Below are 223929 nucleotides of genomic sequence, written 5' to 3' on the forward strand. Positions count from 1 at the left end.
GCCGGGCCCGGCCGCGCAGGCTTTCGTCGCCGGCCAGAACGACGCCGCGATGACCTACGAGCCGTATCTCTCGACGGTCCGCGCCGCCCCCGACAAGGGCAAGATCATCGCCACCACGCTCGACTATCCGATGGTGATGGACACGTTCGGCTGCACGCCGAAATTCCTGTCCGAGAACCCGAAGGCCGCCAAGGCGCTCGCCGACAGCTATTTCGAGGCGCTCGACCTGATCGCCAAGGACCAGGCCAAGGCCTATGAGATCATGGGCGCGGACGTGAAGCAGACGGCCGATCAGTTCGGCAATTCCGCCAAATATCTGCGCTGGCAGGACAAGGCTGCGAGCCAGAAGTTCTTCGAGACCGAGTTCAAGACCTTCAACAAGGACGCGGCCGAGCTCCTGCTCGAGGTCGGCATCATCAAGCAGATCCCGAAGATCGAGGATCTCTATGATGCGAGCTTCATCAAGTAGACTCGAAGCGCGATCTGGGTGACTTCGTCATTGCGAGCGAAGCGACGTGTCCGCCGAAGCTCGTAGAGCGAAGGCGGAAGCAATCCTGGGCCCAGGGTGAGACCCTGGATTGCTTCGTCGGCTTCGCTCCTCGCAATGACGAGCTTGATGCATCGTGCGCAGCATTGGCGCCGCCCCCTGAGCCCACTCATTCGAGGTCACCATCCGCAGCCCGCGTCACCTCGCGGGCCGCATCCAACCCGAAAGCCCGATCCGTGATCCGTCCTCTCGATCCCGTCAGCGCCCGGTCCAGAACAGCGCTCGGCCTCGCCTTTTTCGTCGTGTTCGTCGCGGCGTGGGCGTTGGCGACGTTCGGCGGCTACGTGCCGAAGACCTTCCTGGCCGATCCCTTGACCATGCTGCACGAGGGCTGGGATCTGCTGGTCAAGTTCGGCTTCCTCTACGATATCGGCATGACGGTCTGGCGCGTCGTCGGCGGCTTCGTGCTAGCGGCCGTGATCGCCGTTCCGCTGGGCCTGCTCATGGGCGCCTACAAGCCGGTCGAGGCGTTCCTGGAGCCGTTCGTCTCGTTCGCCCGCTATCTGCCGGCATCGGCCTTCATTCCGCTGCTGATCCTGTGGGCCGGCATCGGCGAACTGCAGAAGCTGCTGATCATCTTCATCGGCTCGGTGTTCCAGATCATCCTGATGATCACGGTGACCGTCGGCAACACGCGGCGCGATCTCGTCGAAGCCGCCTATACGCTCGGTGCCAGCGATCGCGGCATCATCGGCCGGGTGCTGCTGCCGTCAGCGGCCCCTGAGATCGCCGAGATCCTGCGGCTCGTGCTGGGCTGGGCCTGGACCTACGTCATCGTCGCCGAGCTGATCGGCTCGTCCTCCGGCATCGGCCACATGATCACCGACAGCCAGGCGCTGCTCAACACCGGGCAGATCATCTTCGGCATCATCGTCATCGGCCTGATCGGGCTGATCTCGGACTTCCTGTTCAAGGCGTTCAACGCCTGGCTGTTCCCGTGGAAGCTGGCATGACCACGCTCGTCATCGACAACGTCACGCGCATCTTTCCGGCCCGCCAGGGACATGCGCCGACGCGCGCGCTGGAGCCGGTCGAACTCACGATCGGCAACAACGACTTCGTCACGATCCTGGGGCCCTCCGGCTGCGGCAAGTCGACCTTGCTGCGCATCGTCGCCGGGCTCGATCATCCGACCAGCGGCAAGGTGCTGCTCGATGGCCGTGAAGTGACAGGGCCCGGCGCCGATCGCGGCATGGTGTTCCAGTCCTACACGCTGTTTCCCTGGCTCACCGTGCGCGAAAACATCGCCTTTGGCCTGCGCGAACGCGGCGTGCCGGAGAGTGAACGCAACGCGATCGCCGACCGCTTCATCCAGCAGATCGGCCTCAAGGGTTTTGAGAACCACTGGCCCAAGCAGCTCTCCGGCGGCATGCAGCAGCGCTGCGCGATCGCCCGCGCGCTCGCCAATGATCCGAAGATCCTGCTGCTCGACGAGCCGTTCGGTGCGCTCGACAACCAGACGCGCGTGCTGATGCAGGAGATGCTGCTCGGCATCTGGGAGCGCGACCAGAAGACGGTGCTGTTCGTGACCCACGACATCGAGGAGGCGATCTTCCTTGGCAGCCGCGTGCTGGTGATGAGCGCGCGGCCCGGCCGCATCAAGGCCGACATCAAGATCGAGCTGCCGCATCCGCGCTCCTACAAGGTCAAGACCTCGCCGGAATTCGTAGCGCTCAAGGAGCGGCTGGTGGAAGAAATTCGCGCGGAAGCGCTGAAGGTGGCGGCGGAGGCGTGAGGTCGCGCCGCTGTTGTTGGTGAGCTCAACGCTCTCTCTGCAGCGAAGCGTGCGGAGACAGACCCCTCACCCAACCGAGCTTGCCGATCTTTCCTACATGCCCTCTCCCACAAGGGGCGAGGGCGCAGTAATTGGCACCACGCTGGCTCAAACCGAGAGTTTTGATTTCCAATGATCGCTGCGACAAGACTGTCCAATGCAGCGCCCTCGCCCCTTGTGGGAGAGGGCATCGCCGGCCGATCCGCGGGCTCGCTCGGGTGAGGGGTCTCTCTCGGCAAGCAGAGCTGTTCGACAACTAACTCGCAGCCTGCCGCGCACGAACCTCCTCCGAGCGCGCCCGCGTGATCCACCGCCGCATCCGCCTCACCCACGGCACCAGATGGAACGCGCTCATCAGGAGATACATCACGGTCATGTCGCCGAGCGGCGCACCCGCCGGCATGGCCGAGCAGATCACATCTGATCGGCCGTCGCGGGCCATGGCGTTCAGCACCGCCATCAGCGCGAAGGTCGGCGCCGCAGCGTAGCGGAGACCATTGGCGATGTCGGGCATCACGCGCATCCTGGTCGGGAAGAACGCCATGGCTCTGCTCCTTAGCGTGTGCCGTATTCGTCGTGGCGCCGCCACCAGACGCCCTGCTCGTTGCGCCCCTTGGGCGCGCGATCGAGCCATTGATAGGCGCCCCAGAGGCCGTCGAGGCCGCGGGCATAGCTCGAATAGGTGTGATAGACGACACCATCCTCGAGGACGAAGGCGCTCATGCCCGGCCGGTCGCGCATGAAGGTCGCGCCGTCGGTCCCGGCGCCGGCGGCAATCTCCGCCACCATCGCCGGCACATCGGACGCCCCGAGCGGGGGACTGGTGCGATAATTGTACTCGCTGCCGCCCTGGCGCTGCTGCTCCTCTGTGATCGCGACGTTGAAGTCGAAATTGAAGTCGCTGCTCGCCGATGACGCCCAGGGGAAGCTCCAGCCCATGCGCGCCTTGTAGGCTTTCAGTTTCGCCAATGGTGCGCGCGACACCGCCCACAGCATCACGTCGTGATTGGCGAGATGGACCTGGAAGCCGTTGAAGCCATCGGCGATCATCGAGCAGGATGGGCAGCCGACCTGGAAATCGGGGCCGAACATGAAGTGATAGACGAGCAGCTGCGAGCGGCCCTTGAATAGGTCTGGCAGCGTCGCCGGCCCGTCCTCGGTGTCGAAGCGATAGGCCTTGTCGACGCGCACCCATGGCAGGGCCTGGCGGCGTTCCGCCACCTCGTCGCTGCGGCGGGTGAGTTCCTTCTCGGCTTGCAGCAGGTCGAGCCGGGCCTTCAACCAATCTTCGCGCGTTCCGGTGATATGCATGGTCATGGTCGTCATCCTTTTTGCGTGTTGACCGCAGCTCAGACTAGGATCGGCAGGAGAGCGACCGGGAGTGACAAGTATGGCGGGATTTGCATGGACTCGCTGATCTCGGCGGCGGCGCAGGCGCTCGCCGCGGGCGATCCGCTCGGCGCATTGAACCGGGTCGCGTTGCGCGATGATCCCCCGGCGCTGGCGCTGCGCGGCATCGCGATGGCGCGGCTTGGCGATTTCGGGCGCGCGAAGGCGCTGCTCCGGCAGGCCGCGCGAAGCTTCGGTCCCAAGGCGGTTCTGGCCCGCGCCCGCTGCGCCGTCGCCGAGGCCGAGATCGCCCTTGCAGCGCGCGACCTCGGCTGGCCGACGAAGTCGCTCGCGGCCGCGCGCGAGACCCTGGAGCAGCACGGCGACCGCGCCAACGCTGCCTATGCGCGCAGCCTCGAGATCAGGCGCATGGTGCTGGTCGGGCACCTCGATGACGCCGAGCGTGGCCTCGCCGAGCTCGATCCCTCGCCGCTGCTGCCGGCGGCTCGCACGATCTACGAACTGATCGTGGCCGGACTGGCCTTGCGCCGGCTGCAAACGAAGGCCGCGCGATCGGCGCTCGAACGCGCAGCGCGGTCGGCGCGGCAGGCCCGCATACCCGAGCTCCAGGCCGAGATCGGGCGGGCCTCGTCGGCGTTGTCGGCACCGGCCGCGCGGATGATCCAGCGCGGCGAGGAACGCCTGCTGCAGCTCGACGACGTCGAGGCGCTGCTCCGCTCAGACCGGTTGATCATCGATGCCTGCCGCCTGGCGGTACGCCTGGGGAGCCGGATCGTGCCGCTGGCGCGGCGGCCGGTGCTGTTTACACTCGTCCGGCGGCTGGCCGAGGGGGTACCCGATGATGTGCCGCGGGCAGAGCTGATCGCGCACGCGTTCCGCGGCAAGCAGGCTGACGAGTCGCACCGCGCGCGCCTGCGCGTCGAGATCGGACGGCTGCGCCAGTTGCTCCAAGGCCTCGCCGAGATCCATGCCACGCGCGACGGCTTCGCCCTGGTGCCGTGTGACGATCGCGAGGTCGTCGTGCTGGCGCAGCCGATCGAGGACGACAACGCCACCGTGCTCGCCTGCCTTGCCGATGGCGAGGCCTGGTCGAGCTCCGGCCTCGCGCTGGCGCTGGGCGCAAGCCAGCGAACGGTGCAGCGTGCCCTCGACGAACTCGCATCGTCTGGGAAGGTGCAGTCGTTCGGCCGCGGCCGCGCGCAACGCTGGACCTGTCCGGTCGTGCCGGAATTCGCGACGGCGTTGTTACTCCCCGCGTGGTCGTCGCTCGACTAGCGTGGGTCCATCGGAAGCAGAGGATGGCAGACATGACACGAGCAGCCGCGGAGATCACTCGCGAGTACGGCCCCTTCGACGGCGCCGAGCGCGTCAACGGCGTCAGCTATGACGGCCGGCAGGTGTGGATCGCGACCGGCAGCAGCATCAAGGCGTTCGATCCCGCCGACGGCACGGTGCGGACGTCCATCGATCTCCCCTCTCACGCCGGCACGGCGTTCGATGGCCGGCATCTCTATCAGATCGCGGAAGATCGCATTCACAAGGTCGATCCCGACGACGGCCGCGTGCTCGCGACCATCCCGGCGCCCTCGGGTGGCGGCGACTCCGGACTTGCCTGGGCGGAGGGATCGCTCTGGGTCGGCGCCTATCGCGATCGCAAGATCCACCAGATCGACCCTGCGACCGGAAAGATCCTGCGCAGCATTCCGTGCACGCGCTTCGTCACCGGCGTCACCTGGGTCGACGGCGAGCTCTGGCACGGCACCTGGGAGGACGACGTCAGCGACATCAGGCGCATCGATCCCGCCACCGGCGAGGTGCTCGACCAGCTCGACATGCCCGCCGGCACCGGCGTCTCCGGCATGGAATCCGACGGCGAAGAGACCCTGTATTGCGGCGGCGGCGACAGCGGCAAGGTGCGCGCGATCAGGCGGCCGAAGCGGGCGCGAGGGTGAGCCGCTGACGGCTCCGCGACAGGAAGTGGCCTACTTGCCGATCGAGGTGTAGGCCGCCTTGCGGAAATTGGCGTTGGCCTCCTCGCGCGTCTGCAGCTGCTGGCCACCGCCGCCACCGACCGGCCTGGTGGGCGTGACCACCGAGAACAGCACGAAGCCGCCGGCCTTGCGCGGGAAGATGAAGTATTCGGCGATATCCGACTTCTCGCTGTCCTCGCAGGAGGACATGCCGCGGAACACCACGGCGCTGTCGACCAGCTCGCTGTTGCGCGCCGAGATGAACTTGCCCTTGCAGTCGCGCGCGTCGTTGCCGATGATCGTGGCAGCGACTTCCAGGCCGTCGACATTGCGCTGTGGCGGCACGATCCGAACGAAGCCGGTGGCGTTGTCCGCCTTCCAGGCGACCCCGCCCGATGTCAGCCACACCGGCCGCTCGCCTCCGCCCAGAATCGCCGGATGCGACAGCGAGGCCTTGAGGATGAAGTTGGAGGCGATCTGCATCGCTTCCAACTGCAGCTCGGGAGAATCCTCCGCGGCACGTGACGGCTGCGTGCTGGCGGTTGCGGCGGGCGCGGCGCCGGCAGGAGCTGCCTGACGCTGCGCCGAGTGAGCACCGGGCTGCACCGTGAAATTCGTCGCTGCCGCCAATCCGCCGGCATTGATCATGCGCACGCAATTCGCCAGCGACGGCAGCAGCACCGACGTGCCGTTCAGATCGAACTGGAACAGGTTGCCCTGCGCGAAGGCCGACATCGTCCGAGCCGCCCTGAACGATTTGATCAGGCTGGAGTCGTTCGGCATCGGCACGACGACCATGTTGGCCGACCACACCGAGCCCTCGACATTGTAGGAATTGCGCCCGTCGAAGCTGAGCACGATGGGAAACTTCTGCCCCTGCGAGAGCGACCAGCCAGGATGGATGAAGGCGAGAGCCCAGTTGTAGGTCGGCAGCGCGAGAACGCCGAAATTGATGCCGCTCTTGTAGCTGGCGGATGCGATGCAGCTCGAGAACTTCCCGGTGTTGTCGTCGGTGTAGGCGCCGCCCGACCAACCGGCCACGGAGACGGAGCCGTAGGGCCCCTTCGCATGCGCAGTCTCGTTCAACGCAGATATCGCCGTCAGCGCCAGAAGTGAAAGTACCGTTCCAAGGATCGCCCGCCGCACCGTCATCCCAATTCCCCGTTTTCGCCGCATTGTTGCAATTCCCGCGGCTACGTCAAGTAGCAGCGACGAATGCGCGACTACCCCAGGGATTGATCTGCTGGCCGGCTTCGTGCAGGCGCAGGCACAACATGTCGCGGTCGTCCTCCACAGCCCTTCATGGGAGCGTCATCGAACTCCGCTAGCGCTTGCCGGGTCTCACGCAGGCCAAAGGTTTCCTCGACATGACCACCACGCTGCCGGTGCTCGGCGCCGCCCTCTCCGTCAAGTCCATTCCCGCGCATCGCGACTGGCTGCTCGAACGCCAGCGCGATCTCGAAATCCAGGACTTCTTCCGGGCGGATCTTCTCGACAGCGACTGGCGCAGCACCGCCAACGAGATCAAGTCGATGCTGTCGGGCCACACCGGCCGGCTCGGCATCCACGGCCCGTTCTGGGGCTTCAAGATCGACAGCCACGATCCGATGATCCGCCGCGCCGTCACCAAGCGCCTGCTGCAGGGGCTCGAGGTCGCCGAGTTCCTCGGCGCCACGCAGATGGTGATCCACTCGCCCTACACGACCTGGGACTACAACAACATCGACATGCTGCCGGACAACCGCGAGGCGCTGATCGAGCGTGTCAGGGCGACGCTGTCCGATGTGATCGCTTCCGCCGAACAGGCCAATTGCGAGCTGGTGATCGAGAACATCGAGGACAAGGATCCGCTCGATCGCGTGGGCCTGGCGAAGGCGCTGGGCAGCAGCAAGGTGCGCGTCTCGCTCGACACCGGCCATGCCAACTACGCGCATCATTCGACGGGCGCACCGCCGGTCGACTACTACGTCGACGCCGCCGGCGACATGCTGACCCACGTGCATCTCCAGGACACCGATGGCTATGCCGACCGCCACTGGGCGCCCGGTGAAGGCAACATCCGCTGGGTGGCGGTGTTTCGCGCGCTGGCCCGCCTCACCTCCAATCCGCGCCTGATCCTCGAGCTGCGCAACCACGATCATGTCAAGGCCGGCGCGGCGTATCTCGCCTCGCTCGAGCTGGCTCAGTAAGCCACCACGTTCGCGCTTTCAGACGACCTCAGACCACAGAGAGATTGCCATGACCAAGCTCACCCGCCGCGGCCTGCTCGGCGCCGGCGCCGCGATCGGCGGCAGCTTCATCCTGCCGCGCGTGTCGATCGCGCAAGCCGACAACCGTCCCTCGGTCACCATCGCCGTACAGAAGGTGACCAACTCGAACGTGCTCGACGTGCTGCGCGAGCAGTCCAATGTCGGCGAGCGCGTGTTCTACTCGTCGCTGTGGGAAAGCCTGATCTCGAAGAACTTCCGCGGCAATCTCGAAGCCGTCCCCGGCCTTGCCACCGAGTGGAAGCGCATCGACGACCAGACCGTCGAGTTGAAGCTGCGCCAGGGCGTCAAGTTTCACAATGGCGACGAGATGACGTCCGAGGACGTCGTGTTCTCGTTCAGCCGCGAGCGCATGTTCGGCGACAGCGAAGCCAAGAGCCGCACCACCATCAAGGCGTTCGAGAAGATCCCGACGCCGCGCCCCGGCAAGGAGCTGCCGCCGGACGTGATCGGCGTGGCGCGCCGGATGTGGCCGGACCTCGTCCGCGTCGACGCCGTCGACAAATACACCGTGCGCTTCGTCAACGCGACGCCCGATGTGACCATCGAGGGCCGCCTGATGCGCTACGGCTCCGACATCATGAGCCGGCGCGGCTGGGAGGAGGCTGCGAGCTATCTCGACTGGGCGCGCAAGCCGATCACGACCGGTCCCTACAAGATCGTCGAGTTCAAGCCCGACGTGTCGCTGACGCTCGAGGCTCATGACGAATATTGGGGCGGCCGACCGCCGCTGAAGCGCATCCGGTTCCTGGAAGTGCCGGAGGTCGCGAGCCGCATCAACGGCCTGCTGTCCGGCGAATACCAGTTCGCCTGCGACATCCCGCCGGACCAGATCGCCGGCATCGAGAAGAACGCGGCGTTCGAGGTCCAGGGCGGCACCATCCTCAATCACCGTCTCACCGTGTTCGACAAGAACCATCCGCAGCTCGCCAATCCCCTGGTGCGCCGCGCCTTCACCCATGCGATCGATCGCCAGGCCATCGTCGACAGCCTGTGGGCCGGCCGCACGCAGGTGCCGAAGGGCCTGCAATGGGAGTTCTACGGCGACATGTTCATCGCCGACTGGAGCGTGCCGGCGTTCGATCCGAAGCTGGCGCAGGACCTGCTCAAGCAGGCCGGCTACAAGGGTGACCCGATCCCCTATCGCCTGCTCAACAACTACTACACCAACCAGGTCGCGACCGCGCAGGTGCTGGTCGAGATGTGGCAGGCGGTCGGCCTCAACGTTCAGATCGAGACCAAGGAGAACTGGTCGCAGATCCTGGAGCGCGGCCCGACCCGCGCGGTGCGCGACTGGTCGAACTCGGCCGCCTTCAACGATCCGGTGTCGTCGCTGGTCGCCCAGCACGGCCCCAACGGCCAGCAGCAGCAGGTCGGCGAATGGAGCAACGACGAGCTCAACCGGCTGTCGGAGTTCCTGGAAACCTCGACCGATCGCGAGGCGCGCAAGAAGGCGTTCCGCCGCATGCTGGAGATCGCCGAGCGCGAGGACCCCGCCTATACGGTGCTGCACCAGAACGCGACCTTCACCGCCAAGCCGAAGTCGATCAAATGGAAGGCCTCGCCGGCCTTCGCGATGGACTTCCGCGCCGGCAACTACGGAGCGTGACGCCGTGGCGCCGCTGGTCAGCATCTCCGGCCTGAAGGTCGCCTTCGACGGCACGCCTGTGCTGCACGGCATCGATCTCGACATCGGCAAGGGCGAGGCCATCGGCCTCGTCGGCGAGTCCGGATCCGGCAAGTCGGTGACTTGGCTCGCGGCGCTGGGTCTCCTGCCCGGCAAAGCGCAAGTATCAGGCTCGGCCAGGCTCGAAGGCCGCGAGCTGCTCGGCGCCGACGGCAAGGTGCTCGACCAGGTGCGCGGCCGCCGCATCGCGATGATCTTCCAGGATCCCGCCAGCGCGCTCAATCCGGTGCTCACGATCCGGCGCCAGCTGTGTGAAAGCCTGGCGCTGCATCGCGGCCTGCGCGGCGAGGCCGCGCGCATCGAGGCGCTGAGGCTGCTCGATCTCGTCGGCATCCCCGATGCTGTCAGGCGGCTGTCGGCCTATCCGCACGAATTCTCCGGCGGCCAGGTCCAGCGCATCATGATCGCGATGGCGCTCGCCGGCCAGCCCGACCTCCTGATCGCCGACGAGCCGACCACTGCGCTCGACGCCACCATCCAGGCGCAGATCCTCGATCTGCTGTCGGCCATCCGGCGCGAGTTCAACATGGCGATGGTCCTGATCAGCCACGACCTCGGCGTCGTCGCCGAGAATTGCGACCGCGTCTGCGTGATGTATGCCGGCCGCATCGTCGAGCGCGCACCCGCCACGCGGCTGTTCGACGATCCCTGGCATCCCTATGCGCAGGGCCTGATTGGCGCACTGCCGCCGCTCGATGGCATCAGGCGGCGGCTACAGGCGATCCCCGGCACGGTGCCTGATCCGCGCGCGCTGCCGAGCGGCTGCGCCTTCGCGCCGCGCTGCACGTTTGCCGGCGACGGCTGCCACGCCGGCGTGCCGCCGCTGGCGCCGGTGGAGCCAGACCGCGCGGTGGCCTGCCTGCGGCCGCAGCGCCTGCCGGTGGAGCTCGCCGCCGAATGACAGCGCCGCTGGTCGAGGTCTCCGGGATCTCGCGCACCTATCGGATGCGGTCCGGCCTGTTCGGGCGTCCCGCATCCGTCCACGCCGTCGATGGCCTGAGCTTCTCCATCCAGAAGGGCGAGACACTCGGCATTGTCGGCGAATCCGGCTCCGGCAAGTCCACCACCGGCCGCATGGTGCTCGGGCTCGAGCCGCCTGACCGCGGCAGCGTGCGCTTCGACGGCGCGCCGATCGCTGCCCCCGGCTCGGCGGCGTGGCGCGCCCAGCGCGCGCGCATGCAGATGATCTTCCAGGATCCGCTCGGCGCGCTCGATCGACGACTTCCCGTGGCCTTGCAGATCCGCGAGCCGCTCGACATCCACGACATCGGCACCAAAGCCGAGCGCGACGCGCGCGTGCGTGAGTTGCTCCAGGCGGTCGATCTCAACGACAGCCACGGCGCCCGCTATCCCGGCGCCCTGTCCGGCGGTCAGCGTCAGCGCATCGTGCTCGCCCGCGCGCTGGCGACCAAGCCAGACTTCCTCGTCTGCGACGAGCCGGTCAGCGCGCTCGACGTTTCGATCCAGGCGCAGGTCGTGAACCTGCTGGTCGACCTGCAGGCCCAGCTCGGATTGACGATGCTGTTCATCAGCCATGACCTGCGCGTCATCAGGCAGATCAGCAGCAAGGTGGCGGTGATGTATCTCGGCCGCATCGTCGAGTATGGCGACGCCGACGATCTGTTCGCGCGGCCTCAGCACCCCTACACGCAGGCGCTGGTATCAGCCTCCCCTGCTCCGGGACGCCGCAGCACCAACCGCATCGTGCTGACGGGCGACCCGCCCAATCCGACGGCGCGTCCCGCCGGCTGCGCCTTCCATCCGCGCTGCAGCCACGCGACCGCCCGCTGCGCCCACGAGGAGCCCGTGCTCACCGCGCTGGATCAGCAGCGCCAGGTGGCCTGTCATCTCGTCTCGGGGCAGCAATCGCAGACCCAGGACGCCGCGTGATGCTGCGCTATTTCGCCATCCGCCTGGCGCGTGCGCTGCTGACGATCGCGCTCGTCGTTACCTTTGCCTTCATCGTGCTCCGGCTGTCGGGCGATCCCGCGCTGATGATCATGGGGCCCGAAGCGCCGCCCGAGGTCATCGAAGCGTTCCGCAAGGCCTGGGGCCTCGATCATCCGATCTGGATGCAATATCTCGACTACTTCAGGGCGATCGGCCAGGGTGAGCTCGGCCGCTCGATGCGTGATGGCCGGCCCGCGATCCAGCTCGTCATCGAGCGCATCCCCGCGACCCTGGCGCTGACCGCCCCGGCGTTCCTGTTGAAAGTGCTGCTTGGCATTCCCGCTGGCGTCTACGCCGCGCTGCATCGGGGATCGGCGATCGACCGCGCCGTGATGATCACGGCGGTCGCGGGCTTCACGGTGCCGAGCTTCGTGCTGGCGCTGATCCTCGTGCTGATCTTCGCGGTGCAGCTCGGCTGGCTGCCGTCGGGTGGACAGGACTCGTGGCGTCATGCCATCCTGCCGATCGTGACGCTCGGCTTCGGCGGCGCCGCGGTGCTGGCGCGGTTCACGCGTAGCGCCATGCTGGAAATCCTCGGTCAGCCCTATATCAGAACGGCGTCGGCCAAGGGCGTGCCGTGGCGCCGGGTGATCACGAATCACGCGCTGCCCAACGCGGCGATCCCCACCGTCACCATTCTCGGCTTCATGGTCGGCAGCCTGATCGCCGGCGCTGTCGTGGTCGAGAGCGTGTTCTCCTGGCCCGGCGTCGGCCGTCTGCTGGTCGTCGCCGTCGCCAACCGCGACCTCGCGGTCGTGCAATGCATCCTGCTGCTGGTGGCGATGACGATGGTCACGTCGAACCTGATCGTCGATTTCCTTTACGGCCTGCTCGATCCGCGGCTGCGCAGCAAGGGAGCAGAGGCATGACCGACCTTGCATTGAAATCGCCCGCCGCGCGGCGGCCGCGCTGGCCGAATATTCCCGTCTCCGTGACCATCGCCGTCGGCTGGATCGTCGCGATGCTGTTGCTGGCGATCTTCGCCGATCAGCTCGCGCCATACGGCTTCACCAAGTTCGATCTGCGCAATCGCCTGTCCTTGCCCGGCAACCCGGCGCATTGGCTCGGCACCGACGAGCTCGGCCGTGACGTGCTGTCACGGCTGATCGTCTCGATCCGGATCTCGCTGCTGATTGCATTCGGCGCGACGGCGATCTCCGCCATCGCCGGCACCACGCTCGGCTTTCTCGCCGCGCATTTCCGCGGCCTCGTCGAGCAGGCGGTCCTGATGCTGGCGGACTTCCAGGCCAGCATGCCGTTCCTGATCCTGGCGCTCGCCGTGCTCGCCTTCTTCGGCAATTCGCTGCCGCTGCTGATTGGATTGATGGGCCTGTTCGGCTGGGAACGCTACGCACGCATCGCGCGCGGGCTCGCCATCTCCGCCAATGCGCAAGGCTACGCCGCCGCCGTGCGCCAGCTCGGCGCGACGCCGCAGCGGGTCTATCTCAGGCACATCCTGCCGAACATCGCCTCGACTCTGATCGTGTCGATGACGCTGGTGTTTCCGGAAGTCATCCTGCTGGAGTCCGGCCTGTCCTTTCTCGGGCTCGGCGTGCAGCCGCCGATGACGAGCCTCGGCAACATGGTCGGCTATGGTCGCGAGTATCTGACGCGCGCGCCGTGGATCATGCTGGCGCCAGCGGTCACGATCGTTGTGACGACGCTCGCCGTGTCCGTCATCGGCGACTGGCTGCGCGACCGGCTCGACCCGACGCTGCAATAGCTATGGTCAACGGCTAGCGTCGTGACGAGCCGCGGCACCATGCTCGCAGACGATCAGGGCATGCTCGGCCTGCTCGGCCGCCAGCGCCATCCATTTCGACGCCTGCTGCAACCACTGATCGCGGCGGGCCGGATCGCGTTCGGCCTCCTCGCGACAGCTCGATGCCGCAGTCATGCATGCCGATCTTCTGTCCATGAATCGTGGTCCGACACGTCAACGCAAACGGCACTCACATGGGATATCGCGATTTCAGGTTGTGATCAATTCCACGCCGCCTTGCCGCTATGGTTCCGCATGGCGCATCGGCAATGAATGATGCGCGTGACAGGCGGCGACCGCGGCATGGCCGAACGCCACCGCGATCTGATGCAGGTCGGTGACGACGTCGCCGATGCCATAGAGTCCTGCGACGCCGCAGCGCTGCTTGGCATCGACCTCGAGAAAGCCCTCAGTCGTATGCCGCGCGCCGAGCCGGATGGCGAGGTCGGAGCGGACATCGGCCCCCATCGCAGGATACACGATCTCGAACCGCGCGCGGCTGCCATCGACGAACGACGCTTCGAGCGCACCGTCCCGGCGCTGCAACGCATGAAGCTGCGACGTCACCCGAACGCCGGCGGCGGCAAGCTCCTGCCGCTTGGCCGCATCCTGCGCATCATCGATCGGGATCAAGGTGACGTCCGAACTGTAGACGCGCATGAACAGCGCCTTGCCGGCGGCATCGGCGAGCTCGCCCACGATCGCAATCTTGTGGCCGATGGTTTCGAAGCCGTCGCAGAAGGGACAATAGCGCAGCTCGCCGTCACCGACCGCCGCTCGCCAATCGACCAACGGCGGCTGCTTGTCGACAATCCCCGTTGCGAGGATGACGCGCTGTGCGGTGACCGTTCCGCGCTCATGAGTCGCAACGAGATCTGCATCGCGCGTGTCGAGAGCGCTCACCGTGCTCCGGATGATCGGAACGTGAAGTTCTTCGACCTGCCGCTGCATCCGTGCGAGCAGCTCGCTTCCAGGCATGCCGTTCGGAAAACCCGGCAGGTTATGGCTCCGGGGAATCAGCGCCGCCCGCGACGCGCCGCTGTCGACGATCACGACCCGGCGCCGGAACCGTGCGAGGTAGATCGCGGCCATCAGGCCTGCGGGACCGCCGCCGATGATAAGTACTTCGGTGTGCATTGTCGCTCTCGTTCAACTAACGGAACCAAATGTCGGGAGGCGGAACGGTTCCTGATCCTCTTGTCAACTGGCGGAGACGCCGGAACAAGAATGGAACCATTCACGGCCATCGAGTGTTAACTTATGTCGCTGCCGCGGCGGAAAAGCCGTGCAAACTTGGCAGCGAGGGGGATTTGTTGCGAGGGCGCGTGGATGCGATTTGTAAATTCGACCGATGAAAGCTTGATGGCGTACTACGAAAGTGTCCGAAAGCAGGTGGCCGCCGACAGCCGGATCGGGGGCCCCTACCGCCTGATCGGTGATCGGGCCAAGCAGTATGCGCAGGAGCTCCAGGCCGAGATGCGGCGGCGGCAGTTGCGCTTCACGCCGATCGATTGGCCGAACTGATTTGGACAAGGATCGTGTGGCTCATTGAAGCCACCAGACAATCATTTGCGACAGCACGGTGGCTGCTATTGCGCCCTCTCCCCTTTTGGGAGAGACAAGTAGGAAAGAGCGGCAAACGCGGTTGGGTGAGGGGTCTCTCGCCACGAGAGCCGTACTCGGAGCAATACCGCTAGCAATACCCCTCACCCCACCGCGCACGCGGATAGGCCGGCGATGCCCTCTCCCACAAGGGGAGAGGGCGCTGTATCGTGCAGCTTCACTGCGGTGTTATACGAAGAGCGGCGACAATCATTCCCACGACCAGCTCGAGAAATCATTCTCGAACTGCGGCACGTCCTTCCAGACGCCCTTGAGCTTCTTGTTGATGATCGTGATCCACTGCGGCTGGAACAGGAAGCCCGCAGCGGCATCGGTCGCCAGCATGCGCTGGGCGTCGCCGAGCAGCTTGGCACGCCCGGTCTCATCAGGCGTATCGACGATCTTCTGATAGAGCTTGTCGAAGGCCTCCGACTGATAGCCGAAATAGTAGTTCTTCTCGGTGAACTTCACGAGATCGAACGGCTCGACATGCGAGACGATGGTCAGGTCGAAATCATGCGGCCCGTTGAACACCTGTGACAGCCACGCCGCCCATTCGAGGTTCTCGATCTTGGCGACGATGCCGACCTTAGCCAACTGAGCCGCAAGCACCTCGCCGCCCTGCCGCGCATAGGCCGGCGGCGGCAGCCGCAACGACAGTTGCAGCGGCGTGGTCACGCCGGCTTCGGCGAGCAGTTTCTTCGCCTTCTCCGGGTCGTAGGGATTGATGTCGGTGGTGTCGACATAGCCGAGCGAGCCCGGCACGTAGAAGCTGCCGATCGGCGTCCCCAGACCGTCGACGGCGCCCTCAATCATCGCCTTGCGATCGATCGCGGCGAGGATCGCGCGGCGGACGCGAACGTCGTCGAGCGGCTTCTTCTTGTTGTTGATGGTGACGATGGTCTTCGCCTTGGAGCCTCCGATCAGCACGGTGAAGCGCGGGTCGGACTTGAACTGGGGCAAGGTGCGCGCCGTTGTGCCGCGCGGGAAGGCGTCCACGTCGCCGGACAGCAGCGCCGCGACCTGCGCCGCCGGATCGGAGATGAAGCGTATCGTCACCTTGGACAGCTTCACGGCAGCGGCGTTGCGATACTCGGGCCATTTGTTCAAGGTCAGCGATGAGCCCTTGGCCCAGGCGCCCAGCGTGTAAGGCCCGGTGCCGACCGGCTGCGTCGCGTTGGTCGGTGCGCTCTTCGGCTCGACGATCGATGCGGTGGCCTGTCCGAGCAGGAACGGCAGGTTGGGCTCAGAATATTTCAGCTTGACGACGATGGTCTCGGCGTCGGGAGCCGTCACGGACTCCATCGCCTGGAACAGCGCCTTGTCCTTGTTGGTGCTGTTGGCGGCGCCGGCGCGCTCGAACGAGAACTTCACCGCGGCGGAGTCGAACGCCTCGCCGTTCTGGAATTTCACACCCTTGGCGAGCTTGAAGGTGTAGCTCTTCAGATCGGACGAGGCCTGCCAGCTCGAGGCCAGCAGCGGCGAGACCGAGCCGTCCTCGTTGATCTTGGTCAGCGTCTCATAGACGTTGTAGAGCGTCACCTCGGCGATGGCCGCCGCGGCCGCGCTGGTCGGATCGAGCCCCGGCGGCTCCAAGGTCATGCCGACGACGACGCTGTCCTTCTTGTTCTGCGCGTGAGCCGGCGCTGCGGCCGCAACGAGCGCGGCCAAGACGATGATCGATAGTCTTTTCAACATTGTTTGTTTCTCCCTGAGGAAACCAAATTACGCGTCAAAGCGGCTTCGAGACAAGTGGCTGCTGTTCCGTTGCGACGAGCGCCGGCAGCGTCATCACGCTTTCCGCTTTATGGCAGGCGGCCGAATGCGCTCCCGTGAGCGTTCGCAATGCGGGGGCCGTCGTGCGGCACTGCGCATCGGCGAGCGGACAGCGCGGCGCATAGGCACACCCGGCGGCTCCCGATGACTGCGAGGCGATCGCAACGTCCGTACGCCGGCGCCTGACAGCGCCAGCCTGCGCGCGAGGCACGGCGTCGAGCAACGCGCGCGTATAAGGATGCGCGCATTGGCCGAACAGGTCCTCCGGCCGCCCGCGCTCGACGATGCGGCCGAGATACATCACCGCGACCTCGTCGCAGAGATAGTCGACGACCGCGAGGTCATGGCTGATCAGCACGTAGCTGAGGCCGTACTGCTCCTGCAGGTCCTGCATCAGGTTGAGCACCTGCGCCTGCACCGACACGTCCAGCGCGCTGACTGGCTCGTCGGCGACGATCAGCCTGGGCTGGGTGATCAACGCCCGCGCGATCGCGATGCGCTGGCGCTGGCCGCCGGAAAACTCGTGCGGATATTTGTCCATGTCGGCATCGCGCAATCCGACCTGCCGCAGCACCGTGGCCACGCGCGTGCGCAGGACTTCGCGATCAGGAGACTGCAGAGCGGTCAGCGGCTCGGCGACGATGCGCGCAATGGTCTGGCGCGGATCGAGCGATCCGTACGGGTCTTGGAACACCATCTGGAATTCGCGGCGGGCGCGCCGCAACTCATCCGCCGAAAGGCGGTGGAGGTCGCGTCCGGCCATCAGCACCGATCCCGATGACGGCTTCTCCAGCGCCATGATCAGCCGCGCCAAGGTCGATTTGCCGGAGCCGGACTCACCGACGATGCCGAGACTCCTGCCCGCCATCAAAGACAGCGACACGCCGTTCAACGCGAGCACCTCGCCGGGCGGCCGCAGCAGACTCTCGCGCGGCAGCGCATAGCGCTGCACGAGATCCGTGACCTCGAGCAGCGGCGTCTCGGCCGACATCTGCGCGGCGGTGCTCAAGCGACCACTCCCACCGGGTCACGGGCGAGCGCGGCATCGGCGCGGATGCAGCGGACGCCGTGCCCGGCGCCGATCTCGCCCAGAGACGGCAGCGCGGTGCGGCAGGCGTCGATCACCAGCCCACAGCGATCTGCGAACGGACAACCGGCCGGCAGATCGGCCAGCTCCGGCACCGTGCCGGCAATGGTCGAGAGGCGCGGGCCCTTGCGGGCCCCGAGCCGCGGCCGCGCCCTGAACAGGCCCTGCGTGTAGGGATGACCCATGCGCGAGAACACCGCGTCGGTGGTGCCGCTCTCGACCACCGTGCCGCCATACATCACGATCATGCGCTGCACGTTCTCGGCGATCACGCCGAGATCATGCGAGATCAGGATCATCGCCATGCCGCGCTCGGCGACCAGATCGGCGATGAGATCGAGGATCTGGCGCTGGATGGTGACGTCGAGCGCGGTGGTCGGCTCGTCGGCAATCAGCACGTCGGGCTTGCAGGCAAGCGCCATCGCGATGGTGATGCGCTGGCGCTGGCCGCCGGAGAACTGGTGCGGATAGGCGTCGTAGCGTCGGACGGGGTCCGGCAGACCGACGCGGTCGAGCAGCGCGATCGCCTGGCGCTTCGCCTCGGTCGCCGTGCAGCCGGTATGCCGCAGCAGCGGCTCGGCCACCTGGTGGCCGATCGTGTGCATCGGGTTGAGCGCGGTCATCGGCTCCTGAAAGATCATGCTGATGCGGTTGCCACGCAGCTTACAGTAATCGGCCTCACCAAGACCGACCAGCTCGCGGCCATCAAGCTTGATGCTGCCGCTAACGACGGCGCTATCGGGCAGAAGCCCAAGCAGAGCGAGCGCGGTGATCGACTTGCCGCAGCCGGACTCGCCGACGATGCCGAGCGTCTCGCCGCGCCGGAGCGCGAAGGAGACCTCGCGCACAGCTTGCGCCGAGCCGCGGCTGGTATTGAGCCGAATGCCGAGACCCGACACATCGAGCAGAGGCTGATCGCTCGCCATCATCGCTGCCTCGCCAGCCGTGGGTCGAGCAGATCGCGCAAGCCGTCGCCGAGCAGGTTGAGGCCGAGCACCGCGAGCGCGATGGCGGCGCCGGGATACACGGCGAGGCTCGGCGACTGGAACAGCAATGTCTGCGCATCGTTCAGCATCCGTCCCCAGGACGGCTGCGGCGGCTGGGTGCCCAAGCCGAGATAGGAGAGCGCCGCCTCAGCCAGGATCGCCAGGGCGAACTGGATCGTCGCCTGCACGATCAGGATCGACAGGATGTTCGGCAGCACGTGCTCGATGGTGATGCGGAAGCGGCCCTTGCCGGCGGCGCGCGCCGCCAGGATGAACTCGCGCGCCCAGATCGCGCCGGCCTGGCCGCGGGTGACGCGCACGAACACCGGGATCTGGAAGATGCCGATCGCGGCGATCGACGTCGCCATGCCCGGCCCGATCACCGCCGCCAGCATGATCGCCGACAGCACCGCGGGAAAGGCGAAGGTGAAGTCGCTGAAGCGCATGATCAGCTCCTCGGTCCAGCCGCGCCGGGCGGCCGCGACCAGGCCGAGGCAGACGCCGCAGGTGAGACCGATGCCGACGGCGATGACGCCGACCAGAATGGTCGCGCGGGCACCCACCAGCAATAGCGAGACGATGTCGCGGCCGAGCACGTCGGTGCCCAGCCAATGCGCTGCTGATGGCGGCCGCAATTTGGATGCGACGTCGATCTCATAGGCCGACCATGGCGTCCATACCAGCGACAGCAGCGCCGCGCTAAGCACCAGCAGACAGAGCAGCGCGCCGACGGTGAAGCTGCGATGGCGCAGCGCACGGCGCCAGAACGCATTGGACGCAGGCGCAGTGCCCGTTTGAACGACCACGGCAGAACTCACAACTCGTGCACCTTGATGCGCGGATCGATCACCGCATACAGCACATCGACCACGAAGTTGACGATGATGACCATCGCCGCCAGCAGCATCACGCAGTTGCGCACGACGATCAGGTCGCGGTTGGCGATCGACTGGAAGATGAGGCGCCCCAGGCCGGGCAGATAGAACACGTTCTCGATCACGATGGTGCCGGCGAGCAGATTGGCGAATTGCAGGCCCATCACGGTCAGCACCGGGATCATCGCGTTGCGCAGCACGTGCTGCCACAGCACCTCGCGCTTCGTCAGGCCCTTGGCGCGCGCCGTGCGCACGAAATCCTCGCGCAGCACGTCGAGCACGGCCGAGCGCGTCACCCGCGCCAGGATCGCGGCCTGCACCACGGCCAGCGCCACAGCCGGCAACAACAGCGCGCGCAGGCCCGGCCAGATGCCGTCCTCCCAGCCGGGAAAGCCGCCGGCCGACAGCCATTGCAGCTTCACTGCAAACAACAGGATGAGGAGGATCGCGAACCAGAAGTTCGGCAAGGCGATGCCGATCTGGGTCAGCGACATCACGCCGACGTCGCCGAGCCGGTTGTGATTGGCGGCGGTGTAGATGCCGGCCGCGAGCGCCAGCGCGGTCGTGAGTCCCATGGCCAGGATCGCGAGCGGAATGGTCATCGCCAGCCGCTCGCGGATCAGTTCGGCCACCGGCGTTCCATAGGCGTAGCTGTTGCCGAGATCGCCGGTCAGCAGGCCGCCGATCCAGTGCAGGTAGCGCCAGGCCAGCGGCTGATCCAGCCCGAGCTTGACGGTCAGCGCCCTCACCGCATCGGGCGAGGCATCCGCGCCCATCAGCATCTGGGCGGCGTTACCCGGGAGCGCGTCGAGCACCAGGAATATGATCAGCGACGCGCCGACGAGGGTCGCCAGCAGGGTCAGGAAGCGCCGCAGCAGAAAAACGCTCATTCGCGCCGGGACTCCAGTTTTCGGCGGCCGCACGTTCCACAGCTTTCGGCTCTGATGCAAGCCCGTTGCCTGCATGATTGCCATTGCCCGACGCAGGCACCTTCGCACACCGCACCGGCCGGGGTATCGCCCGCTTGATCCCGGTCAACGGCGGAGCGCCGGCGACCGCCATCATGCGGCTGATCGCAACAACGCAAGGGTCCATCTCGATCATGACCATCCGTCCGAGCTTTCTCTGGGGCGCCTCGACCTCGGCCTTCCAGATCGAGGGCGCAGCGCACCTCGACGGCCGCGCCGACAGCATCTGGGATGTCTATCTGCGCGCCCCCGGCCGGGTGAGCCACAACGACACCGCCGAGACCGCCTGCGATCACTATCATCGCTACGCTGCGGACGTAGCGCTGATGCGCGATCTCGGCCTCAATGCCTATCGGTTCTCGGTCGCCTGGCCGCGGCTGCTACCGCAGGGCCGCGGCGCGGCCAACGAAGCCGGTCTCGCCTTCTACGACCGCCTCATCGACGCCCTGCTTGCCGCTGAGATAGAGCCGTGGCTCTGTCTCTACCACTGGGACCTGCCGCAGGCGCTGGAGGCGCTCGGCGGCTGGCAGAACCGCGATATCGCCGGCTGGTTCGCCGACTATGCCGCGCTGGTCGCGCGGCGCTATGGCGACCGGGTCAAGCGCTTCGCAACCTTCAACGAGCCCTGCGTGTTTACCCTGTTCGGCTACGGCCTCGGCTGGCACGCGCCGGGGATCGCCGACGGCGCGGCCCTGCACAAGGCCATTCATCACGTCAATCTCGGCCATGGCCGCGCCGTCGACGTGCTGCGCAGGGACGTGGCCGGCGCCTCGATCGGCGCCATCCACAATCGGCAGCCCTGCTACCCTGCGAGCGACAGTGCGGAGGACGCCGCGGCCGCCTTGCGGCTCGCCGCCTATTGGAACGATGCCTTCCCGTTTCCGCAGGCCTTTGCCTGCTACCCGCCGGAGCTCCAGGAGGCCGTCGCACCCTATATCGCAGCCGGCGACATGGCGCAGATCGCTCGCCCCGTCGACTGGTTCGGCCTCAATCACTATTCGCCGCATTACGTCAAGGCGGGCAGCAACCTGATGGGCGCCAGCTTCGGACCGCCTCCCGCGGAAGTGCCGCGCAGCGCAATCGGCTGGCCTGTCGTGCCCGAGGCGTTCCGCGATACGCTCCTGGACATCCACAGCCGGTTCCGGCTTCCGATCTACGTCCTGGAGAACGGAACGGCGGCCAATGACATCGTCGATGCATCCGGCAGCATCCAGGACGACGGCAGGATCGGCTATCTCAAGGCGTATACGACCGCGATGGAACAGGCGATCGCGGCGGGCGCCGACGTGCGCGGCTATTTCGTCTGGTCGCTCCTGGATAATTTTGAATGGGGGGCAGGCTATTCGCAGCGCTTCGGCATTGTCTATGTCGATCGCGCCACCCAGCGCCGCATTCCCAAGGCGTCGGCGCGGTGGTATTCGAACATGATTGCGGCTCACCGGGCATCCGACGATCCCGCCGGGCGGCACAACCGGGCGGAAGAGTGAGGATGAGCGAACGCGTTCTTCTGGGCGACATCGGCGGCACCAATGCGCGCTTCGCGCTGCTTGACGGCGGCACCATCGGCGAGGTTGCTCATCTCAAGGTCGCGGATTTTCCGACCATCGCTGACGCGATCACCGACTTCCTCTCGCGCCAAGCAACCGGCGGAGCGCCCAACGCGGCCGTGCTCGACGTCGCCGGCCCGATCGAACGCAATCGCGGCATGCTGACCAACTCGACCTGGGTGATCGACGGCGCCGAACTGGCGGAGCGGTTCAAGCTGCGCTCGGCCAAGCTCCTGAACGATTTCGAGGCGGTCGGCTGGTCGCTGCCAGCGCTACATCCCGACGACCTGTTTTCGCTTGGCGGAAGCGCCGCGGTCGACGGCGCGCCGATGCTGGTGATCGGCCCGGGCACTGGCTTCGGCGCCGCCTGCTATCTGCCGGGCGACGGCCACCCCATGGTTGCCGTGACCGAGGCCGGTCATGCCACGCTGCCGGCGACGACGGCGCGCGAGGCCACCGTGCTGGCGAAGATGCGCGAGCGCTTCGGCCATGTCTCGATCGAGCGCGCATTGTCCGGCATGGGCCTCGAGAATGTCTATCGAGCCGTCGCGGCGGTGGATGGCGTCGACGTGCCGCCGCGCGATGCCGCAGCGATTACCCACGCCGCGCTCGACGGCAGCTGCGCCACCAGCCGCGCGACGCTCGACATGTTCTGCGCCTGGCTCGGCGCTGTCGCCGGCAACCTCGCACTCACCTTCTGCGCCCGCGGCGGCGTCTACATCGCCGGCGGCATTCCGCCGCGGTTTCCGGACTACTTTGCCAGATCCGATTTCCGCCGGCAGTTCGAGAGCAAGGGGCGCTATGACAGCTATCTGCGTCCGATCCCGGTTCATCTCGTCACCAAGCCCGACATCAGCTTTCTCGGCCTCAAATCGTTCTTCGAGGCCGGCATCACCGCGAGCGGCGGCTCCCCGACGCACTGAGATCGAATGAGCGACATCGTCACGATCACGCCGAACCCGGCCGTCGACGTCTCGACGACCGTCGAGAAAATCGTGCCGGTGGCCAAGCTGCGCGGCACGACGCAACAGCGAGATCCCGGAGGCGGCGGCATCAACGTCGCCCGCGTCATCGCCCGACTCGGCGGCGACGTCACTGCGCTCTATCCGGTCGGCGGCCCGACCGGCCTGCTGCTGAAGCAACTCGTCGAGAAGGAAGGCGTCGCCAGCCACACCTGGGCAACGGCCGAGGACACGCGCGAGGATTTCTTCGTCCAGGAGCGCGTCAGCGGCCAGCCCTATCGCTTCATCCTGCCGGGTCCGACGCTGACCGAGGCCGAGTGGCAGGCCGGCCTTACCCTGCTCGCGGCCCAGGATCCGTTCCCCCGGTTCGTCGTCGGCAGCGGCAGCCTGCCGCGTGGCGTGCCGGCCGACTTCTACGCGCGCGTTGCGACGCTTGCACGATCACACGGCGCGCAATTCGTGCTCGACACCTCGGGACCAGCTTTGGCTGCGGCGGTTGCCGGCGGGGTCGACCTGATCAAGCCGTCGCTGCACGAGATGCAAGAGCTGGTCGGCGGCGCGCTGCCCGATGCAACAGCCTGGGAGAAAGCCGCCCACGCGCTGGTCGCGAGCGGCAAGGCCGGCGCCGTCGCGCTGACCATGGGTCATCTCGGCGCCCTGCTGGTCACCCGCCACCGCGTGCTGCGCGCTCAGCCGCTGACGATGGTGCCGGTCAACGCAGTCGGCGCCGGCGACAGTTTTCTCGGCGCGCTGGTCGCGAAGCTCGCCGCGGGCGAGCTGCTGGACGAAGCGTTTCGCTTTGCAGTCGCCGCAGGTGCCGCGGCGCTGCTGCGCACCGGCACCGTGCTGTCCGATCCCGCCGACGTCAGCCGTCTGCTGGCTGATGTGCGGCTCGAGACGGCGTGACATCGCTCGCCGTATCACCGTTGAGCCGATCCAGCGAGAGCAGCAACCCGCCGACGCGCTCCAGCGACGACATCCACTCGGCGAGGCGGTTGAAATTGTCCACCATCCAATTGAACGACCCCTGCACCAGCGTGAACGCGGCGGCAGCCTGGGTGAGTTCGCCCAGCGTCATCTGATCATCGAGGAACTTCGGCGCGCACAGCACGAGACCGATGATCGGCGCGAGCAGCGAATTCAGATGAGACACCAGGGTATTGCGCATCAGCTGCCAGCACAGCCGCTTCCATTGCCGGATCGTGCGGTCGAGCGCCATCCACAGCCCAGCAATGACGCTGCGCTCTTCCTGCTTGGGCGCGATGCCTTCGCCGATGTCGCGCAAGTGATGTGCTGCGGTAATCAGCTCCGATTCGGCCTGGTTCTTGGTCTGGATGACGCGCGTGAGCGGCGAACCGACCCACAGCATCGCCCCGGTCACCAGCCCGGAATAGATGACGACGCTGACCACCAGATAGCCTGGAATCCACAACTGGTGCCCGGCTACGGCAAAACCGATGGATCCGCCAACCTGCCACAGCACCTGGACGAACACGACCGCCGTCAGCAGCGAGGAGATCACACTGACCACGAAGTCGATCGGTGCATCGGTGGCGATGCGGATGTCCTCGGCAATGCGATACTCCGGAATCTTCAGATCGCCCTGCACCGTCGCGAGCCGCGCATAGCGATCGTTCTCGACCCAATAGTTGATCACCTTGGTGCTCAACCATTGCCGCCAGTTGCGTTGCATCACCATGCGGCCCCACACCGAGACGATCGCCAGCACGACGCTCGCCAGGCAGAGCGGAATGAGCAGAGTGGCCTGCTGCCGCAGCCGCGTCGGATCGCGGCCTTCCAATGCGTCGAAGAAATCCCTGTTCCAGTAATTGAACCGAAACTGCACGTAGAGCTGAAGCACCACGAGGACGATCAGGGCGACGCAGAGCAGCCAGACCCGCCATGCCGTCGATCCGAGCCAGAATTGCCGCGCCGTGAGCCAGAACCGCGACCATTCGCGATTGCCGTCCTCGTTCTCGTCGTCGGAGATCATTGGTGATCCGGATGGGTGCGATTGATGAGTCTTACCAAACATCCTTGCCTATGGTGGAACCGTTGTCATCTCGCGATTTAAGGGGCTCGCGGAGCGCCCTGCTTGATCTTGCGCAAGGCAGCCGCCGCCCGTCGCGACAAACTGAAGCTCGCGCTGCGATGCGGGAGATCACCGATGACGGCACCCGGCTACATCCGCTGGTTCAAGGACCTTCGTATCGAGGACGTGCCCGGGGTCGGCGGCAAGACGGCCTCGCTCGGCGAGCTGTATTCGGCGCTGGCGTCGCAGGGCGTGCGCGTACCCAACGGCTTCGCACTGACGGCCGCCGCCTATCGCGATGCCTTGCGCGCGACCGGCGCTGACGACGAGCTGCGCAAGCTGCTCGCAGGCCTCGACAAGCGCCGCATCGCCGATCTCGCCAAACGCGCGGCGAAGGCGCGCGCGATCGTTTTCGCGGCGACCGACCGTGACGACCTGCGCTACGAGGTCGCAGAGGCCTACAAGCAGCTGGAGCAGGAGTATGGCCGCGGCGTCGCGGTTGCCGTGCGCAGCTCGGCCACCGCCGAGGACCTGCCGAATGCGAGCTTCGCAGGCCAGCACGAGAGCTTTCTCAACATTCGCGGCGCCAAGGACCTGTTCGAGGCGTGCCGCCGCTGCTTCGCCTCGCTCTATACGGACCGCGCGATCTCCTACCGCATCGACAACGGTTTCGACCACGACAAGGTCGCGCTTTCGGTGGCGGTGATGAAGATGGTACGCTCGGACCGCGCCGCGAGCGGCGTGATGTTCTCGTTGGACACCGAGAGCGGCTTTCGCGACGTCGCCTTCATCACCGGGGTCTATGGCCTCGGCGAGACCATCGTGCAGGGCACGGTCGATCCGGACGAGTTCTACGTCCACAAGCCGACCTTCGCGGCCGGCTTCCGCAGCGTGCTGTCGCGCCGGCTCGGCGCCAAGGACAAGCGGATGGTCTATGCCAAAGCCGGCGTAAAGGCCGGCGCACGAAGCCGCGGCCCCACGACGCGCACCGAGACGACGCCGCCGGCCGACAGGGCGAAATTCTGCATCAGCGACGCCGACGTGCTGGAGCTGGCGCAGGCCACCATCGTCGTGGAGGCGCACTACTCGCAGAAGGCCGGCAGGCCGACACCTATGGACATCGAATGGGCCAAGGACGGTCGCGACGGTGCGCTCTACATCATCCAGGCGCGGCCGGAGACGGTGGCCTCGCAGCGGCGGCCCGAGGCGATCGAGACCTACGTTCTGAAGAAGACCGGCAGGACGCTGGCAACCGGCCGCGCCGTGGGCGAAAAGATCGCCACCGGCAAGATCCGCTTGATCCGCAATCCCAAGGATCTGAACGCGTTCCGCCCCGGCGAGGTGCTGGTCGCCGCGTCGACCAGTCCGGACTGGGAGCCGGTGATGAAGACCGCGGCGGCGATCGTCACGGATCATGGCGGCCGCACCTGCCATGCCGCGATCGTCGCTCGGGAGCTCGGCGTGCCGGCCGTGGTTGGCACGGAGGATTTCAGCAAGCGCGCGAAGACCGGAACGACGGTCACCGTCTGCTGCGCGGAGGGCGATGCCGGCCATGTCTACGACGGCGCACTGCCGTTCGATGTCGAGCGCCTGGCGATCGACAGACTGGAGAAGCCGCGCACCGGGATCATGGTCAATCTCGGCAACCCCGAACTGGCCTTCAAGACCGCGCTGCTGCCGAACGATGGCGTGGGCCTTGCGCGCATGGAGTTCATCATCAACCAGGCGATCGGCATCCACCCGATGGCGCTGGCGACGCCCGCAAAGGTAACCACGGCAAAAGATCGCGCGACGATCAAGCGCCTGACCGCGCGCTACAAGAAGCCCGCCGACTTCTTCGTCGAGCGGCTGTCGGAAGGCGTCGGCACCATCGCCGCGGCATTCTACCCGCGGCCGGTGATCGTGCGCCTCTCGGACTTCAAGACCAACGAATATGCCAGCCTGATCGGCGGCTCCGATTTCGAGCCGAAGGAAGAGAACCCGATGCTCGGCTTCCGCGGCGCCTCGCGCTATGCGCATCCCGCCTACGCCGCCGGTTTCGCGCTGGAATGCGCGGCGTTGCAGCGCGTGCGCGACACGATGGGGCTCTCCAATCTGAAGATCATGATCCCGTTCTGCCGCCGCGTGGAGGAGGCACGCAAGGTGATTGCGGCGATGGCCGGGCATGGCCTCGTGAGAGGCGAAAACGGGCTCGAGATCTACATGATGTGCGAGATCCCGAACAACGTCATCCTGATCGACGAGTTCGCCAAACATTTCGACGGCTTCTCGATCGGCTCCAACGATCTCACCCAGCTCACGCTCGGCGTCGACCGCGACTCCGACATCGTCGCCTTCGATTTCGACGAGCGTGATCCCGGCCTGCTGGCGATGCTGCGGATGGCGGTCGAGGGCGCGCACCGCAACCATCGCCATGTCGGCATCTGCGGCGAGGCGCCGGCCAACTATCCGGAAGTCGCGCGCTATCTGGCCGAACTCGGCATCGATTCGATCAGCGTCAATCCGGCGAGCGTCGTGCGCACCATGGAGATCGTCCGCACCGCCGAGCGGGAGCTCGCGACCCACAGGCCGCAGGCGCTGGCAAGCTGATCATCGCCGAAATTCAGGAACTGGTCTTGAAGAAGTCCAGCACGGTCGAAGCGCCGCCGATGACGTCGCCGCCGCCATAGAGGCTTGCCAGGAACGTGCCGCGATGGCTGGCGCCGGCGACCGCGATGCCTTGCGCAAAGCGCCCGTCGGCCGCCAGCGGCATCTTGACGAGGCTCGGCGGCAGCGCCTCGTCGAGAAGGCCGTAGTAGAACCGCATCGGGGCGTCATAGTCCCAATAGGTCGAGCTGTTGCCGGCCAGGCGGCGGAGGAAGCGGCTGTTGGTCTCGTGGGTGAAGCGCTCGAAGAAGCCGTCGACCAGCAGATCCGAGGGCTGCGGCACCGACTTGCTGAACGTCTCGTCCATGCTGTAGTCGGCCCAGTATTTCTCGGCCAGCGCGACGTGCTGCGGCTTGATCGCAGTCTTGAACAGGTCGCCGAGCCGGTAATACTGGCGATAGCTGCCCAGGAGGACGATGACGCACGGCGTGATCCAGATCGGCTGCTTCGGATAGGTGCTGTCGGTCGACGCGCTGCCCGGTTGGGCGGACACCCAATAGCGCATCGAATCCGCAAGATTGTTGAACGGACTTTGCGTGGCGCTCGCCGCCACCGCGACGCGCCGCCGCTGCAGCTCCTGGCGCAGCCATTGCGTGTTCAAGGCACCCTGCGACCAGCCGATCAGGAACAGCCCGGTCTTTCGCAGGCCGAGGTGATCGAGCGCGAGCAGACCCGCGTTCAACACGTCCAGGCAGCACTGCACGGTCGCGTCCTTCACCGCATAGGCCTCGCCTCGCCCCTGGCGATACGGTCCCTTGCCGAGATAGTCGGCCGCGATCAACGCAAACCCGTTGCCGACCAGGCGCTGGACGTTGAACAGCGTCTCGATCGAATCGACATTGTCGCGCGGCTCGTAGTTCGGATCGGCCAGCTTGACGAGATTGGACGGGACCTGGTCGAACGACAGGATGGTGCCGTGCTGCCACGACACGACCGGCAGTGCGCCCTTGTGATCGGCGGGCAGCGCGAGCAGGCCGCTGACCTTGACGCGCTCACCGGTGCTGGGGATGCGCGTGTAGGTCGTCAGCCGGCGCAGTTCGACGTCGACCCGCGCCCCGTGCTTGTCGGCCGAGAATGGCGGCAAGATATTCTGCTCATTGAAGACGGCGTGGAGCTTCGCTGCGAGCGCATCGAGCCGATCCTTGCTGACGCGCACCGGCCGGCCAAGGCTTGCGCCGTCACGTGGCTGCGCGAAAGACGGGCCGGAGGAAAACGAAAATGCCGCAGCGCCGAGGCCGAGGCCGGCTGAGGCCAGCAGCCTTCGGCGGGATGGCCGGCCGGCCGAGGCTGCGGAGCTGAGCTCCGACGGGGTCAGCTTGGCCGTCGGCTGGGCCAATGCCTCTTCGGGTCCCCCGACCAGGGTATCCAGGCCGATCATTCGCCGCTTCATCACGTCCCTCCGAGCCGACTACAGCCGAGGGTAGTTCGCAAAGCCTAGCACTTGCTAAATGGTGCAGCAATTGGAGCCGGATGTTTCGCCAGTCACCTGCTCTGTCGAGCTTCGCGTGGTCGCGTCGCGGCTCGCCTCCGCACGTCAAGCGCCGCCATGCGAATGATTTGCGATGGCGTTCTGCAGGCACACCAGGAAGAGATCGCGAGGACGAGATGAAGGCCTACCGCGCCGCTTCGAAGCCTCCGAGCACCGCGGTCAGGTTCTGCCCGAGAATGTCCGAGAGATAGCCGCCCTCCTGCACGAACACCGTGGGAAGGCCGAGCCGCGCGATCGCGCCGCCGATGCGACGGAAACCTGGCGTGGTCACGGAGAGCCCCTTGAGCGGATCGTGCTCGGAGGCATCGAGGCCGAGCGCCACCACGAGCGCACCGGGCGCGAACGCATGGATCGTCTTGGCCGCGGTCTCGAACGCCTTGAGATAGGTGTCGTCGCCGCTCTTGAGCGGCAGCGGAATGTTGAGGTTGGCGCCAAGCCCGGCGCCTGCACCGCGCTCATGCGCATAGCCCCAGACGAACGGATAGTAATGCGTGGGGTCGGCGTGGATCGAGATGGTCAGCACGTCGGGCCGCTCGTAGAAGATGCCCTGCGTGCCGTTGCCGTGATGGACGTCGACGTCGAGGATGGCGACGCGCTCGTGGCGCTGACGCAGATGCGCGGCCGCGATGGCGGAGTTGTTCATGAAGCAGAAGCCCGAGGCCATGTCCCGATACGCATGGTGGCCCGGCGGCCGGCACAGTGCGTACATCGCATCCTCGCCGTCGAGCAGCAGTTGCGCTGCGGTCGCAGCCACGTCGGTCGCGGCGCAGGCGCCTTCCCACGTCCCCGGCCCGATCGGCGCTGAGGTATCGGTCGTGTGCCAGCCCAGCCGCCCGACGATGTGCGTCGGATAGGTGGCGGCATTGCGAACGGGATGAATGTTCGGGATCATTTCCGCACCGGCATCGCCGAGCGCGGCCCAGGCGTCCCACGCCTCTTCCAGGAAATTGAGGTATTCCGGACTGTGCACGCGCGCGCGAGCTTCCTGGCCGAAATGAAGCGGCGCGACCAACTCGTGATGGCCGGCCTTCAATCCCGCAAGCAAACGATCCGCCCGCTCGGGCTGCTCGGTGGTGCGCTTGACGACGCCACGCACCAGATAGAATTGCGGATCATGGCTGCGATGCAGCTCGGTGTAGACGGCCTTCACGCGCAATGGCTCCTGTTCGCTCGCACCGACGATTGTGCACGCAGTCACGACGGATTCAAGCACGGATGGTTCGCACGTCGATCGGTCCGTGCCGGCAGCTTCCAACCGGCGGAACGGTACGCTGTGCATCGTATCTTCTCGGCAGCGAGTGCGTCGGGATCCAGGCGATCCGGCGCGTGAGGCGCGGTGGATGTGGGGAGAGATCCGCCGCGACGGCGGTCGACTGCGCCACGAAATCTGCAAAACCTCGGCGCGCAAGCCTGACCAGCTCATGCATCGCAAGCCGCGGCTGGTGACGAGCCCCAGGCTTCAACCGGCATGGAGACCCCGGGGATCGATCCAAAATTTGCATCGATTGATACAGGCTTCGGTTTGGACCCCGGCCCTCCCTCTCCTCTAGGACAGTCATCGAGGAACGTACAAGAGAGGTGGAGCGCATGAGCGCAATCGTAACCACGGCCGAATTGCGCCGATCACGCGTGCGGCTGTTTATCGTGACCATGCTGTTCCTGGTCACGACCGTGAACTACGCCGACCGGGCGACCTTGTCGATCGCAGGACCTTCGCTGTCCAAGGAGCTGCATCTCGATCCCGTCGCGATGGGCTATGTGTTCTCCGCCTTCGGCTGGTCCTATGTGCTCGCGCAGGTGCCGGGCGGCTGGCTGCTCGACCGCTTCGGTTCACGCTGGGTCTATGCCTGCAGCATCGTGATCTGGTCGATCTTCACCATGATGCAGGGTTGGATCGGCTTCTTCTCCGGCGCCGCCGCAGTCACCGCGCTGTTCGCGTTGCGCTTCCTGGTCGGTCTCGCCGAAGCGCCGAGCTTCCCGGCCAATGCCCGCATCGTCGCCGCCTGGTTTCCGAGCAACGAGCGCGGCACGGCGTCGGCCTTCTTCAACTCGGGCCAGTATTTCGCGACCGTGATCTTCGCGCCGCTGATGGGCTGGATCGCGCATGCGTTCGGTTGGCGCCACGTCTTCACAGTGATGGGTGCGCTCGGCATCCTCATGGGCCTGATGTGGATCAGGACCATGTACGGACCGAAGGAGCACGCGAGCGTCAACCAGGCCGAGCTCGACTACATCAAGGACGGCGGCGCGCTGGTCGACATGGAGGGCGCGAAGGACGTCAAGGCTACCTCCGGTGGTCCGACCTGGTCGCATATCGGACAGTTGCTGTCGAACCGCATGATGCTCGGCGTCTATATCGGCCAGTACTGCATCAACACGCTGACCTATTTCTTCCTGACCTGGTTCCCGGTCTATCTGGTCAAGGAGCGCGGCCTGTCGATCCTGCAGGCCGGCTTCGTCGCCACCCTGCCGGCGCTGTGCGGCTTCATCGGCGGCGTGCTCGGCGGTTTCATCTCCGACGCCATCCTGCGCAAGACGGGATCGCTGACGCTCGCCCGCAAGATCCCGATCGTCGGCGGCATGCTGCTGTCGATGGTAATCATCGGCTGCAACTATGTCGACGGCCAGGCGCTGGTGGTCGGCCTGATGGCGCTGGCGTTCTTCGGCAAGGGCATCGGCGCGCTCGGCTGGGCTGTGGTCTCCGACACCTCGCCGAAGGAAGCCGGCGGCGTCTCCGGCGGCATGTTCAACACCTTCGGCAACCTCTCCAGCATCACCACTCCGATCGTGATCGGCTACATCCTGTCGGCCACCGGCTCCTTCAACGGCGCACTAGTGTTCGTCGGCCTCAACGCCCTGGTCGCGGCGTGCGCCTACTTGCTGATCGTCGGCAAGATCCAGCGCGTCCAGCTCCGAGCCTCCTGAGCACCACGCTTAGCTTCGCGTGGTCTCGACTCCAACGGCGGCCCCCCCGGGCCGCCGTTTTTTTTCGGTGCCTCGCCGTCATTCCGGGGCGATGCGCGGCAGCGCGGCGGAAGGAACGAAGAATCGCAGGATAGCGTCTAATTGAGAATCCAGTCGTCGACATGCACGAGCACGGATGAGCTAATCCCTGCCATAACGAAAAATATGCAAAACCAGAATACCAACCCAAAAAAGTACATCTTAGGCTGCACCTCGCGATCGTAGACGGCTCCACGAGCGAGCAGCCGCCCGGTTCGCAGGGCGGTCCAGACAATTGGACCTCCGAACCAGAGCAGCACCAAGGGAAACACGGCAAAGCCGGCAAGTAAGATTTTCAGAGCCAACTGGAGCAATCCGGACCTGGTGGAAACGGACTCAGTCTCACCATCTCAACCTGCTGATCGACGCAGAGGCATATCACGCCAGCAAGGGAAATGCGAGGAAAGCGGGTAGCGGGGGTCCGCTACATCGCGAGACCCACTATTTTGGAAGCTCTGCTTCTTTGCCTGCGAACGGCCCAACTGGCCTCGCGGCGGTTGGATAGTCCGCCAATACCGCATTTGCGCGCGATCCAACCACGTCCTGAGATGCCAAATGAAGGCCGGCGCCCCGATGCGTTCACATCGCCTTGGCGAGCGCGAACAACCGGAAATCCTCGAGCGCCGCGTGCCGATGCGGGGCGACTTCGCGCTGGTAGGTCTCGGTGTCGACGATCGAGCGGAAGGCGGCGAAATCGCCGTATTCATTGATCGCCGCTTCGTCCCAGCGCTCGCCTTGCGGGCCGACCAGGCTCGCCAGGACCGGCACGGAAAACATCCGCACCAGCGGCTTACCGGCTGCGAGACGCCGGAAGGCCGGTCTATAGCGTTCGTTGAACGCTTCGCGGCCCGAACAGGGCGCGGCGTCGAAGCCGTCCTCGTAACGCGCATACGCGCGGTAGCGCAACAGATTGAGCATGTAGACCGGCTGGCCGGGGGGAATCGCGCGCTCGGCGGCGTCGAGGGATTGCAGGGTGATTTCGATGGGGTTCATGGGACTTCTCGCGGTTTCTAGTGGCGCGGATGCGCGCTGACGCTCTCCATTTGCCCCATCGGAACGGCCTCTTGTAGCGACCGCGCTGCCATGACTATGTGGACAGGATGTCCACAACGGCCTTGCCTCCCGACCTCTCGCGTCTTCTCGCCTTCGTCCGCGTCGTCGAGGCGGGCTCCTTCGCCGAAGCCGCGCGGCGGGCGGGGACGACCACCTCAGCGATGTCCAAGGCGGTCGCCCGCCTCGAACAGGCTCGCGGGATACGGCTTTTGCATCGCACCACCCATTCGCTGGCGCTGACCGAAGAGGGCGAGCGGCTCATGGCGGCGGGACGCGCGGTGGCCGAAAGTCTCGATCGCGTCCAATCCGCGCTCGGCGAAGCCACGCGTAACGATGGCGGACGGGTGCGAGTGACCGCCCCCGCCTCGTTCGCGCGTGCCTGCATCCTGCCGAGACTTCCCGCGTTCCTGCGGGAGCGGCCGGAAATCGAGATCGAGATCAAATTCCGCAACGAGATTCTTGATCTCGCGGCGGAAGGCGTCGACATCGCCATCCGCTCAGGACCCCTCGATCGCGCGCCCGGTCATCTGGCGCGGCGGCTTTGCACGTTCTCCTGGATCGCTTGCGCCTCGCCCGCGTATCTGAACGCGCGCGGCGCGCCGGCGACTCCATACGAGCTTTCCGAACATGACCACGTCGGCTTCCGCAATCCCGCGAGCGGGCAGATCCTGACCTGGCGCTTCACCGATCCGCGCGGCAAAAAGCTCGTTCGCGTCGCGCCCAAGCCCAAGCACATTTGCGACGACGCGCACGCTTCGGTCGCTTTGATCGCGAACGGGTTCGGCATCGGCTGGGGGCCGGCGTGGCTCTTCCATGAAGACCTGTGCACCGGCCGGCTCGTCGAAGTGCTTGCGCCCTGGCGTGCGCCGCCGGAGCCCCTATGGATGCTGCGCACCTCCAACCGCCGGCCGCCCCTACGCACGCAGCGCGTCATGGCGTTCCTCGCGACGCTTCCCGCCACGTTCAGCGACAAATCGGGATGAGGCGCCGGCCGTCAGCAGCTAAGCGGGCTTGGCAGCCGGCTGGATCGCAGCAGGACGGTCGCGACACGTGAGCCGTGGCGTGATGGGACAAGGCGCCGCGCTGCAGCCGCAGTCGACGAGCCGGCAGAGCTGGGCCATGTCGTGCACCACGACGTTGGAAGCCCGGACATCCACGCCGGCTGAGCGCAGCTTTGCAAACACCCGCGACAGGGATTCGGGCTTGAGACCGAGCCGGCCGGCGATCAGAGACTTATCGTAGGGCAGCTTGATCGTGCACGGCCCCGTGGTGCTGGGCGCCAGCGAAGCAAGGAACTCGGCGACCCTCTGCAATGCGCTCCGCGCCATCAGTCGCTCGATCTGCTGCGCCAATCGATGCAGGTGCTGCGAGGTCGACGCGATCATCGCGATCGCGACTTCGGGCATCCCACGAATGCAGCTGAGCACGTGGCCGGCCGGAATGACCATGACCCGCGCCGCCGTCGCCGCGCGGGCCGTGGCCGGATAGTGACCGGACGTGAAGGTGACAGCCTCGGCAAAACTCTCGCCCCTGCCGAGCACGTTGAGCACCGCCTCGTCGCCCGCCGCCGTGACCCGATAGAGCTTGATCCACCCCTCCATGATGATGAAGAAGGCGTCCGCTGCGTCACCCTGGCGGAACAGCGCACGCCCGGGACGAAGGTTCAAGATGCTGGCTTCGGCGAGGAGGACGGCCATCTCGTCGGGCTTGAGGCCACTCAATACGGGAATCCGGGCAGCGATCTCAATATCAACCGGAGTGGGGGTCAACATGCAGACTGAGCACATCTGAGTTCACCTCGAAAGGACGCGGCAGTACCTATCCCGAGACGTAGGACGCCCCGGGGGCGCCGTGCAGGAAGCCGTTGGCGAACGGAACGTCCGGATAGATCTCGCGCAGGCGGCCCGTTGCGGCTTCGGCTTCCACGCGCCCCGCCAGGACCGCCTGGAAATGCTCGGACACCGCGACCATGTCGCAGGCCTGAGGTGATAGCCGCAGCGATGTCACGCCGCTCTGCTTCAGACGATCGAGATCGCCGAGCAGGTTTGAGCACCCATGCGACAGCGTCTGCACGCCGTTCATGGTGAGGAACGCCTGGTTGTCCAGCGTCGTTACGACGAGGCCGTCGGGGTCCTGCTCGCACACGAAGCGGCAATTGTCCTTGGCGAGCTTGTGCAGGCGGGCGTGATAGCAGCGCGCGGAGATCGCGAGCGGCACACGGCCGAAGGCGAATACTTCGATCGCCACCTCCGGCACGGCGCCGGCGATGGCGGCAACCGAGGACAGCGGCAGCTCCGGCGGCAGGCAGATCCGGGTGGCGCCCTTGGCGGCATGAAACGCGGCGCTGGCCTCGTTGTAGATGTTGACGAAGGGACCGATGGCATGCGGCCGGCCTGCAATCGATTTGAGGCAGGTGAGATCGTTGACTTCGACGAGACCGTCGCCGAACTCGGCGAGGCCTGCCGTCTGCCGGCGCTCGCGTCGCAACGACACCAGGACCAGCGAACCCAGCAGCACCTGCTTGCCAGCCGCGGCAAGCCGTTCGGTGACTTCAGGCAGATACGGTTCGAAGAACGGCGCGCGCTTCGAGCACACGACCTCGCCGACCACGACGCGGTCGACCGGGGCCTCGTCGGCGATGCGAAAGTAGAAATCACGCCAGCGCTCCGGCTGCCAATTGTAGAGCACGGGTCCCAGAGTGAGTTGCATTCGCTCTACGCCTTGATCCGCCATTGTCATGTCGTCTAACGCCAGGTCTTGCGGTAGGCGCCCTGCGTGGTGGCCTGCCCTTCGGTGAATGCCGTGAGGTCGGCCGCCTCGGTGGACCGGCCGGCATCGAGCGCTGCCAGCACGCTGCGAAAATGCCGCACCACGCTGTCGACATAGGCGCGGCCGCGCTGGCGGCCCTCGATCTTGAGCGCGGTGACGCCGGCTTCGCGCAGACCCGCGAGCAGGGTCGTGGCATCGAGACTGACCGGATCCTCGAAGATGTAGCCGGCGCCTTGCGTGGTCGAGAAGCGGCCCTTGCACAGTGTCGGATAGCCGGCCGGCTCGTCGCGGCCGAAGCGGTTGATGGTGAAGCCGCCGAGCCGCGAGGTCGTTCCCTGTGGCGTCTCCTGATAGGCGACGTGACTGGGCGGCGAGCACACGCCCTGCATGTTCGGTGACTTGCCGGTGGCGTAGGAGGACAGCGAGCAGCGGCCCTCGGCCATCACACAAAGTCCGCCGAACACGAACACCTCGGTCTCGCAGGCCGTCTCACGGGTGATCTCGGCGATCTCGGGCACGCTCAGCACGCGCGGCAGCACCACGCGGCGGGCGCCGAAATTCTCGACGTAGAACGCGATCGCGTCGACATTCGCCGCCGCCGCCTGCACCGAGACATGCAGTCGCTGTTCGGGATGGCGCCGCGCGGCATGGTCCATCAGCCCGACATCGGCAAGGATCAGCGCGTCAGCCCCGGCCTCGACGGCATCATCGACCGCGCGACGCCACAAATCGACGGCGCCGGCGCGCGGGAAGGTGTTGATCGCGACCAGCACCTTGGCGCCGCGCCGATGCGCGAACGTGATCCCTTCGCGCATCTGCGCGCGGCTGAAATTCAGCCCGGGAAAGTTGCGGGCGTTGGTCTCGTCGGCGAAGCCGCAATAGACGGCATCGGCACCGGCTTCGACCGCGCTCTTCAGCGCCGCCGGCGTCCCTGCCGGACAGATCAGCTCCATCGTCGCATCCCGCTTTCGTTCGTCGTCAATCTCAGCAGCGAGTCGCGCGCGGCCGCGAGCAGGCGTTGCGCGGGCACGCCGAACGGCCCCGAAAGCGTCGCGATCTCAGCGACCAGATCCAGACCGGCATCGTCGATCGCATTGCGGAGCGCCAGCACCGCCTCGATATCGCCTTCGATGACCAGCTGACGCGAAAACATCAGCGCATCGCCGTCGAGCCGGCCCTCGACCAGCGCCAGCAGGCTCACGATCGATGCGGAGATGGAGGCATCGAGGCCGGTGGGCAGCTCGCGCACCGCCACGAGTTGCGGCTGCTGCGGGCCCGCCTGAATCACGAATGCGAACGGCAGATCGGTCGGCTTGATGCCAAAGCGCTTTCCGCGATGCGACCCGAGCCGGTCGAGCAGATGCGGATGTCGGCGCAGAAGCCCGCGCAGGAAAGCGCCGAGCGCAATCTGCAGCGGCAGCAACGGCAACGGACGCAGCGCCTGCCTGAGCAGCGGCGGCAACAGGGGCAGTGAGGTCGAAGACGCGTCCTGAAGAGAACTCATGGCACAAGCTCTGGCCGGATCGGCGGGGGAAGTATTTGACGCGGAACAAAGATCACACTGATTGTTCCAGCTACGAGGCGTTTTTTGAACGGAGCCTATCGTTGCGACGTGATGTCCCTCGCTTCCGCGAGCTGTCGGATTTCCTGCGCTTTCTCGACGAGCGGGGACAGCTGCGACGCATTCGCGACAGAGTCTCGGTCGTCCACGAAATCACCGAGATCCATCGCCGCGTCATCTCCGCCGAAGGGCCCGCGCTGCTGTTCGAACGGCCGATCAAGGCGTGCGGCTCACTCTCGGCAATGCCGCTCGTCACCAATCTGTTCGGCACCGTGGAGCGGGTGGCCTGGGGCATGGGCGTGCAGCCCGAACGATTGGCGGAGCTCGGCAAGATGATGGCGGAGCTGCGCGCCCCGCAACCGCCGCGCGACATCAGGGAAGCGCTGCAGAAGCTGCCGCTGGCGCGCGCGGCGCTGTCGACCCGGCCGAGGCTGCGATCAGCCGCGCCGGTGCATGAATGTGTCACCATGGGCGATGACATCGACCTGACCACCTTGCCGGCCCAGATCTGCTGGCCGGGCGAGCCGGCGCCGCTGTTGACGTGGCCGCTCGTCATCACCGTCCCGCCGGACGCATCCACAGGCGAGCAGGAAAATGTCGGCGTCTACCGCATGCAGGTGCTCGGCCGCGATCGTGCCATCATGCGCTGGCTCGCTCATCGCGGCGGCGCCCGCCACCACCAGCAGTGGCAGGCGCTGGGGCGCGACATGCCGATCGCGATCGTGATCGGCGCCGATCCCGCCACCATCCTCAGCGCCGTGCTGCCATTGCCCGAGACCATCTCCGAGCTGCGCTTCGCCGGCATCCTGCGCGGCGACCGCCCCGAGCTGGTCGAATGCCTCACCGTGCCCCTGACGGTGCCGGCGGCCGCCGAGATCGTGATCGAGGGCGTCGTGTCGGCCACCGAAACCGCGCCGGAGGGGCCCTATGGCGATCACACCGGCTACTACAACGCCGTCGAGAACTTTCCGGTGCTGCAGGTCACCGCGATCACCACGCGTCGCAGCCCGCTCTATCTGTCGACGTTCACGGGACGCGCGCCGGACGAACCGTCTCGAATTGGCGAGGCGCTGAATACGCTGTTCGTCCCTTTGATCCGGCAGCAATTCCCGGAGGTGGTCGACTGCCATCTGCCGCCAGAGGCCTGCTCCTACAGAATCGCCGTCGTAGCGATCAAGAAGCGCTATCCGGGCCAAGCCCGCCGCATCATGCTCGGCCTGTGGTCGATGCTGCCGCAGTTCAGCTACACCAAGCTCCTCATCGTGGTCGACCAGGACATCGACGTCCGCGACTGGCGCGCGGTGATGTGGGCCGTCGCGACGCGCAGCGACTCCTCGCGCGATCTCGTGCCGCTTGCCAACACGCCGATCGACTATCTCGACTTCGCCTCGCCAAAATCCGGCCTCGGCGGCAAGCTCGGCATCGACGCCACAACCAAGCTCGGCGCCGAGACCGAGCGCGCCTGGGGCGAGGTGCTGGCGATGGACCCCGCCGTAGCGGCACGCATCGACGCGATGTGGCCGAGCCTCGGCCTCGGCGAGGGCGGGGCCGGTCGGGTGGCCTCGGCATGAGCGGACGGCACCACGTCATCGTCGGCATCAGCGGCGCCTCGGGCGCCGCGATCGGTGTGCGCATCGTCGAACGGCTCGCGGAGCAACCGCAATGCACGGCCCATCTCGTGGTGTCTGACGCTGCCGTGCGCACCTTGCACGAGGAGGTCGGCCAGGGCAGCCTGGCGCGGCTGCGCGATCTGGCGGCGCATGCTCATGATGTCGCCGACATCGGCGCGAGCATCGCCAGCGGCTCGTTTTCTGCAGCCGGCATGATCGTGGCGCCCTGCTCGATCCGCACCCTATCGGCGATAGCCTGGGGCCAGCTCGACAACCTCCTGGTCCGCGCCGCCGACGTTCAACTCAAGGAGCGCCGCCGGCTGATCCTCTTGGTGCGGGAGAGCCCGCTGCATCTCGGTCATCTCCGAGCGATGACGCAGGCCACCGAGATCGGCGCGATCATCGCGCCGCCAGTGCCGGCGTTTTACCTGAAGCCCCAGTCGCTCGATGACGTCATCGAGCAGATCGCCTGTCGCGCGATCAACCTGCTCGACGTCCCCGGGCTCCGCGCCAACGCGCGGGAGTGGCTTCCGGACCGGACGACCGAAGCAAGCAATCTTGCTGAGGTAGCGAAGCAAGACAGACGATAGGACTTGAAGACAGAACACGACAGACGCACTCGGGCGATGAGCCGAAGGCGTCCGCGACGGTTGACGTGTTCTTCGACGAGCGGGAGTACCGACGCCGCCTCTCCGTGCTGCCGCGCGAACCTGGACTGTTCCCGGCCGAGCAGCCACCAGCTTTTCGCTTTCGTTCGGTCAATTGACGTTGTCGAAACCCAGCGCAGCACGAACGGCCGGATCAATTCTGGATGGGGTCCAAGGCGGATCGAATGTCATCGTCACGTCCACGGCTTCGACGCCCGCAATCTCCGCAATGCTGCATGCGACCCCTTCCTTGAGAAAACCTGTTGCGGGGCATCCGGGCGTCGTGGCCGTCATCGTGACATGCACAACGCCATCCGTCGCCGTGATGTCGTAGATGAAGCCGAGATCGACCACGTTTTCTCCCAGCTCCGGATCGATGACCACGCGCATGGCGTCGCGGATGCGGTCGATGACATCGCGGCTCATAGCGGAGCCCTCACCGACAGTTCGTAGGTCGATCCATCCGGCGTAAACCCGCCGAGCCAGCGAAAGCCACGTTTCTCAAGTTCAGGGAACAGGAACACCGGCTCGCGCCCCAGAAGTGCCGACAAGGTCTCTCCAGGGCCCAACTCCTCTGCGGCCGCAAGGATGCGCACCATCGGCTCGGGTGGGTCGAGCTCCCGGTTGTCGAGCGTGACCACGGGATCTGGCCATCGCTCGAATGCGAGGCTGGCACCAGCGTCTTCCTGACCGGCGTCCTCGGCAGCCAGCGGCGAAAACAGCACTTCCCAGTCGCCATCGTCGAGCGGTCGATCGGTGTGGGCGAAGCCCTTTTTTGCCATGACGGAGAGCAGCGGAATCGGCCTGAAGCTCGCGATCAGCCGCACGCCCTGGCCTGGCGCCAGCCGGCCAACCGCGTCCATGATGATGGAGAACGGCTCGCCTCCGGCCCTGAGAATCGGTCGGACGTCGACGTCAATGTACGCGATCATGGCTTCCCTCCTAGTTTCTGGCGAACAACAGGCTTGGCGCGATGGCTCCGGCCGGAAGCCTCCGGGAGCCCGCAACATCGGAAAGACGTCGGACTCGCACAAGCTCGTGTATGATTCCAATACTGCCCACGGCCATGACCGCCGCGGCGCCGCGAAACGCCTGGTCCTCGCCCATCATCAACATGATGGTCGCCGCCCAGACGCCTAGAAAATAGATGATGAACCACTTCTCGGACCGGCGTTCCACCGCCAGGTCCTGAACCCGTGGCGTCGGGCCGCGCCCCATCACGGGACCGTAGGTTTCGAGCCAGGTCAGAAAGGCGACAATCTTGTAGAGCTTCGCGAATATGAGACCAGACAGCCAGCCGAACACGGCCAAGAACGCGAACGCGCCGACATGAACGCCGACCTTTCCGGTGACGATGATGACGGTGCCGAGCGCCACCGTCGCCGCCAGATTGGCGAAAGACACGGTTGCCATCCGCATGTTCAGCTCGAGCTGGCGCCGTTTGCGGGAGCGATAGATCGTCGCGATGTCCCGTCCATACAGCGCAAGCGAGATCACCCCAAGACCAGCAGCGAGGATGAGCACGGCTCCGAGCTCGGCTGCGAGGCCGATTGCGAACAATCCGCCCACGACTGCCACCGATAGCGCGAGCGCACCAAATTTCAGCGCGGATGTGCTCTGTCGATCGCCGAGGTCCGCCGAGAGCATGAACATGGCCAGCAGGCGATAGCTCACCCCCATGGCGGTCAGGGTCAGCCAGCCTCCCAGCCCGGCAATCGCATGGATCGGAATCGCCGCGGCCAGGAGCGCGGCGCCGAAGGTGCCCGCCGATCCGGCGAGAGCAAACGAGAACGCGGCGCCGAGCGCGACAGTCGCGCATAACGAGCCAAGTCCGGCGATGACAAATAGAGCAGACCCCTTCGGCTGGCTGAAGAGAGTCAGGCCCAGATCGAGCGCGACCATCGCCAGACCGGCGCCGAGCACCACGCTGCCGGCCGGCAGAAGCCAAGCGGCTGGAGCAATTCGTCCGGCCAGTGAGAGGAAACCCGATATCAGGCAGACCAGACCGACGTTGATGAGGAACAAGGCCGGCAAGGCCCATTTGTCGAAGGGGAGCGGCCTTGCGACGAGAACGGGAACGAACTGGAACAAGGCGCCGCATACCGAGAGACTGAGCCAACCGATGCAGACCGCATGCACAACGACAAGCGTATCGGGAGCGCCGAGGTCTGCAGCGGGGTAACCGAGTCCGCCGACCAGCATTGCCAAGGCAACGAGTAGCCACCCCAGCGCTGCCGCGAAATAGCTCATCGTCCAGCGCGAGATTTTCGCTCCAATCATGAGCTGCTCCAGTTCTTGATCGCGGACGCAGCACTCGCGACGACGCTGCGCCATTCGGCAATTGCCGTGGCGCCCGGAGGAACACAGTCCCCTCACGCCCGAAGGAAGCGCGAGCAATGAGCTTGCGCCATACAATCTCCCGACCATCGGAAAGATGCTAGTCGGGCCCGACCGGCCATTCTTTGTCGGAGCGCAACATTTCGCGTCATCAGCGTCGTGATGACGACTCCAGCACGACCGGCGGACTCCCTGTCGCGTCGAGGAACATCCATGTCAGCCGGCAGATATCTTCGGCGGCCCGGCTCGGCAGTTCTGTGTCCCCCGACCCGTCGATTGCTCGCAATCGCGATCAGCGCAGCTGGCTGGCTGAGTTTATAGTTCGATCCTGCCGAACACTTTCCAGCCACCGCTCCACGTCTCCGCGGGCTTCGAGCTCAATCCCCATATCTCCGGAGAAATCTCTCCAGGCATCGATATTGCTGCGCGGCACGCCGACAATCGTCGGTATCGCGAGGTCCAGCGCGCGGGCAATCAGATCAAGCGTTCCGCGTCCCTCGCACTCTGCCTTGCCAAATTTGTTCAACACCAGGATGTTTGGACGCGCATCCAGGCTGGCGAGGACTCGAACCGTCACCTCTGCCAGCGCCGATTCATCCAGCCGGCAACCTCTCGCTCCCGATCCACGATCCTCGAAGATCGGGGTTTGATTGGCCGTGTCGATCTCCTCGAGCAGGACGTCGCACCGGCGATTTTCGTCGAGGAACAGCCTTCGCTGCAGTGCGCCGGCGACCTTCAATCGCACTCGACGCGAGTGATCCACGAGGTGATCGAACGTCTCGTAGGGATATTTCCCGTCGTCGTAGACGAGCGCCACGAGCGGCGCGGCCTCAACACCGACCTTCTCTACCATCTCATCGTGCATGCGAATCCCAACATCAGCTTGATGCTTCGACATGTCCAACCCACTCCTCCAGCACAGATAGCCTGTGGCGGACCCGGCCTAGGAGTGATCGATTTCATCCCTCTGCAGCGACCATTTGATCATGGACGTCAGACAGACGATCGCGGGATCGGCGGCTCTGTCGATGGCGCTCATCAACCCGAGCCAATCCTCGTTCTCGGCGAGATTTGCAAAGCGCCGGACAGCAGCCGACGCATACTCACCGACATCCTCGCCGAGGCGATCCGCGACAGAGCTGACGCGCACCAGGAGCGTAAGGTCGCCACACCCCTGCAACACCGCACTCGACTTCGCGTCGTCGCTGAGATCGTGAATGAGATCCCCGAGCAGCATGATCGCCCCCTCTACTGCGGCAGCGCCGATTGCGGCGCCGGCAAAGTCACGCCAACGATCGCCGCGCGGCCTGCCAGATCGGCGACATATTTCGCGAGCGCCTGGTGCCGGACACGCTCGGTGAGATATTGCGAAATGCGCGCCCTCGCCATGTCGAACGGCAGGACTTGTCCGGGGGCCCGCCGGTCAAGGCGCACGACATGGATACCAAAGCGTGTCTCAATCAGACCGACCTCTCCAACCGACATCCGGGCCAGCGCGGCGTCGAACTCGGCGGTCGTCTGCCCACGCGACAGCTGCCCGAGCCTGCCACCATTCTCCGCCGAGGCCCTGCAGTCGGAGCGATCGCGCGCGATGGTCTCGAACACCTCCGGGCTTCTCCGCACGGCCTCCATGATCGTCCGCCCCTCGTCTCGCGCAGCCGATCGAGCCAGCGAATCGCTGCTCGGCGCGATCAGCAGGATGTGCGACGCTTCGTAGAGCTCGCCGACAAGGAACCGTTGCCTGTTCTGATCGTAGAAGCGACGGCACGTCGATTCGTCCGGCTCGTGTATCAGAACCTCGCGCGCGATCAGCGCCCGCATCGCCGCTTCTTCCTCGGTTTCGCTGCGACCTTCGGCATCGCGCAGAGGGGAGGCCGTTACGCCGAGCCTCCTGACCTCCTGTCTCAGCAATTCGCGCACCGCAAGCGCGCGCGCCGCCGCTTGCCAGGCGAGGATCGGCTTGTCCGACGGATGGTTCTGAACTTCCCGGGCAATGACGTCGCGTTCGATCACGACCCCGTTCACACTGACCATCTTCGGCTTTGGAAGCGCCGCGCCCAATGAACAGTCCATCGGTTACTCCGCAGGCTGAATCGGTTGCACAAGATGACGGCGTCCGTCGCGGCTGCGCACCACCTGATAGCCGCGGCGGCCGAGATACCACACCGGCGCACTCCAGATGTGGACCAGGCGGGTGAAGGGGAAGAGCAGGAAGATGGTCATTCCCAGGACCAGATGCGCCTTGAAGATCGGATGGACGTCGACAATGTTGGCGGCGATTCCAGGCTGCAACGTGAGAATGCCCTGCGCCCAGGCCATGAACTTGACCATCTCGTGACCATCGAGATGACCGAGCGACACGGGGATGGTCGCCAAGCCAAGCAGCAGCTGGACGAACAGCACCAGAAGGATACCCGTGTCAGCAAAAGACGACGTCGCGCGGATCCTGGGATCGAAGAGCCTGCGATGCGCGAGGAGCGAAATGCCGACCAGGCACATCAGCCCGGCGCCGCCACCGGCGACGATCGCGAGCATCTGCTTGAAGCCGTGCGACACGCCGAGCATGTCAAACACCCAGATCGGCGTCAGCAGCCCGACGAAATGCCCCGCAAAAATGAAAAGGATCCCGACATGGAAAAGGTTCGAGCCCCAGATTAGTTGGCGCCGCCGAAGCAGCTGACTCGAGCCCGAGCGCCACGTGTACTGCTCGCGGTCGAATCGAATCAGACTGCCGATCAGAAAGACGGTCAGGCAGAGATAGGGATACCAGCCGAAGACGATGGCATTGAGCGTTTGCATGGCCAATCCCCTCATTGCAACTGTGACGGCGGCGCGTTGACCGCACGTTTGGCGTGGCGCAGTTTTGCGATCAGATTGTCGTGCCCACAGGCTGCCCGGTCGCCGCCTCCCGGGCCGAACCTGACCTCTTCGTCCTCCCAGGCCGCGTCGAGCGCGTGCAGGTCCATCGGATCCACGTCCGCCGCCTTCAGCAGCTCATCGACGATCTCCGCGCGGGGCTGGTCCGCGGCGATCTGGAGCAGCGCGTCGAACACCGCCCGATAGCTCGACTGCCGGCGCCCCAATCGTTCCGCGAGCGCGGCGATGATGTGGCTGGTCTGGCCGAGCAACTCGCGCGCATCCGCAAGCTCCCGGATGGCGAGGAATTCGAGGAACAGCGGCAGATAATCAGGCAGCTCGTTGCCGGCGATGACGAGGTCGGCTTTGTCATACATGGCGCGCAGGTCGACCATGGCCTGGCCGCGGTCGCGGCCTTCGCCATGGACATGCTCGAACAGATGCAGCGCCAGGGTCTTGCTGCGGTCGAACAGCAGGCCGTAGCGCTCCTGCAGGTCGTAGACGTCGCCCGAGGCGATCTCCTGCAGCAGCACGTCGAGCTCCCGGCGAATGCCAGGCTGGACGAGGCCTTCCTGGTCGAGCACTCGCGCGAGCTCCGGGATGGCCGCGATCAATTCCCCGCTCGGATAGTTCAGCAACGCCGACAGCACCTTGAACGTCTTCATCAGGCGACCTCCATCGGATTCTTGGTCTTGCGCGGCGACCCGAACAGGTTGACTTCGCTCTCGCCCCCGGAGCAGCCGTTGCCGAACGAGAAGCCGCAGGAGCCGCGGATATCAAACGCGTCGGCACCGAGCTCGCGGTGCGCGGTCGGGATCACGAAGCGGTCCTCGTAGTTGGCGATCGCCATGATGTGGTACATGTCGTCGATCTGCGCGCCGCTCAGGCCGACGCGCCTCGCGATCGCCTCGTCGACCACGCCATCGATGGTCTTGGCCCGCATATAGGCACGCATGGCCAGCATTCGCTCGAGCGCCAGCGTCACCGGCTTCTCGTCGCCCGCAGTCAGCAGATTGGCGAGGTACCGCATGGGAATGCGCAAGGACTTGACGTCGGGCATCTCGCCATCGTGCCCGATCTTGCCGGACGAAGCCGCCGACGTGATCGGCGACAGCGGCGGCACGTACCAGACCATCGGCAAGGTCCGGTATTCCGGGTGCAAGGGGAAGGCGACCTTCCATTCCATCGCCATCTTCCAGATCGGCGACCGGATCGCTGCCTCCAGCCAGGCATGCGGAATGCCCTGGCGCTCGGCCTCTGCAAGGACGTTGGGATCGTTCGGATCGAGAAAGACGTCGAGCTGGGCCTGGTAGAGATCGCCCTCGTCGGGCTTGGACGCGGCCTCGGCGATGCGGTCCGCGTCATACAGCACGACACCGAGATAGCGAATGCGCCCGACACAGGTCTCGGAGCACACGGTCGGCTGCCCCGCCTCGATCCGAGGATAGCAGAAGATGCACTTCTCCGATTTCCCCGAGGACCAGTTATAATAGATCTTCTTGTAGGGGCAGCCGGAGACGCACATTCTCCAGCCGCGGCACTTGTCCTGATCGATCAGGACGATGCCATCCTCCTCGCGCTTGTAGATCGCGCCGGACGGGCAGGATGCGACGCAGGCCGGATTGAGGCAGTGCTCGCACAGCCGCGGCAGATACATCATGAAGGTGTTTTCGAACTGGCCGTAGATCTCCTTCTGCACGCCGTCGAAATTGATGTCCCGAGAGCGCTTGGCGAATTCGCCGCCCAGGATCTCTTCCCAGTTCGGCCCCCACTCGATCTTTTCCATCCGCTCTCCGGACACCAGCGAGCGCGGCCGCGCGGTCGGCATCGCCGATGCCTCGGGCGCACTCTGCAGGTGCTGATAGTCGAAGGTGAACGGCTCGTAGTAGTCATCGATCTCAGGAAGATCAGGGTTGGCGAAGATGTTCGCCAGAACCCGCCACTTGCCGCCGATCCGCGGCTGGATCGACCCGTCGCGATTGCGCGACCAGCCGCCCTTCCAGCGAGACTGGTTCTCCCAATCCTTGGGATAGCCGACGCCCGGTTTGGTCTCGACGTTGTTGAACCACGCGTATTCCATCCCCTCGCGGCTCGTCCAGACGTTCTTGCAGGTCACGCTGCAGGTGTGGCAGCCGATGCACTTGTCGAGATTGAGCACCATGGCGATTTGAGCACGGATCTTCATTCTGCAGCCTCCGAGGGGGTCGTGGCCGACCGGTCAGCAGTCGGCTGGTCCAGCCAATCAATCTTCGACATCTTCCGGACGATGACGAACTCGTCGCGGTTGGCGCCGACCGTGCCATAGTAGTTGAAGCCATAGGCCTGCTGGGCGTAGCCCCCGATCATGTGCGTCGGCTTCGGAACGACACGCGTGACCGAATTGTGGATGCCGCCGCGCTGCCCGGTCTGCTCGGAGCCCGGTACGTTCACGATCTTCTCCTGCGCATGATACATCATGCACATGCCCTGCTTGACCCGCTGCGAGACCACTGCGCGCGCAACCAGCGCACCATTGCTGTTGTAGGCTTCGATCCAGTCATTGTCGGCGATGCCGGCGGCCTTTGCGTCGATCTCGCTGATCCACACGATGGGACCGCCACGCGACAAGGTGAGCATCAGGAGGTTGTCGGTATAGGTGGAGTGGATGCCCCACTTCTGATGCGGCGTAATGAAGTTCAGGACGACGGACGCATTGCCGTTCGGCTTGCGGTCGATCACCGGCTTGACTGTCTTGGTATCGATCGGCGGCCGGTAGACGCAGAAGCCCTCGCCGAAAGCCCTCATCCACAGGTGATCCTGATAGAGCTGCTGCCTGCCGGTCAGCGTCCGCCAGGGGATCAGCTCGTGGACGTTGGTGTAGCCGGCGTTGTAGCAGACCTTCTCGGACTCGAGCCCCGACCAGATCGGCGACGAGATGATCTTGCGCGGCTGCGCGACGACGTCGCGGAACCGGATCTTCTCATCCTCCTTGGGAATGGCGAGATGAGCATGGTCGCGGCCGGTGAATTGCTCCAGCGACGACCACGCCTTGACCGCGACCTCGCCATTGGTTTCCGGCGCCAGGCTGAGGATCACCTCGCAGGCGTCGACCGCACTGTCGATGCGAGCCAGCCCCTGGGTCGGCCCGTCCTCAGCGACGACGCCGTTGAGGCGCTTCAGGAGCTCGACCTCATGGTCGGTGTTCCAGGCCATCCCCTTGCCGCCATTGCCGAGCTTGTTCATCAGCGGACCAAGCGAGGTGAAGCGCTTGTAGAGATTCGGATAGTCACGTTCGACCACCGTCACCGCCGGCATGGTCTTGCCGGGGATCGGATCGATCTCGCCCTGCTTCCAGTCCTTGACGTCGAACGCCTGCGCGATTTCGCCCGGACTGTCGTGCATGATCGGCGTCAGCACGACGTCCTTCTCGAGTCCCAGCACTTCGGGCGCGACCCTGGAGAACGCCTCGGCGATCCCCTTGTAGATGTCCCAATCGCTGCGCGATTCCCACACCGGATCGATCGCCGCCGAAAGCGGATGGATGAAGGGATGCATGTCGGACGTATTGAGGTCGTTCTTCTCGTACCACGTGGCGGTCGGCAGCACGACGTCCGAATACATGCAGGTGGTCGACATCCGGAAGTCGAGCGTGACCAGCAGATCGAGCTTTCCTTCCGGAGCCTCCTCATGCCAGGTGACCTCGACCGGCCTATTGTGGCCCTGATCGCCGAGGTCCTTGCCGAGCACGCCATGCTTGGTGCCGAGCAGATGCTTGAGGAAGTATTCGTGGCCCTTGCCTGAGGCACCGAGCAGGTTCGAGCGCCAGACGAACAGGTTGCGGGGCCAGTTCTTCGGTTGATCGGGATCCTCGCAGGAGAGCTTCAGCTCGCCCGACTTCAAGGCCTTCGCGACGTAGTCCTTCGGCTCCAGGCCGGCGGCGGCTGCGCGCTTGGATACCTCGATTGGATTGGCCTGCAGTTGCGGCGCGGACGGCAGCCATCCCATGCGCTCGGCGCGGACATTGTAGTCGATCAGCGCGCCGTCCCAAGAACCGGCCGGTGCGGTCGGTGAGAGAATCTCGCTGACATTGACCGTCTCGTAGCGCCATTGGTCGGTGTGGGCGTAGAACGCCGAAGTCGAATTCATCTGCCTGGGCGGGCGTCCCCAATCGAGCGCAAAGGCGAGCGGCGTCCAGCCCGACTGCGGCCTCAGCTTTTCCTGGCCCACATAGTGCGACCAGCCACCGCCGGATTGGCCGACACAGCCGCACATCACCAGCATGTTGATGATGCCGCGATAGTTCATGTCCATGTGGTACCAGTGGTTCAGACCGGCGCCGACGATGACCATCGAGCGCCCCCTGGTTTTCGACGCATTCGAGGCAAACTCGCGGGCCACCGCGATGATCTCGCCGCGCGGCACGCCGCAGATCGCCTCGGCCCATGCCGGGGTGTACGGTTCCAGATCGTCGTAGCTCTTGCCGATGTGGTCGCCGCCGAAGCCGCGATCGACGCCATAATTGGCGGCGAACAAGTCAAAGACAGTGGCCACGATCGCCTCGCCATCGGCAAGACGAAGTCGCTTCACCGGCACGTTGCGGGTCAGCACGTCCGGATGATTGGTGCCGCTGAAGTGATCGTGCTGACGGTTGCCGAAATAAGGGAATCCCACCGGCGCGATGTCGTCCTCGATGCCGGCCAGGGACAGCCGCAGCCGGGTATCGGTGTTCGCCGAGCTCTTCTCTTCCAGGCTCCACTTGCCTTTTTCGCCCCAGCGGAAGCCGACCGATCCCTTGGGTACGACAATGGCGCCGCTGATCTCGTCATAGGCGACGGTCTTCCATTCGGGATTGTTGGCCTCGTCGAGAGATGTGGCGAAATCCGAGGCGCGCACGAACCGCTCAGGAACGAGCCGTCCCTCGGATTTCACCAGCCGCACCAGAAATGGCATATCCGTATACTGGCGCGCATAGTCGTTGAAGTATGGCGTCTGCCGGTCGATGTGAAACTCCTTGAGGATCACGTGACCCATCGCCATCGCGAGCGCGGCGTCGGTGCCCTGCTTCGGCGACAGCCAGAGATCGGCGAATTTCGCCGCCTCGGAATAGTCCGGGCAGACAACGACGCTCTTGGTCCCCTTGTAGCGAACCTCCGTATAGAAATGCGCGTCCGGCGTACGCGTCTGCGGCACGTTGGAGCCCCACAGCATCAGGAAGCCCGAATTGTACCAGTCCGCGCTTTCGGGCACGTCGGTCTGCTCGCCCCAGGTCTGCGGCGAGGCCGGCGGCAGGTCGCAATACCAATCGTAGAACGACATGCAGACGCCGCCGAGCAGCGACAGATAGCGCGCGCCGGCCGCGTAGCTCACCATGGACATCGCCGGGATCGGCGAAAACCCGAACACCCGGTCCGGACCATAGGCCCTGACCGTATAGGCATTGGCCGCCGCGATCAGCTCGTTGACCTCGGCCCAGCTCGCCCGCACGAAGCCGCCCAGTCCGCGCTTCTGCACGTAGTCCGAGCGCTTGTCCGGATTCTCGACGATCGACTTCCAGGCCGCGACCGGCGTCATCCGCGCCCGCGCCTCGCGCCACAGCCTGAGCAGCCGCGAGCGCACCAGCGGATATTTCACCCGGTTTCCGGAATAGAGGTACCAGCTGTAGCTCGCGCCGCGGGCGCAGCCGCGCGGCTCATGATTGGGAAGATCAGGGCGCGTCCGGGGGTAGTCGGTCTGCTGGGTCTCCCAGGTGACGATGCCGCCCTTGACGTAGACCTTCCACGAGCAGGAGCCGGTGCAGTTCACGCCATGCGTCGAGCGCACGATCTTGTCGTGCTGCCAGCGCTTGCGATAGCCCTCCTCCCAGGAACGGTCCTCGGTCGTCGTCACGCCGTGTCCGTCTGCGAACTCCTCCTTGGCCCGGGTGAAAAAGGTCAGCCTATCGAGAAAATGGCTCATCGTTTACGTCCTCATTCAGCGGGTTGGGCAGCGGTCGCGATCGCTCGGCGCCGTTCGACGTCGTGCAGGACGCCGCCCTTGCGGGTGTAGACGGCCCAGGTGATCAGCACGCAGGTGACGTAGAAGCCGAAGAAGCCCCAGAGGGCGGCCTGCACGCCGCCGGTGAGGTCAATCGAGGTGCCGTAGGATTTGGGAATGAAGAATGCGCCGAAGGCGGCGATCGCGGAGGTGAAGCCGGTGATGGCAGCGGATTCCTTCTCGGCCTGGCGCAGCCGCGTCTCCGCGTCCGCAGTCGGCATGAGCCGGATCATTTCCTGGCGCATGATGTTGGGGATCATCTGGAAGGTCGATGCATTGCCGACGCCGGTCGCGAAGAACAGCAGCAGGAACATCGCGAAGAAGCCCCAGAATGCACCGGGCTGATCCTTGATGCCGAGGAAGTAGAGCACCCCGAGCACACCGGCCATCATCAGCAGGAACACCCCGACGGTCACCCGCCCGCCGCCCCATTTGTCGGCCATCCAGCCCGTCGCGGACCGCGACAAGGCACCCACCAGCGGCCCGAGGAACGCGAACTGCAACGCGTCGACGGCCGGGAACTGGGTCTTTGCCAGCAGCGGGAAGCCCGCAGAATAGCCGATGAACGAGCCGAACGTGCCGGTGTAGAGCCAGCACATGATCCAGTTGTGCCGCCGCTGGAAGATGACGGCCTGATCGGCGAAGGACGCTTTCGCGGAGGCGATGTCGTTCATCCCGAACCAGGCGGCGAAAGCGCTGGCGACGATGAACGGCACCCAGACGAAGCCGGCATTCTGCAGCCAGATCGGCGTCGGCTGCGACCCACTCGTCATCGCCGGATCTCCGCCGAACCAGCCGAAGACTCCGACCGTGATCACGATCGGCACCACGAACTGGACGACGCTGACGCCGAGATTGCCGAGGCCGGCATTGAGCGCGAGCGCGTTGCCCTTCTCGGCGCGAGGAAAGAAGAAGGAGATGTTGGCCATCGACGAGGCGAAATTGCCGCCGCCGAAGCCGCACAACAGAGCCAGTATCAGGAACACCGGATAGGGCGTCGCCGGATTCTGCACCGCATAGCCGATTCCGATCGCGGGTATCAGCAGCGACCACGTGGCCAGCGTGGTCCACAGCCGGCCGCCGAAGATCGGCACCATGAAGGAATAGAAGATGCGCAGAACTGCACCGGAGATCCCAGGCAGCGACGCCAGCCAGAACAGTTCATCGGTCGTGAACTTGAAGCCGACCGAAGGCAGCTTCGCAACCACGACAGACCAGACCTGCCAGACCGCGAAGGACAACAGCAGTGCCGGAATGGAGATCCAGAGGTTGCGTCGCGCGATGGCTCGGCCCTTCTCTCTCCAGAACGTGTCGTCCTCGGGCCGCCAATCGGTGAGGATCGCGCCGGACAGAGCTCCGATGTGCTCGGGCCGGTGAATTTCCTCCATTTCCGGCAGCTCCGGCAGCCTCTTCAGCGCTTCGCCGGCGACGCCGCGCTCCATCTGCCGGATCGAGAGATGCATCCAGACCAGCGCGACCGCGACCAGCAGGAACAGCAGCATGAAGCAGCTGGTTCGCAGACCGGTGAGATCGACCAGCGCGCCGAACGCAATCGGCAGCACGAATCCGCCGAGCCCGCCGATCATGCCGACCAGGCCGCCGACGGCCCCGACATTGTTCGGATAGTAGACGGGAATGTGCTTGTAGACCGCAGCCTTGCCGAGCGCCATGAAGAAGCCGAGCACGAAGACGATGACGACGAACGGGACCAGCCCCATCTCCAGATGGAAGCCGACCTTTCCGTTCACCGTCGTCACGACATAGTCCGTCGGCGGATAGGACAGGAGGAAGGTCGCGGCGACACCCACCAGGAAAGTCCAGTACATCACGCGACGGGCGCCGAACCGATCGGACAGGTGTCCGCCATAGGCGCGAAATACGCTGGCCGGAAACGAGAACATGGCGGCCATCATGCCGGCCGACTGGATTCCAACGCCGTAGACCTTGATCAGGTATTGCGGCAGCCACAGCGACAACGCGACGAAGGCGCCGAAGACGAAGAAGTAGTACAGCGCGAAGCGCCAGACCTGGATGTTCTTGAGCGGCGCGAGCTCGAGCCAGGCGCTGCCGGCCTTCTGGTTGCGCTGTCTTCGCGAACGGACCACCGGGTCCTCCTCGGAGAACAGCCAGAAGACGATTCCCATGACGCCGATCGCGAGCGCCCAGACCTGGGCCACGGTCTGCCAGCCATAGGCGACCAGCACGAACGGCGCCACGAACTTCGTGACGGCGGCGCCCACATTGCCGGCGCCGAAGATTCCGAGCGCAGTGCCCTGCTTGGCCGTCGGATAGAACCGCGACACGTAGGCGACACCGACCGCGAACGAGCCACCGGCGATTCCTACGAAGAGCGCGGCGACGAGAAATTGCGGATAGGTATGCGCCCAGGTCAGAAGATAGGTCGCGACCGCGGCAGCGAGCATCACGACGGTATAGACGCGGCGTCCGCCATACTGATCGGTCCAGATGCCGAGCATCAGCCGGATCAGCGAGCCGCTCAGGATCGGGGTGCCGATCAGGAGGCCGAACTCGGTTTCGTTCAGATCGAGCTCTTGCTTGATCCGGATGCCGATGATCGAGAAGATCGTCCACACCGCGAAGCAGATCGTGAACGAGATTGTTGAGAGCCAGAGTGCTCGCGTTCGGTGCTCAGGGCTAGAATCTACGGCGTCCATGGTGGCCTCGACGTATGAATTCGACGCCACAGCAGTTATTCGGGGCACCCGGGAAAGGTTTTGCGATGCATCAACCGGACGGCCCGGTCGGCCACAATCTGCCAAATGCTCCAGATCGGATTATCAGACCGCACGTATGCAATTGACTTTTGTCACAGTTCGGGGCGATAGCAGATGAGTAACCGCTGGAGCTTCGCTTGCGCCCCGACGAACTCGCCCAGTTGAAGACGCTGCCGCTGTTCGCGGACCTCAGCGACGAGAATTTGAAGCGGCTGCTCGGCGCGGCTCTACTGCAGCAATTTCCGGCCGGAGTGCGGTTGGCTCGCGAGGGAGATCAGGCCGACTTCCTGCATGTGCTGATTGGCGGATTGGTGGAAATCTACACCGAGCAGGATGAGGCCGAGTGGGGCATCTCGCTGCTTCGTCCCGTGTCGACCTTCATACTTGCTGCAGTCGTGGTCGATCAGGCGTATCTCAATTCAGCCCGCACACTGACCGAGTCGCGGGTGCTGCTGATCCCGGCCCGCGATGTAAGGGCACTCTTCGACGAAGACATCGCATTCGCACGGATTGTCGCTCAGGAGTTGGCGTATGCCTATCGCGCTTCTGTCAAGAAGCTGAAGGGCACCCTGGCCCGGTCGAGCATCGAGCGCCTCGCCAACTGGATACTTGCCGAAGCCCAGCGCGAACCGGCGCAGGCGAATATCGTCATTCCATTCGACCGCGGCACGCTGGCCTCCCACATCGGCACGACGCGCGAAAACCTGTCACGCAGTCTTGCCCAACTTACGAGCCATGGGGTTCGCATCCGCGGACGAGAGATCGTCATCGACCGCAAGGAGAAGTTGGAGCTGTTTGCCCGGCCAAAGCCGCTGATCGACGATCCCGGCTCGTAGGCTCCTCTTGCGATCGGTCCTGCCCCTCTGTTGGGAACGGTCAATCAGCAGAGTCCGGAATCGGAGCCGTCGATATGGTTCTTCTCCGCCGCCACACCCACTCCGCGTGGCAGTCGCTGAGACGGCCCGAAACCGATCGGCCGCTGCGTCGGTGATCTGGTTTTGCGCGATCGGCATTGCCAATGCCAGGGGTTCACCAGCCCTCCTCTAAACGTGACTGCTTTTAGATTTGACGAGGCCACTTCAGCATATCGGCGGGCTCAACGCCGGGCGCTACTGCCAGGGCTTGGACGTTGTCCAGTGTGAGGTTAATCAGCCCCGCTTCTATCTTGCCACGCCGCAACATCCGCCTAGACCAGGCCCGGCGGACCTGGCTGATCGTCGGCGTCCCGCGACACGATCGTCGGCGGCTCATCATAGCCGGCACGGCTGCTATAGAACACCAGCACCATCAGCCCGATGCCGCATACGAGCGAGAACAGCACGCCGATGGCCATCGCGGCATAGCCTGACGACGGCACGTCGGTGCCTTCTGCGGACGACCAGCCGAGAACCGCGACGACGATCACCGCAACCAGCATCGACAGCAATGCTGCGACGAGCAGATAGGCGCCGGCCCCCATGGTGCGGGCATCCGACGCCATCTCTCCCCACAGCGAACGCCAGGATATGCGCGGCATGGCATGCGCCCCTATTGCGGCGACGCTTCGGACGCCGCGGCTCCGGCAATCGCCTCGAGCGCGCCGGTCATGGCCCGCACGGCCGGCTCGGCCGCCGCCGGTCGGCCGTGACGCCCCAGCAGCCAGGCCGGGTCATTGTAGGACAACCAGGTGCGGCCCTCGGCGTCCTGCCACACGAGGACCTTCAGGGGCAGATCGATGCCGCTGGTCTGTGCGGCCTGCATCAGCGGCGTTCCCCCTTTGGGGCTGCCGAAGATCAGCAGGTCGGTCGGGCGCAGCGTCATGCCCGCCTCGACGGCGCCGGCCCGATGGTCGACATGAGCAAAGATCGTCAGTCCCCTCGATGTGACCGCGTCCTGCAGCTTCCGCATCGTGGTGCTCGGATCATTATGGCTTTGAATCGTGATCAGCCCGTTCGGGTCCATGGCTTGTGCTCCGATCGTTGTCGACAATGTCAGAAGGCCGAGCAGAGCGAGCGTCCACCCGATCACGAGGCCCCGGCCGGCGGATTGCCGGCAGCCTGATCCGCTCATTTTGGCGCCCGCACCCTGCTGAACTCCGGCACGGGAACGAAGCCGTCGCGGTTCGGCATTCTAACCTTCGGAAGCGAGGCCTGATCGAGACGGCCGTCCGGCGGCAGGATGCCGTTCAGGCTGAGGATGTAGGCCGACAATGCGTAGTAGTCGTCGACGCTGAGCGAGCCCGGAGCCTGGTACGGCATGGCGCGATGGATGTAGTCGAACAAGGTCGTGGCATAAGGCCAGAAACTGCCGACGGTCTTCACCGGATTGCCAGAGGCGAGCGTCCCCTGACCGCCCACCAGACGATCCTTGATGCCGCCCTGCCCGCCTTCGCCATGGCAGGCGGCACAGTTCTCGGCAAACAGCTCCCTGCCACGCGCGGCCGTGCCGCTGCCCTCTGGCAAGCCCTTGCCGTCGGGACGGACGTCGATGTCCCATAGCCTGATCTCCTGCGCCGTTGCCGGGCGTCCGAATTCGGCCGCATGTGCCGGACAGACGAGAAGCGCCGCGGCCAGCGCGGTAGCGAAAAGGCGCTCAGGCGAGAACATTGCTGACCTTCCCATCGCCGCTGATACTCCATGTCTGCTGGGCGCTGTAATGGAACAGCGCGTTGGTCCCGGTCTTCGCGATGAACGATTTGCGATCGGGCTGCACATTGCCCTTCTCGTCGGTCGAGCGGCTGACGATCCTGGTGGGCTTGCCGTCCCACTGCCAGTCGAGCTGGAAGCGCGCCTGCGCCTTCGGCAGCACGGGATGGTTCAACCGGGCCTGCTGCCAGGTTCGGGCCGCGTCGGTGCTCACCTCGACCTTTGCGATCCGACCATGGCCGCTCCAGGCCAGGCCGGTGATGCGGTTGTAGCCGGGGCGGATCGTCATCGTCCCCGAGGGCGAGGTGATGACGGAATTGGTCTCCATCCTGAGCTGGAACTGCATCGCCTTGCCGTTGGCCAGCAGCTGGGTGTAGCGCGCGGTCTCCCAGCGCGTCATCCAGGGCGCGTCGCCGAATTTCAGGCGGCGCAGCCATTTGATGTTCAGATTGCCTTCGAATCCGGGCATGATGAGACGCAACGGGAAGCCATGGGCCGGCCGCAGCGGCTCGCCGTTCTGGCCATAGGCGACGAACGCCTCGTCCATGATCTCATCCGTGAGCGGGATGCTTCGTGCAACGCCCGCCGCGTCGCCGCCCTCGGCCAGCATCCAGGCGGAGCGATGATCCTTGCCGACCAGCTCGATCAGATGGCGAAGCGGGACACCGGTCCATTCGTTGCTGCTGACGAGACCATGGGTATTCTGCACCGTCAGATTGGGGTCGGCCTTCTTCCAGTTCTCCCAGCCATTGCCGGTGCACTCGATGAAAACGACGCGCGAGATCGAGGGCATTCGCGCGATGTCATCGGGCGTCAGCACAAGCTGCTCGCGTGTCATGCCGTGGATGAGCAGCCTGTGCCTGGCCGGATCGATGTTCGGAACACCGGAATGGCTGCGCTCATAGTGCAGATCCGACGGGGTGATCGTGCCGACGAGCCTGTCGAGTGGCGTCTTAGAGTTGATCGCATCGGCGGGATCGACATTCCGCTTGCCGGGCGTCGCCTCCGGAATCCGTCCGATGTGAACATAGGGCGAGCGCGCGCTGAAGGCGGACAACGCATCACCCGGCTCCCGCGCCGGCACGTCGGTCAGATCGTCGGCGAGCGCTTCGCCGGCTATCGAGACGCTGACGGCGACCGCCGACGCCTTGACGAAGCGTCGACGCGAGATGCCGCCTCCCTCATCGGACCGGAGCCAGGTGTGAGACGGCTTTTCGATGCTCATGCGTGCCCTCAGGATGACGGAGGTCGCAGAGGCTTATCTGCAATTCGGTGGCGCCTCCATTATACCGGGGGATGTGAACGCCCGGGGATCGCGCTATACGATCTGTCTGACGGAGCGCGCGGTGACTGCGCGCGACAGCACCTGCAATGCCTGGCCGAGCTCGGCCCGGTTGCGTGCCGCTCCGAGAGAGAGACGCAGACCGCGCGGTGCCGGCTGGCCGACCGCGAACGCGACCTCACCGACGACGGCCAGGCCGTTCCGCATCAGATGCGACAGCAGGTCGGTGCCGTCGAGCTGCGGCGACAGCGGCATCCAAAGATGATGACTGGCGGGACGCGCGGCATAGGTCACTCCCTTCAGCAGACGCGACGCGAGCTGCTGACGGGCGGCGGCCTCGTTGCGGATGGCGCGGATGATCTCGTCGGCGACACCGGACTTCAGCCAGTGCGTGACCAGCGCAACCATCGGCGACGCCGGCATCTGCATCGTTGCCTGCAGGTTGACGCGCATCATCTGCTCGGCCTTGTCGTCGGGCGCCAGCAGATAGGCGACACGCAGGGCCGGCGCGATGCATTTGGCGATGCTGGCCGCGTAATAGGTTCGCTCGGGGATCAAGGTCGCGATCGGCGCGACGCGCGGCTCCAGCGGGCCATAGGCATCATCCTCGATCAGCACGGTGTTGCGCTTGCGGATGATGTCGGCGATTGCCTGCCGCCGTCCGGCGCTCATCGTCGCGGTAGTCGGATTCTGCTGTGTCGGAACCAGATAGACCGCCTTCGGCCGGTGCTTGCGCACGGCGTCATCCAGCGCGTCGGGCCGGACCCCCTCCAGATCCATGGCAGCCCCGATGAGACGCACACCGAGCTGCGCAGCGGCTGCCTTGATTCCGGGAAAGGTGAGCGCCTCCGTCACGACGACATCGCCCGGCTGCGTCAGCGCCAGCAGAGCATTGAAGATGATCGCTTGCGATCCCGGATAGATCACGATCCGCTCGGGCGAGGCATGAGACAGCCGCGGTTGCAGCCAGAGGGCGGCAGCTTCGCGCTGGTCCACGCTGCCGCCCGGCGGCGCGTAGCTCAGAAACGCGCTCAAGCCGGCCTCCGTGCGAATGGTCGAAAGCCCCTGCTCGATCCGCCGTTCGAGCTGCGCCTCGACCGGCTGTGGCGGCAGGTTCATCGAGAGGTCGATGGTGACCGTGGCCGGCTGGTCCGGAGACGCACGCGCCGTGGTCTCGGACACGAACGTCCCCTGCCCGACGCGCCCCTCGATCAAGCCTCGACGACGCGCCTCGCTATAGGCGCGTGTGACCGTCGTCAGATCGATCCTCAGCTCCGCCGCGAGGCTGCGGTGCGTCGGCAGCCGCTGCCCACGCAGCAGCCGTCCGCTCGCGATATCCGCGGCGAGCGCATCGACGATGCGGACGAACAGCGGCCCTTGCCATTCGGAAAGTGTAGGGAGCCAATCCATGCAATTCTCCGCAATTCCTTTGATTGCATGCTTCTTCTGACAGATTGTATGGATCATCCCCCTCGGTCAAGGACGGAGGCGCGCAATGGACAACGAGGCCAGAGAAGCCAACACGGCGACGCGACTATCGCACACGGGCCGACATGTGCCGGCCCTGGTCACCTCGCTGCCAAGCCTGGCGCACATCCCTGCCGAACGACGCTGGCGCGAGCCACCGCACTCACCATCGCTGACCGCGGACGGCGGAGCACGACTCTCGGTCTCGATGTGGAGCGGTAGGATCGACAGAGCCGCACTCGAGGTGCAAGCCGATCTGGCCGACCTGCCCTACACGGTGTCTTACGCCGTGCGGTGCACGAACCTGTCGCTCTCCATTGCCGGACGGTCCGTGATCGATGGCGACGTCGTTCCAGGCACCATCGTCCTGACAGGGCCCGCGCTTCCCAATGCGCGGGCAATCTATCGCGAGGACTACGCGATCCTGCGGGCGTTCGTCTCTCCGGCCACCGTGACGGAATGTTACGAGGACATCAGCGGCAGGCCCGCCGACCCTTCGATGGAGTTGTTCGGCCCGCAGGAAGCGGACGACAAGGTGCTGCGTCACCTGATGACGTCGCTGATGCGCGCCTTCGCCGATGACGCCGCCCCGAGCCGGTTGTTCCTCGACAGCCTGAGCATCAGCTTCGCGGCCCACCTGATCGGGCGCTACCACCTGAAGCAGGAGCATTCGCCGAAGCGAAAGCTGTCGCCGCTGACACCGTGGCGGCTGAATCGGGCAAAGGCCTTCATTGATGCTCATCTTCAACAGCCGATCGCGCTGGCGGATCTGAGCGCCGCCGCGGGTCTCAGCCGCATGCATTTCGCAGCTCAGTTCAAGGCCTCCACCGGCATGTCGCCCCACATGTATGTCCTCCAGTGCCGGGTTCATGCGTCGAAGCGGCTGCTGCTCGATCCCGAGCGATCGATCCGGGATGTTGCCATCTCCGTCGGATTCAAGAGCGAAACGCATTTCATCAATGTGTTCCGGCGCCTGGTCGGAGAAGCGCCCGGACGCTGGCGCCGCGCTGTGCCATGATTTCGTCTCGGCCGCGGACGTCAGACGCCCTGGTAGACCAGTCGGGTAAAGAACGCCGGCGTGATCAGGAATTGGCCGAAGCGGCTGTCGAAGGCCGTGGTCGGCTTGGCCGCGATGGCCTCCTCCACCGAACGTCCCTGCTGCTTCAGCTTGGCGACATTGTCGCGGATGGCGGAGAGCATGTCCCGATAAACCGCGAGCTCTTTCCTGTTGCTCACGGGCGCGCCATGTCCGGGAACGACGATCGTCCTGTCGCCCGCCGCGGCCAGATTGGCATCGGCGGCCTTGATCATGCCGTCGATGCTGCCGCCGGTCGAATAGTCGATGAAAGGATAGATTCCGTTCCAGTACGTGTCGCCACAGTGCAGGACGTCGGCCTCGGTGAACGTGATCGACAAATCGGAATCGGTATGCGCAGCGCCGTAGGGCCGGAGCACAACCGTCGCGCCGCCGTGCTTCAGCGTCGTCTCGGCGCTGACGGTCTCGCTCGGAACTGCGGCGAGCGGCGATGTCGGGAAGTTGTAGTCCCAGTCCTCGACGCGCTGCGCTGACAACAGATGCTTGCGGGTGTTCGCGTGGGCGACGATCGCCGCTCCCTCGCCGTTCAACCACGCATTCCCGTCAGTATGGTCGAAATGCCAGTGCGAGTTGATCAGGCGCGTCACAGGACTGCGGCCAATGGTATTCAGACTCTGCAGCAGCTTCGGACGCGACGCCGTAATGCCTGCATCGACAAGCAGCTTGCCGTCGCGTCCGGAGAGAACCGCGATGTTGCCGCCGGATCCTTCGAGAATGCTGACATCGCCGCGTAGCGCGTGGACCTTGATCGGCGCATGCGCCGCCGCGTCGCGGATCGTATCCACGATGTTGCGGGCTTCGGCAAACGCCTGCGATGGCGTGAGCCAGCCTCCCGCGGCAACTGCACCGGCTGCGGCGATACAGCAGATGCAGAACGTTCGGCGGGAATGGTTCTCAGCCAGTGTCATCTTGCGATCTCCCATTGCCCGTTCGGCAGCAACGTCTCCCGGCAGCCACCACAATCTGGCCTCGGCGCAGCGTTGCGACGGCTTGTCACGACATCTAGCGGACGAGAGACCATGCTTGCTTCCTGAAAGTGCGAATGACTTTCCAATTCGCACGTCAATCGATGGCGCTGCGGCCTACGGCCTCTTTCGCATCCGGTCGGCGCTGTCTAACTAAACGATTTCTCGACGAGGTCTCTCCATGCTGGTGCACGACGAAACTCAATGGCGCGCCAAGCCTGCCCCCGCCACGCTCGCAAACGGCCGCCATATTCAAGTCGGCCTGTCGCGCTGGCGAAGCGAGCACAACGGTCCTATCGAAGTCTGCTCCGATTGCGAGGATGATTCACACGTCGTGACGCTGGTGCAGCGGCGCGCGCGACAAGAGTTGCTGATCTCCGGACGCAGCGTCTGGAGCGGCGGCGAGGAGCCGAATGCTATGCTGATCACCGGCCCGCGGCAGGGACGTTGGCGCGGGTTGGCCAGGGGCCGGCTCGACAATCTCAGGGTTTTTCTCTCGCAGGATCTGCTGCGCGAGTGCATGAACAGCGTGCTCGGGCGTTTGCCATCGGGCGACATCTGTCTGTTCGAGACCGACCGGATCGTCGACGACGGTCTCCGACAGCTTGCCTTGGCATTCAGGGCCGCGGACCTCTATGACGGAATCGCGGGACCCTCCTTCGTGGAAGGGCTCGCCTTGGCGTTCGGCTCGCGCTTGATCGAACGACATCATGGCCGCACGATCAGCGCCGGCGACGCGGCGAAGCCCGCGGCCGACCGTATCGGCCGCGCCCTCGACTATATCGATGCGCACCTTGGTAGGACGATCTCCCTGTCGCAACTCAGTGACATCGCTGGCCTTCCCCGATCTCGATTTGCCGCCCAGTTCAAGGCCGCCACCGGGCATCCGCCCCATGCCTATATCCTGCACCGCCGGATCGTCCGCGCCCAGGAGAGGCTTCGAGCGACAGAACAGCCAGTCGTCTCGATCGCCTTCGATCTCGGCTTCAGCAGCCAGGCCCATTTCACCACCGCCTTTCGGCGAATGACCGGAAACTCCCCGGCGCTTTGGCGGCTGGGCGCCCGCAATCGAACAAGCTGAACCGTAGCTCCATCCGCTGCAGCTGCCCAGCGCGTGCTCGTGCATTCTTTCAAGATTGGAAGTCCGCACGGAAGACTTCTCCGGTGGGTCTCTTTTAAGTCGTTGTCGAACGAACGCTCACGTCCGAGGCCGCGCCGTAGCCCGCGCTGCAATCGGAATCCTCGACGGGTCTCAACTGGAGATGCATCCATGCCCTTCATCACGACGACCGACGGAACCGAGATTTTCTACAAGGATTGGGGCAACGGACAGCCGATCCTGTTTCATCACGGCTGGCCGCTCAGCGCCGACGATTGGGACACCCAGATGCTATTCTTTCTGCATCGCGGCTATCGCGTGATCGCGCACGATCGGCGCGGTCACGGCCGGTCGAGCCAGTCCTCGACCGGCCATGACATGGACACCTATGCGGCCGACGTGGCGGAGCTCGCACGCGCGCTCGATCTGCGCAATACCGTCCACGTCGGACACTCGACCGGCGGCGGCGAGGTCACGCGTTACGTCGCCCGTCACGGCCAGGGGCGCGTTGCAAAGGCCGTTCTGGTCAGCGCGATCCCTCCGATCATGCTCAAGACGTCAGCGAATCCAGACGGCACGCCGCTCGCCGTATTCGATGATCTCCGCGCCCAGCTCGCGGCCAACCGGGCGCAGTTCTATCGCGATGTGCCGATTCCGTTCTACGGCTTCAACCGGCCGGGCGCGCGCCTCATCGAGGGTGTCGTCGACAATTGGTGGCGTCAGGGCATGATGGGCGCAGCCCACGCGCATTATGAATGCATCAGGGTGTTCTCGGAAACGGACTTCAACGAGGACCTCAAGCTCATCGATGTACCGACGCTGGTCATGCACGGCGATGACGATCAGATCGTGCCTTATCAAGACGCCGCGCTGCTGTCGGCCAAACAGCTCAAGCATGGCACCTTGAAGCTCTACAAGGGCTTTCCGCACGGCATGCTGACGATCCATGCCGACGTCCTCAACGCAGACATTCTCGCGTTCATCGCAGAATGACGGCAGAGCTTCCTCGCCGTCGAACATCCTCGCATTCGGCTGCGGACTCCCCTCTCCTGCAGCACGGTGCGCGGACGCGTGGCCGCGGCGAGTTGCACCATCTCAGGTTGGCCAGGCCGGAGATCCCACCACCTCATGTCGTCGCTGTCGTCGATGACGACACGACGTCGCGAGACGTACTCGATGCCATCTTGATGTCAGCGGGTCTCGAGTCCAGGTGGCACGATTCGATAGCTTCGCTGCTCACCAGGGGCGTTGATCGCGAAGTCGGCTGCCTCCTGATCGACGTCCGGTTGCCGGGCAAGAGCGGCTTGGCGCTGCAGCAGCATCTCTTTGCACGCAACGTCCGAACCCCGATCATCATGAGCGCCCGCGACGCGGATGTGTCGACCGCTGTCAGGGCCATGCGATCCGGCGCAATCAACTTCGTGGAGAAGCCATTCCAGCCGCGGAACCTCCTCACGGCGGTCGACGAAGCCATTGACATCGAGGCGCGACGGCAGAAGGAGGAGCGCGCGAAGGATCACTTGAGGGATCGCGCCACCCGATTGACGCCGCGAGAGATGGAGGTCCTGACGGCTCTCGATCGCGGCCTGGTCAACAAGCAGATCGCGGCCGAACTCGGGATCTCCCTCATCACGGTGAAGATGCATCGAAGCAATGCCTTCAGAAAGCTCGAGGCGACATCCGTGACGGACATGGTTCAGAAGGTCCGCGACCTCGAGCTCGGGCGGTGCTAGCGAGGGCGCCGTGGAGTTGTCGTCTGGGTGGTGTCGATAGAGAATAGGTCGAAGCCCGCCTTGCGCAATCCGGTGCGAGCGACACGTTCACCCGTGAATGTGCGGGCAACTGCAGGCGTGCTGCGCATGTCCTCGCCTGCGTTCAGATCAGGACGGCAGCGAATCTCCAGTCGACCGACTTGCCATCGACCATTGCGTGGAAGGGCGAGAACGCGGTCTCGGCCATTAGCCTTCTCGACGAATTCTGACCGTGCCGCTCAGACCTCCAGACGACGATGTCGGTGATCGAGCCATCCGCGTTGGAGATCATGAGCCGGGAGACGAAGCCGGGCTGCTGACGAAGCCAAGCATCGATGTCACGGCCGGCTTCGACGGCCTGCTTCGCCGCAATCCCCGGCTTCATGCGGAACGAGGTGACTTCCGCCGCCTGAGGCAAGCCCCGCGCGTGACGTGTCTCGCTGGCCGTCACCATGTCTCGCCTCTCAGATCTGGTCCCCACCGGAGACCTCGATCGAGGAAGAACGAACCCTTGAGATGCGTGGCGAGCAGGTTATCGAACATCTCGGGTGTCACCTGGTCGACGGTGGCGAAGAGGCCTGCTCCGGCTTTGTCGACAAGGTGGTCGAAGCGGGCGCGGCACCAGACTCTCATCGCGCGATCCCTTGGCGTTGCCATTTGCGAGTGAAACCTGTGCAGCCGTGATTGGTCGAGCAAGCTCACGCCGCCCCGATGTCGACCGCAATCTTGCCTGCGCCACCCCCCTTCTTGAGGGCGTCATAGGCCGCGCCGACGTCCTCGAGTGCGAACCGGCGCGGGTCGAGCAGCGGCGTGAGCTTGCCGGCCTCGACCATCTGCGCGGCCTTCTCGAGAATCTCGCCGTGGTGCCGCCGTCCTTCACCCTCGATCAGCGGCAGGAGGGTGAAAACGCCGGAATAGGTGCCGCCCTTGAACGAGAGAGGCGCGAGCGGATGGGTGCCCCACCCCAGCGATGAGGTCACGTGACCAAACCTCGCCACCGCGGCGAAGGCGACGTCGAGAGCGCCAACCGTATCGTACACGACGTCGAAGCCACGCCCTCCCGTCACGCGGCCGACCGCTTCGGCAATCGGCTCGTGCCGGTCGATGAAGGTCGCGCCAAGGCGCTCGATCACGGGCCTGCTCTCCGCGCTTCCCGTGGCATGGACCGTTGCACCGAATGCGAGCCCCAGCTGGACCACGATGTGACCGACGCCACCGGCTCCGCCCAGCACAAGGAGCGTCTGTCCTTGTCGAATGCCGACGCGATCGACAAGACCCTCCCAGGCCGTGATCGTCACGAGGGGCAGAACCGCGGCCTCGCGCATGGAGAGGTTGGCCGGCTTGGCCGCAAGCAGATCCTCATCGGCGCTGACATATTCGGCCAGCGTTCCGGGATGACCGCCGACGCCGCCGACCATGCCGTACACCTCGTCGCCAGGGCGAAACCGGGTGACGCCGGGGCCGACGACCTCGACCGTCCCAGCCATGTCCAGCCCGAGGATGGCGGGCGCGGGATGCTTGGCATGCGCGGCCTGGCCGTCTTGGATCTTGGCGTCCAACGGGTTGGTGCCCGCCGCGGCGATGCGCACAAGGACCTCACGGTGCCCCGGCGTCGGGCGGCTGATCGGGGTGACGCGGAGCGGCGCGCCAGTTTCGTGGAGGACGGCAGCCGTCATCGAATGGGTCATTGAGACCTCCTGCTGTGATGGCGGAGACCATGATCCCTCATTTTCTGAATGGACATCATCGAATTTGTACGTAATTCATTCAGTTCTGAATAGGTGTCCAGCGATCCCGTCGGGCTGTTTTTGAAAGGACCGGCATGGAGTGGAGCGACCTGCGGATCTTCCTTGCCATTGCGCGCGAGGGCACGCTCGGTGCTGCAGCGCGTCGGCTCGGCCTGTCTCAACCGACCATGGGACGCCGCCTCGCAGCCCTTGAGGCCGCCGTGAACCAGACGCTGTTCCAGCGGACGTCCGAGGGTTTCGTGCTCACACACGAAGGCACGGCCGTGCTGGCCCACGCCGAGCGCGTGGAGGAGGAAGCGCTCGCCTTCGAGCGACGCCTGGCCGGAACGCAGGCGCAACTCGACGGCTTCCTCAGGATCTCATCGTCGGACTGGTTTGGCCGCTTGATGCTGGCGCCTGTCCTTGCCGAGTTCGGCCGTCTCCACCCGCGCGTTTGTGTCGAGCTGCTGACCGATGCTCGGCTCTACAGCCTTCCCCGCCGCGAGGCGGACCTCGTGTTCCGCATTCGGTCGTTCGACGAGCCGGAGGTGATCTCGCGGCGGCTCTTGCACATTCCCTATGCTGTGTACGGCCCGGTTCACGGCCCCCGGAACGTCGGAGGCGACGGCGAAGGGATCAGGGTCGTCACCATGGACACGGCCTTCGCCGACATGCCCGACGCGCGCTGGCTGGCGAAGAAACTCCCGAAGGCGGAGGTCGCGATGCGGAGCAACAACCGGGACGTTCAGGCCATTCTCTGCGCGCAGGGAGCGGGCCTTGCCGTCCTGCCCCGACCGCTCGGAGACGCTACGCCCGGCCTCCAGCAGGTCGACGTCGGCGAGCAGCCGCCGGGGCGGGACACCTATCTCGGCTATCATCGAGATCTGCGCCGGCTGGCGCGGCTGCGCGCTGTGCTCGATCTGGTGATCGCGCGGCTGGCATCGTAGGCCGCGCCGTGGCGTGGCGTGCCAGCCTTGCGGACCGGGAGAATGGGGACGAAGCGTTCGGGTGGAGGGGTGACCGTTGGTAGCGGGGGAGGGACTCGAACCCCCGACCCCAGGATTATGATTCCCGTGCTCTAACCAGCTGAGCTACCCCGCCACGGTGTTCGATCAAGGCAAGACCGGTTGAAGCGGGCCGCCGGACCTTGTGAACGGGCGGCATATAAGGAGGCGTCTCCGCCCCTGTCAAGCAAAGCTCGCGGGCAGCAGCGGTTTTCGCACGAGGGGATTTCCGGACGACTCTCCAAGGCCTTGCGCATGTATCCGCCGCTCGTCGAGGGTCACACGCCGACGTGTGCGACCAACAGCAGCTGCTCGGCAATGCGGATCACAAGAGGCTCACTTCGGCTGTACGTTCTGATTGCCGCCGGGGCTGCCGGGCGGCGGGATCACCGGGGTCGTGCCGCCCTCCGGGGTCGGCGCGTGCATTTCCGGGTCGACCCCGCTCGGCGGACACAACACGCCGTTGGTCTTCGCCAGCTTGTCGCCGAGCAGCTCGCCGGCGCGGCCGGTGGTGATGCCGTCAGGCGTCGCCGTCGCGCGGGCATTCGGCGCACAAGCGGCATTCGCGTTGGGGGCCGGCGCCGTTGCCTGCGGCGGCGTGGCCGGCGTCGGCGGCGCCTGGGCGCGGGCCGCAGCCGCGGCCGAGACCAGTGCGAACGAGAGGAACAAGGTTTGCCTGATGCTCATGGCGGGGCAACGCAAACCGCGCGTTCGCGTTCCGCGCGGATGGCCTGGCAAAGCGCACGGCCAGGGTATCCGGTGATCAGCCCTTGCGGTAGCGAATGAGCGAGAAGTGTCCGAGCGGCGGCATCGGCCGGCGCTCGGCCAAGGTGACGCCGCCATGCTTTGCAGCCCAGTTCACCAGCCGAGCCCAGGGGAACTCCGGCCGCCAGCCGAGTCGGCGCGCGATCGGCGCGAAGGCGAGCTCGAAGATGCGGCGCGGGCCGCTCTCGGCGCCGATATGGTTGACCAGGATCAGCTCGCCGCCCGGCTTCAGCACGCGGATGAAATCATCGAGCGTCGCTTCGGGATCCGGCACCGCAGTGATGACGTATTGCGCGACCACCGCGTCGAAGAAATTGTCGGCGAACGCGAGATGCTTGGCATCCATCACCGCGAGCGTCTCGACATTGAAGAGCTTCAGCTCGCGGACGCGGGCCTGCGCCCGCCGCAGCATCGGCTCGGAGATATCGACGCCGCAGATCCTCGTGGTCCGGGCGTAGTCCGACAAAGACAGACCGGTGCCGACGCCGACGTCGAGAATGCGGCCGCCGATGCGATCGGCTTCCGCGATGGTCGATTGGCGGCCCTGATCGAAGACCTTGCCGAACACCAGATCGTAGATCGGCGCCCAGCGCTCATAGGCCTTTTCGACCCCCGCGCGGTCGATGTCCCCCATGCCCCTGCCCTGAATGATGGATGCTGATCAGCCGCGGACCGGCTCGGCCACGCGCTGCGGCCTGATCGCGTTGCCGCCCAAGCTGCTGCTTTCCGCAACAGCGCTCTGGATGAAGCCGCCACCGAGCACGCGGGCGCGGCCGGACGCGGCATCGTAGAACACGCAGGCCTGGCCCGGCGAGACGCCCTCTTCGCCGGCGACGAGCTCGACCTCGTAACGGCCGTCCGCACCGCGCAGCCAGGCCGGCTGCGGCGGCCGCGTCGAGCGCACCCGCACGAACAATTCGAGGCCCTCGCGCGCGGCCGCGTCGAGCGCGCCATCACCGATCCAGTTGACCTCGCGGAGCGTGATGCGATGCGTGCGCAGCGCCTCGCGCGGGCCGACCACGACGCGGCGGGTGGCGACGTCCAGCTTGACGACGTAGAGCGGCGCACCGGCAGCGATGCCGAGGCCCTTGCGCTGGCCGATCGTGTAGTTGGCGATGCCGTGATGCGCGCCGAGCACGCGGCCATTGAGATCGACGATCTCGCCCGGCTCCATCGCGTTCGGGCGCAGCTTGCCGATGATGTCGGTGTAGCGGCCGGTCGGCACGAAGCAGATGTCCTGGCTGTCGTGCTTGTCGGCGACCTCCAGGCCGAAACGGCGCGCGAGCTCGCGCACCTCCGGCTTGGTCATGTCGCCGAGCGGAAAGCGCAGATAATCGAGCTGCTCGCGCGTGGTCGCGAACAGGAAGTAGCTCTGGTCGCGATCGCTGTCCGCCGCGCAGATGAGCGCGCGCGATCCGTCCGCCAGCCGCCGCGAGGCGACGTAATGGCCGGTGGCGAGCACGGAGGCGCCGAGCTCGCGCGCGGTCTTCAGGAGATCGCCGAACTTGATCGCGCGGTTGCACTCGATGCACGGCACCGGCGTCTCGCCCGAAGCGTAGCTGGCGGCGAAATTGTCGATCACCGACTCGCGGAAGCGATCTTCGTAGTCCAGCACGTAATGCGGGATGCCGAGGCGCTCGGCAACGTTGCGGGCATCGTGGATGTCCTGGCCGGCGCAGCACGCGCCCTTGCGGTGCGTCGCCGCGCCGTGATCGTAGAGCTGCAGAGTGATGCCGACGACGTCGTAGCCTTCCGACTTCAACAGCGCGGCCGTCACCGAGGAGTCCACGCCGCCGGACATGGCGACGACGACCCTGGTGTCTTCGGGACGGCCTTCGAGATCGAGACTGTTGAGCATGATCCGGTCACTGCGATCGCGGCGTCAGGCAACGGGTTCCCGGCGCGGGAACGCCTCGCATGCGCCGTCTTTGCGGATGGCTTGCTTCGGGCGATCTCCGGACAGCATGTCCTGATCGGAAACAACACGAAAGCATACGTCTCTAATATAGGCGCACTTCCTGCGAAGCAATTGCGCCGGTCGCAGATGCCGGCGGCAAATCTTGCCGGCCGGGCAGAAATGGCGAGGACGAGGGCTGCGGCCCGCGCCCCGATTGATTCCATAAGAACCTGAATTTGTTGGCGATTTTCTGCAACCCCGGCTTGGCCCGCTCCTTGCTGAACTGCTTGGTCGAGTTCATCGCGAGAGGGTCCAAGGTGTTCAGCGTCACGTCAGACATCCAGGCAGGCACGGTTCTCAAGACCACGGCGCCGAGACAGTCCCGTCAGGACGCTCCGCAGCCGTCCGACAGCTTCTCGGCGCTGGTCGACGCCGCGACTCCGGATCCGTCGACAGCGTCGCCGCCCACCTCCGCGTCGCCGTCGCCGCGCGCCGCCAGCGCTTCCACCTCGAGCCGCGAGCCGGCGCGGGCCGGCGACGCCGATCGCACCACCCAGGCCAGGTCGCAGGACAAGCCGGCGGACAAGGCCGACGGCAGCACCGCGCGCGCCGACGACAGCGGTTCGGATACCCCGGCCGACGCGACCGCCGGCACGTCGACCAAAACCGATGCGGCTGGGACCGCCGACGGCAAGACCAGCGACGGCAAGACGGGCGACAAGAAGGACGGCGATCAGGCCGGCACGGATGCGAGCGCCGCGACGACCGCTGGAGCCGGGCCGACCGTGGCCGTGCCGACGCCGGTCGCCGTCGCCATCCAGCCGGAGATCACCCTCGCCAACGGCGATGGCACGGCGGACGGCGACGGCAAAACCAATGCGCCCGGTGCGGCCGCTCCCGTCGGAGTGCCCGGTGTTGGCCCGCAGGGCTCGGTCGATACCGCGGCAGGCCTGCTGGCGGCCGCAGCCAAATCCTCCGCGGCGGCCAAGGATGCCGACGGAGCCGGATCCACCGCGACGACGCCCGAGACGGCAGCGGCGGCCTCCGGCGACGCTGCCGCATCTGCCGAACAGAGCGTCGCCGCCGCGCTCGATGCGGCCGTTCCCGGCAGCACCAAGACGACGGGCAAGCCGGGCACCCAGACCAAGACGGGGCTCGCCGACGGCGCAGCCGGCAAGGTCACCGAAACGGGCAATGGCAACGTCCAGTCCACTCAGCAGCCGGGCCATGGCGCGCTCGCGCAACAGCCCGCTGTTGCAGCCAAGCCGGACTCCGTCGAGGCCGGCGATGGGAAGGCGAATGGCAACGTGCAGGCACCGGCCTCACATGATCGCAACGCCGCGCCGACGACCAGCCAGACCAACGGGCCGGCGCCGGATCCGAGCGCACAGGCCACGGCCGCGTTGCAGCCCCAGCTGTCGACGCCGGCCGCATCGACCAGCCAGATCACCTCGGCCAGCCTGACCGCGACAGCCGCCACGGCGGCCGCTGTGCCGCTTCATGGGCTTGCCGTCGAGATCGCAGCCTCCGCGCTCAACGGCAAGAGCCGCTTCGAGATCCGACTGGATCCGGCCGAGCTCGGCCGCATCGACGTCCGCATCGACGTCGACCGCAATGGCCAGGTGACCTCGCATCTGCGGGTCGAGAAGCCGGAGACGCTGGCGATGCTGCAGCAGACGGCGCCGCAGCTCCAGCAGGCGCTGCAGGACGCCGGCCTCAAGAGCAACAACAGCGGATTGCAGTTCTCGCTGCGCGACCAGAACTCGTCCGGCCAGAATGGCGGCGATTATCAACAGAATGGCAACGCACAACGCCTGATCGTGACCGAGGACGAAAACGTCCCGGTCCAGCTCGCCGGACGGTCCTATGGACGGATGTTCGGCGCGCAAGGCGGCGTGGATATCAGGGTTTAACAGGAGGCTTCCATGGCAATCGGCGACGCAATCACGGCACCCCCGCCGGTCTCGGGCACGACCAACACCAATTCGTCAACCGGCAACAGCAGCCTCGGCTCGAGCGCAGGCTCGACCATTGCCGGCAATTTCCAGACCTTCCTGACGCTGCTGACGACGCAGCTGCAGAACCAGAACCCGCTCGATCCGCTGGACACCAACCAGTTCACCCAGCAGCTCGTGCAGTTCGCCGGCGTCGAGCAGCAGCTCAAGACCAACGACCAGCTCGCGTCCCTGCTCACGATGCAGCAGACGACGCAGGCGACCCAGGCGCTCGCCTTCGTCGGCAAGACCGCAGTGGTGAACGGCTCGACGACGACCATGACCAAAGGGCAAGCGAGCTGGGATCTCAGCATTCCGAAGGACAGCAACCTGACGGTGAGCATCACCAACAGCGTCGGCCAGACCGTCTTCAGCGGCAAATATTCGGCGAGCGCCGGCGACAACCAGACCTATAATTGGAACGGCCAGGGCAATGACGGCACCCAATGGCCGGACGGGCAATACAAGATCACGGTGGTCGGCACCGATGCAACGAACGGTTCGCCGGTGGCCATCTCGACCCAGGTCAAGGGCACCGTATCCTCGGTCGACCTGACCCAGCAGCCGCCGCTGCTGTCGATCGGCGGCCAGACCTATACGGTGAACCAGATCCAGCGGATCGTGAGCTAGCTCCCGCCCCGTCTGAACCGATCCCGGCTGAGCTTGAACAAGCTCAGCCGCCGCGGCGACATGTCAGCGTAAGCGCCGGAAATTCTTAACCAATCATTTACCACGATTCCGCTCCCGGGGCGCAGCGCCACCGGAAGTGGCGGCGTTCGCGCATAGCGCCGGATTCGCGCCCTTCGCTTAGGCAAATTTTAAGCGAGGCGGCGTAGGGTCTTACCGTGAGTTCAGTGGTTAAGAGTTTGTGAGTACGCCATGACAGAACCCCATCGCCCGAGGGTGAAATACGTCATCGGGCCTGACGGCAGCCCGCTCACCATCGCGGATTTGCCTGCGCCAGGCACCAAGAGGTGGGTCATTCGCCGGAAGGCTGAAGTCGTTGCCGCCGTTCGCGGCGGCTTGCTGTCCCTCGAGGAAGCGTGCAGCCGCTACACCCTGACCGTCGACGAATTCCTGTCGTGGCAGTTCTCGATCGACCAGCATGGTCTCGCCGGCCTGCGCACCACTCGAATTCAGCAATATCGCCAATAAGACGTTACCGACGCGACGGGATTTCTTCGAAAATCGGCTTGGCCCCGCCAAGCCGATTTTTTGCATGTCTACACTTTGTTAGGACCCTTTAACCATCGTTAACCATATCGAAACCTTCCCATAGGCAATAATTGCCCAGCGGTTCGATCCAACCTCCGCGCCCCCTCTGCGACTGGCGGACGCGTCGGCTGACATCGGATCGCCACCTGGAATGCGGGTGCTGGTGAAGGTTAAGGATTGAATTTCGCGATCTATGCAACCGGCCGTAAAGGCCCGCGAAGCTCACATCACCTTTCAGCGGCCACCCGTCGAATGCCGAACTATGGGGCAGTTGCTTGCAAGGTCTCTTGGACTTCCTGAAGGGTTTGGGCGCCGCGCGGCTCACCGCCATGATCGCGGTAACCGCTGCTTTGATCGGCTTCTTCGGCTTCGTCATCATGCGCGTGACCGCGCCGCAGATGACCACCCTCTTCACCGACCTGACGATGGAGGACTCCTCCAGCATCATCAAGGATCTGGAGCGGCAGGGCATTCCCTTCGAGATGCGCAATGAAGGCAGCGTCATCCTGGTGCCCAAGGACAAGGTGACCCGGCTGCGCATGAAGCTCGCCGAGGGCGGCCTGCCCAAGGGCGGCGGCGTCGGCTACGAGATCTTCGACAAGTCGGACGCGCTGGGCACCACGAGCTTCGTCCAGAACATCAACCATCTCCGCGCGCTCGAAGGCGAGCTCGCCCGCACCATCCGCGCCATCGACCGTGTCCAGGCCGCGCGCGTCCATCTCGTCCTGCCCGAGCGGCCGCTGTTCTCGCGCGAGACCCCGGAGCCGTCCGCCTCGATCGTCGTGCGCGTGCGCGGCACCCTCGAGCCGGCGCAGATCCGCGCCATCCGCCACCTCGTCGCCTCCGCCGTCAACGGCCTGAAGCCGCAGCGGGTGTCGATCGTCGACGAGGCCGGACAGTTGCTCGCCGACGGCACCCAGACCGACATCGACCAGCAGGTCGGCGACGAGCGTCGCAACGCCTTCGAGAAGCGGATGCGCAAGCAGGTCGAGGACATCGTCTCCTCGGTGGTCGGAGCGGGCCGCGCCCGCGTCCAGCTTTCCGCCGATTTCGACTACAACCGCATCACCCAGACCTCCGACCGCTACGATCCGGAAGGCCGCGTGCTGCGCTCGAGTCAGACACGCGAAGAGCAGTCGGCGACCAACGAGAACAACGGCCAGGTCACGGTCAACAACGAGCTGCCGGGCAACCAGCAGAACCAGCCGCCGCAGCAGCCGCGGGACCAGAGCAAGAAGACCGAAGAGACCAACAATTACGAGATCTCCCGCACCACCAAGACCGAGGTCACCGAGGCCGGACGGGTCAACCGCATCTCGGTCGCGGTTCTGGTCGACGGCGCCTACTCGAAGAACGAAAAGGGCGAGCTGGTCTATCAGGAGCGCAGCAAGGACGAGCTCGACCGCATCGCCGCACTGGTCCGCTCCGCCATCGGCTTCGACCAGAAGCGTGGCGACCAGGTCGAGGTGGTCAACCTGAAATTCGCCGACGCTCCCGCGGTGCCGCAGATCAACGAGCCCACCGGCTTCCTCGGGATGCTCCACTTCACCAAGGATGACGTCATGTACGTCATCGAGCTCGCGGTGATGATGCTGCTCGGCATCGTGGTCGTGTTCATGGTGGTGCGGCCGCTGGTGAAGAAGATCATCGCCACCGAAGAGATCGCCGTCCCGGGCGGCGGCCTGCCGGCGCTCACCGACGAAACCATCCAGGCAGCCGCTCACGCCCAGCAGACCGCCAACATGATCGACGTCGCCCAGGTCCAGGGCCAGGTCCACGCTCAGTCCGTCCACCGGGTGGGCGAGCTGGCCGACCGCAACCCGGGCGAAGCCGCCGCCATCATCCGCCAGTGGCTCGCCGAGCCGCAGAGCTGACCCGATCGACGTGAACCGCCTGAACTGAAAAGAACGTAGACGCCATGTCGCTGCCGCAGACCCAGAACGCCAACGCCAACAACAACGACATTTCCACGGTCATCGCGACCTTGGCGAGCCGCCAGGCGCAGCGCGAGAAGACCGAGCCCTTGAGCGGCCCGCGCCGCGCCGCGGTGATGATGCTCGCCCTCGGCGAGCAGTACGGCGGCAAGATCTGGCAGCAGCTCGATGACGACGAGGTGCGTGAACTGTCGCTGGCGATGTCGACGCTGGGAACCATCGAAGCCGACGTGGTCGAGGATCTGATGCTCGAATTCGTCTCGCGCATGTCGGCCTCCGGCGCGCTGATGGGCAATTTCGACGCCACCGAGCGCCTGCTGCAGCAATACCTGCCGCCGGAACGCGTCAACGGCATCATGGACGAGATCCGCGGCCCCGCCGGCCGCAACATGTGGGAGAAGCTCTCCAACGTCCAGGAAGAGGTGCTCGCCAACTACCTCAAGAACGAATATCCGCAGACCATCGCGGTCGTGCTGTCCAAGCTGAAGCCGGAGCATGCCGCCCGCGTGCTCGCGATCCTGCCCGAGGACATGGCGCTCGACGTCATCGGCCGCATGCTGCGCATGGAAGCGGTGCAGAAGGAGGTCATCGAGCGCGTCGAGCAGACCCTGCGCGTCGAGTTCATGTCGAACCTGTCGCAGACCCGTCGCCGCGACGCCCACGAGGTGATGGCCGAGATCTTCAACAATTTCGACCGCCAGACCGAGACTCGCTTCATCACGTCGCTCGAAGAAGAGAACCGCGAATCGGCCGAGCGCATCAAGGCGCTGATGTTCACCTTCGACGACCTGATCAAGCTCGATTCCGCCTCGGCGCAGACCCTGCTGCGCAATGTCGACAAGGACAAGCTCGGCGTGGCGCTCAAGAGCGCCAACGAGGAGGTCCGCAACTTCTTCTTCGGCAACATGTCGTCGCGCGCCGCCAAGATGCTGCAGGACGACATGGCCGCGATGGGGCCGGTGCGGCTGCGCGACGTCGACGAGGCGCAGGCCCTGCTCGTCAACCTCGCCAAGGATCTCGCCGCCAAGGGCGAGATCATGCTCAGCAAGAACCGCGCCGACGACGAACTGGTGTATTGATGGCTCAGCCCGCGAAATTCCTGTTCGATACCGACTTCGCCGCGCCGGAGAAGGCGACGCGGGAGCGCGCTGCCGCCACCTCTGCCGAGATCGCACAGAAGGTCGCGGCCGCCGAAGCCGCCGCCTATCGCAACGGCTACGAGGCGGCGCAGCGCGAAGCCAAGGTCGAGGCCGACCGCCGCGTCGCCTCGGCGCTGGAGCAGATCAACATCCAATTGCAGGGCATCTCCGCACGCTTCGAAGGCATCGAGCAGCGGATGGAAACCGAGGCCGTCGATGTCGCGGTCGCCGTCGCCCGCAAGCTATGCGCGGCGCTGGTCGAGGCGGAGCCGCTCGGCGAGATCACCGGACTCGTGCACGACTGCTTCGCGCATCTGGTGGCGACGCCGCACCTCGTGCTGCGCATCAACGACGCGCTGTACGAGCTTGCCCGCGAGAAGATCGAGAAGCTCGCCAAGCAGAGCGGCTTCGAGGGGCGCCTCGTCATCCTCGCCGAGCCGGAGATCGCGACCGGCGACTGCCGTATCGAATGGGCCGATGGCGGGGTCGTGCTGGAGCGCGCTGCGATCGACGCCAAGATCAACGAGCTGGTCGGACGCTACATGGCGTCCAAGAAGAACTAGGCCGCCGTGGTGGCCGAGGGAGTTTAAGTCATGAGCGACAACGAGATCCCGCTTCCCGACCTCAATGCGGCGGACGCGCCTCCGCTGGGCGGGGACGTCGGCTACAATGAAGAAGAGCATGCCGCGCGCATCGCGGCCGACCTCGAAGCGGTGTTCGACGTCCCGGTTCAGGTCTCGGCCGTGCTCGGCCGCTCGAAGATGGATGTCGGCGAGCTGCTGAAGCTCGGGCCCGGCACCGTGCTCGAACTCGACCGCAAGGTCGGCGAAGCCATCGACATCTACGTCAACAACCGGCTCGTGGCACGCGGCGAGGTGGTTCTGGTCGAAGACAAGCTCGGTGTGACGATGACCGAAATCATCAAGTCCGACCGCAACTGACAGACATGACCTGCGTGCCGATCGAGAGCGGCACGACCGAATAGGAGACCAACATGCGGCTTCTCATCGTCGGAACGCTGAAGGGCCAGCTGACGACGGCCACCAAGATCGCCATGGAGAACGGCGCCACCGTCACCCATGCCGAGGACAACGAGCAGGCGATGCGGGTGCTGCGCGGCGGCAAGGGCGCCGACCTGCTGCTGGTCGACGTCGCGCTCGACATCCGCGACCTAGTGATGCGGCTCGATGCCGAGCACATCCACGTGCCGATCGTCGCCTGCGGCATCACCAGCGATGCCCGCGCCGCGGTCGCCGCCATCCATGCCGGCGCCAAGGAATACATTCCGCTGCCGCCGGATCCTGAGCTGATCGCGGCCGTCCTCGCCGCTGTCGCCAACGATTCGCGCGATCTCGTCTATCGCGACGAGGCGATGGCCAAGGTGATCAAGCTTGCCCAGCAGATCGCCGGCTCCGACGCCTCGGTGATGATCACCGGCGAGTCCGGCACCGGCAAGGAGGTGCTGGCGCGCTACGTCCACACCCGCTCGGCCCGCGCCAAGCGTCCTTTCATCTCGATCAACTGCGCCGCAATCCCTGAGCACCTGCTGGAGTCCGAGCTGTTCGGCCACGAGAAGGGTGCCTTCACCGGTGCCGTCGCCCGCCGCATCGGCAAGTTCGAGGAGGCCAATGGCGGCACGCTCCTGCTGGACGAAATCTCCGAGATGGACGTGCGGCTGCAGTCGAAGCTGTTGCGCGCGATCCAGGAGCGCGTGATCGACCGCGTCGGCGGCACCCGTCCCGTCCCTGTCGACATCCGCATCATCGCGACCTCCAACCGCAACCTGGCCGACGCCGTGCGCGAGGGCACGTTCCGCGAGGACCTGCTGTTCCGGCTCAACGTCGTCAACCTCAAGATCCCGCCGCTGCGCGAGCGCCCCGCCGACATTCTCGAACTGGCGCAGCATTTCGCGCGCAAATATTCCGAGGCCAATGCCGTCCCGCTGCGGCCGATCTCGGCGGAGGCCAAGCGCATCCTCACCACCAACCGCTGGCCGGGCAACGTGCGCGAGCTGGAGAACACGATGCATCGCGCGGTGCTGATGGCACAGGGCGACGAGATCGGGCCGGATGCCATCCTCACGCCCGACGGCGCCCGCCTCGACATCGGCAAGACCCAACCCGCCGTCGCGCATGCTACGATGGCGGCGGAACAGGTCACGCGCGCCCTGGTCGGCCGCACGGTCGCCGATGTCGAACGTGACCTGATCCTGGAGACCCTGAAGCACTGCCTGGGCAATCGGACACATGCGGCCAATATCTTGGGCATCTCGATCCGCACGTTGCGCAACAAGCTCAACGAATATGCCGACGGCGGCGTGCCGATCCCGCCGCCGGGCTCCGGCGACACGCCGCGCATGCCGAGCCCCGTATAATCTGCCCATCCGGATCGTTCTCGGCGGCGCGCTGGCCCTCGGCGCGCCGCTTGCCGTTTCGCCGGCCGGTGCCGCCACGCGCGGCGTGCTGTCAGGCTGCTGGGAGCAGACGTCGCACGCACCGCTCGTCACCCCATCGTCGGGTCAGGAATGGGGCGTCCGGAGCTGGTGCTTCGCAGGAAAAGGCAAGCTGATCTCGCGAACGATCGCCTGTGGCAGGGAGGGCTGCGACGGCTGGGACAATGAACGCAGCTATCGCTGGCGGCCGCCCACGCTGTCGCTATCCGACGTCGAGACGTCGCCGGATGGCGGACACATCAAAGTGTGGCGCCGCTGCCGCGTGCAGTTTCTGACCGACGATTGGATGCAGCTACAGGACTGTGAACAGTCCGCGGATCCGTGGGTTCGCGAGAATACGCCGGCGCGGCGTCGCCGGGCACAGCCTCACGAATAGTTCGGCGCCTCGGGATTGCGGAAGATGTGAATGGGATCGCCGGGCGTGAACTCGCGCTGCGTCAGGACCGCGTACGCATACAGCGCGAGATAGAGGATGGCGACCGTGCCGATCGCATACAGAGCCCAGGTTCCGATCCGTTTCATGATTTCCGCTGCTGACGCCGACAGCGGCTTTTAAGGCGTCCGCAGGAAAGTTGCCAGCTCGCCCCGGAGCGTCGGAACGTTACGGCGTCAGCCGCGGATCCGGGACGCTGAAGGCCGCGAGCCGACCGTGACCGTCGTCGCGATCAACCCCGACATAGCTGCCATGCCAATACGCCAGGGCCGCCGACTGCGGCGCCACATCGATATGCACCACTTTGCCGATCACGATGGCATGGGAGTGCCGCTCGATGATCTCCTCGACCTCGCAATCCAGCGTCGCGAGCGCTCCGACGAGGAGCGGCACGCCGGTGACCCGTTTGCGCCACTCGGCCCCTGCGAAACGTTCGACGCCGCGCAAGCCACCCTTACCCGCAAACCGTTCGGCCACGCCGATCTGATCCGCCGCCAGCAGATTGGCGCCAAAAACGCCCTCCCGCTGCAGAATTGGCCAGGACGAGGCGTTGCGGTTGAGGCTGACGATGATGGAGGGAGGCTCGACCGCAAGTGACGACAGCGAACTCACCGTCATGCCGGTGACCTCATCGCCGCGTCCGACCGTGATGACGCTGACGCCTCCGACCAGTTGGCGCATCGCAGAGCGAAAATCCGGCTGGAGCGCCGTGGCATCAGGCATGTGACGGACGATGGAGTTCATTGCGTTGACCTTTCCTACCCCGTCGTGCCCGGTCCAAGCAACTGGCCCAGGATCGAGCCTTCCAGCGCCGCAAGCTCGGCAGAGCCGCGCTGGCGCGAGCGCGGCAGATCGACGCTGATGTCCTCGGCGATCCGGCCGCTCTCGATGACGAGGACGCGATCAGCGAGGGCCACGGCTTCCGCAACGTCATGGGTGACCAGGATTGCGGTGAAGGTTTGATCGGCCCAGACCCGCTCCAGCAGCCGCTGCATCGCGATCCGCGTCAGCGCGTCCAGCGCGCCGAGCGGCTCGTCGAACGCCAGCAGGCGCGGACCGCTGACCAGCGCGCGCGCCAGCGCGACGCGCTGCTTCTGACCGCCGGACAGCACCGCCGGCCATTGGTCGCGCTTGTCGGCGAGACCCACCTCCTCGAGCGCCCGCCGCGCCCGCTCATGCGCGCCGGCGGCCTTGCGCTCGCGGCCGAGCCCGACCTCGACATTGGCGAGCACCCGCGCCCATGGCAGCAGCCGCGGCTCCTGGAACATGACGCGGACGTCCTCGGGCCGCGCGGCCGCTTCGCCGAAGCTGATCGTGCCCGACGTCGGCTTGTCGAGGCCGGCAATCAGCCGCAGCAGCGTGCTCTTGCCGCAGCCGCTCTGGCCGACGATGGCGACGAACTGGCCGGCCGCGATCTCCAGGTCGATGCCGCGCAGCACCTCGTTGTCGCCGAACGCCTTGCGAAGATCGCGGATCACGAGCGGCAGGCCGCGTGTCTCGGGTTTGGCCGGACTCACGCTGTGCTTCCTCACGGGGCGGAAAGCCTCAGCATGCCCGATCACATCGGGGCCGTCGATCGCCTCCACACCGGAGACGGGAATTCGGAGCGCTTGCTGCATTTCCAGAACCTCAATGCTTGCTGAAGGCCGGATGCCAGGACAGCGTCAGCCGCTCCAGCGCCCGCGAGGCGCTGTCGGCGACCTTGCCCAGCAGGGCGTAGATCAGGATGGAGAGCACGACGACATCGATCTGCATGAACTCGCGCGCCTGCATCGCCATGTAGCCGAGGCCCGAGGACGCCGCGATCGTCTCGGCGACGATCAGGGTGAGCCACATGATGCCGAGCGCGAAGCGCAGGCCGACGAAGATCGACGGCAGCGCGCCGGGGAAGATCACCCGGCGAAACAGCTCGCGGTCGGACATGCCGTAGACGCGGCCCATTTCAATGAGTTGCGGATCGACCGTGCGAATCCCGTGCAGCGTATTCAGGTAGACCGGAAAGAACACGCCGAGCGCCACCAGAAACAGCTTGGCGCTCTCGTCGATGCCGAACCACAGGATGACCAGCGGGATCAGCGCCAGATGCGGCACGTTGCGGATCATCTGCAGAGTGGTGTCGGTCAGCTTCGCCGACAGTTGCGACAGGCCGTTGGCCAGACCGAAGGCGAAGCCGATGCCGCCGCCGATCAAAAAGCCGATCGAGGCGCGCCAGAAGCTGACCCAGATGTTGCGGCCGAGCTCGCCCGACCACAGCAGCTTCCAGCCGGCGCGCGCCACGTCGCTCGGCGCCGGCAGCACGCGTGGCGAGACCAGGCCGGCGGCCGAGGCCGCCTGCCAGATCAGGATGATCGCGAGCGGCACCAGCCAGGGGATCAGCCCATCCGCGCGCGGCACCGCCAGCCTGCGGACCTTGGGAACACTTTCGATCAGACTCATGATTGCGAGGCCCTCTGCAACGGACGGTGCTCGTTGGCGATGGTCTCGCCGAACGGGCCGGTATTGGTGCGGAGCCTGGTGACGTTGCCCGTCCGCTCCGACACATTCAAGCCAAGCTTGGGAAACACCAGCTCGGCGAAGCGGTAGGCTTCCTCGAGATGCGGATAGCCCGAGAGGATGAAGGTATCGATGCCGAGATCCTGGTACTCGCGGATGCGCGCCGCCACCGTGTCGGGATCGCCGACCAGCGCCGTGCCGGCGCCGCCGCGGACCAGGCCGACGCCGGCCCACAGGTTCGGGCTGATCTCGAGCTTGTCGCGTCGGCCGCCGTGAAGCTGCGACATCCGCTGCTGCCCGACCGAATCCATGCGGGCAAAAATCTTCTGCGCCGAGGCGATGGTGTCGTCGGTGATGTGCTTGATCAGGTCGCCGGCGGCCGCCCACGCCTCGTCATTGGTCTCGCGCACGATCACATGCAAGCGGATGCCGAACGACAGCTTGCGGCCGCGACTGTCGGCGACGGCCTTCACCTTGGCGATCTTGGCCGCGACATCGGCCGGCGGCTCGCCCCAGGTGAGATACTTCTCGACGGTGTCTACCGCGACGTCGATGCCGGCATCCGACGAGCCGCCGAAGAACAGCGGCGGCCGCGGCGACTGCACCGGCGGGAACAGCAGCCGGCCGTCCTCCACCGTGATATGCTTGCCGCTGAAGTTGACCGCCTCGCCTTCGAGCAGCGCGTTGTAGACGGTCAGGAATTCGCGCGTGACCTCGTAGCGCTCCTCATGCGACAGGAAGATGCCGTCGCCTTTGTTCTCGACCGGATCGCCGCCGGTGACGACGTTGACCAGCAGCCGGCCGTTGCTGACGCGGTCGAGCGTCGCGGTCATGCGCGCGGCCACCGCCGGCGATTGCAGGCCGGGCCGCACCGCGACGAGATAGCGCAGCCGCTCGGTGAACGGCGCCACCGCCGAGGCCACGATCCAGGAATCCTCGCAGCTCCGTCCTGTCGGGATCAGCACGCCGTAATAGCCGAGCTGATCGGCGGCCTGCGCGACCTGGCGCAGATAGTTGAAGTTGACCTCGCGGCCGCCCTGCGAGGTGCCGAGATAGCGGCCGTCGCCATGGGTCGGCAGGAACCACAGCACGTTGGGCTTCGAAGCGTTACTCATGTCAGTCTCTTTCGGATTGGGATGGCGATCAGGCGTCAGGTGGACGGCGTCCACTTCCAGACGATGTCGCTGACGTTGATCTGTTTCGGAATGAGGCCGACGCGGGCGAACCGATCCGCCACCGCCTGCTGGCTCCTGATGATGTCGTCGTCGAGCGGCACGACGCTGTAGACCGAACGGTCGACGAAGCGCCTGACCGCCGCGATGTCGACGCCGGTCGCCTCGGCCTGCGCCTTGGCCACCTCGTCGTGATGGCTGTTGGCCCAGATGCCCTCGGCGGCGAACGCGGCGTTCAGCCTGGCGACGATGGCGGGATACTTCTCAACGAAGTCGGAGCCCACGATGTAGAACGAGTTCGGCTTATGCACGTCCTTGTCCCACGCGATCACCCGTGCATTCTCCTTCAGCTCGGCGAGCGCGAGGTACGGATCCCAGATCGACCACGCGTCCACCGAGCCCTTGACGAAGGCCGCGGTGGCATCGGCCGGCGCGAGCGGCGCCGGCGTGATGTCGCTCCACGACAGGCCCGCCTTCTCGAGTGCTGCGACCAGCAGATTGTGCGCGCTCGAGCCCTTGCCGAAGGCGACGCGCTTGCCCTTGAGATCGGCAAGCGTCCTGATCGGCGAATCCTTCTGCACCACGATCGCCTGGCTGCTGCCGTTCTGCTTGACGGCGGCGGCGTAGCGGATCTTGGCGCCCGCGGCCTGCGCGAAGATCGGCGGCGCGTCGCCGACATAGCCGAAATCGACGCTGCCGACATTGATGGCCTCAAGCAGCGGCGGACCGAACTGGAAATCGACCCAGACGATCTCGATGCCGAGAGGCTTGAACGTCTCCTCGATGGTGCGGCGCGCCTTCACGGCGGGGAAGAAGCCGCCCTTCTGGGTGCCGATGCGGATCTCCTTCGGCCTGTCCTCGGCGCGCAGCGGCGCCGCGCAGCTCATCACCGCAGCTGATGCCAATGACAGTTTGAGAAAATCGCGACGCTTCATTGCCCTCTCCGACCCTTGCGCATCCGCATTGATGCGATGCAAGGGATGATGGTGGCGGGCGAAACGCGTGTCGAGCACCCCGGAAAAATAGCGATGCCGGTCCTGTTTCGTCACACGGCGAAGGGATGTTCGTATCGAGACGCCCGTGCAAAGCAGCGAGAATCTCTCACGATCGACAACGCGATCACGGGTCTTCACAGACCATCAACCACGATCGCACCGGCATGCTCGCCGATCCGCGACCAATTGTCCCCGCGGTTCCGCCGCTTGATCCAGGTCAAGCCTTTGACAAGGCTTCCTTGCTTAACGTTGGAACAGGCGCGGCCCGGATGCCGCAACCCCTCCTGAACCTCCCCCTAGCCGAGAATTCTCTCATGTCGCTCGTTGGCGGCGATGCGAACGCGCGTGCGCGTCGCAGACGCATGGAAATTTTTGCCTTCCTGTTTCTCACTGCCGTGCTGATGCCTGCGCTCGCGGTCGCCACCGTCGGCTCCTACGGACTCACGGTGTGGGTCTACCAGATGATGGCCGGACCGCCCGGGCCGCCCGCGGCGCACTGATCGGAAGGACCCCGCCGTGCTCTCACACCGCACCTCCCTCGACCGGCGCGCGCTGATCACCGGCCGCGTCCTCACCGCCGATCCCGTCGTCGCACCAGCCAAGGGCGAGATCGCCTCGATCATCGTGCAGACCCGGCCCGAGCAGCTCGACCGCGTCGAAGCCGACATCCTCGCGCTGTCCGGCTGCGAGATCCACGGCCGCGACATCAGAGGCAAGCTGATCGTCGTCGTCGATGCGCCCGATGCCGGCGCGCTCGGCGCCACCATGAACCGGATCGGACTGCTGCCGCACGTGCACTCCGCCTGCCTCGTCTTCCACGCCATCGACGCCGGCTAATCACACGAGACTCCAATGACCGACATGAAGATCGATCGCCGCCAGATGCTGAAGCTGGAAGCCGCCGCGATTGCCGCGGCCGCCGCCGGCATGCCGAGCGCCTCGCTCGCGGCGAACCTCGTCACCGAGCGCGAGCAGAGCGAGCTGAAATGGGACAAGGCCGCCTGCCGCTTCTGCGGCACCGGCTGCAGCGTGATGGTCGCGACCAAGGACAACCGCGTCGTCGCCACCCATGGCGACATCAAGGCCGAGGTGAATCGCGGCCTGAACTGCGTCAAGGGCTATTTCCTGTCCAAGATCATGTACGGCCATGATCGCCTGACGCACCCGATGCTGCGCAAGACCAACGGCAAGTACGACAAGAACGGCGAGTTCACGCCGGTCACGTGGGACGAAGCCTTCGACATCATGGCGCAGAAGTACAAGGAGGCGCTGAAGAAGCGCGGGCCCTCCGGCGTCGGCATGTTCGGCTCGGGCCAGTGGACGATCTGGGAAGGCTATGCGGCCTCCAAGCTGTTCAAGGCCGGCTTCCGCTCCAACAACATCGATCCCAATGCGCGGCACTGCATGGCGTCGGCCGTGGCCGGCATGATGCGCACCTTCGGCATCGACGAGCCGCCCGGCTGCTACGATGACATCGAGGCCACGGACGCGTTCGTGCTGTGGGGCTCCAACATGGCGGAGATGCATCCAATCCTGTGGACCCGCGTGACCGATCGGAGACTGTCGACGCCGCATGTCAAGGTCGCCGTGCTCTCGACCTTCGAGCACCGCTCGTTCGACCTCGCCGATATCGGCATGGTGTTCAAGCCGCAGACCGACCTCTACATCCTCAACGCCATCGCCAACCACATCATCACGACAGGCCGCGTCAACAAGGACTTCGTCCAGGCGCACACGGTGTTCAAGAAGGGCCAGACCGACATCGGCTATGGCCTGCGGCCGGAGCATCCGCTGCAGAAGAAGGCCAAGGGCGCCGCCAACCCGAACGACGCCACCGACATCTCGTTCGACGAGTATGCGAAGTTCGTCTCGGACTACACGCTGGAGAAGGCCGCCGAGATGTCCGGCGTGCCGTTGAACCGGCTGCAGGCGCTCGCCGAGCTCTATGCCGATCCGAAGACCAAGGTGGTCTCGTTCTGGACCATGGGCTTCAACCAGCACACCCGCGGCGTCTGGTGCAACAACCTCGTCTACAACATCCATCTTCTGACCGGCAAAATCGCCGAGGCCGGCAACAGCCCGTTCTCACTGACCGGGCAGCCCTCGGCCTGCGGCACCGCGCGCGAGGTCGGCACCTTCTCGCACCGTTTGCCCGCCGACATGGTGGTCACCAACAAGGAGCACCGCGCCAAGGCCGAGCACATCTGGCAGCTGCCGGAAGGTACGATCCCGGACAAGCCGGGCTATCACGCGGTGCTGCAGAGCCGGATGCTGAAGGACGGCCTGCTCAACGCCTATTGGGTGCAGGTCAACAACAATTTGCAGGCCGGCCCCAACGCGAACGAAGAGACCTATCCGGGCTTCCGCAACCCCGACAATTTCATCGTCGTCTCCGACGCCTATCCGTCGGTGACCGCGCTCGCCGCCGATCTCATTCTGCCGACGGCGATGTGGGTGGAGAAGGAAGGCGCCTATGGCAATGCCGAGCGCCGCACCCAGTTCTGGCACCAGCTCGTCTCGGCGCCGGGCGAGGCGCGCTCCGACCTCTGGCAGCTGATGGAGTTCTCCAAGCGCTTCAAGATCGAAGAGGTCTGGCCCGAGGAGCTGATCGCCAAGAAGCCGGAGGTTCGCGGCAAGACGCTGTTCGACGTGCTCTACAGGAACGGCCAGGTCGACAAATTCCCGGTCGACCAGATCGAGCCGGGCTATGCCAATGACGAATCCAAGGCGTTCGGCTTCTACGTCCACAAGGGCCTGTTCGAGGAATACGCCTCGTTCGGCCGCGGCCACGGCCATGACCTGGCGCCGTTCGAGGCCTATCACAAAGAGCGCGGCCTGCGCTGGCCTGTCGTCGACGGCAAGGAGACGCGCTGGCGTTTCCGCGAGGGCTCCGACCCTTACGTCAAGTCCGGCACCGGCGTGCAGTTCTACGGCTTCCCGGACGGCAAGGCGCGCATCTTCGCCCTGCCCTACGAGCCGCCGGCGGAATCGCCGGACAAGGACTATCCGTTCTGGCTGTCGACCGGACGCGTGGTCGAGCACTGGCATTCCGGCACGATGACGCGCCGCGTGCCCGAGCTCTACAAGGCGTTCCCCGAAGCCGTCTGCTTCATGCATCCGGACGATGCCGAGGCCGCGAACTTGAGGCGCGGCGACGAGGTCAAGGTCGCCTCGCGGCGCGGCTTCATCCGCGCCCGCGTCGAGACCCGCGGCCGCGACAAGCCGCCCCGCGGGCTCGTCTTCGTGCCGTGGTTCGACGAGTCCAAGCTGATCAACAAGGTGACGCTCGACGCCACCGACCCGATCTCGCTGCAGACCGATTACAAGAAATGCGCCGTGCGCATCGAGCGGGTGTGACGATCATGATCAAGAGACTTGCCATGATGCTGCTCGCGGCCAGCCTTGCGGCCGGCTCGAGCGCCCTGCTCGCCCAGAGCGTCTCCTCGTCGCTGCGCGGCCCCACGCCGCTCAATGACGAAGGCCCGGCGCCGCCGATGCAGCCGACGAAGAACACCGCCGAGAAAGAGGTGCGCAACTATCCGGAGCAGCCGCCGGTGATCCCGCATTCGATCGACGGCTATCAGGTCGACATGCAGGGCAACAAATGCCTGTCCTGCCATGCCCGTGCTCGCATCGCGGAGTCGAAGGCGCCGATGCTGTCGATCACCCACTTCATGGACCGCGACGGCCAGTTCCTGGCGTCGGTGTCGCCGCGCCGCTACTTCTGCACCCAGTGCCACGTGCCGCAGAGTGTCGCCAATCCGCCTGTCAGCAACGACTTCGTCGACATCGACACGCTGCTGGCGCACGACAAGCCGGGTGGCAAGCGATGAGCAGCGCCGACATCCCGGAGGGCGCCAAGGCACCCGTCCCCGAGCAGCAGCTCGGCCTTGCCGGCCGCGCCTGGCAGTTCATTCTCGACCTCATCGACGTGCTGCTGAAGCCGAGCTCCGTGTTCGGGCTCGGCGTGCTGGTGCTCGCCGGCTTCCTCGCCGGCGTGATCTTCTGGGGCGGCTTCAACACCGCGCTGGAGATCACCAACACCGAGAAGTTCTGCACCGGCTGTCACGAGATGAAAGACAACGTGTTCGCCGAGCTGAAGTCGACCGTTCACTTCTCCAACCGCTCCGGCGTGCGCGCCAGTTGCCCGGACTGCCACGTGCCGCACAACTGGACCGACAAGATCGCGCGCAAGATGCAGGCCTCCAAGGAGGTCTGGGGCCATCTGTTCGGCTCGATCAACACCCGCGAGAAGTTCACCGACCGCAGACTGGAGCTCGCCTTGCATGAGTGGGCGCGGTTCAAGGCGAACGACTCGCTCGAATGCCGCAACTGCCACAGCTCCCAGTCGATGGACATCACCAAGCAGTCGCCGCGCGCCGTCGAAGCGCATCAACGCTTCCTGTTCACCGGCGAAAAGACCTGCATCGACTGCCACAAGGGCATCGCGCACCACCTGCCGGACATGCGGGGCGTGCCGGGCTGGCAGTAGTCGACTTCTCTGAATGGCCGAGCCGTCGCCGCGCGCGCAGTCGGCTCCCCTCCCCCTTGTGGGGAGGGGTTGGGGAGGGGGCCCACACGGGCGGCGTCGCCCGGAGCCCCCCCTCCCCAACCCTCCCCCACAAGGGGGGAGGGAGCACACCGTACGCGCCGCACGCTTTCGGCCTCCATTCTCTGAAGCGAGGCACCCCTGCCTTAGCTAGCGCTTGATCTCCCCGCATCAGCCCTTAGGTTCACGGAATGTCCCCGAGTCGCCGCGCGGCTCCATCCCTGTGAGCCATGACCACCTTCTCCCCGCATCAGGATTCCGCGCTGAAGGCCGTCGGCGATTGGCTGAAGGCCAAGCCCGGCCAGAGCGGCACGCCACAAGTGTTCCGGCTGTTCGGCTATGCCGGAACCGGCAAGACCACGCTGGCCCGCCACATCGCCGAGGGCGTCGACGGCGAGGTCAAGTTCGCGGCGTTCACCGGCAAGGCGGCGCTGGTGATGCGCAGCAAGGGCTGCGACAACGCCTCCACCATCCATTCGCTGATCTATCGCGCGCAAGAAACCGGCGAGGAGCAGCCGAACTTCGAATTGTGGGACGACGCGCCGGCCTCCAAGGCCAAGCTGATCATCATCGACGAATGCTCGATGGTCGACGCCGATCTCGGCCGCGACCTGCTGTCCTTCGACTGCCCGCTGCTGGTGCTCGGCGATCCCGCGCAGCTGCCGCCGGTCAAGGGGGGCGGCTTCTTCACCGACAGCGAGCCGGACGTGATGCTGACCGAGGTGCATCGCCAGGCCAAGGACGATCCGATCGTGCGGATGTCGATGGACGTGCGCGAGGGCAACACGCTCGACGTCGGCCGCTACGGCGAGAGCGAGGTGGTCGAGCGCCGCGAGCTCGATCCGTCCCGCGTCATGGAGGCCGACCAGGTGCTGGTCGGCCGCAACGCCACCCGACGCGCCTACAACAACCGCTTCCGGCAGCGCCTCGACATCGAGGACGCGCTCCCTGTCGCCGGCGACAAGCTGGTCTGCCTGCGCAACAACCGCAAGAAGGGCCTGTTCAATGGGGGGCTGTGGCGGGTGAAGTCGCGCGCGACCTCGAAGTCCAAGATCGTCACCATGCGGGTCGCGCCCGACGAGGATCTCGGACGCAAGGTCACGAAAGTCTCGGTGCGCGGCGAATGCTTCGCCGGCGGCATCGAGGACATCCCGTGGGAGCAGCGCAAGCCCTATGACGAGTTCGACTACGGCTACGTGCTGACCGTGCACAAGTCGCAGGGCTCGCAATGGGACGACGTCGTGCTGTTCGACGAGAGCTTTGCCTTCCAGGAAAGCCGCGCCCGCTGGCTCTACACCGGCATCACCCGCGCCGCGAAGCGGCTGTCGATCGTGGTGTAACGCCGGCTTTACCGCGCGAGACGATTTTGCTCGCCTCGCTGGTACCCACCTGCGGCAGGTTGATCCACGTCAACCTGACGCAGGGTCCTTGGCGGATAAAGATCGATTCACATCTCTGTTAAACCAGCAGCAGGCGGCGGGATCGTATGGCAAAGTCCAACACCACGAAAGGCAAGACCAAAGGCAAGACGACGAAAGACAAGGCTTCCAACGGTCAGCGCAGCAAGCGCGCGAGCGCCACGGCGCGTGTCGCGCGCCGGCAGTCCGCAGCCAAGCTCGATCCGATCGGTCAGTCGCTTGTGGACGAATCGATGCAGGCCGCGCAGATCACCGAGCTGTCGGCGTTCGAGACCGTGCTCAACGGCCCGCCGGCCCTCGACCCCAACTCCGCGCCGGTCCGGGCGATGCTGGACGGCGCCGCGCCGGACGATGCCAGGCTGATGAAGGCGCTGATCGAGGGCAAGGCCAAGCCCGACAAGCGCCACACCTCCGACGAGCTCGCCGACAATTGGCGCCAGGGCGGCTACCCCTACAAATTCCGCATGTACCGCAAGGACTATGAGGAGCAGAAATTCATCCTGCAGACCGAGCTGTTGAAGCTGCAGAACTGGATGAAGGATGCGCGCCAGCGCCTGGTGCTGCTGTTCGAAGGCCGCGACGCCGCCGGCAAGGGCGGCACCATCAAGCGCTTCATGGAGCATCTCAATCCGCGCGGCGCCCGCGTGGTGGCGCTGGACAAGCCGAGCGACGTCGAGCGCGGCCAGTGGTACTTCCAGCGCTATGTCGAGCATCTGCCGACCGCGGGCGAAATCGTGCTGTTCGACCGCTCCTGGTACAACCGCTCCGGCGTCGAGCGCGTGATGGGCTTCTGCTCTCAGGTCGAGTACGACGAGTTCCTGCGCCAGGTGCCGGAGTTCGAGCGCAACCTCGTGCGCAGCGGCATCCACCTCATCAAGTTCTGGTTCTCGGTCAGCCGCGACGAGCAGCGCCGCCGCTTCAAGGAGCGCGAGGCGCATCCGCTGAAGCAGTGGAAGCTGTCGCCGATCGACACCGCGTCGCTCGACAAATGGGACGACTACACCCGCGCGAAGGAGGCGATGTTCTTCTCCACCGACACCGCCGACTGCCCGTGGACCGTGATCAAGTCAGACGACAAGAAGCGTGCGCGGCTGAACGCGATGCGCTGCGTGCTGCATTCGCTGCCCTATGCCGGCAAGGACGTCTCGCGCATCGGCCAGGTCGACGACCTCATCGTCGGCCGCGCCAGCGTGATCCACGAGCGCGAGGAGCACGCGAGCTGAGCCACCCCGCTCAGCGCCGATGACGCCGGTGCGGCCTCGCCATATCGGCCGGCCGCATCGCTGCATTGGCATTCGGAAGGCCCGGCGCGCCGCGACGGGCCAACTCCGCCTGTGCCGCCGGCGTCAGCGTGCCGCCATTGAGCACGTCGCGTTCGGGATGCATGGCCTCATAGGCCGCCGGCTCGGAGAATTGCGCCGATGCCGCGGTCACCGCCAGCGTCGACATCAGCAGAGCTGCCGCCAGGCTCCTGAATATGATCATGATCGGTCTTCCCTCTGTGGTGCATCAATTCACGCTTGCGATCATGTAGGCGGGCGAAGGCTGCCCCCCTATCACGACTGCGCGAGCCGACAACCCTTCGTGAGCGCGCTCATGTCTCAGAGCTGGCGAAGGGATGACTCGTGCCGACGGTCCGACGCGTCACCGCCGCAGCGGCAGCCGATCATACGGGCTGAGACGGGCCCGCGGCGGAAACACGAGCACCGCGCCGGAGGCGCGCTCCATGCCCATTCTCCCCGCCGGCGTCAGCGCGCCGCCGTTGAGCACGTCGCGATCGGGATACATCGCCTGAAACGCCCCGGGCTCCTGCTCGCCGAAAAACCAGCCCTGCGCCGATGCTGGCGCAACAGTGGCCATCGACAGCAGCAAGGCTGCCGCCTTTGATTTCCAGGATGTCATGATTGTTCTCCAGGTTCTCAGGATGCGGAGACCACGCACGCGATTGATGACCTGGTCAGAGCCGTCATCAGTGAGGCGCGACCGCCTCTGTATTGACCGCGGCGGAAACGAAATATTCGCGGCGTTGTCGCCTTGCCGGGATCACGACCGCGAGACCTGAACCACACCATCATTCGAGGATCGACGAAGCGTGACGTCATCGTGAGTTCGTGAACGAGATGGCGCGCATCCGATGACCTCACCCCGTCGTTGCGAATTTGATGGCTGCCGACGATGCAGGATCGGTTACCGCGCCCAGCACCGCCCTGCAGCCCGTCGGGCAAATCGGCCGGCGACGACAAAAGCTGTCAAGGTATTCTGAAAAACATAAATCATTTCGCGCTCTGCCCAAATCAGGCTTATGATGCCTGCGTTTCGTTGCACGGCAGGGGACGTATCGCGATCGTCACGGACGTTGGCAGCGGAATGCGATGGACGCGACATGTTGCAGCGGGTCCTGGACCTGCCGACGAACGGCATGGCGCGGACGGCGAAAGCGTGTGGTCCTGGCCTCCCGACGCTGAGGCCAAGCTGGCGGTGATGATCCGCCGGCGACGGGGGCAAGACAGCCGGTCCCCGGGGAGAGCACGTATAAGCGTTAACACCGTCGCGCAGGGAGGGCCGGATCTGTCCGGCTGAACCTGTGGTACCTGCCGCCTGCATTTTTTAAGCAGGCGGGCCACGGGCCTCAGTCGAGGTCCGGCCTTCCCTGCGCCCTCCACTTCGGAGGGCCGATGAACCGGCATCCCTCGGGCAATTCGGGCCGCGAGACCACATCGTCATGCCTGGAACGGTCTCGCCACAACTCCCAGCGTCGTCCCGGCACCATTGGGCGATTGCGCACGTGCCGCCGCCCCCCGCCTGTTCACGCAGTCGTGTCACTTCCCCCGTAACGCCGGACGGGCACGGACGTATCTTGCAGCAGAGGCCGGGCCGGGCCAGTGTTTCCGGCCGGCGAGACGAGACAAGCCCCCTCACGAGGATTCGAAGATGCGCCTCACCCGCTCCCTTTTCGTCAAGACAGCCGTGCTCGGTGCGATGGCGGCAGGCATCCTGGCCTGGCAGCCGCTGCATGCCGCCGAGCAGGCCGTTGTGATCCCGCCGCCGGCCCAGGACCAGCCGGCCTCCGACGCGCTGGAAACCGCTGTGGTCGCCGGCGGCTGCTTCTGGGGCGTCCAGGGCGTCTACCAGCACACCGCCGGCGTGGTCAGCGCTGTCTCCGGCTATGCCGGCGGCACCAAGGCCACGGCCGACTACCGCACGGTGTCGAGCGGCACGACCGGCCACGCGGAATCGGTCCAGATCAAATACGATCCGAAGAAGATCTCCTACGGCAAGATCCTGCAGATCTTCTTTTCGGTCGTGCACGATCCGACCCAGTTGAACCGCCAGGGCCCGGACAGCGGAACCCAATATCGCTCGGCGATCTTCACCACCTCGGAGGCGCAGAAGAAGGTCGCCGAGGCCTATATCGCGCAGCTCGACAAGGCCAAGGTGTTCGGCAAGCCGATCGTCACCAAGATCGGCAAGCTCGAGGCGTTCTATCCGGCCGAGGACTACCACCAGGACTACCTGACGCTGCACCCCAGCCAACCCTATATCGCCTATAACGACCTGCCGAAGATCGACAATCTGAAGAAGATCTTTGCCGAGAACTACATCGACAAGCCGACGCTGGTCCGGGACGCCAAGGCGACGAACTGAGGCGTCGCGTTCGGCCCGACCAGCGCCATGACAGGGGCGGACCATACGGGTCCGCCTGGAGGACCACAGGATGAGCGACACCAAGACGAACAACAAGGTCGTCAAGAGCGAGGCAGAATGGCGCAAGGAGCTGACGCCGATGCAGTACGCCGTGCTGCGCGAGAAGGCGACCGAGCGCCCCTTCTCGGGCGAGTATGAGCATGAGCACCGCGCCGGGACCTATGTCTGCGCCGGCTGCGGCCAGACCCTGTTCGAGTCCGACGCCAAGTTTGATTCCGGCTGCGGCTGGCCGAGCTTCACCCGGCCGGCGACGGAGAGCCACGTTGACGAGGAGACCGACACGACCCATGGCATGGTTCGGACCGAGGTGCTGTGCTCGAAATGCTCGGGCCATCTCGGCCACGTCTTTCCCGACGGCCCGGGGCCGACCGGCCTGCGCTATTGCATCAACTCGGCGGCGCTGAAGCTGAAACCGCGCTGATGGCACGCCTGGCCCCGGTCCCGTCATCGACGGTACTCGGGGCCGCTGGCTTGCGGCGGGCGAGGCGCGGGCGGCCAAAACCGGCCACAAGGGGTGAGATTTTAGCCGTGCAGATCGGGCTCTCCTGCATTCACAAGTTGCGGATCAATTAAGCTACTGAAAAGACAGCATGTTTCAAGGCGGCCCACAGCGGGCCGGATTTACGATGTGAGCGTGCAGGATTCGCATTTCTGCCAAATCGGCCTATATTAGGGGTCGTAACTGACTATGCAGGGCCGGGCCGCCTGGAGCGGCAAATCCCGCCCTCCACCCCCGCAATCGCTGGCGTCATTGCCAAGCTGAGTGTTTTGAAAGCTCGCGTCAGCGCTTCCAGCCGACAAGAAGAGGTCTCAGACCATGCGTCCACTGCGTCCGTTCAACTTCAACACCTCTGCCGAACTGTTTCCCGCCGCCATCCGCAAGAAGAAGCGGGCGGGTTTCGCCTATCGGCGGTTCGGCACCGCGGCCGAAGCCGTGCGCTTCGCCATGGAGGAGTTGCCTGCGGATTCGCTGAATGGCGCCTACCTGCAGGTCGAGGAGGCCCGGTTCGACCAGAACGGCATCCGCACCCTGTATGAGAGCGAGGCGTTTCCGCTGCCGCGCCGCGTGGTCGACAAGGCGCCGGACGCCGATGCGGCCTGACGGCTGCCAGAGCATTCTTCGATACCCTGCCCCGCCTCGTGCGGGGCAGTTTTTTATGGGGGTCTGTTTGTCCGTTTGTTGCCCCGGTCCCGTCGCACGTCAGCGCGGCTGGGTATCCAGCCACCGCCGCAGGATCTTGGCGTTGCGCATGTTGGCGCGGAACAGCACGTCGAAGGCGTCGCCCGCCACCGGCACCATGCCGATCACGCCCTCGACCGCGACATTGCCCAGCATCCGCGTGATGACGTGCCAGGGCGCGCCCAGCGCCCGGGCCTCGCGCACCAGCCACAGCGACAGCGCGGTCGCGATGAGGTCGCCGACCACCGGGATGAGGCCGATGATGCCGTCGATGCCGTAGCGGATGTTGGTGCCGGGCAGGACGAAGGCGACGTCGAGCAGCTTCGCCACCGCCTCGAGCCGCGCGATGCGCTGCTCGCGGGTCAGGTTGCCGAACGGATTGGCGGTGTTGAAATCGAACCGCACGCCATCCGGGCCGACGAAGGCGCCATTGAACGAGGACCGGAACGCCCCTTGCGGGATCTCTCGTCCGTCCTGGTCGATGATCGGTCCGCGCGCCTCATCGGAGTTGAAGCGCGCCTGCGAGGCGCGTCCCGATGCGCGGCGGGGCGAGGTGGACATCTGGTCTTGCATACCCATGAGATGGCAACGCGCGGGGCCCGGCACAAGTTGCGTCGAACCGCCGCCTTGTCTCGCCTAGCGGCCCCGTGCGCCGGTCGGCGTCAGCCCGAAGCGGCGCCGGAAGCAGCGGTTGAAATAGGACAGGTCGTTGAAGCCGCAGGCAAACGCGATATCGCTGATGCGGCGTCCGCCACCGGCCAGCAGGTCCATGGCCTTGCGCAGGCGCAGCTCATTCAGCCGGGCCGAGAAGCCGGCGCCGGCCTCGTGCAGCAGGTCATTGACGTAGCGCTCGGACAGGCCCGCCGCGGCCGCAAGCTTCTGCGCCGAAAAATCCGGCTCGGCAAAGCGGCTGTTCAGAATGGTCAGCAGCCCCGCGAGGCGAACGCTGCGCAGGCCGCCGCGGCCGGCCTTGCGCATCGCGTCGCCGCGGACACCGAGCCCGAGCGCCACCAGATCGAGCAGATGCTGCGCGATCGCCGGGCCGGCTTCGTCGGCCGCGGCGGGATGGGCGAGCAGCAATTCGCTGTAGTCCATCGCGAGCGACAGCGCGCCGCCGGGCGCCAATTCGCGCCCGACCAGGTCATCGACACCGGAGACCATCGAGCGCAGCGTCATCATCGGCAGATGCACGTTGACGAAGCGCTTGTGATTGGCGCCATCGGCGCTGAAGAACGGCTCATCGAGCTTGAGCAGCACCATCGCCCCCGGCCGCAGAGCGAACTCGCGTCCGCGATGAACGACCATCGCCTCGCGACTGCCGGCGTTGCGCGCCAGGCAATAGCGGTCGTCGTTGGTCGCGAGCACCTGGCGCCGTTCGCGCCTGACACGGGTGAAGGTGCCGTCGCAGCGCCCGAGCAGGGTGGTGCCGATGTGGATGGCGTTCATTACGGCGCGAAACGGCACGTCCTCGGCCGGATCGAGCTCGCCCGTGTTGGAGAAGTGCTCGAACAATTCCGCAAAGCACAAGAAGCGCTGCCTGTCGTCGAGCCCTTTCGGCAGCATGTCGGTCGACAGCATTTTCCTGACGATGGTCATCGAAATCAGATCCGAGGCAAAGGAATTTCCGAAGCAACGCGATCAATGTGGCAGCGGCGGGATGAACGGCCGCTGAAGTCGGCAAAGCTCATCAGGACGGATCGGGAGCGCCGATCAGTCCAAGTCGCGCGACCGTTCATGCCGATGAGTCCAAGACAGCGGCAACGGGTTCAACTAGCGATGCGGATGGACGCACGCCGACATGCGTTGCGGCCTGCATCCTCCAAGTCGAACAGCCATGAGTCCGAGGAGAGATTGAAATGACCATGTCTTCCGCGGCCCGCAAGCTCGGCCTCGGCGCCGCCCTCGCGGGTTGCATCGGGATCGGCTACGCGCTCGGCGCGCAGCCGCACATGACCGCGACCGTCACCATGCTGCAATCGGCGCGAGCCGAGCTGGCTCAGGCGACACCGAACAAGGGCGGCCATCGCGAACGCGCGCTGGGGCTGATCGATCAGGCCATCACCGAGGTGCGTGCCGGCATCGCGTTCGCGGCGGGCGGCTGACCAATTCGCAAATCAAACCAGGGAGACCATCGATGCGAACCATCCTCACCAGCACGCTCCTGTTGGGAATTCTGACCGTCGGCGCATCTGCGATGCCGCTGGCTTCGATCGACGCCGGATCCAAGCCGGAGGTGATTCAGGTCGCCGGCGGCTGCGGCCCTGGCTGGCACCGCGGTCCCTATGGCGGATGCCTGCGCAACTACGCCAATCCGGCGGCGCACGCTTGCCCACGCGGCTTTCACATCGGCCCCGGCGGCCGCTGCCGCGGCAACGGCAGGTAGGGCCGAGCTGCTCGTGTGTTCAGCTTGCTTACGCAGTCGGCGGCTCGGTGGCGACCGCCGGCTGCGGCTCCTCGACGAATCTGTGCACCAGCCACGATGACACCGTCGCCGGGATGAAGCCGACCAGCCCGTACAGGATCCACTGGATGATGCCGTATTCGGAGCCGTGCGAGGCGTAGTTGAAGGCCGCGAGCAGGAAGGCGATGGCTCCCACCAGCAGCATCCGCAACGTCGGCCCGATGCGCCTGACGTGGAACAGGATGTCGTCGATCGCGCAGATCATCAGCGCCGGCAGGAAGCCGAACAGATAGCTGTATTGCAGCGAGGTGACGAAGACCTTGAACAGCTTGGCCACTTCGCCCGGATTGGTGTTGGTCCAATAGCCGGACATGTAGGTCGTGACCAGGAGCAGCGCGAAGCCGCCCAGCGCCGGGCCTACGGCAACGAAGATGAGATATCGCTTCATGCCCAATCTCCTGCCTCACCGGCCCGCCGATCGGGCCAAGCCCGTGCTGATTCCTCAGTCACCCCACAGCGCGAAAGCGTCGTTGAAGGCGCGCTCGCCCGGGGCGCCCTTCTCGATCGCGATGATCGCCCGGCGCTGATTGGTGTAAACCAAGGGAACGTCGAACCAGGAGCGCTCCTTGAGGAGCTGCACGTTGCGAGCGCGATCGGCATCGACGTTGGACAGGCCGACCAGGAAGAAGCCGTCGGTGACCTTGACCGCGAGGCCCGCCAGCGGCGTTCCGCGCGACTGTTCGTTGGACTTCATCAGGATGCCTGGCACGTTGCCGACGCCGCCGCCGTTGAAATCCTGCGGCAGGATGAAAGTGAGCTCGGCGGTGTGGCTCGCCGGCAGCGACGTGTCGGTGTTGCGGCGGAACGACATCGTCATCTTGAACTTGCGATCGGGAATCTCGATGTCGGCGCGCACCGCGATGTCGGCCTTCTGCGTGGCCGTCGCCTTGATCTGCTCGGTGCGCCAGACCACCGAGCCGATATATTGCTTGCCCTTCGGATCGGACGGATCCTCGTCATACAGCACGACGCGCTGCGCGACCGGCGCGATCTGGTCCGAGGACGGCGACTGGCCGACGCGGTCGGTGATCTTCGGCTTGCTCAGCGGCGCGCCGGTGTCCTTCGGCGCCTCGACCGTCGAGGAAGATTTGAACAGGCCGTTGACCATGCCGACCAGCGGCCGGCCCCACAGAATTCCGGCGCCGATCAGGATCAGCACGATCCCGGCGGCGATGGCGGCCTTGAACGGAAAGGTCGAGCCGCTGCGCTCCGACTTCTTCTTGCCCTCGCGATCCGGAGCGGCGCCACGCTGACGGGTCGAGGTGGCCGGCAGCGCGTAGCGCTCGGCCTCCTGGACCGACTCGTCATAGGAGTACGGCGCTTCGGGCAGCGGCGGCCGGTCATCGTCGTCGCCCTCGAGCCGGTCGAGATCGGTGGCCGGAACGTTGGCGTAGGTCTTGCGCGCGGCGCGGTTGGCCTGGGCGGTGGCCTTGCCGAGATCGTCGACATCAGCGGTGATGTCGCGGAAGCCGCGCATGGCGGGCGGCGTTGCCGGATTGCCGTTGTCCTGAGCACCGCGGCGAGCGGCAGCCGGACGTTCGCGCACGGGAGGCGCCGCCCCATCCTGTGGAGGCGTTTGAGGCGGCTGGGGCCGCGGTGGCACGGCTGGTGCGCCAGCCGCAGCCGGCGGCGCTTCCGGTCGCTGATTGCGCGCCGGACGCAGCTCGGCCGTCTCGCCGGCGAGCGGCGGCCGGTCGGCCCGGGCAGCAGCCGGGGCCGCCGGTCGCGGCCGGGGGGCGGCCGTGGCGGCCTGGTCTGGAGTCGGAGTGGGCTGAGCCGAGGGGGGTGCCGGAGCATCCGAACTCCGCGCACCGGCCCGTCGGAGCGCATCACCTGGGCGAGCGGCGCCACTGGACGCCCGCTGCGCCTCGCGGGCACGCTGGGCTGCTTCCGCCTCGACCTTGCGCACGGCCTCCTCGAGCGACAGCCGCTCGCGCGTGATCTCGGACTCGCTGAGCGGCGGCTGGACGCTGCGCAGCTGCGCGATCAACGCCGCCCGCGCCCGCTCGTAAAGCGCACGCCGGCTTTCCCCGGGAGCGTTGGGGTCCAATCCGGCAATGGCACGGGCTATCAGCGGGTAGTAGTCGGCCATATCAACTCAATTCGCGCGCTCAGCTGTCGGGTCCCGTCATGCCTCGAAGGGATTCTGGACCAGAATAGTATCCTCGCGTTCGGGGCTGGTGGAAAGCAGCGCGATCGGGCAACCCACCAGTTCCTCGATGCGCCGGACGTATTTGATGGCCTGAGCCGGCAGATCGGCCCAGGAGCGCGCGTTCGCCGTCGGCTGCTTCCAGCCTTCGATCGTCTCGTAGATCGGTTCGACCCTGGACTGCGCGCCCTCACCTGCCGGAAAATGATCGATCTCCTTGCCGTCCAGCCTGTAGCCGGTACAGACCTCGATGGTGTCGAAACCATCGAGAATGTCCAGCTTGGTCAGCGCAAGACCGTTAATGCCGCAGGTCCGCACCGCCTGGCGAACCAGCACCGCATCGAACCAGCCGCAACGACGCGGCCGGCCGGTATTCGTTCCGAATTCGCGGCCGCGCTCGCCGATCTTGCGGCCGGTCTCGTTGTCCTGCTCGGTCGGAAACGGCCCCTGTCCGACGCGGGTCGTGTAGGCCTTGCACAGGCCGAGCACGTAGCCGATCGCGCCCGGTCCGAGGCCGGCGCCGGTCGCCGCCTGCGCCGCCACCGTGTTGGACGAGGTCACGTAAGGGTAGGTGCCGTGGTCGACGTCAAGCAGCGCACCCTGGGCGCCCTCGAACAGCATGCGCTTGCCTTCGCGGCGCTTGATGTCGAGCAGCCGCCACACGGTCTCCGCGTAGGGCAGCAGCTTCGGCGCCAGCGCCGTCAGCTCGCGCAGGATCTGCTGGCCGTCGATCGGCTCGAGGCCGAGACCCCGGCGCAACGCGTTGTGATGGGCGAGCAGGCGATCGATCTTGTGCGGCAGCGTATCGAGATCGGCGAGGTCCATCAGCCGGATCGCGCGGCGGCCGACCTTGTCCTCATAGGCCGGGCCGATGCCGCGGCGGGTGGTGCCGATCGCGGTCGCGGCGCTCGCGGACTCGCGCAGCGCGTCGAGCTCGCGGTGCAGCGGCAGGATCAAGGTGACGTTCTCGGCGACGCGCAGATTGTCCGGGCTGATGGCGACGCCCTGCGACTGCAGCTTGCCGACCTCGTCGAGAAAGGCCTGCGGATCGAACACGACGCCATTGCCGATCACCGACAGCTTGCCGGTGCGCAGCACGCCCGACGGCAGCAGCGCCAGCTTGTAGGTCGCGCCGTTGATGACCAGCGTATGGCCGGCATTATGGCCGCCCTGGAAGCGCACGACGATGTCGGCCTGCTCCGACAGCCAGTCGACGATCTTGCCCTTCCCCTCGTCACCCCATTGGGCGCCGACGACGACGACGTTAGCCATTCGCAGCTCTTTCCTCTGCCAAGATCCAAAACAGCACGATCGGTTCGGACGAAATCGCTTCCGATGAGGGGCCAGCCTGGCCAACCATGCGCCCAGCCCAAATCGCGGCCAGGACCGCTCGCTTGCGAGGCGACCCACCGGATAAAGGAAGCCGCCGGGCTAGGCAAGCGAGAACGGGCCTTCGGAGCACACAACAGCGCCACCAAGCCTTTGATAAGCCCCAAAATTTCAAGCCGCCCCGGCTGCGGATCGGGCGACCCGGCCGTGCGCTTCTGGCGGCGCATCGACCCGGGCAGTTCCATTGAGCACCCGAACGGCGGCGAATCTACGATCGAAGCGACCCGCTCTCAGCTCTGGATGCGGCCGTCGACAACCTCGATGATGCGATCGCAGCGCCGGGCCAGATCAAGGTTGTGGGTGACGAGCAGGAAGCTCGTGCCGACCTTCCGATTGACGTCGCGCATCAGGCCAAAGACCGCCTCGGCAGACTTGGTGTCGAGGTTGCCGGTCGGCTCGTCCGCCAGGACCAGATCGGGGTTCATCGCCAGCGCCCGCGCCACCGCGACGCGCTGCTGCTGGCCGCCCGACATGTTGCTCGCGAGATGGTCGGCGAATTTCGCCAGCCCGACCTGGTCGAGCAGCTTCGAGGCCTGCGCCTCGATCTCGGGACCCGGGAAGCCGCGATCGACCAGCAGCGGCATCATCACGTTCTCCTTGGCCGTGAAGGCGGAGATCAGGAGATGAGACTGAAAGATGAAACCGATGGTATGGCCGCGCAGATGGGTGAGCTCGGTATCATTGAGCGATGCCGTATCCTGGCCCTTGATCGTCAGCCGGCCGGAGGTCGGCCGGTCCAAGAGACCGACGATGTTCAGCAGAGTGCTCTTGCCGGAGCCGGACGGGCCGATCAGCGCGACGAACTCGCCGCGGTCGACCTCGATGTCGATATCGTGCAGCACCTCGGTCTCGGTCGGCTGCCCGACATTGTAGGCCTTGCAGACCTTTTCCAGTCGCAGCAGGACCTCAGCCACGGATCGCCACCACCGGATCGAGCTTGGCCGCGCGCAGCGCCGGCGCGGTCGCGGCGAGCAGGCCCGTCACCGTCGCGAGCAGGGCCGTGATGACGAACAATCGGCGTTCGAGGATCAACGGAAACAACTCCGAGCCATCGGCCTGACGCTGCACCGCATGCCAATAGATCAGCGCACCCGCGCCCATCGCCGCGCCGAACAGCGAGCCGACGAAGCCGAGCAGCCCGCCCTGCAGCAGGAACACGCGCAATATCTGTCCGCGCGAGGTGCCCATCGCACGCAGGATCCCGATCTCCTTGGAGCGCTGGATCACCGAGACGATCAGCACGGCGGCGATTCCGAACGCGACCGAGAGCGCGACGAAGACGCGGATCAGCGTGTTGGATGTCGCCTGCGCGCGCACCGCGGTGAAGAACTGGGCATTGGTCTTGATCCAGCTGTCGGCCTTGACGCGATTGGCGGCCTGGATGCGCTGCGCAATGTCCTCAGCGGCATAGATGTCCCGTACCGTCATGTCGATCGTGGTGACGCCGCCGACCATGCCGAGCAGCGACTGCGCCGTGCGCAGCGCGACATAGGCGGAGCGCTGATTGGCGCCCTTGCTGCCGAGGTCGACGAGGCCAGTCACGATCAGCACGCGGTTGGCGCCGGAGGCGGCCTGAATGTTGAGCTTGTCGCCGACGATGGCGCCGAGATCCCTGGCGAGCTCGGTGCCGATGATGATGTCCTCGCTGGTCAGGCGCGGCTCGCCGGCGACGATGTAGTCCGGCACGCGCACGATTCTGAAGTAGCTCTCCGGCTCGATGCCGGACAGCGTCACGGCGCGGCTGGCGTCGCCGCGAATGGCGAGGGCGGAGCCGGAGATGGTCGGCGACACCGCCGAGATCTCCGGCATCGCCAGCATCTGATTGCGGATCTTCGGCCATTGATCGATCGAGATCACGCGCTGGCTCGGACGCTGCACGATGGCATCCTCGATCACGCCATTGTCGTTGCGCAGGGGACGCGCAACCTGATCCGGCGTCAGCAGCTGGATCTGCGGCTGCGAGGTCAGCACCCGCTTGATGAAATTGGCCTCGAGGCCGGCCAGCATCGCCGACATGAACACGATGACGCCGACGCCGATCGCGATGCCGCCGATGATGAACAAGGTCTGCAGCCGGCCCTCGCGCAGGAAGCGTACCGCCGCGATCCACTCGAAGGGCAGCCAGCGGTTCACGGCAGCACCGGACGGAAGCGCTGGCCGGTCAGGATGCCGGAACTCTGGGGCACGGCGATGTCACCGGCATTCAAGCCGTCGACGATCTCGACATGGCTGTTGCCGCGGATGCCGACGCGCACCGGCTGCTTGGCGGCGCGGCCGTCCTTCACGCCGAGCACCCAGGGCTGTCCCGAGGTGATGTCGTGAACCGAGCGCACCGGCAGCTCCAGCGTATCCTTGCGGGAGGCGACCTCGATGTCGACAGACACCGTCATGTCCTGGCGCAGATAGTCGGGCGGGTCCTTGACGATCAGCTTGACCTGGACGGACGCGCGGGAAATATCGATGCCGGGGTTGATGTAGCTGACCACGGCGGGGAAGCGCTTGTCGGGATAGGCATCGGCCGACGCCAGCGCCGTCTGGCCGAGCGCCAGCTTGCCGAGATTGCGCTCGTCGATCTGCAGGACGAGCTGGAGATCGCCGGCAGGTGCCAGGACGAGCAGCGTCTTGCCGGGTTGCGCCACGGTGCCGCGCTCGACACTGCGCGTGATCAGCACGCCGTCGCGTGGCGCCGAGATCGTCGCATAGCCGAGACGCGACTGCGCGGTGTCGAGATTGGCGCGCGCCTGGTTCAGCTGCGTCTCGGCCATGACGTAGTCGCTGCCACCGGGGCTCGCCGTGAAGACCTGGAATTCGGCGGCACGCTTCTGCGCCAGCGCAACGTCGAGCGTCTTCTGGGCCTCGTCGAGCGCCGCGCGCGTCGCATAGCCGTTGCCGGTCAGCTGCGACGTCCGGTCATAGGTCTGCTGGGCGTTGAGCAAGGTCGCCTGCACCTGGCGCAACGCCTCCTTCGCCGACGGCAAGGTCAGCTCGGCGAGCTGGCGCATCCGCGCCTCGGCCTGCGCCACCTGCCCTTGTGCCTGCACCACCGCAGCCTTCAGCTCGCGCGACTCCAGCGAGATCAGCGGCTGGCCCTTGGTGACATGCTGGCCTTCCAGCACCAGCACCTCCTCGACCGTGCCGGTGATCTGGCTGCCGATCTCGACGCGGAACGGCGTCTCGACGTGACCGCTGGCAACGACCGTCTCGACGAGGTCGCCGCGCCGGACCTGATCGACGACGATGGCAGGCCCAAGCATGACGCGGACGCTTTGCCAGCCGCCAAGGCCGAGCAGCACGATGATGGCGAGAGCGAACCAGCGATGCGCCCATACCGCCGCCAGGACGGTCGGACCAACGGCGGCTTTGGTGGGGGATGGGAGAGCTGCGGCTTGTTCGGCCATGGTCCTCAATACAAACTCGTCAATGCGGATGATGCCCGGCGACGGGCGCCATCCATTCCTCGGGTGCGGCCGTCAGCCCGCGGCGCATTGCCCGCAAAGCTAGGGGATCGCGGCAGCAGGATGTTGCGCTAGGTCAACCGGCGCACGATCCTTCATGCAAATCAGACAAGATGACCATCACCAATCATCCACGAACATGAACGGATGCATGTGAGCACCGATACGAGCCCCGGCCTGCACCGGTTCTGGCGGCTGTCGCCTGCGCAGGCAGCCGCAGCGCTGGGCTGCGACCTGAACGGCCTCGGCGGGGCCGACGCCGGGCAGCGGCTGCAACGCTACGGCCGGAATGCCGACTCCCCATCCCATGTCGTGGGGCCGATGCGCGCCGTGCTTCGCCGCCTGCTCGAGCCGCTATCGCTGATCCTGCTGGTGGCCGGCATCATCTCGATGGTGACGGGCGACGTGATCGGCGGCGCCATCATCGTCCTCATCCTCACGCTGTCGATCGGGCTCGATACGGTTCAGGAGGGGCATGCCGTCAAGGCGGCCGAGGAGCTCCGCCGCTCCGTGGCCCTGAAGGCCGAGGTCAAGCGGGACGGCGTCTATCGCGAGATCGACGTCGACGCCGTCGTTCCCGGAGACATCCTGCGCGTCCGCGCGGGCGACATCGTTCCTGCCGATGCGCTGATCATCGAAAGCAAGGCCTTCACTGCCGGCGAGGCGGCGCTGACGGGAGAGCCCTATCCCGTGACGAAACAGGCCGGCATTCCCAGCGATGAGAACGACACGTCGAATGTGCTGTTTCGCGGCTCAGTGGCCCAGACCGGAGAGGCCGTCGCGATCGTCGTCAACACCGGGCCGAACACGATGTTCGGCGCTGCCGCCTCGGCGCTGGCCGAAGCGCAGGCCCGCACGCCGTTCGAGCGCGACCTGCACGAATTCGGCCTCGTCATCGCGCGGCTGACGCTGGCCCTGGTCGTGATCGTGCTCACGGTGCGCGTCGTATTCGGACGCGATGTGCTCGACTCGCTGCTGTTCTCGGTGGCGCTGGCCGTCGGACTGACGCCCGAGCTGCTGCCGATGATCACGACCGTGACGCTGTCGCGCGGCGCGCTCCGGATGGCCAAGCGCAAGGTGATCGTGAAGCGGCTCGCGGCGATCCATGATCTCGGCGCGATGTCGGTGCTGTGCACCGACAAGACGGGAACATTGACCTCAGCCGAGATCACGCTGGCCCGAAGCATCGCGCCCGACGGCAGCGACGACCCGCGAGCCGCGGAGCTCGGCGCGATCGCTGCCGCACTCGGCGGTGATCGTGGTTCGCTCGACACCGCGCTCATCGCCGGCGCGGACCTTGAGGTGGCAGGATGGACACTGGGCGGACAGCAGACCTTCGACTTCTCGCGCCGGCTCGGCTCGGTGCTGGCGATCCGCGGGGCAGAACAGATCCTGATCGTGAAGGGCGCGCCGGAGGCGGTGATCGAACTGTGCACGCAGCAGCGGCAGGGCAGCACCGTCGCGCCGCTCGACGACAGCGGCCGCACCGACATGCGCGAGCGCGTCCACGCGCTGGCGCGCGAGGGCCTGCGCACGGTCGCCATCGCGTCACGGCCCTGGACCGGCGTGCCGCGCGAGATCGAGACCGATGACGAGCAGGAGCTGATCTTCGAGGGTCTGTGCGCGTTCGCCGATCCGCCCAAGCCGACCGCAGCCGCGGCCATCGCGCAGCTTGCGCGCGCCGGCATCGCGCTGAAGATCCTGTCCGGCGACGATCCGGTCGTGGTCAAGCGACTGGCCGGGCTGGTCGGGCTGAGAGCGGATCGCGTGCTGTCCGGCAGCGACATCGCCGAGCTCAGCGACGATGCGCTTGCGGTGCAGGTGCGTTCGGCCGATGCGTTCGGCCGGCTCGCCCCCGATCAGAAATCGCGCATCGTCAAGGCGCTGCAGGCCTCGGACCACGTCGTCGGCTTCCTGGGTGACGGCATCAACGACGCGCCGGCACTGAAGGTGGCCGACATCGGCCTGTCGGTCGACGGGGCGACCGGCGTGGCGCAATCGGCCGCCGACATGATCCTGCTCGCCTCCGATCTCGAGGTGGTCGCCGACGGCGTGGAGGAAGGACGGCGCACCTTCGCCAACATCCTGAAATACGTGCGGATGGGCGCGAGCTCGAATTTCGGCAACATGCTGTCGATGGCGGTCGCCTCGATCATGCTGCCGTTCCTGCCGATGCTGCCGACGCAGATCCTGCTCAACAACCTGCTCTACGATCTCTCCGAGCTCGGCATCCCGTTCGATCGTGTGAGTCCGCAGGCCACCGCGCGGCCGCAGCGCTGGGACATGAAGCGGCTGCTGCGCTTTGCCGCGATCATGGGCCCGCTGTCATCGCTGTTCGATTTTCTCACCTTCGGCGCACTGCTGTATTTGTTCCACGCGACGCCCGACGAGTTCCGGACCGCCTGGTTCCTCGAATCGATGGCGACCCAGATCCTCGTCATCTTCATCATCCGGACCAACGGACGGCCATGGAGCAACCGCGCCGATCCGATGCTGACGGCGTCGTCACTGACTGCGCTCGCCGTCGCGCTGGTCGTGCCCTTCACCCCGGCCGGCGCCTGGTTCGGCTTCGTTGCGCCGCCTGCCATCGTCTTGGCCGCCATCGCCGCTCTCGTCATCGTCTATCTGCTGAGTGCGGAGCGTCTCAAATCCGTCGCGGTCCAATCCGGACCCCGGCGACGGCACCGTGGACATGCCCCGCATGCCGGCTCCTGAAGACGATCATCGCTGCATGGTCGCGATGCATCTGCCCTCTTGATAGGCAGCTGCAATTGGTGTCTGTCGACCCAGCCGGGGAGAAACTTCGGCCTGGGATCGCCGGGCCGATTGCCGCGGCGCATCAACCGGGTCCTACAGCGCCGCATGTCTGCCGCCGACCGCACCGCGTCCGCCGCGCCCGGCTGGATCGCCAACCAGCCCTACGTATTGCTGAGCATCACGGCGCTGTGCTGGGCCGGCAACTCGATCGTCGGCCGGCTCGCCGCCGGCCACATCCCGCCGGTGACGTTGTCGTTCCTGCGCTGGTCGTTGGCCTTCCTGCTGATCCTGCCGCTCGCCTGGAAACAGCTGCGCCAGGACTGGCCCGCGATCCGGTCGCGGCTCGGCATCATGATCGCATTGTCCGTGACGGGCATCGGCGCCTTCAACACGCTGCAATACTGGTCGCTCGAATATACGCAGGCCCTCAACACCCTGCTGCTGCAGTCGGCTGGTCCGCTCATCGTGGCAATCTGGTCGATGCTGCTGCTGCGCGTGCACCTGACCCTGGCGCAGGCCATCGGCATCGTGCTGTCGCTCGTGGGCGTGCTGCTCATCCTGACCCGCGGTCACCCCACCGCGCTGGCCGACATCAGCTTCAACAGAGGGGACCTGATCTTCCTGCTGGCGATGGCGGTGTTCGGCTTCTACTCGGTGCTGACGATCAAGCGGCCGCAGATCCACGGCCTGTCGATGGTCGCCTTCACCTTCGGCTGCGGTGCAGCCAGCCTCATTCCGCTGCTGATCTGGGAACTCCACGCGCGGCCGGTCATGGCGTTCGACGCGCAGAACCTGTTGTCGCTGCTCTACGTCGCGATCTTTCCTTCGACGATCGCCTATCTCTGCTTCAACCGCGGCGTGCTCCTGATCGGCGCCAACCGCGCCGCGCCGTTCTTTCACGTGGTGCCGGTGTTCGGCTCGATCATGGCCTTCGTGTTCCTCGGCGAGCAGCCGCAGATCTTCCACGTGATCGGCTTTGCCCTGGTGCTGGCCGGCGTGTTCGTGGCGTCGCGCAAACAGGCGACGTGAGACGCTGCTCCCGGGCGACGGCGCCTGCATGGCACCAATCCCCGGCGGCGCATTGCGCAGCGCCGCGATTTGGCCCACCTTGCGTCCTCCCCCCGCCAGAGCGTCCCGCCTCCCTTGCCCGCCGACGACATCAAGCCATCATCGCCGCTCGCCTGGCTCAACAACCAGCCTTACGTGCTGCTCACGCTGGCTTCGCTGTTCTGGGCCGGCAACATCGTGCTCGCGCGCTACGTCGCCGGGCACGTGCCGCCGCTGACGCTGTCGTGCATCCGCTGGATCGGGACCTTCCTGATGCTGTGGCCGTTCGCACGCACGCACCTGGCGCGCGACTGGCGCACGCTGCTCGCGCACTGGCCGCTTCTGCTGCTGCTGGCGCTGACCGGATTCGCGATCAACAACGCGCTGTCCTATTGGGCCATGCAATACACCCAGGCGCTCAACGGGCTGCTGATCCAATCGTCGACGCCGCTGTTCGTGGCGCTGTGGTCGTTGCTGCTGTTCGGCGTCAGGCTGAGCCTGGCCCAGTTCGCAGGCATCGCGATGTCGCTGAGCGGCGTGCTGGTGATCCTGACGCGCGGCGATCTCGGTGCGCTCGCGGGCATCCAGTTCAACCGCGGCGACCTGATGTTCGCGGGCGCATTGCTGGTGTTCGGCCTCTACTCCGCCGCCATGACGCGGCGGCCGGCGGTGCACCAGTTGTCGCTGATCTCGTCCTGCACGGCGCTCGGCGCCGTTCTGCTGCTGCCGCTGGCGGTCTGGGAATATTCCTCCGGGTTCGTGCTCGCGCCCGACCTGCTCTCGATCGCGACGCTCGGCTATGTCGTCGTCTTCGCCTCGACGCTGGCCTATCTGTTCTTCAACCGCGGCATCAGCCTGATCGGACCGAACCGCGCCGCGCCGTTCCTGCACCTGGTCCCGTTGTTCGGCTCGGTGCTGGCGATCCTGCTGCTCGGCGAGGAGCTCAGGCTGTTCCACCTCATGGGCTATGCGCTGGTCATCGCGGGCGTGATCATCGCCTCGCGCACGGGCGGCCCCAAGATGGCCTGAGCGTGGGGTCCGTTCCAAGCCGCCTCAGGCCGTTCGCACCTTTGCCATGAAGCCATCGACGGCCTGCTGCAGCAGGCCCGACTGGCTGTCGAGCTCACGTGCGCTCGACAGCACTTCCGAGGCGGCCATGCCCGTCGCTTCCGCCGCCTTGGTGACGCCGCCGATATGGGCGCTGATCTCGTTGGAGCCGGCCGCGACCGACTGGATGTTGCGCGCGATCTCGCGCGTCGCGTCGCCCTGCTGCGCGATCGAGGTCGAGATCGAATTGGTGATCTCGCTCATCTGCGCGATGGTCTGGGTGATGCCGCTGATGGCGGTGACCGCATCCTGGGTCGAGGTCTGCATCGCCGCGACCTGCGCCGAAATCTCCTCGGTCGCCTTCGCCGTCTGGTTGGCGAGCGCCTTCACCTCCGAAGCGACGACCGCAAAACCCTTGCCGGATTCGCCGGCGCGGGCGGCTTCGATCGTGGCGTTCAGCGCCAGCAGGTTGGTCTGCGCTGCGATCGAATGGATCAGCTTGACGACCTCGCCGATCTTCTCGGCACCGGTCGACAACACCTGAACGGTGGCATTGGTGCGCTCCGCGTCGCCCACGGCTTTGCTCGCGATCTCGCTGGAGCGGGCGACCTGGCGCGAAATCTCGTTGACCGAGCTCGACAGCTCCTCGGCCGCGGCGGCGACCGTGCCGACATTGTCGTTGGCGCTCTGGGTGGCGGCGCTGACGGTCGAAGCGCGCGAGCTGGCATCGCTCGCGGTCGAGGTCATCGACTGCGCGGTGTGCTGCATGCCCTCGGCCGCCGACGCCACCGAGCGGACGATGCCATTGACGCTGCGCTCGAAGTCGGCTGCGAGGTTCTGCATGGCCGCGGTCCGCTCGGCGGCCGCGCGCTGCTGGGTGGCGGCCTCGGCCTGCTCGAGCTCGCGCATCCGCAGCGCGTTGTCCTTGAAGATCTGGACGGTCGCGGCCATCCCGCCGATCTCGTCGCCGCGGCCGACACCGGGAATCTCGCCCTCGAGCCGGCCGTCGGCGATCTCGCGCATGCGGACGCCGAGACGATCGAGCGGCACGCTGATGCTGCGGCTGATCAGCCAGGCGATCCCGCCGGCGACGACCGCGATGCCTGCGCAGGCCATCCAGATCAGCCATTTCAACGGCTTCATCTTCGCGTCGAGATCGTCGACATAGACGCCGGTGCCCACGAACGTATTCCAGCCGGGAATCATCACCGCATAGGAGATCTTGCGGGTCGGCTGCTCCTGACCGGGACGCAGATATTCGTAGTGCAAGGTGACTTCGCCATCCTTGGCAACGCCGTCGCGCAGCTCGACGACGAGCTTGCGGCCGTTGAGCTCGAAATCGATCACGTTCGAGCCGCGCTGCTTCGGATCCTGGGACAGCACCACATTGCCGTCCATCGTATAGGCGAACAGATAGCCCGTGCCCTTGTCGAAGGTCATCGTTCTCCCGCGATCGACGAACTCGTCGAGCGCAGCCTCCTTCGTCAATTTGCCGGCTTCGACATCCTTGATGAGGCCGAGGGCCATGTTACGCGCGGTCTCGACGATCGCCCGGCACTGTTCGATGCGGGCATTGACCATCTCCTTTTGCATCAGAGTGCCGGCAAACGTACCGGCCGCGGCAAGGCCCAGCATCGCGACGCCGACGACGATGGCGAGCTTGGGGGCAATCTTCAGGTTGTTCAGCAGCACGCAAAGAACTCCGCCCGGTCCCCGATCGACGGCCTCGATCTGTCAAGGTGAGCTGCCGGTTAACTGATCAGGTGATGGTTAGAGTTCGGTTGCGAACGCGCCCCCGTAGAAACCCGGATCAGCTCGGGACAACGGCATCCGGGGCCGGGACCGCGGCGGAGGCGGGCCGCAATGGCGCGAACTCCTCGGCGGTCAGCGTCTCCTTGGCGATCAGGAGGGCGACGCCGCGCTCGAGGTCCGGGCGATGGCTTTCGAGAATCGCCCTGGCACGGGCATCGCCGTCTGCGATCAGATCCCGCACCGCGAGGTCGATCTCGCGCCCGGTCTCCTCGGCCGCCGACACGATCTGATCCTGCGGCTGCAGGAACGAGATCTGTGGACGCGGCGCGTAAGTGCGCTGCCCGACAGTCGCATCCATCCCGTATTTGGTGACCATCTCGATGGCGATCTCGGTCGCGCGCTGCAGATCGTCGGCGGCGCCGGTCGACACGTCGCCGTCGAAGATCAACTGCTCCGAGGCGCGGCCGCCCATCAGGACGGCAATGCGGTTCTTCAGCTCGCTGACCGCGAGCAGAAAGCGATCCTCGGTCGGGCGCTGCATCGTGTAGCCGAGCGCGCCGACACCGCGCGGAATGATCGAGACCTTCTGCACCGGATCGACGCCGACGAGATTGGCCGCGACCAGCGCGTGGCCCATCTCGTGATAGGCGACACGGCGGCGCTCGGCGGGACTGAGCACGCGGCTCTTCTTCTCGATGCCGGCGACGATGCGCTCGATCGCCATCGTGAAATCGTCGAACGTCACCTCGTGACCCTTGCGGCGGGTCGCCGCGATCGCCGCCTCGTTGATCAGATTGGCGAGGTCGGCGCCGGTGAAGCCGGCCGTCAGTGCCGCGACCTTGTCGAGATCGACGCTGTCGGCGACCGTGATCTTGCGGACATGCACCTTGAGAATTGCGAGCCGCCCGCCCCTGTCAGGACGGTCGACCAGCACCTGGCGATCGAAGCGGCCGGCGCGCATGAGCGCGGGATCGAGGATCTCCGGCCGGTTGGTGGCGGCGAGCAGGATGACGCCGGAGCTTGGGTCGAAGCCGTCGAGCTCCGCCAGCAATTGATTGAGCGTCTGCTCCTTCTCATCGTAGCCGCCGAGTTGGCCACCCGCGGTTCGGCTGCGGCCGAGCGCGTCGAGCTCATCGATGAAGATGATGCAAGGCGCGGCCTTGCGGGCCTGCTCGAACAGATCGCGCACGCGGGCAGCGCCGACGCCGACGAACATCTCCACGAACTCGGATCCGGAGATCGAGAAGAACGCCACCCCCGCTTCGCCCGCCACCGCGCGCGCGAGCAGGGTCTTGCCGGTGCCGGGCGGGCCGACCAGCAGGATGCCCTTGGGGACGTGTGCGCCGAGCCGGCCATAGCTCTTCGGATCCTTCAGGAACTGCACGACCTCCTGCAGCTCGAACTTGGCCTCGTCGACCCCTGCAACATCGGCGAAGGTGACCTTGGTGTCGGTCTCGACATAGACCTTGGCGCGCGACTTGCCGATCGACATCAGACCGCCGAAGCCTTGGCGGTCCATCACCTTGCGGCCGAGGAACACCCAGATGAGATAGAACATCAGCGCCGGCACGACCCAGGACAGCAGCGTCTGGATCAGCCCGCCCGAGGGCACGCCGGTCACCTTCACGCCCTTCGCGGCGAGCTTCTCGGCCAGCGGCGGATCGACGCGCGCGGTGATGAACGACGTCTTGCCGTCGGACTGCTTGTCCTTGAACTTCCCCTGGATGGTGTCCTGGCTGACCGACACCTCGGAGATCTTGCCCTGCTCGATCAATTGCTCGAACTGGCTGTATGGAATGGTCTCGACCGTGTTGTAGGTCGTCAGCAGCCACTGCAGCAGCAGCATGCCGACGCCGGCGAGGAAGATGTAGCCGACGGCGACGGCCTGCTTGCGGGTGTTCGGGTCGGATTCCATGTCGGCGCTCTCGGTCGAGATTGATCACGGCCGGACAGGACGTGATCAACGGGGTTCCACTCGCGCATAACAGGACCGGGACCGGGCGGCTTGTCATGGATCAAGCGGCACCAGTCCCCCCGCCCGGCACTCAGCCCGACGGCTGCATCACGATCGACTTGTCCTTCGGCCAGCGCACGCGCCAGGCGAAGGCGATATCCTTGGTCTCGCCGGGTTTGGCGTCGATCACCCATTCGACGACGCCACGCCGGTCGCGGACGTTGGTCGAGACCGGCGGCGTGGTCGCAGGAAGCATCTCGACCGTGATCTCTTCGTTCTCGCTGACCGGCAGCTGATCCTGGATCGCGACCTTGACCGGGAAATCATGCGCGTTGCGGACCGTCGTCTTGAAGGCGCGCTCGTCGATCTTCGCCGTCGTCACGATCAGGCCGGCCGAGCCTTCGTTGCGCTTGACGACACTACGCTCGACCTTGACCTTGTCGTCGGCCCCGAAGCCGAGACGAACGGGCTCATCCTTGCCCGCGGCGGCCAATTTGCTGGTGCCGACGAACATGCCGTCGCGATAGATCGAGACCTTGCCCGGCAGCAGCGGCGCGTCCTCCGCCTGTGGGAAGCTCGCTTCGAGATAGGCGGTGGGATCGATGACGGGCGCGGAACGGATCGTCAGTTCGGGCGTGATCGTCGCGGTGGAGATGCGCAGGCTCTTCGCGCCATCATTGGCACCGACGCTGACGCGTCCGGGAAGACGGAAGACGGTCTGGAAGGCGCTGATCTCCGCGACCGTCTGCTGCTCGACGGCCTTGTCCGCGACATCTCCGAACGTCGTCCCTCCGTTAAAGCGAAACTCCTGCCGGCTCTCCATGAGTCCTCGTGCCGCGCTCACGGCGGCCGGCTTCGGCGCTGGCGGTGGCGGCGGCGGATATTGCGCGATGATCGTCCTGAGCTCGGGCGCACTGCCGCCGCGTCCGGTCCGCACCGTCGAAACCGTGAGCGCGACCTCGGGCCAGTCCTCGCCGGTGGCCTGCTGGATCTCGGCGCGTCGCACCAGCTCGAGAGCCGGTTTGTGGTCCTTCGCCGACGTGTCGAGACGCGCGTCATAGAGCGGCACCCAGCGGGCATTGCGCACCGCGTAGGTCACGCGCAAGGTCGCCTTGGTCGCTGCCGCCGCCGACAATTCGATCCGCACCTCCAGCTTGCTCGGGGGCTTCGTCGTGAGATTGTCCTGCAGGCGCGCGATCTCGCGATCGATGTCGCGCTGCTTGCGCTCCGCATCACGGATCGCCGCGTCGGCCTGTCCGACCTCGTCGGCAACGGCGGCGAACGCGGCACGCCATTCCGTGATCGGACGCGCCTCGCCCTTCTCGCCGAGCCCGGCCGGCGATGCCTCGGCAAAACGCTCGGCAAATTTCTTGCGCGCAACAGCCGCTGCAATCGCGCCGTCGAGATTGGCACGCTCGTCCTGCAGCGCTTCGATGCGCTTGTCGATGTCGGGCAGGTTGACGGGCGGCGCCGCACGCGGCGGCTTGGCGTCGACGGTGCCGATCACGAGCTTGGTGCCGGCCTCGCCTTCCACGCGCAGCGAGGACGCATCGAGGCCGAGCGGGAAGTCCTTGGCGATCGCGGTGCTGTCACCTGCGGGAAGGTCGAGCGAGATGACCCGGGTCACCGTCGCGCCATCCGGATAGACCGTCACGGCATCGACGGTGGAGGTCGTATCGACGTTTGCCGCATGGCCGGGCACCGCCGTCAGCGCAGCACCCAGGACGAGACCCGTGGCAAGCAGGCCCTTGTTTCGCATGGTCATCACTTTCTCCGCAGCCCAACGCCCACGGGACCGGGTCAGCCGGTCCTTCATCGGGCGTTAGACGCAGGGAAAGAAAGCCGGGTTCAATCGACGGCTTGAAGGGCCGGTCGCTCGATGGCCCTTCAGAGTCGCAACGGCGACAGGGCCAGAGGCCGCGCCGCCGTTGCAACTCATCTCATCGGACGATCAGAACGCCAGCGCCTTGGCCTGCTTGACCTGCGGCAGCGCCTGGATCTTGGCGAGCAGATCGGCCGGCACCGCACCGTCGACCTCGACCAGCGCGATCGCGTCGCTGCCCGGCGCGACGCGGCCGAGATGGAAGGTCGCGATGTTGATCTTGGCATCGCCCAGGAGGCTTGCGAACTTGCCGATGAAGCCCGGCTTGTCCTCGTTGGTGACGTAGATCATCGACTTGCCGAACTCGGCGTCGACACGGATGCCCTTGATGTCGACGAGGCGCGGCTTGCCGTCGGCGTAGACCGTGCCCGACACCGCGCGCTCCTGGTGCTCGGTGGTGACCGCGACCGTGATCAGGCTCTCATAGTCGCTCTCGCCGGCGCGCAGCACCTCGTCGACGATCATGCCGCGCTCCTTGGCGATCACCGGCGCCGACACGACGTTGACCTCGCCCAGCATCGGCCGCAGCAGTCCGGCCAGCACCGCCGAGGTCAGCGCCCGGGTCTTCATCTCGGCGACGTGGCCTTCATAGGTGATCTGGATCTTAGTGATGCTGCTTTCGGTGAGCTGGCCCGCGAACGAGCCGAGCTTCTCGGCGAGCGCGATGAACGGCTTCAGCTTGGGCGCTTCCTCGGCCGTGATCGACGGGAAGTTGATCGCGTTCGAGATCGCGCCGGTGAGCAGGTAGTCCGACATCTGCTCGGCGATCTGCAGCGCGACGTTCTCCTGCGCTTCCGTGGTCGAGGCGCCGAGATGCGGCGTGCAGATCACGTTGGCATGGCCGAACAGCGGATTGCTGGTGGCCGGCTCCTCGGCGAACACGTCGAGCGCGGCACCCGCGACATGCTTGCTGTTGAGCGCCGCGAGCAGCGCCTGCTCGTCGATCAGGCCGCCGCGGGCGCAATTGATGATGCGCACGCCCTGCTTCATCTTGGCGATCGCCGCGGCATCGATGATGTTGCGGGTCTTGTCGGTCAGCGGCGTGTGCAGCGTGATGAAATCGGCGCGCTTCAGCAGCTCCTCGAGCTCGACCTTCTCGACGCCGAGATCGAGCGCGCGCTCCTCGGTGAGGAACGGATCGAAGCCGATCACCTTCATGCGCAGGCCCTGCGCACGGTCGCAGACGATCGAGCCGATATTGCCGCAGCCGATCACGCCCAGCGTCTTGCCGGTGATCTCGACGCCCATGAAGCGGTTCTTCTCCCACTTGCCGGCCTGGGTCGAGGCGTCGGCCTGCGGGATCTCGCGCGCCAGCGACAGCATCATCGTGATCGCATGCTCGGCGGTCGTGATCGAATTGCCGAACGGCGTGTTCATCACGATGATGCCCTTGGCGGTTGCCGCGGGGATTTCGACATTGTCGACGCCGATGCCGGCGCGGCCGATCACCTTGAGCCGCTTGGCGCGCTCGATGATCTTGGCCGTGGCCTTGGTGGCGGAGCGGATCGCAAGGCCGTCATAGTCGCCGACGATGTCGGCGAGCTTGTCCTTGTCCTTGCCGAGATTGGGCTGGAAGTCGACCTCGATGCCGCGATCCTTGAAGATCTGCACGGCGGCGGGCGAGAGCGCATCAGAGATGAGAACTTTGGGTTTGGTCATGACGATGTTCCTTCACGCCTCCGTCTCGGAGGGGCGGCGCACGGCGCCGGAATGAGGTGAAAGCTGCAGGGTGGGCAAAGCGAAGCGTGCCCACCGCTCTCTCGCGTCAGGTGAGATAATTGGTGGGCACCGCGCGTTGCGCCTTTGCCCACCCTACGCGGAGCGCCTCAGGCGGCCTTCGGCAGCGCGGCCTTGGCCTCGGCGAACGCCCAGTCGATCCACTGCGTCAGCAGCGCGACGTCGCTGGCTTCCACCGTGGCGCCGCACCAGATGCGCAGGCCAGCCGGCGCATCGCGATAGTGTGCGAAGTCGAAGCCGGCGTTTTCCTTCTCGACCAGCGCCACCAGCTTCTTGGCGAACTCCGCCTGGGCATCGGCCGACAGCGATGTGATCGCGGGATCGATGACCTTGAGGCACACCGAGGTGTTGGAGCGGATCGCGGGATCCTGCGCCAGGAAGTCGATCCACGGCGTCCGCGCCTTCCAGTCGGCCAGCACCTTGGTGTTGGCGTCGGCGCGGGCGATCAGCGCCTTCAGGCCGCCGATCGACTTGCCCCAAGTCAGCGCATCCAGATAGTCCTCGACGCACAGCATCGACGGCGTGTTGATGGTCTCGCCCTCGAAGATGCCGGCATTGAGCTTGCCGCCCTTGGTGAGGCGGAAGATCTTCGGCAGCGGCCAGGCCGGCTTGTAGGTCTCGAGACGCTCGACTGCGCGCGGCGACAGGATGAGCATGCCATGCGCGGCCTCGCCGCCGAGCGCCTTCTGCCAGGAGAAGGTAACGACGTCGAGCTTCGGCCAGTCAAGCGGCTGGGCGAATGCAGCGGAGGTCGCATCGCAGATGGTCAGGCCTTCACGCGTCGCGCTGATCCAGTCGGCGTTGGGAACGCGGACGCCCGAGGTGGTGCCGTTCCAGGTGAAGACGACGTCGCTGGCCGGATCGACCTTCGACAGATCCGGAATCTCGCCATAGCCGGCATGCAGCTTGGTGACATCCTTGAGCTTGAGCTCCTTGACGATGTCGCTGACCCAGCCTTCGCCGAACGATTCCCAGGCGATCGTAGTGACGGGCCGCGCACCGAGCAGCGACCACAGCGCCATCTCGACCGCACCCGTGTCGGACGCGGGCACGATGCCGATCTTGTAGTCGGCCGGCACTTCGAGAACGTCGCGCGTCAGCTCGATCGCCTGCTTGAGCTTGGCTTTGCCGACCTTCGCGCGATGCGAGCGGCCGAGGGGAGCGTCCTTGAGATTTTCGGAGGTCCATCCGGGACGCTTGGCGCAGGGGCCGGAGGAGAAATGCGGCACAACAGGCCGCTGCGAGGGCTTCGCTACAGTCATCGTCTATCCTTCCAGATAGTAAGCCTCCCGTTGGGGGGAGGTGTCCCGCCCCGGTGATTACGGGAAGGGTCGTTCCGCGTCAAGGAACTTCGCGCGCTCGCGCCGGCGTTCACGCAGTCGTGCTGGCATGCAAGCGAATGCAATTCATTCCGGCGCGGCACCGACGGGCGACTGGCCAGCCGGAGGACGATGCAGGAAGGTCATCGAGGCGTAGGCGCCGATCCAGGAGCCGACCGCAGCGAACGCGACGTAGATCCAGTTCTCCGTGTAGCTGATCACGGCGAATGACGAGAGCATGTACCAGATCGAGCTCCAGGTCGCGGCCGATACGCGCCGCTTGGCGACGACCGCCGACGTGAACATCACGTAGACCGCGTCGGTCGCCGCCGTCGCCAGCACGACTCCGAAGGCCGTCAGTGGATTGATCGCCGACATCGTCCCCTCCTCTTCGTTGTGCTGCACCATGCGACGTCATTGTTTCGTCGAACGCATCCATGCACAATGACGCGATCTGCACGCGCCGAACAACAAGGATAGAAGAATGGAACGCGTCCGTCTCGGGAGGAGCTCGCTCGACATCACCCGTCTCGGCCTCGGCACGGCGCCGCTCGGCGGCCTGTTCGCGCCGGTCAGCGATGGCGATGCCGAAGCCACGATCGCCGCGGCGTGGTCGCGCGGCGTGCGCTTCTACGACACCGCGCCGCTGTACGGCTTCGGCCTCGCCGAGCAGCGGCTCGGCGCGTTCTTGCGCCGGCAGCCGCGCGACAGCTACGTGATCTCGACCAAGGTCGGCCGGCTGTTGCGGCCGGACGCGACGGCCTCGGGCGAAGACCCGCACTACAAGGGCACGCCGCCGCTGCGGCCACAATTCGACTACTCCTATGACGGCGTGATGCGTTCGGTCGAGGAGAGCCTGGTCCGGCTCGGCCTGGATCGCATCGACATCCTGCTCGTGCACGATCCCGACGATCACTACGACGCGGCCGTGGCCGGCGCCTTTCGCGCGCTGCAGCGGCTGCGCGACGACGACAGCATCAAGGCGATCGGCGCCGGCATGAACCAGTCCGAGATGCTGGCGCGCTTTGCCGAAGCAGTTCCGGTCGACTGCTTTCTCCTGGCGGGCCGTTACACGCTGCTCGACCAGGGTGCGCTGACGGCGCTGTTTCCGATCTGCGAGAGGCAGAACATCGCCATCATCCTCGGCGGCATCTACAACAGCGGCATCCTCGCCAATCCTCATGGGCCGGCGAAGTTCAACTACGAGGATGCCGATGCCGCCCTGGTGGCGCGGGCACGCCAGCTCGACGCGCTGTGCAGGCAGCACGGCATCGAGCTCAAGGCGGCCGCGATCCAGTTCTGCCTGGCCCATCCCGCGGTGACCGTCGGCCTGCAGGGCGCGCGCAATGCGCAGGAGGCGGCCGACAACATCGCGCTGGCGCACGCGCCGATCCCACCCGCGTTCTGGCGCGACCTGCGCGCCAGCGACCTGGTCGACGCCCGCGCGCCGCTGCCGGGAGAGGCGCCATGAGCCGCGTCATCGATGCGCATCAGCACTTCTGGGATCCCGGTCGCGCCGACTATCCATGGATGGCCGGTGACGCGCTGGCGCCGATCCGCCGGCCGTTCGGTCCCGCCGATCTCGCCCCGCTGCTCGCCGAGAACGGTCTCGACGCCAGCATCCTGGTGCAGACCCGGTCGTCGCTCGACGAGACCGAGGAATTCCTGCGCATTGCCCATGCGACGCCGTTCGTCGCCGGTGTCGTCGGCTGGGTCGAGCTGACCGATCCATCGGTGGGACCAACGATCGACCGACTGCGCGGCCTGCCCGGCGGGGACAGGCTGGTCGGCATCCGCCACCAGGTCCATGACGAGGCCGACCCGGCATGGATCTTTCGCGGCGACGTCAGGCGCGGCCTCGACATCGTGTTCGCCCGCGATTTGACCTACGATCTGCTGGTGCGCACGCGCGAGCTGCCGGCGGCGATTGCGACGGTGCGCGCTTTTCCGAGGGCGCGCTTCGTGCTGGACCACGCCGCCAAGCCGCCGATCGCCACCGGCTTCGATCAGGACTGGGCCGATCGCATCGCCGAGCTCGCGGCCTGCGGCAATGTCTGGTGCAAGGTGTCGGGGCTCGCCACGGAAGCCGTCTGGACCGACTGGGACGCGGAGCGGCTGCAGCCCTATGTGACACATGTGGCGCGCTGCTTCGGCGCCGACAGGCTGATGTTCGGCTCGGACTGGCCGGTCTGCCTGCTCGCCGGCAGCTACCGTGAAATCAAGCAGGCGCTCGAGCACTGCCTGACACAGCTCGGCTCGGACATCCGCGACAAGGCGTTCGGCCCGAACGCCGTCGCGGCCTACCGCCTGCCGCGCTGATCAGAACCGCATCACCATGCCGAAATGGCTCTTGGCGAAGCCGAGCCGCCCGTAGAAGCGCTGCGCGTCGGTGCGGCTTTGATGCGTCATCAGCTCGACCAGATTGCAGCGCTGCTTGCGCGCCTCGGCGATCGCCCATTGCAGCAGCTGCTCGCCGATGCCGCGGCTGCGGCGGTCGGTGGCGACCCGAACATCCTCGACCAGCGCGCGCGACGCACCTTGCGAGCTGAGCCCGGGCAGGATGCAGAGTTGCAGGCAGCCGACCACCCGGCCCGCCTCCTCGGCAACGATCAGGGTGATGTTCCCATCCCGCGCGATCGTCTCGAACGCGTCGTAGTAGGACTGCGGCAACGGCTGCTCGAGGCGTTCGCGCGCCCGACCGAGATGATCGTCGGCGAGCATGGCGACAATGGCAGCGACGTCGTCGCGCTGCGCAGGACGGATGCTGATGGACATCGGCATACAGGACAGGCTTGCAATCAGCTCAGAACTTGTAGCCGAGGCCCGCGCGCACCGTATTGATGCTGGTGTCGACCGTCGAGGTGAAGCGGACGTATTCGTATTCGGCCCGCGCAAACAGGCCGCCGACCAGATTGACGTCGACGCCGAGACCGGCGCTGTAGCCGTAGATCAGGTGATTGTGCTGAAGGTTGTTGGCGCTGAGCGGCGCAAGCGGCGTGTAGGTGCCGAGAAAGGTCGTGCTGACCCGGTCCTGAACCGTCACGGACTGGCCGATATCTGCGTTGCCGAGTGCAAGGCCGAAAAATGCGTAGGGCAGGAAGCAGCCCATCGCATAGCCGGCACGACCGCGGATCGTCGCCATGTCGGTGATCGAGATCTGCGAGGACTGCGTCGACGTCACGGCGTGGAAGTTGCCGTCGGTCAGTGCGGCCGTGCTGACGAGCGTGCGGCTCGAAGAGGCCATGCCGCCGTATTTGCCGTGCAGATAGCTCGCCTCGACGCCGAGCACGACGTCGTCCCACTGACTGTTGTAGCCGACGAAGGCGCCGAAGCCCGATGCGCGCGAGGATTGCTTGCCGAGGTTCGGGTTCCAGGACGAGACCTGCATCTGGCTCTCGATCAGCGTGTTGGCCAACACCGCCGCCGTCATGTTCTTCGTCGAGCCGTTGAAGTTCTCGTCGGACGAGCCGTAGCCGCCCTGGACGCCGACGTAGTAGCCGTCCCAGTTGACCCGCGAATTGTTGAGGCCCTCGGTCAGGCCACCGCGCAGGATCGGAAGGTCGGCCAAGTCCGCGGCCTGGGCCGCAGAGATCATGCCGCACACCGAAACCGCCACCACCAGGCTACGCATCGCAACGCTCCAATCAGCACTTGACTCTCTGTTCCGATCATCGCGCGTTAACCTTAATCATTCGTTGTCGCAGCGCCCTGCACGGAAATTCTTTCAGCGGAATCGCGCGCGATTCGCCCGATCAGAAAACGCAAAAACGGCGCGGGAGGCCCGCGCCGTTCGTTCGATTGCAGTGAGGACGATCGCTCGACTCAGCCCTTGCGGATCAGCGCCGGCATGGGCGGCGGCGGGGGCTGGTCGAAGTTCCAGCGCACGCCGAGCTTCAGGTCGTGCGAGGTGATGTCCTTGAACTTGAAGACGTTGCCGGTGGTGTTGCCGACATAGTCGGACAGGACGCCGGTCTGGCCTTGGCCGAGATCGACGTAGCTGTAGGCCAGCTCCAGCACCAGGTTGGGATTAACGTTGTAAGCCAGACCGGCATGGGCCGCCCAGGCGAAATTCCATTTCGAGGAGGTCGGCGCCGTTGCGAAACTGGTGGTCGTGAACGGCAGGTTGTTGATGCCCGTGTCGGTGAAGTTCGAGACCGTCACCCGCGCACCACCGACGCCCGCGCCGATGAACGGCGTCACGCACCACCAGGTGCCGAGATCGACATAGGCGTTGGCAAGCACCAGCCATTCCGACTTGCTGCCGCTGTAATTGTCGATGCCGCTATAGGGCACGCCGCCCGCCGTCGCGTTGAAGCGGTCGGTGGCCTTGAAGTTCGAATTGCCGCGATACTGGCCGGTGACGTCGGCGCGGAACCAGCTGTTGAAGCGATAGCCGACGCCGACGCCGTAGATGCCCGCGGTATCGAACGCCGAGGTCTGATTGAACGACGTCATCGGCGTGTAGGCGGATTCGCGCGAATAGTGAACGTCCTTGACCTTCTGATTGCTGAAACCGATGTCGCCGCGCAGGTACCAGCCACCGAAATCGGCCGCCGGCGGCGGCGCGTAGACCGGAGGCGGCATGATGGGCATGTCGGCCGCAAAGGCCAGAGTGGAAAACAGAGAGGCCGCTCCGGCGGCGATCAAAGACATAACGCTACGCATTGGCTTCGTCCCTTTGGCCGGTGAGGCAATCGAGAACCAGGCCCCACATCACAACTGACGGCCGTACAATCGCACCAAATGCTTAAGCGGCGCTTAACCCTAATAATTAAGGTTGATTTTCCATGAGCGAGCGGGAACCGTTAACGGCCGGACAACTCATCCTAACAGATCGTTAGCGGCTGCGCCGGGCGGTGCAGGCAATGCGAACTAATTAGTCGACCGACCCGGCTCATGGCGAAGCCATGCCTTCCAAATACCGATCCGCCGTACGAAATGGTTGAACGACGCGATCAGAAGCATCCTGGCGACGTACTCGGACGCGAGAAGATCGTGAGCCAGCAAAAAGGCCTGCCATCTGACGATGACAGGCCACAATCGAAAATATGATCGCCGGTGATCAGGCGGCAGCAGCCGCCGCATTGCCCACCGCGGCCACGATCTCGTCGACGACCTCCTCGACCAGGTCGCGGTCGTCGCCCTCGCCCATCACGCGGATCACCGGCTCGGTGCCGGAGGAGCGCACGAGCAGTCGGCCATGGCCGTTGAGGCGCTTCTGTCCGGTATCGATCGCCGACTTCACCTCGTCCGCGTCGAGCGGCTTGCCGCTGCGATAGCGCACATTCTTGAGGATCTGCGGCAGCGGATCGAAGCGGTGGCAGACCTCGGACACCGGACGGCGCAGCCTCTGCACCGTCGCCAGCACCTGCAGCGCGGCGACGAAGCCGTCCCCCGTGGTCGCGTAGTCCGAGAGAATGATATGGCCCGACTGCTCGCCGCCGAGATTGTAGCCGTCGGCCAGCATGCGCTCGAGAACGTAGCGGTCGCCGACCGGCGTGCGCACCAGTTCGAGCCCCTGCCCCTGCAGGAAGCGCTCGAGACCGAGATTGGACATCACGGTCGCGACGATACCGGCGCGCGCCAGGCGGCCGTCCTCCTTCCAGCTCTGCGCGATGACCGCGAGCAGCTGGTCGCCATCGACGATGTGGCCGCGCTCATCGACCAGGATCACGCGATCCGCGTCGCCGTCGAGCGCGATGCCGATGTCGGCGCGCATCTCACGCACCTTGCGGCACAGCGCCTCCGGCGAGGTCGAGCCGCATTCCTTGTTGATGTTGAAGCCGTCCGGATCGACGCCGATCGAGATCACGTCGGCGCCGAGCTCCCACAGCGCCTCGGGCACGACCTTGTAGGCCGCGCCATTGGCGCAATCGACCACGACGCGCAGGCCGTCGAGCGAGAGGTCGCGCGGCAGGGTGCGTTTGGCGAATTCGATGTAGCGATCGTGCACGCCGTCGATGCGGCGGGCGCGGCCGAGGCTCGCGCTCTGCGCCAGCTTCTTGTCGAGCGATTCATCGAGCAGTTGCTCGATCTGCCTCTCGACATCGTCGGACAGCTTGAAACCCTGCGGCCCGAACAGCTTGATGCCGTTGTCCTCGAACAGATTGTGCGAAGCCGAGATCATGACGCCGAGATCGGCGCGCATCGACTTGGTGAGCATCGCGACCGCCGGCGTCGGCATCGGGCCGACCAGCAGCACGTCCATGCCGACCGAGGTGAAGCCGGCCACCATGGCGTATTCGATCATGTACCCGGAGAGGCGCGTATCCTTGCCGATCACCACGCGGTGGCGGTGCTCGCCGCGCTGGAACAGAAGACCTGCGGCCTGCCCCACCTTGAGCGCGAGTTCCGGCGTGATCAGGCCGTTGGCGCGGCCACGAATCCCATCGGTCCCGAAATAGTTACGGCTCATATGACCCCCAGCAACGGCTTCTGGATTTCGTTACCGGCGGGTGCGAATCACGGGAGCCGCCCTGCCGGTCAGCCCGCGGGTTATAGTCGCCTTAAGGCTAAGATGGCTTCAAAAAATATGATGAATCATTACCACGAAACCGCCATAGCCTCTGTAAGCCGTTGTTAAGGCTAATTTTTCATTCGACCTGACGGCTCCGGAGGGCTCGCCCGCCGGAGCCCGCCGCAGCCGGAATGTGCTCGCTCCGGCAGCCCCGACGTCGTGTTGCGTGACGCACGCAGTTTGCCCTGCCTTGCCCAGACGCCGTTGCGGTTCCCAAGTTGGATTTGGCAGGCGCCGCAAAGATGCTAGATGACTGCCCCAGCCTTAAGAAACGAGACGCCGGTGGGGAGCCGAAGACCGCGATGAAACACGTCACCTGCATTGAAGACCTGCGCCTGCTGCACAAGCGCCGCGTGCCCAAAGCCTTCTTCGACTACGCCGATCGCGGCTCCTATGCCGAGGAGACGCTGCGCGCCAACCGCGACGATCTGCAGAAGATCAAATTCCGCCAGCGCATCCTGGTCGACGTGTCCAAGCGCGATCTGTCGACGACGATCCTCGGCGAGCCCGCGTCGATGCCGCTGATCCTGGCGCCGGTCGGCCTCCTGGGCATGCAGCACGGCGACGGCGAGATTCACGCCTGCCGCGCGGCGCAGGCCGCCGGCATCCCGTTCACGCAGAGCACGATGTCGATCTGCTCGATCGAGGACATCGCTGCTAGCGTCGAGAAGCCGTTCTGGTTCCAGCTCTACGTCATGAAGGACCGCGGCTTCATCAAGGCCCTGGTCGAGCGCGCGATCGCCGCGAAGTGCAGCGCACTATGCCTGACCGTCGACCTGCAGGTGATCGGCCAACGTCACCAGGACATCAAGAACGGCATGAGCGTGCCGCCGGAATGGACGCTGTCGAAGCTGTTCGATTTCGCGATCAGGCCGGCCTGGGTGCAGGGCGTGCTGCAGGGCAAGCGCCGCACGTTCGGCAACATCGCCGGCCACGTGAAGAACACCGAGGACCTGACCAAGCTCTCGGCCTGGACCGCGGCGCAGTTCGACACCTCGCTGAACTGGAAGGACGTCGACTGGATCCGCTCGATCTGGCCAGGCAAGCTGATCATCAAGGGCATCCACGACATCGAGGACGCCAAGCTCGCGGCCGCCACCGGCGCGCAGGCGCTGGTCGTCTCCAACCACGGCGGCCGCCAGCTCGACGGCGCGCCGTCCTCGATCCACGTGCTGCCCGGCATTGCGGAAGCAGTCGGCGACAAGATCGAGATCATGTTCGATGGCGGCATCCGCTCCGGCCAGGACGTGATGCGCGCGCTCGCGCTCGGTGCCAAGTCCTGCATGCTCGGCCGTGCCTATGCCTACGGCCTCGGCGCCGGCGGCCAAGCCGGCGTCGCCAAGGCCATCGACATCATCCGCAACGAGCTCTTGACGACGATGGGCCTGTGCGGCGTTAACACGGTGGCCGAGATCGACCGCAAGGTGCTGGCGGATTAGGCGGAGCTGGGTCGAGGGTCTAAGGGGAGAGGGAGCGCACCGTGCTCGCGGCGCCGCTCACATCGGCGGCGTCAGCCCATCGCGGCCGACGCTGACGCGGCTGGTCTCGAGCGAACCGTCAGGCAACGGCTTGACGATCGCGATCACCTTGGCGCCGGCTTTCAGCTCGGACTTGTCGCCCGGCACGAAGGTGACGATCGGCGTGTCCGGCGCGATGTCGACGCGCTTCTCGCCGCCCTTGTACTTGACCAGCAACGTATGACCGTCGGTCGAGACCGAGCTTTCGGATACGGTGGCGTTGGTCATGCTCGAGTTCGGCTTCAGGTCCCACGACCGCGAGCCTTCGCCCGTGCCGCGCATGTCCTCGGGAAAAATGTGGATCTCGACCGCCTTCGGCGCGCCGTCCGGGCCGGGCACCGTGGTGGCGCCGATGAACGAGCCCAGCTTGATGTCGGAAAGCTGCGCCTTGACGACACCCGAGACGCGCAGATCACCGGCCATGCGGAGCTTGAAGATCTCGCCGCTGCGGGCTTTCACCGTCATGGTATCGGCGTCGACGCTTTCGATGGCGCCGCGCACGCGCGTCGGCACTGGCGCCTGCTGCGCGATGGCGGTCAGCGACGCCGCCGCAACCATTGCGAGCGCGGCGACCGGACGGATCAGAACGAGACGGGCAGACATGCTGAAAACTCCGAGGGCTCGAGAGACGCGTTCCGCGCTCGTATCGGAGACGCGGGCATCTGACGAGTGAAACGCCGGAGAGGGCCGCTCATTCCACACTCAAGCCCTTGTGAGATCAGCCTCGACCAACGCGCGCAGTTCGGGCGTGACCTGGGGGCGGCGGTGGAACCACAATTCGAAGCCGCGCACCGCCTGGTGCAGCAGCATGCCGAGCCCATCGGCGGTGCGCAGGCCCCGCGATCGCGCGGCGCCGAGCAATCGCGTCTCCAGTGGCACGTAGACGAGGTCGGCGACCACGGCGTGCGGCGACAGCAGATCGACGTCGAGCTCGAGCGGCGGCTGGCCGTGCATGCCGAGCGAGGTGGTGTTCACGAACAGGCCCGCGCGCGGCAGCAGCGCGCCGACGCGATCCCAGCCTTCGGCAACGACCCGGTCGCCGAACTGATCAGCCAGCGCCTGCGCGCGCGCAGCGGTGCGGTTGACCACATGGACGCGGCCGATGCCGCGCTCGAGCAGACCGAACACGACGGCCCGCGCCGAGCCGCCGGAGCCGAGCACCAGCGCCTCGTTGGTGCGGTCCCAGCCCGGGGCGGCGGCATCCAGATTGCCGATGAAGCCTTCGACGTCGGTGTTGGTGGCCCGCAGGATGTGGTCCTCGTACCACAACGTATTCGCGGCGCCGACGGCACGGGCGCGCGCGTCCGGCTCGGTCAGCTCCAGCACGCGCTCCTTGTGCGGAATGGTGACATTGGCGCCGACGAAGCCGCGGCGGTCGAGATGCGTGACGAAATCCGCTAGCTCTTCCGGCGGCACCGCCTCGATGGTGTAGCCGCCGGCAATGCCGAGCTCATGCAGCCAATGATGATGGATCAGGGGCGAGCGCGAATGCGCGGCAGGCCAGCCGATCAGGCACGCAGCGCGGGGTTTGGCGGCGACGGTCATGGCCGTGACATCGGACAAGCTCCGGCCGGAGTCAATGCTGCGGGCAGTCGAACCGGCCGCGACGACGAAGCCGGCCGTCGGTGCGCCTCGGTGGAGACCGGCGCGCGAGGCCGGACTCAGCTCGCCGCCAGCCCGTCGGAGATGTCCTCCTGCGGCGTCTCCTTGCCCTTGATGTCGGCGACCGCGCGCTCGATGGTCTCGCGGAAGCGCACCAGCGGCGGCCGCACGCCGTGGGTCAGCAGCGCCCGGCGCACGGTCGGTGATGCGCCGGTAATGAACAGGCGGATGCCCTGGCGCCTGGCCTTGGCGGCGACGCGGCTCATGGCGTTGGCGGCTGTCGAATCCAGGAACGGCACCGCTGCGAAGTCGACCACGAAGGCCTTGCGGCGGTCGGCGATCGAGTCGAGCACGGTGCCGACGGTCGAGGCGGCGCCGAAGAAGAACGCGCCGGTGATGCGATAGACCAGCACGTCCTTGTCGGCGCTGAGCTTCGGATTGTACGGCACCCGCGCCTCATCCTCGAAGTCGGCGCGGTCCTTTGCGGCCAGAGGCGACCCGCCCTCGACGCCGGTCATCTGCGCCATGCGGTTGATGAACAGCACGGCGCCGAGCGCGAAGCCGACCAGGATGCCCTCGGTGAGATCGCGGAAGATCGTCAGCCCGAAGGTTGCGAGCAGCACCGTGGCATCGCCCCAGGACGATCGGATCAGGGTGGCGAACTCGTGCTTCTCGGCCATGTTCCAGGCGACAACGACGAGCACCGCGGCGAGCGCCGACAGCGGGATGTAGCTCGCCAGCGGCGCCGCGATCAGCATGAACACCAAAAGAAACAGCGAATGCAGCATGCCTGACACCGGCCCGCGCGCGCCGGCGCGGACGTTGGTCGCGGTGCGCGCGATGGTTCCGGTGACACAGATGCCGCCGAACAAGGCCGAGCCGATATTGGCAAAGCCCTGCGCCACCAGCTCGCAGTTGGAGCGATGGCGGCGGCCGGTCATGCCGTCGGCGACCACGGCCGAGAGCAGCGACTCGATCGCCCCGAGCAGCGTGAAGGCAATCGCATCGGGAAACACCGCCTGGATCTTGGCAAGCGAAAACGCCGGCAGCGCCGGTGCCGGCAGCTCGCGCGGGATGCCGCCGAAGCGGGTGCCGATGGTCTCGACGGGAAGCTGCAGCGCGTAGGTGATGATGGCGGCGACCACGACCGCGATCAGGATGCCGGGCCAGGTCGGCCGCAGATGCTTGAGGCCGACGATGATCGCGATCGACAGCGCGGCCGTCGCGACCGCAGGCATGGTCGCGGTCGGCGCGCCATGCGCGAGCGCAGCGAGCTTCGGGATCAGCTCGCCCGGCTCCTTGCCCGCAAGCGTGATACCGAACAGATCCTTCAGCTGGCTGGCAAAGATGATGACGGCGATGCCCGCGGTGAAGCCGACCGTGACCGGATAGGGAATGAACTTGATGTAGGTGCCGAGCCGCAGATATCCGGCGATCACCAGCATCACGCCGGACATCATCGCCGCGATCAGCAGGCCATCGAGACCCTGGCGATCGACCGTCGCAGCGACCAGCACGATGAAGGCACCCGCGGGACCGCCGATCTGAAAGCGGCTGCCGCCGAGCAGCGAAACCAGGAAGCCGCCGACCACGGCGGTGTAGAGGCCGCGCCCCGGCGAGACACCGGAGGCGATCGCGATCGCCATCGACAGCGGCAGCGCCACGATCGCTACCGTCAGGCCCGCCAGCGCGTCGGCACGAAAGTCGCTGAGGCCGTAGCCCTCGCGCAAGACCGTCAGGAGCTTGGGGGAATAAAGCTCGGCGAAGGTCGGCTCATGATGTCCGACCCGCCCGTGCGAACGGCGTTCGTTTGCGATGCTCATGCCGACCACGCTCCCGTCGCCTCATCGGACCGCGGCGCAGCCGACGATGCGTCCCACACGAAGCGCTCAGGAGCCCCGTGGCGCGCGATGAGCCTAGCTCGCGTCATCGCGCACAATGTCAGTTTGACGGCCCATGCGGCGAGGCGGCCCCGGGTCCTTCAGGCGAACACCACGCCCGCCATTCTCACTGCGGGAATGCTCACCGATCAGATCCACGCCCGCACGATTGAGCGCATCGACGACCTTGGTCAGCGAGTCCACCACGCCGCGGACGTTGCCCGTGGAGGCTTCCATCCGCTGGATCGTCGGCAGCGACACGCCAGCCAGCTCGGCCAAGGTTCTCTGATCTATCCCGAGCAGCGCTCGCGCTGCCCGCATCTGGAACGACGTGATCACGATGGCCTCACGTGGCAGACACCATAAATGATGTCTGAGACAAAGACAATGATGTAAAATACATCATACTTGCCAGGATGCAAGAGCCAGCACGGCGAGGGCTCCTGGGGCGATGACCAGCACCGGCAAACCGATCCAGCGAGACGGCGCGAGGCTGGTGGCGGCGACGATGGGCTCTACTCGTTGCCAGGTGCAGCTCGCGGGTCCGCGGAGGATGTCGTGTTCGGTTTTCCATGACGCCTGATACATGGCTCTGGAGATGATCACTGGTCGCGGCGACGAGCGCCGATGATCGACGCCGACCAGCACTCACGGTCCCTGCATCTTGCGATCGTCCAGCCGTTGCCGGGGCGCGTGTCTCGGCTGGTTCACGATTTGCTGAGCCGTGCGAAAAAGGGCGTCGAGGGGATTGCGTGTTACGGCAACGACACACTAAGGTTGTATTGTTTTCTCGTTACTATCAATAGTTACAAATTGATCTTTCAGAAGGACATACGCAAATGACCATGCATCGCATTTCACTCTCGCTCAGCGCAGCAGCCTTGTTGATCTCCGGCCTCACCGCCGTTTCGGCTGCGGGAAATCCTCCGGGCTCATATGAGAAATCCTGCTCGGCGATTTCGGTCGAAGGCACCACCCTCAAGGCCAGCTGCAAGACCTTCAACGGCCAATCCATGCAGACCGAGCTGCCCTACTTCGCGTCCTGCGTCGGCGATCTCGGCAACGTCAACGGCACGCTCGCCTGCGCGGGCCCGAACGGCTCCTATGCGCTGACGTGCGAGGACTCGGTCGTCAAAGGCGACACCTTGTCGGCCCGGTGCAAGAAGAAGGACGGAAAGTTCATCAACACCACTCTCAAGGGCTTTCAGGGATTCCAGGGCAATATCAACAACTGTGACGGCGAGCTCCGGAACGGCAGTTGTTAGTTAGCAAGCCTGCGACCTGAGCAAGCGCAACCGTGGGCGGCAGCGAGCTGCCGGTTTCGGGAGTTGGTTATCGCGGCTTCTCAGGCTGCGGCTGCTGACCTCGGGAGTTTGCTACGGCTCCAGCCGCATCGCATATTTCAATGCGATGCGGCTCTTTCCGCTTACGTCAGGGCTGTCGCATATCGAAGGGCTCCCAAGCGCCACTGCCACAGCGCCACTGCACATGCGGCAGGCCGCCGCTGCGGCGCGCCTGACAAGCCGCAAGAAGCCGGCCCTCGCCAATGCGGCGAATTCGAAGTCCGATCAGCTTGGGTCGTACTTCAAATCCAACGCCGCACAGGACCGCGGAAGGAAGGACCTCCGCGGTGGACGAGGCCCGACACTTTACGCGGCGTCGCGATGCGAGGCGATGATGTGATCGGCGGCGCGGCCGGTCACCTCGGCCATATGATCGAACGTTCGGGTGAAGCTGCCGGCGCCGGCCGTGGCCGAGCGCAGTTCGACGATCAACTCGCCGATCTCCGCCTCCGGCATCATCGCCCGCACGCAGTCCCAGCCCGGCCAGCCGTCACGGGTATCGAAGGACAGGATCTGGCCGCGCCGCGCCGACAGGATCGCGTTGATCCTGGCGGTCGCTTCCGTCGGGCAGACGATCTCGACGGTATGGATCGGCTCCAGCAGCACCGGCGCGCATTGCGGCAGGCCTTCGCTGACGCCGGCCCGCGCCGCGGTGCGGAACGCGAGGTCGGACGAATCGACGCTGTGATAGGAGCCGTCGGTGAGCGTCACCTCGACGTCGATCACCGGAAAGCCCAGGGGGCCGCGGGCCATTGCGTCGACGACACCCTCCTCCACCGCCGGGATGTAGTTGCGCGGCACCGCGCCGCCGACCACCTTCTCGGCGAAGCGGAAGCCTTCGCCGCGCGGCAGCGGCTTGATGTCGAGCACGACGTCGCCGAACTGGCCGTGCCCGCCGGACTGCTTCTTGTGGCGGCCGCGCTGCGTGATCGGCTTGCGGATGGTCTCCTGATAGCCGATCGCGGGCTGGTGCGATTTGACGTTGACGCCGAAACGGTCGCGCAGCCGCTCCAGCGCGACGCGCAGATGCATCTCGCCCTGCCCCCACAGCACGGTGTCGTGGGTGCGCGGGTTCTGCACCATGGTCAGCGACGGATCCTCCTCATGCAGCCGCTGCAAGGCCTGGCCGAGCTTGACGTCGTCCTTGCGGTCCACGGCGGCGATCGAGAGCGCCAGCACCGGCGGGCACGCCTCCACCTTTGCCAGCGGCGGTGGCGCCGTCTTGCCGGTCGCAACCGTATCGCCGGTCTTGACCGCATCGAGCTTGCCGAGCGCCACCGTGTCCCCGGCCTCGGCGCCCGCGCGCTTGCTGTCATAGGCGCCGGTGGCAGCCAGGATGCCGGACACGCGCGCCGCCTCGCCCGAGGCGGCATGCAGCGTCGCGCCGTCGTCGAGATGGCCGGACAGCACCCGCGTCAATGACAGCTTGCCGCCATGCTGCAGATGCAGCGTCTTGAAGACATAGCCGAGCGCCTCCTTGGTGTCCTTCACACCGAGCCGCCGCGCGGTCTCGGCGATTCCGGGCGCCTCGTGGCGCAGCGCCTTCATCAGCCTCAGCACGCCGTTCTCGCGCAACGCCGAGCCCAGCAGCACCGGGCAGATCAGTCCCTCGCGCAATTCGCGCGCGAGATCATCGAACACGGCGTCGCGCGGCGGCGGGATGTCCTCCAGCAGCTGCTCCATCAGCGAATCGTCGTGATCGGCGAGCTTCTCCAGCATCGAGAAGCGCGCCTCCTTCTCACGGTCGAGATCGCCGCCTTCGAGCGCGATCACCTCGCTGGCCTTGTGCTCGCGATAGATGAAGGCGCGCTCCAATGCGAGGTCGACGAAGCCCTCGATCAGCTCGCCGTTCCAGATCGGGATCTGGCGCAGCACCAGCGGCACGCGCGAGGCCGGCTGCAAGGTCGCGAGCGTCTCCCTGATGCGCGCATTGGCGCGGTCGATCTTGTTGAGGAACAGGAAACGCGGGATGCGCAGCTCCTCGAGCTCGCGCAGGATGATCTGCAGTTGCGGCAGCTTCTTCTCATCGGCCTCGCAGACCACGATCGCGGCATCGACCGCCGGCAGCGCGGCGCGCATGTCGTGGATGAACTCGATCGAGCCGGGACAGTCGAGGAAGGTGTAGCTGTCGCCCATGAAGGTCGTCGTCGCCGCCGTCATGGCGACGCTCATCTTGTGCTGGCGCGCCTCCGGGCTGGCATCGCCGACGGATGTGCCGGCGTCGACGCTGCCCGCGCGCGCGATCGCGCCCGTCCGCGCCAGGATCGCCTCCAAGAGAGTGGTTTTACCGCTTTGGAAAGGGCCCACCAGCGCGATGCACCGTGGACCTCGGGGACTTCTCAGGTCTTGTCCCATTCGCCGCCTCCTCGTTGTGGAGCTCGGCCCTTGATTGGGTCGGCAAAGCCGAATGCTCTGCCTCGGCTGCCGCTTTGGCAAGCAGGCGGCCTGCGAAAAACGTTGCTGCAGTGCGGGGGATCCCACCGTCTTCCCGCACGATGGCGGGAAGAGCGCTGTTCACGGCAAAGGGAAGATCACCGACCCGGGCGCAATTCGAGGCTTTGCAGCCCCGCCGCGACGCTGATGCCGACCTGGCCCTGGACGCTGAGCGGCTGCAGCGCGATCGAGTTGGCGGAGCCGCCGACCAGCACGTTGCCGCCGACACCGACGCCGACCGCGGCCGAACCCTGCGCACCGGCATAATCGCCGGAGAGATCGCCCGGCCCGAGCCGCGCGACCGGCGCATAGACCACCCAGGCCAGCAGCGATTCCTGGGTGATGCCGAGATCGAGGCCGACCTTGCGGATGGTCGCGACGTAACGATCCTCCGGCAGCCCGTCGGCGCGCAGCACGCAGCCGAGATGGGTGACCGAGCCGACGATGAAGCCGACGCTGGCGCCGCCGCGGCATTCGAGGACGCCGACCCGCACGCGATCTTGCGCCTGGGCAGCGCCGCCGATGCAGAGGACGGCCGCAGCGGTGAGCCCGGCGAGGATGGTCGAGCGCATGAATAAAACTCCGGCTGAAATGAACATGTGATGCGGCGCTCGGTGATCGGGACTGATGATCACGAGCCATCACATCTATGCCACAAGGCTTACAGCCGCACCAGAAGCGGCGCGCCGTTCATCTGGCTGAACGACTCACGGCCTCGACCAGCGCAGCGCGGCTGCGAGGCATTGTCGCCGTGCTCAGCGATAGTAGCGCGAGAAGTAGGACGAGGGCTGGCTCGGGCTCGGATGGATCGGCAGCAGCGGCACCAGCTCGACCTCGGTGATTCCCGCGGCGAGGTTCATGCCGGTCTGCCCCTGCAGGCTGATCGGCTGCAGTTGGGTGGCGCGATCGGTGTCGCGCACCAGGAAGCTGCCGCCGAAGCCGACCAGCGCGGCGGCGTTGGCCGACAATCCGCCATAGCGCCCGCGCAGCTCGCTGCGGCCGAAATCATTGACCGGCGCGTACACCGCCCACGCCATCCGGGTCTGATCCGTCAGTCCGAGATCGAGACCGTAGCGGCGGACCTTGGCGACATAACGCTCCGGCGCGCGGCCCTGGCTGCGGAAGACGCAGCGCAGACGGGCCTGTGACATCACGAGCTTGCCGGCCGTCCGGCGGCCCTCGCACTCCAGAACCCCCGCACGCATCGGGCGGCCCTGATGGGCCTGCGCGAGCGGCACGAGCATCACCATCGCCACGATCGACAGCACAAGCAGCCGCATCGAACTCCAACCTTACGCCACGCAACTTGATCCCGGACAAAAGAAAGGCGCCATGTTCAAAACATGGCGCCTTTCTGTGCGGAAATTGACCTTTAGAGATTCAAAGGTCGCTGTTGCCCGATTACCTCAAATTGCCGCAGAAGCGCTGGATGCGCTTGCAGGCGTCCTCGAGGTCGGAGGTCTTGGTCGCGTAGGAGATGCGGAATGCCGGGCCGAGGCCGAATGCCGAGCCGTGCACCACCGCGACGCCCTCGGTCTCCAGCAGCTCGGTGACGAAGGCCTCGTCATTGTCGATCACCTTGCCCGACGGCGCGGTCTTGCCGATCGTGCCGGCGCAGGACGGATAGACGTAGAACGCGCCCTCGGGGCGCGGGCATTCGATGCCGCTGGCCTGGTTCAGCATCGACACCACGAGGTCGCGGCGCTCCTTGAACACCTTGTTGTTGGCCGGGATGAAGTCCTGCGGACCATTCAAGGCTTCGACGGCAGCCCATTGCGCGATCGAGCACGGGTTGGAGGTCGACTGCGACTGGATCGTCGCCATCGCCTTGATCAGGTGCGCCGGGCCGCCGGCATAGCCGATGCGCCAGCCGGTCATGCAATAGGCCTTGGAGACGCCGTTCACGGTCAGCGTGCGGTCGTACAGCGACGGCTCGACCTGCGCCGGCGTGGTGAACACGAAGTCGTCATAGACGAGGTGCTCATACATGTCGTCGGTCATGATCCAGACATGCGGATGCTTGACCAGCACCTCGGTGAGCGCCTTCAGCTCGGCCTTGGTGTAGGCCGCGCCCGTCGGGTTCGACGGCGAGCACAGGATCAGCCATTTGGTCTTCGGCGTGATCGCCTTCTCCAGCGCCTCCGGCTGCAGCTTGAAGCCATGCGCGGCTGTGCAGACCACCGGCACCGGCTCGCCGCCGGCGAGCGCCACCATCTCGGGATAGCTGACCCAGTACGGCGCCGGGATGATCACCTGGTCGCCGGGATTGATGGTCGCCATCAGCGCATTGTACAGCACCTGCTTGCCGCCGACGCCGACGATCACCTGGTTCGGCTTGTAGGTCAGGCCGTTCTCGCGCTGGAACTTGCCGATGATGGCTTCCTTCAGCTCGGGGATGCCGTCGACCGCGGTATACTTGGTTTTGCCGTCCTGGATCGCCTTGATCGCGGCCTGCTTGATGTTGTCGGGCGTGTCGAAATCCGGCTCGCCGGCGCCCAGCCCGATGACGTTGCGCCCCGCCGCTTTGAGGACGCGCGCTTTGTCCGTGACCGCGATGGTCGCGGACGGCTTCACACGGTCGAGCGCAGCGGCGAGAAAGGACATCATCAGCTCCTATGCAGGCGTCGTGGATCACCCTTTTCGGGCCACGACCAGTCATGTCAGGGAAACGCTTGCTTTTAAGGCCCCGGGCGCTGCATCGCAAGAAGCTTGGGCACATGGCTCCCAAGACTTTAGGGAACGTTAAAGCGGCCCCGCTAGCGTGGCCCCCACGATTGTCCAGAGTTTCAGGCCGAAATGACCAATATCGGGTACGCCCTGCGATCCGGCGACTGGCTGACGGCCACGCGGATCAAGTCCTACAGCTGGATCCTGCTCGCGGTCACGATCGTGGCCATCGCCGGCTGGATCGCGCTGTCCGATGGCCTGATCGACCGCAACGGCAAGCCGATCGGTACCGACTTCTCCAACGTCTATGCGGCAGGCGTGCTGACCCTTCAGGGCAAGGCGGCCGACGCCTATGATCCGCCGCTGCAGCATGCGATGGAAAAGGCCGTGTTCGACGGCCGCGACGTGCCGTTCTTCGGCTGGCACTACCCGCCCTTCTTCTTCGCGATCGCCGCCATCACCGCCCTGCTGCCCTATGCCGGCGGGCTCGCGCTCTGGGTCGTGTCGAGCCTGCTCGCGTACCTCGCGGTCATGCGCGCGATCCTGCCGCGTTCCGAGACCCTGCTGGTCGCGACCGCCTTTCCCGCCGTGTTCGTCAACATCGGTCACGGCCAGAATGCATTCTTCACCGCGGCGCTGCTCGGCGGCGCGCTGCTGTCGATGGAGCGCGGCCGGCCGTGGACGGCCGGCATCCTGATCGGCCTGCTCGCCTACAAGCCGCAATTCGGCGTGCTCATTCCCGTGGCGCTGCTCGCAGGCGCGCGCTGGCCGACGGTTGCTGCGGCAACCGCCACGGTGGCCGCGCTGGTCGCGATCAGTTTCGCCGCGCTCGGCAACGACGTCTGGCACGCCTTCTTCCAGTCGATGACCTTCACACAGAGCGTCGTGCTCGAGCAAGGCGGCACCGGCTGGGAGAAGATCCAGTCGGTGTTCTCGGCCGCTCGGCATTGGGGCGCCGATGTCAGGTCCGCCTATGCGCTGCAGAGCCTGCTGGCGCTGTCGCTCGCGGCCGCACTTGCGTGGCTGTGGCAGAGCGAGGCCGCATTCGATCTCAAGGCATCGGCACTGGCGAGCGCGAGCCTGCTGGCGACGCCTTATGTGCTCGACTATGACCTCGTGGTCCTCGCAGTCGCGATCATCTTCTTCGTCCGGCACGGCCTCGCGAACGGCTTTCGCGACTACGAGCTCAGCATACTCGCGGCCGCCTGGATCGTGCCGCTGCTCTCGCGCAGCGTCGCCGGGCTGACGACGATACCGCTGGGCCTCATCGTTCTGATGACCCTGTTCGCGCTGACCTTGCGCCGCGCACTCACCGATCGCGCGGTCGAGATCGGTGGACAGGCGCGCATCGCGCAGGCGTGATCTCGATTGTTTGAATCTATTGGAAAGTTGTTATTCGAGAGTGCAGTGCAGTAGCGCATTTCGACTTTTTCCATCCGCCGGCTCTTGCAGCCTGCGCTCATCGGCATCATTGTCTGGCCGCATTGCGGGACGATCTGGCGTCCGGATGCGCGATGCGTCCAACCCTTGATTCCTCGAACTCGAAACCGGCCGGATGTACAAGCTCTATTCGATGCAGCGGTCAGGCAACAGCTACAAGGTCCGCCTTGCGCTCGCGCTTCTGAACGCGCCCTATCAGGCGATCGAGATCGACATCCTGCGCGGCGAGAGCCGCACGCCGGATTTTCTCGCCAAGAATCCCAGCGGCCAGGTGCCGCTGCTGGAGGTCGGCGAGGACCGCTTCATCGCCGAATCGAACGCGATCCTCTGGTATGTCGCCGGCGGCACGCCGCTGGTGCCGGAGCAGCGCATCGAGCGCGCCGAAGCGCTGCAGTGGATGTTCTTCGAACAGCATGCGCTCGAGCCGAACATCGGCGCCGCCTATTTCTGGCTGCTGCTGGTCAAGGGCGGGCGCGACCTGCAGACCCATGCGCTGGAGGACTGGATGGAGCGCGGCTATGCCGCGCTGCAGGTGATGGAGAATCATCTCAAGAGCAACGACTACTTTGCCGCGAAGCAGCTGACGGTCGCCGACATCGCGCTCTACGGCTACACCCATGTCGCCGATCGCTGCGACTTCGATCTGTCGACCTTCCCGAAGATCCGCAGCTGGCTGCGCCGTGTCGAGCAGACGCCTGGCTTCGTCGCGATGGACTGGCAGCCGGCGCTGATCGATTCGGCAGGCATTGCTGCCGACTACGGCTGACACGTTCACCGTAAGACTACCGACTATCCGTAGAACAGTGGGGAAAATACACGCGATGGCGGGAACGATCACCGCCGACGCCATGTTTCTGCCCTTTTTTCTGATTTGCCGCCGCAATCCTGCCCAGCGCGACCTTAGAATTTACCTCTGCGAGTGATTCGCTCGCGGATGTATGGGTAAGGGATTTCGACTTCATGTCCGGGTGGCGTCTTGCTTCCGTTCCGAAGTTCAGTTGGGTTCGCGGCCAGGCGTGGCCGCTAGCGCCGGACCTCCGCCGAGGGCTCCCGGCGCCCGTCAGCGGCTTTCACGACGACGCGACGCTCACCCTGTCGCCGAGCCTGACCACCGCCGTGGTCGCAACGATCGCGGCCAGCACGCTCTCATTGGGTGTCAGCGTCACCATCGCGGTGGTGTCGATCCGCGCCCTCTTGTCGATGCCCGCTTAGCAGGAAGCCATTTTGACAACCCTTCGCGGTTTTCGCGACAACAGGCGATGATTGTCTCGCGCACAAAATGGCGATGAAATCAACGGTCGTAATCGTTGCCGTGACCCTGGCACTCGCGATCCTGCTGGCGGCGTCACTGCTGATCCTGATCGAGCGGCGGGGCGAGCTTTCGTTCTCGCCGCTGACCGAGGAGGATCGGTCTGTCTATGTCGAGCTGGTGCGGCCGCCCGCCGCCGAACCGGTGCCGCCGCTGACCGTCTCGGATTGATCGCGAGCGCGGCTGCGCGTATCGAAGGTCCGTCGAGATTCAAACGGACGGCGAAGCCTTCATGCACGAAGCCCTCACTGTGCGCGCCATCGCGCGCGACGATCATGATCGCTGGTTGCCGCTCTGGGACGGCTACAACGCCTTCTACGGCCGTTCGGGGCCGACGGCGCTGCCGAGCGAGGTGACCGCCGTGACATGGTCGCGCTTCTTCGATGCCGACGAGCCGGTGCATGCCCTGGTCGCCGAGAGCGGCGGCGAGCTGATCGGCCTGGCGCACTACCTGTTTCATCGCGCCACCACCACGATCGGGCCGCTCTGCTATCTCAACGACCTGTTCACGAGCGAGGCCGCCCGCGGCAGGGGCGTCGGCCGGGCGCTGATCGAGGCGGTCTACCGCGAAGCGCGTCAGGCCGGTGCGCCGCGGGTCTATTGGCAGACGCACGAGACCAACACCACGGCACAGGCGCTCTACGACAAGATCGCCGAGCGCTCGGGCTTCATCGTCTATCGCAAGGCGCTGTGAGCGGGCGGTGTCACGCCGCCGTCACGGGGCAGGCCTACGCTCCATCGAGCGCCTGATCATCCCCCGTCACCGGTCACGCGTTTCAGCGGTCCCCGTCAGTCGCCGTCTCTGACCGGGGCCGCATTTTTTTGGCGTGGCCACCTCTGAGAGCGGAAAGCGAGATGCTGCCGTGCGATCGGTGGGCTTCCTCTCCCCGTTCTTCACGGGGAGAGGGCTGGGGTGAGGGGCAGCGGATCGGGCGGTGCAGCCTTGCCACAGCGCCCACTACTCACGCGTCAGCTCATCTTGAATCAGCGTCAGAACGCCTTCGATATTTCCTAGGACATCGTTGTTCCCGATAGCCTTCCTCCGCTAAACGGCGATCGCGAACAACATCCTGCTTAGACTCGCTGTGTTGTCCCCCGTCAATTTCAACGATGAGGCGCCTCTCTCGACAAACGAAGTCGCAGATATATTCTGCGACCGGGAGCTGCCGAACAAACTTGTGACCATCCAGCCGACGGCTGCGTATCTTATCCCACAGCGTGTTCTCCGCGTTCGTCTGGGCAGTGCGGAGCCGCCGAGCAAGACCGACGGATTTCAGATCTGGTCCTCGCATGTGCCGTACCTCATCGCAGGTCTTCATCGTGCTGAAGCCGTTGAGACTGCAATACAGCACGAGCTGACGAGACCGGGCGAGCGCGACGACCACCACCCGTGCCGCTGCCCCTCACCCCAACCCTCTCCCCGTGAAGAACGGGGAGAGGGAGCATACCGGCTACGCAGCGGCAGATCGAATCCAAATCCCGAGCAACGTCCTACTTCTTCCCACCCACCGTCTGCCTCACCTCGAAGCCCTCGAACTGCGGCGGGCCGAGATAGAGCGGCTTGTTGTCGCCGGCGCCCTTGTGGGCCATGCGGAAGGCTTCGGACTTGGTCCAGTCCTCGAACGCCGCCTTCGACGCCCAGATGGTGTGCGAGGCGTAGAGCGTATGGTCCTCGGCTTCCGGTCCCTTCAACAAGTGAAACTCGACGAAGCCCGGCACCTTGTCGAGATGGCTGTCGCGCGACAGCCAGACCTGCTCGAAGGCGGCCTCCGAGCCCTTGGCGACGCGAAAACGATTCATGGCGATGAACATGCTGATCTCCTGAGGGATGAATGCCGCAGGTCCGAGGACTAGCAGACTTCGCGGTGCAATGCGCCCTCGGCGGTGGCCGCTGATGCCGCGATGTCGACCGCTTCAAAACCCCGATCGGGACATGGCGCTAGCAAGCCTTACGCCACGAGCCCCTTGATCGGCTTCACGGCCGCGCTGTCCGGAAACACCGCGCCGCCGAGCGCGTGCTCGCCGATGCCGAGATGGTCGGCGAGGACGCCCTTGAACACCGCGCGCAGATCCGTCGTCGGCGCAAGATCGCGTCCCTGATAGAGGCTCGCCATCTTCAGCGTCGGCCAGTCGGCGATCACCCGACCGCCCCTGACCGCGCCGCCGGCGAGCAGCGCGACGGTGCCGGTGCCATGATCGGTGCCTTGCGTGCCGTTGATCTTCGCCGTGCGCCCGAACTCGGTTGCGACCACCACGACCGTATCGCGCCAGCGCGGGCCGAGCCCGCTCTCGAACTCGGCGAGCGCGCCATCGAGACCCGACAGGAGCTGCGCCAGCCGGCCGACCGCGCCGCCTTCATTGGCATGCGTGTCCCAGCCGTCGAACGCCAGCGCCGCGATGCGCGGACCGTCATCCGCCGCGATCAGCTTCGCCGCACCGCGCGCGACCTGGCGCATCGCTGCGATCTGGTTGCCGCCCGGCTTCGGCTTCATATCGTCGCCGACCGCGACCTTCTCGAGCTTCAGCCCTTGCGACAGCGCAGCCGCCAACGCTGGATCGCGATGCGCATAGAGGTCCACCAGCCGCGTCGCGGTATCGTCATCGGCCTGCGGCAAGGTCACCGGCGCCCAGCCGACGGTGGGCGCTGCGCCGCGCAGCACCAGCGGTGCCGTCGGACCGACCGCGAGCGCGCCCGTGACGCGGGGGCCGCGCGGCAGAGCCTCGACTGCGCGGTTCAGCCAACCCGATTGCACGCGGCCGGGACCGGCGAAGCCGCTTTCGAGCACGTCCTGGCCATCGAAATGCGAGCGCTCGCGATACGGTGTCGCGACCGCGTGAATCACCGCCGCCTGCTTGTCGCGATACATGCGCGCGAATTCCGGCATCGCCGGATGCAGCGCAAAGAACGAGTCGAGCGGCAGCGCCGGATTCGGTCCCGCCGTCGTCAGCGCGATCGCGCCATGCAGCCCGGCGTAGTCGGGATCGCCGACCGGCGCCACGGTGGCGAGCCCATCGAGCGCGCCGCGCAGGATCACGACGATCAGCCGTGGATCACGCCGATCGGCGGCCCGCGCGAATTTCGGCAGATAGCCCCAGGCGGCAAAGGACGCGCCTGCCAGCAGCAGGTGGCGACGCGAGGTCAACAGCGAGGCCGCGATCCGGTCCATCGTCATCTCCTCTGGAATTCCGGCGACATCAGCAGCAGCGCCAGCGCCTGCTGGCGCGATTCCGCACGCTCGATCGTTCGCCGCGTCTCCGTCGAAGTCGCGTCTCCCGCGGCGAGATCGAGCAGATCACGGGGATCGAGATTGTTGCCGAGACGCGCGGCGAGTTGCGCGGAGATGTCCAGCCGCAGCTTCATGCCCTCGGGGGCGGCCCACATCGCGGTGGTATCCGCGAATCCGTTCGGCCCTGCGGGCGCCCACAGCGGCTGTCCCAGCATGTTCAGGGAATTGAGATAGAAGCCGGGATCCTCGGGCACGCGCGCCAGCAGCCGGCCGCCCGCGACCAGGAACTCATAAGGCGAGCGGATCTTGGTCAGCGGTGCCGACCAGGCTTCATCGGCATCGACGAGCGCCAGCGTCACCGCTCTCAGATCGCCGTCGCTCTTCTTGAATACGGCCTCGAGCCGCGCGACCAGCGCGGGCGGCGGATCATCGGCGACGAAATGGCGCGCGAGCTTGGTGGCGATGAACTTCGCAGTCGACGGATGCCGCGCGATGTCGGCGAGCGCAGCCTCGCCCTGGGCGAGGCCATCATCCCCGTAGACCTTGCCGAGCAGAGTCTGCGGCCCCGGCTGATGCGCATTGGCATTGAACACGAAGCTGCCGGGCGCCGCGTTGCGGGCGTTGCGGCCGGCGAAGCTCCAGCCGGTGATGATGCGCGCCAGCGACGTCACGTCCTCCTGGCTGTAGCCGCCGCCGACACCCAGCGTGTGCAGCTCCATGATCTCGCGCGCGAGATTCTCGTTGAGGCCGCGCTTGCGGTTCTGGCCGGCGCGCGAGTCCGGTCCGAGCGATTCCTGGTTGTCGAGAAAGAACAGCATCGCCGGATGCTGCTCGACCGCCTTCAGCATGTCGGCGAAGCGCCCGAGCACGTGCGGCCGGATCGCCTCGCGCTCGAACGCGCCAGCCCACATCCGCGCCAGTTCGCCCTTGCCCGCGGAGATGCAGAAATGATTCGACCAGAACGCCACCAGCCGCTCGGTGAAGCCGCAATCGGCGAGCACGGCGCGCTGCAGCCGCGCCAGCGCTTCGGCACGGAACGTCTTCTGGACGACGTTGGGCGGCTGCTGAGCCTGCGCGGGCTTTGCCGGCGCTCCCTGCATCGCGGGTGCGGGGTCGGCACCGGCCGCCGGGGCTGCCGAGGGCGGCGCGGCCATGGCTTTGTCCGCGCCGTTCGTGGACAAGCCGCGCGTCTGACTGGACGGGTCCTGCGGCGCAGCCTCCGACTTCGCGGCCTCGCGGGCCCGCTTGACCTCGTCCTGATAGGCGAAGACGGCAGCGGCGAGTGCGGGCGTCGACTGCAAGCCCGGCGCCTCCAGCAGCGTTCCATTGGGACGGCCGAGCTCGGCCTTGACGAAGCCGCGCGGGTCCGACGCCGCATTGACGAGATCGCCCGAGGCGCCGCCACGCGCGCCGAAGCCGAAGCGATTCAATGCGACAAGAGCCGCCTGGGCATCACGCGCCATGCCTCATCCTCACCAGCGGCCCGTCATCACGGGAGCTCCCGAAGCAGTTTGCTGCCGCGACCGCAGACTGCGATGGCGCGGCAGATTGTCACGCACTATACTTGCCCGCGCAGATGAACCGGACATGAAAAGAGGTGGATCGGACGTGGTTCCGAAGGTGACAAATCGTTTAGCAGACGTGGCCGCGCGGCAACTCATCTGCGAGTCGTGCGGCGCGGAGTTCAGCTGCGATCCCGGCGGCTCCTGCTGGTGCTTCGAAGAGGCCGTGCGCCTGCCGCTGCCCGAGACCGGACAGACCCGGTTCAAGGACTGCCTGTGCATCAATTGCCTCAAGAGGCTGGCCGGCGAACCGGAGCCGGGCGCGTGACACGCTGGCACGTCGAAGCCGTCCTGCTCGACATGGACGGCACGCTGCTCGACACCGAGAAGGTCTATCTCGAAGCGGCGATCGCAGCGCTGAATGCGCTCGGCTATAGTGATGGCGTCGTCGAGCTCTGTCACGCGATGATCGGCATTCCCGGCCCCGACAACGAGCAGACCCTGCGCGACCATTTCGGCGACGATTTTCCGCTGCTCGAAGTCAACCGCCTGTTCGCGGCCAAGACCATCGAGATCCTGCAGGCGGGCATGCCGCTGAAACCCGGCGTCATTGCGCTGCTCGACGCGATCGACGCGGTCGGGCTGCCCAAGGCCGTCGTGACCTCCTCCTCGCGCCGCACGGCGGCGGAACACCTTGGCCTCGCCGGCATCGACCACCGCTTCGATGCGGTGCTGACGCGCGACGACGTGACCCGTGCCAAACCGCATCCGGACCTCTATCTGCTCGCCGCGGAACGGCTGCGGACGCGCGCGCCGGCCTGCGTCGCGATCGAGGATTCCAATCCCGGCGTCGCCTCGGCGTACGCCGCCGGCGCGATCACCTTGATGGTGCCGGACATCGTGGCGCCGAACGATCATTCGCGGGCGAATGCGGCGGCCGTGCTGCCGGATCTCGACGCCGCCATGGCGCTGCTCGCGCGCCGTTCGGTGCTGCCCGCCAGGATGTGACGTCAGATCCGCGGCCTGTGAAGCGGCCGTACAGCTTTGCCATTGTCTTCAAACGCGACCGAACATAGTCACAATCGGTTCACGTCGTTGCGCCGGTGCCCACGGCCCTATCGGATGCATTAACCCGCACGCCCTACCGTGCACGGCGTTGGTGGATGGGCTTATTTCATGTTGCGATTCATTGGCGCCGCGGGTGCGGCATTCTTGGCTGCGTTCGCTGGTGTGAGTTGGGCGGTCAGGGGGTTTCCGCTTCCGGATGGACCGTGGCGGGGCATGATGCAGACAGCTTCGATTGAAGCCGCATCAAATCTCGCTGCGCCGACGCCCGGGACCGTGGCGGTCGTGGCTCCCCTCTCCCCGACGGTCGACAGGACCTTCGGCGGCCCAGAATCGAAGGAGTTCGAGCGCAAGGCGTGGCTCGCGCAGCACACCTCGCAGAGCGACAAGAATCCCAAGCTGGACGTTTTGCGCATGGACGCGTTGCAGGCCGCGACGGCCTACAAGCTGTCGCCCTGCGACACAACCATGAAGCAGAACCTGGTCGACGCACTGACGGCCTACACGCGGGCCTATGTTGCCAAGCTGGACTGCAAGCGGCAGTTCTGGGGCGCGAAAATCTGCACCGACAAATCGCTTCGGGAGGCGGCCGACAGCGTCGGCACGCCGCTCGATCAGCGCGTGAAGGAGGCGTTGTTCGAAGCCTTCGAGGAGAAGGGCATCACCAAGGCGGACTTTCCGGCTGATGTGCGCGAGGAGGTCCCGCACTTCGCCGGACCCGCTTTCTGGTCCGACGAGTCGGCGGTGTGCCGGACGAGGCAGGCGCAACGGGACCGGCGATAGCAAACGGGCGCTGCCATGAACCGGCTGATCTTCATCATTGCGGCCATCGTCGTCTGGCAGGTCGGCGGACGGCTGTTCCTGACAGACGCGCCGACCACGGCGGCGTTTCCGCCCGTCACCGGCGCGGAGTTTCAGGACCACGAGAAATACACCGAGGACGCCCGGCGCTCGCAGCGCGAAGACGCGCTGAAGTCGCTCGACCTCGCCTGGAGCGACCGCTGCGGCGCCAAGCGCGACAACTTCATCAGCGGTCTCAACCACTACTACTATCATCGGCAGAACCAGAGCGAGCGCTACCCCGAGACCTATGGTCCGGCCGGCGCCGCCTATATCGCCGGCGTATGGACGACCGCCGAGGATCGAAGGATCGAACGGCTCACGCAGGAAGCCTACGCCGCCGGCTACATCAAGCCATCCGATTTCGACGGCATGGCGAGCCAGATGGTCGCCACGGTCGTCCGCGGCGAACAGGTCAGGGGACGCGGCTGCGCCGGCTGAGGGTTGCGCGCGACGCGGACCGCTTGCCCTTCGGCAGGGCCGCGGCGACCAGCGTCCGTGCCGCCGCGCCCGCGGTTTCCATGTAGCTGGCGTCACGATGCAGCAGCACGACGGCGAACGCGCCGTCGAGCAGCAGCAGCATCTGGCGGGCGAGCACGCCCGCTTCGGCAATTCCCTGCTCTGCGAAGATCGCCTGCAGCCAGGCCTCGAACTTCTTCTTGTGGGCGGCGCCGATCCTGATGGCGGGATGGCCGGGCAGATTGGCGAGCTCCGCGGTGGTGCGCAGGAAGCCGCAGCCGCGCCATTTCGGATGCCGCGCGGCGCGGGCGAGCTGGTTGAAGATCCCGGCGATCTTGTCGGGCAGCGCGCCGTCGGTCTCGTCGAACCAGCGCTTGAACAGCGCCAGGTTCGGCTGGTCGCGCGCGGCGAGATAGGCCGCGACGAGATCGTCCTTGCTGCGGAAATGATAGTACAGCGTCTTCTTGGTGACCCCCGCCTTCTCCGCCACCGCATCGACGCTGACGGCGCGGATGCCCTCGGCATAGAACAGCCGGCTCGCGGCGGCGACGATGCGGGCGGGCGTGGGATCGGAGGAACGGGGCATGGCGGCGTCCAATGTATACTGACCAGTGTATATACCTCGGCGGCCGCGGCGCCTAGTCTCCGCCTGCTCCACCCTTCAGCCTGCGAGACGCCATGACCGACCTCATCCTGCTCGACATCTCCGACCGCATCGCCGTGATCACGCTGAACCGACCGCAGCGGCTGAACGCGCTCAGCTACGCGCTGATCGACCGGTTGATGGCCGCGCTCGACCGCATCGAGACCGATGCCGGCGTCAGGGCCGTGATCCTCACCGGCGCCGGACAGCGCGCCTTCTCAGCCGGCGCCGACATCGACGAATTCACCGCGAGCGTCCGCCAGGGGCGTGCCGCGGCGCTGCGCGACTTCGTCCGGCGCGGCCAGGCGATGACGGCGCGGCTTGAGGCGTTCCGCAAGCCGGTCATCGCGGCGGTCAACGGGCTCGCCTTCGGCGGCGGCTGCGAGATCACCGAGGCGGTGCATCTGGCGGTGGCGAGCGAGCGCGCCAGCTTCGCCAAGCCCGAGATCAGGCTCGGCATGCCGCCGACCTTCGGCGGCACGCAGCGGCTGCCGCGGCTGGTCGGCCGCAAGCGCAGCCTCGAACTGCTGCTGACCGGCGACGCCTTCCCGGCGCAGCGCGCGCTGGAGATCGGCCTCGTCAACGCCGTCGTGCCGCACGACGGGCTGTTGCCGGCGGCGCGCGCGCTGGCGCAACGCATCATCCGCCACGGGCCGGATACGGTCACGGGCATCATCACCGCCGCGACGCGCGGGCTCAACATGACGATCGGCGAAGGGCTGCAGGTCGAGAGCGAGCAGTTCGCGAGCCTGGTCGGCAGCCGCGATCTCGCCGACGGGCTGGCGGCCTGGCGCGAGCGCCGGCCGGCGCCGAACCCCGGCTAGACCGGGTGGCCGGGCGACTTGCGCGCCAGCCCGTCGAACGCATCGAGCAGCCGCTCGCGCCAGGCATGGACGCTGTCGCTCTCCTCCAGCAGCCGGAACGGGCTCACCACGCGCGCCCACTGGAAGCCGCCGAACACGATGTAGTCGGCATAATCGGGCGCATCGCCGCCGATGAAGGCCTGCGTCTTCAGGGTCTGGCGCAGCGGCTCCAGCGACCTGCGGAAGCCGATGACCGCCTGGTCCCGCGTGGCCATGACCTCTTCGAGGCTCTTGCCGAACCGCGCCTCGCGCGACGTGCGGAAGTAGTCGGCATCCGCGGCGGCGAGGTTCTTCGGAATGTCGGCGATGATCAGCGGGAAGATGCCGCCGACGATGGCGATGTCGCCCCAGGCATTCATGAAGCGCGCCATCGCGCGGCCGCCGGCGCCGCCGAACAGCGACGGCCGGTCCGGATAGGTGTCCTCGAGATAGTTGGCGATCGCCCAGGAATCGGCCACCGCGCGATCGCCGTCGAGCATGACCGGCACCTTCTCCGAGCCATGCGGGGCGATCGCGCTCTTCTCGGTGAAGCGCCACGGAATCGTATCGGCGCTCAGCCCCTTGTGCGCCAGCGCCATCCGCGTGCGCCAGCAGAACGGACTGAACGGGCGGCCCGCATCGGTCCCGACGAGTTCATACAGCTTCACGGCCATTCCCAGTCCTTCCTTCACGTCCGGACCGTTCTAGCGCACCACGCGGCCGTTGTCGCGCAGCAGCTGCGCGCCGCCGTCGGTGACGACGATGAAGATGCCGACGCCCGCGATCGCCTCGCGCGTGACATAGCCGAGATCGGCGGCATCTTCCCACACCGTCAGCCGCGGGCAGCTCGTCCGCCACGTCGCCACCACCTCGGCGTGGCGGCGCGGCGCGCGCGCGATCCACTCGACGAAGTCCAGCACCAGGGGATCTGCCGATACGGCCATGCTCGCCTCACTCCGCCGCCGAGCTCTGCGCGGCCAGCAGCAGCCAGCCGCCATAGAGGATGTAATAGCTCGCCACCGCCGTGATGATGCGGTTGGCCCAAATGCGGAACTGCTGCTCGCTCATCGCCTCCAGGAGCCGCCGCGCCAGGCTGGTGCCGAGCATCGACGCCGCCACCGCAACGAGCGCGAGCACCGGATCGAGGCCCGCGGCCTGGTCGATGATGCCGCCGAAATAGATCAGCTTGGTGAGATGGCTCGCGACCTGGCAGGTCGCCTTGGTGGCGACGATCGACCTGCGATCGAACCGCGCGCCGAGAAAGAACGTGTCGAGCAGCGGCCCGGACACGCCGGTCATCAGCATCAGCCCCATGCAGATCGTGCCGTAGATCGCGCCCTGCCAGACGCTGTCCGGGTCGGGCTTCAGGCCGGGCGGCATCAGCCGCGCCATGAACGGGGTGATGCCGAGCAGCAGCAGCGCCATCGGCGTGTCCGGCACGTAGCGGATCAGCGACCACAGGCCGAGCGCCAGCGCGCAGCCGATGAGATACACCGCGACCGGCCGCCAGCGGATGTGCCGGCGCCACAGCACCGCGCGCCAGCCGTTCGATGCCATCTGCGTCGCCGCGTGCAGCACCATCGCCGCCGGCAGCGGCATGATCGCCAGCAGCACGCCGATCAGGATCAGCCCGCCCGCCATGCCGAACAGGCCCGACAGGAACGCCGTCGCCACCATCAGCAATCCGAGCGCTGCAATCAGGGCGGGTGTCATGGCTGAGCTCCTCGCCATGCAATTTGTCGCACTGGCGATATCGGCACAAACCGAGTTATCTTGCCCTCCATCAGTTTTCCTGAGGGCGCGATGAGACGGCTGCTGTTCCTCAACGGCATCAAGGCGTTCGAGGCGGCGGCGCGCACCGGCAGCTTCGCCGCGGCAGGCAGCGAGCTCAACGTCTCCGCGGCTGCGATCAGCCGCATGGTCAACCTGCTCGAGCAGCGGCTCGGCGTGGTGCTGTTCGAGCGCAAGGCCAACCGGCTGGCGCTGACCGCCGCCGGCCGCGCCTATCAGAGCGGGCTGACGCCGATCTTCGACGCGCTGTCGAGCCTGACCGCGCAGATCATGGCGCCGTCGTCGATGCGGGTGCTGACGCTCGGCGTCGGGCCGACCTTCGCGATGAAATGGCTGATCCCGCGGCTCGCCGATTTCAGCACCGAGCAGCCGGACATCGAGGTGCGCATCACCACCGGCGGAGCGGCGGTGCCGTTCGGCGACGATTGGAGCTGCGGCATCAAGCTCGGCGACGGCGCCTGGCCGGGCCTCGTCGCCGAGCCGCTGTTCGCCGCCGATCTCGTGCCGGTGTGCACGCCGCGGCTCGCCGCGACCTTGAAGAAGCCGGCGGATCTCAAGGGACCGAGCCTGCTGCGGGTGTCGCACGCCGCCGAGGACTGGGCGCTGTGGCTGAAGGCCGCGGGCATCACGCGCGTCAGCGCGCGCGGCACCGAGTTCCAGTACTATGGCCATGCGCTGCAGGCCGCGATCGACGGTCTCGGCATCGCCATGGGCATCCGGCCCTATATCGACGACGATCTCGCCGCGGGACGCCTGGTTGCACCGTTCGCACTGACCGTCCCGAAAGGCGAGCGCTGGTATCTTGTCTACCGACATTTCCAGGCCGGCCAACGTGATTTCGCCGCGTTCCGGCGTTGGATCATGCGCGCGGCGTCACAGCCCGCGACCCGGAATTCTCAACGCAGGGACGCGATCAAAAAAGACGCGGACGTGTGAACCTGTTCACAAATGATCGGACCAATTCATGCTGTCGTTGCCGTTCGGGACATCCAGGACTGCGCAATGACGTATTTGTACGAGGACTTCGCCATCGAGCCGTTCGAAGCAGGACGCGGCTTGTGGCACGCGCGGATCCGCCGCGCGGACATGACCCCGGTGGTGATCAATGGCGTTTCGTTCCCCTCGCTCGAAGTCGGCTTCGCCTGGTCCGATGCGGACATGGCGATTGCCGACGCGAAAAGCCATATCGACCGCTTTCGCAAGCGGTGGGGCTGACACCTGCAAACCGATTCGGCGCACTTTGAAGCACGCGACGGAGGATATCGACCGAACCCCGGGAAAAGACGGATAGCGCGACGTGGAACAATCTCCGAGAGTGAAGTCCCCGAGAGTCCACCCGCGCGGCCAGACGGTTCCAAGCCAACATTCCAAACGCCAATTCGAAATGCCGAGTGTATTCGTAATGCGGACTGCAATTCATGGCTGAGCCTGCCGTCAAACACCTCGCTTTTTCGGTGCGTACGCGATGCCCGGACTGCGATGCGGAGCTGAGCGTCCTGAGCGTCATCAACGGCCGCGGCGGTTCCGAGTACTGGGCCCTGCAATGCGTCGCCTGCCACGGCGTGCATCTCGACATCGTCGAGCAGCCGACCCGGCATTGACCGTCGGCACGGCGTCGCGGGAACGCCATCGCGCTCATTGAACGCGCGTGGTCGTCCGCGCGCATGCGCATCGCGGCGTCCTGCTGCCACCATGCTGTCAGCAGGGCTGGAGGGGGCGCCCGATCACTCTTTCAAGTCGGCCTCATCCGTCCCATATTCGGGCGATGGCGAAGACCCCCGACACCCCCAAGAAGCCCGGCCGAACTCCGAAATCGAAAGCGCACCGGCCCGACGTGCAGCCGATCGGGCCCGCGCTCGCCGAGCTGCTCAATCCCGCCATCAACCGCGGCGAGAGCGGCATCGGTTCCTCAACGGGACTGCAGCCTCCGCCGGATAATTCCTGGGACCGCCGCAGCGGCGGCGAAGCCGCCGCGCACCGCGCGCGGGCGTCGACCAAGGGCAGGAGCGCCGAGGTCGCGACCGGCGACGCGTCGGCGCGGCCCATGCCGCTGCGGCCGAATCCGCAGCCGGCGGGGGAGCGGTCGTCCGTCCGTGACACGTCACGAGCTTCAGCCCAGCAGGACGCTGCGCTCCCTCCCCCCTTGTGGGGGAGGGCTGGGGAGGGGGGTGCCCCAAGCAACACTGCCCGTGAATCCACCCCCGCCTCCTCCCCGCAAGGGGGAGAGGAGGAGAGCGTGGCAGCGCGACCTGCGCGGCCTCCCGCGCTGGCTGACGACTCAGACGCAGCTCGTGCCGGAGTACCCCCCTCCCCACCCCTCCCCCACAAGGGGGGAGGGAGCGCCGCGGCGCAAGCGGACGCGCCCTCTGACAACACTGGCGCTTCCGGCCTCGCCGAAGCGCCGCAAGCCAAGTACGGCACCGCCGCCACCATCCCGACGCTCGATCCCGAGCTGGCGCGGCAGCTTGGCCTGCCGACGGCCGAGGACGACGAGGAAGCGCTCGCCCGTCCGCCGCGCAGCAAGATGGAGGCGCTCGGCGTCAAGGCCACGGCGGAAGCGCTGGAGTCGCTGATCCGCGAGGGCCGTCCCGAGTTCCGCAAGGACGACGGGTCGCTCAAGATATGGACGCCGCATCGTCCGCCGCGCCCGGAGAAGTCGGAAGGCGGCGTCCGCTTCGAGATCAAGTCCGCCTACGAGCCCAAGGGCGACCAGCCGCAGGCGATCAAGGAATTGGTCGAGGGCATCGCGCGCAACGACCGCACCCAGGTCCTGCTCGGCGTCACCGGCTCCGGCAAGACCTACACCATGGCCAAGGTGATCGAGGCGACGCAGCGCCCGGCCATCATCCTGGCGCCGAACAAGACGCTGGCCGCGCAGCTCTATGGCGAGTTCAAGAGCTTCTTCCCCGACAACGCCGTCGAGTACTTCGTCTCCTATTACGACTACTACCAGCCCGAGGCCTACGTCCCACGCACCGACACCTATATCGAGAAGGATTCCTCGATCAACGAGCAGATCGACCGCATGCGCCACTCGGCGACGCGGGCGCTCTTGGAGCGCGACGACGTCATCATCGTCGCCTCGGTGTCGTGCATCTACGGTATCGGCTCGGTCGAGACCTACACCGCGATGACCTTCGCGCTGAAGAAGGGCGAGCGCATCGACCAGCGCCAGCTCATCGCCGACCTCGTCGCCCTGCAATACAAGCGCACCCAGCACGATTTCACCCGCGGCACCTTCCGCGTCCGCGGCGACGTCATCGACATCTTCCCGGCGCACTATGAGGACCGCGCCTGGCGCGTGAACCTGTTCGGCGACACCGTCGAGAATATCGAGGAGTTCGATCCGCTCACCGGCCACAAGCAGGACGAGCTGGAGTTCATCAAGGTCTACGCCAATTCGCACTATGTGACGCCGCGCCCGACCCTGGTGCAGGCGATGAAGTCGATCAAGTCCGAGCTGAAGGTGCGGCTCGACCAGTTGCACGCACAGGGCCGCCTGCTCGAGGCGCAGCGGCTGGAGCAGCGCACCACCTTCGACTTGGAGATGATGGAGGCGACGGGGAGCTGCGCCGGCATCGAGAACTACTCGCGGTATCTGACCGGACGCCTGCCCGGCGAGCCGCCGCCGACCCTGTTCGAATACGTCCCCGACAACGCGCTGGTGTTCGCCGACGAGAGCCACGTCACGGTGCCGCAGATCGGCGGCATGTTCCGCGGTGACTTCCGCCGCAAGGCGACGTTGGCCGAATACGGCTTCCGCCTGCCGTCCTGCATGGACAACCGCCCGCTGCGCTTCGAGGAGTGGGACATGATGCGGCCGCAGACCGTGGCGGTGTCGGCGACGCCCGGCGGCTGGGAGCTGAACGAGGCCGGCGGCGTGTTCGTCGAGCAGGTCATCCGCCCCACGGGCCTGATCGATCCTCCCGTCAACATCCGGCCCGCCCGCACCCAGGTCGACGATCTCCTCGGTGAGGTCCGCGCCACCGCGCAGGCGGGCTATCGCTCGCTGATCACGGTGCTGACCAAGCGCATGGCCGAGGACCTCACCGAATATCTGCACGAGCAGGGCATCCGCGTCCGCTACATGCACTCGGACATCGACACCATCGAGCGCATCGAGATCATCCGCGATCTACGCCTCGGCGCCTTCGACGCGCTGGTCGGCATCAACCTGCTCCGCGAGGGCCTCGACATTCCCGAATGCGCGCTGGTCGCCATCCTCGACGCCGACAAGGAAGGTTTTCTGCGCAGCGAGACCTCGCTGATCCAGACCATCGGCCGCGCCGCGCGCAACGTCGACGGCAAGGTGATCCTCTACGCCGACCAGATGACCGGCTCGATGGAGCGCGCCATCGCCGAGACCAACCGCCGCCGCGAGAAGCAGGTCGAGTACAACACGATCAACGGCATCACGCCGGAGAGCGTGAAGAAGTCGATCGGCGACATCCTCAACTCGGTGTACGAGCGCGACCACGTGCTGATCGAGACCGGCGGCGGCACCACCACCGACGACGTCATCTCGATCGGGCACAATTTCGAAGCCGTGCTGGCCGATCTCGAAACCCGCATGCGCGAGGCCGCCGCCGACCTGAACTTCGAGGAAGCCGCCCGCCTCCGCGACGAGGTCAAGCGCCTCCGCGCCACCGAGCTCGCCGTCGTCGACGACCCCACCGCCAAGCAGCGCACCGTGCAAGGCAAGGCCGGCGCCTACGCGGGCGCGAAGAAATACGGCGACGCCGCCAATTTGCCGACGGCGGCCTTGAAGGGCCGGGGTGGCTCCAGCCGCAGTTCATCAAGCCGCGCCGGCGGTCCCTCCGTTCCCTCCCCCCTCGTGGGGGAGGGTCAGGGAGGGGGGCCCGCGAGTCGCGGCGGTCGTGGCGGCGCAAAGTCTCGCGACCACGATCCACTGCTGACCTCGGTCGACGAGATCACCGGCGGCGCCTCACGCAGCACCAGCTCCAAAGTCCACAAGCCCCATCTCGACGAGATGCACGGCCCGGAATCCCTGCCCTACCGCCCCAACGCCAAGCTGCCGGCAAAGCCGTTCGGCAGCAGCAGCAAGATCATCCAGCCGACCAACTCCCGCGAATCCGGACCCGAATTCGGCCCGGCCCCACGCTCGACCGGCGGCGCGCCGGGGAAGCGGGGCGGGTGGAAGAAGCGGTGAACACAAACCTTACGGAAAGCCACACTGATTAAACGAGATCATCAAATCATGCACGACTATTGAGTCGACCGCAACAATTCTAGAAACCGCGTCGATGAGGAGAAGACGGGACGGCGATAGCGAAGCGATCTTGTGCCGCTTCTTTCAGTCGATCGAGGAAATGCGGATCATCTTCTATACTTCTGCCATCTATGCTTGGCTCGATTTTGCCTTCTGCTATTGGAAAGAAAATATCCTCAAACCCGCGAGCCTCATGTAGCCATAGTGCCGTCACATACATTGCAGGCACCTCCAGCGCTCTGACCTCATACTCTTCACTCGAGGATTCATACTCCCGCTTCACTATCTCCGTCGCTTTGAAAAAGCGCTCGGCCACAGGTCCGCGAATAAGCGCTGAGAGATTTGGAGGAGCTTTATCGGCTCGGACGTCAGCCAAGGCTATGCCGCCTGCCCAAACGATCGGATATCGCCACGCCGTGGGATCGCTCTTGTGCAGAAAATCAGATTTTAGTGCGTCTGCTGGACTAATCAGAAAAAGCGGGATCGCACCTTTGTTATGAACTTTCTTGGCGCCGCCGAGCGTAGAACTGCTGCTTCGAGGGCCCCTGGACAACAAATGCGGGAGAGCGGCGTTCACCGCAGCCACCCCGCCAGACGGACCAAGACGACTGACAATAGTCATATCGGGAGTCCCTTTTTACGATCCCATTACGCCGAAAGCGGAGCGTCCGCGACAGGGCCGCCGGCCACGGGGCTAGGAGTTGCAGAAGTAAAATACGTATGCGTCCATGTGTCTCCGGGAGAACGGTAAGACGAGCAAAAATCGTTGTATGCGATTTGAACGAAGCCGTAAAATGGATCGTGAACCTCCACATACTCCAGGCCCGTACCATCCCGGGACCATCCGCCCACTCCGACAAAGTGGGCGCCAAAGCCGCCGGCCCACTGTATCCGGCAACCTAATGGCCGATCAGCATTCATTTCGCTCACGAGGTCCGCGAAGGATATGTCGGAGAGAATGAGACCGGCAAAGTGACCAACGCGAGTGAGCGCGCGGTCCAGGTACCACGCCCGATTGCATGCACCGCTCGCATCCACCCCACAGCAATCCAAAGGTGCCAGTTCACCTGAAGCAACTTCGCATTGTGTCCGATTGACCGCACCGTAGAAGATGGCGACGCTCGCGCTCACGGCAGCCCAGCACCAGAACTCTTGTTCCTGCATCTGAACCGCGAAGCCACTCAATGATTTCGAACCAGCGCCTCCACCGGTGGATCCCGACGGTACCGTCTGCATAGACATCCGTTAGTCCTTCGCCAGTATTCATTCCTGAAAATCAATAGGACGTGGGTGCATCAGACCGACGCTGTCATCTCAAGAACAGCCTCGGCGGCCCTTTAGAACTTCAAACGTCCGAAATCTATCATAGATTGTAGATTTTTAAAATCAAACTATCCGAGTAGTCGGGGGGGGGGGGGAGAGGCGCCTAACTGTTGAGGCGATTTCCTCGCCGTGACCGACGAAGCCTTACATTGTAGATATAGGCGAGGATTTCAGTCGGCAGACCGCTTGCCGCCAGTGGCCATAACGCCAGCAAGACGGTTGCCCTCGCGAGAAGGCTGCAGAGGGCTGCTCGGCACGAGGCAATCACTTCAGCGACACTCCGCCCTCAAATCGAGACAGCGATTTTTTCATTGGCCTCAGGATGCCGAGCGGTCCTGAGGCAACCGAACCAGCTCCGCCAGATAACCGGCCTGACAAGCGAAAGACCCAGCGCTTATTCCGAAAAATAAAAACATATTGCGTTTTATCGGAAATCATGATTATCTCCGCGCATCCCGCCTCACCGCAGAGGGGCGTAGCGCGCGATCGTCACGACACGCGAGGTGGGGATGCGATGGCCGCGATCAAGTCGCAGCGTGTCTTCGGATGCGCGGACGAACGGCTTGGCACGGACGTGAAGTCGCAGCGTCCTGATACCCCGACGCTGGTATCAACCTGGCGCAATGCTAGCGCATTGCGCTGGGGATGGTGGCCAACAAGCCCGGCGCACCAGGGAGACTGCGTATAAGCGTGAAGACCGTCGCGCAGGGAATGCCGGAGTGTTCGGCTTTGCCTGTGGTACCTGCCGCCTGCATTTTTTTCGCAGGCGGGCCATGGGTGAGGCCTTCACCCGGCATTCCCTGCGCCCTCTGCATGATTTGCGAGGGACGTGTTCGATGCATCACTCGGGCGAATCTCGCCGCGAGATCACGTCCTCATGTCTTCAACTCGATCGCTGTTTGAATCGTAAATCCGCCAAACCCACCGCTGTCGTCCCGGACAAGCCGTGACGCGCGCCAGCGGGTCGCGGCGCCGATCCGGGACCCATACGCCGCGGCGGACGTGAGAGGCAAAAAGCCAATCGCCAGCGTGCCTCAAACCGCTCCCTGGGGGTATGGGTCCCGGCGTTCGCCGGGACGACAGGGGAGCGAGGTGAGACAGACACCCGCCATCCTCGCCGACGTGTCGGACGAGCCGCGGCGCACACGAGCGCTGCGCCGAAGCTGACGCCATGCTTCGCGGGACGCGCCCGCCTCAGCCCATCGCCAGCGCCGCGACCGACAGCAGCGCCAGCATCACGGTCGAGCTCAACAGTTGCAGCGATCCCTCGGGCTGCGTGCGCCAGCGCTGCACCTTGTCGGCGACGCCGAGCGTTGCGTCGTAGAACTCCGCCGCGTAGGCTTGCCTGAGCAGGCGCTGAAAGCGCGGGCCTGCCGCCGAGGTCATGAGCACGTGGATGATGGTCGCGCTCGCGACGAAGCCGATGATCCCCGGCCGCAGCGCGGTGCTGTGCGCGAGCTTGAGGATCAGCGCGGCGCCGGCGTAGGTCGGAATGGCCTGGAACAGCGCGGTCAGCGCCATGCCTTCGAGCAAATTGAGCAGCGCCGCCTTCGGCGCGGAGGTGCTGGGGGAGGCGACGGTGAGCATGGCCTGGACATCCGGTTGCGAAGGCCCTCGGCGAGGACCAGACCGCTCCCGTCTAGCCGCCGCGTCCGGCTCGGACCGTGAGACCTGTCACGCCGGGCACCGTCTCCGGGCCGGTGCGGGGGCACGCCGCAGACGAGCGACGCGCCGCATCGACTAGGTCCGGCCCTGCCCGTTCACCTGGCCCTGCTGCTGCTGACGCTCCTGCTCCTTGGCGCGGTGACGGCCGTAGAGGCAGCCGGCGGCGGCGCCGAGCACGCCGTGATGACCGGCATAATGGCCGGCGACGCCGCCGACGATGGCACCCTTGATGCACCCCTTGGCCTCGGCGTCCTGCGTCGACAGCAGCGCCAGCGCTGCGACGGAGGCGGCCAGCATGGTCTTCGTGATCGACATCGTCATGATCGAGCTCCGCTTGGATTGGTGCGGGGTAACGGCGACGCCGCGGGCCGGTTCCCGGCTCGCAACCGGCATGACGCGTTGCGCGAACCTTGTCGCGCGCGGTGATGACCCAGAAGCTGAGAGATCAGCTGGATGAGCTGAGAGACGCCCCCCAGACATGATCGTGACGCGATCACCCGCCAAGCTTCCGTTCACCGTACCGGCGCATAGAGCTGGCCGACGGTTACACAGGTGGTTGACGGCCGCGCGCCGGCATCTCCAGAACGACATCGCCGACGCGGGTAGTCCCGTCAGTGGAGACACGATGATCGAGCACATCAACAAGCAGCGTGTGCGCAGGCTGCTCGAGGCCCATGCCGCCGGTGATTTCGACAGCGTGCTGGCGCATTGCACCGACGACCTCGAGCACTTCGCGTCCGCGCCGATCGACATCTTTCCCCATCTCGGCGGCCGCCGGGGCAAGGCCGAGGTGCGGCAGATGTGGGAGACCGCGCGCAGCCGCTATGCCGACGTCCGGCATGAGATCAAGACCATGATCTGCGAAGGCGACCAGGTCGCCGTCGATCTCCGCATCTTCCTGCGCAAGCGCGACAACGACCGCATCGTGCAGTACGACCTCGCGGCGTTCTATACGCTGCGCGACGGCCGCGTCGCCCGCATCCGCGAGATCATGGACACCTACGACCTGGTGCAGCAGGTGCTGGAATGCGATCTCAGCCGGCTGCTGATCGCGGGCGCCGCGCGGCCCTGAGGCCGGCGCAGCCGTGGCCGACGACGGGCCGAGCCTGCCGATCACGCAAACGTCACCGACGGCTGCTGCATTGCCTTGAACCTGTGGCCCCGGCTCCGCACCCCATCAGCGGTGGTATACGGGGCATCGGTGACATGAGAATAGCATTCCTGGCGATGGCCGGACTGGTGATGGGCGTCGTCGGCGGCGCAACGATCGGCATCGGGCTTGGACTGGCCTGGATCGAGCTGTTCAACACCAGCGAGTTCGAAGGCTATGCGGGCATGCTGGTGTTCTTCACCTTCATGCCGCTCGGCGCCCTGGTCGGCGGCCTCGCCGGCGCCACCCTGTTCGGCCTGGCCGCCTTCCGAGAGCACGAGGTGGCGATCGCGCAGCAGCGGTTGCAGCACGAAGGACGCTGACGGCCCCGGCGCCCCCAGGCGGGACGGGTAGCGGCGCGCATTTGTGCAATGCAAAAACAGCCGTTGCGCGCGCAGGTGGTTGATTTATGTGAGGCGTAAGAGAGATAGATTCGGCGCCCCGGCGCGACGTCGTTTCGACGCCGCCTCCAGGCCGGCGCGCCCCCTCGCAAGCCAGTTCAGGATCCCGAGCCGATGACGGAGCACAGCCTCTGGCGTCTGTCGCGCGCATTGCATGGCGCGATCAACGACCGCCATTTCGACGATTTCGCCGCACTTCTCGACGACGACATCGACTGGGCCATCTACGGCCCGATCGACATGTTTCCCTTCCTCGGCGCGCGGCACGGCCGCGCCGCCGTGCTCGACGCCGTCAGGCAGATCGCCGACCATGTGAGCATCCGCCGGCTGGAGCGCGAGACCCTGATGCTGGACGAGACCAGCGCGGCGACCATGGTCCGCTGCGCGATGACGGCGCAGGATTCCGACAAGCCGATCACGGCGCGGCTCGCGCAATTCATGCAATTCCGCGCCGGCAAGCTCGCCCGGCTGCGGATCCTGATCGATACGTTCGACCTGGTCGAGCAGACGCTCGGCCGCCCGATCGACCTGCCGCGCATCGGCAGCTTCGCCTGAGCCGCCCTGCCTGTTGGATTGTGGTCACAGTCACCGGCAACCCAACACATCGTGACTGGCGCAGCCATAATTTTGCGCCAAGATTCCACCATATTCCGGCACACAGGTTCGGGCGGCGGGGGTTGCTCTCATGACATCGTATGGTTGCGCGCTGGCGGTTTTCACGGCCGGCTTCGGGCTTCTTGCGTCCGCCGCCGATGCGCAGACGCTGATGCAGGCGCCGCAGCCGCTGCAGATCGCGCCGTGGCAGCAGATCGCGCCGGAGCCCGAGGACGAGGACAAGTCCGAGGACCAGGTGGCGGCAGCCGACCCGATGCAGGACATCGACGTCGAGAAGCTCGACTGGAGCCAGCTCGCGATCGACGACACCACCTTTCTCGACCGTCCCGAGGCCGCTGCCGCGGCGAAGCGCAAGGCCGCCGCCGAGAAGGCCGCCGCGCTCGACTGGTCGAACCAGAACAAGGGCAGCCTTGCCTCGGGCGTGTCGGTCAAGCAGTCGGTGTCGCCGTTCTGGGACGCCCGCGTCGGCGCCGACATGACGGTCGCGCGGCAGCCGACCACGATGTCGGAATTGCTGGCGGAGAAGGCCGAGAACGGCGGCAATGCTCCGGAGTCCGGCGGCTCGGCCTGGGCGGCCGTCACCGCGCCGGGTGCCGGCGCGATCTGGGACAAGACCGCCATCGAGGCCCGCGTCGATCCCGGCTCGGATCAGAGCCGGCTCGGCACCACCATCACCAAGGCGGTGCCGATCGATCACTACAATCTGACCCTGCAGAACGGCTACAACGTCACCCAGCAGGGCATGGTGCCGATTCCCGGCGCGGCGCCGAAGACCAGCCGCAGCTTCGACACCGAGCAGTCCGCCAGGCTCTCCATCGGCGACACCGGCACCAGCGTCACCGCAGGACAGACCTTGTCGTCGGGCGACGACAAATGGCTGCGCAAGGTCGGCGCCGAGCAGAAGCTATCGGATGGTCTCAGCGTCTCCGGCTCGGTCAGCGAGACCGCGCAGGGCGGCACCAGCAAGAGCATCTCGGCCGGCTTCAAGCGGAGCTGGTGACGTTCACCATTGCGGCAGCCCGCCACGAATGATCGAACGATCGCCGCAGCTTCGCCGCGGTGCGGCCCAATTTGGCCGCACTGATAGGCTTTGAGAAGTTCGTCGTGCGGGGACACCGCGCTCGCTTGAACGCGAAATGAGGAAATAGCCGATGAATGTCATTCGTCCGGACAAGATCGATGGAACTGAAGCCGAGCTGGATACGGATCTGGCCGCGGTCTCCGAAGTCGAGGCCGGCATTCGTGATTTCGTCCGTAACGATATCGCCTATCTGCGCCGCCCCAACGCGGCCGCCACGGCCGAGGCCTCGATCGACGCCGATGCAGCGGTGAACAGCGTCACCACGCTGATCCAGCGCGTCGCCGGCACCTCGCTGTCGGAGATCGAGAACCTGATCGGGGAGCTCGAGAGCCTGCGCGAGCTGCTGCATGCCGAGGGCCAGCGGGTGCAGCGCGAGATCGCGAGCTATGCGCAGCTCAGCCAGGCGGCGATGAAGTCGACCCGGGCCATCGCCGAGAACGTGACGCAGTGGAAGCGCGCCGCCGACGGCCTGCGCAGCAGCTGATCGTTCTTTCCGGAGCTTGAAGCGGACCGCCGTGCGAACCATCGCGCGGCGGTTTTCGTCTTTGCAGCGCCACGTCCTTGAACGCGCCGCGGCCCTCCCGCGACCAACTCCCGCCGCTCTCGCGGCGGGCAGGTTGCGTCAGGGGGGTGTCGCTTTCATGGAAACGATCCGGCCAGACAACACCGATCCGATTCCCCTGAGGCCTGAGCCTCAGCGGATCGGGATCATCATGGTCCGCTTCGTCGGATTGCTGCTGGTGGCCATGGCGGTCATGGTGCTCATCTGGAGCCGCTAGACCGCCTCTGCGAACAGGACCGCCCGGTCCGTTCTGGTTAACGAGTAGTTAAGGCGCTACTCGTTGATCGTCGCTGACGTCTCCAGCGAGTAAGAACCGTCGGCATAGCCCTTCACGACCATCCCCGTCGCAAGCATCACCGCGAGCGTCACGCTGGCAAAGATAAAGCCGAGGAGTTTCAGACCACCGCGATCTGCCATACTCATCCCCCACATCCTGATCCCTGATTGGCTGTCTTATAGAGTCCGAGTTCAGAATGCGTTAGCGCGAACTTCGTTCCGTGCCGACAATCCTACGAAGCGTGACCTTTTCGCCTCAACCGTTGTTCCGCCTCGGGACAAAGGCCGACGCAAGCACCGAGAACACCAGCTCGCCGCGCTGATTGATGCCGGTGTTGCGCGCTTGCAGGATGCCCCATTCGGGGCGCGAGGCCGACTCGCGAAGCGAATCAATCTCGCTCGAGAAGCTGATCGTATCGCCTGCAAGCACCGGCTTGTGCCAGCGCAGCTCACGAAAGCCGGGAGAAGGACCTCCGAGAACGACCGGCTCGCCGCGCGAGCGCGCGATCTCCAGGAGACGCTGGTTGTCTGCGACGATCAGCTTCATGCAGACGGAGCCGACGTGCCATCCCGATGCCGCGAGCCCGCCGAACAGCGATCGGCGCCCCTCTTCCTCGTCGAGGTGAAAGCGTTGCGGATCGAATTGAACGGCGAAGCGCTTAATCTCATCGGCCGTGAACGTGTAGGAGCCGAGCTCGCGGCGCTGGCCAGCCTGAAGATCCTCGAAGAAGCGCATCAGCCCACCTGCTCGCGGCTCTCGCGGCGCTCGACGATGATCGGAGAGACCATCTCGCAAAGTCTCAAGCCCGCCTCGTTGCGCACGCTGCACTTGAAGGTGACGATCCCCGTCGACGGCCGGCTCCGCGACACCCGCGCTTCCAGAACCTCCACATCGAGCATCAGCTCATCGTCAGGACGCAACGGCGACAACCACCTGACCTCGTTGACGCCCGGCGAGCCGAGCGAGGCGGTGCGGCCGATGAAGCCGTCGAACATCATGCGCATCATCAGCGAGCAGAGGTGCCAGCCCGAGCCGGACAGGCCCTTGAGCATCGACTGCGAGGCGGCCAGTTCGTCCAGATGCATCGGCTGCGGATCAAACTCAGACGCGAAGGCGATGATCTCATCGCGGGTGACGTGTCGCGGGCCGAAGCTGCCGAACGGGCCTTGCGGAAAATCTTCGAAGGTGAGGGTCATGAGGTTGGGAATGGCTGAAAGAAGCCCGATTGTGGCCGCACTTTGCAGCAATCACAACCGGGCCGCTCGCATGGCTGACGCCCGGTCCAGTCGCAAGAGAGTGCCAGAAGGCGCCATATACCGGAATGAATTCGGCTGCCGCCGATGCCGTCTGGCGCGCAATTCGAGCACGACTTAAAGACGGATTTGACGACCGATTCGGACTGGCCGGGGGATCAGGATGTTGGAATTTCGCGATTTGTTCCAGTGGGACCGCTTCATCACGCCCACCATCATCAAGACGTTCTATTGGCTCGTGATTGCGCTGATCATCCTGTCGGGAATTCGCGGCATTTTCACGGGCCTCTCCGAAATGGCGATCAGCCCGTTCGGCGGTTTCCTGATGCTGCTGTCGTCGCTCGCCGGCATCATCGTCGGCATGGTGTTCTCGCGCATCATCGCCGAGTTCGTGCTGATCGTCTTCCGCATCAACGAGCACCTCGGCGCAATCCGCGAACAGGGGCGGATGTAGCCGCCCATGCGGCCTTAGTTGTTGAAGCGGAAGTGCATCACGTCGCCATCGGCGACGACATACTCCTTGCCTTCGAGGCGCAGCTTACCGCCCTCGCGCGCGCCAGCCTCACCGCCGAGCGCGACATAGTCGGCATAGGCAATGGTCTCAGCGCGGATGAAGCCTTTCTCGAAGTCGGTGTGAATGACGCCAGCCGCCGCCGGCGCCTTGGTGCCGCGGTGAATGGTCCAGGCGCGCGCTTCCTTCGGACCGACGGTAAAGTAGGTGATCAGGTCGAGCAGCTGATAGCCGGCGCGGATGAGCCGATCGAGACCAGCCTCTTCGAGCCCGAGCGTCTCCAGGAAATCCACCCGCTCCTCGCGCGACAGCGTCGCGATCTCGGACTCGATCTTGGCCGAGATCACGACCGCGACCGCCCCCTCTTCCTTGGCGCGCGCGAACACCGCCTGTGAGAAACTGTTGCCGTCCTTGGCCGAGCCTTCCTCGACATTGCAGACGTAGAGCACGGGCTTGGAGGTGAGCAGTCCGAGCATGCCGAAGGCGCGCTCCTCCTCGGGCTTGCGCTCCAGCAGCCGCGCCGGCTTGCCGTCGCGCAGCAGCACGAGAGCACGGGTGACGAGCTCGTACTGCTCCTTGGCGTCCTTGTCGCCGCCCTTTGCCTTCTTGGAGAGGTTGTCGACCCGCTTCTCGAGGCTGTCGAGATCGGACAGCATCAGTTCGGTCTCGATGGTCTCGATGTCGGCGAGCGGCGCGATCTTGCCCTCGACGTGGGTGATGTCGGAATCCTCGAAGCAGCGGACGACATGCGCGATCGCATCGACCTCGCGGATGTTGGCAAGAAACTGGTTGCCGAGGCCCTCACCCTTGGAGGCACCGCGCACGAGGCCTGCAATGTCCACGAACGTGAGCCGCGTCGGAATGATCTGGCCGGACTTGGCGATCGCCGCGAGCTTCTCGAGCCGCGGATCGGGCACAGCGACCTCGCCGACATTCGGCTCGATGGTGCAGAACGGATAGTTCGCCGCCTGCGCGGCCGCCGTCTCCGTCAGCGCGTTGAACAGCGTCGACTTGCCGACGTTGGGCAACCCGACGATCCCGCATTTGAATCCCATGACCCGTCCCGCATCCTTTTGGACAACGCCCGAAGCGCTCACGCGGCGCCGGCGTCGCCCTTGTCCAGAAAACCTTTGGCCTGCAGCGCCAGATGCACCTTGTTGGCGAAGGTGGAGTCGCGCTTGCCGGTCAACAATTCAGCATTGTCGGCCACCGCCTCGCACAACGCCTCGACCCACGGCATGTCGGACTTGGCGAAGTCCGACAGCACGTGCCCATGCACCAGCTCCTTGACGCCGGGATGGCCGATGCCGAGCCGGACGCGGCGGTAGTCGTTGCCCAGATGCGCCGAGATCGAACGCAGTCCGTTATGACCAGCAATGCCACCGCCGACCTTCACGCGCAGCTTGCCCGGTTGCAGTTCGAGCTCGTCCTGAAACACGGTGACGTCGCCGACGCCGAGCTTGAAGAAGCTGGCCGCTTCCTGCACCGCGCGGCCGGATTCGTTCATATAGGTGGTCGGCTTCAGGAGAATGACGCGCTCGGAGTCGAGTGTGCCTTCGGACGTCTCGCCTTGAAACCTGCGCCGCCACGGCGAGAAGCGGTGACGCCGCGCGATCTCGTCAACGGCCATGAAGCCGATATTGTGCCGGTTGCGCGCATATTTCGCGCCGGGATTGCCGAGGCCGACAAACAGCAGCATGACGCGGCATCCGCACCCGCCGTCGCTTCGGGAAGCACGGGACCCGCCCGCGCTTCCCAGAAGCGGAACGGCTTACTTCTTCTTGTCGCCGCCAGCCGGCGCCTTGGCCGCGGCCGCGGGAGCCTTCGCAGCGGCAGCCGGAGCAGCAGCGGCGGGAGCCGCGGCAGCGCCAGCAGCAGCCTTCTGCTCCTCGCCATAGCCCGACGGCGGCACGATGGTGACGAGCGTCGCGTCGTCGCGCGACAGCGTCTTCACGCCAGTCGGCAGCTTGACGTCGGAGATGTGCAGCGAGTGGTTGATCTCGAGCGCGCTGACGTCGGCCTCGATGAACTGCGGGATGTTCTCCGCGAGGCACTCGAGGTCGAGCGTGTGGGTCACGATGTTGACGGTGCCGCCGCGCTTCACGCCCGGCGCGCCTTCCGAGCCCACCACGTGCAGCGGCACGCTGACGCGAATGGTCGCGCCCTGGCCGAGCCGCATGAAGTCGACGTGGATCGGGAAGTCCTTGACCGGATCGAGATGGAAGTCGCGCGGGATCACCCGGTGCTTCTTGCCGTCGAGGGTGACGTCGAAGATCGTGGTCAGAAACCGGCCTGCGAGGATGCGCTGGCGCAGCTCGCGGTCTTCCACCGAGATCGGCAGCGGGGGCTGGTTGTCTCCATAAATCACTCCGGGCACTCTCCCGGCGCGACGCTCTGCCCGTGCGGCCCCCTTGCCGACTGACGGACGGGCGGTCGCCTTCAGTTCTCTGACGGTCGCCATCGTGTTAAGTCCTTGTTTTAAAAAGTTAAAGGCCGCAATGCGGCCCGTTGCTGGACGTCCTTCGGCAAGCCTCCAGGGGTGCGGGGGCCGCGGACGTGGCGGCGTTCTAGCGGCAAACTGCGGAAATGACAAGGAAATGAAGGGGCCGCCGGCCCCTCTTGTCCCACGGCGACCCGGCCGTGGCGTCAGCCGTCCGCGCTGCCGGCGCCCGGCGGCGTGCCGGCCGCGCCACCCAGCTTGGCTTCCAGCGCCGCGATCCGCGCCTTCAGCGCCTCGTTCTCCTCGCGGGCGAGCCGAGCCATGTCCTTGACCGCCTCGAACTCCTCGCGCTTCACGATGTCCAGGTCGTTCAGGATCTTTTCCGCCTGGTTGCGGATGACGGAATCGACCTCCCGCTTCATGCCCTGGGCGGCACCTGCGGCATCGTTCATCAGGCGGCCGAGTTCGTCGAAAAACCGGTTGTTGGTCTGAGTCATGTGAGAAACTCCGCGTCCCGCGACGAGCACGATGATGGAAGACAGAATGGCGATCCCTGTCGCCGCCCGCAAGATGGGCCGTCTTGTCATGCCTTGGTTTCCTTGTCATCGTACTTGTTGCGCCGGCCCGCGGCGCTGGTATGAGCAGCCCTGAGATCACATCGCGCCGCGCCCGTTCATGTGGCGGAGCTCGTTCGAAGCCCGCATCGCCCGCGGGCTTCCGGAAGCGGGACGCCGTGCCCACGAAAGCCAGTGAATGACGCCTCTCCTCATCGATTTCCCCGTGTTCGATCCGGTTGCGATCGCGATCGGCCCGTTCGCGATCCGCTGGTACGCGCTGGCCTATATCTGCGGCATCGTCATCGGCTGGCTTTACGCGCGCTCGCTGCTCAAGAAGGAGCGGCTGTGGGGCGGCCCGGCGCCGGTGTCGCTGGTCCAGCTCGACGACTTCATCCTGTGGGTCACGATCGGCATCATCCTCGGCGGCCGCACCGGTTACGTGCTGTTCTACAACCTGCCGTTCTTCATCGAGCACCCGCTGGAGATCTTCCAACTGTGGAACGGCGGCATGTCGTTTCATGGCGGCTTCATGGGCTGTGTGCTCGCCGTGATCTGGTTCGCCCGCCGCAACGGCCTGCCGATCATCTCGCTCGGCGACGTCACCACCGCGGTCGCACCCATCGGCCTGCTGCTCGGCCGCATTGCCAATTTCATCAATGGTGAGCTGTGGGGCCGTGCCGCCGATGCAAGCGTTCCCTGGGCGATGATCTTCCCGCGCGATCCGACCCACCTCCCGCGCCATCCGAGCCAGCTCTACGAGGCCGGCCTCGAAGGCATCGTGCTGTTCATCGTGCTGGCGATCATGATCCGGTTCGGCGCGCTGAAACGGCCCGGCCTGATCCTCGGCAGCTTCATCACCCTCTACGGCGTGGCGCGCATCACCAGCGAGCTGTTCCGCGAGCCCGACAAGCAATTGGGCTTTCTCTGGGGTGGCCTGACCATGGGCATGGTGCTGTCGGTGCCGATGCTGATCATCGGCGCCATCCTGGTGGCGCGGGCGCTCCGCAGGCCTGAGAGTCGTCAAGCCACTCCCCCGCTGCAGGCCAATCCGTGATCGAAACCTCTCCGCTCCACACCGAGATCAAGCGGCTGATCAAGGCGTCCGGCCCGATGCCGGTCTGGCGCTACATGGAGCTGTGCCTGATGCATCCGGAGCACGGCTACTACGTCTCGCGCGATCCGCTCGGACGCGAGGGCGACTTCACCACCGCCCCCGAAGTGAGCCAGATGTTCGGCGAGCTGCTCGGGCTGTGGGCGGCCTCGATCTGGAAGGCGACGGGATCGCCGCAGCAATTCCGGCTGATCGAGCTGGGACCCGGCCGCGGCACCATGATGTCGGATGCGCTGCGGGCGCTGCGCGTGCTGCCGCCGCTGTACCAGACGATCTCGGTCCACCTGGTCGAGGTCAATCCTGTCCTGCGCGAAAAGCAGAAGGCGACGCTGACCGGCCTGCGCAACATCAACTGGCACGAGAGCTTCGACGAGGTGCCGGAGGGCCCCAGCGTCATCTTCGCCAACGAGTATTTCGACGTGCTGCCGATCCACCAGATGATCAGGCGCGAAACCGGCTGGCACGAGCGCGTGGTCGAGCTCGACGAGGAGGAGAACTTCGTCTACGGCGCGGCCGCGGATCTAACGCCCGGCTTCGAGCTGCTGCTGCCGCCGCTGGTGCGCGCCGCGCCGGCCGGCGCGATCTTCGAATGGCGGCCGAACATGGAGATGATGGCCATCGCCAGGCGCATCCGCGACGAGCGCGGCGCCGCCGTCATCATCGATTACGGCCATGTGCGCAGCGACGTCGGCGACACCTTCCAGGCCATCGCCCGCCATAGCTTCGCCGATCCCCTGAAGACGCCGGGGCTTGCCGACATCACCGCCCATGTCGATTTCGACGCGCTGGCGCGGGCCGCGGAAGCCGTCGGCGCGCGCGTTCACGGCCCGGTCACGCAGGGCGAGTTCCTGCAGCGGCTCGGCATCGAAACCCGCGCGCTGACCCTGATGCAGAAGGCCTCGCCGGAAGTCTCGGAGGACATCGCGAGCGGGCTGAAGCGCCTGACCGGCGGCGGCCGCGGCGGAATGGGGTCGCTGTTCAAGGTGCTCGGCATCTCCGATCCGGCCATTCCGGTGCTGGCGGGCATCAGCGACGAGCACACCAACGAGAAGACGGGAGGCGCGTGATGCTGGTATCATCGGATGTGATGTCCGCGGTCCCTGGCCTGCGCCACGCCTTCTTCACCCGCGAGGGCGGCGTCTCCGACGGCATCTATGCCGGCCTCAATGGCGGGCTCGGATCGCATGACGTGCCGGAGAACGTCCGGGAAAACCGCCGCCGCATGGCCGCCCATCTCGGCGTCGCGCCCGACCAGTTCCTCAGCCTGCACCAGATTCATTCGCCCGACGTCGTGGTTGCGACCGGGCCCTGGGACAGCCCCGTCAGGCCGAAGGCCGATGCGCTGGTGACCGCGACGCCGAATCTCGCGATCGGCGTCACCACGGCCGATTGCGGGCCGATCCTGTTCGTCGACCCCCACAGGCGCGTCATCGGCGCGGCGCATGCCGGCTGGAAAGGTGCGCTCACCGGCGTGCTCGAAGCCACGCTGCAGGCGATGGAGGAGCTCGGCGCAGAGCGCGGCCGGATCATTGCCGCGATCGGCCCCCTGATCCGCCAGCCGAGCTACGAGGTCGGCGCCGAGTTCGTCACGCGCTTCCTCGACGACGACGCCGAGCACGCGCGCTTCTTCCTGCCGTCGGCGCGCGACGGCCACGCGATGTTCGACCTGGCCGGCTTCATCCGGATGCGACTGGAAAACGCCGGCGTGCTGCTGATCGACGATATCGGCCTCGACACCTATGTCGACGAGCGCTTCTTCAGTTACCGCCGCTCGGTCCATCGCAGCGAGCCGGACTATGGCCGGCACGTCCATGCCATCATGCTCGAAGGCTGAAGCTGGGCGCGATTGTGGCCGCATGTGGATTGCTTAACCCTTTCTGTACAACTGAATGCACTCTGTCCCAATCTGTGGCAGCCGCGACCTAGACGTTAATCGATTTTAACGATATCGCTCCCGACGATGAGGGGAGCGCCGACACCACTTCGACGGATCAGCCGCGCTGCGCAGCACGCCTGCGTTGCCGTTTTGCTGATCACGTCCGCTGCAGCGCTCGGCGGCTGCGCGACCAGCGGCGGTCCGTCCAACGCCTACGCGATGGCGCCTGCATCGGATAACGCCACGATCGCCTTCGAGCAGATCGACGGCCCGCCACCGCAAATCTTCGACCGCATGGTCAGCGTGCTCGACAGCGAGTCCAAGCTGCGCAGCCTCGCCATCGTGTCGCGCGAGGCCCCTGCAGCGTATCGTGTCCGCACCTATCTCTCCGCCCAGGTCGTCGGCGGCAAGGGCGTGATCGCCTGGGTGTTCGACGTCTACGATCGCAATCAGCAGCGCGCGCTGCGGCTGTCGGGCGAAGAGCCGGTCGGACGCGGCGGCCGCGATCCGTGGAACAATGTCGACGACATGGTGCTTCGGAAAATCGCGCAGGCCGGCTTCAGCGGACTTTCGAACATGCTGAACGGCACCGCGCCCGTCGACGGCGCGCCCCCGGTGGCACCGGCCACCCGCGGCCCTGCGGTCGCCGTGGCCGAGCCCGCATCGCCGGCGTCCGGCGGCACCAGCGTCGCGGCCCTCGGCTACACCGACCGTTAGGCAAGGAGGCGCATTTTGCGCCGTTTTTGACCGGGAAAAACAGCCGTTTGACCGGGAAAAACACTTGCGGCGGGTTGCCATGCGCGCGGTGTCCTTGATATCACCTCGCCCGTGCAAAACTGCCGGTTCCATGGATAGCCCGATATGCTGAACAAGGTCTCCAGCGAGACGCGAGGAGAATTCACGATGTCGGCCAAGAACGGCTCCATCAAACTCGTCGCCGGCAACTCCAATCCGGCTCTCGCCGCCGGCATCGCCGCTGAGCTCGGGCTGCCGCTGACGAAGGCGGTGGTCCGGCGCTTCGCCGACATGGAGATCTTCGTCGAGATCCAGGAGAACGTCCGCGGCTCCGACGTCTTCATCATTCAATCGACGTCCTATCCGGCGAACGACCTGCTGATGGAGCTCCTGATCATCACCGATGCGCTGCGCCGCGCCTCCGCGCGCCGCATCACCGCCGTGGTGCCCTATTTCGGCTATGCGCGGCAGGATCGAAAATCTGCCTCGCGCACGCCGATCTCGGCCAAGCTCGTCGCCAACCTGATCACCCATGCCGGCGTCGACCGCGTCATGACGCTCGACCTGCATGCCTTGCAGATCCAGGGCTTTTTCGACATCCCGGCCGACAATCTCTATGCTTCGCCGCTGATGGTGCGCGACATCAAGGATCGGTTCGATCTCTCCAACCTCATGGTCGTATCGCCCGACGTCGGCGGCGTGGCGCGCGCGCGTGGCCTCGCCAAGCGCATCAACACGCCGCTCGCCATCGTCGACAAGCGCCGCGAGCGTCCCGGCGAGTCCGAGGTCATGAACGTGATCGGCGAAGTCTCCGGCCACACCTGCATCCTTGTCGATGACATCGTCGACTCCGGCGGCACCCTGGTGAACGCGGCCGATGCGCTTCTCAAGCACGGCGCCAAGGACGTCTACGCCTACATCACCCACGGCGTGCTCTCCGGTGGAGCGGCGAGCCGCATCACCTCCTCGCGCCTGAAGGAGCTCGTCATCACTGACTCCATCATGCCGACCGAAGCCGTCCGCAACGCGCCGAACATCCGCACGTTGCCGATCGCGCCGCTGATCGCCGAGGCGATCGGGCGAACCGCTGCCGAAGAGTCGGTGTCGAGCCTGTTCGACTGATATCGTCTCTCGTACGGCAAGAACGTCATCATCAAATTCCACTGTCATTCCCCGCGAAAGCGGGGAATCCAGTACGCCGCGGCGCCTCGATCAATCACAGCCATCTCCCTTTACTGGATCGCCCGGTCCCGTCTTCGCCTTCGGCTTTGACGCGGCCAAGAGCACTTTGGGCGCGCCGCAGCTTCAGCGAAGGCGGCAAGCCGGGCGATGACGCTGGTGTTTGGGCAAAGGGCCTGCCCCACACTCCCGTCATTGCGAGGAGCGCAGCGACGAAGCAATCCAGACTGCCTCCTCTGAAGGATCCTGGATTGCTTCTCTCCGCTCGCAATGACGCCTGTGGTATCTTTCATCAGGACAACATCCGACAGGACTTGCGCATAAGCCTCCGCGATCTCGCGGCGCGTGTTGCGTCCGAGCTTTGATCACAGCATCGCCCTCTTGGTGGAGGGCGCAGGGAAGGCCGGGCGCTGGCCGCGCCCGTGGCCCGCCTGCTAAAAAAATGCAGGCGGCAGGTACCACAGGTCTGGCCGAACACACCCGGCCCTCCCTGCGCGATGGCTTTACGGCTGCTTCGCAGTCTCCCCGGTGCACCGGGCTTTCTGGCCACCGTTGCCCGCGCGGCGCGTGAGCGCCGACACAGGCGTGACACCAGCGTCGGGGTGTCAGGACCGTGCGACTTGACCGTGCGTGCCGGATCGTTCGTCGGCGCGGCATCCGCCACGCTGCGACCCGACCCGCCCATCGCATTCCGCTGCCGACGTCCGTGACGACCGCGATACGTCCCCTCCGACGCAACGGAACGGCCCGGACCATAATGCTGATTTGGCGAAACCTCCAGCGATTTATTTTTATCCGAAGGGCTGGACAGGACTTGCGGAGAGAAGCGTGATTTGGGCGACGGGCACGCGCTGGACCGAACGGACACTGACGCGGAGAGACGCGGCGGATTACGGTTTCGCCTAATCCGCCCTACGCTCAAACCCGTAGGGCGGATTAGCGCAGCGTAATCCGCCCTTGTCCAGCGCGAGAGTTTCAAGACAGCCTGATCCGGTCAACGCTCGCCGTAAGTCCCGTTCACATCGACATCGCCAGCCCAATCTGCGGAAATACTCCTTCACGCACGTCTCGGTGGAAGGACGAATGCGGCCAGTCCTCCACTCGACTTACCAGGCGAATGCTTCACCGGATTGGTGTAACAATACTCCACGTGCCGGGCATAATCTTCCTCGTCGCGAATGAGATGCTCCCAAAACCGGCGCTGCCAGATGCCGCGTTCCTGGTTCGCTATCCGAGCGGCGCTGAGGTACTCCGTCTTTGGAAGCGCTCGTGCGAAACGGCTTTTGATCAAGCGCCAACGCGTTGAAAAATCCGCATCTTCGGGAGGCAAAGTCCAGACCGCATGAAGATGATCCGGCATCACGACAAAGGCATCGATTTCGAACGGAAAACGGCGCCTGGTAGCGGCGACGGCAGACCGCAGGACGTCGATGTGCTCGATCAGCAGAGCTTGACGTCGGTCGAGAAGGTTCACGGTGAAGAACCAGGATCCGCCCGGAACGAATGCGCGTCGATAGTTGGGCATGGAGCATGGTCCGCGTCGAGATGACCGACGTAAGCCTACTCGCTGAGGATGTATGGATTCAAGATTTGCGGCGGATTACGGCTTCGCCTAATCCGCCCTACGCTCAAAACCCGTAGGGCGGATTAGCGAAGCGTAATCCGCCGATCAGCCCAACGCCTTGCACAGCTCGTCCCGTTCGGCCAAAACATCCCCTACGACGCCAAGGACAACAACAAGAACACACACCGAGCCCCGCCCCTCCATGTTCAGCGCCATCGAACGCCCCGCGGCCCCGCCGCCCGGCCTCGGCCAGATCATCAGCGATTTCGGCCCGCTGTATGCCTCGCACGGCTTCATCGGCTGGCTGTTCGCGATTACCGGGCCGGTCGCCATCATCCTGTCGGTCGGCGCCAATGGCGGGCTGTCGCAGGCGGAGATCGCGTCGTGGATCTTCGGCGTGTTCTTCATCAACGGGCTGATCACGCTCGCGCTGTCGTGGCGCTATCGCGAGCCGTTGGTGCTGTTCTGGACCATTCCGGGCACCGTCCTGGTCGGCCAGTCGCTGACGCATCTGAGCTTCCCGCAGGTGGTCGGCGCCTTCTACGGCACCGCGCTGTTGATGCTGGTGCTCGGGCTCACCGGCTGGGTCAAGCGCGCGATGCAACTGGTGCCGATGCCGATCGTGATGGGCATGGTCGCTGGCGTATTCCTGCGCTTCGGCCTCGATCTCGTCCGCGCCGTGTTCACCGACTTCGCCATCGCCGGGCCGATGGTCGTGCTCTGGCTGCTGCTGACCGCACTCCCTGCGCTGGGCCGGCGCTGCCCGCCGATCATCGGCGCGCTCGTCATCGGCACGCTCGCGGCTCTCCTGTTCGGCAAGTATGATCAGAATGCCTCGCTGCAGATCGCGCTGATCCATCCGGTGATCCCGACGCCATCCTGGTCGCTCGCGGCCATGATCGAGCTGATCGTGCCGCTCGCGGTCACCGTGCTGGTGGTGCAGAACGGCCAGGGCTTTGCGGTGCTGACCGCTGCCGGCCACAAGCCGCCGGTCAATGTGGTGACCGTCGCCTGCGGCATCGGCTCGGCGCTCGCGGCTGTCGTGGGCGGCGTGTCGACCTGCCTGACCGGACCGACCAACGCGATCGTCGTCTCCGGCGGCGAGCGCAAGCGCCACTATACCGCGGCGATGGTGGTGGGCGTGCTTGCGCTCGGCTTCGGCCTGCTGGCGCCGACCTTCACCACGCTGCTGCTGATCGCGCCGAAATCATTGATCACCGCGCTGGCGGGCCTCGCCATGCTGCGCGTGCTGCAGACCGCGTTCGTGACCGCGTTCAGGACCAACTTCTCCCTCGGCGCGCTGATCGCCTTCCTCGTCACCGTGGCCGACGTACCCCTGCTCAATATCGGCGCGGCGTTCTGGGGACTCGTGGCAGGCTTTGCAATCTCGTGGCTGCTGGAGCGGGCGGATTTCACCGCCGCATCGGGCGCATAACGGATTGCCGCGGCGCACCACGCGCTGTCGTCGCATCCCCAGCCGAACGGGCACCATGCTGTTGCAGCGTCGCTGGATCGCGCTACACTTCACGACCAAACAAAAAGTCTTCTGGGAGGATATGATGACCGCGATCACGCGCCGCAACATGCTTGCGGGTACGGCAGCAGCAGGCGCGCTTGCGCTTACCGGCCAGCCCGCCTGGTCGGAGCCGCAGTGGAAGAAATATGCCGGCACCAGGCTCGAGGTGATCCTCGCCAAGGGGCCGCGCGGCGACAATCTGCAGAAGAACATCAAGGAATTCACCGCACTGACCGGCATCGAGGTGGAATCCGAGCAGATCCCGGAGCAGCAGCAGCGGCAGAAGGTCGTGATCGAACTGTCGTCGGGCAAGCCGAGCTTCGACGTCGTCCATCTCAGCTATCACGTGCAGAAGCGGCAGTTCGAGAAGGCCGGCTGGCTCGCTGACATCACCGACATGATGAAGGATCCGAACCTCACCGCGCCGGACCTCGTGCAGAGCGATTTCTCCGCCGCCGGCCTGAGTTACGCCAGCAACGACAAGGGCCGCATGTTCTCGCTGCCGTGGTCGGTGGACTACTTCATCCTCTACTACAACAAGGAGCTGTTCGCGAAGAAGGGCATCGAGGTGCCGAAGACGCTCGACGAGATGGTCACGGCGGCGCAGAAGCTGACGGATGCCAAGGACGGCATCTTCGGCTTCGTCGGCCGCGGCCTGCGCAACGCCAACATGACGTTGTGGACCAACTTCTTCCTCAACTATGGCGGCGAGTTCCTGGACGCCAAGGGCAACATCCTGACCGACGGCCCGGAAGCCATCGAAGCCACCAAGCTTTATCAGAAGCTGCTGACGACCTGCGCGCCTCCGGGCGTCGCTGGCTTCAACTGGATGGAGTCGATGGCCTCGTTCACGCAAGGGCGCTCGGCGATGTGGATCGACGGCGTCGGCTGGGCGCCGCCGCTGGAGGATCCCAATGCTTCGCGCGTGGTCGGCAAGGTCGGCTACACCGTGGTGCCCGCCGGACCGAAGGGACAGTACTCGGCGACCTATGGCGACGGCATCGGCATTGCGGCTGCGAGCAAGAACAAGGAAGCCGCCTGGCTGCTGTGCCAGTGGCTGGTGTCGAAGCCGCAGGGCGCCCGCCTGGTGCAGGCCGGCGGCGGCGTGCCGTTCCGCAACTCGGTGCTCAACGACCCCGGGGTGCAGGGCGGCGTGAAGATGCCGAAGGAGTGGCTGCAGTCGGCGATCGACTCCGGCAAGATCAGCAAGCTCGGCCTGCCTGTGATCATTCCCGTCGCCGAATTCCGCGATCTCGTCGGCGCGGCGCTGACCGCCACGCTGTCGGGCGCCGATCCCGCGACCGAGCTGAAGAAGGCGCACGAGCAGTTCCGCCCGATCCTGGAGCGCAGCGAGAAAGCGTGAGCACGATCGTCGAACAGGCCGGCGCGGCAGCGGACACTGCTGCGCCGGAACGTGCATTGCGACCGCCGTCCTACTGGCCGTTCGTGGTGCCGGCGCTGGTCATCGTGCTCGCGGTGATCATCTTTCCCTGGCTGTTCACGATCTGGATGAGCTTCCAGGAGTGGAAGGTCGGTTCGCCCACGACCTTCGTCGGGCTGTCGAACTATATCCGGCTGCCGGCCGACCCGCGCTTCGTCGAGTCGGTCGGGCACACGCTGTCCTACACGGCTCTCTCCGTGCTGCTGCCGCTGGTGCTCGGCACCTTCGCGGCGGTGATCTTCCATGCGCGTTTCCCCGGACGCGGGCTGTTGCGCGCGCTGTTCATCATGCCGATGATGGCGACACCGGTCGCGATCGCGCTGGTGTGGACGATGATGTTCCACCCGCAGCTCGGCATCCTGAACTATCTCTTGTCGCTCGTCGGCCTGCCGCCGCAGCTCTGGGTGTTCCATCCGGCCACCGTGATTCCGTCGCTGGTGCTGGTCGAGACCTGGCAATGGACGCCGCTGGTGATGCTGATCGTGCTCGGCGGCATCGCCTCGCTGCCGACCGAACCTTACGAGAGCGCGCAGATCGACGGCGCCAGCACCTGGCAGATGTTCCGCTACATCACCCTGCCGCTGATCATGCCGTTCCTGTTCATCGCCGCGATGATCCGCGCCATCGACGCGATCAAGAGCTTCGACATCATCTTCGCAATCACGCAAGGCGGTCCGGGCTCGGCGTCGGAGACCATCAACCTCTACCTCTACAGCGTCGCCTTCGTCTATTACGACCTCGGCTATGCCTCGGCGATCGCGGTGGTGTTCTTCGCGCTGATCGTGGCGCTGACCGCACTGTTGCTGATGCTGCGCCGGCGCGCGCAGTGGAATGCGCTGGGGAGCGACACATGAGCGCGCAGACCATCCTCGGCCGGCTCGCCCTTGCGCTCGGCGTCTTCCTGATCGTCTCGCCGGCGATCCTGTTCTTCCTCTGGATGATCTCGCTGTCGGTCAAGTTCGAGGTCGACAACGCCGCCTATCCGCCGGTGTTCTGGCCGGAACACTTCGCCTGGAAGAACTATGCCGACGTGCTGTCGTCCAACCGTTTCTTCACCTACTTCAGGAACAGCCTCTTGGTGACCGGCGGCGCGACGGCGCTGGCGATGCTGGTCGGCGTGCCCGCCGGCTACGGCATCGCCCGCATGGCCGCGCACAAATCGGCGATCGTGATCCTGATCGCGCGCATCACGCCGGGCCTGTCCTATCTGATCCCGCTGTTCCTCTTGTTCCAGTGGCTCGGCCTGCTCGGCACGCTGTGGCCGCAGATCATCATCCATCTCGTCGTCACCGTGCCGATCGTGATCTGGATCATGATCGGCTATTTCGAGACCACGCCGATCGAGCTCGAGGAAGCCGCGCGGATCGATGGCGCGACACGCTGGCAGGTTTTCCGTCACGTGGCATTGCCGGTGGCGAAGCCCGGCCTCGCCGTCGCCTTCATCCTCGCGGTGATCTTCTCCTGGAATAATTTCGTGTTCGGCATCGTGCTGGCCGGGCGCGAGACCCGCACCCTGCCGGTCGCGGTCTACAACATGATCTCGTTCGATCAGCTCTCCTGGGGGCCGCTCGCGGCGGCCGCGCTGATCGTGACCCTGCCGGTGCTGCTGCTGACCGTGTTCGCGCAGCGGCAGATCGTGGCCGGCCTGACGGCGGGTGCGGTCAAGGGCGGCTGACGGGTATAATGCATACCAAAGAGAACCGCGACGGAATGCCAAACTTGCCTTGGTCAGGCCATAGTCTGCCACTTGGTTACCTGCGTGGAACCGGGATTCGCCCCGCGCCTGCGGCGCGGCGGTGACCGCGTTGACGGTTTCATCTCGTCTCCGTGCCGGCTTCGTTCCAGCCGAATACCACTGCGCCGCACGATCGACCGGCTCCGGATTTGCGCTCCGCCCGGCCCGTCGTGCAACCCATCACCGGCTGAACGCCAGACCGACGAAAGCTTCATGACGTCCGATCGCGACGCCTCCGCGCCAGACCGATTGACTGCCCTGTTGCAGACCGAGCTGCTCGACTCGCCGCCGGAGCCGGGCTTCGATCGCGTCACCCGTTTGACCTCGCGGCTGCTGCAGGCCCCGGCGGCGATCATCGCGCTGGTCGATCGCGACCGGCAGTTCTTCAAGAGCTCGGTCGGCCTGTGCGAGCCGTGGGCGTCGCTGCGCGAGACGCCGCTCAGCCACTCCTTCTGCCAGCACGTCGTGACCTCGGCGCAGCCGCTGGTGATCAGCGACGCCAACGAGCATCCGCTGGTGAGGGACAATCTCGCGGTGCCGGTTCTCGGCGTGATCGCCTATCTCGGCGTCCCCCTGCGGCTGCCGAGCGGCGAGGTGATCGGCGCGCTCTGCGCCATCGATCACGAGCCGCGGCCGTGGAGCGACGACGACATCGCCCAGCTCACCGAGCTCAGCGAGATCGTGATGGACGAGATCGCGCTGCGCACCGAGAATGCGCGGCGGCGCACGGTCGAGCAGCATCATCGCGTGCTCGTCCATGAGCTCAATCACCGTGTCAAGAACACGCTGGCGCTGGTCGACAGCGTGATCGCGCTCAGCATCCGCGCCGATTCGGCGCTGGCCGAGTTCGGCGAGGTGCTGCGCGGCCGCATTGCCGCGCTGACGCGCAGCCACGCGCTGGCGCTGGATCGCGGCCGGGAGGCGATCGCGCTCGATGAGCTGGTCTGCGCCGAGCTGGCGCCGCTGCAAGGCGACCGTGTCGCGGTCGACGGCCCGGCCGTGCCGCTTCCGCCGGGCGTCGCGCTGTATCTGTCGATGGGGCTGCACGAGCTCGTCACCAACGCGGTGAAATACGGCGCGCTGTCGAACGATGCAGGACAGGTGACGCTGAGCTGGACCCATGCCGACGGACGGCTCAAGCTGTCCTGGGAGGAGAACGGCGGGCCGCAGGTCTCCCCGCCTGCGAGCAACGGCTTCGGCTCGCTGCTGTTCGAGCGCATTCTCGGCGCCGCGCTGAAGGGCGAGGTCACGCGCGACTTCGCGCCGGATGGGCTCAGGGTCTCGTTCGATCTGCCGCTCGCGCCATGACGGACTTCAGCCGCGCTGGCCGCGCCGGCGCACCTGCGTGATCTCGGCCAGGATCGACATCGCGATCTCCTCCGGCGTGATGGCGCCGAGATCGAGCCCGGCCGGCGCCTTGACCTCGTCGAGCAGCCCGGCGTCGATGCCGTCCTTGATCAGCTTGTCGCGCAGGCTGTCCATCTTGCGGCGGCTGCCGACGAAGGCGTGGTAGGCCGCATCGCAGGCGAGCGCGGCGCGCAACGCCGCCTCGTCGCCCTTGCCTTGCGTCGACACGACCACGAAGCGGCTGCTCCCGGCCGGTTGGCCTAGCGCGAAGCCATCGATCAGCACATCGGCCTGCGGTGTCGTGACGAGATCGGACGCCGGCGCCGCCAGCGTCACGTGATAGCCGAGCGGCCGGGCCTGCGCGGCGAGCGCGACCGCGACCGGGCTCGCGCCGAGAATGACCAGCGCGGGATGCGGAAGCACCGGCTCGACGAAGATATCCATGGTGCCCTTGCTCGGGCACATGTTGGCGGCGAAGCGCACGCCTTCCTTGGTTTCGCCCGGCTTGACGCCGAGCTCGGCGAGCAGGTTCTCAGGCTGCACCGAGACCATGCGAGGGATGCCGTCGGCGAGCGCCTCACGCGCCGCCTTCAGCACCGCGCCGCGGGCGCAGCCGCCGCCGATCCAGCCCGCGACGATGCTGCCGTCGGGGCGGATGATCGCCTTGGCGCCGGCCTTCGCGGCCGTCACCGACACCGTGCGGACGACGGTGGCGAGCACGAAGCTTTCCTCGGCGGCCTTGAGCTGCGCGGCGAGATCGAGCAGTTCGACAGTTGCCGTCATGATTGCCTCCTGTGTCGTCGTGAGAGGCGCGGTGCAACCGCGAGGGCAGTCTGTTCCCTCCCCCCTTGTGGGGGAGGGCTAGGGAGGGGGGCGGCTGGCACCGGTGCCCGTGGTACCCCCCTCCCCAGCCCTCCCCCACAAGGGGGGAGGGAGCGCACTGCCGATGCCGTAGCAGAGTGCCTTATGGTCAGATCGATCAGGCTATTCGCCATCCTCACAACCTCGCCAGATACGGCTCCAGTGCGGCCAGCGAATTCAGCGTATGCGCGGGCGCGTAGAGATCGACGAACGGCAGCGCGGCCTTGATGCCGCGTGCGTCCGGCGCGTAGCCGTCCCAGCCGAGCATCGGATTGAGCCAGACGATGCGGCGGCAGCGGCGGCTCAACTGTGCCATCTCACGGCCGAGCAAGGCGGGATCACCGGTGTCGTAGCCGTCGGAGACGATCATCACGCAGGTCCGCGAATGGATGACGCGCGGCGCGTGCCAGCGATTGAAGGTCTGCAGGCTCTCGCCGATCCGCGTCCCGCCGCCGGCGCCCTGCGCCATCATCGAGAGACGGTCGAGCGCCCGCGCGGCGTCCTTCTCCTTCATGGCGTCGGAGACGTAGGCGAGCCTCGTGTGAAACAGGAAGGCCTCGGCCTCGCGAAAGGCGTCGAGCACGCCGTGGATGAAGCGCAGAAACACCGCGGTGTAGGGGCTCATCGAGCCGGAGGCGTCGAGCAGCACCACCAGCCGCAACGGCTTGTGCTTGCGTCGCCGGTGCACCAGCGCAATCGGCACGCCGCCATGGCTGATATTGCGGTGGATGGTGCGGCGCAGGTCGAGCCGCTCGCCCGACTTCCGCTGCTGATCACGCCGGGTCAATCGCGTCCGCATCGCCTTGGCGAGCCGCGCCGCGGCCTCATGCGCCAGCGCGACCTGGTCGGGATCGGCGAGCTTGCGGAAGTCGGTATCGCTGATGGCGGCGACGCGCGAGGCGCCTTCGCGCACGCCCTCGCCGCCCGCGTCGCGCGGGGTTTCGTCAGAGGGAATCTGATCGGTCGCGCCGTGAGGCTCCGGCTGAGCGGCATTCGTATCCTGCAGACTCTTCAGGGACGGGCTGTTCGCTCTCGCCGTCGAGCCGGAGACCAGTGAGCGCGAGCGCACGCGCCTGCCGAGCCAGAAGGCGTCGAACAGGCCGTCGAAGCGATCCCACTCGCTCTTGCGTGCCGAAAACAGATGCTTGAACGCCGAGCGCAGCAGGCCGGGCTTATCGGCATAGCCCGCACGCATCACTGCCGCCGCGTCCTGCCCTTCCGCCAGGCCGACCGCAAAGCCGTTGTCGCGCAGCGTCTTGAGAAACGCACCGAGACGGCCCGCGACGAGCCGCGCCACCGCGTCCATGTCCTCGTGGTCGGGTGTGGCGCCACAGCAGCTCATGCGACCTTCCCCAACAGCCGCGCCGCGACCTCGCGGGTGATGCGCGCGCGGTCCTCATGCGTCTTGAGCAGGCACATCAAGGTGTCATGCACCATCTCCGGCTGGTCCTTGAGATCGCGTACGTCGAGCCCGACCAGTGCCGCCGCCCAGTCCAGCGTCTCGGCGACGCCGGGCACCTTGCGCAGTTCCTCCTTGCGCAGGGATTCGACCATGCGCGCGATCTGCAGGGCGAGCGAGGCGGAGGCACCGTCGATCCTGGTCAGGATGATGCGCGCCTCGCGGTCGACATCGGGATAGTCGACGTAGTGGTAGAGGCAGCGCCGGCGCAGCGCATCCGATAGCTCACGGGTTCCGTTCGAGGTCAGCACCACATGCGGAATGCTGATCGCCTTGATGGTGCCGAGCTCGGGGATCGAGACCTGGAAGTCGGACAGCAGCTCCAGCAGGAACGCCTCGAACTCGTCGTCGGCGCGATCGATCTCGTCGATCAGCAGCACCGGCGGCTTGGCGCGGCGGATCGCCGCCAGCAGCGGCCGCTCGAGCAGATATTTCTCGGAGAAGATCTGATCCTCGATGGTGTCCGGCTGGCCGCGATGCGCCTCGATCGCCAGCAGCTGGCGCTGGTAGTTCCACTCGTAGAGCGCGGAGCTCTGGTCGAGGCCTTCATAGCATTGCAGACGGATCAGCTCGGTGCCGTGCACGCAGGCGAGCGCCTTGGCGACCTCGGTCTTGCCAACGCCGGCTTCCCCCTCCAGCAGCAGCGGCCGCTTCAACAGCTGCATCAGCGCGATCGCGGTCGCCAGCTCGCCGTCGGCGATATAGCCGCAGGCGGCGAGAGATCGGGCGATGTCGTCGCGGGTTTTCATACCGGTTTGTTTCTCGATCTCGCCGCGAAGTCGGTGTGTTCCCTCCCCCCTTGTGGGGGAGGGTTAGGGAGGGGGGTGCCCCGCGCGAGACTGCCGCCGGAGACCCCACCCCCGACCCCTCCCCGCAAGGGGGAGGGGAGCGCACCGGCGATGCGGTTACAGCGCCGTCTCTCTCGGCGTCATTGCGAGCGGAGCGAGGCAATCCAGGGTGATGGACGGGACTCTGGATTGCTTCGTCGCTTCGCGCCTCGCAATGACGAAGGTGCTCTTGGACTTCGTCTATGCAACCGCGCCCAAATTCTTCGCGGCCTGCCAGTTGCGCCAGAAGTCGTGGGGCATCTGGATGTGCGTCGCGCCCAGGAACGAGAACGCGTCGTTGACCGCATTGGAGAACGCCGGCACGCCGCCGACATTGGGGCTTTCGCCGACGCCCTTGGCGCCGATCGGGTGATGCGGCGACGGCGTCACCGTGAAGTCGGTCTCCCAATGCGGCGTCTCCACCGCGGTCGGCATGAAGAAGTCCATGAACGAGCCGGTCACGACGTTGCCCTCGGCGTCGTAGCGGATCTCCTGGCCCATCGCGATGGCGAAGGCTTCGGTGAGGCCGCCATGGATCTGGCCCTCGATGATCATCGGGTTGATGCGGGTGCCGCAATCATCCAGCGCGTAGAAGCGCCGGACCTTGTACACGCCGGTATCGACGTCGATGTCCATCACGCAGAGATAGGCGCCGAACGGATAGGTCATGTTGGGCGGATCGTAATAGCTCACCGCCTCCAGCCCCGGCTCCATGCCGGGCGGCACCGAGTTGTACGCCGCCCAGCAGATGTCCTTCATCGACATCGCCTTCTCAGGCAGGCCCTTGACGCGGAAGCCGTCGATGTCCCATTCGAGATCGTCCTCATGGACCTCGAGCTTGTAGGCCGCGATCATCTGCGCCTTGGCCTTGATCTTGCGCGCCGCCATCGCGATGGCTGCGCCTGCCACCGGCGTCGAGCGCGAGCCATAGGTGCCGAGACCATAGGGCGCGGTGTCGGTGTTGCCCTCCTCGACCATGATGTTATCGGCGGGAATGCCGATCTCGCTGGCGATGATCTGGGCCCAGGTGGTCTCGTGGCCCTGGCCCTGGCTCTTGGTGCCCATCCGCGCGATGCCGGCGCCGGTCGGGTGCAGCCGGATCTCGCAGGAATCGAACATCGCGATCCCCAGGATGTCGCAGTTCTTCGAGGGACCGGCGCCGACGATCTCGGTGAAGAAGGAGACGCCGATACCCATGATCTCGCGGGTCTCGCCGCGCTGGAAGGCGGCGCGCTTGTCCGCCTGCTCCTTGCGCAATCCAGCGTAGTCGACCGCCTCCATCATCTTGCGCATGGCGGTATGGTAGTCGCCGGAGTCGTATTCCCAGCCGAGCGCCGAGTGATAGGGAAACTGCTCCGGCTTGACGAAGTTCTTCAGCCGCAACTCGGCCGGGTCCATGCCGAGCTTCTGCGCGAGAATGTCCATGCCGCGCTCGATGCAATAGGCCGCCTCGGTGACGCGGAACGAGCAGCGATAGGCGACGCCGCCTGGCGCCTTGTTGGTGTAGACACCGTCGACGGAGAGATGCGCGACCGGGAAGTCGTAGGAGCCGGTGACGATGTTGAAGAAGCCGGCCGGCCATTTCGACGGATCGGCGCAGGCGTCGAAACCGCCGTGGTCGGCGAGCACGTGGACGCGCAGGCCGGTGACCTTGCCCTCCTTCGTGGCCGCGATCTCAGTGGTCATGTGATAGTCGCGCGCAAATGCCGTCGCGGTCAGGTTCTCGATGCGGTCCTCCACCCATTTCACCGGCTTGCCGGTGACGATCGAGGCGACGGCCGCACAGATATAGCCGGGATAGGCGCCGACCTTGTTGCCGAAGCCGCCGCCGATATCGGGCGCGATGACGTGGATCTTCTGCTCAGGGAGCTTCGCGATCAGCGACACCACGGTTCGGATGACATGTGGCGCCTGGAACGTGCCCCAGATCGTCAGCTCGCCCTTGATCTTGTCGAACGAGCACACGCACTGGCAGGTCTCGAGCGGCGACGGATGGGTGCGGTGATAGGAGATCATCTCCTTGATCGTCACCTCCGCCTTGTTGAACGCCGCGTCCGTCAGCTCCCTGTCGCCGACGCTCCATTCGAAGATGTGGTTGTGGTGCTTGCGCGGGCCGTGTGCGCCAGAGGTCTTGCCGGCGAGGTCCTCGCGCAAAACGGGAGCGTCCGGGTCCATGGCCTTGAACGGATCGACCAGCACCGCCAGCGGCTCGTACTCGACGACCACCTTGGAGACGCCGTCATCGGCGGCGTAGCGGTCGGTCGCGACGACGAACGCGACCTCCTGGTTCTGGAACAGCACCTTGCCGTCGGCAAGCACCATCTGCACGTCGCCGGCCAAGGTCGGCATCCAGGCGAGGTTGACCGTCTTCAGCGTCTCGGCGGTGATGACCGCCAGCACGCCCGGCACCTTCAGCGCCTCCTCGGTGTGGATCGCCTTCACCCGCGCATGCGCATGCGGCGAGCGCACGAAGTCGCCATGCAGCATGCCAGGCAGCTTGACGTCATCGACGTAGTTGCCCTTGCCTTGCGTGAAGCGAATGTCCTCGACGCGCTTGCGCCGGCAGCCCATGCCTTCGAGGGCGGCTTCGCGTTGTTCCCGCGTGGGAGTCATGTCGTTCATTCCGCGGCCTCCTGGAATTCCACGCCGTTGATCTTGGCGGCGGCGTATTGGATCGCCTTGACGATGTTCTGATAGCCGGTGCAGCGGCAGATGTTGCCGGAGATGCCGGCGCGGATCTCGGCTTCCGTCGGCTGCGGATTCTCCTTCAACAGCCGATGCGCGCGCAAAATCATGCCGGGCGTGCAGAAGCCGCATTGCAGGCCGTGCATCATGCGAAAGCCTTCCTGCAGCGGCGACAAGGTACCGTCGGCATTGGCCATGCCCTCGATCGTGGTGATCTCGGCGCCATTGGCCTGCACCGCGAGCATGGTGCAGCTCTTCACGCTCATGCCGTCGATGTCGATGGTGCAGGCGCCGCAATGGCTGGTCTCGCAGCCGATATGCGTGCCGGTGAGCTGCGCCTGCTCGCGCAGGAAATGGACCAGAAGCGTTCGCGGCTCCGCGAGGCCGTCGACCTCGCTGCCGTTCACCTTCATCGTGACGTGGGTTTTGGGCATTCGGTGCTCCCTGAAGAACGTCTTTGAATTTTCGGCCGAGCTATCAACCGCGATCTCGATGCGCTCCCCTCCCCCTTGCGGGGAGGGCAACCGGCCGCATTCGCGGCCGGCTTTTTTGAAGAACGCCGAAGCAAAGCTTCGGCTGCGGGTGGGGGTCCACGGCGGCAGTCTCGCCTGGGGCTACCCCCCTCCCCGCCCCTCCCCCACAAGGGGGGAGGGAGATGAGAGAGCTCGCCGCATGGCGAGGTTGCACCGCGTGCGGGGCCGCGGCGTCAGCAAACGCGGCTACTTCGCCCGGCTCGCCGCGCGCTGCAGGGCGCGCATCACCATGATGCCACCGACATGCTTGCGGTACTCGGCCGGGCCGCGCGCGTCGGAGGCCGGCTGCATGATCGCGCGCGCCGCGGTGGCCGCGGCCTTCAGAGCGGCGTCATCCAGCGTGGTGCCGATCACCGCATTCGCCGCGTCGGTCGCCAGCAGCGGCGTCTCGTGCAGATTGGTGAGCGCGATCACGCACGTCGCGACCTTGCCGCCGGCCATCGTCAGCACGACACCGGCCGCCGCAGTCGCATAATCGCCGACCTTGCGCTTCAGCTTCTCGTAGGCATAGCCGTGACCCGCGGGCGGAGCGGGAATGCTCACCCCGGTCAGGATCTCGCCGGGCTCGAGCGCGGTGAAATAGGCGCCCTGGTAAAACTCGCGCGCGGCGACCTCGCGGGCGCCGTTCGGACCTTCGAGCCGGTAGGTCGCGTCCAGCGCCAGCATCAGCGCCGGCATGTCGTTGCCGGGATCGCCATTGGCGACATTGCCGCCGAGCGTACCGCGGTAGCGCACCTGCGGATCGGCGATCAACAGCGCGGTCTCGTGCAGGATCGGCAGCGCCGCGCCGATATCGGCCGACGCCAGCAGCTCGGCCTGCGTGGTCATCGCGCCGATGACGATGCGGTCGCCGTCGCGGCGGATGCCCTTGAGCCCGGCGATGCCGTGCAGATCGATCAGATGCGCGGGGGTCGCCAGCCGCAGCTTCATCATCGGCAGCAGGCTGTGGCCGCCCGCGAGCGGTCGCGCATCGTCGCCGAGGTCGGCGAGCAGCTTGATCGCATCGCTGACGCTCGCCGGCCGGTAATAGTCGAACGGGCCAGGAATCATGACGTGTCCTCTCCTGTGCTGGCCTGCTCTATCGGCAGGGCCGTCGCGTTGTTGCGGCGGGCGTTCGTGCTGCGAGAGCGAAGTGCGAACGCGGACGCATCGCGGATTGGCGCGGAGCGTCGATCGTGACAGCTGGCCGCGCAACGAAGCCGGCACGGAGAGCGGCGAAATCGCACGAAATGCGGCTGGTCGCGCACGAATTGCGTCAGCGAGGGCGACCCAATCGCGCGAGTGACGGCGTGAGCGGCCGCGCAAGACGCGCGCCCGGTGTTGCATGCGTTGTGGAGAATGGCGGCGCTCTGTTGCAGCAGCGAAACGAACGCTGAACTCAGGCCGGCCGCCGCAGCCCGAGCCGCGCCTTGACCTCGGCGACCTTGGCGCGGCTCACCGGCACGCGCGGCTTCGAGGGGCCATCGAGCTCGATGATCGCGCCCTCGCCTTCCCGACCGACGTAGATCACATGCTCGATCGCGACGATGTGGCTGCGGTGCACGCGGATGAAGCGGCCGGGATCGAGCTGCGCCTCGGCCTCGGAGATCGACCATGGGCACATCCGCTCGCGGGTGCCGTCATGGATCCGCGTGTAGTGCGCATCGGCGCGCACGCTGCGCACGTCCCCGGCATCGATGAAATGGGTGCCGTTGGCGCCCTCCAGCGGCAATCGCGCCGCGGTCGCGCGCGGCGGCTGGCCGATGCCCCCCAGCGGCGCCGCCGTCGCCCGGCTCATGGCGGCGACCTCGACCACCGGCTCGGCCGCCGTCGCGGCCGGCTCCGGCGCCAATTGCGGCGCAGCCTCGGCAACGGCCGGCATCGGCTGCGATTGACGGCGCGGGTCCGGCACCAGCGACAGCAAAAATCCGGCGGCGATGACGAAGCACAGCACGGCGACGACGATCGCGAGCGCTTGCGGCGACGCAGCAAGTCCCGGTGCGGCGTGATGGTGTCCCTCGCCCATCGGCACAACATGCATTCCCAGCATCGCGGTGTAATGCATGCCGGACACGGCGATGCCGAACGCAACCGCGCTGATGGCGAGCCGTAGCCCGTCCTGCCGCGCCAGGAAGATGCGCAGGCCGCCATAGGCGGCGCCGATCGCAATCGCCACCGACAGCGCCACCAGCGCCGGATCGTGCGTCAGCCCGAATGAGCCGGACAGGCCGTGCATGCCGACATAATGCATGCTGGCGATGCCGGCGCCGAGCAGCAGCGCGGAAGGGACGACGCGCCGGGGGGAGGGATCGCCGATGCTGACGAAGAACAGCGAGATGCCGATCACGAGCGCGCAGATCAGGAACGAGATGATGGTCGGCAGCACCAGATAGACGGCATCGGGCGGCAGTGGCGCCGCCATCATGCCCACGAAATGCATGGTCCAGATGCCCACGGCCAGAATGCCGGCGGCGCCGGACAGCAGCACGCGCGCATTCTCTCCCGGCCCGCTGCGGATGCGCGCGGTGAGACTGAAACCGGTATAGCCACCCAGGCTCGCGATCACGACCGAGAGCGCGACGAGATAAGGATCGTATCCTTCGATCATCCTTGTCGGCCGCCCGTCGCCACGGGCCAGCCTCCTCCCGCGGATGTTTTACAGGTGCGGCGAGGAAATTGACAACACAAGGCGGGGAGCGGGAGGGGGCGTGATGTCGCTGGGGTTGCGTGAGCGCTGAGCGCCTAGCGACCCTTCCGCGACTGTGAGATGCGGGACTCTTACCGCAACGGCGGTGGGCCCCCCTCCCCCTTGCGGGGAGGGGAGCCGACTGCCGTCGCGGTGAGAGCTGAGTTCGAACGTCGAATCAGGTGTGGCCGGCGTCAACCGGCCACACGTCGTCAGCCTCAGATGATCCCCGCCGCGACCTGGCCGCGCAGCCGCTCCAGGCTCAGCAAGGTCTCGGCACAGGCGGTCGCCACCTCGATGCCCTTGGTCGCAAAGTGCTTGCGGAAGAACTCGAAATGCGCCTGCGTCTCGTGGAATTGCTGCGGCGTCAGCACCGCGGAGAACACCGGCACCTCGGTGCGCAATTGAACGTCCATCAGCGCCTTGATGACGGTGTCGGCGACGAACTCGTGGCGGTAGATGCCGCCGTCGACGACGAGACCGGCCGCGACGATCGCGGTGTAGCGCCGCGTCTTGGCCAGCAACTGCGCATGCAGCGGGATCTCGAACGAGCCCGGCACCTCGAAGATGTCGACGCGGTCGCGCGGGATATTCCGCGCTTCGATCTCGTCGAGGAACGCCACCCGGCATTCGGCGACGACGTCGCGATGCCAGGCCGATTGCACGAAGGCTATGCGCTGCGGCTTGCTGAAGCGCGGATGCGACGGCGCCGGTGGCGACTCGTCGGGCGGTGACGCGGCCGGCATGTCCGCCGGCGGCGACGTGGCTGTGGTGAGGGTGTCGGTGGAAGTATCGGTAGGCGCGTCTTGCAACATCTGATTCATGGTTGTCCTCGTCAGAGACCAGAATCAGGGCATACGGAACGACGACGCCCCCACGCTGACATGCGCGGGGTGCCGGGACCCGTTCTCTTTCATCCGGACTGTGACCGTCGGCTTCGGAATCGCACCGAATCTGCTGACCCTTCTCTGCGCGGCGCGTTCCGGAGAACAGAATTCTCCAGACCGTGTCTGCCGAGAAGGCGCTCGCGGGCTCGCGCTCGACCGGGAACGCTTACCGCCGGTGGGGAATTTCGCCCCGCCCTGAGAACATCGGCCGCCCGGGATGGACGGCCTAGACGAACTATGCAGGCGGCCGGCGGCTGCGGCAAGGCCTCACGCCCGCAGTCCGCGACGGGCGGCCATGCAGCCGCCCGCGGCCGTTCCCGCGACCGGATCGGCCCGGACGGAGCGGCTGCGCCGAATCCGATTCCGTTTTGTTCTCATTCGGCGATGATTCCACAGGCCGGACAGGAGTTGTGGACGAAGCGGTGTTTGGCTGTGGACGGACTCGCCCCCCCGTTGCGCAGATTCCGCAAATCACATCAGTTTGTCCTCGCACGCCCGGGTTACCTCCGGGACTGCAAGCCGGGTCTCGAAGCGCCGCGAGGGCGTGGGCCGGGTCGCCGCGTATGTACCAACGAGATCAAGAAGACGAGGTCGAGACGGCATGTCCCTGCTCGAAAGCACTATCGATTCCGCCGATCATCCGCTGAGCGTGGTCGAGACCATTGCGGCCGACAACAACTGGATGTTCGAGCGCTCCGGCGAGGACGAGATCACGATCGCCTCCAAGGGCCAGTGGACCGACTACCAGCTCTCCTTCACGTGGATGGCGGAGATCGAGGCGCTGCATCTGGCCTGTGCCTTCGACATGAAGATTCCCGAGGCCCGCCGCGCCGAGGTGCAGCGGCTGATCGCCGCGATCAACGAGCAGCTCTGGCTCGGCCATTTCGACATCTGGACCCACACCGGCATGGTGATGCACCGTCAGGCCCTGGTGCTGCCGGGCGGCATCACCGCGTCGGGACTGCAATGCGAGAGCATGCTGGCCGGCGCCATCCACGCCTGCGAGCGCTATTTCCCGGCCTTCCAGTTCGTGGTCTGGGCCGGCAAGTCGACCCAGGAAGCCATGGCCGCGGCGCTGTTCGATACGGAAGGCGAGGCGTAAGCCGCCGTGGCCTCGACACACTCGGTGTCGTCCCGGCGAACGCCGGGACCCATACCGCGTGATGCATGTGTGAGCCGAGACGCTTGTCGCTCTGCCCTCGCCCCACTAGAACCGCCGGTGGTTATGGGTCCCGGCGTTCGCCGGGACGACAGTGGAGTTCGTCGTGACATCAGCGGACAACAACCTGCTTCATCAGCTCACCGGCACTATCGTGCTGGCCGGCGCCGGCAAGATGGGCGGCGCGATGCTGGCCGGCTGGCTAGCCGGCGGGCTCGATCCGAAGCGCGTCGTCATCATCGAGCCGATGCCCTCGGCCGAGATCACCGCGCTCGTCGCCAAGGGCGTCCGCCTCAATCCGACGACGGCCGCGCCGGCCGAGGTCGTCATCGTCGCCGTCAAACCGCAGATGTTCCCCGACGCCGGCCCCGCCTTGAAGCCGTGGGTCGGCGACGCGACGCTGGTGCTGTCGATCATGGCGGGCATCACGATCGCCGGCCTGCAACAGACGATCGGCGGCGCGGTCGTGCGCGCAATGCCGAACACGCCGGCCGCGATCGGCCGCGGCATCACCGTGGCGGTGCCGGCCGGCAACGTCAGCGCCGCGCAGCGCCTGCTGACGGACGCGCTGTTGCGCGCCACCGGCGCGGTGGAATGGGTCGACGAGGAGGCGCTGATGGACGCGGTGACCGCCGTGTCCGGCTCGGGTCCCGCCTATGTGTTCCTGCTCGCCGAGGAGCTCGCCCGCGCCGGCGTCGCCGCCGGCCTGCCCGAGCCCCTGGCGACGACGCTCGCGCGCCACACCGTGTCGGGCGCCGGCGAGCTGCTGCGCCAATCGGACCTGCCGTCCGCCACGCTGCGCCAGAACGTCACCTCGCCCGGCGGCACCACCGCCGCGGCGCTGTCGGTGCTGATGGCAGCCGACGGATTCCAGCCGCTGCTGACCAAGGCGGTCGCCGCGGCCACGGCGCGCTCGAAAGAGCTCGCGAAATAGACAACGGCGAGCTGACAGCTCAGCGCGATGGCGTCGGCGGCCCGCCATGCTGCTGGCGCCATTGCAGGAACTGGCGGAACAGGGCACTGCGCTCGGTTGGATCGTTCGACAGCTGTCCGCCGCTCTGGCGCACGAAGCTTTCGAACTGGGTCTGCTGCACGTCGGCGACCTGCGGCCGCGGCACCATGTTGTGCGCCAGCAGCCAGTCTTCCGCGGCCTTGAACCGCTTCCAGTTCGGGATGGCGGCGACGATGCTCGACTCCCGCCATTTCGGATGCCGCGGCGGCTTCATGAACTCGTCGTAGTTGGCGAAGAACGCGTCGACGAAGCGCGCCACCTTGCGGTAGCGCTCGGTATGCTCCGGCCAATTGTAGCTGACGAGCAGCATGCCGATCGCCACCGTCTCGATCGTCTCGCCGGGGTTGAGCAGGTTCGGATATTCCTCGGAGGACAATGTCGTCGGCAGATAGAGGTCCTGCAGCCGGCGGTCGTAGGGGATCGTCACAAGGTGCAGCGCGCGGTTGTCGTTCCTGATGTTGCGGGCGAGCTGGAACACCTTGCCGGTGGAGACGATGTAGGCGTCGGCGTCGCCATCGATCAGCTTCTGGATCGATTTGGCGTCGTCGGTCGCGTAGTCGAACGACGCCGTGAGGCCGAGACGGTGGAAGATCACGCGCGCGGAATAGAAGCCGACATCGGTCGGCGCGATGATGCGCTTGCCGTTGAGATCGAAGATCGAGCGGATCGAGGAGCGCGCGATGACATGGATCTCGTTGTGATAGAGCCGCGCGATGTAGCGGAGCTGCGAGGTGATGTCGGGGATGCCGTATTGCAGGCGGTAGAATTCGGGCACGTCGGCGGCGACCGCGCCCATGTCGATGCTCTTCAGGAATAGAATATCGGAGACGTTGCGCACCGGTCCTTTGCCGAGCACCGGCAGAACGCGGACGTTGGTCTGGTCGTCAAGGACGCGCGCCATGTCCGAGCCGAACACGGAGGTGGCGCCGCCGGCCGGCGCCGTGATGATGGTGACGGTGCCGTCGTTGACGTCGGTCGGGTTGGGCAGCCGCCACACGTCCGGCCCGCTGCCGGGCGCGGGCGACAGCGACGCCGGCAGGCCGGCGGGACGTGGCGGCGCCGGAATCACGGGCGCGCCGTTCGGCCGGGCGGTCGGCGCCACCGGCACGATGATGGAGCGGGTCGCTGCCGGGCGCGGCGGCTGCGGCGGTTGTTGTTGGAGCTGCGGCCACGCCTGCGCGGACACCTGGCTCATCATGAGTCCGGCTGCGAGCGCGGCGAGCGCGACTTGCGAAGCTGCCTTCGAGACGATGGACATAGCGCAACGGCCTCCTGCACCATCGCGATGCCGCCGCAGCGTTCTCGACCGGTCCGGAGCATTCACCTCGAGGCCTGCCTGCGTCAGGCATGCGACGGGCGACCGCGGCCTCGGCTGAGACCTCGCGACAACCAACCTCGCGATGCGGAGCGCGCCCGAGGCCAAATGGCCACGATCGGCTCCGATCGAGGTCGATAGTTGCGGGAGGTGATTCGATGGATTTGCGGCAGCCGCCGGGATTTTGTATGACGACGTGCATATAAACCGGATATCGGACTCCGGCTGTGGCTCCCGTGCAACGCGTTGCGTTCAGGCCGCCAACCGGTGTTGCCGCCGCGCCAGGATCAGCAGCGTCACGACGATCGCCAGGTTCAGGCCATTCCACGCGATGCCGTTGGCGAAGGCCGCTGAATAGGACCCCGTGGCGTCGAAGATGACGCCCGAGACCCAGCCGCCGAACGACATGCCGAACACCGAGGCGAAGATGATGATGCCGACCCGCGTGGCGGCCTCGCGCGCCGGCATCGCCTCGCGCACGATGATCGCATAGCTCGGTACGATGCCGCCCTGGAACAGGCCGAACATGCCCGAGATCAGATAGAGCGACGTCAGGCCGTCGAAGAACAGATAGAACAGAAGCGCAAAACCCTGCGCCACCGAGCCGATCAGGAGCGTGCGCATGCCGCCGATGCGATCGGCGAGAAAGCCGGAGCCGATCCGGCTGACGATGCCGAGCGCCATCATCAAGGACAGCATCTGCGCGCCGACGGCGACGCCGTAGCCGAGATCGCCGCAATAGGCGACGATGTGCACCTGCGGCATCGCCATCGCCACGCAGCAGGCGATCGCGGCGATGCTGAGCAGGACGGTCAGCGCATTGGTCGAGATCGGCAGCTCCAGTTGCGGCGGCGCCGCGCCGGCATGGTTCTGCGCGCCAGCACCGTCCATGCGGGCGCGCAGCACCAGCAGCAGCGCGCTCATCGTCACCGCGCAGAAGACGCCGAGCGCGACATGGCTGGCGCGCCAGCCGATCTGCTGCACGCCCCAATTCACCAGCGGCGGCCACACCGTGCCGGCGACGTAGTTGCCGGAGGCGACGATGGTGACGGCGAGGCCGCGATAGCGCACGAACCAGTGCGACGCCTCCGCCATCAGCGGCGCGAATGTGACGGACGAGCCGAGCCCGATCAGGAAATACACCGCCTGAAACTGCCACAGCGTCACCGACGCACCGGCGAGCAGATAGGCCGCGGCGGTCGTCGCGATGCTGAGCGCCATCGCGGTGACGATGCCGAAGCGGTCGGTGATGCGGCCGACGATGACGCCGCCGAGGCCGAAGCCGAACATCGTCAGCGTATAGGCGAGCGACACCGCGCCGCGGCTGGCGGCGAACTCAGCCTGCACGACCGGGAGAACGACGACGACGGTCCACATCCCCGCGCCGCCGATGGAACCGATGACGAGCGCAAGCGCCAGCCGCGCCCAGGCCTGGCGCGAGTCCGGAATGAAGTGAGGCGCTTCCTCGAATCTTGTCTGGGGTCCGTGCACGATGCCCGCAACTTCGTTGCCGCACCGCATCAGGTCAAGCCACATTGCTGCGGCATTGGGCATGCAGAAGCAGCGCAACAGGAGGGACCTGCGCGGTCAGGGTTCGGCCCTCTTGGCGGCGCGACACTTTGTCATTACGTTGCGCGGGATTGGAGAGATTTGCGCGGATGTCATTGGGACTGACCCGGAAGATGCTGCTGGTGGCAGGACGGTTGCTCGTCCTGGCCTACATCATCTGCGTGGTCAGCCCAGGTGTGGCGCTCGCGCTCGGCAACGCCGCGCCCTGTCTCGACGAGCCCCCCGTTGCCGCTGTGGTCTCCCCTCATGACTCGACTCGCCACGAGATGGTCATGACGGCGATGCCGCAGACCATGGCGGCGCACGCCCATCATCACGATCACCCTGTCGCGGACGCCGCGATGCATGCTCCAGCTCCCGCGCCGTCGCACCACGATCATGGCAAGATGCCGGGCCCCTGCTGCGCCATGATGTGCGCGGTGGGTCTGGCTGCCGCGCTGCCGGCGGTCGCCCTCCCCGCCTCGCTCGCCGCCACCAGCGTGACGCCGCGCGACGAAGGCCTGCCCGGTCGCACGCCGCAGCGCCTGTATCGCCCCCCCATCGTCCTGGCCTGAGCGAAAAACGCCGGCTTCGCGCCCAGGTGGCGCGGCCGCTCGCGATTCATCGACAGACCAAGGATACCTCATGTTGTCGCAATCCATGGCGACGCCCGCTGCCGCATGTCCGGCGCGGCGCATCCTGCCATTCTCCATCGTCGCCAGCGCATTGACACTGCTTGCCGCGACGAGCCTCGCCGCCTGCCAGCCGCGCACGGTCGCATTGGCCGGGGCTGATCCGGCCGATCCGGCGGCGAGCGTCGCGCCGGTGCGCGTGTCGGGCGTCGTCGGACCCTACACGCCGCTGCGACCGGCCGCGCCGGCCGCCTGGGGCCAGCGCACCGACCCCGGCGCATCGCGCCCCGAGCCGAGCCGCTAGGGAGCGCCACATGCAGGGTATCATCAGGCTCGCGGCGCTCGCTGCAGCACTTGCGCTCGCAGGCTGTGCCTCGTTCTCGCCGGACGGCGGCATGGGCGCGGTCGCGGACATCACCGGCCATACCACCGGCAAGGAGGTCGCCTCCGTGAGAGGCGATGACGACGCCGAGCGCGTCCGCACTGCGACGCGCCGCCTGCTCGCCCGGCCGTTGTCGGCCGATGCCGCCGTGCAGGTCGCTCTGTTCAACAACAAGGGCCTGCAGGCCGTCTACAACGCGCTCGCGCTCAGCGAGGCTGACATGGTCGAGGCCAGCCTGCCGCCGAACCCGACCTTCTCCCTGATGCGCATCAGCGGCGACGGCGCGCTGGAGGCCGAGCGCCAGGTCGCCGGCGACATCCTGGCGCTCGCCACCTTGCCGCTGCGCTCGGAGATCGCGCGCGAGCGCTTTCGGCAGGCCCAATTGAAGGCGGCGCTGGCGACACTGCGGCTCGCCGCGGAGGTGCGCCGCGCGCATGTGCGCGTCGTCGCCGCCAACGAGCTGGTGGCGCTGCTGGTCGAGGCGCAATCGGCCGCGGAGGCAACCGCGAAGCTCGCCTCGAAGCTCGGCGAGACCGGCGCGCTCAACCGGCTCGATCAGGCGCGCGAGCAGGTGTTCTATGCCGAGACCACCGCCGAGCTCGCCACCGCGCGCCGCGCGGCGGGAAGCGCGCGCGAGCGGCTGATCCGGCTGATGGGCCTGTGGGGCGACGATCTCGCTTTCCGCCTGCCCGACCGGCTGCCCGCGCTGCCGCGCCGCCCGCTGAGTCAGCCCTTCGTCGAGGCCGATGCCGTCGGCCATCGCATAGATCTGCAGATCGCCCGCCTCGAGCTCACGGCGCTCGCAGCCTCGCTGCAGCTCACCGACGCCACGCGCTTCGTCACGCTGCTCGACCTCGCCGGCCTCGACCGCAAGACCGTCGAGCCGGACGGCCGCGTCATCCGCGAGCGCGGCTACGACGTGCAGTTCCAGATCCCGATCTTCGACGGCGGCGAGGTGCGGGTGCGGCAGGCGGCGGAGAGCTACAACATCGCCTTCAACCGTCTCACCGAGCGCGCCGTCACCGTCCGTTCCGAGGCGCGCGACGCCTATCGCAGCTACCGCGCGGCCTTCGACATCGCCGGCCACTACGCCCGCGAGGTGCTGCCGCTGCGCCGGATCATCAGCGAGGAGATGCAGCTGCGCTATTCCAGCATGCAGGTCGACATCTTCGCCCTGCTGCTCGAGGCGCGGCAGCGGCTGGCGTCGCGCCGGGCCGCGATCGATGCGGTCAGGGACTTCTTCCTCGCCGACGCCGAGCTGTCCGCCGCGGTCAATGGCGGCGGCACCGGCGGCGAGGACACGACACAGCAGACCGCGAGCGCGCTGGCGCCGGGCAATGACTGACAGGAGAGCATGCATGTTTTCACGCCGCACACTGCTCGGCTCCGCGGCTCTTGCCGGCGCCGCCGCCGTCTCCGGCCGCGTCCAGGCCGCCACGATTCCTGAGGCGCCGACCATGGACAAGGCCGCGATGCAGCCGCCGCTGCATCCGACCGCAGGCCCGGACTATCAGCCGGTGGTCACGCTCAACGGCTGGTCGCTGCCGTTCCGCATGAACGGCGACTGGAAGGAATTTCATCTCGTCGCCGAGCCGGTCACGCGCGAGTTCGCGCCCGGCATGACCACGCATCTGTGGGGCTACAACGGCCAGTCGCCGGGTCCGACCATCGAGGCGGTCGAAGGCGACAAGCTCCGCATCTTCGTCACCAATAAATTGCCGGAATACACCACCGTGCACTGGCACGGCGTCATCCTGCCCTGCGGCATGGACGGCGTCGGCGGCCTGACCCAGCCGCACATCAAGCCCGGCAAGACCTTCGTCTACGAGTTCGAGATGAAGCATGCCGGCACCTTCATGTACCACCCGCACGCCGACGAGATGGTGCAGATGGCGATGGGCATGATGGGCATGATCGTGGTGCATCCGCGCGACCATGTGCCGCCTCCGGTCGACCGCGACTTCGTGTTCGTGATGTCGACCTACCGCATCGAGCCCGGCAGCTATCTGCCGAAGGTCAACGAGATGACCGACTTCAACATGTGGACCTGGAATGCGCGGGTGTTTCCCGGCATCGATTCCCTGCCGGTGCGGCTCGGCGATCGCGTCCGCGTCCGCATCGGCAATCTCACCATGACCAACCATCCGATCCATCTGCACGGCCACAAGTTCAAGGTGATCGGCACCGACGGCGGCTGGCTTCCGGAAACGGCGCAATTGCCTGAGACGACGACCGACGTGCCGGTCGGCGCGGTGCGCGTGCTCGACTTCACCGCCGACAATCCCGGCGACTGGGCGTTCCACTGCCACAAGTCGCACCACACCATGAATGCGATGGGCCATGACATGCGCAACCTGATCGGCGTGCCGCGCAAGGAGCTGGCCGCCGCGGTCGGCAAGCTCGCGCCCGACGGCATGGTGATGGGCAACACCGGCATGGCGATGGGCAGCATGGAGATGCCGGCCCCCGACAACACGCTGCCGATGATGACCGGCAGCGGCCAGTTCGGCGGAATCGAGATGGGCGGCATGTTCACGGTCGTGAAGGTGCGCGAGGGCCTCGCCCGCGACGACTACCGCGATCCCGGCCCTTATCAGTTCCCCAAGGGCAGCGTGGCCTATGAGGTCGCGAGCGCGCCGGAGCCGCCACCACGAACCGGGAGTGCCGCGACGCAGATCCGAACACAACGCTGACAACAGATGCACTAAACGCCACACAACGAGCTGGAGACTACGAATGAAGATTCCGACCGCGATCGGCGCGGCGCTGGCCACCGCCATGATCATCGCCGCACCGGCTGCTGCCCATGAGGCGCACGGATCGCACGGCTATTCCGCCGGCGAGCCGGGCGATCCCAAGCAGCCGTCGCGCACCATCGAGGTGCTGCTGAGCGAGATGGAGTTCACGCCGGCGCGCATCGAGGTGAAGCGCGGCGAGCAGATCCGCTTCGTGCTGCGCAACACCGGCAAGGAGGATCACGAGTTCCTGCTCGCCACCAAGGCCGAGAACCTGAAGCACGCCGCCGTGATGAAGAAGCATCCGCACATGGAGCACGACGAGCCCAACGGCACCCGGCTCGCGCCGAACAAGACCGCCGAGCTGCTGTGGCGGTTCACCAAGCCGGGAACGTTCGAATATTCCTGCCTGATCCCCGACCACCGCGAGTTCGGCATGACCGGCCACGTGACCGTCAAGTGACGCCTAGTTCGTAGGGCGGACTAGCGAAGCGTAATCCGCCCCGGACCGCCCACGGGAATGAGAAACGCGGCGGATCACGCTTCGCTGATCCGCCCTACCCATCGAGATCAATCTCGCAGAAGGAACGACACCATGAAGACACTCCCTCAGCTCACGACCGCCGCCGTGCTGGCCCTTGCGCTTGTTGCCCCCGCCTTCGCCGCCGACATGATCAGCGGGGAGGTCAAGAAGATCGACACCGCCGCCGGCAAGGTCACGCTGAAGCACGGCCCGGCCAAGAGCCTCGGCATGACCGAGCCGATGACCATGGTCTATGGCGTCAAGGACCCCGCTCTGCTCGGTACGGTCAAAGTCGGCGACAAAGTGAAGTTCGAGGCCGTCGAGGACTCCTCGGGCTACACCGTGACGAAGATCGAGAAGAGCAAGTAGGAACTGCTGCGCGCGGCAAGGATCGCGGGACGTATCGGTCCTATTGCGCCACAACCATCGTCATTCCGGGGCAAGGCCGCAGGCCTTGAACCCGGAATCTCAGCCGCTTCGCGCTGCGCATTGACGATTGCCCCGGAATGACAGCGAGTGGAGGCTGCTGCGCGCGGTGAGATCGCACAGCAGCAAGCGAACGAGCGTCGCCGTCATCCGCCATTCCGCCGCGCACGCGGAGGCGCGGCGGATCATGCTGTGCTGATCCGCTCTACGCGAGCCGCCCTACGGGACACTCCTACAGCTTGGCCCGTCCGAGAATGCCGACGATCCAGTCGAGGAACACGCGCAGCCGCAAGGTCATCTGCCGGTTCTGCGGATAGAGCGCGTGCAGCGGCGTCGGCGACGGCGGACAGTCGCTGAGAATCTCGACCAGGCTGCCGTCGGCCAGATCCGGCGCGAAGCGATAGCGCGGCGCCTGCACCAGTCCGAGGCCGAGCCGGGCGAGGTCCCTCATCGTGTCGGAATTGTTGACCGTGACCCGGCTCGGCAGCACCACATGGCGCAGCCGGCCGTCGCAGGTGAATTCGAGCGGCAGCACTTCGCCGGTCCGCGACGAGATGAAGCCGACCATGCGATGGCCGTCGAGATCGTCGGGACTCGCCGGCGTGCCGTGCGCCCGCAGATAGGCCGGACTGGCGACGGTGATCTCCTCGATCGTGCCGAGCCGGCGCTGGACCATGCCGCTCGCCTCCGGCTCGCCGGAGCGGATGACGCAATCGACGCCCTCGCGCACCAGATCGACCAGGCGGTCACCCTGGCCGATGCGCAGGTTGAGCTGCGGATGCGCGGCGAGAAGCGCCGGCAGGTGCGGCAGCAGGAAGGTCCGCGTGAGCAGCGGGTGGGCGTCAATCCGCAGCAGGCCGCGCGGGCTCGCGTCGCGCAGCGCGCTTTCGGCCTCCTCGATGTCGGCGAGAATGCCGATCCAGCGCCGGTAGTACTCCTCGCCGTCCAGGGTCGGGGTGACGTGGCGCGTGGTGCGCTCGATCAGCCGGACGCCGAGCCGCGCTTCGAGCTCCTTCAGCACCTCGCTCGCGGTCGAGCGCGGCAGGCCGAGATCGGCCGCCGCAGCCGTGAAGCTACGGCGCTCGACGACACGAATGAACAGACGCATGGCCTCGAGGCGGTCCATGGGGATTGTTCGCGCAGGCCGACATCTGATGTCAAGCCGCCGCCGATTATACGGGCAAAGCGACCAGCTATGTCTTCCCGCATTGAAGCGAGGGAGACTGACCATGCCCAACACGACATCCCAGGTCGCGATCATCACCGGAGGCTCGCGCGGCATCGGCGCGGCCATCGCCGAACGCCTCGCCGCTGACGGCGTCGCGGTCGTCATCAACTACGCCCAGGCCGGGCAGGCCGCGGCGCAACTGGTGCAGCAGATCGAAGCGGCCGGCGGCCGCGCGCGCGCCGTGCAGGCCGATATCGCCGATCCCGCCAGTGCGGCGGCGCTGTTCGATACCGCCGAGCGCGCGTTCGGCGGCGTCGACATCCTGGTCAACAATGCCGGCACCATGGTGCTCGGCGCCTTCGCGGAGCTGAGCGACGCCGATGTTGCGCGCCAGTTCGAAGTGAACGTCGCAGGCGTGTTCCGCACCCTGGGCGAGGCGGCGCGGCGGCTTCGCGACGGCGGCCGCATCGTCAATTTCTCCTCCAGCGTGGTCGGGCTGTATCAGCCGCGCTACGGCGCCTATGCTGCGACCAAGGCCGCGACGGAGGCGATGACCCACGTCCTCGCCAAGGAGTTGGCGCGGCGCGGCATCACGGTCAACGCGGTGGCGCCGGGCCCGACCGAGACCGAGATGTTCCTGAACGGCAAGACCGACGAGCAGTTGCGCGCGATGGCGGCGGCGAACCCGTTCGGCCGCTTCGGACAGCCGCGCGAGATTGCCGATGTCGTAGCCTTCTTGTCGAGCCCGGAGGCCGGCTGGGTCAACGGCCAGGTCGTGCGCGTCAATGGCGGCGTCATCTGACGCCGCGCCGTTTTCACTCGCCGGCCGATGCCGGCCCAACACCGGAGGAGTCCCCATGCCGTTCGCCAACATCAAGGTGCCGCAGGCCGCGCTGACAAAGGCGCAGAAGGAAGAGATCGTGCATCGCGTGACCGCGCTGTTCGTCGATTATTTCAGCGAGGCCGCGCGCCCTCACACGATGGTGCTGATCGAGGAGGTGCCCGACGGCGGCTACGGCCGCGCCGACGAGGTGTTCGTCATCCCGCAGGCCTATCGCGCGACGTAATAAGCAGCTTGTAGGGCCGCCCACCCGGCTGGCGCCGAGCGGGCCAGCAAGGCGGATGAGCATCTGCATCATCCGCCCTCCTACGGAACGTGTCCGCGAATGCTCGGGAATCGCGGCATACGAAGCGCACACCGACCCGTGCGCGGGAGATGGTTGCGCAGCTATTCCGATCGTATGATCCGCCGCGTCCCGCGGAGCATGCCATGAAAGCCTATCTCGTCCTCGACCTCGCCGTTCACGACTTCGCGTCGTTCAAGGCCTACATCGAAAGGATCCCCGCCTTCATCGCCAGGCATGGCGGCCGCTACATCGTCCAGGGCGCGGTGCCCACCCCGATCGAAGGCAATTGGAGGCCCGAGCGGATGGTGATTCTGGAATTCCCGTCGCGCCAGCACGCGACCGACTTTCTCACCGATCCCGAGATCCAGCACCTGTTCGCAATCCGGCACCAGACCACGACGAGCCGGCTGGTGCTGGTCGACGGGTGCACGGAGTGAACCGCGCTTGCACGCCTGCACCTCGCGCTTGATCCACATGAGAGCGCGTGCAACGGATGGCTCCTCCGTCGCAGGACAAGACCAACCGCCGCGTGCACCAAATATCCCAGATGCAACTTGCTTCCATTCGGACGCTCGCGGTGCTGGCGCTCGGCGTCACCGCCGCACTGCCAGCGCTCATGCCCCGTGCAGCTATCGCAGGCGCGAGTTTCTTCGACGTGCGCACGCTGTGTCAGCCGCTTGAGATCCATAATGGAGCGCCGGAGGAGAGCGCCTGTCTGAAGGAGCAGCCCGCCATCGCCCGGCGTGACGGCCGCAAGCTGACGCTGGCGCTCGCCAACGGCAAGACCAAGGTCATCACCGATGCCAAGGAATGCGAGCCCGAGGGGCCCGAGGCCGCCTGCATCAGCTACCGGCTGGTCGGCCATGTCGGCGACCGGCACTACATCGTGCTGGTCACGCCCTATGAGTGCTCTTACGTGATGCTGGTCAACCGACGCACCGGCGCCGAGCTCAACATCGGCAGCGGTCCCTTCCTGTCGCCGAACGGCAAGCGCTTCATCACCATCGATCCGCGCGACGATGGCAATTGCGGCATCGATTACCGGATCGGAATGTTTTCCTACGGCGAAACGCCGCGGCTGGAATGGAGCTACAAGCCGGAGGGTCTCGAACAATATGAGGTCGACACCTGGATCGGCGACAATCGCGTACGCCTGCAGGCGAGCAGCGACACCAACAAGGAGGCGCCGACCGACCTGACGCGGACGGCGCAAGGCTGGCAGCTCAAGCGTCCCAACGGCGAGGTCAGCCTTGGTAAAGTGGCCACGCAGCCACAACCTGCACCGACCGCTAGCTCATCCGGCGGCCGCTGACTTTTCGCCCCCTATGCTCAATTTGACAGCTCAGCCGAATTCTCAGCGGATCATGCTGCACTGATCCGCAATTTCGAAGTCTCTGATTAGGAGTTTGATCTCGTTTTCGGCAACTGCTGCGCCAATAGCGTACCGAAATTCGCGCATGCATATGCAATATCTTCGAAGTCTGACGCGCTTATTAGCAACGGCTGTCCCAGCCGAAAGACCAAGTCGCGCGTTTCCGCCCTCATTTGGAGAACCGTCTCCTGTTCGACATAGAAGTTCTTGAATAACTCAATTTCAACTCCGTCTTTCTCAATAAAGGCTTTTAATCGGGGAACACTAATCTTTAGCAGACCACTCGAGTCCAGATCCTGTAGACCGACAATACCCCCGCGATGTTCCAGGCAATTTCGTGCGGCCTGAAGTGATCTGTATGCCTCCGAGAATGCGACGGGGCTGTCTAGCGCACTGTTCACGTACGCCATAAGATCTGGAAAGTTTAACTTCTGCGCCTTAGCTCGATAAGGCATAAGCACTTCGTCCAAAGTGCCGCTAGACGGCGCAACAATTCTCTCCAAGCTAAAGAGTTCAATGAAGAAATAGGCTTCCTCGAGAGAGGCTCTCACTCCCCGCATCAGATCCTGGAATGCTCTAGACAAAATCCAGCGCTCGTGAACACCTCGACGGTGCTCCGCACTCATTTCAGGTCCGCTAATGCTGAAACGGAAGAATGTGTCCTCCGGCGGGACCGGCGGCTGAGATAAATCGGCTTTCGAAAGAGCATCGAAATATAGGTCAACAACCTCACGACAGATCATGGCCGCTCGATGCGCTGGAGCCGCAACCGCATCGGGATGGAGCGTAAGGTTGATTGTGTGAGGCCCACGAGTTTGATTCTCAGGCATGCCTTTTACGCCCTTGAGTCGAATGAAAAATTTATCTCAGCGTACCTCGCTCAGTGCGAGTATCAGCTAGTCTCTGGGAGATAAACAGCGAAACTCCCTTCGGACCAAAGATTCTTCTTTCATTTTTTCCGAAATCATGTATATCTCCTCCCGTCCTGCTTCCGCCGGAGGGGCGTGTCGCGACCGTCACGAGACGTGGGAGGTGGGATGCGATGGGCGCAAGGAATCGCAGCGTGGCCTATGGTCGCGCGGACGAACGGTTCGTTGCGCACGGCGAAATCGTGCGGTCCTGACACCCCGACGCTGGTGTCCCGCGGCGGCGTGCGCAAGCGCGTTGTCGCGCATGGTGGCCAACAAGCCCGGTGCACCAGGGAGACCACGTATAAGCCGTTCCAACCGTTGCGCAGGGAGGGCCGGGCGTGTTCGGCCAGACCTGTGGTACCTGCCGCCTGCATTTTTTTCGCAGGCGGGCCACGGGCGCGGCCAGCGCCCGGCCTTCCCTGCGCCCTCCTCTAGTTCGAGGGCGGACGTCATGCACAACCCGGGCTCCATGCGCTGCGGGAAGGCAAGTCTGCGTCCGTTGAAACAGAAAGGCGATCGATGCAAACCCGCGCTTGGCAACCCCGTCCCAACAGGACTCCCGCGGCGCTCCGGCCGCGGCCGTTAACCATTTGCTAACCATGGCGCGGGCAAGCTTTGCCGCGTCGCGCCTGCGCGTGGCCGGCGACCGGACGACCACAGGACATCCTGGGCTTTGCTGCCGCCGGGCATGGCGGCGGCCCGGTTGCCGGCCGCAGCGCGTCGCTGCATCCGACGCCCTGCCGTCCTGTCTGTCCGGAGACCCAAGTCCTTGAGCACCGTCGGTTCGCGCGCCTTCCAGAAGGCACGGCAGGAAAAGAAGCAGAAGAAGCTCGTCGAGACGCAGTTGGCGGCGGCGTACAAGGCGTTCCAGGCCGGGCGCCAGACGGAGACGCAGGCGCTGTGCGCGCAGCTGCTGCAGGAAGTCCCCGGCTGCTTCGATGCGATGCATCTGCTCGGCGTGTCGCTGGTGTCGTCGGCGCGCTTCGCCGAGGCCACCGCCTTCCTGACCCAGGCCGTGGCGATGGAGCCGAATTCCGCCGACGCGCAGTCCAATCTCGGCTGGGCGCTGATCAATTGCGAGCGCTACGCGGAGGCGCGCGCCGCGCTGGAGCGCTCGCTGGCGCTGCGGCCGAACGCGCCGATCACCCTGCGCAACCTCGCGATCGCGCTGCTGCGGATTGGAAAGGGCGAGGCCTCGCTCGCCGCTGCGACGCGCGCCCTGGAGCTCAAGCCCGACGACGTCGATGCCTGGTGCAATCGCAGCGTCGCCGAGCTGATGCTGCGGCGCTGGGACGCCGCCGCCGCCAGCGCCGCGCGCGCGCTGGCGTTCAACCCGAACCATTTCGAGGCCACGGTCAACAAGGGCCTCGCGCATCTCGAGCTGCACCATTACGAGCTGGCGGAAGCGACCTTGAATGCGGCGCTGGCCGCACGCCCGGCCCATGCCGAGCTGCGGGCGCATCGCGGCCGGCTCTACATGATCTCCGGCCGCACGGCGGAAGCCGAGGCCGATTTCGATGCTGCCGTGACGCTCGATCCCCATCTGCAACTGGGATGGCAGGGCAAGGCGCAGATCTGCATCCTCAACGGCAACGTCGCGCAGGCGATGGCCGCCTGCAAGCGCGTGCTCGACACCAATCCGAAGGCGCAGGTCGCGCTCACGCTGCTCGGCGCCTGCCGCGGCCGGCTCGGCGACGTCACCGGCGCCATCGCGCAATTCGACCAGGCGCTCGCGGTGCAGCCCGACTATGACGAGGCGATCACCAAGAAGATCTTCTATCTCGACTTCCTGCCCGGCGCCGATTTCGCCGTCCAGCAGGCGGCGCGGCAATATTGGTGGATGGCGGTCGGCTCGAAATTCCCGCGCCGCAAGCTCGCGCCGCGTTCGCTCGATCCCGGCAGGCGCATCGTCGTCGGCTACGTCTCGGCCGATTTCCGCACGCATTCGGCGGCGTTCGCCTTCCTGCCGGTGCTGCGCGGCCATGACAAGACGCAGGTCCAGGTCAACTGCTACTCGACCTCGCCGCGGCACGATTCCTACACCGAGACGTTCCAGTCGATTGCCGACGTCTGGGTCGAGGCCTCCAGCCTCTCCGACGACGAGCTCGCCGACCGCATCCAGGCCGACGGCGTCGACATCCTGGTCGATCTCTCCGGCTACACCACGGGCACGCGCATGCCGGTGTTCGCGCGCAAGCCGGCGCCGATCCAGGTCACGGCCTGGGGCAGCGGCACCGGCACCGGCCTCGCCACGATGGACTACTTCTTCGCCGATCCGGTCACGGTGCCCGAGAGCGTCCGGCCGCTGTTCGCCGAGCACGTCCACGACCTGCCCTCGGTGATCACGATCGATCCGGTGCGCGACGTTCCGCCGTCGCCGCTGCCGATGCTGACGAACGGCCACGTCACCTTCGGCGTCTACAACCGCATCGACAAGATCTCGGACGCGGCGATCGCGCTGTGGGCACGGCTGCTCGCCGAGATCCCGGACGCGAAGCTCGTCATCAAGCATCTCGCGCTGAACGATCCCGCGGTGCGCGACGGGCTGCTCGCCCGCTTCGTCGCCCAGGGCGTGCCCGAGGCGCGCATCCTCTGCCTCGGCGCCAGCGAGCGGATCGAGCATCTCAAATCCTACGAGCGCATCGACATCTCGCTCGATCCGTTCCCGCAGAACGGCGGCATCTCGACGTTCGAATCGCTCTACATGGGCGTGCCGGTCGTCGCCAAGCTCGGCGCCGGCGCGGCATCGCGCGCCGCGGGCGGCATCCTGACCGCGGCCGGCCTCGCCGACTGGGTCGCCGGCGATGACGACGGCTACATCCGGATCGCCAAGCGCTTTGCCGCGCAGCCCGAGCTGCTGGCAAAGCTGCGGCCCGAGCTGCCCGGCCTGGTCGCGCGCTCGCCGGCCGGCGACGTCGCCAACTACACGCGCTGCGTCGAGGCCGGCTACCGGCAGTTCTGGCGGGACTATTGCGCCAAGGCCGGCAAGACCGGCGCCTGATCGCGCCGGCATCGCCGAGGTCGGCATCTCGCAGCAGGCCGGGAAGCTCCGCCGCACGAACGTCCAGCGACAAACGGCCCCACAACCGCAAGCTGCACCGGTTTCCACTGTGCCATTTCGGCCGGGTGCGATCAGGCGACGACTCGCGGACTGATACCGCGGCGTTTCTCCGTCCAGACCGAGGCGCAATCAAGCCTATGGCTTTTTGGTGGCGATGATGCGCCTCGCAGCAGACCCGACTGCGACCAACCGGCGAGTAGTAGACCTCATTCGTCAACCAGGGAGATAATGCGCGAAAATCGGCCGTGCCTCACGATCGCCGTGTGGCCGGCAACGGAGGAATTTGGGGCATGCGGGTCGCGGTGTTGAGTTGCGTCGTTGCGGCGGGATTGAGTCTGGTGGCACCGTTGCTGCCAGCCACGGCACAGACGGCGCGGACCGGAAGGCCGGCGGCGGCGACGGCCGTCGCGGCCGGCGAAGGCGGCAAGCTGCAGGAGTCCAACGAATGGACGGTCGGCATCGCCGGCGGCCTGCTCGAAGGCACCAACATCCGCTTCGCCGCCGAGATGGCCAAGGTGCTCGACGACCGGCCGAACCTGCGCGTGCTGCCGATGGTGACCTACGGCGCACTGGGGAACATCGAGGACCTGCTGTATCTGCGCGGCGTCGACGTCACGATCACCTCGGCCGACGTGCTCGACGAGTTCGTCCGCAACGGCACGCTCGCCAACATCAAGAACCGGATCCGCTACATCTGCTCGTTCTACATCAACGAGATGCATGTCTACGTCCGCCCGGAGATCAGGACGCTGGAGGATCTCGCCGGCAAGAAGGTCTCCTTCAACACCGTGGGCAGCGCCGCCAACCTCACCGGCGGCATCGTGTTCGACCGGCTCAAGATCGGCGCGGAGAAGGTGTTCATCAACAATTCGGTGGCGCTGGAGAAGATGCGCAGCGGCGAGATCGCCGGCGTCGTCCACGTCACCGGCAAGCCGACCGATCTGTTCACCAAGTTCAAGCCCGAGCCGGGCTTCCACTTCCTGCCGATTCCGTTCGCGCGCAGCCTGCAGGACTACTACGTGCCGACCAAGCTGACCTCGCAGGACTATCCCAATCTGCTCAAGCCCGGCGAGAGCGTCGAGACGATCGGCGTGCCGCAGGTGCTGGCGGTCTACAACTGGCCGCCGGAGACCGAACGCTACCGCCGCGTCGCGCGCTTCGTCGATTATCTGTTCAAGCGGTTCGACCAGTTCAAGCAGCCGCCGTTCCACCCGAAATGGAATGAGATCAACCTCGCCTCCTCACTGCCCGGCTGGACCCGCTTCCGCGCCGCGGAGGAGCTTCTGGCCAGCACGCGCCCGCCGCAGGCCGACGGCGCCGTCGTCAAGCAGCAGTTCGACGCGTGGATGAGCACGCGGGCGCCGACCGGCGGCCGGCGGATGAGCGAGGACGAGACCAGGGTCCTGTTCGAGCAGTTCCGCGACTGGATGAAACGGGACGGCAGCCAGCCGGCGCGATAGCGCTGCTGGTGGTGGCGTAGAGCATGATCCGGAAAAGTGGAAACCGGTTTTCCGAAAGGATCATGCTCAACAAAGAGAGGAGGCTACGACGCCGCCGGCTTGCCGCGCAGCGCTGCCGGCGTGTCCGGCTGCGCCAGCGGATGGGCGGAGGCGAAGGCCGGCAGCGCCATCGCCGCCTCGAACACCCGCTGCACCGTCGGCGTCGCGCCGAGGTCGAGGCCTTGATTACGCGCGAAGACGGCGTGGCCGGCGAGGCAGATGTCGGCCATCGTCGGCGCATCGCCATGGCAGAACCGGCCGGTCGCGGCATGGCCGGCGAGCTGGGCCTCGACTGCGGCCAGCATCTCCGCGGCCCAGTGCCTGAGCCAGGCCGCGCGCGCCTTGGCGTCGCCAGGCAGCAGCGCAGCGCCAGGACAGGCCTCGTCGAGATAATCGAGGATCGCCAGCGACTGCGTCAGCACCGTGCCGTCGTCGAGCACGAGCGCCGGCAGCGCCATCTGCGGGTTGAGCGCGGCATAGCCGCCGTCACGATGCTGCTGCCGGTCGATATCGACCGCCACCTGCTCGTAGGCGACGCCCTTCAGGTTGAGCGCGATGCGGACGCGAAAGCTCGCGAGCGACCGCCAGAACGAATAGAGCTTCATGCGGGCTCTCCTGGGCAGGCGGGTGAATGGCGATCAGTTCACGCTCGATAGAAAGCCTGCGAGGACCGTCCGACTCTGGCTGAGCGCCGCGATGCGTTGATCGATGAGGCCGACCTGCTGCGCCAGCACGCGTCGCAGATTGTCGCAAGGCCGGAAGTCCGGACGGGTGTTGCGCACGCACGGGAGCAACTGCTTGATCGTCTCGAGGGTCAACCCGGCGGCGCCGAGCAGTTTGATCCGGCGCACGGCTTCCTCGTCCGCCGGCCCGTAGTCGCGATAGCCGGACGCGGTCCGTTGCGGCGCAAGCAAGCCCTCGTCCTCGTAGTATCGCAGCATCCGGATGCTCACTCCCGTCCTCCGGGAGAGTTCGCCGATCTTCATCTGAAACCCTCTTGACCCTGACAGTGCTGTCAGACCTTACAGATCGTGCTCATCCAAGTGGAGTCCACTTGTGAAGGGAGCAACGATGAAAGCCTATCATTTGAACGGCCATGCGGGCGCGGGTCGCCTGGTGCGCACCGAAATCATCAAGCCCGAACCCGCCAGCGGCGAGGTCCGCATCCGGGTCGAGGCGGCAAGTCTCAACTACCGCGACCTCCTGATCCTGGACCGAGCAGGTGAAGGCGGCTTCGACGGCCGCGTTCCGCTGTCCGACGGCGCAGGCCTCGTCGATGCCGTCGGCTCCGATGTGGCTCAATGGCGCCCCGGCGACCGCGTGGCCGCATCGTTCTTTCGCGATTGGATCTCCGGGCCGTTCAAGGCAAGCTATGTTCCGTCATCCCTCGGCGGCAGCACGATGGATGGCATGCTGGCGGAGTACGTGGTGCTGCCGGCAACGGCGCTGGTCGCGGTGCCGGCGCACCTGACGTCGATCGAAGCCGCGGCCCTGCCCTGTGCCGCCGTGACGGCCTGGCACGGCCTCGTCACCCGAGGCGGGATGGGCGAGGGCGCCACCTTGCTGGTCCAGGGAACCGGCGGCGTCGCCCTGTTCGGCCTTCAGTTCGCCACCGCGCTGGGCGCCCGCGCGATCGTCATCTCGTCCTCGGATGAAAAGCTCGCCCGCGCCAGGGCGCTCGGCGCCTCGATCCTCATCAACTACCGCGACACGCCCGATTGGGATGTCGCGGTGATGACAGCGACGGATGGCGAAGGCGCCAGTCATGTCCTCGAACTCGGCGGCCCCGGCACCTACGACCGCTCGCTGCGGTCGGTCGCGTCAGGTGGCAAGATCGTCCAGATCGGTGTCTTGACGGGGTTCGGCCCCAAGCCCGACTTGGCCCGCCTGCAATGGGAGAATGCCGACATCATCGGAGTCACCGTGGGTTCGGTCGAACATTTCACGGCCATGAATCGATTCCTGACCGACCACACGATCCATCCGATCGTCGATCGGGTCTACGACTTCGACGACGCTCCCGAAGCGTTTGCCCATCTCCGGTCCGGCTCGCATTTCGGCAAGATCGTCGTGAGGCTGTAGGCGAGACACCATCTCCCCGCGATCACTCCGAGCCGGGCGTGAAATCCTGGTCGGCAACGCTGGCGGTCTGCGGCACCTTGATGACCACCGCGGCGCGATTGAGCGCCTGGTGGCACGAATTGCAGGCCGCCGTAAGATTGGCATAGGAGCGCTCGAAACGGCCGATGTCCTTCTGCTTGATGGCCTGCGCCAGCTCGTCGAACGGCTGCTGCGTCACGGCCGTCGTCATGTCGGCGAACGAATTGCCCTCGACCAGCGGCTGCGCCCGGCTGACCCGGTTGAACGCGCCCTTGAGATTGCCGAGCTCATAGGCACTGAACGTCCAATTGCCGCTATGGCCGGCGATCCAAAGCCTGAGATGGCGCGGCTGGATGGTCGCGATCATCAGGTCGCTGACGGTCGGGATGTAGGCCGGCGCTGGGGGAGGTGTCGGCGTCTCCGCCTTGGGCGCAGCGACCCCGATGAGCGATGCAAGCCCGACGAGGCCAGCGGCTGTCACTGTAAGCCGCAGACGACGGCGGAGCTTCGTTGGATGCATCTTCGGTTCTCCTGAATTTAATTTAGAAGACTTCTAAAGAGCGACGTGCCTCACCGCCAATCGCAAACGCTGATCGCAGCGATCAGAAAAGTTTGATGCCGCCCGCCGTGCCACCCGCACGATACGGCCACATTGCTTTGCTCGACGCGCGCAGCCGTCCCACGCGCGAGCGCGGAGCTCTACCGGGTGAACCCGAAAACCTGAATTTCGATTTGACGAAATATTCCTCTTTCATTTTTTCCGAAATCATGTATATCTCTCCCCGTCCTGCTTCCGCCGGAGGGGCGTGTCGCGACCGTCACGAGACGTGGGAGGTGGGATGCGATGGGCGCAGCGAATCGCAGCGTGGCCTCGTGCCGCGCGGACGAACGGTTCGTTGCGCACGGCGAAATCGTGCGGTCCTGATACCCCGACGCTGGTATCAACTCACGACGAAGCTTCGCTTCGCGTGGGGATGGTGGCCAACAAGCCCGGCGCACCAGGGAGACCACGTATAAGCCGTTCCAACCGTCGCGCAGGGAAGGCCGGGTGTTCCGGGCCAGACCTGTGGTGACTGCCGCCTGCTTTTTTTCTGCAGGCGGGCCACGGGCGCGGCCAGCGCCCGGCCTTCCCTGCGCCCTCCATTTGTTTCGAGGGCGGACCTGATGCACAGCTCGGGCGCGATGCGCCGCGGGAGACGATCGCTCATGTCTGCGAGAACACGCTCATTCGTGCAGCTTGGTGTCGGGCGCGGCGGGGGGCCTCATGGTTCGAGACGCCGCTGCGCGGCTCCTCACCATGAGGGTCTGGCACCAAAGGCGGTGCTGCACATTGACCATGAACACGCTCACAGCATCTTCATGGAGAGGGGTGAGCTCCGAGAGCGGCGCTGGACATCGACCGTGCTCAGCGTGCGCTTGAACCGGAGCTTGTCGGCGGGCGTGCAGCCTGACAGCGCCTCCCCTCACCCTGAGGAGCCCGCCGAAAGGCGGGCGTCTCGAAGGGCGAGGCCCCCGACCGCGGCGGCCCATCGAAGATGCGGCGGGAGAGCCCATCCCCTCCCGCAACCTTTTGTTAACCGCCATTAACCGAACGCTAACCATACACCGGGCAAAAATTGCCGGGTGGAACGTGCGTGTCGTGGGCGGGTGCAGTTGACGGAGGAGAGCTTCCGTGGACGCCGGCGCGGTACCTCAGGTTCGGAACGGCGGCCCATCGGCCGCCGCGCAGTCGTTTGGGGCCGGCAGACGCGGCCCGCGGGAAGGGGCGAAAGCCATGGTCGACGTCACGGCGGGTCAAGGCGCGGGGTCTCCGGCCGGCGGGTTCTCATTCGCTGACCTCAAGACAGCAGTCCTGCGCGGCGACATCGCGCTGGCGCTCGGCATCCTCACCATCCTGGTGGTGCTGATCCTGCCGCTGCCCTCGCTGGTGCTCGATCTTTTCCTGGCGATCTCGATCACCCTGTCGATCCTGATCCTGATGACCGCCCTGTTCATCCAGGCGCCGCTGGAATTCTCGTCCTTCCCGACCATCCTGCTGATCTCGACGATGCTGCGGCTGTCGCTCAACCTGGCCTCGACCCGGCTGATCCTGTCGCGCGGCCACGAGGGCACCGATGCCGCCGGCCACGTCATCGAGGCGTTCGGCAACTTCGTGATGGGCGGCAATTTCGTCATCGGCATCATCGTGTTCGCGATCCTGGTGACGGTGAACTTCGTCGTCATCACCAAGGGTTCGGGCCGCATCGCCGAAGTCGCGGCGCGCTTCCACCTCGACTCGATGCCCGGCAAGCAGATGGCGATCGACGCCGACCTCTCCGCCGGCCTGATCGACGAGAAGGTCGCCAAGGTCAGGCGCAAGGAGCTGGAGGACGAAAGCGGCTTCTTCGGCGCCATGGACGGTGCGTCGAAGTTCGTCCGCGGCGACGCGGTCGCCGGCCTGCTCGTCGTCTTCATCAACATCATCGGCGGCATCATCATCGGCGTCGCCCAGCAGGGCCTGGGTTTTGCCGAGGCCGCCCGCACCTACACCACGCTGACCGTCGGCGACGGCCTCGTCACCCAGGTGCCGGCGCTGATCGTCTCGACCGCCGCAGGCCTGCTGGTTTCCAAGGCCGGCGTCAGCGGCGCCGCCGACAAGGCGCTGATCAAGCAGTTCTCCGGCTATCCGCAGGCGCTCGGCATGTCCGCCGCGGTGATGCTGGTGCTGGCGGCGCTGCCCGGCATCCCGACCCTTCCATTCCTGGCGCTCGGCGGCGGCGCCGCCGCGCTCGCGTTCAAGGCGCGCAAGCAGAAGCAGGAGGCCAAGGCGGAGGAAGCCGCCGCAGAAGCTGCGGCCCCTGCCGCCGCCGCGGCCGCGGCCGCCGAGGAGCCGATCTCCGCCGCGCTCAAGATCGACGACCTCAAGATCGAGCTCGGCTATGCGCTGCTGCCGCTGGTCAACGCGCCCGACGGCACCGACCGCCTCACCGACCAGATCAAGGCTCTCAGACGCTCGCTGGCGATCGAGATGGGCTTCGTGATGCCGTCGGTGCGCATCCTCGACAACGTCCAGCTCGAGGCCAACACCTACATCATCAAGATCAAGGAGGTCGACGCCGGCTCCGGCAAGATCTGGCCGAGCCAGTTCATGGTCATGGACCCCGGCGGCAACCAGGTCGCGGTGCCCGGCATCCACACCACCGAGCCGACCTTCGGCCTGCCCGCCACCTGGGTCGACGCCGGCCTGAAGGAAGAGGCCACGCTCAAGGGCTACACGGTGGTGGACGCGGCGACCGTGCTGTCGACGCATCTGACCGAGCTGCTCAAGGCCAATATGAGCGATCTCTTGTCCTACGGCGAGGTGCAGAAGCTCCTGAAGGAGCTGCCGAAGGAGCAGAGCGAGCTGGTCAAGGACATCGTGCCGACGCAGATCACGATCTCCGGCATCCAGCGCGTGCTGCAACTGCTGCTGTCGGAGCGGATCTCGATCAGGGACCTCTCGACCATCCTCGAAGGCATCGCCGACGCGCTCGCCTTCTCGCGCAACCCGGCCACGATCGTCGAGCATGTCCGCGCCCGCCTGGCACGCCAGATCTGCGCGCAGAACACCTCGCCGATGGGCTACCTGCCGCTGATCGCGCTGTCGGCGAAATGGGAGCAGGCGTTCGCGGAATCGCTGATCGGCCAGGGCGAGGAGCGCAGCCTCGCGATGCAGCCGTCGAAACTGTCGGAGTTCATGACCGCCACGCGCGACGCCTTCGAGCGCGCCGCGCGCGAAGGCGAATCACCGGTGCTGGTGACGTCGGCGGCGATCCGGCCCTTCGTCCGCTCGCTGGTCGAGCGCTTCCGCGCCCAGACCACGGTGCTGTCGCAGGCGGAGATTCATCCGCGGGCGCGGCTGAAGACGGTGGGCAGCGTGTGACGGAACCGAGGATTCCCGAGCGCGTTTCATCCGGGGAGCCGGCGCTAGGCGCCGGCTTGTGCCGTTTTTACCGGCAGGACCACCCCTTGCTTTACCGCCACAGGCAAACGTTTTCTTAATTTTGCGTTAGGTGGCCGAAGTTTCATCCGAACACCGAACAATCATTTAAATTATTGATATAGATATACAAAGTTACATTTCAGCGATTTTCGATCGCGAGACATCACGCATTATCACACACTTGTGATGCGGCCTACGAAACAGAATTGAGGTTTCCTACGTTAGTTGACGCGAGACGATGAACCGGAACGCTCCCGGCTCACACGAATCAGCGAAGGACGGAAGACGGCAGGAGGCTTCCATGAACCACTCGATTTACAGCGCGGATCGGACGACCCACCTCAAGATCGTGGTGGTTGCGCTCGTGGCTGGCATCGCGGTGGCCGGCCTCGGCATCTCGGCCCGACTGAATGCGGAGCCGAACTACACGCAGACGGCAAAGGTCATCAAGGCCGGCAAGCCGATTGCGGTGACGAGCTCGGAGACGTCGCTGGTTCGCTGACAGGAATTCCCGGAATTCACGCGGTTCTCACAGCCCCCCAACTGGCCGCGTGGATATGTAGTAGACCCAACCCCAAGTCGACTACTGAAAACGCCCGCTCCCCACGGGCGTTTTCTTTTTGGCCGCTTGCCTCAACGCGCCGGCGGCACGGTCTCGATCAGCTTGCCGGTAAACACGATCGGCCCGGTCGCCTGCCCGGTCGGCGACCCGCCCTCCGGCTCGACCGTGACCGCGTAGGTCGCGCGACTCACTGTGTCGGCGTCGTAGGACGAGAGAACGGGACGGCTGGTGAAGTCGCTGCCGCCGATCACGCCGAGCGAGCGCGGCTTCTGCAGCTTGTCGGACACGAGCCACAACTCGAAGCTCTTGCCCGGCTCCGGCGCGGCGCCGACCCGGCGCACGGTGTAGCTCTTGCTGGCGGCATCGACGGTCAAGATGAACGCCGGCGACGCCGCGTCCTTTTGCAGGAGGGCAACGAACTGGGCCGAGGGCTGCACGGCCGGCACCTTGACCTCGACGGTCTGGATTCGCGGCTTCGGCTGCAATGGCCGCGGCAGCAGGTCGGGGCGGTAGACCTGGACACCCACCAGCGCAAGCAGCACGGCGGCGATCGCGGTCATGATGTTGGCGACCGCGCGCAACTGCCGGACCTTGGACGAGAGGCGAACGATGTTCGCGTTGTCGTTCGCAACCTCGTCCGTCGCAGGCGCATTTCGCCGGGCTGCGATGGCCGGGGCTTCGACACCGATGTCTTGCGGAGCGACCTGAATCGCGGGAGCGCCGATCTTCGCGGCTTCGATCTCGGCAACCTCGACGGTTGGCGCCTCGAGCTTGGGTACATCGGCCGGCGGAGCTTCGGCGACGAGCGCTGGAGCCTCGGCAGTTTCCGGCTCCGGCGGAGCGACGACGACCGAAACCTCGACAACCGCCGCAGGCTCGGCCGCGGCGTTCGCGCGCAACTGCGCGATCTCGGCCTTGATGCGCTCCCACAGCTCGGGGCGCGGCTCGACCAGCCCGACCATCTGGTTGAGCGGACCGAGACGGAATTCCCACGCCTGGACCAGCGCGACAAAATCGGTGTCGACCGCCATCATGGTCTCGACCTGCGCCCGTTCGGCGGCGTCGAGCGTCCCGAGCGCATATTCCGCCGCCAGCGCGATATGGTCTTCGCTATACGCCATCACAGGTCCAGATCACGTCACCTACAAGATCTCTCGCCGGCTCGAACAGCACCTCATCCGAGACCGAGACATTGGCGGATGTCCATCATGCTCCGCCGCAGCCAGGTCTTCACCGTGTTCACCGGCGCCTCGAACTTGGTCGCCAATTGCTCGCGGCTCCAGCCGTTGTAGTAGGCAAGCAGCACGAGCTTCTGGCGGTCGGGCTCGAGCTGGCCGACGCATTCCAAAAGACGCTTGAGCTCCTCCGACATCTCGCGGCGCGCCAGCGGGTCCGGCGTCTCGGCAGCCACCTCGAGCGCGGAGGGCTCATCCTCCAACGACAGCTCGCCGCGCTTGCGCACCAGATCGATGGCGCGGTTGCGGGCGATGGCGGCCATCCAGGTGATCGGGGAAGACACGGCCGGGTTGAACTGCGCGGCGTTGTTCCAGACCTTCACATAGGTCTCCTGGACGACCTCCTCGGCGAGGTCCTGTCGGTGCAAGATACGGAGCACGACGCCATAGAGTTTCGCGCGCGTGGCCGCGTAGAGGCGCTCGAAGGCGGCCTCGTCCCCTTTGGCAACAGCGGCAAGCAACCAGACCAGCTCTGCCGGCGTCAGCATTCAGCGTCCCCGAAAATCGCCCCACTCCCTCGTTCGAGCCTACGTCCTCCCGTAGCACAAGTCCTGGGCAACTCTCCACCGGGGCGGGCGCGACGAAAAACCCGGACCTCGCGGCCCGGGTTTTCGAAAGCTCAAGCCGTGACGGCGACGGGCTCAGGCGATGACGCCGAGCCGGGCGCGCATCAGGCCGATCGAATCCATGTCCGCCTGCTCGCGGGCGCTCTCCTCGGCCTTCTCGCGGGCCTGGTCACGCTCGTCGAGCAGCTCGACCTTCTTCATCTCCTCGAACGCCTCGGACAACGCGGCCTTGGCGTCCTCGAGCTGGGTGCGCAGCTCGTCGGCCGAGCGCGTCAGGTTTTCCCGGCGCTGGATCGCGGCCTTGGCGTAGGTCGGATAGGCAAAATGGGTCGGGTCGTTGATGCCGGCCCGCTCCTGCTCGGTCTGGATCTCCCGCTCGAGCTCGGCCGACATGCGCTGGAAGTCAGCGATCATGCCCTCGATCTGCGTCACCCGGCGGCGTTTCTCATCCACCTGAAATTTCTTCAGACGGATCAGCGTTTCGCGCGACTTCATCGACTCATACTCCCCAGAAGTCCCGTATACGGCGCGGGACAGGGCCGGCCGCCCGTGCTGGGCTCGCCGACTAGGCTCGTTACATGGAGGGGATGATTACCCGACAAAGTTAGCTTTCCGTTTCCAAGCGCCCCAGGATCTGTTCCAGCTCCCGATACCCGCTCTGCAGCGTCGAGACCTCGTCCTTGCGCTGGCGCAGGAACGCCTCCAGCGGCTCGTGCAGCCGGATCGCCTCGTCGACCTCCGGGCTGGAACCGGCGCGATAGGCGCCGAGCCGGATCAGCTCCTCCATGTCGGCATAGGTCGCCATCACCTGGCGCGCGCGCATGATCGTCGGCAAGAATACGGGGTCGGCCGATTTCGGCATCGTCCGCGACACCGATTTCAGGACGTTGATCGCCGGATAGCGGCCGCGTTCGGCGATCGAACGCTGCATCACGACGTGGCCGTCGAGAATGCCGCGCACCGCATCCGCCACCGGCTCGTTGTGATCGTCGCCATCGACCAGCACCGTGAAGATCCCGGTGATGGTGCCCTCGCCGCTGCCTGGCCCCGCCCGCTCGAGCAGTTTCGGCAGCTCGGTGAACACGGTCGGCGTGTAGCCCTTCGCGGTCGGCGGTTCGCCGGCCGACAGCCCGATCTCGCGCTGCGCCATCGCAAAGCGCGTGACCGAGTCCATCAGACAAAGGACATCCTTGCCCTCGTCGCGAAAATATTCGGAGATCGCGAGCGTCAGATACGCCGCCTGCCTTCGCATCAGCGCCGGCTCGTCGGACGTCGCGACCACGACGACGGAGCGCGCGAGGCCCTCATCGCCGAGATCGTCCTGCAGGAACTCCTGCACCTCGCGGCCGCGCTCGCCGATCAGTCCGATCACCGACACTGCCGCATCGACGTTGCGCGCCAGCATCGACAGCAGCACCGATTTGCCGACGCCGGAGCCGGCGAAGATGCCGAGCCGCTGGCCGCGGCAACAGGTGAGAAAGGTGTTGAGTGCGCGAACGCCGAGATCGAGCGGCGCACCGACACGCCGTCGCGAATGCGCCGGTGGCGGATTGTTCCGATAGGGAACCGGCGAGGCGCCCTGCGGCAGCGGCCCCTTGCCGTCGATCGGCTCGCCCATCGCATTGATGACGCGGCCGAGCCAGGCCGGCGACGGCCGCACCTGATTGGCGGCATTGGCGATCACGGCACGGCAGCCGCGGCGCACTCCCTCCAGCCCGGCGAACGGCATCACCACGGCGTTCTTGCCGGAGAACCCGATCACTTCGGCAGGGATGTAATTGTTGCCGGTCTCGATCACGATGCGCGCGCCGACCGACATCGCATGAATCGGCCCGGCGATCTCCACCATGAGTCCCTTCACGCCGACGACACGCCCATAGGTGTTCACGGCGTCGATGTCGCTGATCTGCTCGGCCAGAGCCTTCATTGCGGAAGAGCCTTCATTGCGGAAGAGCCTTCATTGCCAAAGCGCCTTCATTGCGAGAGAGAGGTCATTGCACCAGAGCCTTCATTGCGAAAACCTTAAGTAGGGGCAGATTCGCGTCGTCGGTTTAACTCTGTGTTTACTCGCATCATTAATCATTACGTCATGGTCTGGAGTGACTGACGTGCTTCGCTTTGCCGCCCTCAAAAAGCGGTGAGATCCGAGAGTCGGTTAGGTCCATCTCTTAACATGGAGCTTGAACGAGAGCGGCTAAGAAAAACTGCTTCATCGCAACACCTTACGGCGATTCGATAAAAATTGCACGGATAGAGCTTGCGGAGGGGAATCAGGATTTGTTAACCATCTCTCGTCAGGATCCGAATCAGTTGTTCAAAGGCGTTTTGAGTGCCGCAGATGGCGGCCGACCTGACGCCCGGAGCGGCGACTATGGGGAACTGGCATGCGCGTTTTGCTGATTGAGGATGACAGCGCCGTCGCGCAGTCGATCGAACTGATGTTGAAGTCCGAAAGCTTCAACGTCTACACGACTGACCTGGGCGAGGAAGGCGTCGACCTCGGCAAGTTGTACGACTACGACATCATCCTTCTCGACCTCAATCTGCCCGACATGTCCGGTTACGACGTGCTCAAGCAGCTGCGCGTCTCGAAGATCAAGACGCCGATCCTCATCCTGTCCGGCCTCGCCGGCATCGAGGACAAGGTCAAGGGTCTCGGCTTCGGCGCCGACGACTACATGACCAAGCCGTTCCACAAGGACGAGCTGATCGCCCGCATCCACGCGATCGTCCGCCGTTCCAAGGGCCACGCCCAGTCGGTCATCCAGACCGGCGACCTCGTCGTCAACCTCGACACCAAGACGGTCGAAGTCGGCGGCCAGCGCGTGCACCTGACCGGCAAGGAATACCAGATGCTGGAGCTGCTTTCGCTCCGCAAGGGCACCACCCTCACCAAGGAGATGTTCCTCAACCATCTCTACGGCGGCATGGACGAGCCCGAGCTGAAGATCATCGACGTCTTCATCTGCAAGCTGCGCAAGAAGCTGGCCAACGCCTCCGAAGGCCGCAACTTCATCGAGACCGTCTGGGGCCGCGGCTACGTGCTGCGCGAGCCGCACGACATGGACGAGCGCATCCCCGCCTGAGCTTTCACTGGGTCCTCCGGCAGGCCTCACGGCCTGCTCCTCCCAGACTGGGCCCCGCCGCAAATGGCGGGGTTTTTGTTTGTGGGGGGTGTCGTTTGAGGCACGCTCTTGCGATGCCGACGGTGAGCTCCCCTCCCCTTGCGGGGAGGGGGAAGGGGGTGGGGTTGGGGGGCCCAGGAAAAGGTCTGCACGAGACTCACCCCACTCCACCGGACTAAGCACTGATCCCGCCGCTCGTATCGGCCCATGCCCCAAACTTCGTCCTGAGCAAGAAACCCCCACCCCCAACCCCTCCCCGCAAGGGGGAGGGGAGCGCACCGCGATCGCCGCGCTTGCAGGCCTCAAACGACCAGACACGGCCGCCCTCGCCTTTCATCAGGCAAGGGGCGCCTGGCCCACGCGCACCATCGCCGCCATCGATCTCTCCAAAATCCATCATCCCACGTCATCGCGGTCTCGCAGCGCCCCGCGCCCGAGTGATGTGCCATTCTCACCGCCCTCTACCTAACTGAGGGCGCAGGGAAGGCCGGGCGCTGGCCGCGCCCGTGGCCCGCCTGCAGAAAAGAAAGCAGGCGGCAGTCACCACAGGTCTGGCCGAAACACCCGGCCCTCCCCGCGCGATGGCTTTACGATTTATACGCGATCTCCCTGGGGACCGGCTGTCTTGCCCCCATCACCCGCAGGCTGCGTTCACCGCAATGCCCGCGCGCTTGACCTCAGCACCGGGAGGCCAGGACCACGCGACTTCACCGTGCGCCAGGGATCGTTCGTCGGCACGGCCAAGCCATGCTGCGACCCCAAGCGCCCATCGCATCCCACACCCGACGTCCGTGACGACCGCGAAGCGTCCCCTCGTTGGGCGGGATGGAGCGAGTAAAACACAAATTCTGTAAAAGCGAAAGAAGAATTTTTGAGAAGCCGAAATTCGTCCGGTCGAGCACGAACTGACAGGCTTGCGTTGGGGTCAGCGCAGACTGCAAGCCGTGTCCGCGAAAGTTTCCTGCCGGTTTTCGCTGCATCGGCCCATGTGCAGAAGACTCATCGGCGTCGGAAGCAACCTTTCACCCGACGCCGAAGTGGGAACAGCTTACGAGAAGGCCGACGGCAGCATCGAAGCCAAGGAGCCGGTCGCAAGGATCGAGATGGTCGGCACCTCGCAGCGCAGGCCGAGTGCCATCAGCGCCCCTTCCTCGCCCCGCTCTTCGTTGCTCGCTTAGCGCTCTTTGCCGTCTTCTTCTTGGCCGCCTTCTTGCTCGCCTTCGCTTTGGCCTTCTTTCCGGCGGCCTTCTTCGTCGCCGTCTTTGCGGCTTTTTTCTTCGTCGTCTTTTTGCCGCCTGCCACGGTCTTCGCTGCAGCGGCAGCCTTCTTCGTGGTCTTCTTGACTGGCTTGTCGGACGTCGTCGAAGGGTTCGTCTTTGCAGCCGGCTTCTTCGCCGGCACCGTCCCCGCGGCCGGAGCCCCACTCCCACCCGCCGCCGACAGCCAGAACCGCAGCTCCGGTGACTTCTCCTCGGCGCCCTTGATGTACCGGTCCTGCCAGCTGTCATCGCCCTGCAGCGGCTTGCCGAAGATGTCGGGGTGCTGCTGCAACAGGAAGCGCCAGGCGTAGTGGTCGTAGAGGTCGAGGACGTGGCAGGCATAGGCCTCGGCGAGACCGCGGTGGCCGCGGATGATCAGCATGTTCTCGTCGTTGTTGTGCGAGGCGCGGAAGCCGAGATTGTGCGAGCCGGTGACGACGACGCAGTCGTCGCTGAACGGATCGATCACCACGATCTTGCTGTGGATGATGGCGAAGCCGTATTTGCCGAGCTCCCGCTCCCATTTGCCGAACGCGTCCTGCACCGCGCCGGCCGGCACCGCACGGAAGTCGATGCTGCCCTTGGCGCCCGGCTGCTTCGGCTTGCCGGCCTCGCCGACCACCGTCACCTGGGGCGCGGTATCCTCCACGCCCGCCTCCGCCGGACGTTCCGAATGACCGCCGGAATGCAGCGCGGCGGAGAAGTTGGTCGCGCGCACCGGGCTGGTCAGCGCGCCCCGCACGAACAGATCGGGCTTGTCCTTGAGCAACTGGCCGGCGACGTCGAGGATCGAGTTATTGCCGGGATCGAAGGCCAGGAACAGCACGGCGTGCTTGGCGCCCTTCATCAGTTCGAACACGCGGCCCATGTCACCGGGCGTATCGGGATTCTTGCCGAGCTTGCCGTGGGTGTTGGGCGAGAACATCGGCTCGACGGTGACGCCGTGGCCGAGGTCGACCGGCGCCTGGATCGCGTCGGCATTGTTGGCATGGGCGAAGTCGCGCAAGGTCTGCGACTGCAGTGCCGCCTTGTTGCCGGCGGCGGCGGCGACGTCGGCCTTCAGCGCGTTCCAATAGCCGAGGTAGCGCTGCGCCAGCACCGGGCTTTCCACCACCAGCGCGTTGTTGGTCTGGGTGCACAGGCCGGTCGAGGTCCAGTTGGTCGAGCCTGACAGCACCGCGCTCGGCTTGCCGTTCTCGGTGAGCACCATGAACTTGTTGTGCGGGATGCTGCCCTTGTCGAGGATGCGGTCGATCACGGCGACGCCGGCCGCCTTCAGATTGGCGCGGTTCTCGGCGTCGGCATCGTCAGAGTCCTTGCCCTGCTCGTTGCCGAGAATGACGGTGCGGCTTGCCGGGTTCCGGTGGAGCTGCTTCTCCAGGCCGTTGGGATCGTTGAGCTCGTAGAGCGCGGCGTGGATGGTGCCGCCGCCGGCATCGGCGCGCGCGAGCAGCGAGGTCAGGCCGTCCTGGAGCTGGCCCATCAGACGGATGCGAATGGGATCGGCGGGATCGAGGATGTGCGGCGCCAGCGCCGACACGCTCGGCTTGTCGTTCAGCGCATGGCTGAGCGCCTGGGTCGCGGTGATGCCGCGGTTGAAATAGACGTGGAACGGCGGCCGCTCCGGCGTCAGCGTGACCGCATTGCTCTCCAGCGGCGCGACGCCGGCGAGCGGCGTCAGCGTCTGGCCGGGCGTGCCGCCCATCGGCACGACGCGATATTTGTAGGTGCCGCCGCGTTTGGCATAGAGGTCCTTCCACCAGAACTTCTGCACCGGCGCCTGGTCGGTGGCGAGCCTGTCGGCGGTCTGCCCGGCAAACCGCGCCAGCGCCGGCAGCACCGTGTCGGTGTTATCGGCGATGTCGATGCGGTGAATGGCGAAGCCCAGGCAGCCATCGAGGCGGCGGTCGAAGGTCCAGGCGACGACGGCGATATCGTTGTTGGAAAATGCAAGCGCGGGCATGGCGGCACTCCTCGTCTGACAAGGATATGTCTCCGGGTTGCAACAACGGTTCGATGCATCCGGGGCAGGAAAGGGAAATCGAGGGCACGGCAGTGCGGTGCGGGAGGGCGAGGATCGTGACCTGCGAGCTCACGCGGCACGCGAGGTCAGCTCCCCTCCCCCCTGCGGGGAGGGGGTTGGGGTTGGGGGTCCGCCAGCGCTGAAGGTCGTGGGACGCGCTATGGATCCCGGTGTTCATGTGGAATGCTGACGGCGCTTGCACGACACGTGCTCTCACCGAGAGAGCGGAATGCGTGGACCCCCACCCTCGACCTCTCCCCGCAAGGGGGGCGCACCGACGCTGCCGCGAGAGTTTGGCGCCAGACGGCGATGAGTTCGGCGCGATCCATCCTCGCGTCATTGCGAGGAGCGAAGCGACGAAGCAATCCAGGGCTACGCCCGCGACACTGGATTGCTTCCGCCTTCGCTCTGCGAGCTACGGCCCACAAATCGCTTCGCTCGCGACGACGCGAGGATCGAGCGTGCGTTAGGCCACGGCGCCGGGCTTGCCGCGGCTGACGTAGCGGCCGTCGCCCTTGGCGCCGACCAACTCGCCGTCGCGGACGACGAACTTGCCGCGCAGCATGGTCGCGACCGGCCAGCCCGTGATCTCGATGCCTTCATACGGCGTGTAGTCGGAGCCGTGGTGCAAACCGGCCTGGCTGATGGTCGCCGTCTTGTTCGGGTCCCACAGTGCGATGTCGGCGTCGTAGCCAATGGCGATGGAGCCCTTGCCTTTCAGGCCGTAGGTCTTGGCGTGGTTGGTGGCGGTGAAGGCGACGAACTGGTTGAGGGTGATGCGGCCCTTGCTGACGCCTTCGGAGAACAGGATCGGCAGCCGGGTCTCGACGCCGGGGATGCCGTTCGGCACCCAGCGGAAGCTGGTGCGGCCCTTCGGGGTCAGCTTGCCGGCCTCGTCGTCGTAGCGGAACGGGCAGTGATCCGACGAGAACAGCGAGAACACGCCCCTTTGCAGGCCCTCCCAGCAGGCCTCCTGGCTCGCCTTGTCGCGCGGCGGCGGCGAGCAGACATATTTGGCGCCTTCCATGTTGAGGCCCTGCATGTCCTCCTCGGTCAGCACCAGATATTGCGGGCAGGTCTCGCCGTGGATCTTCAGGCCGCGCGCCTGCGCGCGACGGATCTCCTCCATCGCCTCGCGGTTGGAGACGTGGACGATGACGATGGGAACGTCGATCAGCTCGGCCAGCGAGATCGCGCGATGGGTGGCCTCGCGCTCGACCGGAATTGGCCGCGACTTGCCGTGATAGTATGGCGCGACCTTGCCGGCGCGCTCCAGCCGGTCGGTGAGGAAGCGGATGGCGTCGTAGTTCTCGGCGTGGATCTGCACCAGGGCGCCCTGCTCGCGCGCGACCTGCAGCACGCCGAGGATCTCGTAGTCGTTCAGTGCGAGACCCTCATAGGTCATGAAGATCTTCAGCGACGAATAGCCGTCGGCGACCAGCGCCGGCAGCTCCTGGCCGAGCACGGACTCCGAGGGATCGGCGATGATCAGGTGGAAGGAGTGGTCGACATAGCAGGTCTGGTCGGCCAGCGCGTGATAGTCCTTCAGCGCCGCGCGTAGCGGCTGGCCCTTCTCCTGCAGGCAATAGGGCATCACGAAGGTGTTGCCGCCGAACGCCGCGGCGCGCGTCGCGCTCTCGAAATCGTCGGCCATGACGATGCCCGGGCCGGACGGCTGGCTGATATGGACGTGGCTGTCGATGCCGCCGGGCAGCACCAGCAGGCCCGATGCATCGACGATCTCATCGGCATCGGTGATGGCTTCGCCGATCGCGGCGATGCGGCCCTGTTTGATGGCGACATCCGCCTGATACGTGTCGCTCGCGGTGGCGACGGTGCCGTTGCGGATGACGGTGTCGAATGCAGCCATGTGACGCGCTCTCCCAATCTCAGGCGAATCTCTGAAACAGCGATCCCCACCCGCTAACGCCGCGGGGATCCGTACCCGCCAATTTCAGCGACTTCCATACCACGGTGGCGATGGTGTCGAGGATCGGAATGCCGGTCTCCAGCTCGAGCCGCGCCGCCAGCGGCGCGGCCCGCATGTTGGTGCAGACCACCGCGATGGCATCCGGCTTCTCGCGCGCCACCTCGCGGATCATGGTCTCGATCTCCGCGGGCGTCACCTCGGCGAAGGAGAAATTGTCCTGCAAATTGAGATGCCGGTCGCCGCGGCAGGCAATGCCGAGCTTTGCATAATTGGCGATGATGCGCGCCTGCACGTCGTCGCGATAGGGGGTGACGAGGCCGAGCGACGTGGCGTTCGATGACGCCAGGATCTCGTTCAGCGCCAGCATCGAGGTGGTCGCGGGAATGCCGGTCGCGGCCGTGATCTGCTCGCACAGGCGGACGTCGGTCTCGAAGCCGAGCCAGCCCGAGGAGGTGCCGTTCCAGCCGATGACGTCGACCTTGGCATGGGCGAGCAGCTCGGCGGCACGCAGGATGTTGCTGATGTCGAACTGCGCCAGCGCGTCGGTCGACAGCGCAATCTCGGTGACCT

221 protein-coding genes, 1 tRNA gene, 1 pseudogene and 1 riboswitch (2 of these 224 cut by a window edge) are annotated in these 223929 nt (G+C 66.0%); of the genes and pseudogenes, 102 read left to right on the forward strand and 121 right to left on the reverse strand.

Annotated elements, in window-relative coordinates; all coding sequences use genetic code 11:
• From ACQR10_RS18500 to ACQR10_RS18510, 3 genes are all read left to right on the forward strand, one after another.
• Nucleotides 1-469, forward strand: the end of a protein-coding gene (locus ACQR10_RS18500) for an ABC transporter substrate-binding protein (RefSeq protein ID WP_316217422.1). 476 nt of this gene lie to the left of the window's left edge; the window shows 469 of its 945 coding nt (coding positions 477-945); its start codon lies beyond the left edge, outside the window; it ends in the stop codon at nucleotides 467-469.
• A gap of 257 nt (nucleotides 470-726) precedes the next feature.
• Nucleotides 727-1500, forward strand: coding sequence for an ABC transporter permease (locus ACQR10_RS18505; RefSeq protein WP_316217547.1), 774 nt, complete (start codon nucleotides 727-729; stop codon nucleotides 1498-1500).
• Entirely contained in the window at nucleotides 1497-2282 is a 786-nt protein-coding gene (locus ACQR10_RS18510) for an ABC transporter ATP-binding protein (protein WP_315803421.1), read from the forward strand. Before ACQR10_RS18505 ends, ACQR10_RS18510 begins: the two co-directional genes overlap by 4 nt.
• A 295-nt stretch (nucleotides 2283-2577) precedes the next feature.
• Here ACQR10_RS18510 and ACQR10_RS18515 read toward each other — a convergent pair whose 3' ends face one another.
• Together ACQR10_RS18515 and ACQR10_RS18520 are read right to left on the reverse strand one after the other, a co-directional pair.
• On the reverse strand, nucleotides 2578-2865 hold the full coding sequence (locus ACQR10_RS18515; RefSeq protein ID WP_316217423.1) for a hypothetical protein: 288 nt from the start codon (nucleotides 2863-2865) through the stop codon (nucleotides 2578-2580).
• Nucleotides 2866-2876: 11 nt separating this feature from the next.
• Complete coding sequence (locus ACQR10_RS18520) at nucleotides 2877-3638, reverse strand: DUF899 domain-containing protein (RefSeq protein ID WP_316217424.1); 762 nt, start codon at nucleotides 3636-3638, stop codon at nucleotides 2877-2879.
• An 87-nt stretch (nucleotides 3639-3725) separates the two neighbouring features.
• On the opposite strand from ACQR10_RS18520, the gene ACQR10_RS18525 reads away from it, so the two are divergent.
• Together ACQR10_RS18525 and ACQR10_RS18530 are read left to right on the forward strand one after the other, a co-directional pair.
• Entirely contained in the window at nucleotides 3726-4946 is a 1221-nt protein-coding gene (locus tag ACQR10_RS18525; protein WP_316217548.1) for a helix-turn-helix domain-containing protein, read from the forward strand.
• A 32-nt stretch (nucleotides 4947-4978) separates the two neighbouring features.
• Nucleotides 4979-5623 carry a Vgb family protein gene (locus ACQR10_RS18530; protein ID WP_315803417.1) on the forward strand — a complete coding sequence of 215 codons (645 nt, stop codon included), beginning with the start codon at nucleotides 4979-4981 and terminating at the stop codon, nucleotides 5621-5623.
• Between the two features lie 30 nt (nucleotides 5624-5653).
• Here the strand turns inward: ACQR10_RS18530 and ACQR10_RS18535 are convergent, their stop codons facing one another.
• On the reverse strand, nucleotides 5654-6793 hold the full coding sequence (locus ACQR10_RS18535) for a hypothetical protein (protein ID WP_316237543.1): 1140 nt from the start codon (nucleotides 6791-6793) through the stop codon (nucleotides 5654-5656).
• 215 nt (nucleotides 6794-7008) lie between these two features.
• Between ACQR10_RS18535 and ACQR10_RS18540 the strand changes: the two genes are divergently transcribed.
• The 6 genes from ACQR10_RS18540 to ACQR10_RS18565 are packed head-to-tail and all read left to right on the forward strand — an operon-like array spanning nucleotide 7009 to nucleotide 13268.
• Nucleotides 7009-7830, forward strand: a complete 822-nt coding sequence (locus ACQR10_RS18540; RefSeq protein ID WP_316182448.1) for a sugar phosphate isomerase/epimerase family protein — start codon at nucleotides 7009-7011, stop codon at nucleotides 7828-7830.
• A gap of 49 nt (nucleotides 7831-7879) precedes the next feature.
• Nucleotides 7880-9517: an ABC transporter substrate-binding protein gene (locus ACQR10_RS18545; RefSeq protein ID WP_434848657.1), complete on the forward strand. Its 1638-nt coding sequence runs from the start codon at nucleotides 7880-7882 to the stop codon at nucleotides 9515-9517.
• Nucleotides 9518-9521: 4 nt separating this feature from the next.
• Nucleotides 9522-10496, forward strand: a complete 975-nt coding sequence (locus ACQR10_RS18550; RefSeq protein WP_315803413.1) for an ABC transporter ATP-binding protein — start codon at nucleotides 9522-9524, stop codon at nucleotides 10494-10496.
• The gene (locus ACQR10_RS18555) at nucleotides 10493-11485 is read left to right on the forward strand and encodes an ABC transporter ATP-binding protein (protein ID WP_434848658.1); all 993 of its coding nucleotides are present in this window, start codon (nucleotides 10493-10495) and stop codon (nucleotides 11483-11485) included. The genes ACQR10_RS18550 and ACQR10_RS18555 overlap by 4 nt, the downstream gene beginning before the upstream one ends.
• Nucleotides 11485-12414 (forward strand): ABC transporter permease, encoded by a 930-nt coding sequence (locus ACQR10_RS18560; protein ID WP_316217428.1) that lies wholly within the window; start codon nucleotides 11485-11487, stop codon nucleotides 12412-12414. The genes ACQR10_RS18555 and ACQR10_RS18560 overlap by 1 nt, the downstream gene beginning before the upstream one ends.
• Entirely contained in the window at nucleotides 12411-13268 is an 858-nt protein-coding gene (locus tag ACQR10_RS18565) for an ABC transporter permease (protein ID WP_315803410.1), read from the forward strand. The genes ACQR10_RS18560 and ACQR10_RS18565 overlap by 4 nt, the downstream gene beginning before the upstream one ends.
• Before the next feature lie 6 nt (nucleotides 13269-13274).
• On the opposite strand, the gene ACQR10_RS18570 is transcribed toward ACQR10_RS18565, so the two are convergent.
• Both ACQR10_RS18570 and ACQR10_RS18575 read right to left on the reverse strand, forming a co-directional pair.
• Nucleotides 13275-13442: a hypothetical protein gene (locus ACQR10_RS18570; RefSeq protein ID WP_434848659.1), complete on the reverse strand. Its 168-nt coding sequence runs from the start codon at nucleotides 13440-13442 to the stop codon at nucleotides 13275-13277.
• Nucleotides 13443-13550: 108 nt separating this feature from the next.
• A complete protein-coding gene (locus ACQR10_RS18575; protein ID WP_434848660.1) occupies nucleotides 13551-14444 on the reverse strand; it encodes an NAD(P)/FAD-dependent oxidoreductase in 894 nt (297 codons plus the stop codon).
• A 225-nt stretch (nucleotides 14445-14669) separates the two neighbouring features.
• On the opposite strand from ACQR10_RS18575, the gene ACQR10_RS18580 reads away from it, so the two are divergent.
• The gene (locus ACQR10_RS18580) at nucleotides 14670-14831 is read left to right on the forward strand and encodes a hypothetical protein (RefSeq protein WP_315714266.1); all 162 of its coding nucleotides are present in this window, start codon (nucleotides 14670-14672) and stop codon (nucleotides 14829-14831) included.
• A gap of 288 nt (nucleotides 14832-15119) precedes the next feature.
• Here ACQR10_RS18580 and ACQR10_RS18585 read toward each other — a convergent pair whose 3' ends face one another.
• Genes ACQR10_RS18585 through ACQR10_RS18605 form a run of 5 tightly spaced genes read right to left on the reverse strand, consistent with a single transcriptional unit; the run spans nucleotide 15120 to nucleotide 20523 of the window.
• Nucleotides 15120-16607, reverse strand: coding sequence for an ABC transporter substrate-binding protein (locus ACQR10_RS18585; protein WP_315803407.1), 1488 nt, complete (start codon nucleotides 16605-16607; stop codon nucleotides 15120-15122).
• A gap of 34 nt (nucleotides 16608-16641) precedes the next feature.
• Nucleotides 16642-17676: an ABC transporter ATP-binding protein gene (locus ACQR10_RS18590; RefSeq protein ID WP_316217549.1), complete on the reverse strand. Its 1035-nt coding sequence runs from the start codon at nucleotides 17674-17676 to the stop codon at nucleotides 16642-16644.
• Between the two features lie 14 nt (nucleotides 17677-17690).
• The gene (locus ACQR10_RS18595; RefSeq protein WP_316217431.1) at nucleotides 17691-18701 is read right to left on the reverse strand and encodes an ABC transporter ATP-binding protein; all 1011 of its coding nucleotides are present in this window, start codon (nucleotides 18699-18701) and stop codon (nucleotides 17691-17693) included.
• Nucleotides 18698-19564, reverse strand: coding sequence for an ABC transporter permease (locus ACQR10_RS18600; RefSeq protein ID WP_316217432.1), 867 nt, complete (start codon nucleotides 19562-19564; stop codon nucleotides 18698-18700). Before ACQR10_RS18600 ends, ACQR10_RS18595 begins: the two co-directional genes overlap by 4 nt.
• Nucleotides 19565-19572: 8 nt before the next feature.
• On the reverse strand, nucleotides 19573-20523 hold the full coding sequence (locus ACQR10_RS18605; RefSeq protein WP_316217433.1) for an ABC transporter permease: 951 nt from the start codon (nucleotides 20521-20523) through the stop codon (nucleotides 19573-19575).
• Nucleotides 20524-20735: 212 nt separating this feature from the next.
• On the opposite strand from ACQR10_RS18605, the gene ACQR10_RS18610 reads away from it, so the two are divergent.
• Genes ACQR10_RS18610 through ACQR10_RS18620 form a run of 3 tightly spaced genes read left to right on the forward strand, consistent with a single transcriptional unit; the run spans nucleotide 20736 to nucleotide 24016 of the window.
• Nucleotides 20736-22088, forward strand: coding sequence for a GH1 family beta-glucosidase (locus ACQR10_RS18610; protein WP_316217434.1), 1353 nt, complete (start codon nucleotides 20736-20738; stop codon nucleotides 22086-22088).
• Between the two features lie 2 nt (nucleotides 22089-22090).
• Complete coding sequence (glk, locus tag ACQR10_RS18615) at nucleotides 22091-23071, forward strand: glucokinase (protein ID WP_316217435.1); 981 nt, start codon at nucleotides 22091-22093, stop codon at nucleotides 23069-23071.
• Nucleotides 23072-23077: 6 nt separating this feature from the next.
• Nucleotides 23078-24016, forward strand: a complete 939-nt coding sequence (locus ACQR10_RS18620) for a 1-phosphofructokinase family hexose kinase (RefSeq protein ID WP_316217436.1) — start codon at nucleotides 23078-23080, stop codon at nucleotides 24014-24016.
• Here the strand turns inward: ACQR10_RS18620 and ACQR10_RS18625 are convergent.
• Nucleotides 23976-25103: an SbmA/BacA-like family transporter gene (locus ACQR10_RS18625; protein ID WP_315803401.1), complete on the reverse strand. Its 1128-nt coding sequence runs from the start codon at nucleotides 25101-25103 to the stop codon at nucleotides 23976-23978. The two genes, ACQR10_RS18620 and ACQR10_RS18625, sit on opposite strands and share 41 nt — an antisense overlap.
• A 174-nt stretch (nucleotides 25104-25277) precedes the next feature.
• On the opposite strand from ACQR10_RS18625, the gene ppsA reads away from it, so the two are divergent.
• The gene (ppsA, locus tag ACQR10_RS18630; protein ID WP_316217437.1) at nucleotides 25278-27731 is read left to right on the forward strand and encodes a phosphoenolpyruvate synthase; all 2454 of its coding nucleotides are present in this window, start codon (nucleotides 25278-25280) and stop codon (nucleotides 27729-27731) included.
• A 13-nt stretch (nucleotides 27732-27744) separates the two neighbouring features.
• On the opposite strand, the gene ACQR10_RS18635 is transcribed toward ppsA, so the two are convergent.
• Together ACQR10_RS18635 and ACQR10_RS18640 are read right to left on the reverse strand one after the other, a co-directional pair.
• Nucleotides 27745-29178, reverse strand: a complete 1434-nt coding sequence (locus tag ACQR10_RS18635) for an alpha/beta hydrolase family protein (RefSeq protein WP_434912043.1) — start codon at nucleotides 29176-29178, stop codon at nucleotides 27745-27747.
• A gap of 223 nt (nucleotides 29179-29401) precedes the next feature.
• A complete protein-coding gene (locus ACQR10_RS18640; RefSeq protein ID WP_315803398.1) occupies nucleotides 29402-30427 on the reverse strand; it encodes a histone deacetylase family protein in 1026 nt (341 codons plus the stop codon).
• A 437-nt stretch (nucleotides 30428-30864) separates the two neighbouring features.
• On the opposite strand from ACQR10_RS18640, the gene ACQR10_RS18645 reads away from it, so the two are divergent.
• Nucleotides 30865-32202: an MFS transporter gene (locus ACQR10_RS18645; protein WP_316217439.1), complete on the forward strand. Its 1338-nt coding sequence runs from the start codon at nucleotides 30865-30867 to the stop codon at nucleotides 32200-32202.
• Between the two features lie 137 nt (nucleotides 32203-32339).
• On the opposite strand, the gene ACQR10_RS18650 is transcribed toward ACQR10_RS18645, so the two are convergent.
• Complete coding sequence (locus ACQR10_RS18650) at nucleotides 32340-32585, reverse strand: hypothetical protein (RefSeq protein ID WP_316217440.1); 246 nt, start codon at nucleotides 32583-32585, stop codon at nucleotides 32340-32342.
• Between the two features lie 274 nt (nucleotides 32586-32859).
• Nucleotides 32860-33273 carry a hypothetical protein gene (locus ACQR10_RS18655; RefSeq protein ID WP_315803395.1) on the reverse strand — a complete coding sequence of 138 codons (414 nt, stop codon included), beginning with the start codon at nucleotides 33271-33273 and terminating at the stop codon, nucleotides 32860-32862.
• A gap of 107 nt (nucleotides 33274-33380) precedes the next feature.
• Here ACQR10_RS18655 and ACQR10_RS18660 point away from each other — a divergent pair, with 107 nt between their 5' ends.
• Nucleotides 33381-34316, forward strand: a complete 936-nt coding sequence (locus ACQR10_RS18660) for a LysR family transcriptional regulator (RefSeq protein ID WP_316217441.1) — start codon at nucleotides 33381-33383, stop codon at nucleotides 34314-34316.
• 18 nt (nucleotides 34317-34334) lie between these two features.
• Here the strand turns inward: ACQR10_RS18660 and ACQR10_RS18665 are convergent, their stop codons facing one another.
• The 4 genes from ACQR10_RS18665 to ubiT all read right to left on the reverse strand — a co-directional run bounded on the left by ACQR10_RS18665 (nucleotide 34335) and on the right by ubiT (nucleotide 37564).
• Nucleotides 34335-35054, reverse strand: coding sequence for a Crp/Fnr family transcriptional regulator (locus ACQR10_RS18665; RefSeq protein WP_315803393.1), 720 nt, complete (start codon nucleotides 35052-35054; stop codon nucleotides 34335-34337).
• Nucleotides 35055-35151: 97 nt separating this feature from the next.
• Nucleotides 35152-36042 carry a ubiquinone anaerobic biosynthesis protein UbiV gene (gene ubiV, locus ACQR10_RS18670; protein ID WP_315803392.1) on the reverse strand — a complete coding sequence of 297 codons (891 nt, stop codon included), beginning with the start codon at nucleotides 36040-36042 and terminating at the stop codon, nucleotides 35152-35154.
• Between the two features lie 35 nt (nucleotides 36043-36077).
• Nucleotides 36078-37055 carry a ubiquinone anaerobic biosynthesis protein UbiU gene (ubiU, locus tag ACQR10_RS18675; RefSeq protein WP_316217442.1) on the reverse strand — a complete coding sequence of 326 codons (978 nt, stop codon included), beginning with the start codon at nucleotides 37053-37055 and terminating at the stop codon, nucleotides 36078-36080.
• The gene (ubiT, locus tag ACQR10_RS18680) at nucleotides 37046-37564 is read right to left on the reverse strand and encodes a ubiquinone anaerobic biosynthesis accessory factor UbiT (RefSeq protein WP_316217443.1); all 519 of its coding nucleotides are present in this window, start codon (nucleotides 37562-37564) and stop codon (nucleotides 37046-37048) included. Before ubiT ends, ubiU begins: the two co-directional genes overlap by 10 nt.
• A gap of 143 nt (nucleotides 37565-37707) precedes the next feature.
• On the opposite strand from ubiT, the gene ACQR10_RS18685 reads away from it, so the two are divergent.
• Both ACQR10_RS18685 and ACQR10_RS18690 read left to right on the forward strand, forming a co-directional pair.
• Nucleotides 37708-39234, forward strand: a complete 1527-nt coding sequence (locus ACQR10_RS18685) for a UbiD family decarboxylase (protein WP_316182427.1) — start codon at nucleotides 37708-37710, stop codon at nucleotides 39232-39234.
• On the forward strand, nucleotides 39231-39863 hold the full coding sequence (locus ACQR10_RS18690; RefSeq protein WP_316217444.1) for a UbiX family flavin prenyltransferase: 633 nt from the start codon (nucleotides 39231-39233) through the stop codon (nucleotides 39861-39863). The genes ACQR10_RS18685 and ACQR10_RS18690 overlap by 4 nt, the downstream gene beginning before the upstream one ends.
• Before the next feature lie 168 nt (nucleotides 39864-40031).
• Here the strand turns inward: ACQR10_RS18690 and ACQR10_RS18695 are convergent, their stop codons facing one another.
• The 11 genes from ACQR10_RS18695 to ACQR10_RS18745 form a co-directional block, all read right to left on the reverse strand.
• On the reverse strand, nucleotides 40032-40346 hold the full coding sequence (locus tag ACQR10_RS18695; RefSeq protein ID WP_316182424.1) for a metal-sulfur cluster assembly factor: 315 nt from the start codon (nucleotides 40344-40346) through the stop codon (nucleotides 40032-40034).
• Entirely contained in the window at nucleotides 40343-40852 is a 510-nt protein-coding gene (locus tag ACQR10_RS18700) for a DUF2249 domain-containing protein (RefSeq protein WP_315803386.1), read from the reverse strand. Before ACQR10_RS18700 ends, ACQR10_RS18695 begins: the two co-directional genes overlap by 4 nt.
• Before the next feature lie 10 nt (nucleotides 40853-40862).
• Entirely contained in the window at nucleotides 40863-42254 is a 1392-nt protein-coding gene (locus ACQR10_RS18705) for a hypothetical protein (protein WP_316217445.1), read from the reverse strand.
• A gap of 295 nt (nucleotides 42255-42549) precedes the next feature.
• On the reverse strand, nucleotides 42550-43155 hold the full coding sequence (locus tag ACQR10_RS18710; RefSeq protein ID WP_316217446.1) for a DUF2478 domain-containing protein: 606 nt from the start codon (nucleotides 43153-43155) through the stop codon (nucleotides 42550-42552).
• A gap of 45 nt (nucleotides 43156-43200) precedes the next feature.
• Entirely contained in the window at nucleotides 43201-43494 is a 294-nt protein-coding gene (locus ACQR10_RS18715) for a hypothetical protein (protein WP_315803383.1), read from the reverse strand.
• An 11-nt stretch (nucleotides 43495-43505) separates the two neighbouring features.
• Nucleotides 43506-44318 carry a peptidylprolyl isomerase gene (locus tag ACQR10_RS18720; RefSeq protein WP_316217447.1) on the reverse strand — a complete coding sequence of 271 codons (813 nt, stop codon included), beginning with the start codon at nucleotides 44316-44318 and terminating at the stop codon, nucleotides 43506-43508.
• 15 nt (nucleotides 44319-44333) lie between these two features.
• Nucleotides 44334-45056: a respiratory nitrate reductase subunit gamma gene (gene narI, locus ACQR10_RS18725; RefSeq protein ID WP_316217448.1), complete on the reverse strand. Its 723-nt coding sequence runs from the start codon at nucleotides 45054-45056 to the stop codon at nucleotides 44334-44336.
• 11 nt (nucleotides 45057-45067) lie between these two features.
• The gene (gene narJ, locus ACQR10_RS18730; protein ID WP_316217449.1) at nucleotides 45068-45778 is read right to left on the reverse strand and encodes a nitrate reductase molybdenum cofactor assembly chaperone; all 711 of its coding nucleotides are present in this window, start codon (nucleotides 45776-45778) and stop codon (nucleotides 45068-45070) included.
• Nucleotides 45778-47298, reverse strand: a complete 1521-nt coding sequence (gene narH / locus ACQR10_RS18735) for a nitrate reductase subunit beta (RefSeq protein ID WP_316182412.1) — start codon at nucleotides 47296-47298, stop codon at nucleotides 45778-45780. The genes narJ and narH overlap by 1 nt, the downstream gene beginning before the upstream one ends.
• Nucleotides 47295-51047 (reverse strand): nitrate reductase subunit alpha, encoded by a 3753-nt coding sequence (locus ACQR10_RS18740; RefSeq protein ID WP_316217451.1) that lies wholly within the window; start codon nucleotides 51045-51047, stop codon nucleotides 47295-47297. The genes narH and ACQR10_RS18740 overlap by 4 nt, the downstream gene beginning before the upstream one ends.
• An 11-nt stretch (nucleotides 51048-51058) precedes the next feature.
• Entirely contained in the window at nucleotides 51059-53800 is a 2742-nt protein-coding gene (locus ACQR10_RS18745; RefSeq protein WP_316217452.1) for a nitrate/nitrite transporter, read from the reverse strand.
• 197 nt (nucleotides 53801-53997) lie between these two features.
• Between ACQR10_RS18745 and ACQR10_RS18750 the strand changes: the two genes are divergently transcribed.
• Nucleotides 53998-54696, forward strand: coding sequence for a helix-turn-helix domain-containing protein (locus tag ACQR10_RS18750; protein ID WP_316217453.1), 699 nt, complete (start codon nucleotides 53998-54000; stop codon nucleotides 54694-54696).
• Between the two features lie 350 nt (nucleotides 54697-55046).
• On the opposite strand, the gene ACQR10_RS18755 is transcribed toward ACQR10_RS18750, so the two are convergent.
• The 5 genes from ACQR10_RS18755 to ACQR10_RS18775 form a co-directional block, all read right to left on the reverse strand.
• Complete coding sequence (locus ACQR10_RS18755) at nucleotides 55047-55376, reverse strand: hypothetical protein (RefSeq protein WP_315803376.1); 330 nt, start codon at nucleotides 55374-55376, stop codon at nucleotides 55047-55049.
• Nucleotides 55377-55387: 11 nt separating this feature from the next.
• The gene (locus tag ACQR10_RS18760) at nucleotides 55388-55801 is read right to left on the reverse strand and encodes a DUF302 domain-containing protein (RefSeq protein ID WP_315803375.1); all 414 of its coding nucleotides are present in this window, start codon (nucleotides 55799-55801) and stop codon (nucleotides 55388-55390) included.
• A gap of 104 nt (nucleotides 55802-55905) precedes the next feature.
• Nucleotides 55906-56445 carry a c-type cytochrome gene (locus tag ACQR10_RS18765; protein ID WP_315803374.1) on the reverse strand — a complete coding sequence of 180 codons (540 nt, stop codon included), beginning with the start codon at nucleotides 56443-56445 and terminating at the stop codon, nucleotides 55906-55908.
• On the reverse strand, nucleotides 56432-57709 hold the full coding sequence (soxC, locus tag ACQR10_RS18770) for a sulfite dehydrogenase (protein WP_315803373.1): 1278 nt from the start codon (nucleotides 57707-57709) through the stop codon (nucleotides 56432-56434). The genes ACQR10_RS18765 and soxC overlap by 14 nt, the downstream gene beginning before the upstream one ends.
• A 93-nt stretch (nucleotides 57710-57802) precedes the next feature.
• Nucleotides 57803-59176 carry a PLP-dependent aminotransferase family protein gene (locus ACQR10_RS18775; protein ID WP_315803372.1) on the reverse strand — a complete coding sequence of 458 codons (1374 nt, stop codon included), beginning with the start codon at nucleotides 59174-59176 and terminating at the stop codon, nucleotides 57803-57805.
• Between the two features lie 85 nt (nucleotides 59177-59261).
• Here ACQR10_RS18775 and ACQR10_RS18780 point away from each other — a divergent pair, with 85 nt between their 5' ends.
• Nucleotides 59262-60251 (forward strand): helix-turn-helix transcriptional regulator, encoded by a 990-nt coding sequence (locus ACQR10_RS18780; protein WP_315803371.1) that lies wholly within the window; start codon nucleotides 59262-59264, stop codon nucleotides 60249-60251.
• Nucleotides 60252-60271: 20 nt separating this feature from the next.
• On the opposite strand, the gene ACQR10_RS18785 is transcribed toward ACQR10_RS18780, so the two are convergent.
• A complete protein-coding gene (locus ACQR10_RS18785; RefSeq protein WP_316217454.1) occupies nucleotides 60272-61237 on the reverse strand; it encodes an MBL fold metallo-hydrolase in 966 nt (321 codons plus the stop codon).
• A gap of 238 nt (nucleotides 61238-61475) precedes the next feature.
• Between ACQR10_RS18785 and ACQR10_RS18790 the strand changes: the two genes are divergently transcribed.
• From ACQR10_RS18790 to ACQR10_RS18800, 3 genes are all read left to right on the forward strand, one after another.
• Nucleotides 61476-62375, forward strand: a complete 900-nt coding sequence (locus ACQR10_RS18790; protein WP_316217455.1) for an AraC family transcriptional regulator — start codon at nucleotides 61476-61478, stop codon at nucleotides 62373-62375.
• A gap of 189 nt (nucleotides 62376-62564) precedes the next feature.
• A complete protein-coding gene (locus ACQR10_RS18795; RefSeq protein WP_315803369.1) occupies nucleotides 62565-63386 on the forward strand; it encodes an alpha/beta fold hydrolase in 822 nt (273 codons plus the stop codon).
• Nucleotides 63383-64126, forward strand: coding sequence for a response regulator transcription factor (locus ACQR10_RS18800; protein WP_316217456.1), 744 nt, complete (start codon nucleotides 63383-63385; stop codon nucleotides 64124-64126). The genes ACQR10_RS18795 and ACQR10_RS18800 overlap by 4 nt, the downstream gene beginning before the upstream one ends.
• A gap of 142 nt (nucleotides 64127-64268) precedes the next feature.
• Here ACQR10_RS18800 and ACQR10_RS18805 read toward each other — a convergent pair whose 3' ends face one another.
• Nucleotides 64269-64598 (reverse strand): hypothetical protein, encoded by a 330-nt coding sequence (locus ACQR10_RS18805; RefSeq protein ID WP_316182395.1) that lies wholly within the window; start codon nucleotides 64596-64598, stop codon nucleotides 64269-64271.
• Between the two features lie 244 nt (nucleotides 64599-64842).
• A complete protein-coding gene (locus ACQR10_RS18810; protein WP_316217457.1) occupies nucleotides 64843-65832 on the reverse strand; it encodes an alcohol dehydrogenase catalytic domain-containing protein in 990 nt (329 codons plus the stop codon).
• Between the two features lie 134 nt (nucleotides 65833-65966).
• Between ACQR10_RS18810 and ACQR10_RS18815 the strand changes: the two genes are divergently transcribed.
• Complete coding sequence (locus tag ACQR10_RS18815; RefSeq protein ID WP_315803365.1) at nucleotides 65967-66818, forward strand: LysR family transcriptional regulator; 852 nt, start codon at nucleotides 65967-65969, stop codon at nucleotides 66816-66818.
• A gap of 77 nt (nucleotides 66819-66895) precedes the next feature.
• Here the strand turns inward: ACQR10_RS18815 and ACQR10_RS18820 are convergent.
• From ACQR10_RS18820 to ACQR10_RS18840, 5 genes are all read right to left on the reverse strand, one after another.
• Nucleotides 66896-66972: transfer RNA gene (locus ACQR10_RS18820), tRNA-Met, on the reverse strand.
• A gap of 239 nt (nucleotides 66973-67211) precedes the next feature.
• Nucleotides 67212-67562, reverse strand: a complete 351-nt coding sequence (locus ACQR10_RS18825) for a hypothetical protein (RefSeq protein ID WP_316217458.1) — start codon at nucleotides 67560-67562, stop codon at nucleotides 67212-67214.
• A 76-nt stretch (nucleotides 67563-67638) separates the two neighbouring features.
• Nucleotides 67639-68274: a class I SAM-dependent methyltransferase gene (locus tag ACQR10_RS18830; protein WP_316217459.1), complete on the reverse strand. Its 636-nt coding sequence runs from the start codon at nucleotides 68272-68274 to the stop codon at nucleotides 67639-67641.
• 27 nt (nucleotides 68275-68301) lie between these two features.
• Nucleotides 68302-69498 carry a tRNA 2-thiouridine(34) synthase MnmA gene (gene mnmA, locus ACQR10_RS18835; protein ID WP_316182371.1) on the reverse strand — a complete coding sequence of 399 codons (1197 nt, stop codon included), beginning with the start codon at nucleotides 69496-69498 and terminating at the stop codon, nucleotides 68302-68304.
• A gap of 142 nt (nucleotides 69499-69640) precedes the next feature.
• Complete coding sequence (locus ACQR10_RS18840) at nucleotides 69641-69868, reverse strand: hypothetical protein (protein WP_315803361.1); 228 nt, start codon at nucleotides 69866-69868, stop codon at nucleotides 69641-69643.
• Here ACQR10_RS18840 and ACQR10_RS18845 point away from each other — a divergent pair.
• The 8 genes from ACQR10_RS18845 to flbD all read left to right on the forward strand — a co-directional run bounded on the left by ACQR10_RS18845 (nucleotide 69855) and on the right by flbD (nucleotide 78193).
• A complete protein-coding gene (locus tag ACQR10_RS18845) occupies nucleotides 69855-71450 on the forward strand; it encodes a flagellar hook-length control protein FliK (protein WP_316217460.1) in 1596 nt (531 codons plus the stop codon). The two genes, ACQR10_RS18840 and ACQR10_RS18845, sit on opposite strands and share 14 nt — an antisense overlap.
• Nucleotides 71451-71462: 12 nt before the next feature.
• The gene (locus ACQR10_RS18850; RefSeq protein ID WP_316217461.1) at nucleotides 71463-72161 is read left to right on the forward strand and encodes a flagellar hook assembly protein FlgD; all 699 of its coding nucleotides are present in this window, start codon (nucleotides 71463-71465) and stop codon (nucleotides 72159-72161) included.
• A 249-nt stretch (nucleotides 72162-72410) separates the two neighbouring features.
• Complete coding sequence (locus ACQR10_RS18855; protein WP_002714638.1) at nucleotides 72411-72686, forward strand: DUF1153 domain-containing protein; 276 nt, start codon at nucleotides 72411-72413, stop codon at nucleotides 72684-72686.
• A 335-nt stretch (nucleotides 72687-73021) separates the two neighbouring features.
• Entirely contained in the window at nucleotides 73022-74620 is a 1599-nt protein-coding gene (gene fliF / locus ACQR10_RS18860) for a flagellar basal-body MS-ring/collar protein FliF (RefSeq protein WP_315803358.1), read from the forward strand.
• A gap of 44 nt (nucleotides 74621-74664) precedes the next feature.
• Complete coding sequence (gene fliG, locus ACQR10_RS18865; protein WP_315714167.1) at nucleotides 74665-75759, forward strand: flagellar motor switch protein FliG; 1095 nt, start codon at nucleotides 74665-74667, stop codon at nucleotides 75757-75759.
• On the forward strand, nucleotides 75759-76382 hold the full coding sequence (locus tag ACQR10_RS18870; protein ID WP_315803357.1) for a FliH/SctL family protein: 624 nt from the start codon (nucleotides 75759-75761) through the stop codon (nucleotides 76380-76382). Before fliG ends, ACQR10_RS18870 begins: the two co-directional genes overlap by 1 nt.
• Before the next feature lie 30 nt (nucleotides 76383-76412).
• The gene (fliN, locus tag ACQR10_RS18875) at nucleotides 76413-76760 is read left to right on the forward strand and encodes a flagellar motor switch protein FliN (RefSeq protein ID WP_015669138.1); all 348 of its coding nucleotides are present in this window, start codon (nucleotides 76413-76415) and stop codon (nucleotides 76758-76760) included.
• A 53-nt stretch (nucleotides 76761-76813) separates the two neighbouring features.
• A complete protein-coding gene (flbD, locus tag ACQR10_RS18880; protein WP_315803356.1) occupies nucleotides 76814-78193 on the forward strand; it encodes a sigma-54-dependent transcriptional regulator FlbD in 1380 nt (459 codons plus the stop codon).
• A 444-nt stretch (nucleotides 78194-78637) separates the two neighbouring features.
• Here flbD and ACQR10_RS18885 read toward each other — a convergent pair whose 3' ends face one another.
• The 6 genes from ACQR10_RS18885 to ACQR10_RS18910 form a co-directional block, all read right to left on the reverse strand.
• Entirely contained in the window at nucleotides 78638-78793 is a 156-nt protein-coding gene (locus ACQR10_RS18885) for a hypothetical protein (RefSeq protein WP_284421132.1), read from the reverse strand.
• Nucleotides 78794-78872: 79 nt separating this feature from the next.
• On the reverse strand, nucleotides 78873-79448 hold the full coding sequence (locus ACQR10_RS18890) for a flavin reductase family protein (protein ID WP_315803355.1): 576 nt from the start codon (nucleotides 79446-79448) through the stop codon (nucleotides 78873-78875).
• Nucleotides 79449-79462: 14 nt separating this feature from the next.
• Complete coding sequence (locus ACQR10_RS18895) at nucleotides 79463-80323, reverse strand: ATP-binding cassette domain-containing protein (protein WP_316217463.1); 861 nt, start codon at nucleotides 80321-80323, stop codon at nucleotides 79463-79465.
• Nucleotides 80324-80333: 10 nt separating this feature from the next.
• Complete coding sequence (gene ssuC, locus ACQR10_RS18900) at nucleotides 80334-81140, reverse strand: aliphatic sulfonate ABC transporter permease SsuC (RefSeq protein WP_315803353.1); 807 nt, start codon at nucleotides 81138-81140, stop codon at nucleotides 80334-80336.
• Nucleotides 81137-82312 (reverse strand): FMNH2-dependent alkanesulfonate monooxygenase, encoded by a 1176-nt coding sequence (ssuD, locus tag ACQR10_RS18905; protein WP_434912044.1) that lies wholly within the window; start codon nucleotides 82310-82312, stop codon nucleotides 81137-81139. Before ssuD ends, ssuC begins: the two co-directional genes overlap by 4 nt.
• Before the next feature lie 35 nt (nucleotides 82313-82347).
• Complete coding sequence (locus tag ACQR10_RS18910) at nucleotides 82348-83304, reverse strand: aliphatic sulfonate ABC transporter substrate-binding protein (RefSeq protein WP_434863810.1); 957 nt, start codon at nucleotides 83302-83304, stop codon at nucleotides 82348-82350.
• A gap of 374 nt (nucleotides 83305-83678) precedes the next feature.
• On the opposite strand from ACQR10_RS18910, the gene napE reads away from it, so the two are divergent.
• The 7 genes from napE (at nucleotide 83679) to ppk2 (ending at nucleotide 90554) form a co-directional block, all read left to right on the forward strand.
• Entirely contained in the window at nucleotides 83679-83864 is a 186-nt protein-coding gene (napE, locus tag ACQR10_RS18915; RefSeq protein WP_315803350.1) for a periplasmic nitrate reductase, NapE protein, read from the forward strand.
• 16 nt (nucleotides 83865-83880) lie between these two features.
• Nucleotides 83881-84201 (forward strand): chaperone NapD, encoded by a 321-nt coding sequence (locus tag ACQR10_RS18920; RefSeq protein ID WP_316182352.1) that lies wholly within the window; start codon nucleotides 83881-83883, stop codon nucleotides 84199-84201.
• Between the two features lie 15 nt (nucleotides 84202-84216).
• Nucleotides 84217-86721: a nitrate reductase catalytic subunit NapA gene (napA, locus tag ACQR10_RS18925; protein WP_316182350.1), complete on the forward strand. Its 2505-nt coding sequence runs from the start codon at nucleotides 84217-84219 to the stop codon at nucleotides 86719-86721.
• A gap of 23 nt (nucleotides 86722-86744) precedes the next feature.
• A complete protein-coding gene (locus ACQR10_RS18930) occupies nucleotides 86745-87197 on the forward strand; it encodes a nitrate reductase cytochrome c-type subunit (RefSeq protein ID WP_316237569.1) in 453 nt (150 codons plus the stop codon).
• Nucleotides 87194-87856 carry a NapC/NirT family cytochrome c gene (locus ACQR10_RS18935; protein WP_316182347.1) on the forward strand — a complete coding sequence of 221 codons (663 nt, stop codon included), beginning with the start codon at nucleotides 87194-87196 and terminating at the stop codon, nucleotides 87854-87856. The genes ACQR10_RS18930 and ACQR10_RS18935 overlap by 4 nt, the downstream gene beginning before the upstream one ends.
• 287 nt (nucleotides 87857-88143) lie before the next feature.
• Entirely contained in the window at nucleotides 88144-89253 is a 1110-nt protein-coding gene (locus ACQR10_RS18940; protein ID WP_315803345.1) for an ATP-dependent DNA helicase, read from the forward strand.
• A 146-nt stretch (nucleotides 89254-89399) separates the two neighbouring features.
• Nucleotides 89400-90554 carry a polyphosphate kinase 2 gene (ppk2, locus tag ACQR10_RS18945; RefSeq protein WP_316217468.1) on the forward strand — a complete coding sequence of 385 codons (1155 nt, stop codon included), beginning with the start codon at nucleotides 89400-89402 and terminating at the stop codon, nucleotides 90552-90554.
• 10 nt (nucleotides 90555-90564) lie between these two features.
• Here ppk2 and ACQR10_RS18950 read toward each other — a convergent pair whose 3' ends face one another.
• Nucleotides 90565-90816, reverse strand: coding sequence for a hypothetical protein (locus ACQR10_RS18950; protein ID WP_315803343.1), 252 nt, complete (start codon nucleotides 90814-90816; stop codon nucleotides 90565-90567).
• A gap of 159 nt (nucleotides 90817-90975) precedes the next feature.
• The gene (locus ACQR10_RS18955; protein ID WP_316217471.1) at nucleotides 90976-91233 is read right to left on the reverse strand and encodes a hypothetical protein; all 258 of its coding nucleotides are present in this window, start codon (nucleotides 91231-91233) and stop codon (nucleotides 90976-90978) included.
• A 1029-nt stretch (nucleotides 91234-92262) separates the two neighbouring features.
• Here ACQR10_RS18955 and msrA point away from each other — a divergent pair.
• From msrA to ACQR10_RS18970, 3 genes are all read left to right on the forward strand, one after another.
• On the forward strand, nucleotides 92263-92976 hold the full coding sequence (msrA, locus tag ACQR10_RS18960) for a peptide-methionine (S)-S-oxide reductase MsrA (protein ID WP_316217472.1): 714 nt from the start codon (nucleotides 92263-92265) through the stop codon (nucleotides 92974-92976).
• A gap of 70 nt (nucleotides 92977-93046) precedes the next feature.
• On the forward strand, nucleotides 93047-93457 hold the full coding sequence (gene msrB, locus ACQR10_RS18965) for a peptide-methionine (R)-S-oxide reductase MsrB (RefSeq protein WP_315803340.1): 411 nt from the start codon (nucleotides 93047-93049) through the stop codon (nucleotides 93455-93457).
• A gap of 396 nt (nucleotides 93458-93853) precedes the next feature.
• Nucleotides 93854-94138, forward strand: a complete 285-nt coding sequence (locus ACQR10_RS18970; RefSeq protein ID WP_315733902.1) for a hypothetical protein — start codon at nucleotides 93854-93856, stop codon at nucleotides 94136-94138.
• Nucleotides 94139-94237: 99 nt separating this feature from the next.
• Here the strand turns inward: ACQR10_RS18970 and ACQR10_RS18975 are convergent, their stop codons facing one another.
• Both ACQR10_RS18975 and ACQR10_RS18980 read right to left on the reverse strand, forming a co-directional pair.
• Nucleotides 94238-94789 carry a DUF4112 domain-containing protein gene (locus tag ACQR10_RS18975; protein WP_316217550.1) on the reverse strand — a complete coding sequence of 184 codons (552 nt, stop codon included), beginning with the start codon at nucleotides 94787-94789 and terminating at the stop codon, nucleotides 94238-94240.
• 63 nt (nucleotides 94790-94852) lie between these two features.
• Entirely contained in the window at nucleotides 94853-95812 is a 960-nt protein-coding gene (locus ACQR10_RS18980; protein WP_315803339.1) for a helix-turn-helix transcriptional regulator, read from the reverse strand.
• A gap of 260 nt (nucleotides 95813-96072) precedes the next feature.
• Between ACQR10_RS18980 and ACQR10_RS18985 the strand changes: the two genes are divergently transcribed.
• Nucleotides 96073-96318: a hypothetical protein gene (locus ACQR10_RS18985; RefSeq protein WP_316177639.1), complete on the forward strand. Its 246-nt coding sequence runs from the start codon at nucleotides 96073-96075 to the stop codon at nucleotides 96316-96318.
• 32 nt (nucleotides 96319-96350) lie between these two features.
• Nucleotides 96351-96599: a GCG_CRPN prefix-to-repeats domain-containing protein gene (locus ACQR10_RS18990; protein ID WP_315803337.1), complete on the forward strand. Its 249-nt coding sequence runs from the start codon at nucleotides 96351-96353 to the stop codon at nucleotides 96597-96599.
• 28 nt (nucleotides 96600-96627) lie between these two features.
• Here the strand turns inward: ACQR10_RS18990 and ACQR10_RS18995 are convergent, their stop codons facing one another.
• The 6 genes from ACQR10_RS18995 to ACQR10_RS19020 form a co-directional block, all read right to left on the reverse strand.
• On the reverse strand, nucleotides 96628-97065 hold the full coding sequence (locus tag ACQR10_RS18995) for a DUF5413 family protein (RefSeq protein WP_315803336.1): 438 nt from the start codon (nucleotides 97063-97065) through the stop codon (nucleotides 96628-96630).
• Between the two features lie 54 nt (nucleotides 97066-97119).
• Nucleotides 97120-98769 (reverse strand): hypothetical protein, encoded by a 1650-nt coding sequence (locus tag ACQR10_RS19000; protein WP_315803335.1) that lies wholly within the window; start codon nucleotides 98767-98769, stop codon nucleotides 97120-97122.
• Between the two features lie 36 nt (nucleotides 98770-98805).
• Nucleotides 98806-100098, reverse strand: a complete 1293-nt coding sequence (locus ACQR10_RS19005) for an adenylosuccinate synthase (RefSeq protein ID WP_315803334.1) — start codon at nucleotides 100096-100098, stop codon at nucleotides 98806-98808.
• A 347-nt stretch (nucleotides 100099-100445) separates the two neighbouring features.
• The gene (locus tag ACQR10_RS19010; RefSeq protein ID WP_316217473.1) at nucleotides 100446-101129 is read right to left on the reverse strand and encodes an ABC transporter ATP-binding protein; all 684 of its coding nucleotides are present in this window, start codon (nucleotides 101127-101129) and stop codon (nucleotides 100446-100448) included.
• Nucleotides 101122-102348 (reverse strand): ABC transporter permease, encoded by a 1227-nt coding sequence (locus tag ACQR10_RS19015; protein WP_316217474.1) that lies wholly within the window; start codon nucleotides 102346-102348, stop codon nucleotides 101122-101124. Before ACQR10_RS19015 ends, ACQR10_RS19010 begins: the two co-directional genes overlap by 8 nt.
• Nucleotides 102345-103613 (reverse strand): efflux RND transporter periplasmic adaptor subunit, encoded by a 1269-nt coding sequence (locus tag ACQR10_RS19020; protein WP_316177632.1) that lies wholly within the window; start codon nucleotides 103611-103613, stop codon nucleotides 102345-102347. The genes ACQR10_RS19015 and ACQR10_RS19020 overlap by 4 nt, the downstream gene beginning before the upstream one ends.
• A gap of 210 nt (nucleotides 103614-103823) precedes the next feature.
• Between ACQR10_RS19020 and mgtA the strand changes: the two genes are divergently transcribed.
• The 3 genes from mgtA (at nucleotide 103824) to ACQR10_RS19035 (ending at nucleotide 108503) form a co-directional block, all read left to right on the forward strand.
• The gene (mgtA, locus tag ACQR10_RS19025) at nucleotides 103824-106385 is read left to right on the forward strand and encodes a magnesium-translocating P-type ATPase (protein WP_316217475.1); all 2562 of its coding nucleotides are present in this window, start codon (nucleotides 103824-103826) and stop codon (nucleotides 106383-106385) included.
• 147 nt (nucleotides 106386-106532) lie between these two features.
• Complete coding sequence (locus ACQR10_RS19030; protein ID WP_316217476.1) at nucleotides 106533-107456, forward strand: DMT family transporter; 924 nt, start codon at nucleotides 106533-106535, stop codon at nucleotides 107454-107456.
• A gap of 114 nt (nucleotides 107457-107570) precedes the next feature.
• Nucleotides 107571-108503 (forward strand): DMT family transporter, encoded by a 933-nt coding sequence (locus ACQR10_RS19035; RefSeq protein WP_316177627.1) that lies wholly within the window; start codon nucleotides 107571-107573, stop codon nucleotides 108501-108503.
• Between the two features lie 24 nt (nucleotides 108504-108527).
• On the opposite strand, the gene ACQR10_RS19040 is transcribed toward ACQR10_RS19035, so the two are convergent.
• From ACQR10_RS19040 to ACQR10_RS19065, 6 genes are all read right to left on the reverse strand, one after another.
• Nucleotides 108528-110213, reverse strand: a complete 1686-nt coding sequence (locus ACQR10_RS19040; protein ID WP_316217478.1) for a methyl-accepting chemotaxis protein — start codon at nucleotides 110211-110213, stop codon at nucleotides 108528-108530.
• 118 nt (nucleotides 110214-110331) lie between these two features.
• Nucleotides 110332-112188 carry an ATP-dependent zinc metalloprotease FtsH gene (ftsH, locus tag ACQR10_RS19045; RefSeq protein ID WP_316177624.1) on the reverse strand — a complete coding sequence of 619 codons (1857 nt, stop codon included), beginning with the start codon at nucleotides 112186-112188 and terminating at the stop codon, nucleotides 110332-110334.
• A 130-nt stretch (nucleotides 112189-112318) separates the two neighbouring features.
• On the reverse strand, nucleotides 112319-113986 hold the full coding sequence (locus ACQR10_RS19050; RefSeq protein ID WP_315803495.1) for a mucoidy inhibitor MuiA family protein: 1668 nt from the start codon (nucleotides 113984-113986) through the stop codon (nucleotides 112319-112321).
• Nucleotides 113987-114178: 192 nt separating this feature from the next.
• Nucleotides 114179-115768, reverse strand: a complete 1590-nt coding sequence (gene serA, locus ACQR10_RS19055) for a phosphoglycerate dehydrogenase (protein WP_315803325.1) — start codon at nucleotides 115766-115768, stop codon at nucleotides 114179-114181.
• Nucleotides 115769-115935: 167 nt separating this feature from the next.
• Complete coding sequence (locus ACQR10_RS19060) at nucleotides 115936-117108, reverse strand: phosphoserine transaminase (protein WP_316217479.1); 1173 nt, start codon at nucleotides 117106-117108, stop codon at nucleotides 115936-115938.
• A 144-nt stretch (nucleotides 117109-117252) separates the two neighbouring features.
• The gene (locus tag ACQR10_RS19065; RefSeq protein WP_315803323.1) at nucleotides 117253-117543 is read right to left on the reverse strand and encodes a hypothetical protein; all 291 of its coding nucleotides are present in this window, start codon (nucleotides 117541-117543) and stop codon (nucleotides 117253-117255) included.
• Between the two features lie 106 nt (nucleotides 117544-117649).
• On the opposite strand from ACQR10_RS19065, the gene ACQR10_RS19070 reads away from it, so the two are divergent.
• Together ACQR10_RS19070 and ACQR10_RS19075 are read left to right on the forward strand one after the other, a co-directional pair.
• A complete protein-coding gene (locus ACQR10_RS19070) occupies nucleotides 117650-118636 on the forward strand; it encodes an aldo/keto reductase (protein ID WP_316217480.1) in 987 nt (328 codons plus the stop codon).
• Nucleotides 118633-119484: an amidohydrolase family protein gene (locus ACQR10_RS19075; protein ID WP_316217481.1), complete on the forward strand. Its 852-nt coding sequence runs from the start codon at nucleotides 118633-118635 to the stop codon at nucleotides 119482-119484. The genes ACQR10_RS19070 and ACQR10_RS19075 overlap by 4 nt, the downstream gene beginning before the upstream one ends.
• On the opposite strand, the gene ACQR10_RS19080 is transcribed toward ACQR10_RS19075, so the two are convergent.
• The 4 genes from ACQR10_RS19080 to glmM form a co-directional block, all read right to left on the reverse strand.
• Entirely contained in the window at nucleotides 119485-119940 is a 456-nt protein-coding gene (locus tag ACQR10_RS19080) for a GNAT family N-acetyltransferase (protein ID WP_316177616.1), read from the reverse strand.
• Nucleotides 119941-119968: 28 nt separating this feature from the next.
• Complete coding sequence (locus tag ACQR10_RS19085) at nucleotides 119969-120796, reverse strand: outer membrane protein (protein ID WP_434890756.1); 828 nt, start codon at nucleotides 120794-120796, stop codon at nucleotides 119969-119971.
• A gap of 191 nt (nucleotides 120797-120987) precedes the next feature.
• On the reverse strand, nucleotides 120988-121830 hold the full coding sequence (locus tag ACQR10_RS19090; RefSeq protein ID WP_316217483.1) for an outer membrane protein: 843 nt from the start codon (nucleotides 121828-121830) through the stop codon (nucleotides 120988-120990).
• 397 nt (nucleotides 121831-122227) lie between these two features.
• Nucleotides 122228-123580: a phosphoglucosamine mutase gene (gene glmM / locus ACQR10_RS19095; RefSeq protein WP_315803317.1), complete on the reverse strand. Its 1353-nt coding sequence runs from the start codon at nucleotides 123578-123580 to the stop codon at nucleotides 122228-122230.
• 404 nt (nucleotides 123581-123984) lie between these two features.
• On the opposite strand from glmM, the gene ACQR10_RS19100 reads away from it, so the two are divergent.
• Nucleotides 123985-125121, forward strand: a complete 1137-nt coding sequence (locus ACQR10_RS19100; RefSeq protein WP_315803316.1) for an alpha-hydroxy acid oxidase — start codon at nucleotides 123985-123987, stop codon at nucleotides 125119-125121.
• Nucleotides 125122-125178: 57 nt separating this feature from the next.
• On the opposite strand, the gene ACQR10_RS19105 is transcribed toward ACQR10_RS19100, so the two are convergent.
• The 4 genes from ACQR10_RS19105 to ACQR10_RS19120 all read right to left on the reverse strand — a co-directional run bounded on the left by ACQR10_RS19105 (nucleotide 125179) and on the right by ACQR10_RS19120 (nucleotide 129020).
• Complete coding sequence (locus ACQR10_RS19105; protein ID WP_315803494.1) at nucleotides 125179-125757, reverse strand: hypothetical protein; 579 nt, start codon at nucleotides 125755-125757, stop codon at nucleotides 125179-125181.
• A gap of 144 nt (nucleotides 125758-125901) precedes the next feature.
• Complete coding sequence (locus tag ACQR10_RS19110) at nucleotides 125902-126744, reverse strand: shikimate dehydrogenase (protein ID WP_316217484.1); 843 nt, start codon at nucleotides 126742-126744, stop codon at nucleotides 125902-125904.
• 116 nt (nucleotides 126745-126860) lie between these two features.
• Nucleotides 126861-128624 carry a SulP family inorganic anion transporter gene (locus tag ACQR10_RS19115; protein WP_316217486.1) on the reverse strand — a complete coding sequence of 588 codons (1764 nt, stop codon included), beginning with the start codon at nucleotides 128622-128624 and terminating at the stop codon, nucleotides 126861-126863.
• 93 nt (nucleotides 128625-128717) lie between these two features.
• The gene (locus ACQR10_RS19120) at nucleotides 128718-129020 is read right to left on the reverse strand and encodes a helix-turn-helix domain-containing protein (RefSeq protein WP_315757334.1); all 303 of its coding nucleotides are present in this window, start codon (nucleotides 129018-129020) and stop codon (nucleotides 128718-128720) included.
• Between the two features lie 500 nt (nucleotides 129021-129520).
• Here ACQR10_RS19120 and ACQR10_RS19125 point away from each other — a divergent pair, with 500 nt between their 5' ends.
• The gene (locus ACQR10_RS19125) at nucleotides 129521-129946 is read left to right on the forward strand and encodes a CVNH domain-containing protein (protein WP_316217487.1); all 426 of its coding nucleotides are present in this window, start codon (nucleotides 129521-129523) and stop codon (nucleotides 129944-129946) included.
• Nucleotides 129947-130330: 384 nt separating this feature from the next.
• On the opposite strand, the gene ACQR10_RS19130 is transcribed toward ACQR10_RS19125, so the two are convergent.
• From ACQR10_RS19130 to ACQR10_RS19145, 4 genes are all read right to left on the reverse strand, one after another.
• Complete coding sequence (locus ACQR10_RS19130) at nucleotides 130331-132379, reverse strand: elongation factor G (RefSeq protein WP_316217488.1); 2049 nt, start codon at nucleotides 132377-132379, stop codon at nucleotides 130331-130333.
• 176 nt (nucleotides 132380-132555) lie between these two features.
• Nucleotides 132556-133029 carry a DUF992 domain-containing protein gene (locus tag ACQR10_RS19135; protein ID WP_315803312.1) on the reverse strand — a complete coding sequence of 158 codons (474 nt, stop codon included), beginning with the start codon at nucleotides 133027-133029 and terminating at the stop codon, nucleotides 132556-132558.
• 183 nt (nucleotides 133030-133212) lie between these two features.
• Entirely contained in the window at nucleotides 133213-133737 is a 525-nt protein-coding gene (locus ACQR10_RS19140; RefSeq protein WP_315803311.1) for a DUF992 domain-containing protein, read from the reverse strand.
• A 121-nt stretch (nucleotides 133738-133858) separates the two neighbouring features.
• The gene (locus ACQR10_RS19145; protein WP_315733933.1) at nucleotides 133859-135061 is read right to left on the reverse strand and encodes a pyridoxal phosphate-dependent aminotransferase; all 1203 of its coding nucleotides are present in this window, start codon (nucleotides 135059-135061) and stop codon (nucleotides 133859-133861) included.
• Between the two features lie 192 nt (nucleotides 135062-135253).
• Between ACQR10_RS19145 and ACQR10_RS19150 the strand changes: the two genes are divergently transcribed.
• From ACQR10_RS19150 to ACQR10_RS19170, 5 genes are all read left to right on the forward strand, one after another.
• Nucleotides 135254-136486, forward strand: coding sequence for a glycosyltransferase family 87 protein (locus ACQR10_RS19150; protein WP_316217489.1), 1233 nt, complete (start codon nucleotides 135254-135256; stop codon nucleotides 136484-136486).
• Nucleotides 136487-136679: 193 nt separating this feature from the next.
• A complete protein-coding gene (locus tag ACQR10_RS19155) occupies nucleotides 136680-137330 on the forward strand; it encodes a glutathione S-transferase family protein (protein ID WP_315803309.1) in 651 nt (216 codons plus the stop codon).
• A gap of 194 nt (nucleotides 137331-137524) precedes the next feature.
• Nucleotides 137525-137776 (forward strand): hypothetical protein, encoded by a 252-nt coding sequence (locus ACQR10_RS19160; protein WP_315803308.1) that lies wholly within the window; start codon nucleotides 137525-137527, stop codon nucleotides 137774-137776.
• Between the two features lie 67 nt (nucleotides 137777-137843).
• Nucleotides 137844-138044 (forward strand): hypothetical protein, encoded by a 201-nt coding sequence (locus ACQR10_RS19165; protein WP_316217490.1) that lies wholly within the window; start codon nucleotides 137844-137846, stop codon nucleotides 138042-138044.
• 61 nt (nucleotides 138045-138105) lie between these two features.
• The gene (locus ACQR10_RS19170; protein ID WP_316217491.1) at nucleotides 138106-138567 is read left to right on the forward strand and encodes a GNAT family N-acetyltransferase; all 462 of its coding nucleotides are present in this window, start codon (nucleotides 138106-138108) and stop codon (nucleotides 138565-138567) included.
• A gap of 280 nt (nucleotides 138568-138847) precedes the next feature.
• On the opposite strand, the gene ACQR10_RS19175 is transcribed toward ACQR10_RS19170, so the two are convergent.
• The 4 genes from ACQR10_RS19175 to ACQR10_RS19190 all read right to left on the reverse strand — a co-directional run bounded on the left by ACQR10_RS19175 (nucleotide 138848) and on the right by ACQR10_RS19190 (nucleotide 142563).
• Nucleotides 138848-139192, reverse strand: a complete 345-nt coding sequence (locus tag ACQR10_RS19175) for an endonuclease domain-containing protein (RefSeq protein WP_316217551.1) — start codon at nucleotides 139190-139192, stop codon at nucleotides 138848-138850.
• A gap of 172 nt (nucleotides 139193-139364) precedes the next feature.
• Nucleotides 139365-139685, reverse strand: coding sequence for an antibiotic biosynthesis monooxygenase family protein (locus ACQR10_RS19180; protein WP_316217492.1), 321 nt, complete (start codon nucleotides 139683-139685; stop codon nucleotides 139365-139367).
• 137 nt (nucleotides 139686-139822) lie between these two features.
• Entirely contained in the window at nucleotides 139823-141046 is a 1224-nt protein-coding gene (locus tag ACQR10_RS19185; RefSeq protein WP_316217493.1) for a DUF1501 domain-containing protein, read from the reverse strand.
• Nucleotides 141043-142563, reverse strand: a complete 1521-nt coding sequence (locus ACQR10_RS19190) for a DUF1800 domain-containing protein (RefSeq protein ID WP_316217494.1) — start codon at nucleotides 142561-142563, stop codon at nucleotides 141043-141045. The genes ACQR10_RS19185 and ACQR10_RS19190 overlap by 4 nt, the downstream gene beginning before the upstream one ends.
• 145 nt (nucleotides 142564-142708) lie before the next feature.
• On the opposite strand from ACQR10_RS19190, the gene ACQR10_RS19195 reads away from it, so the two are divergent.
• The 4 genes from ACQR10_RS19195 to ACQR10_RS19210 all read left to right on the forward strand — a co-directional run bounded on the left by ACQR10_RS19195 (nucleotide 142709) and on the right by ACQR10_RS19210 (nucleotide 144948).
• Nucleotides 142709-142930 (forward strand): cysteine-rich CWC family protein, encoded by a 222-nt coding sequence (locus tag ACQR10_RS19195; RefSeq protein WP_316217495.1) that lies wholly within the window; start codon nucleotides 142709-142711, stop codon nucleotides 142928-142930.
• The gene (locus ACQR10_RS19200) at nucleotides 142927-143610 is read left to right on the forward strand and encodes an HAD family hydrolase (protein WP_315803300.1); all 684 of its coding nucleotides are present in this window, start codon (nucleotides 142927-142929) and stop codon (nucleotides 143608-143610) included. The genes ACQR10_RS19195 and ACQR10_RS19200 overlap by 4 nt, the downstream gene beginning before the upstream one ends.
• A 342-nt stretch (nucleotides 143611-143952) precedes the next feature.
• Entirely contained in the window at nucleotides 143953-144450 is a 498-nt protein-coding gene (locus ACQR10_RS19205; protein WP_316217496.1) for a hypothetical protein, read from the forward strand.
• 15 nt (nucleotides 144451-144465) lie between these two features.
• Nucleotides 144466-144948: a hypothetical protein gene (locus ACQR10_RS19210; RefSeq protein ID WP_316217497.1), complete on the forward strand. Its 483-nt coding sequence runs from the start codon at nucleotides 144466-144468 to the stop codon at nucleotides 144946-144948.
• Here ACQR10_RS19210 and ACQR10_RS19215 read toward each other — a convergent pair.
• Nucleotides 144923-145552: a TetR/AcrR family transcriptional regulator gene (locus ACQR10_RS19215; RefSeq protein ID WP_316177587.1), complete on the reverse strand. Its 630-nt coding sequence runs from the start codon at nucleotides 145550-145552 to the stop codon at nucleotides 144923-144925. The two genes, ACQR10_RS19210 and ACQR10_RS19215, sit on opposite strands and share 26 nt — an antisense overlap.
• Before the next feature lie 92 nt (nucleotides 145553-145644).
• Here ACQR10_RS19215 and ACQR10_RS19220 point away from each other — a divergent pair, with 92 nt between their 5' ends.
• Nucleotides 145645-146433 (forward strand): crotonase/enoyl-CoA hydratase family protein, encoded by a 789-nt coding sequence (locus ACQR10_RS19220; RefSeq protein WP_316217498.1) that lies wholly within the window; start codon nucleotides 145645-145647, stop codon nucleotides 146431-146433.
• Here the strand turns inward: ACQR10_RS19220 and ACQR10_RS19225 are convergent.
• The 3 genes from ACQR10_RS19225 to ACQR10_RS19235 are packed head-to-tail and all read right to left on the reverse strand — an operon-like array spanning nucleotide 146430 to nucleotide 148164.
• Nucleotides 146430-147125 (reverse strand): glutathione S-transferase family protein, encoded by a 696-nt coding sequence (locus tag ACQR10_RS19225; RefSeq protein ID WP_316217499.1) that lies wholly within the window; start codon nucleotides 147123-147125, stop codon nucleotides 146430-146432. The two genes, ACQR10_RS19220 and ACQR10_RS19225, sit on opposite strands and share 4 nt — an antisense overlap.
• 30 nt (nucleotides 147126-147155) lie before the next feature.
• Nucleotides 147156-147395, reverse strand: coding sequence for a hypothetical protein (locus ACQR10_RS19230; RefSeq protein ID WP_316217500.1), 240 nt, complete (start codon nucleotides 147393-147395; stop codon nucleotides 147156-147158).
• Between the two features lie 7 nt (nucleotides 147396-147402).
• The gene (locus tag ACQR10_RS19235) at nucleotides 147403-148164 is read right to left on the reverse strand and encodes a sulfite exporter TauE/SafE family protein (RefSeq protein WP_316217501.1); all 762 of its coding nucleotides are present in this window, start codon (nucleotides 148162-148164) and stop codon (nucleotides 147403-147405) included.
• 90 nt (nucleotides 148165-148254) lie between these two features.
• Here ACQR10_RS19235 and ACQR10_RS19240 point away from each other — a divergent pair, with 90 nt between their 5' ends.
• The 4 genes from ACQR10_RS19240 to uvrB all read left to right on the forward strand — a co-directional run bounded on the left by ACQR10_RS19240 (nucleotide 148255) and on the right by uvrB (nucleotide 153412).
• Complete coding sequence (locus ACQR10_RS19240) at nucleotides 148255-149178, forward strand: LysR substrate-binding domain-containing protein (protein ID WP_316217502.1); 924 nt, start codon at nucleotides 148255-148257, stop codon at nucleotides 149176-149178.
• Between the two features lie 66 nt (nucleotides 149179-149244).
• Nucleotides 149245-149457 carry a hypothetical protein gene (locus ACQR10_RS19245; RefSeq protein ID WP_315803493.1) on the forward strand — a complete coding sequence of 71 codons (213 nt, stop codon included), beginning with the start codon at nucleotides 149245-149247 and terminating at the stop codon, nucleotides 149455-149457.
• Between the two features lie 203 nt (nucleotides 149458-149660).
• Complete coding sequence (locus ACQR10_RS19250) at nucleotides 149661-149843, forward strand: hypothetical protein (RefSeq protein WP_315714095.1); 183 nt, start codon at nucleotides 149661-149663, stop codon at nucleotides 149841-149843.
• A 164-nt stretch (nucleotides 149844-150007) separates the two neighbouring features.
• Nucleotides 150008-153412, forward strand: a complete 3405-nt coding sequence (gene uvrB, locus ACQR10_RS19255) for an excinuclease ABC subunit UvrB (RefSeq protein WP_316217503.1) — start codon at nucleotides 150008-150010, stop codon at nucleotides 153410-153412.
• Nucleotides 153413-153491: 79 nt separating this feature from the next.
• On the opposite strand, the gene ACQR10_RS19260 is transcribed toward uvrB, so the two are convergent.
• From ACQR10_RS19260 to ACQR10_RS19280, 5 genes are all read right to left on the reverse strand, one after another.
• Entirely contained in the window at nucleotides 153492-154094 is a 603-nt protein-coding gene (locus ACQR10_RS19260) for a hypothetical protein (protein WP_316217504.1), read from the reverse strand.
• Nucleotides 154095-154120: 26 nt separating this feature from the next.
• Nucleotides 154121-154714, reverse strand: a complete 594-nt coding sequence (locus tag ACQR10_RS19265; protein WP_410051438.1) for a papain-like cysteine protease family protein — start codon at nucleotides 154712-154714, stop codon at nucleotides 154121-154123.
• A gap of 345 nt (nucleotides 154715-155059) precedes the next feature.
• Complete coding sequence (locus tag ACQR10_RS19270; protein WP_316217505.1) at nucleotides 155060-155233, reverse strand: hypothetical protein; 174 nt, start codon at nucleotides 155231-155233, stop codon at nucleotides 155060-155062.
• A gap of 756 nt (nucleotides 155234-155989) precedes the next feature.
• Nucleotides 155990-156382: a hypothetical protein gene (locus ACQR10_RS19275; RefSeq protein ID WP_316217507.1), complete on the reverse strand. Its 393-nt coding sequence runs from the start codon at nucleotides 156380-156382 to the stop codon at nucleotides 155990-155992.
• A 153-nt stretch (nucleotides 156383-156535) separates the two neighbouring features.
• A complete protein-coding gene (locus tag ACQR10_RS19280; protein WP_316217552.1) occupies nucleotides 156536-156757 on the reverse strand; it encodes a hypothetical protein in 222 nt (73 codons plus the stop codon).
• A gap of 328 nt (nucleotides 156758-157085) precedes the next feature.
• Here ACQR10_RS19280 and ACQR10_RS19285 point away from each other — a divergent pair, with 328 nt between their 5' ends.
• From ACQR10_RS19285 to ACQR10_RS19310, 6 genes are all read left to right on the forward strand, one after another.
• Nucleotides 157086-157532, forward strand: a complete 447-nt coding sequence (locus ACQR10_RS19285) for a nuclear transport factor 2 family protein (protein ID WP_316217508.1) — start codon at nucleotides 157086-157088, stop codon at nucleotides 157530-157532.
• A 134-nt stretch (nucleotides 157533-157666) separates the two neighbouring features.
• On the forward strand, nucleotides 157667-157933 hold the full coding sequence (locus tag ACQR10_RS19290) for a hypothetical protein (RefSeq protein WP_316217509.1): 267 nt from the start codon (nucleotides 157667-157669) through the stop codon (nucleotides 157931-157933).
• Nucleotides 157934-158125: 192 nt separating this feature from the next.
• The gene (locus ACQR10_RS19295; RefSeq protein WP_316217510.1) at nucleotides 158126-158566 is read left to right on the forward strand and encodes a nuclear transport factor 2 family protein; all 441 of its coding nucleotides are present in this window, start codon (nucleotides 158126-158128) and stop codon (nucleotides 158564-158566) included.
• A 130-nt stretch (nucleotides 158567-158696) separates the two neighbouring features.
• On the forward strand, nucleotides 158697-159626 hold the full coding sequence (locus ACQR10_RS19300; protein ID WP_315803281.1) for a hypothetical protein: 930 nt from the start codon (nucleotides 158697-158699) through the stop codon (nucleotides 159624-159626).
• 151 nt (nucleotides 159627-159777) lie between these two features.
• Nucleotides 159778-160191 (forward strand): hypothetical protein, encoded by a 414-nt coding sequence (locus tag ACQR10_RS19305; protein WP_315714086.1) that lies wholly within the window; start codon nucleotides 159778-159780, stop codon nucleotides 160189-160191.
• 157 nt (nucleotides 160192-160348) lie between these two features.
• The gene (locus ACQR10_RS19310) at nucleotides 160349-160486 is read left to right on the forward strand and encodes a hypothetical protein (protein WP_315803280.1); all 138 of its coding nucleotides are present in this window, start codon (nucleotides 160349-160351) and stop codon (nucleotides 160484-160486) included.
• 56 nt (nucleotides 160487-160542) lie between these two features.
• Here the strand turns inward: ACQR10_RS19310 and ACQR10_RS19315 are convergent, their stop codons facing one another.
• From ACQR10_RS19315 to ACQR10_RS19325, 3 genes are all read right to left on the reverse strand, one after another.
• Nucleotides 160543-160692: a hypothetical protein gene (locus ACQR10_RS19315; RefSeq protein WP_315714401.1), complete on the reverse strand. Its 150-nt coding sequence runs from the start codon at nucleotides 160690-160692 to the stop codon at nucleotides 160543-160545.
• 109 nt (nucleotides 160693-160801) lie between these two features.
• On the reverse strand, nucleotides 160802-161281 hold the full coding sequence (locus tag ACQR10_RS19320) for a MaoC family dehydratase (protein ID WP_316217511.1): 480 nt from the start codon (nucleotides 161279-161281) through the stop codon (nucleotides 160802-160804).
• Nucleotides 161281-161742, reverse strand: a complete 462-nt coding sequence (locus ACQR10_RS19325) for a MaoC family dehydratase (protein ID WP_315803278.1) — start codon at nucleotides 161740-161742, stop codon at nucleotides 161281-161283. The genes ACQR10_RS19320 and ACQR10_RS19325 overlap by 1 nt, the downstream gene beginning before the upstream one ends.
• A 220-nt stretch (nucleotides 161743-161962) precedes the next feature.
• Here ACQR10_RS19325 and ACQR10_RS19330 point away from each other — a divergent pair, with 220 nt between their 5' ends.
• Nucleotides 161963-162253, forward strand: coding sequence for a DUF4282 domain-containing protein (locus tag ACQR10_RS19330; RefSeq protein WP_315714083.1), 291 nt, complete (start codon nucleotides 161963-161965; stop codon nucleotides 162251-162253).
• Nucleotides 162254-162267: 14 nt separating this feature from the next.
• Here ACQR10_RS19330 and ychF read toward each other — a convergent pair whose 3' ends face one another.
• The 4 genes from ychF to ACQR10_RS19350 all read right to left on the reverse strand — a co-directional run bounded on the left by ychF (nucleotide 162268) and on the right by ACQR10_RS19350 (nucleotide 165247).
• Nucleotides 162268-163365: a redox-regulated ATPase YchF gene (gene ychF, locus ACQR10_RS19335; RefSeq protein ID WP_315803277.1), complete on the reverse strand. Its 1098-nt coding sequence runs from the start codon at nucleotides 163363-163365 to the stop codon at nucleotides 162268-162270.
• A 38-nt stretch (nucleotides 163366-163403) separates the two neighbouring features.
• Nucleotides 163404-164009 (reverse strand): aminoacyl-tRNA hydrolase, encoded by a 606-nt coding sequence (gene pth, locus ACQR10_RS19340; protein WP_316177557.1) that lies wholly within the window; start codon nucleotides 164007-164009, stop codon nucleotides 163404-163406.
• Nucleotides 164010-164081: 72 nt separating this feature from the next.
• The gene (locus ACQR10_RS19345) at nucleotides 164082-164771 is read right to left on the reverse strand and encodes a 50S ribosomal protein L25/general stress protein Ctc (protein WP_315803275.1); all 690 of its coding nucleotides are present in this window, start codon (nucleotides 164769-164771) and stop codon (nucleotides 164082-164084) included.
• 185 nt (nucleotides 164772-164956) lie between these two features.
• Nucleotides 164957-165247, reverse strand: a complete 291-nt coding sequence (locus ACQR10_RS19350; protein WP_315714079.1) for an accessory factor UbiK family protein — start codon at nucleotides 165245-165247, stop codon at nucleotides 164957-164959.
• A 256-nt stretch (nucleotides 165248-165503) separates the two neighbouring features.
• Here ACQR10_RS19350 and lgt point away from each other — a divergent pair, with 256 nt between their 5' ends.
• The 5 genes from lgt (at nucleotide 165504) to ACQR10_RS19375 (ending at nucleotide 170151) form a co-directional block, all read left to right on the forward strand.
• Nucleotides 165504-166361 (forward strand): prolipoprotein diacylglyceryl transferase, encoded by an 858-nt coding sequence (gene lgt / locus ACQR10_RS19355; RefSeq protein WP_315803274.1) that lies wholly within the window; start codon nucleotides 165504-165506, stop codon nucleotides 166359-166361.
• Nucleotides 166358-167485 carry a class I SAM-dependent methyltransferase gene (locus ACQR10_RS19360; protein WP_316217513.1) on the forward strand — a complete coding sequence of 376 codons (1128 nt, stop codon included), beginning with the start codon at nucleotides 166358-166360 and terminating at the stop codon, nucleotides 167483-167485. The genes lgt and ACQR10_RS19360 overlap by 4 nt, the downstream gene beginning before the upstream one ends.
• A gap of 20 nt (nucleotides 167486-167505) precedes the next feature.
• Nucleotides 167506-168252, forward strand: coding sequence for a peptidoglycan editing factor PgeF (gene pgeF / locus ACQR10_RS19365; protein WP_410051439.1), 747 nt, complete (start codon nucleotides 167506-167508; stop codon nucleotides 168250-168252).
• A 126-nt stretch (nucleotides 168253-168378) separates the two neighbouring features.
• Nucleotides 168379-169011 carry a hypothetical protein gene (locus tag ACQR10_RS19370; RefSeq protein ID WP_316177552.1) on the forward strand — a complete coding sequence of 211 codons (633 nt, stop codon included), beginning with the start codon at nucleotides 168379-168381 and terminating at the stop codon, nucleotides 169009-169011.
• A 186-nt stretch (nucleotides 169012-169197) separates the two neighbouring features.
• A complete protein-coding gene (locus tag ACQR10_RS19375; RefSeq protein ID WP_315803270.1) occupies nucleotides 169198-170151 on the forward strand; it encodes a ribose-phosphate pyrophosphokinase in 954 nt (317 codons plus the stop codon).
• Nucleotides 170152-171202: 1051 nt separating this feature from the next.
• Here ACQR10_RS19375 and ACQR10_RS19380 read toward each other — a convergent pair.
• Nucleotides 171203-171733 (reverse strand): annotated as a pseudogene (locus ACQR10_RS19380) (REP-associated tyrosine transposase).
• A gap of 241 nt (nucleotides 171734-171974) precedes the next feature.
• On the opposite strand from ACQR10_RS19380, the gene ACQR10_RS19385 reads away from it, so the two are divergent.
• From ACQR10_RS19385 to ACQR10_RS19405, 5 genes are all read left to right on the forward strand, one after another.
• On the forward strand, nucleotides 171975-173207 hold the full coding sequence (locus tag ACQR10_RS19385) for a benzoate/H(+) symporter BenE family transporter (protein ID WP_316217515.1): 1233 nt from the start codon (nucleotides 171975-171977) through the stop codon (nucleotides 173205-173207).
• 124 nt (nucleotides 173208-173331) lie between these two features.
• A complete protein-coding gene (locus ACQR10_RS19390) occupies nucleotides 173332-174651 on the forward strand; it encodes an ABC transporter substrate-binding protein (protein ID WP_316217516.1) in 1320 nt (439 codons plus the stop codon).
• On the forward strand, nucleotides 174648-175583 hold the full coding sequence (locus tag ACQR10_RS19395; protein ID WP_316217517.1) for a carbohydrate ABC transporter permease: 936 nt from the start codon (nucleotides 174648-174650) through the stop codon (nucleotides 175581-175583). The genes ACQR10_RS19390 and ACQR10_RS19395 overlap by 4 nt, the downstream gene beginning before the upstream one ends.
• Nucleotides 175580-176404, forward strand: coding sequence for a carbohydrate ABC transporter permease (locus tag ACQR10_RS19400; RefSeq protein WP_315803265.1), 825 nt, complete (start codon nucleotides 175580-175582; stop codon nucleotides 176402-176404). Before ACQR10_RS19395 ends, ACQR10_RS19400 begins: the two co-directional genes overlap by 4 nt.
• A gap of 273 nt (nucleotides 176405-176677) precedes the next feature.
• Nucleotides 176678-177772, forward strand: coding sequence for an HWE histidine kinase domain-containing protein (locus tag ACQR10_RS19405; RefSeq protein WP_316217518.1), 1095 nt, complete (start codon nucleotides 176678-176680; stop codon nucleotides 177770-177772).
• Between the two features lie 6 nt (nucleotides 177773-177778).
• Here the strand turns inward: ACQR10_RS19405 and ACQR10_RS19410 are convergent, their stop codons facing one another.
• The 8 genes from ACQR10_RS19410 to ACQR10_RS19445 all read right to left on the reverse strand — a co-directional run bounded on the left by ACQR10_RS19410 (nucleotide 177779) and on the right by ACQR10_RS19445 (nucleotide 187665).
• The gene (locus ACQR10_RS19410) at nucleotides 177779-178594 is read right to left on the reverse strand and encodes an XdhC family protein (protein WP_316217519.1); all 816 of its coding nucleotides are present in this window, start codon (nucleotides 178592-178594) and stop codon (nucleotides 177779-177781) included.
• Between the two features lie 214 nt (nucleotides 178595-178808).
• Nucleotides 178809-180014 (reverse strand): vWA domain-containing protein, encoded by a 1206-nt coding sequence (locus ACQR10_RS19415; protein ID WP_316217520.1) that lies wholly within the window; start codon nucleotides 180012-180014, stop codon nucleotides 178809-178811.
• Nucleotides 180011-180880 (reverse strand): AAA family ATPase, encoded by an 870-nt coding sequence (locus ACQR10_RS19420; protein WP_316217521.1) that lies wholly within the window; start codon nucleotides 180878-180880, stop codon nucleotides 180011-180013. The genes ACQR10_RS19415 and ACQR10_RS19420 overlap by 4 nt, the downstream gene beginning before the upstream one ends.
• A 279-nt stretch (nucleotides 180881-181159) precedes the next feature.
• Entirely contained in the window at nucleotides 181160-183580 is a 2421-nt protein-coding gene (locus ACQR10_RS19425; RefSeq protein ID WP_434848670.1) for an aerobic carbon-monoxide dehydrogenase large subunit, read from the reverse strand.
• Nucleotides 183577-184077, reverse strand: a complete 501-nt coding sequence (locus ACQR10_RS19430) for a (2Fe-2S)-binding protein (RefSeq protein WP_316217524.1) — start codon at nucleotides 184075-184077, stop codon at nucleotides 183577-183579. The genes ACQR10_RS19425 and ACQR10_RS19430 overlap by 4 nt, the downstream gene beginning before the upstream one ends.
• Before the next feature lie 285 nt (nucleotides 184078-184362).
• Nucleotides 184363-185226 (reverse strand): FAD binding domain-containing protein, encoded by an 864-nt coding sequence (locus tag ACQR10_RS19435; RefSeq protein ID WP_316217525.1) that lies wholly within the window; start codon nucleotides 185224-185226, stop codon nucleotides 184363-184365.
• Between the two features lie 328 nt (nucleotides 185227-185554).
• Nucleotides 185555-186763, reverse strand: coding sequence for an MHYT domain-containing protein (locus ACQR10_RS19440; RefSeq protein ID WP_315714061.1), 1209 nt, complete (start codon nucleotides 186761-186763; stop codon nucleotides 185555-185557).
• A 296-nt stretch (nucleotides 186764-187059) separates the two neighbouring features.
• A complete protein-coding gene (locus ACQR10_RS19445) occupies nucleotides 187060-187665 on the reverse strand; it encodes a 6,7-dimethyl-8-ribityllumazine synthase (protein WP_316217527.1) in 606 nt (201 codons plus the stop codon).
• 77 nt (nucleotides 187666-187742) lie between these two features.
• Nucleotides 187743-187935, reverse strand: a riboswitch (FMN riboswitch).
• 394 nt (nucleotides 187936-188329) lie between these two features.
• Here ACQR10_RS19445 and ACQR10_RS19450 point away from each other — a divergent pair.
• Both ACQR10_RS19450 and proC read left to right on the forward strand, forming a co-directional pair.
• Complete coding sequence (locus ACQR10_RS19450) at nucleotides 188330-188830, forward strand: YbjN domain-containing protein (RefSeq protein ID WP_315714059.1); 501 nt, start codon at nucleotides 188330-188332, stop codon at nucleotides 188828-188830.
• A 163-nt stretch (nucleotides 188831-188993) separates the two neighbouring features.
• Nucleotides 188994-189821: a pyrroline-5-carboxylate reductase gene (proC, locus tag ACQR10_RS19455; RefSeq protein ID WP_316217528.1), complete on the forward strand. Its 828-nt coding sequence runs from the start codon at nucleotides 188994-188996 to the stop codon at nucleotides 189819-189821.
• 19 nt (nucleotides 189822-189840) lie between these two features.
• Here the strand turns inward: proC and ACQR10_RS19460 are convergent, their stop codons facing one another.
• Together ACQR10_RS19460 and ACQR10_RS19465 are read right to left on the reverse strand one after the other, a co-directional pair.
• Nucleotides 189841-191157 (reverse strand): TAXI family TRAP transporter solute-binding subunit, encoded by a 1317-nt coding sequence (locus ACQR10_RS19460; protein WP_316217529.1) that lies wholly within the window; start codon nucleotides 191155-191157, stop codon nucleotides 189841-189843.
• Between the two features lie 309 nt (nucleotides 191158-191466).
• Nucleotides 191467-192705: an MFS transporter gene (locus ACQR10_RS19465; RefSeq protein ID WP_316217530.1), complete on the reverse strand. Its 1239-nt coding sequence runs from the start codon at nucleotides 192703-192705 to the stop codon at nucleotides 191467-191469.
• A gap of 167 nt (nucleotides 192706-192872) precedes the next feature.
• On the opposite strand from ACQR10_RS19465, the gene ACQR10_RS19470 reads away from it, so the two are divergent.
• The 6 genes from ACQR10_RS19470 to ACQR10_RS19495 all read left to right on the forward strand — a co-directional run bounded on the left by ACQR10_RS19470 (nucleotide 192873) and on the right by ACQR10_RS19495 (nucleotide 197403).
• Entirely contained in the window at nucleotides 192873-193337 is a 465-nt protein-coding gene (locus ACQR10_RS19470) for a hypothetical protein (protein ID WP_316217531.1), read from the forward strand.
• A gap of 70 nt (nucleotides 193338-193407) precedes the next feature.
• Nucleotides 193408-193698: a hypothetical protein gene (locus tag ACQR10_RS19475; RefSeq protein ID WP_316217532.1), complete on the forward strand. Its 291-nt coding sequence runs from the start codon at nucleotides 193408-193410 to the stop codon at nucleotides 193696-193698.
• Between the two features lie 10 nt (nucleotides 193699-193708).
• Nucleotides 193709-195121: a TolC family protein gene (locus ACQR10_RS19480; protein ID WP_316217533.1), complete on the forward strand. Its 1413-nt coding sequence runs from the start codon at nucleotides 193709-193711 to the stop codon at nucleotides 195119-195121.
• A 13-nt stretch (nucleotides 195122-195134) separates the two neighbouring features.
• Entirely contained in the window at nucleotides 195135-196469 is a 1335-nt protein-coding gene (locus tag ACQR10_RS19485) for a multicopper oxidase family protein (RefSeq protein WP_316217535.1), read from the forward strand.
• A 43-nt stretch (nucleotides 196470-196512) separates the two neighbouring features.
• Nucleotides 196513-196974, forward strand: coding sequence for a cupredoxin domain-containing protein (locus ACQR10_RS19490; RefSeq protein ID WP_316217536.1), 462 nt, complete (start codon nucleotides 196513-196515; stop codon nucleotides 196972-196974).
• Nucleotides 196975-197106: 132 nt separating this feature from the next.
• Nucleotides 197107-197403, forward strand: coding sequence for a copper-binding protein (locus ACQR10_RS19495; protein ID WP_315803248.1), 297 nt, complete (start codon nucleotides 197107-197109; stop codon nucleotides 197401-197403).
• A gap of 289 nt (nucleotides 197404-197692) precedes the next feature.
• Here ACQR10_RS19495 and ACQR10_RS19500 read toward each other — a convergent pair whose 3' ends face one another.
• On the reverse strand, nucleotides 197693-198586 hold the full coding sequence (locus tag ACQR10_RS19500; protein WP_316217537.1) for a LysR family transcriptional regulator: 894 nt from the start codon (nucleotides 198584-198586) through the stop codon (nucleotides 197693-197695).
• Between the two features lie 103 nt (nucleotides 198587-198689).
• Between ACQR10_RS19500 and ACQR10_RS19505 the strand changes: the two genes are divergently transcribed.
• The 4 genes from ACQR10_RS19505 to ACQR10_RS19520 all read left to right on the forward strand — a co-directional run bounded on the left by ACQR10_RS19505 (nucleotide 198690) and on the right by ACQR10_RS19520 (nucleotide 201067).
• Entirely contained in the window at nucleotides 198690-199430 is a 741-nt protein-coding gene (locus ACQR10_RS19505) for an SDR family oxidoreductase (RefSeq protein ID WP_316217538.1), read from the forward strand.
• A 55-nt stretch (nucleotides 199431-199485) separates the two neighbouring features.
• Nucleotides 199486-199695 carry a tautomerase family protein gene (locus tag ACQR10_RS19510; RefSeq protein WP_315803245.1) on the forward strand — a complete coding sequence of 70 codons (210 nt, stop codon included), beginning with the start codon at nucleotides 199486-199488 and terminating at the stop codon, nucleotides 199693-199695.
• A gap of 203 nt (nucleotides 199696-199898) precedes the next feature.
• Nucleotides 199899-200192, forward strand: a complete 294-nt coding sequence (locus ACQR10_RS19515) for a DUF1330 domain-containing protein (RefSeq protein ID WP_316217539.1) — start codon at nucleotides 199899-199901, stop codon at nucleotides 200190-200192.
• Between the two features lie 110 nt (nucleotides 200193-200302).
• Complete coding sequence (locus ACQR10_RS19520; protein WP_316217540.1) at nucleotides 200303-201067, forward strand: hypothetical protein; 765 nt, start codon at nucleotides 200303-200305, stop codon at nucleotides 201065-201067.
• A gap of 86 nt (nucleotides 201068-201153) precedes the next feature.
• Here ACQR10_RS19520 and ACQR10_RS19525 read toward each other — a convergent pair whose 3' ends face one another.
• Nucleotides 201154-201957 carry a hypothetical protein gene (locus ACQR10_RS19525; protein ID WP_315826154.1) on the reverse strand — a complete coding sequence of 268 codons (804 nt, stop codon included), beginning with the start codon at nucleotides 201955-201957 and terminating at the stop codon, nucleotides 201154-201156.
• Between the two features lie 850 nt (nucleotides 201958-202807).
• On the opposite strand from ACQR10_RS19525, the gene ACQR10_RS19530 reads away from it, so the two are divergent.
• Together ACQR10_RS19530 and ACQR10_RS19535 are read left to right on the forward strand one after the other, a co-directional pair.
• Nucleotides 202808-205039, forward strand: a complete 2232-nt coding sequence (locus ACQR10_RS19530) for a tetratricopeptide repeat protein (RefSeq protein WP_316217541.1) — start codon at nucleotides 202808-202810, stop codon at nucleotides 205037-205039.
• Nucleotides 205040-205389: 350 nt separating this feature from the next.
• Nucleotides 205390-206559, forward strand: a complete 1170-nt coding sequence (locus ACQR10_RS19535) for a TAXI family TRAP transporter solute-binding subunit (protein WP_316217542.1) — start codon at nucleotides 205390-205392, stop codon at nucleotides 206557-206559.
• Nucleotides 206560-206642: 83 nt separating this feature from the next.
• Here the strand turns inward: ACQR10_RS19535 and ACQR10_RS19540 are convergent, their stop codons facing one another.
• Both ACQR10_RS19540 and ACQR10_RS19545 read right to left on the reverse strand, forming a co-directional pair.
• Complete coding sequence (locus ACQR10_RS19540; protein ID WP_316217543.1) at nucleotides 206643-207203, reverse strand: glutathione S-transferase N-terminal domain-containing protein; 561 nt, start codon at nucleotides 207201-207203, stop codon at nucleotides 206643-206645.
• A 33-nt stretch (nucleotides 207204-207236) separates the two neighbouring features.
• A complete protein-coding gene (locus ACQR10_RS19545; RefSeq protein ID WP_316177507.1) occupies nucleotides 207237-207584 on the reverse strand; it encodes a MerR family transcriptional regulator in 348 nt (115 codons plus the stop codon).
• An 85-nt stretch (nucleotides 207585-207669) separates the two neighbouring features.
• Between ACQR10_RS19545 and ACQR10_RS19550 the strand changes: the two genes are divergently transcribed.
• Entirely contained in the window at nucleotides 207670-208680 is a 1011-nt protein-coding gene (locus tag ACQR10_RS19550) for a zinc-dependent alcohol dehydrogenase family protein (protein WP_316217544.1), read from the forward strand.
• A gap of 22 nt (nucleotides 208681-208702) precedes the next feature.
• Here ACQR10_RS19550 and ACQR10_RS19555 read toward each other — a convergent pair whose 3' ends face one another.
• A complete protein-coding gene (locus ACQR10_RS19555) occupies nucleotides 208703-209218 on the reverse strand; it encodes a cytochrome family protein (protein WP_316217545.1) in 516 nt (171 codons plus the stop codon).
• A gap of 82 nt (nucleotides 209219-209300) precedes the next feature.
• Nucleotides 209301-209468: a hypothetical protein gene (locus ACQR10_RS19560; RefSeq protein ID WP_434912045.1), complete on the reverse strand. Its 168-nt coding sequence runs from the start codon at nucleotides 209466-209468 to the stop codon at nucleotides 209301-209303.
• Nucleotides 209469-210472: 1004 nt separating this feature from the next.
• On the opposite strand from ACQR10_RS19560, the gene flhA reads away from it, so the two are divergent.
• Nucleotides 210473-212599, forward strand: coding sequence for a flagellar biosynthesis protein FlhA (gene flhA, locus ACQR10_RS19565; protein WP_316217546.1), 2127 nt, complete (start codon nucleotides 210473-210475; stop codon nucleotides 212597-212599).
• 361 nt (nucleotides 212600-212960) lie between these two features.
• Complete coding sequence (locus ACQR10_RS19570) at nucleotides 212961-213161, forward strand: hypothetical protein (protein ID WP_315803233.1); 201 nt, start codon at nucleotides 212961-212963, stop codon at nucleotides 213159-213161.
• Nucleotides 213162-213292: 131 nt separating this feature from the next.
• On the opposite strand, the gene ACQR10_RS19575 is transcribed toward ACQR10_RS19570, so the two are convergent.
• The 4 genes from ACQR10_RS19575 to fliI all read right to left on the reverse strand — a co-directional run bounded on the left by ACQR10_RS19575 (nucleotide 213293) and on the right by fliI (nucleotide 216949).
• The gene (locus ACQR10_RS19575) at nucleotides 213293-214342 is read right to left on the reverse strand and encodes an anti-sigma factor (protein ID WP_434912046.1); all 1050 of its coding nucleotides are present in this window, start codon (nucleotides 214340-214342) and stop codon (nucleotides 213293-213295) included.
• A gap of 53 nt (nucleotides 214343-214395) precedes the next feature.
• Nucleotides 214396-214944: a sigma-70 family RNA polymerase sigma factor gene (locus tag ACQR10_RS19580; protein ID WP_315714037.1), complete on the reverse strand. Its 549-nt coding sequence runs from the start codon at nucleotides 214942-214944 to the stop codon at nucleotides 214396-214398.
• 153 nt (nucleotides 214945-215097) lie between these two features.
• Nucleotides 215098-215517: a flagellar export protein FliJ gene (gene fliJ, locus ACQR10_RS19585; RefSeq protein ID WP_315714036.1), complete on the reverse strand. Its 420-nt coding sequence runs from the start codon at nucleotides 215515-215517 to the stop codon at nucleotides 215098-215100.
• Nucleotides 215518-215626: 109 nt separating this feature from the next.
• The gene (fliI, locus tag ACQR10_RS19590; protein ID WP_315803231.1) at nucleotides 215627-216949 is read right to left on the reverse strand and encodes a flagellar protein export ATPase FliI; all 1323 of its coding nucleotides are present in this window, start codon (nucleotides 216947-216949) and stop codon (nucleotides 215627-215629) included.
• Nucleotides 216950-217406: 457 nt separating this feature from the next.
• On the opposite strand from fliI, the gene ctrA reads away from it, so the two are divergent.
• On the forward strand, nucleotides 217407-218108 hold the full coding sequence (gene ctrA / locus ACQR10_RS19595) for a response regulator transcription factor CtrA (RefSeq protein WP_012046382.1): 702 nt from the start codon (nucleotides 217407-217409) through the stop codon (nucleotides 218106-218108).
• 1176 nt (nucleotides 218109-219284) lie between these two features.
• Here the strand turns inward: ctrA and ACQR10_RS19600 are convergent.
• The 3 genes from ACQR10_RS19600 to ACQR10_RS19610 all read right to left on the reverse strand — a co-directional run.
• Nucleotides 219285-221369 (reverse strand): phospholipase D-like domain-containing protein, encoded by a 2085-nt coding sequence (locus ACQR10_RS19600; RefSeq protein ID WP_434912047.1) that lies wholly within the window; start codon nucleotides 221367-221369, stop codon nucleotides 219285-219287.
• A 526-nt stretch (nucleotides 221370-221895) separates the two neighbouring features.
• A complete protein-coding gene (hydA, locus tag ACQR10_RS19605) occupies nucleotides 221896-223299 on the reverse strand; it encodes a dihydropyrimidinase (RefSeq protein ID WP_315803229.1) in 1404 nt (467 codons plus the stop codon).
• A gap of 19 nt (nucleotides 223300-223318) precedes the next feature.
• Nucleotides 223319-223929 carry the 3' portion of a maleate cis-trans isomerase family protein gene (locus ACQR10_RS19610; RefSeq protein WP_316177496.1) on the reverse strand. The gene runs 118 nt beyond the window's last position, so only the last 611 of its 729 coding nucleotides appear in the window; the start codon falls outside the window, past its right edge — the gene reads right to left on this strand; its stop codon occupies nucleotides 223319-223321.

It is taken from the genome of Bradyrhizobium sp. HKCCYLRH2060 (assembly GCF_051168135.1).
Lineage (GTDB): Bacteria > Pseudomonadota > Alphaproteobacteria > Rhizobiales > Xanthobacteraceae > Bradyrhizobium.

Bases quoted from the DNA above. Each gene is read 5' to 3' on its own strand.
- ACQR10_RS18510 (WP_315803421.1), top strand. From the start codon at position 1,497: ATGACCACGCTCGTCATCGACAACGTCACGCGCATCTTTCCGGCCCGC.
- ACQR10_RS18515 (WP_316217423.1), bottom strand. From the start codon at position 2,865: ATGGCGTTCTTCCCGACCAGGATGCGCGTGATGCCCGACATCGCCAAT.
- ACQR10_RS18520 (WP_316217424.1), bottom strand. From the start codon at position 3,638: ATGACCATGCATATCACCGGAACGCGCGAAGATTGGTTGAAGGCCCGG.
- ACQR10_RS18525 (WP_316217548.1), top strand. From the start codon at position 3,726: ATGGACTCGCTGATCTCGGCGGCGGCGCAGGCGCTCGCCGCGGGCGAT.
- ACQR10_RS18530 (WP_315803417.1), top strand. From the start codon at position 4,979: ATGACACGAGCAGCCGCGGAGATCACTCGCGAGTACGGCCCCTTCGAC.
- ACQR10_RS18535 (WP_316237543.1), bottom strand. From the start codon at position 6,793: ATGACGGTGCGGCGGGCGATCCTTGGAACGGTACTTTCACTTCTGGCG.
- ACQR10_RS18540 (WP_316182448.1), top strand. From the start codon at position 7,009: ATGACCACCACGCTGCCGGTGCTCGGCGCCGCCCTCTCCGTCAAGTCC.
- ACQR10_RS18545 (WP_434848657.1), top strand. From the start codon at position 7,880: ATGACCAAGCTCACCCGCCGCGGCCTGCTCGGCGCCGGCGCCGCGATC.
- ACQR10_RS18555 (WP_434848658.1), top strand. From the start codon at position 10,493: ATGACAGCGCCGCTGGTCGAGGTCTCCGGGATCTCGCGCACCTATCGG.
- ACQR10_RS18560 (WP_316217428.1), top strand. From the start codon at position 11,485: ATGCTGCGCTATTTCGCCATCCGCCTGGCGCGTGCGCTGCTGACGATC.
- ACQR10_RS18565 (WP_315803410.1), top strand. From the start codon at position 12,411: ATGACCGACCTTGCATTGAAATCGCCCGCCGCGCGGCGGCCGCGCTGG.
- ACQR10_RS18570 (WP_434848659.1), bottom strand. From the start codon at position 13,442: ATGACTGCGGCATCGAGCTGTCGCGAGGAGGCCGAACGCGATCCGGCC.
- ACQR10_RS18575 (WP_434848660.1), bottom strand. From the start codon at position 14,444: ATGCACACCGAAGTACTTATCATCGGCGGCGGTCCCGCAGGCCTGATG.
- ACQR10_RS18580 (WP_315714266.1), top strand. From the start codon at position 14,670: ATGGCGTACTACGAAAGTGTCCGAAAGCAGGTGGCCGCCGACAGCCGG.
- ACQR10_RS18585 (WP_315803407.1), bottom strand. From the start codon at position 16,607: ATGTTGAAAAGACTATCGATCATCGTCTTGGCCGCGCTCGTTGCGGCC.
- ACQR10_RS18590 (WP_316217549.1), bottom strand. From the start codon at position 17,676: ATGTCGGCCGAGACGCCGCTGCTCGAGGTCACGGATCTCGTGCAGCGC.
- ACQR10_RS18595 (WP_316217431.1), bottom strand. From the start codon at position 18,701: ATGATGGCGAGCGATCAGCCTCTGCTCGATGTGTCGGGTCTCGGCATT.
- ACQR10_RS18605 (WP_316217433.1), bottom strand. From the start codon at position 20,523: ATGAGCGTTTTTCTGCTGCGGCGCTTCCTGACCCTGCTGGCGACCCTC.
- ACQR10_RS18610 (WP_316217434.1), top strand. From the start codon at position 20,736: ATGACCATCCGTCCGAGCTTTCTCTGGGGCGCCTCGACCTCGGCCTTC.
- glk (WP_316217435.1), top strand. From the start codon at position 22,091: ATGAGCGAACGCGTTCTTCTGGGCGACATCGGCGGCACCAATGCGCGC.
- ACQR10_RS18620 (WP_316217436.1), top strand. From the start codon at position 23,078: ATGAGCGACATCGTCACGATCACGCCGAACCCGGCCGTCGACGTCTCG.
- ACQR10_RS18625 (WP_315803401.1), bottom strand. From the start codon at position 25,103: ATGATCTCCGACGACGAGAACGAGGACGGCAATCGCGAATGGTCGCGG.
- ppsA (WP_316217437.1), top strand. From the start codon at position 25,278: ATGACGGCACCCGGCTACATCCGCTGGTTCAAGGACCTTCGTATCGAG.
- ACQR10_RS18635 (WP_434912043.1), bottom strand. From the start codon at position 29,178: ATGAAGCGGCGAATGATCGGCCTGGATACCCTGGTCGGGGGACCCGAA.
- ACQR10_RS18645 (WP_316217439.1), top strand. From the start codon at position 30,865: ATGAGCGCAATCGTAACCACGGCCGAATTGCGCCGATCACGCGTGCGG.
- ACQR10_RS18655 (WP_315803395.1), bottom strand. From the start codon at position 33,273: ATGAACCCCATCGAAATCACCCTGCAATCCCTCGACGCCGCCGAGCGC.
- ACQR10_RS18660 (WP_316217441.1), top strand. From the start codon at position 33,381: ATGTCCACAACGGCCTTGCCTCCCGACCTCTCGCGTCTTCTCGCCTTC.
- ubiV (WP_315803392.1), bottom strand. From the start codon at position 36,042: ATGCAACTCACTCTGGGACCCGTGCTCTACAATTGGCAGCCGGAGCGC.
- ubiU (WP_316217442.1), bottom strand. From the start codon at position 37,055: ATGGAGCTGATCTGTCCGGCAGGGACGCCGGCGGCGCTGAAGAGCGCG.
- ACQR10_RS18690 (WP_316217444.1), top strand. From the start codon at position 39,231: ATGAGCGGACGGCACCACGTCATCGTCGGCATCAGCGGCGCCTCGGGC.
- ACQR10_RS18695 (WP_316182424.1), bottom strand. From the start codon at position 40,346: ATGAGCCGCGATGTCATCGACCGCATCCGCGACGCCATGCGCGTGGTC.
- ACQR10_RS18700 (WP_315803386.1), bottom strand. From the start codon at position 40,852: ATGATCGCGTACATTGACGTCGACGTCCGACCGATTCTCAGGGCCGGA.
- ACQR10_RS18705 (WP_316217445.1), bottom strand. From the start codon at position 42,254: ATGGCGCAGCGTCGTCGCGAGTGCTGCGTCCGCGATCAAGAACTGGAG.
- ACQR10_RS18710 (WP_316217446.1), bottom strand. From the start codon at position 43,155: ATGTCGAAGCATCAAGCTGATGTTGGGATTCGCATGCACGATGAGATG.
- ACQR10_RS18715 (WP_315803383.1), bottom strand. From the start codon at position 43,494: ATGCTGCTCGGGGATCTCATTCACGATCTCAGCGACGACGCGAAGTCG.
- narI (WP_316217448.1), bottom strand. From the start codon at position 45,056: ATGCAAACGCTCAATGCCATCGTCTTCGGCTGGTATCCCTATCTCTGC.
- narJ (WP_316217449.1), bottom strand. From the start codon at position 45,778: ATGAAGACGTTCAAGGTGCTGTCGGCGTTGCTGAACTATCCGAGCGGG.
- narH (WP_316182412.1), bottom strand. From the start codon at position 47,298: ATGAAGATCCGTGCTCAAATCGCCATGGTGCTCAATCTCGACAAGTGC.
- ACQR10_RS18740 (WP_316217451.1), bottom strand. From the start codon at position 51,047: ATGAGCCATTTTCTCGATAGGCTGACCTTTTTCACCCGGGCCAAGGAG.
- ACQR10_RS18745 (WP_316217452.1), bottom strand. From the start codon at position 53,800: ATGGACGCCGTAGATTCTAGCCCTGAGCACCGAACGCGAGCACTCTGG.
- ACQR10_RS18755 (WP_315803376.1), bottom strand. From the start codon at position 55,376: ATGCCGCGCATATCCTGGCGTTCGCTGTGGGGAGAGATGGCGTCGGAT.
- ACQR10_RS18760 (WP_315803375.1), bottom strand. From the start codon at position 55,801: ATGGACCCGAACGGGCTGATCACGATTCAAAGCCATAATGATCCGAGC.
- ACQR10_RS18765 (WP_315803374.1), bottom strand. From the start codon at position 56,445: ATGTTCTCGCCTGAGCGCCTTTTCGCTACCGCGCTGGCCGCGGCGCTT.
- soxC (WP_315803373.1), bottom strand. From the start codon at position 57,709: ATGAGCATCGAAAAGCCGTCTCACACCTGGCTCCGGTCCGATGAGGGA.
- ACQR10_RS18775 (WP_315803372.1), bottom strand. From the start codon at position 59,176: ATGGATTGGCTCCCTACACTTTCCGAATGGCAAGGGCCGCTGTTCGTC.
- ACQR10_RS18780 (WP_315803371.1), top strand. From the start codon at position 59,262: ATGGACAACGAGGCCAGAGAAGCCAACACGGCGACGCGACTATCGCAC.
- ACQR10_RS18785 (WP_316217454.1), bottom strand. From the start codon at position 61,237: ATGACACTGGCTGAGAACCATTCCCGCCGAACGTTCTGCATCTGCTGT.
- ACQR10_RS18790 (WP_316217455.1), top strand. From the start codon at position 61,476: ATGCTGGTGCACGACGAAACTCAATGGCGCGCCAAGCCTGCCCCCGCC.
- ACQR10_RS18795 (WP_315803369.1), top strand. From the start codon at position 62,565: ATGCCCTTCATCACGACGACCGACGGAACCGAGATTTTCTACAAGGAT.
- ACQR10_RS18800 (WP_316217456.1), top strand. From the start codon at position 63,383: ATGACGGCAGAGCTTCCTCGCCGTCGAACATCCTCGCATTCGGCTGCG.
- ACQR10_RS18805 (WP_316182395.1), bottom strand. From the start codon at position 64,598: ATGGTGACGGCCAGCGAGACACGTCACGCGCGGGGCTTGCCTCAGGCG.
- ACQR10_RS18810 (WP_316217457.1), bottom strand. From the start codon at position 65,832: ATGACCCATTCGATGACGGCTGCCGTCCTCCACGAAACTGGCGCGCCG.
- ACQR10_RS18815 (WP_315803365.1), top strand. From the start codon at position 65,967: ATGGAGTGGAGCGACCTGCGGATCTTCCTTGCCATTGCGCGCGAGGGC.
- ACQR10_RS18825 (WP_316217458.1), bottom strand. From the start codon at position 67,562: ATGAGCATCAGGCAAACCTTGTTCCTCTCGTTCGCACTGGTCTCGGCC.
- ACQR10_RS18830 (WP_316217459.1), bottom strand. From the start codon at position 68,274: ATGGGGGACATCGACCGCGCGGGGGTCGAAAAGGCCTATGAGCGCTGG.
- mnmA (WP_316182371.1), bottom strand. From the start codon at position 69,498: ATGCTCAACAGTCTCGATCTCGAAGGCCGTCCCGAAGACACCAGGGTC.
- ACQR10_RS18850 (WP_316217461.1), top strand. From the start codon at position 71,463: ATGGCAATCGGCGACGCAATCACGGCACCCCCGCCGGTCTCGGGCACG.
- ACQR10_RS18855 (WP_002714638.1), top strand. From the start codon at position 72,411: ATGACAGAACCCCATCGCCCGAGGGTGAAATACGTCATCGGGCCTGAC.
- fliG (WP_315714167.1), top strand. From the start codon at position 74,665: ATGTCGCTGCCGCAGACCCAGAACGCCAACGCCAACAACAACGACATT.
- ACQR10_RS18870 (WP_315803357.1), top strand. From the start codon at position 75,759: ATGGCTCAGCCCGCGAAATTCCTGTTCGATACCGACTTCGCCGCGCCG.
- fliN (WP_015669138.1), top strand. From the start codon at position 76,413: ATGAGCGACAACGAGATCCCGCTTCCCGACCTCAATGCGGCGGACGCG.
- flbD (WP_315803356.1), top strand. From the start codon at position 76,814: ATGCGGCTTCTCATCGTCGGAACGCTGAAGGGCCAGCTGACGACGGCC.
- ACQR10_RS18885 (WP_284421132.1), bottom strand. From the start codon at position 78,793: ATGAAACGGATCGGAACCTGGGCTCTGTATGCGATCGGCACGGTCGCC.
- ACQR10_RS18890 (WP_315803355.1), bottom strand. From the start codon at position 79,448: ATGAACTCCATCGTCCGTCACATGCCTGATGCCACGGCGCTCCAGCCG.
- ACQR10_RS18895 (WP_316217463.1), bottom strand. From the start codon at position 80,323: ATGCAGCAAGCGCTCCGAATTCCCGTCTCCGGTGTGGAGGCGATCGAC.
- ssuC (WP_315803353.1), bottom strand. From the start codon at position 81,140: ATGAGTCTGATCGAAAGTGTTCCCAAGGTCCGCAGGCTGGCGGTGCCG.
- ssuD (WP_434912044.1), bottom strand. From the start codon at position 82,312: ATGAGTAACGCTTCGAAGCCCAACGTGCTGTGGTTCCTGCCGACCCAT.
- ACQR10_RS18910 (WP_434863810.1), bottom strand. From the start codon at position 83,304: ATGAAGCGTCGCGATTTTCTCAAACTGTCATTGGCATCAGCTGCGGTG.
- napE (WP_315803350.1), top strand. From the start codon at position 83,679: ATGTCGCTCGTTGGCGGCGATGCGAACGCGCGTGCGCGTCGCAGACGC.
- napA (WP_316182350.1), top strand. From the start codon at position 84,217: ATGACCGACATGAAGATCGATCGCCGCCAGATGCTGAAGCTGGAAGCC.
- ACQR10_RS18930 (WP_316237569.1), top strand. From the start codon at position 86,745: ATGATGCTGCTCGCGGCCAGCCTTGCGGCCGGCTCGAGCGCCCTGCTC.
- ACQR10_RS18935 (WP_316182347.1), top strand. From the start codon at position 87,194: ATGAGCAGCGCCGACATCCCGGAGGGCGCCAAGGCACCCGTCCCCGAG.
- ACQR10_RS18940 (WP_315803345.1), top strand. From the start codon at position 88,144: ATGACCACCTTCTCCCCGCATCAGGATTCCGCGCTGAAGGCCGTCGGC.
- ppk2 (WP_316217468.1), top strand. From the start codon at position 89,400: ATGGCAAAGTCCAACACCACGAAAGGCAAGACCAAAGGCAAGACGACG.
- ACQR10_RS18950 (WP_315803343.1), bottom strand. From the start codon at position 90,816: ATGATCATATTCAGGAGCCTGGCGGCAGCTCTGCTGATGTCGACGCTG.
- ACQR10_RS18955 (WP_316217471.1), bottom strand. From the start codon at position 91,233: ATGACATCCTGGAAATCAAAGGCGGCAGCCTTGCTGCTGTCGATGGCC.
- msrA (WP_316217472.1), top strand. From the start codon at position 92,263: ATGCGCCTCACCCGCTCCCTTTTCGTCAAGACAGCCGTGCTCGGTGCG.
- msrB (WP_315803340.1), top strand. From the start codon at position 93,047: ATGAGCGACACCAAGACGAACAACAAGGTCGTCAAGAGCGAGGCAGAA.
- ACQR10_RS18970 (WP_315733902.1), top strand. From the start codon at position 93,854: ATGCGTCCACTGCGTCCGTTCAACTTCAACACCTCTGCCGAACTGTTT.
- ACQR10_RS18975 (WP_316217550.1), bottom strand. From the start codon at position 94,789: ATGCAAGACCAGATGTCCACCTCGCCCCGCCGCGCATCGGGACGCGCC.
- ACQR10_RS18980 (WP_315803339.1), bottom strand. From the start codon at position 95,812: ATGACCATCGTCAGGAAAATGCTGTCGACCGACATGCTGCCGAAAGGG.
- ACQR10_RS18985 (WP_316177639.1), top strand. From the start codon at position 96,073: ATGACCATGTCTTCCGCGGCCCGCAAGCTCGGCCTCGGCGCCGCCCTC.
- ACQR10_RS18990 (WP_315803337.1), top strand. From the start codon at position 96,351: ATGCGAACCATCCTCACCAGCACGCTCCTGTTGGGAATTCTGACCGTC.
- ACQR10_RS18995 (WP_315803336.1), bottom strand. From the start codon at position 97,065: ATGAAGCGATATCTCATCTTCGTTGCCGTAGGCCCGGCGCTGGGCGGC.
- ACQR10_RS19000 (WP_315803335.1), bottom strand. From the start codon at position 98,769: ATGGCCGACTACTACCCGCTGATAGCCCGTGCCATTGCCGGATTGGAC.
- ACQR10_RS19005 (WP_315803334.1), bottom strand. From the start codon at position 100,098: ATGGCTAACGTCGTCGTCGTCGGCGCCCAATGGGGTGACGAGGGGAAG.
- ACQR10_RS19020 (WP_316177632.1), bottom strand. From the start codon at position 103,613: ATGGCCGAACAAGCCGCAGCTCTCCCATCCCCCACCAAAGCCGCCGTT.
- ACQR10_RS19030 (WP_316217476.1), top strand. From the start codon at position 106,533: ATGTCTGCCGCCGACCGCACCGCGTCCGCCGCGCCCGGCTGGATCGCC.
- ftsH (WP_316177624.1), bottom strand. From the start codon at position 112,188: ATGGAATCCGACCCGAACACCCGCAAGCAGGCCGTCGCCGTCGGCTAC.
- ACQR10_RS19050 (WP_315803495.1), bottom strand. From the start codon at position 113,986: ATGCGAAACAAGGGCCTGCTTGCCACGGGTCTCGTCCTGGGTGCTGCG.
- serA (WP_315803325.1), bottom strand. From the start codon at position 115,768: ATGACCAAACCCAAAGTTCTCATCTCTGATGCGCTCTCGCCCGCCGCC.
- ACQR10_RS19060 (WP_316217479.1), bottom strand. From the start codon at position 117,108: ATGACTGTAGCGAAGCCCTCGCAGCGGCCTGTTGTGCCGCATTTCTCC.
- ACQR10_RS19065 (WP_315803323.1), bottom strand. From the start codon at position 117,543: ATGTCGGCGATCAATCCACTGACGGCCTTCGGAGTCGTGCTGGCGACG.
- ACQR10_RS19070 (WP_316217480.1), top strand. From the start codon at position 117,650: ATGGAACGCGTCCGTCTCGGGAGGAGCTCGCTCGACATCACCCGTCTC.
- ACQR10_RS19075 (WP_316217481.1), top strand. From the start codon at position 118,633: ATGAGCCGCGTCATCGATGCGCATCAGCACTTCTGGGATCCCGGTCGC.
- ACQR10_RS19080 (WP_316177616.1), bottom strand. From the start codon at position 119,940: ATGTCCATCAGCATCCGTCCTGCGCAGCGCGACGACGTCGCTGCCATT.
- ACQR10_RS19085 (WP_434890756.1), bottom strand. From the start codon at position 120,796: ATGCGTAGCCTGGTGGTGGCGGTTTCGGTGTGCGGCATGATCTCTGCG.
- ACQR10_RS19090 (WP_316217483.1), bottom strand. From the start codon at position 121,830: ATGCGTAGCGTTATGTCTTTGATCGCCGCCGGAGCGGCCTCTCTGTTT.
- glmM (WP_315803317.1), bottom strand. From the start codon at position 123,580: ATGAGCCGTAACTATTTCGGGACCGATGGGATTCGTGGCCGCGCCAAC.
- ACQR10_RS19100 (WP_315803316.1), top strand. From the start codon at position 123,985: ATGAAACACGTCACCTGCATTGAAGACCTGCGCCTGCTGCACAAGCGC.
- ACQR10_RS19105 (WP_315803494.1), bottom strand. From the start codon at position 125,757: ATGGTTGCGGCGGCGTCGCTGACCGCCATCGCGCAGCAGGCGCCAGTG.
- ACQR10_RS19110 (WP_316217484.1), bottom strand. From the start codon at position 126,744: ATGACCGTCGCCGCCAAACCCCGCGCTGCGTGCCTGATCGGCTGGCCT.
- ACQR10_RS19115 (WP_316217486.1), bottom strand. From the start codon at position 128,624: ATGAGCATCGCAAACGAACGCCGTTCGCACGGGCGGGTCGGACATCAT.
- ACQR10_RS19125 (WP_316217487.1), top strand. From the start codon at position 129,521: ATGACCATGCATCGCATTTCACTCTCGCTCAGCGCAGCAGCCTTGTTG.
- ACQR10_RS19130 (WP_316217488.1), bottom strand. From the start codon at position 132,379: ATGGGACAAGACCTGAGAAGTCCCCGAGGTCCACGGTGCATCGCGCTG.
- ACQR10_RS19135 (WP_315803312.1), bottom strand. From the start codon at position 133,029: ATGCGCTCGACCATCCTCGCCGGGCTCACCGCTGCGGCCGTCCTCTGC.
- ACQR10_RS19140 (WP_315803311.1), bottom strand. From the start codon at position 133,737: ATGCGGCTGCTTGTGCTGTCGATCGTGGCGATGGTGATGCTCGTGCCG.
- ACQR10_RS19145 (WP_315733933.1), bottom strand. From the start codon at position 135,061: ATGTCCTTTCTCGCCGCTGCGCTCGACCGTGTGAAGCCGTCCGCGACC.
- ACQR10_RS19150 (WP_316217489.1), top strand. From the start codon at position 135,254: ATGACCAATATCGGGTACGCCCTGCGATCCGGCGACTGGCTGACGGCC.
- ACQR10_RS19155 (WP_315803309.1), top strand. From the start codon at position 136,680: ATGTACAAGCTCTATTCGATGCAGCGGTCAGGCAACAGCTACAAGGTC.
- ACQR10_RS19160 (WP_315803308.1), top strand. From the start codon at position 137,525: ATGTCCGGGTGGCGTCTTGCTTCCGTTCCGAAGTTCAGTTGGGTTCGC.
- ACQR10_RS19165 (WP_316217490.1), top strand. From the start codon at position 137,844: ATGGCGATGAAATCAACGGTCGTAATCGTTGCCGTGACCCTGGCACTC.
- ACQR10_RS19170 (WP_316217491.1), top strand. From the start codon at position 138,106: ATGCACGAAGCCCTCACTGTGCGCGCCATCGCGCGCGACGATCATGAT.
- ACQR10_RS19175 (WP_316217551.1), bottom strand. From the start codon at position 139,192: ATGAAGACCTGCGATGAGGTACGGCACATGCGAGGACCAGATCTGAAA.
- ACQR10_RS19180 (WP_316217492.1), bottom strand. From the start codon at position 139,685: ATGTTCATCGCCATGAATCGTTTTCGCGTCGCCAAGGGCTCGGAGGCC.
- ACQR10_RS19185 (WP_316217493.1), bottom strand. From the start codon at position 141,046: ATGACGATGGACCGGATCGCGGCCTCGCTGTTGACCTCGCGTCGCCAC.
- ACQR10_RS19190 (WP_316217494.1), bottom strand. From the start codon at position 142,563: ATGGCGCGTGATGCCCAGGCGGCTCTTGTCGCATTGAATCGCTTCGGC.
- ACQR10_RS19210 (WP_316217497.1), top strand. From the start codon at position 144,466: ATGAACCGGCTGATCTTCATCATTGCGGCCATCGTCGTCTGGCAGGTC.
- ACQR10_RS19215 (WP_316177587.1), bottom strand. From the start codon at position 145,552: ATGCCCCGTTCCTCCGATCCCACGCCCGCCCGCATCGTCGCCGCCGCG.
- ACQR10_RS19220 (WP_316217498.1), top strand. From the start codon at position 145,645: ATGACCGACCTCATCCTGCTCGACATCTCCGACCGCATCGCCGTGATC.
- ACQR10_RS19225 (WP_316217499.1), bottom strand. From the start codon at position 147,125: ATGGCCGTGAAGCTGTATGAACTCGTCGGGACCGATGCGGGCCGCCCG.
- ACQR10_RS19230 (WP_316217500.1), bottom strand. From the start codon at position 147,395: ATGGCCGTATCGGCAGATCCCCTGGTGCTGGACTTCGTCGAGTGGATC.
- ACQR10_RS19235 (WP_316217501.1), bottom strand. From the start codon at position 148,164: ATGACACCCGCCCTGATTGCAGCGCTCGGATTGCTGATGGTGGCGACG.
- ACQR10_RS19240 (WP_316217502.1), top strand. From the start codon at position 148,255: ATGAGACGGCTGCTGTTCCTCAACGGCATCAAGGCGTTCGAGGCGGCG.
- ACQR10_RS19245 (WP_315803493.1), top strand. From the start codon at position 149,245: ATGACGTATTTGTACGAGGACTTCGCCATCGAGCCGTTCGAAGCAGGA.
- ACQR10_RS19250 (WP_315714095.1), top strand. From the start codon at position 149,661: ATGGCTGAGCCTGCCGTCAAACACCTCGCTTTTTCGGTGCGTACGCGA.
- uvrB (WP_316217503.1), top strand. From the start codon at position 150,008: ATGGCGAAGACCCCCGACACCCCCAAGAAGCCCGGCCGAACTCCGAAA.
- ACQR10_RS19260 (WP_316217504.1), bottom strand. From the start codon at position 154,094: ATGACTATTGTCAGTCGTCTTGGTCCGTCTGGCGGGGTGGCTGCGGTG.
- ACQR10_RS19265 (WP_410051438.1), bottom strand. From the start codon at position 154,714: ATGTCTATGCAGACGGTACCGTCGGGATCCACCGGTGGAGGCGCTGGT.
- ACQR10_RS19270 (WP_316217505.1), bottom strand. From the start codon at position 155,233: ATGATTTCCGATAAAACGCAATATGTTTTTATTTTTCGGAATAAGCGC.
- ACQR10_RS19275 (WP_316217507.1), bottom strand. From the start codon at position 156,382: ATGCTCACCGTCGCCTCCCCCAGCACCTCCGCGCCGAAGGCGGCGCTG.
- ACQR10_RS19280 (WP_316217552.1), bottom strand. From the start codon at position 156,757: ATGCTGGCCGCCTCCGTCGCAGCGCTGGCGCTGCTGTCGACGCAGGAC.
- ACQR10_RS19285 (WP_316217508.1), top strand. From the start codon at position 157,086: ATGATCGAGCACATCAACAAGCAGCGTGTGCGCAGGCTGCTCGAGGCC.
- ACQR10_RS19290 (WP_316217509.1), top strand. From the start codon at position 157,667: ATGAGAATAGCATTCCTGGCGATGGCCGGACTGGTGATGGGCGTCGTC.
- ACQR10_RS19295 (WP_316217510.1), top strand. From the start codon at position 158,126: ATGACGGAGCACAGCCTCTGGCGTCTGTCGCGCGCATTGCATGGCGCG.
- ACQR10_RS19300 (WP_315803281.1), top strand. From the start codon at position 158,697: ATGACATCGTATGGTTGCGCGCTGGCGGTTTTCACGGCCGGCTTCGGG.
- ACQR10_RS19305 (WP_315714086.1), top strand. From the start codon at position 159,778: ATGAATGTCATTCGTCCGGACAAGATCGATGGAACTGAAGCCGAGCTG.
- ACQR10_RS19310 (WP_315803280.1), top strand. From the start codon at position 160,349: ATGGAAACGATCCGGCCAGACAACACCGATCCGATTCCCCTGAGGCCT.
- ACQR10_RS19315 (WP_315714401.1), bottom strand. From the start codon at position 160,692: ATGAGTATGGCAGATCGCGGTGGTCTGAAACTCCTCGGCTTTATCTTT.
- ACQR10_RS19320 (WP_316217511.1), bottom strand. From the start codon at position 161,281: ATGCGCTTCTTCGAGGATCTTCAGGCTGGCCAGCGCCGCGAGCTCGGC.
- ACQR10_RS19325 (WP_315803278.1), bottom strand. From the start codon at position 161,742: ATGACCCTCACCTTCGAAGATTTTCCGCAAGGCCCGTTCGGCAGCTTC.
- ACQR10_RS19330 (WP_315714083.1), top strand. From the start codon at position 161,963: ATGTTGGAATTTCGCGATTTGTTCCAGTGGGACCGCTTCATCACGCCC.
- ychF (WP_315803277.1), bottom strand. From the start codon at position 163,365: ATGGGATTCAAATGCGGGATCGTCGGGTTGCCCAACGTCGGCAAGTCG.
- pth (WP_316177557.1), bottom strand. From the start codon at position 164,009: ATGCTGCTGTTTGTCGGCCTCGGCAATCCCGGCGCGAAATATGCGCGC.
- ACQR10_RS19345 (WP_315803275.1), bottom strand. From the start codon at position 164,771: ATGGCGACCGTCAGAGAACTGAAGGCGACCGCCCGTCCGTCAGTCGGC.
- ACQR10_RS19350 (WP_315714079.1), bottom strand. From the start codon at position 165,247: ATGACTCAGACCAACAACCGGTTTTTCGACGAACTCGGCCGCCTGATG.
- lgt (WP_315803274.1), top strand. From the start codon at position 165,504: ATGACGCCTCTCCTCATCGATTTCCCCGTGTTCGATCCGGTTGCGATC.
- pgeF (WP_410051439.1), top strand. From the start codon at position 167,506: ATGTCCGCGGTCCCTGGCCTGCGCCACGCCTTCTTCACCCGCGAGGGC.
- ACQR10_RS19370 (WP_316177552.1), top strand. From the start codon at position 168,379: ATGAGGGGAGCGCCGACACCACTTCGACGGATCAGCCGCGCTGCGCAG.
- ACQR10_RS19375 (WP_315803270.1), top strand. From the start codon at position 169,198: ATGTCGGCCAAGAACGGCTCCATCAAACTCGTCGCCGGCAACTCCAAT.
- ACQR10_RS19385 (WP_316217515.1), top strand. From the start codon at position 171,975: ATGTTCAGCGCCATCGAACGCCCCGCGGCCCCGCCGCCCGGCCTCGGC.
- ACQR10_RS19390 (WP_316217516.1), top strand. From the start codon at position 173,332: ATGACCGCGATCACGCGCCGCAACATGCTTGCGGGTACGGCAGCAGCA.
- ACQR10_RS19400 (WP_315803265.1), top strand. From the start codon at position 175,580: ATGAGCGCGCAGACCATCCTCGGCCGGCTCGCCCTTGCGCTCGGCGTC.
- ACQR10_RS19405 (WP_316217518.1), top strand. From the start codon at position 176,678: ATGACGTCCGATCGCGACGCCTCCGCGCCAGACCGATTGACTGCCCTG.
- ACQR10_RS19410 (WP_316217519.1), bottom strand. From the start codon at position 178,594: ATGACGGCAACTGTCGAACTGCTCGATCTCGCCGCGCAGCTCAAGGCC.
- ACQR10_RS19415 (WP_316217520.1), bottom strand. From the start codon at position 180,014: ATGAGCTGCTGTGGCGCCACACCCGACCACGAGGACATGGACGCGGTG.
- ACQR10_RS19420 (WP_316217521.1), bottom strand. From the start codon at position 180,880: ATGAAAACCCGCGACGACATCGCCCGATCTCTCGCCGCCTGCGGCTAT.
- ACQR10_RS19425 (WP_434848670.1), bottom strand. From the start codon at position 183,580: ATGAACGACATGACTCCCACGCGGGAACAACGCGAAGCCGCCCTCGAA.
- ACQR10_RS19430 (WP_316217524.1), bottom strand. From the start codon at position 184,077: ATGCCCAAAACCCACGTCACGATGAAGGTGAACGGCAGCGAGGTCGAC.
- ACQR10_RS19435 (WP_316217525.1), bottom strand. From the start codon at position 185,226: ATGATTCCTGGCCCGTTCGACTATTACCGGCCGGCGAGCGTCAGCGAT.
- ACQR10_RS19440 (WP_315714061.1), bottom strand. From the start codon at position 186,763: ATGATCGAAGGATACGATCCTTATCTCGTCGCGCTCTCGGTCGTGATC.
- ACQR10_RS19445 (WP_316217527.1), bottom strand. From the start codon at position 187,665: ATGAATCAGATGTTGCAAGACGCGCCTACCGATACTTCCACCGACACC.
- ACQR10_RS19450 (WP_315714059.1), top strand. From the start codon at position 188,330: ATGTCCCTGCTCGAAAGCACTATCGATTCCGCCGATCATCCGCTGAGC.
- ACQR10_RS19460 (WP_316217529.1), bottom strand. From the start codon at position 191,157: ATGTCCATCGTCTCGAAGGCAGCTTCGCAAGTCGCGCTCGCCGCGCTC.
- ACQR10_RS19470 (WP_316217531.1), top strand. From the start codon at position 192,873: ATGTCATTGGGACTGACCCGGAAGATGCTGCTGGTGGCAGGACGGTTG.
- ACQR10_RS19475 (WP_316217532.1), top strand. From the start codon at position 193,408: ATGTTGTCGCAATCCATGGCGACGCCCGCTGCCGCATGTCCGGCGCGG.
- ACQR10_RS19480 (WP_316217533.1), top strand. From the start codon at position 193,709: ATGCAGGGTATCATCAGGCTCGCGGCGCTCGCTGCAGCACTTGCGCTC.
- ACQR10_RS19485 (WP_316217535.1), top strand. From the start codon at position 195,135: ATGTTTTCACGCCGCACACTGCTCGGCTCCGCGGCTCTTGCCGGCGCC.
- ACQR10_RS19490 (WP_316217536.1), top strand. From the start codon at position 196,513: ATGAAGATTCCGACCGCGATCGGCGCGGCGCTGGCCACCGCCATGATC.
- ACQR10_RS19495 (WP_315803248.1), top strand. From the start codon at position 197,107: ATGAAGACACTCCCTCAGCTCACGACCGCCGCCGTGCTGGCCCTTGCG.
- ACQR10_RS19500 (WP_316217537.1), bottom strand. From the start codon at position 198,586: ATGGACCGCCTCGAGGCCATGCGTCTGTTCATTCGTGTCGTCGAGCGC.
- ACQR10_RS19505 (WP_316217538.1), top strand. From the start codon at position 198,690: ATGCCCAACACGACATCCCAGGTCGCGATCATCACCGGAGGCTCGCGC.
- ACQR10_RS19510 (WP_315803245.1), top strand. From the start codon at position 199,486: ATGCCGTTCGCCAACATCAAGGTGCCGCAGGCCGCGCTGACAAAGGCG.
- ACQR10_RS19515 (WP_316217539.1), top strand. From the start codon at position 199,899: ATGAAAGCCTATCTCGTCCTCGACCTCGCCGTTCACGACTTCGCGTCG.
- ACQR10_RS19520 (WP_316217540.1), top strand. From the start codon at position 200,303: ATGCAACTTGCTTCCATTCGGACGCTCGCGGTGCTGGCGCTCGGCGTC.
- ACQR10_RS19525 (WP_315826154.1), bottom strand. From the start codon at position 201,957: ATGCCTGAGAATCAAACTCGTGGGCCTCACACAATCAACCTTACGCTC.
- ACQR10_RS19535 (WP_316217542.1), top strand. From the start codon at position 205,390: ATGCGGGTCGCGGTGTTGAGTTGCGTCGTTGCGGCGGGATTGAGTCTG.
- ACQR10_RS19540 (WP_316217543.1), bottom strand. From the start codon at position 207,203: ATGAAGCTCTATTCGTTCTGGCGGTCGCTCGCGAGCTTTCGCGTCCGC.
- ACQR10_RS19545 (WP_316177507.1), bottom strand. From the start codon at position 207,584: ATGAAGATCGGCGAACTCTCCCGGAGGACGGGAGTGAGCATCCGGATG.
- ACQR10_RS19550 (WP_316217544.1), top strand. From the start codon at position 207,670: ATGAAAGCCTATCATTTGAACGGCCATGCGGGCGCGGGTCGCCTGGTG.
- ACQR10_RS19555 (WP_316217545.1), bottom strand. From the start codon at position 209,218: ATGCATCCAACGAAGCTCCGCCGTCGTCTGCGGCTTACAGTGACAGCC.
- ACQR10_RS19560 (WP_434912045.1), bottom strand. From the start codon at position 209,468: ATGATTTCGGAAAAAATGAAAGAGGAATATTTCGTCAAATCGAAATTC.
- flhA (WP_316217546.1), top strand. From the start codon at position 210,473: ATGGTCGACGTCACGGCGGGTCAAGGCGCGGGGTCTCCGGCCGGCGGG.
- ACQR10_RS19570 (WP_315803233.1), top strand. From the start codon at position 212,961: ATGAACCACTCGATTTACAGCGCGGATCGGACGACCCACCTCAAGATC.
- ACQR10_RS19575 (WP_434912046.1), bottom strand. From the start codon at position 214,342: ATGGCGTATAGCGAAGACCATATCGCGCTGGCGGCGGAATATGCGCTC.
- ACQR10_RS19580 (WP_315714037.1), bottom strand. From the start codon at position 214,944: ATGCTGACGCCGGCAGAGCTGGTCTGGTTGCTTGCCGCTGTTGCCAAA.
- fliJ (WP_315714036.1), bottom strand. From the start codon at position 215,517: ATGAAGTCGCGCGAAACGCTGATCCGTCTGAAGAAATTTCAGGTGGAT.
- fliI (WP_315803231.1), bottom strand. From the start codon at position 216,949: ATGAAGGCTCTGGCCGAGCAGATCAGCGACATCGACGCCGTGAACACC.
- ctrA (WP_012046382.1), top strand. From the start codon at position 217,407: ATGCGCGTTTTGCTGATTGAGGATGACAGCGCCGTCGCGCAGTCGATC.
- ACQR10_RS19600 (WP_434912047.1), bottom strand. From the start codon at position 221,369: ATGCCCGCGCTTGCATTTTCCAACAACGATATCGCCGTCGTCGCCTGG.
- hydA (WP_315803229.1), bottom strand. From the start codon at position 223,299: ATGGCTGCATTCGACACCGTCATCCGCAACGGCACCGTCGCCACCGCG.